This window comes from Arthrobacter sp. MA-N2, assembly GCF_000517125.1.
Classification (GTDB): domain Bacteria; phylum Actinomycetota; class Actinomycetes; order Actinomycetales; family Micrococcaceae; genus Arthrobacter; species Arthrobacter methylotrophus.
In genome coordinates this window covers 2,935,937-3,165,167 of the sequence record NZ_KI912155.1, presented here as the reverse complement: position 1 = coordinate 3,165,167, position 229,231 = coordinate 2,935,937, and the positions used below count along the sequence as shown (strand labels likewise).

Sequence of the window (229,231 nt, the reverse complement as noted above, 5' to 3'; positions counted from 1 at the left end):
TTGAAGGCGTTGGTTGCTATCCCGGGGATCGCCTGGCCAAGTTTCGACCCCGCGGAGCTGGAACGAAGCGCCGAGGCCGTTGCGGCCCTGGCACGTGAGTCGGGATTCTCCGACGTCCAGATCCTGCGCTGCGACAAGACCGATGGCACGCCCGGCGGCCCTGCGATCGTTGCACGCCGCGTGGCCGCGCCAGGAAAACCCACGGTCCTGCTCTACGCGCACCACGATGTGCAGCCGCCGGGCGATGTAAGCCTGTGGGAGACCGAACCCTTCGTGGCACAGGAACGCGACGGCCGCCTTTATGGCCGCGGCGCAGCCGACGACAAAGCCGGAATCATGGCCCACCTGGCTTCCTATGCAGCCGTAACCCAGGTGCTGGGAGATGATTTCGGCTTGGGGGTGACACTGTTCTTCGAGGGTGAGGAAGAAGCCGGCTCCCCGACTTTCCGTACTTTCCTCGAAACGCACAGGGACCTCCTCGAAGCGAACGTTATTGTCGTTGCCGACTCCAGTAATTGGAAAGTCGGTGTTCCGGCCCTCACCACCAGCCTTCGCGGACTGGTGGATGGCACGTTCGAAGTGCGGGTCCTGGACCACGCCGTCCACTCCGGCATGTTCGGCGGACCCGTCTTGGACGCGCCGACCCTCTTGTCGCGGCTTATCGCCACACTGCACGACGACGACGGTAACGTCGCGATCGAGGGCTTGGTCGCCAAGGATGACGTCGTCGAGGACGTGGATGAGGAGCAGTACCGCGCGGATGCCTCGGTACTCGAAGGAGTGCGACTCGCCGGTAGTGGCAGTATCGCTTCGAGGCTTTGGACCAAGCCGGCCTTGTCCATCATAGGTATTGATGCTCCCGCCGTCGCCGTTGCGTCCAATACCTTGCTCCCGTCCGCGCGGGCAAAGTTCAGCCTGCGCTTGGCTCCCGGCCAGGATCCGGATGCTGCCATGGACGCAATGGGGAGGCATTTGGCGGCCCATGCTCCTTTCGGGGCCAGGGTGACGTTCGAGCCGGGGGAGCGGGGCAACGCATTCTCCACCGATACCGGATCTGCCGCCGCCCGGATCGCCATGTGGGCGCTGGGCGAAGCCTGGGGCGTGCCGGCTGTTGAAATGGGGATCGGTGGATCCATACCGTTCATTGCGGATCTGACCGAAACCTATCCCGACGTCCAGATCCTCGTGACTGGTGTGGAGGACCCTGATTCCCGGGCCCACAGTGCTAACGAATCGCTTCACATCGGTGATTTCCGAAATGCTGTCCTGGCTGAAGCGTTAATGCTGGCCCGCTTGAACACGGAAGGCCTCTGAGCCCACGAGGGCGATAACGGGGAACAAGGTAATGGTCCCGGCGGTTACGTTAGAAGTTATAGCTATGAACCGGCTCGACGTAGCATGTAGCTATAGCCCGCACGTATTTGGGTAAGGGCAGGCAGCGCGAAAGCGCGGCCGCCAAGAGCGTCATAAGAAGGTAGGCCAATGAGCACTGCAACCAACGAAAACAGCACCGGAGCGCAGCTTGCAAGCGCTGAGCTTCCTGAGCACGAGGTCAAGTTGACCGACGTCGCCGCAGGCAAGGTCCGGAGCCTTCTCGAACAAGAAGGGCGGACTGACCTGCGGCTCCGCGTCGCTGTCCAACCAGGCGGCTGCTCGGGTCTGATCTACCAGCTCTACTTCGATGAGCGTCTGCTCGACGGCGATGCCGTCCGTGACTACGACGGCGTCGAAGTGGTTGTCGACAAGATGAGCGTGCCTTACCTGAGCGGTGCCAGCATCGACTTTGAGGACACGATCTCGAAACAGGGCTTTACCATCGACAACCCCAACGCCGGCGGGTCCTGCGCCTGCGGCGATTCGTTCCACTAACCCGGACATTCGCCGACTGTTGGCCCAGCTCAGGAACGGGTTCCGACCCGATCCGACGCACTAGGCCAACATGTCGGCGAAAACCGCTTCGTAGCGGTAAGCTCTACACCGGGTAGTAAAACTTTAGTGTGCCCGGTAGGTCCTTGGCCTGCCGGGTTGCAGCAACAAGAGGAAGGGCCGTCTGTGAGTTCGCAGAACCGAACCGGCAGCCGACGCATAAAGATCACCTCGATCACTGGCTTGGCAGTCGCCGGCGCGTTGGTTTTGACCGGATGTTCACCAGAGGTAGCAAAGGGTTGGTTGCCCACCGAGCGTGGTACCACCAGCAACACCGATCGGATCATGGACCTCTGGGTCAACTCATGGATCGCCGCCCTCGCCGTGGGCATTATTACTTGGGGCCTGCTGGTCTGGTGCATCATTGCCTACCGCCGCCGCAAGGGCACCACGGGTTTCCCGAAGCAGCTTAGCTACAACCTCCCTCTGGAGGTCTTTTATTTGACCATTCCGCTGTTCATGGTGCTGGTGTTCTTCTACTTCACCGACCAGGACCAGCGTGCAATCGATGACCGCTCGCAGCCTGCCGACGTCACTATTGACGTCCGCGGCAAGCAGTGGGCTTGGGACTTCAACTACGTGAAGGGTTCGGTCATTACCGAAGACCTTCACGAGGCAGGCGTCCAGGCGCACCTCACGGGCAACAACGTGGACAAGGACAAGCTCCCCACCTTGTACCTTCCGGTCAATAAGTCGGTTGACTTGGAGCTGAACTCCCGTGACGTCATCCACTCTTTCTGGGTACCCGCCTTCCTGCAGAAGCGCGACATGATTCCCGGCAAGACCAACTACATCAGGTTGACCCCCACCAAGGAGGGCACCTATGACGGCAAGTGCGCCGAACTTTGCGGTGAATACCACTCAGAGATGCTGTTCCGCGTGAAGGTTGTTTCCGAGGCTGAGTTCCAGGCTCACATGGACCAGCTTCGTCAGAGCGGCAACACGGGTCTTCTCGATTCGAAGTACGACCGCAACCCGAACCTGAACGCAAAGAATTAAGGGAAGCGACGTGGCTACTTACACTCAATCCGCCGGAGTCCTCGAGGCTCCGGTAGTACCGAAATCCAAGGGACGCATTGTCGTCAGCTGGATCACTTCCACGGACCACAAGACCATCGGGTACATGTACCTGATCGCGTCTTTCGTGTTCTTCTGCCTGGGCGGCGTGATGGCGCTGCTGATCCGTGCAGAACTGTTCGAACCAGGAATGCAGATCCTGCAGACCAAGGAACAGTACAACCAGCTCTTCACGATGCACGGCACTGTCATGCTCTTGATGTTCGCGACGCCGCTCTTCGCGGGTTTCGCCAATGTCATCATGCCGCTGCAGATCGGCGCCCCCGACGTCGCCTTCCCGCGACTGAACGCGTTGGCTTTCTGGTTCTTCCTCTTTGGGTCCACCATTGCCGTGTCCGGGTTCATCACCCCCCAGGGTGCTGCCTCCTTTGGCTGGTTCGCCTATGCGCCGCTGTCGGATACGACCTTTACCCCGGGCGTTGGTGGGGACCTCTGGGTCTTCGGCTTGGCGTTGTCGGGTTTCGGAACCATTCTGGGCGCGGTCAACTTCATCACCACGATTATCTGCATGCGCGCTCCGGGCATGACGATGTGGCGCATGCCGATCTTCACCTGGAACACCTTGGTGACGGGCATCCTGGTACTCATGGCCTTCCCGCCGCTCGCCGCCGCGCTCTTCGCGCTCGGCGCGGACCGGCGCTTCGGCGCACACATCTTCGATCCGGAGAACGGCGGAGCTGTCTTGTGGCAGCACCTGTTCTGGTTCTTCGGACACCCCGAGGTATACATCATCGCCTTGCCCTTCTTCGGTATCGTCTCGGAGATCTTCCCGGTCTTCAGCCGTAAACCGATCTTCGGCTACAAAGGCTTGGTCTATGCGACCATCGCTATCGCCGCACTGTCGGTGACCGTGTGGGCGCACCACATGTATGTCACCGGTTCCGTGCTGCTGCCGTTCTTCTCCTTCATGACGATGCTCATCGCGGTACCCACGGGTGTGAAGTTCTTCAACTGGATCGGTACTCTGTGGCAGGGCTCGATTACTTTCGAAACCCCCATGCTCTGGAGCATCGGCTTCCTTGTCACCTTCCTCTTCGGTGGCCTGACGGGCATCATCCTGGCCTCCCCGCCGCTGGACTTCCAGGTCTCGGACTCCTACTTCGTCGTAGCGCACTTCCACTACGTCGTCTTCGGCACCGTGGTGTTCGCCATGTTCGCAGGCTTCTACTTCTGGTGGCCCAAGTGGACCGGCAAGATGCTCAACGAACGCCTCGGCAAGATCCACTTCTGGCTCCTGTTCCTGGGCTTCCATGGCACCTTCCTGATCCAGCACTGGCTCGGCGTCGAGGGCATGCCCCGCCGCTATGCCGACTACATGCCGCAGGATGGCTTCACGTGGATGAACCAGTTCTCCACGATTTCCTCCTTTGTGCTCGGCGCTTCGCTCCTGCCGTTCTTCTGGAACGTCTACATCACCTGGCGCAGCAACAAGAAGGTGGAAGTCGACGATCCCTGGGGCTTCGGTGCCTCGCTTGAGTGGGCCACATCTTGCCCGCCGCCGCGGCACAACTTCACGTCCCTGCCCCGCATCCGTTCCGAGCGTCCTGCCCTGGACCTCCACCACCCGGAGCTCGCGCAGCACCACACAGCGCAGGCCCCTGTGCCGGCAGCAACCTTGTTCGGCAACGCTGACCAGAAGGACGCCAAGTGAAGATCGAATCATGGATTTTTGGAGCCGGGACATTCTTCTTCGTCCCCGTTGCCTTGGCCTACGGATTCCTGACCCACTGGTCTGAGTGGGTCGGCACACTTGGAATCCTCCTGGTCGGTGGCCTAGCCGGCATGATTGGGGCTTACCTGGGTTTCACCGGCAGGCGCGTCGGCCTGCGGCCTGAAGACCGTCCGGACGCAGAGATTCACGAAGGCGCCGGCGAGCAGGGGCACTTCAGCCCTTGGAGCTGGTGGCCGCTGGTCCTCGGCCTGGCTTGTGCCGGTGGCTTCCTTGGCCTCGCCATCGGCTTCTGGATCACCTTCGTTGCCGCCGGCCTGGCTCTCGTAGCCTTGGTCGGTTGGGTCTTCGAATACAGCCGTGGAGACCACGCACACTAGAACTACATGACAACGACGGCGGGCCCCACCGATGAGGTGGGGCCCGCCGTCGTTCTCATATCCAAAGACAAGCGACCCGCTGCGTCCTCACGGCGCGTGGCCGGCTCAGCGACCTTCTACGGCCTCCAGGACGGCCGAAAGGCCCGTCAGGGCATCGTTGACCTCGTCAAGCGTGCGATCGGCCTGTAGCGCTTCTGTGGAGACGGAAAGAACCACCTCACACCCGTGGCCGAAATCCTCGGTCATGACCTCAAGCAAAGACCGGGCATCGACCGCTTGATGGCCGGGTTTCCTAATAGTGACCGGAAGCCCGGTGGCTGTCACCGCGCGGACGAAAACGGCGGCCGCCCGTGCATGGAGGCCGATCTCTGCGGCAACGATGGCTTTGTGCTCGGGCAAACCGGCTCCTTTGACTCGGACGGCCGATGCCGACTGTGATTTTGATCCTTCCAAGCGTAGCGCCGTCACGCCACCGTTCGCAGCATCGAACTGGTCTAGACCTGCCGGTAGATTGGCCTACGCTTGGATCATGGAAGATATCTTGGCCGAAGACCGTCATGCCTGCTGAAGCAGCACGCATCTCGGGGGAGATCGACCGAAACAGCGGGACTCCCATCTACATACAACTTCGTGAAATCCTGCGTAACTACATTGCGGAGTCTTGCCGTCCCGGTGCTGCGTTGCCCTCGGAACGGGATCTGTCCGAACGTTTCGGCCTCGCCAGGATGACTGTCCGGCAGGCTATTGATGCGCTCGTAGGCGAGGAAATCATCGAACGGGTGGTTGGTCTTGGGACTTTCGTCCGCAAGCCGAAACTTGACCTCCAAGTGAAGCTCACGTCCTACAGCGAGGAAATGCAGCGTCGCGGCATGGTTCCAGCAGCGAAAGTCCTCAGCTTTGAGCAAATCGCCGCGAGTGCGTTTCTGGCGCGGGAGCTCCAGCTTGAGGAAGGGACGCCGCTGGTCCGCTTCAGACGGCTCCTTCTGGCTGACAACGAACCCATGAGCGTGGATGAGAACTTCATCCCGGCCCATCGCGTGCCGGGCCTCCTGGACGATGCGCCGCCTAGTTCCCTCTATAACGTGTTGAGCGAAAAGTACGGGCTTGTCATGGAGTGGGGAGAAGACATGATTGAAGCAACGGCCGCTTCACCATCAACCGCCCGGCTGTTGAACGTGGATGTCGGAATGCCGTTGCTCAAGATTCAGCGCCACGCATTCGTAGCCCGCGCCATGGTGGACTACTCCGTCTCGTACTATCGGGCTGACAGGTACAAGTTGTGGGTACCACTGCAGCGCCCGGGCGTTCGGTCTACCCGTAGCCAATCCACCGGCTACCGCAATCACTAGCCAACGGTGTGAGCGTACGGACGGCAGTCTGCTACCCGTGCCTCCGACGGCGACAATAACCTAAGACAAAAGCAAGGAGGGCCCCGTCCGCGTGGACGGGGCCCTCCCTTGTGCTATCGGTGAAAGCTAGTGGCTCAAGCTCTTCCGCTCTTCACCGGACTCGATGGCTTCGTGAGGGCCATGTCCGTGGGCTGCTTCGAGCTCGGCCGGCGTTGCCGGGGCAACGCGATCCTCGAAGAACCACTTGGAGAGGGCCGCACGACGCTTTTCCTTCCGGGTGACCACGCCGTGTTCGTTCGGCTCGGCGGGCAGCGGGGAGAGCGACTCGAAACCGACAAGCTTGTACTGCTTGTAGTCGTCCAATGGCGCGTGTACTTCAATGAACTCGCCGTGCGGCAAGCGCACGATGCGACCCGTTTCACGTCCATGCAGGGCGATCTCACGGTCTTTTCGCTGAAGCGCAAGGGCCACGCGTTTCGTCACCATGAAGGCAATGATCGGGCCAATGAAGAACAGCGTGCGCAGCCAGTAAGTGACGTCGTTCAGCGCAACATGGAAGTGCGTTGCGATGAGGTCCGAACCTGCAGCAGCCCACATGACGCAGTACCAGGTAAAGCCTGCGACACCAATGGCGGTGCGGGTGGGAGCGTTGCGTGGACGGTCCAAGACATGGTGCTCACGATTGTCCTTGGTAATCCAACGTTCGATCCACGGGTACGTGAACAGCACAGTGAAAATGATGCCTGCTGGGACCAGGGCCGGTAGCAGGACATTCAGCGACAGCACATGACCGAAGATGATGTATTCGAAGTGGAAATCATTAACAACGCCAGGCATGAGTCGCAAGGCGCCGTCGACAAAACCGATGTACCAGTCAGGCTGGGTACCGGCCGACACGGGGGAGGGGTCGTACGGTCCGTAGTTCCAAATCGGGTTGATGGTGAACATCGCAGCCATCAGCGCGACAACACCGAACACAATGAAGAAGAAGCCACCGGCCTTGGCAGCGTAAACCGGTCCCAGTGGGTAACCGACGACGTTGCCGTCGTTGCGGCCCGGGCCAGGATACTGCGTGTGCTTATGGACAACCACCATGAAGAGGTGGATGACGATCATCAGCAGGATCAACGCAGGCACCAGCAGAATGTGCAAGACGTACAGGCGGCCGATAATGGCCGTTCCTGGGAACTCACCGCCGAAGAGGAAGAACGAGATATACGTTCCGATGACGGGGATTGACTTGATGACCCCGTCGATGATTCGCAGGCCGTTGCCGGACAGCAAATCATCGGGGAGCGAGTAACCGGTGAAGCCGGCGGCCATCGCCAAGATCAGCAGGACACCACCTACAACCCAGTTCATCTCGCGCGGCTTGCGGAAAGCGCCCGTGAAGAACACCCGCAGCATGTGCACACCAAGCGAAGCAACGAACAGCAACGCTGCCCAGTGGTGTACCTGACGGAAGAAAAGACCACCGCGGATATCGAAGGAAATGTTCAGCGACGAGTTGTACGCCACGGACATTTCGACGTTGTACAACGGCGTGTAGGAGCCCTGGTAGTGGGTCTCCGCCATGGACGGGTCGAAGAAGAACGTCAGGAACGTACCCGACAACAGGAGGATGACGAAGGAATACAGCGCCACCTCGCCGAACATGAACGACCAGTGGTCGGGGAAGACCTTCCGGCCGAATTCACGCAGGATGCCGGATCCGCCGACTCGTTCGTCGACAAAGTTGGTGATGCGGCCAACCTTGGTTGTGGGTACAAAGGGGACTTCAGCTGTTGATGAGGCGCTCATGCTCGTCACGCTCCCAGTAACTCGGTCCTACAGGTTCTTTGAAGTCGCTCGTGGCTACCAGGTAGCCATCAGCGTCGACCGCGATGGGAAGCTGGGGGAGCGGACGGCTGGCGGGGCCGAAGATAACCTTGCATTCTTTGGTGAGGTCGAAGGTTGACTGGTGGCACGGGCACAGCAGGTGGTGCGTTTGCTGCTCATAGAGAGCAACAGGGCAACCGACGTGGGTGCAGATCTTGGAGTAGGCAACGATTCCGTTGTAGCTCCAGGTTTCACGGCCTTTGGAAATCGTCAAATCGTCCGGGTTGAGGCGCATGAGCAAAACGACGGCCTTTGCCTTCGCGTTGAGCTTGCCCTCCTGGAGTTCGTTGAGGCCTTCCGGGATCACGTGGAATGCAGACCCAATGGTCACGTCCGATGCCTTGATCGGGGTTCCGTCGGGATCGCGGGTGAGGCGCTTGAGCTTGCCGTCCTGGGGTGCCCACATGGTGTGCGCGAGCGTGTTGTCCGGGCGGGGGCCAAGGTCACCGAAAACGGCCAGGGCCGGGAGGGGAGCCAGCGCCACAGCACCGAGGAGGGTGTTACGGATTAGCGGGCGACGCTTGATGCCGGTTTCCTCGACGATGTCCTCGACGATTCGTACTGCCGCCTGCCGGTCTTCCTCAGTACGGATGGCATGGCGCTCTTCCGACACTTCGTGGTCCGGCATAAGGGCCTTGGCCCAGTGCACGATACCGGTACCGATACCCAGCATCGCGAACGCGGTACCAAGGCCGAGCAACAGGTTTTGCGTGCGGATCGTTGCGATAGTGGAGTCTTGCCCAAGGTCGATGGCAAAGTACGACACCAGGAAGATCACCGTACCGACGATCGAGATGCCAAACAGAATGGCCACCTGACGTTCGGCTCGCTTAGCGGCTCTCGGGTCCGTGTCAGCCAGGCGCAAACGGTGCGGAGGAAGTCCAGGATCCTGGAACTTCTCCACAACATTCTGACCAGCCGTAGCTACGGTGCCCGAGTGGTTCGGACTGCCGTCACTATGGTTGCCCATAATTCGCCTCATCCTTCTCTCGTTGTCCCGGCCGGAACCGGGTTGATGTTCAATTCAAAACTGCTGCGGGGACAGCAGAAGTATTTGGTGCGTCTGGCTACGACGAGCGCGACGTGAGCCAGATGGTGAAGGCAATGATGACGCCGAGGCCTGCAACCCAGACGAAGAGGCCTTCGGAAACCGGCCCCAGTGATCCGAGGTCGGCGCCACCCGGTGAACCGTTGGCTTCGATCGTCTTCAGGAAGGTGATGATGTCGCGCTTGCCCTCAGGAGAAATGTTGGCGTCATTGAAGACAGGCATATTCTGCGGACCAGTGGCCATGGCCTCATAGATGTGCTGGCCCGAAACACCAGCCAGTGCCGGAGCGAACTTTCCACGGGTCAAGGCACCGCCGGCCGCAGCAGCGTTGTGGCACATCGCGCAGTTCGTACGGAAGAGCTCGCCGCCCTTGGCGGCATCTCCCTTTGCGTCAAGCAGCGAGGCATCGGGAATTGCCGGACCAGCACCGAGGGAAGCGACGTAAGCAGCAAGCTGCTGGGTTTGCTGATCGTTGAACTGCCTCGGCTTTGCCTGGGCCTGGGGTCCGTTCATCTGCATGGGCATACGACCGGTGCCAACCTGGAAGTCAACCGCAGCAGCACCCACGCCGACCAGCGAGGGGCCGTCCTTGGATCCGCTCGCACCCATGCCATGGCAGGTAGCGCAGTTGGCGGCGAAGAGCTTGCCGCCTTCCTGGGCGTCGCTTGCGCTAAAGGTGGTGGTATCTGCCTTCGCCTGGTTGACCGTTGTAGCAACGGCGTAAAGCCCACCGGTGACGAGGAGTCCCATCAGCAGCAGCGCAATGGCTGCCAGTGGATGACGTCGCTTCTGCGAGAGTGCCTTCACGTGGTGGTTCCTTTTTTCGATCCTGCGTCGGCTCCGAGAGCCGCTTCTTGAAAATTAATTCTCTTGGAGCCAAGAGTCAGTGTTGGGCTACTTCAGGACGTAGATGACCAAGAAGAGGCCGATCCACACAACGTCCACAAAGTGCCAGTAGTACGAGGTAACGATTGCCGAAGTGGCTTCAAAATGTCCGAACTTCTTGGCGGCGTAAGCACGTCCGATAATGAACAGGAAGGCAATGAGCCCGCCTATGACGTGGAGGCCGTGGAAACCTGTGGTCATGTAGAACGCGGAACCGTATGCATTGGCCGAGAGCGTAACGTGCTCTGACACGAGCATGGCGTACTCAGTGGTCTGGCCGGCAACGAAGAACGAGCCCATGATGAAGGTCAGGATGAACCACTCGGTCATGCCCCAGCGGGTGAACTGCAGCAGGCCACCTCGACGGCGCGGCTCAAGTCGCTCAGCAGCGAAGACGCCCATCTGGCAAGTGAAGGAACTTGACACAAGAACGATTGTGTTTACAAGCGCAAAGGGGAAGTTGAGCTTGCCGGTTTCTTCCGCCCACAACGCGCCTGAGGTGGAGCGCAGCGTGAAGTACATGGCGAAGAGACCGGCGAAGAACATCAACTCGCTCGAAAGCCACACAACGGTTCCAACGGAAACCAGGTTGGGGCGATTCAGCGTCGGGTGCGCCGGGGTACTGGGGGCATGGGTCGCAGATGTCACAAGGACATTATGTCTGTAAAAGTCCGGACTTCCCAATGCGAACCGCCATTTAGGGAGACTTTTTCTACAAACACGCGAATTCGCGCGGAAAAGTTCCCAACGGCGTAAGCATTGGTCATGAAGCCGGGTGGATCGCTAGCATCAAGTGGTGACTTCTCAGGGATCTGCACAGCAGGCAAGCAACTCGTGGCCCGGACTAATCTCGGCTTTGATCAAGGGGCACGACCTCTCGGTCGAGAACACGTCATGGGCCATGAATACGATCATGTCCGGAGAAGCGGCTCCCTCCCAGATCGCTGGCTTCCTGGTTGCGTTACGCGCCAAGGGAGAGACGGTGGATGAAGTCACTGGACTGGTCGAAGCAATGCTCTCCAACGCAAACCCTGTGAGCATCCCGGGCGAAAAGCTCGACATCGTAGGCACCGGTGGCGATCAGCTTAATACCGTCAACATTTCCACCATGGCTGCCCTCGTATCGGCGGGCGCCGGCGCGCGCGTCGTTAAACACGGCAACCGGGCGGCATCGTCGTCGTCGGGCTCCGCGGACGTCCTGGAAGCGCTCGGGGTGCGGCTTGACCTGCCGATTGCGCGCGTAGCCCGCAACGCCGAAGAAGCAGGAATTACCTTTTGCTTCGCTCAGGTGTTCCATCCATCTTTCCGGCACACGGGTGCCGTGCGGGCGGAACTCGGCATTCCTACGGCATTCAACTTCCTCGGGCCGATGACCAACCCCGCCCATGTGCAAGCCTCCGCCGTGGGTGTGGCCAACGCCACCATGGCCCCGTTGATCGCTGGGGTACTCGCGCGCCGGGGGAGTCGCGGGCTCGTCTTCCGCGGGGAAGACGGCCTCGATGAATTGACCACCACAGGACCGTCGACAGTGTGGGAAATCAGGGACGGGAACGTCACCGAGCAGCGATTCTCACCGGCCGATCTTGGGATCGCTGCTGCGACCGTAGCCGATCTTCGGGGCGGCAACGCCGAGGCGAACGCCGCCGTCGTGCGCGAAGTACTTGCGGGGAAGCCGGGACCGGTTCGCGACGCCGTCTTGCTCAACGCGGCCGCCGGCCTGGTGGCCTTCGATACGTCTGCGGAGGGACAGTTCCTGGACCGCATGAAGTCGGCGTGGCTGAAAGCCGTGGAATCCATCGACTCCGGTGCAGCCGCCCGGGTGTTGGACAACTGGGTCGGACTCACTCAAAACTGAAGGTGCTGCGCGGTCGTATGGAAGCGCCGTGACGTTTACTACTGCTCGAAGCCCAGCGAAAATGCCGCATCCAGGTCGTGCTGCGAATAGGCGCGGAAGGCAATGTGCGTGGTGGTGTGAACAACCGCGGGAACCTTTGACAGCTTGTCCGCGATGACGTCCGCCAGTTCCTCGTGCTTGGCGACGCGTGCCACGGCAATCAGGTCCCATTCGCCTGTGACGGAGTAGACCTCGCTGATTCCCTGGATGGCAGAAATCTGTTCAGCCGTCTCCGGGATGCGTGAAGCGTCGGTCTTGATCAGGACAAAAGCGGTGATCACTGGGGGCAGCCTTTCCTAAGTGCGGCAGTGGACGTTGCAAGCCTAGTGCATCGGCCCGAGGCACGCGCTGAAGGCTCAGCGTAGACGGCTTCCTCCACGAACTCGGGCCACGAGTGCGATCACGGCGCGGTACCCGAGCAGGAATACGGCGAGGCTGATCAAGGCAACGATGATGAACGGCAGCACCACAGTCTGCCCCGTCACCGCACGCAAGAGCATTCCGCCGGCCACGGTTCCAATCCAGACAGCGACGCCGGCCGGCCAGATCCGGAAAGGCGCGCGCCATACCCGCGCGGCGAGCCAAGCTATCGTGGCACCGGCGAGAAATGGCCAGGCCGTGGCGAAAACTCCTGTCAGCACATCGGCGCGCTGGTGCGCATCCCGGCCAATGGCGGCAAAAACCAGAATGAAAACGATATCGGCGAGTCCAGCGACAAGGGCGATGCGTGAGGGGGCAGGTTTTGAGGCAGGCATGGAAACGACACTATCCCGGGCACATGCCGAACTCGAACCCGGTAGAACAAGTAGCTGTGGATGGTCGCGGCAAGCGCTGTTAGCATGACGACAAGGTAGCTGATCGGGCTGCCACAAACCCTGAGGAGCCATGTCATGACCACAAACCTCAACCCCTACATCAGCTTTCGGGACAATGCCAAGGAAGCCATGGCATTCTACAAGTCGGTATTCGGCGGCGAACTGACGCAAAGCACCTTCGCCGAATTCCACGCCAGCGAAGACCCCGCTGAAGGCGACAAAATCATGCACTCGGCACTCACGACCGACAAGGGAATGCTGCTCATGGCCGCAGACACCCCCAACAGCATGGATTACAACCCCGGCAACAATATTTCGGTGTCGCTGAGTGGAGACAACGAAGCAGAGCTGCGCGGCTACTGGGACGAACTCGCCGACGGCGGCTCCGTCACCGTGCCGATGGAGAAGGCGCCCTGGGGCGACATCTTCGGCATGCTGACGGATAAGTTCGGCATCGCCTGGCTGGTCAACGTTTCCGGGGAGCACCCCCAGTAACACGCACTGCGGGCCGCCGCTAAGATTCCGTCAAGATCGCCACGGTTTGGGACCTCCCACGGACGCCCAGTGCTAGCGTCTGCCTTAATCGGGCAGCGCGTCGTCGCATTTGGCGAAAGGGCACACATGACCACCATGAGCAGGCCGCCGGCGGATCCGTCCACGCCTCCGCCGGGAACCAAGGAAGCCCTGAGGAAGTGGCTGCTGCTGGGCTTGCAGGATTCCAAGGGTTCTCACCAGGGTCCTGGCGGTGTCTTGGCCTCCAAGGAGAAGCCACACTCATGGTGGCGCGTCATGTGCCTGACAGGCGTCGACTATTTCTCCACGCTGGGCTACCAACCCGCAATTGCGGCTCTTGCAGCTGGAGTGATTTCCCCTTTGGCTACCTTGGTTCTGGTCGCGGTCACCCTATTGGGCGCGCTTCCGGTCTACCGCCGTGTGGCAGAAGAAAGCCATCGGGGCGAAGGTTCCATCGCCATGCTTGAACGTTTGCTTCCCCGATGGGGAGGGAAGCTCTTCGTGCTGGTTCTCTTAGGCTTCGCGGCAACGGATTTCCTGATCACGATGACGCTCTCCGCGGCAGACGCCACCGCCCACCTCGTTCAGAATCCGTTCGCCCCGGGATGGCTGCAGGGTCAGAACCTCATGATCACCCTCATCCTTCTGGGGCTTTTGGCAGCAGTATTCCTCCGGGGATTCAAGGAGGCGATCGGAGTTGCCGTAGCGCTGGTGGCTATCTATCTGGGGCTGAACGTCGTCGTTGTTGTCTCGAGCATCCTTGAGGTACTCGCTCGACCCGCGGCGATTGGTGACTGGTGGACAGCCCTCTCAACGTCCCACGGCAACCCGCTCATGGCAGTCGGCATCGCGTTGATCGTCTTCCCGAAACTCGCATTGGGTTTATCAGGCTTCGAAACCGGCGTGGCCGTCATGCCACAAATCCGGGGTTATGGGTCCGACACCGAAGAACACCCCACCGGACGGATCCAGGGGGCCCGGAGGCTGTTGACGACGGCAGCCGTAATCATGAGCTGCTTCCTTATCACCACCAGTTTCACGACGGTGGTACTCATCCCGGAGCAGGAATTCCAAGCTGGCGGGCAAGCCAACGGCCGCGCTCTCGCTTTCCTGGCCCACGAGTATCTCGGTTCCGGGTTCGGTACCGTGTACGACATCAGCACCATCGCCATCCTCTGGTTCGCGGGCGCCTCAGCCATGGCCGGGCTCTTGAACCTTGTTCCGCGCTACCTGCCCCGCTACGGTATGGCCCCGGAATGGGCCAGAGCAGTACGCCCCCTGGTGCTGGTCTTCACCCTCATCGGGTTCCTTGTCACCTACCTCTTCAACGCCGACGTCGACGCCCAAGGCGGCGCGTATGCAACCGGCGTCCTGGTGTTGATGACTTCGGCAGCGATCGCGGTGACGTTGTCGGCCCGCCGCCACCAACAACACAAGCGAACCTTGGGATTCGGGATCATCGCGGTGGTTTTCATCTACACCACAGTTGCCAATATCTTCGAACGGCCTGAGGGGATCAGGATCGCCACGTTCTTCATTGCCGGCATTGTCCTGATCTCCTTGCTCTCAAGGATCTTGCGTTCGTTCGAACTCCACGCAACCCATGTCAGACTCGACGCGAAGGCACTCGAATTCATTACGGCCAACGACACCGGGTCGATCGGGATCATCGCACACGAGCCCCTCCGGATGTCCGCTGCCGACTACCGGGAAAAACTGGACTCTGCCATGGCGGTCAGCCATCTTCCCGAGGACTACCCGGCCATCTTCCTTGAGGTCACGGTGGATGATTCCTCCGACTTCGAAACGGCATTGGAAGTCCGTGGCCACTACAGGCACGGCTATTCAGTGCTGGAAGTCCACGGCCCGGTTGTCCCGAACACCATTGCCTCGGTTCTGCTGCACATCCGCGACGTCACCGGATTGATGCCGCATATCTACTTCCGTTGGACGGAGGGAAACCCGGTCATCAATCTCCTCAAGTTCCTCTTTTTGGGGGAAGGCGAGATAGCGCCCGTGACGCGGGAAGTCCTGCGCCAGGCCGAGCCGGAAGTCACCCGTCGTCCATGGGTCCACGTCGGTTAGCCGGGTCTTCAGTCAGTGCCGGAAACCAGCAAAGCGCCCTCCGTCGCGAAAAGCAAGGCGGAGGGCGCTCGGTCTTTCAGCTATCCGGCCGGGTTGGTTGTCTGGCAGGTCTGGTCTTGTGCGGTCTGGGAAACCACATCATTCGGCTTGGGAGCCGGAAGTGTCGGTTTGTTCCCTGTGGCAAAGTCCTGCCCGGCGTAGAGCTGGACGCCTTGCACGCTCGCAACTTGCTGGATACTTGTCGCTGGCAAACCAAACATTGCGGCAACGTCCGCTGCGACGTCGGCAAACCCGGCACCGTAGTAAACCATGGTTTCGGGCCTGACATCGGCCTGAATCCGGGCTAGCTTCGTGAAACCGCCGGAGGAGAGGAGCGTCCCGATCTCCTGGCTCCTGCCGGTCACGCCTGTTCCGTTGGCGACGGTGATCGGCTGGAGCGCCTTGTCGTAAGCGGCTTTCGGAGTCTCTGTAGAGGGGGCAGCCGACGGTGCGGCGCCAGTTGCAGGCTGGCTGAGATCGGCGCTCTGTTTCAGCGCCGCGAAGAAGGTGCTGGCAGCTGGTTGGTCGAGATCGAGCCTGTTCGGATCTGATGCGGCCGGGACATTCGGCACCGTGATGAAATTAACCTTGGCCGGATCGATGTTCTTGAGCCTGCCCGCGATGGTCAGGAGGGCCGGAACCGAGGCGAGCCCGTCATCAACGGTAAGGTTCTTTGTCACCGTATCGGCGATGCCGAGCAACTTCTGGGGATTTCCGAGCGTGCCGTCAGCCTTGAGCTTGCGCACGAGGGAACCGAGGAATGATTGCTGTGCCTTGATCCGTCCGAGGTCCCCGCCGTCCGAGAATGCATGGCGGGTCCGTAGGAAGGCCAGCGCTTGATCGCCTTCCACCTGCGAGGTGCCTTTGGGCAAGTGCAGTCCGGAGTCAGGATCGTTGACTGCCGAGCTCACGCAGACATCGACGCCGCCGACGGCCTTGGACAATTCGGTCACGGCGTTGAAGTCGGCCATCATGAAGTGGTCAACTTCCAAACCCGTGAGCTTGTTGACAGTGTCAACAGCACAGCCGATGCCCGCCTCGGCCATTGCACTATTGATCATGGCGCCGGGCCGTGCGGCATAGTGCTGGCCGGTTTTGTTGTCGGTGCAAGCCGGGATATCGACCAGCAAGTCGCGGGGGAGACTGATGACGTTGACGTGGTTATTGTCCGCCGAAATGTCCAACAGCATCATGACGTCCGATTGTCCGTAGCCGGATGACTGGTCGGCTGTGCCGAACTGCCCATTCTTCCCGCTCCGGGTGTCAGTACCCAGTACGAGAATTTGGAGCCGGTCCTTGCTGTCGTCGACCGGGCCTTCTGTTCTAAGGCCTCCGGCCCCGAGTGCCGATGATGAAATATTGGACTGAAGGCGCCATACCCAATAGCCTCCAAACGCGATGACTGCGACCAGTAATACCGTCACTGCGGCGCTGGTGATCTTGAACCAGCGAGGCGCACGGCGAAAACTGAACCTTCGGCTACGAACAGCCAGTTTTCCTTGGCCCGGGTAGGCGGCAGGCGGCGAGTTGCCCGGCTCAGGGCTGGGTGCATCGTGGCGAGTGACCAAAAGGGAACTACCTCTCCAGGGAAAATACGGACGGCCCTATTGTAGCGGGGGCCCCTGTGAAGGATCCGTGAGGCCCGCGGTACCAGGCAGAATTCACCCAAAAGGGGACAACTCGCGGAGCTCCTATGACGCGCCAGGACCACTTCCGGCCACCGCCGTCGGGCTCAATGCTCCGCAGCGACCGCCGGCACGCTGCGGTCCACCACGGTCAGCGCCACCATCATGGCCCCGATCGCAAGCTGAATCCACGCCAAGGTGTGGAAACCTGCGTCAGTGGCCGTCGGCCCGAAGGCGATCGCGATGAGGCTGGAGGACCCGATGGCACCAAGATACATGGAGGTCCGCAGCAGCCCCGAGGCCACGGCAATCTCCGCGACTGACGTTTGCAGGTACAACGCTGCTTGATTGGCGAAACTACTGAAGCCGTTGGTCAGGCCCAGCAACAAGGTCATTCCGATCAGCAGCACCACGCCGGAGCCCTGGTTGGCCAGCAGCATCACCGTCGCGGACAGCGTCAGTGCCAGGCCCGCAAGAATCAGCGGCCAGCGGATCCAGCCCCGGCCGGAGACGAGCCTCGCAACCACAATGCTCGTCAGGCTCAGCGGGATCAGGATCAGCCCTACAGTTGCGGCGTTGAGCCCCACGCTTTGTTCCATCCACTGGCTGGACCCGTACATCGCGGTGTATGTAGCCAGTGCAGCCAAGATCGAGCGAAGGTATGTCCGTTGCAGTGGTCGGTTCCTTCCGAGCATCCGGACGTCGATCAGCGGACTGCGCGCGTGGCGCTCTCGCCACATCAGCAGCCCGGCCAGCACCAGGGCCAGCACGGCAAGCCACCAGACCGGCGTCGTAAGCGAGGAAAGGAACACCAGCAACGAGGTGACCGCCCCGGTGAAAAGCGCGATTCCCGGCAGGTCAAGCATTCTGAGCAGGGTTCCGCGGCCCTGCCTTTGCGCGGGCGCGTCTTTGGCCACGCCGAGCAGCGTGAAAGAGAACGCCAGCACCGCCAACGGTATATTCACCGCGAAGAGGGCCCGCCAACCCAAGTAGCCCGCCAGCACGCCGCCCAAGGGCAGGCCGACGACGGCGGTCACTTGCGCTGCGATCGAAAAATTACCTAAGACCCGGCCCGGTACGCCTATGCCGGCCTCGTCCGCACGCCTGCGCACCAATGCCATCGCCGTCGGGTAGCACGCGGAAGTCCCGATGCCGATCAGCGCCCGCGAAACGAGCAGCACTTCCAGGCTGGGCGCCAGCACTCCGACCACTCCAGCCAACAGGAGGATAGCTACCCCGGAGAGAAAAACACGTCTGGGGCCGAAGATGACAGAGAGTTTTCCCATGGTCGGCTGGGCCACTGCGCTGCATACATACAGGACGGAAATGAGGCTGGCAGTGGCCTCCGGACCAGACTTGAAATCAATCCCGATACCCACCAGTGCGGTAGCGATCATCGAGCTGTTGATCGGATTCAGCGTGGAACCGAGCAGCAGCGGTGCCGTGAACCTCCAGCCCAGTGGGCTGGGGGATCCTACCGAAGGCGGTACACCGATCGAGTTCGGTGCGGTCACGATCGGGTGGCGTTGAGCACGTCCAGGATTTCCTGCGTCGTTCCGGTTTCGCCCAGTCGCGGGAAGATCGTCGTCACGGAGTTTTCATGGGCATTCATGTTCAAATCGGTCATGGCGTCGAGGGCGAGGGTGACGTTGAGTCCGGCTTCGTGAGCGCTCCGGGCCGTAGATTCCACGCCGATGCTTGTGGCGACGCCGGTCAGCACAACCTGGGTGACACCCAAGTCTTCCAACAGGGCGCCCAATCCAGTGCCAGTGAAGGCGCCCCAAGTCTTCTTCGTCACGAGGTGGTCGCCTGGCTGCTGGTTCAGTTCGGGTAGCAGCTCGGCAAAGTCGGCGGGAAACGTCCTGGCCCCGTTACTGCTTTGATCTGTCCGGCCAGGTGCGCCGCCGGTGACGTTGACCAGGACCACAGGCAGTCCGTGGCTACGGAAAGCGTCCGCCAGCATCGCGGAATTCTTAACGATCGGTTCCAGCGGATGAGCCTTCGGGGACGCAGCTATTCCCCGCTGGAGGTCAACAATGATCAGGGCGGTCTGCGGATCCAACGTGGTGATGGTCATGTGTCACGGCTCCAAAAGGCGTTTGAGTAGGTGGATGGCACCGGGCAGTCGTTCCTGCTCGTCCGGCGTGAGTTTCGACTGGATAGTGCGGTGAAGCCAATCGGCCTTGGCCGCCCGGCTGGCGCTGATGCTCTCTCTGGCTTTAGCGGTGAGGGAAAGGATCCTGCGGCGGCCATCGGCCGGGTCCGGACCGCTCTCGACCAATCCGGCCCCGGCAAGGGCTGAAATGATGGGACCCATGGATTGCGGTCTCATGCCCTCGACGCGGGCCAGGGCGGACATGGTGGCACTGCCGTCGCGTTCCAAATGGATCAGCACGGCCTTTTGCGCATTGCTCAGGTTGTCCACCTGCGAATGTTCGCGCAGGCGCCGGGTGAACTGGCCAATGAGCACACGAAGTTCAGCGGCGACTTCGAACGACCGTGCCGCGTCCGGTCCGGGGCCAGAAATCATAGTTCTGACGCTATCAGATAGTAAGGCAAACTGAAAAGATTGCCTTACTATCCTTTGGCTATGTAGACGCCTGCGTTGAACATCCAATAAATCCACAGGGCGGTCACCTGCTTCCATGAAAAACAGGAGGTCTCCGTCCAATAATGGACGGAGACCTCCCTTTGCAGGAGCACCGGCGATACATCCGGAGCTACAAGCGGCCGAGGCTAGAGCGGCCACTCACTTGTGGCCCCGATTTTCGGGGTGCGGTTCACTAGCGCAGGCCGGCCCTTTCACTCCTACCGCGCAAACTTCGGACACGCGGCGTGGAACCGTCAGCAGCTGGCGCCGTAATTGGCCAAGCCCAGGATGCTGTACTTGCCATTGGACGTCCCGGCCGGGTTTGTGTGGAAGAACCACGGAACAAAGACCTCGTCCTCAACCGTCCACGTCTTGGCGGAGGCATCTGTCAACGTGAAGTTCTGGTTGTTCACGGGATCACCGACCTCAAGGTCCGTCTGGCAGCCGTAGCCTGCCGTGGAGGCGTTCCCGCCTGTCGCGTTGTTCACCGTCGGGTCAAACGCCCATTCGGAAAGTTCATGGGAGAGCGCTTGCAGGTTATCGTTCGAGGCGCCTTCGATGTTGGAGAAGCCAAGTGCCTTGGTTCCGTCGTAGGAATGGTAGCCGCCGAAGCCTTTGCCGGTTCCGTCGTCACCAAAGACCCCCGGCGTGACGTACATGACTATGCCGTCCGAGGGATAGGCGGCGGACTGCGATACCTGGCCGGAAATCAAGGTGTCTTTAACGCCAATGATGCTGCCGTAATCCCAGTACTGATCTGTCCCAACAGCCAAGGTCACGGCGGGCTTGACCACAGGGTTCAGCTTGACGTGGTATCCAGCTGGCTGGTTGAAGTTGGCGCGCATGTATGCATCTATGTATTGCGTGTTTTCGCCGCTGGGCTTTTGGGCCATATTTTCGAAGATAGGACTTTTCGCCGCGTCATTGACGGCCGTGGTGGCGTCAATGCTGGTTGAGGTGCCGTCGCCATTATCCAGATCCATGTTCAACGGAACCAAATAGACATTGATTGTGCTTGTGGTGCCAAGCGCCGGATCCGCCCCAATATAAGTGGAAGAGTAATTGATGCCTGTCGTGGAATCAGTATTCGTAGTGGTCCACCGCTGCAGACCCGTGGCACTGAACGCGCTGGAACCGGATTGCGTTTGCGGCGCAGAAGATGCACCGTGTCCGGCCTGGCGCTGAGCCTTGATCTGGGCAGTTCCATCGTGGATATCCAAGGCTCGGTGCGAAACGGGATGATGGGATCCGTGCAACGGCGCCGCATTGGCCGAGGCTCCCATTCCCGCGAGCAGTAAACATGCGGCCCCCACCGCGGAAAGGTTAGTTAGTAGTTTCAACACTAGTCTCCTTTAGAAAAAGCACCGATGCCTTTTTGGGGCGGCGACGCCTGTGGGTAAAAGGTTGGTGTGACGACCAGACCAAATCACTTGACCTTGGGTGTCACACGCGTAAATAGTCGTGAAACTGCTTACTGTGACGAAGATTACAAAAAAGTATTTCGGGCGAGATTTCATAGCGTCGCGTCCATCAGGCCGGCTTGGAGCGACTGCCGTGGCCGTCTGTACGTTGCTTGACAAAGATCAAGCTGGCCCCGAACAGAGCGCAGGCCGTGGAAGGATGCCGCGGTGGAACAACCGTCAACTGCAATCGCTCCCGGTCAGGTGACTGTAATGTCTCCAACCGGTTTGAGATCCGGCCGGCTCTGAGACCGGGCTGCGTGGCGGCCTGCCAGCCGTCCGGATACCATCGCCCAGCCGATGTGCAGTCCGTGGTTAAGTAGCTGCAGGCCTCCCTGGCCCGTTGATCCTGCGGCCCACAGTCCGGGGATCGCCTCGCCGTCGGCTGTTGTCACGCGCAGCTGGGTGTCGACGGCCAGGCCGCCATCGGCCAAAGTGACATAGGCGTTCATCGGGCCCAACGCGTAGAACGGTCCCTCACTGACTCCGCCCCCGAGATGCTGCCGGTCGAACCGGGAGTCCTTTCCGGCGGCGACGTCTGCGTTCCACTCCTCGACGCTGGACTGCAGGACGGAGGGTTCCACACCGATACTCAGGGCTAGCTCAGCGATGGTGTTAGCCCGGTGGTAAACGTCGGGGCGGTACCTCTTGTAGTCGTCAACATAGGCGTAAGCCACACCCGGAAAGGTTGAGACAGGGTTCGGCCAGGCAGAGAACTTCCTGGCGACCCGGCCGTCGAAGATCATGAAGGCGGTGTTCTTCTCATCCGCGGCCGCGGCGCGTGCCATCAACTTGTCGGAGTCCTCGTTGGCTATCCGTTTCCCGGAATGCCCCACGAGCAAGGCTCCTGCCTGGTACATCGTGTTGTTCGGGCCTACCCAGCTCGTCAGGGCACCCCGGATGACGTATGCGAGCAGGTTCTTTGGGAGACGCTCGACAACGAGGCGCATGGCTTTGGACAGCAAGGGGTGCGAGGGCAGGATCTTAATGGGGTCCGGCCGCTTTGAGGGCGCGAACCGCAGCCCCTCGTAGAGTCGGTCCATCTGCAGCATGATTCCGCCCACTCCGGTTCCCAGTTTGAATCCGTCTCCGGTGTTGTTGGGGTTGACCGGCGGTATCTTGGAAGCGGCTTCCCCGACGAACTCGGCTTTCATCTCGGTGGAGGCGGAGTAGTCTCCGGTGGCCAGGATGACGCCGCGCCGGCCGAAGAAGTCAGTGCCATTAGCCCGGGCCCCGATGACATCCCCCGCGGCGTTGCACAGGAGTTTGTCCACGCGCATGGACGTGCGCACCTCGACGCCGCGCTTCCGGCATTCACGCAGCAGCGCCGATGCATACGCGGAGGAATTAGGGAGGACATTGTGCATGCGCGGCTTCTCGTACGGCGGTTCGGGGGTGGGGCCGAGGAACTGCACGCCGATGCTGGAGAGCCACTCCACGGTCGCTCCCGCGTTCTCGGCCAGAACGCGGCGCAGCTCCTTGTTCTCCCTTTCCTCGAATTCGCCGTTGGCCACTTTCATGTCGTCGATGAACAGCTCGATGCTGTCGTTGACTCCGGCCCGGTACTGGTAGGAGGTGTTGGCCGCAGTGAACGACCCGACAGACATTGCGGTGCTGCCGCCCACCTTGGCAGCTTTTTCGAGCACAATCGTGCTGGCTCCGCTGGTCGCCGCGGAGATGGCCGCGCTCATTCCGGAGCCGCCGCCTCCGATAACAAGGACGTCTGCGGTAGTCATGCTCATGAAGTCTCCGTGCCTGTCGTCGATTGGTCTGCATTTACCAGTACCCGGGTGTTGTCGCGGACCACCATACGGGCCGCAATGGCGCGTTCCGTAGCGGAGCGGCCTGCCCAGCGTCCGGTGATGTATGCCGGCGCCAGACCTCCGGCGTAGCCGTAGTTGGACAGTCCGCCAATGTCGGCACCGGCGGCGTAGAGGCCGGGGATGGGCCGGCCGTCATGGTCCAGTACCTCGCCGTGGCAGTTGGTGCGCACACCGCCGAACGTGAAGGTGATGGAGGGCTGGACCATGAGGGCATAGAAGGGACCCGTGCCCGGGGCCCGGGCGCCCGCGGAGACCGGGACCCCCCGGGTCGCGCCACCGCCTTGGGCGGCCGCAAGTGCGTACTGCTCGAGCGTTGCGTTGAGGTTTTCCCTGTCGACGCCCCACGCCGAGATCTTTTCGACGAGCCCGGCCAAGGTCTGCGCCTGCGCATGGGTACCGCCGGCGTCGATGGCGGCGGCGAAGCGGTCGATGGAGCCGAGCCCAGGGAACGGCTCTTCGATTACCTCGGTGGTGCGGACGTGCTCGTCGAAGATCAGGATGCCGCGGGCGTCGGGCTGGAAGGCCACGTCCTGGTTGAGCAGTTCGTCGCCCTTGGTCTCGTCGGCGAACCGTTCGCCGCGCAGGTTCACCATCACGGTCGAACCGGAGTAGTACTGGGAGTAGGGCAGGTAGTCCTCTGTTTCGAAGCGGCGGACCGGGTAGGGCAACAGATGGCCGTAGAACGTGCTCATGGCGGTGGTCCCGCCGGTGCCAGCGGCGCGGGCGAGCCGCAGTCCGTCCCCGACGCTGCCGGGGTTCGAGCGCAGCAGCAGCCGGTCCGCATTCGGGCCGATGTGGCGGGTGAGTTCGTCGCGGGCGCCCTGGAATCCGCCGGTGGTCAGGACGACGGCGGGTGCGTCGTAGCGGATGAGGCGGCCGTCGGCGTCGCGCGCCACCGCCCCGGTGACGGAGCGGCCGTCGCGCAGCAGTTCGATGACGGCAAGCCCGACGTGCGTTTCACCGCCTGCGGCGAGGATTTCCTTCCGACACCAGGACAGAATGGCGTGAATGTCGGTGGAGTACCCGATGCCGAACGTCATGATGTCCCGCTTGGGCTCGGCAGCTACTCTGGCTCCCGAGGCCCGCAATTCCGCCAGCGCTTCCTCATAGTCACCCACCAGGCGAGCACCCAGCTCAAGATTACCCAGCGGGATCCGTGCGCGGTATGCGTCAATCGTCGGCGCGGTCCAGAACATGCCGGCTGAGAGGGCGGCCGAACCGCCAAAGGTCTGTTGCTTCTCCAACAACGCGACCTTGGCACCTTGCCGGGCAGCAGTCATGGCAGCGGCCGAGCCGCTGATGCCGGAGCCGACGACGAGAACGTCCACCTGACGGGTCTGGTCAACGCTTCCTGAATAAGACATTGCAGTGCTCCTCTGAGCTAGTGGGGCGTTCAGGCCCGGACGAGTGGCAGGGTGGTTGCGGCGTGCCGGGCGACGATGCGGCCGAAGACCGCTCCCTTTCCCAGCGAGGTTCCCGTCATGTAGGCCGCCCCGTGGAACCCGCCGGTAACCTCACCTATGGCATAGAGGCCGTCAATGACATCCCCGTCGATGTCTACTACCTGGCCGTCGGTGTTGATAGTGACCCCGCAGTAGGTCGTGGTCATCAGCGCCTTGGCCGGGTAGGCGTAAAACGGGGCCTGGTCCAGGGGCAGCAGCTCCCCGACGCCGTTGCACAGGTTGGTGCGGCCGGCGTCGTCAGCCTGTCCGGAGGCGATGGAAGAGTTATACCGGGCCACCGTTTCCATCAGTGCGGATGGGTCGATGCCCGCCATCACGGCGAGTTCTTCCAGGGTGTCCGCCTTGTGTACGTGTCCGATGCTCTCGAGCATGTCGATGTCGTTGAGCGGGATCCCGGGGTGTGATTTCGCCCGGATCTTCGCGTCGAAGATCTGGAAACCAAGACCGTCGGCTTCTTTGAGCACTTCCCGGCCGAGGACCTTGTAGGACTGGGATTCGTCCATGAAACGTTTGCCGGCTTTGTTCACGACGATCGCGCCCATGTAGTAAGCCGTGAGCAGCTCATGGAACTCCTCACCGGTGTCAGGATGCGAACCGTAAGTGGCGGTGACATAGGCCATGTCAGCCATGCCGGCTCCAAGCTTCCACGCCATTTTCAGGCCGTCACCGGTGTTGCCCTTTCCTCCGTACGGGATAGCTGCAAGGGCTTCCGGCGCGAAGGTACGCAGCAGGTCCGCGCCCCGGCTGAACCCGCCGGTGGCCAACACAACACCGCCGCGCGACCGGAAGACGGCCTCGCCGTCGGGGGATTGGACGACGACGGCGGTCACCCTTCCCGAGTCCTCGCGGACCAGCCCGGTGGCGCGGTGGTTCAGCCGGGTTTCCCCGCCGTGGGAGGTGAAGTTCCGGTGCAGGATGGCCAAGACGTCGGTGATGGACGAATTGTGGCTGCGGGGAGCGGACTGTCCGGAGCTGATCTCCAGGGCCCGAAATTCCACCCCTTGGTGCTTGAGCCAGTTGTAGGTCTCGCTCTGTTGCGCCAGGTAGGTCACAAGCAAAGCCGGGTCGCTGGCACCGCCTCCCGACTCCTGCATGTCCTTCAAGAACAGTTCGGCCGAGTCGTCGACATTCGCTGCTGCTTGCTCATCCGTCCCGGAGAAGGCGAAGAAGCCTCCGCTCATCGCAGTGGAACCGCCGAGACTCCCGGTCTTTTCCAGAAGGACGACGCTGAGGCCGGCCTCCGCTGCGGAGGCGGCGGTGGTCTGTCCGGCGATGCCGGAGCCGATCACGACCAGGTCATAGGTATTTTCGGGCATGGAAATCAGGTTCTCGCTTTCAAGGTTTCGCAGGAGTCGAACTCTGTGGGATGGTGTCCCGGTGTGTCCGCAGGGCACACGGCCCTGGTAGTCAACAGGTGAGCCAGCCGCCGTTGACGTCGAGGCTGATGCCGGTGATGTAGCTCGCTCGGCTGCTAATGAGGAAGGCGACGGCGTCGGCGATCTCTTCCGGCCGCGCGGGGCGCTTCATCGGCACCTGGTCCAGGAGCTTCTCCTCGAGAGATACGCCGGCCATCATCGGAGTCTGGACGAAGCCCGGGGCTACGCCGTTGACACGGATCCGCTGGCCGGCCAGCTCTTGGGAGAGGCTCGCGGTGAGATTTTGCAGGGCTGCCTTCGAAGCCCCGTACGCTACGGAGCTGGGCAGGAACGGTCCGAAGTCTGCTTCTGGCGGACCGCCCGTACCCAGCTTGGACGTAATGGAGAGCAGGTTCACGATGCTCGCGCTGCCGTCCGTAGGCATGTGCCGGTACGCCTCGCGGACGAGGAAGAACGGGGCAGTGACGTTGACCGCCATCACCTGGTCCCAGTCTTCGTCGCTCAGTTCGAAGAATTGAATCTTCCGGCCGTTCCGTTTCGGCGAGATGCCGACAGCGTTGACCAGGACGCCGATGGGTGCGATCCCGGCCGCGAAGGCCGCCAGTTCGCGGTTCGCTTTGCTGCTGGTCAGATCCCCGGCGAATCCCCGGTGATCCGCCCCGTCAATTCGGGGCAGGCCCGCCGCAGTTCGGTCAGCCGCGGCCTTGTCAAGATCGGCGACGACGACGGCGTAGCCTTCGCTGGCCAGGCGGTGGCTGATCGCTTGGCCGATCCCGCCGGCCCCTCCCGTGACGATCGCCGTCGGGGTAAGGGGCGGCCGTGTCGGGCCCGTTTGGCGGGGAAACCCGGTCTGGATGATTCCCATTGTCAGCCTCTCGGTTTTCCGGCGAACGCCGTGTGGGTGTCTGTGCTGGAAACGGGCAGCGAGCGGATCGGCGAAAAGGAGGTGGGATACATGATCTTGTTTTCCATCGTCATGATCATGGGACGGATGATGGCAAGGCATTCCTGCCACTGCTCATTCCCGGCGAGCTCGGCACGACGCGCCCGGCGGTCCTCAAGGTCCGTGTAGGCCCAGAGGTGGTTCAGTTCATTCTGGCGGCCGAACTCGGTAACGAAGTAGCCAAGGAAGCCCCCGAGGATCGGCTTCTGTGCCGGCAGCCCTATCTGTTCATATGCCGACAGGTAGTCTGCGAGGCTGGCTCCGGTATGCAGGACATACGTGCGTTGTTCAACGATCACGGGTCATCTCACAGCCGGGTCAACCGCGGTCGCGGTCTCGGGATCGGCGGCTGTTCGCAGGGCCGGTGCGTAGCGTCCGAACTGCTGCCTCTGACCCTCGAGGGTCCTGCCGTCGCCCATGAGCAGCATGTTGACCAGGGCTGCGGCGATGATCACAACCCACGTAACTGTGATTGAAACGGTGCTACCGCCGCTGATGCTCATCAACCACGAGGCGAGGAAGGGCGCGGGGGCTGCAAAGACCAGGTTCGAACCCGTGAGCGCCAACGCCGATCCTGTGTAGCGCATGTGGGTGGGGAAGGCCTCGGCGAAGAGCGCGCCCTGTCCAGCGTTGCCGAATTGGGCTGAGACCAGCGCGAATGCGACGACCGCGAGCGTCAGCGGGAAGCTATGCAGGTCCACCACCTGGAAGAAGACGACGGCGGCGATAAGGGTGAAGAACGAACCGATCATGAGAATTTTGCGGCGCCCGTAGACGTCGGAGAGGCGGCCGCCCCACCAGATGGCGATCACGGACAGGAAGTTGGAGATCATGATGATGGTGAAGGTCTGGCTTTGGGTGTATCCGTGAGTGGTGAGGTAGCTAATGCCGAAGACACTGACAATGTAGAAGGTGACGACGATCGGGGCGTAGGCCAGCATCAGCCGGAGGATGGTCACACCGTGAGTCCTGATCACGATCGCGGGGTTTGTCGACTCCGCGCCTAGTTCCTGCATCCCCTGCTTGAACACCGGGGTCTCTTCGACTTTGAGGCGGATGTAGATGCCCACGGCGACCAGCACGATGCTCAGCAGGAACGGCAGGCGCCAGCCCCAGGCGAGGAAATCGTCCTTGCTCAGCACGCCGGAGAGCACCGCGAGCAGCAAGTTGGCCATGACCTGGCTGATGGGGGAGCCCATGGCCATGAGGGCCCCGTAGAACGATCGCCGGTCTGCCGGGGCATGTTCCATGGTCATGAGCTGGGCGCCGGTGGCCTCGCCACCCAGTGCGATTCCCTGAATGAATCGCATGAGGACCAATGCCAGCGGTGCGATGAACCCGATGGTGGAGTAGGCCGGCAGTAGCCCGATGATCATCGAGGCCAAGCCCATCATGATGAAGGTGGTCAGCAGGATCTTGCGCCGACCGAACCGGTCTCCCAGATGGCCGAAGAGGATCCCTCCCAGCGGCCGGGCGAAGAAGCCCACACCAAACGTGGCGAATGAGGCCAACAGGCCGATGGCCGGGGTGAGCTCGTTGAAGAACACGACAGGGAAAACGGTCGCTGCCATCGCCCCGTAAACGGCGAAGTCGAACCATTCCAGTGCGGAGCCGAAAGTTCCGCTGAGGACAGCGCGCCTGGCCTCGGGAGGTGCGGGCGTGGACGGCCGCAGTGGGCGTTTGACGGGTTGGATCGAGGGGGACTGGCTCATCGGGACTCCTTTGTCGGATGCAGTGGGACGGACGGTGCGGTGGGGAAGGGCTGAAGAGCGCGGCGATTGCCCGAAAGGACGCGCCCCATTCCTCTAGGGCTTCACACCCGGTAGTGAAGTGATCTTAGACACGAGCTTGTGCAATGCGCAATAATTGATAGAGTAATTGCGTGATACGCAATAATAATGCCCCGCGGGTTGAGTCCGTCCACCGCGCGCTGGTGCTCTTGAAGCTCATGGCCCAGGAGGGTTCGCTCAGCGTGACAGAGGCGGCCAAGGCGCTCGACGTCGACCCCTCGACCGCCCAACGCCTTCTGGCCACCCTGGCCGGTGACGGCTTTGCCGAGCAGGGGGAGCAGCGCCGCTATGGACCTGGTCCCGAGCTTCTGCGCCCCGGCGTGACGCGAGCGGTTCCACCGTTACGGGTTCGCGCCCGGCCCCATCTGGAGCGCCTTTTCGAGCGCGTCGGGGAAACCGCACACCTCGCGACGCTCGTCGGCACAAAAGTCCACCACATCGACGGCATCGAAGCAGCGACACATGCACTGCGGTTTGGATTGCGGGTCGGTGTCATACTGCCAGCCCACGTGACCTCGTCCGGCAAGGCGATGCTCGCCGACTTGCCTCTGCACGAAGTGGACGCCCGCTACCGGATAGCGTTGTCCGGTAGCAATGGACCTGCTGCGGAAATAGACTTCGACAAGCTCTACCGCGATCTGGATGAGACCCGTCGGCACAGGGTCGGCATGAACTTCCAGGAGAGTGAGGAGGGCGTGGCGGCCTTCGCCGTCTCCCTCGGTGTGATCGACGGCGAACATGCCGCCTTCAGTATCGCCATGCCGATTGCCCGGTTCGGTTCCGGAGACGCCAAACGTATTTCGGACCACCTCATCCTCACGGCGGCCGAACTCAAGGAGAGCCAACTCTAGGCCGACGTGAAATTGCAGGCTGCGGCGGGCAGTTCCCTTCCAAGGGCCCGCAGGTAGGAGCCGAACCCCTGTGGAGCGCGGGCATGTGTGCGACCGGACGTCAAGACCCGGATCCTGTCCGTTGCCACCACGGCAAAACCGTGCCGGCGCAACTGTTCCACAAGGCTCCGATCCTCGTGCACGGGAAGCCGCGGAAACCCCCCGACCGCGAGGTAGGCAGACCCACGAACGCCAAAATTGGCCCCGTAGATGTGGGGGTGGTCCTCCCGGAACGGGTGCCGCGCCAGCCAGCGGCTCAGGACCAAGGGGTCCATCCCGATCGGGTCCGGTTGTACGGAGCCCAGGATGACGTCTGCCCCGGCATCGGCCATTTCAAGCTGGCGAACCAGCCAGTGTTCTGGAACGGCCGAGTCGGCATCGGTATTGGCCAGCCAGATCCGCTCGGCGTTACGGTGGGGGACGGGGCCGGAAGCGGCAAGGGCGGTCGCCACGCCGACAGCGCGGCTGGCGCCGATGCTGCCCAGGCCGACGTCGACCGCCGAAAAGCGTAAGTCGGCGGATACGTACCCGGCCGTGATCTCCGCCGATTGGTCCGTGCAGCTGTCGAGGACGACCATGACGGTAGTGGCCACGTCAGGCCTTTCCTTGTGCAACGCATCGGCGGCCGCACCCAACGCAGCCAGCGCTCGGGGGAGGTGCTCGTCCTCATTGTGAGCCGGCATCACCACCACTATCCGGCTGACTCCCGGCCGAAGGGGAGCGGGAAGGGCCTCCCCTGGGGCATGCTGTACGGATTCGGTCATGCTGGCGGACTCCCTTGGCCGCGGGGCGGTTTCCGGACCCACGCGGGTTCCTGCTCTGTCGCCGGGCTCCTTCGAACAGCCGGGGTCTTTTCCGGTGCCAGCAGCACTTCCAGGATGAAATCCTTCTCACGAAGGAGGCCGGCCGTTGGCCAGCCAAGCTGCCGGCGGGCACGTTCGTGGACCGTGTCGCCGTCGAGTTCCCAGCCCTCCACCGGGTGCCGCCAATGGCAGAGGACCAGGGTTCCGCCCGGGCTGAGGGAGGCTTGGATGCGAGTGAACAACCCGCCTAATTCCGAGGGAGTCAAGTAGTACCCCAGCTCGGAAACGGCGATCAGCTCGAAGCGTCCTTCGGGCCACTCTCGCGGAACGGTGAGGTGCCGCGTCTGCGCGGAGGGGTGGCTGGACAAGCGATCTGCCGCCCGGACCACCGCGGCACCGCTGGCATCGACTGCCAGGAAATGCGTGCAGCGCCGGGCCAAGTCCACGCTGAGTGTCCCGATGGAACACCCCACTTCCAGCCCGGACTCGTAGTGCTCCGCTGGCAGGATAGCCAGTGTCAGCGCTCGTTTGCGCCGTTCGTACCAGCTCGTCGCATAGCTCCATGGGTCATCATCCCGACTGTGCACGGCGTCGAAGATTCGCTCGGCGTCGCGAGCGCTATTCGACCCTCCAGCGGGAGCGTGCCATGCGAACGTTTCCCACGGCCGCGAAAAGTGCTCGAGGAAGCTCCCGGCGAGCAGCACCTCGTCGCCGGGCTGCGCGGATAGCGGTTCCGTCTGCGAGGCATGGGACCGCATAGCCGCGGCCTTGGCGTCCTGTGCCTCGAGCGTCAGCGGTACCCGCACCCACGACCGCCAGGCAGTGTCCGCCGGGGCGGCCCACAGCCAGTACCAGACGGGATATTCGAGGAGCCCGTGACCTCCGGTTGCGGCAATCTCGGCCGCCACGGAACCCAGGGCGTCGTGGTCAGTGTGCCCGTCTGAGCGGTAGGGTGCCACGATAACCACCCGGTTCGCCGGACAGCCTGACGCCGCTATCGACTCCCGGACCGCCGCAGCGACGCGGTCACTTCCTGCTGCCAGCTGCCCGTCCGAAAGCTGTAGGAACCGCAACGTGGAACCGGGCGCAAGCTCGGACACAGCGGCGCCGAACTCGCGGAGGCGCACGGCGGCGAGCTGCTCCGACGTCGTGGTCCTCGACTCTGGATGGGATGCCTCACCTGCAGTGCACAGCAGCACCTCAATATAGGCACCCGCGGTGTGCAGCTGGGCGAGCAATCCTCCCGCGCCCAACGTTTCGTCATCGGGATGAGCCGCCAGCACAATGACCGTCAGGGCGGCGAGTTCGGCCGCACTGAGCGGAAGCTCCGGCAGGGTGGGCAGCTCGCTGGCTTCCCATTCGCTCTCGGCCGTGCCGGTGTCAGTGCGGGAAAAGCTCACCATGAGCTGTCGCCTTTCAGGGTCAGGGCGCCTAATTGGGCGTCGTCCCGCATGGCGTGGTGCTGGCGGATATAGAGCGACAGGTCCGCCATCCGTTTTCCGTACGTTTCGTTGAAGGCCAGTGGCCCCGGCCCCAAGTCCTGGACCACCATGGCCTGAATGCGTTCGACGCCGGCGGCAACGGCGCCGCGCACGCGCAGCGCTTCGCTCCATGCCTCGGGCCCCGACAGGTCCCCGGCGTCGATCCGGGTAGCTGCCCGGGCGAGACAGCCGATCAGGGACGTGATGGTCCGGTCTGTTTCGCCCAGATGGGCAAGGGAAATCTGATCCGGTTCGCGACCACCCTTTGCAGCTGTGGCCAGTGCGGAGCGGAAATCACGTGCCACGGCAATGGCCCCACCCAGCCAGCATGCGGCCACGCCCATGCCGCCCCAGGCGAAGCCCGGACGCTCGAGATACCAGCCCGTTCCTCCCACCGGAACTGCGCAAACTCCCTCAAAGCGCACGGTTCCGCTAGGAATTTCCCGCAGGCCGCGGCTAGACCACTGAGGCGTCTCGCAGGAAACCCCTGGGTCATGCAGCCGGACGGCGAATGCCGCCCGGGCGCCTCCTCCGGGGTCCCCGGAGCCTCCGCTCGCAAGATGGGCAGTCACGATGGCCCGGTCCAGTTGCGCAGCAAGCGAACACCACGGCTTGGATCCGTTCAGGACATAGCCTCCTGCTCCGTCTTGCGCGGCTTCGAGGCGCAGACCGGATGCTTCGGCTGCGAAAACGCCCCACGTTTGGTCCTCCGTGTCGCGGGCTTGCTCAAGAGCGTGGGGCCCGGCGCCGGCTCTCGGGTTGAATTCGGCCTGTGCGAGGATGGAAATCGCGTCAAGGTGCGGTTCGAGCACCCGTCCGGCAGCCACGTCTACGGCCGTAACGGACGCCAACAGTTCCCATAAGTGCGCGGTATCGCCTTCACCTGTGCGCGGAGCCGTCCGTCCAATCTTCAGGGCCAGCGCCAAAATTGCCGGAACGTCTCCCACGGCGTCACCCACTGATTCGAGCAGCGGGACAGTTGCTTCGAGCCGTTCGGGCGGAGAGCTGATCCGTACTGGCCGTGGTCCGGCGTTCACTATCCGGGGATCGCTGGCAACGGCGTTCAATACTTCCTCCAGTACGGGCAGTCAGATCATCATCCTACTGTAAGCATACTTAGCATAGTGGCGCGATCTGCGTCCGCGAGCTCTCGTCTGCAGTCAGCGCCCCGCGGCAGCCTGGGCCGGGCGACTCCCTCTTCCGCCCAGTTTCAATCCCGACCGAGGGCCATAAATAGCTAACACAGCGCGCGGGGGAGGTCCCCGGCTTGTGGCGGGGCCAGCGCTGCTGTTGCACGATGAGTTCCGTGAGGCAGCGCGATATGGCAGGCTCCCATAGCTTGCTGATCGCACGTGAATCTCACTGCTGACGGGAGTCGGTGATGGCAGGTCCGCTGCTTGAGACGAAGCCCAGCCCCGCCGACCCGCCGTTCCCGCTGGCGCGGTTGCGAGCACGTGGGGAGCTCATCGAGATCCGTGCCGCCGATCTGCGCTTTACTGCCGAGGAGACCGCGGTCAACTTCAACGAGGTGATGGAAGCGGCGCTCAAGGCGCAGGATGTCGCTGCCCTGGAGGCACGCACGGAAGGGTGGGTCGCCGCTCTTCAGCAGGCAGCCCTCTCGGTGCAGGGGCGCAACGACATCGCCGGTTTCATCGCAGGCTTTACCGGTGACGACCGCTACATCGTGGACTATCTGGTTGAAGAGGTTCTGAAGCGTCAGCCCGAACCGGTCCCGAGGTTCCTGCTGCAGACTTTTATCCCGAGCCGGCTGGGCGGCTCACTTTGCGATGCCGTCACCGGGCAGGCCGGAGGCAAGGCAATGCTCGAGGTCCTTGAATGCGGGAACATGTTCCTCGTAACACTTGATGACTACCGCACGTGGTACCGGCACCACCATCTCTTCGCTGATGTGCTGCAGGCGCGGTTGATGGACGAACCTCCTGGCTGGGTCGCTAAATTGCACCTCCGGGCGAGCTAATGGTTCGAGCGCGACGGGGACCCATCCGAGGCGATCGGCCACGCGATGGCGGCCGACGCCGTCGAACGTGCGGCTCTGTCGCCAGCGACGGGGGAGAGGGAAGCATCGTAATTCTCCGTTTCCCCTATAGGATGTGGCCCACAAGTTGGATGAGGAGTAACTTCAGCCCGGTCCCGTGCTCAAACCGCTTCCACCATGGATTCAGTGGCGTGCACACGTGCACGCCACTGCAGACTAGAAGCCGGGCATTTGCCCGCAGTGGCAAAGGAACTCAGAATCCAAGCACCCGAAAGGCGCGGGAGGGCGTTTCACTAGGTCTCAAGCTGCAGATTCTGCCATCGGATCCGTTCTAGTGGCATCCCTGCGGATTGAATCCGGGCGTATTCTCTTGTTCAGCCGTCGCCAGTTTTCCGTCAATTTCAAGGTGACGCGCTCTCGGCGGAAGCTCTTCCGCTGAGTGCCGGCAGGCGACACCCGCTGGCTCTCACTCGACGGGGGCTCCTGCCCAGTTGTGCGGGGTCCAATCGACGGGATAGCCGCATTCTTCCATCGAGAGCAGAATGGGTTCGGGGCGTTGCGGTGACCAGAAGGTCCACCAAACTGACGGATCCGTTGTGACGATCTCGATATTCCAGACTCTGGGCGGGAGCAGGTTCTTTCGTTGCTTGGCGAAAACCGCTTTGACCTGTTCGCGTGGCACCATCCACGGGCCGCGGCGGAAGAGGCGTAGTAGTCCACGGCCGCGGAACTCAACTTGCTGCGGCGTGACGACGAGGCGAATCAATGGCGGGCCTGCTTTGACTTTGTAGTTGCAGTAGGCGCCGCCCGTGAACTCACGCCTCAGTGCCGCGTCAAAGATCCCACCGTCAGTGTCCCGCATGGGGTCAGTGTAGGCCTTGCTGGAATGGGGGCGCGGAAGGGAAAGTGGCGACGAGGCGCGTGCCGCCGCGAACCGGGTCCAGGCAATGGGCCGGCGAACCTCGTTTTGTGGACGAAGGCTTCCTTCAGGGTGCGGTCCTCATGTTGACGTAGCGGGACCATGCGTCGCCTGCCGCGTCGGCGTGAAGGAATGCGACTTGGTGGCTGTAGCCGAGTGCGTCCGCGACCAGTGGTGGCGGGGAAAGGGTGAGGTGTTCGTCGAGGGCGGTGTTTCGTGCGCCGCGCAGGTCGATGCCGAGGTTGCGGAGTCTGTCCATGATGGTGTTTGGGTGAAGTGGCTGTCCGGCTCGGGTTCCGGGGAAGAGCCAGGGGCTTCGGGTGTCCGATCCGGTTCTGAGGTTCGGCCGGTTTCGCAGGTGTTCTTGAAGTAGTTCCGCGACGGGCTGGGGCACGGGGACCGGATGCGTGCCGAAGGCGATCTTCATGTTCGCGCTGCCTTCGTTGGCCTCGACGGCCTCGACGCGGAGTTTGGCTACCCGCACGAGCGGTTGGGCGTAGAGAAGCAGCAGGATCCCGGCGACTCTGTAGGGCAGCGATTCGCTGGTGCCGGTGAGCAGTTCCCGCAGCCAGGCCAGGCGTTGGTCCTGGGTGATTGCCGGGCGGTTTTTGGCGGTGTAATGGCCCATTTCCACGCGGGTGTTTGTTCCGGTGTTGTTGATGAAGACGATGAAGGTGCGGATGGCCTTCCTCGTCGTGGGTCCGGTGGCGAGCCAGGTTTCGATGTCTTGCTGGGTGCAGGTGGCTGCGGTTCTTTGGTGGGTTTGCCAGAGCCAGTCCAGGAATTTGACGGTTTCGGTGATCTCTTGTTTGGCCGAGTGCACCGGGCCGCGGGCGCTTGTTTCCGGTGTTGTCGTGGACCGGATGCGCCGTAGGTGGTGCCATGTGGCAAAGTGCTCGACAGGTCTTGCGACCTGTTCGGGCAACGGGCGGAGCTTGTCTTCGATCCAGGACTCGAACCGGGCCAGGTGCGGGTCTTGGTAGGGGAGGAGTCCGTGGTGGACGAACAGTGCCCGCAGGTGGTTGGTTTCTCGTTCCGCTGACTTGGCCTGGGCGTTGAGTCCTTCGTGGGTCAAAGGTGTTGTCCCGTTTGAAAGTGAGGACAGGAGGGCTTGGACTTTGGGGGAGCGCTTCCAGGTGATGATGCTCTCGGGCCGGTCTGCCTTGCAGAGGACCTCGACGATTCTGCCCGCCATTCCTGAATCGGCAGGGTCTGTGAGCAGTAAATCGTTGAGGTCGTCCCGGAGAGCGCAGCGGGCACAGATACCCAGTCGGTAGAACTCGCCCTCAACACCGCAGCGGCCGCAGTGGAAGTCGTGGGGGATGCCTGCGCAGGGTGCGCATCGCGGCCCACCGATGGTCTCGGGCGGGCCCGGGAGCAGCCGGTGCTGGCCGCAGTCAGGGCAGGTCCCGTGGGTGCGGGTGGCGGTGGTGAAGCAAGGTCCGCAGATTTTGCCTTCGGGCCAGGTGGCGCGTGTTCGGCCGGCGTTTCGGCCGCATCGGACGCAAGTGGCGGTCCCGGTGGTGCGCGGCCGGCCGCGGCTGGTGTTGCGGGGAGTCAGCCCCTCTGGAGCCTCAGTGCCCATCGTCGATGATGCGGGCCCGCCGCGGGCGGACGGTGCGGTTCAGGTCAACGACATTGGGAGCGCTGGTGCCGGTCTTCCGGGTCCGGGCATCGGCGGCTGTCACCGTGATGAGGTCTTCGGGGCCGCAGGAGAAGATGTCACAGATCGCGGCGATGAGTTGCAGCGCGACGCGTTCGGGCTTCTGGTTGACGAGCCGGTAGACCTGCGGCCGGGACAAGGAGATGCCGCGCTCGGCCAGCAGGGGGATGAGGTCGGTCGTGTTGTGTAGTCCCCGTGCTGCCATGAGCTCGGAAAGCCGCCATTTGTATTCGACTTCGCGTCTCACCATTGGCCCCTGATCTGCACGCCCAGAACTTCGTCCATGGTGCGGTCCAGGGCCGCACGGAGGGTGGAGTTGCGGAAGTCATCGCTGACGAATTGATAGATCCCGGTGGTAGAGGCGTGTTCGTGGCCCATTTGATATTGCATTATCTTTAGCCCGTCAGGTAGATGTGCCTCTGGCCTGCGGTTTTGTGTTGGTGGGTGTGTCCGGGACGTGCATGACGGTGGCATTGGCTGTCCTTTCATTCTCGTGGATCCGTTATAGATTCGGGATGGTCGCGGGGTCTGGTGATGGACTTTGGCGGCGTTGTCCGAGGGCGTGTGCGAGTTGCTGCCGCAGGCGTTGATTCTCGTCGTTGAGTCGTCTGATTCTGTCGTTGGCGGCTTCGAGTCGTTGCCGTAGAGAAGCCTCGCTTGCCCGCTGTGACCGGGATTCCGGTGTGGCTCCGCCGCGGCTTGTATTTGACGGAGGTGTTCGATTTCGGCTCGGAGGTCGGGCTGGGTGTAAAGCCAGGACCGGGAGACTCGGGCGTATTTGGCGACGGCATCGAAGGTGACCGGACGGCCGTCCGCGTGCAGGGTTCGGAGCGCTTGGACAGCTTTGGACCGGGTGAGGGCGGCGCGCTGCTGTGCAGCTTTGATCAGGTGCCGGCTGTTGTCGGGGCGGTTCATCCGGCCGCTCCGGCTGATGCGGTGTCACCGAGGGAGCCGATGATGCGGTCCAGGTTGTGCAGTACTGCTTGGTTCATCTCGATGAGCCGGGTCTGTCCGCGGGCTTCGGCGGCGGAGAGGATCTGGACGGTCTGGCGGTGCTGCTCGCGGTGCTGGGGGAGGAACTCGGCGGTGGTGACGAACATGGGACACGTCAGGCAGGCATTGGCGTGCGGGCAGGATTTCTGGACCGGGAGCCCGCAGAATCCGTTCGGCAGGCTCTGTGTTGCGCGGCCGAGTCGTTGTTTGGCCCAGCTGGCTTCGGCGAGTGGTCCTTGCGGGTCAATAGTGATGGTGTCGCCGTTGATGTTGACCTTGCGGGCTTTCTCCCAGTGGCGGCGCACGGTTGTGTCGTGCAGCCGGGCGTAGTGGGCGGTCATTTCGGCTGAGGTGTGGTCGAGGAGGACCCGGACTACTTCCTGTGGGACGTCGCGGTTGATCAGTGTTGTCCCGAAGGTATGGCGCCACTGATGTGGGGTCAGGCGCGCCTCTTGCCCGTGTTCGTCCTGGATGTCGCAGCGTTCCAGCCAGTCTTCAAGCTGTCCGCGGTAGGAGTGTGTGGTCAGCGGTTTTGCTCCGTCAGGGTTCATCTTCGGGGCCGGGAACAGCCAGTTGCTGCCGTCGGGGAACCGTTCACGGACGCGTTGTTGCTGGTCGAGGATGGCGGCGTGGACTTCCTCGTCGAGAGGAACGAGGGCTTCGCGTTTCATCTTTCGGTTCATATACCGCAGATAGGGGGCGCCGTCACCGTCACGGACCACGCAGTCGGTAGCGAGGTTGCAGGCGTCCCCGACGCGCAGTCCGCAGCGCATCAGGATCAGGGTGAGTAGCCGGCTGTCGGGTCTGGTCCATTTGCCGAGGTTTTCGGCTTGATCCAGTTGCGCCATGATGTGATCGGCCAGGGCCCTGGGCAGTCGTTTGGCCGGTCGTGGGAAGTCTTCAGGGTAGAAGTTCGCCGACGTTGGCAGGTCCTCGGTCCAGCCGTGGCGGCGGACCGCGGCGAAGAAGGCGTTCAGGGAGCTGACGTCGCGGCCCCGGGAAGTCACTGCCCGTTTGTCCCGGGCCAGCTCGGCGAGGAAGCGTTCCAGGATGCCGCGGTCGATGCAGTCCGGGCCGTCGGAGTCTGGGATCGTGTGTGCCAGGAACGCGGCGAATCGGTTCAGGGCGAGGATGTCGACGCGGGCCTGGATGATTTCCCTACCGCTGGTCAGCCGCCATCGGATGAAGCGTTTTGCCAAGGCACGTAGCCACGGTTGGGGGATCTTGTCGAAGCGGAGGGTGCCGCGGGTGTCGGTGTGGCCGAGCCGGTGCAGGGCCCAGGCGTCGCGGGCAAACTCGGACTCCCAGCCGGTGCCGGCAGCGAGGTCTTCGAGCCGGGTGTAGGCAAAGCGCAGGAACGCGAGTTGCCCGTTGTGGCGGTGGCTGCGGCCTGCGCGGCCGGCGCCGTAGAACGTTGCCCACCGGTCAAGATCCCAGTCCAGTAGCGAGGTGACGCCGCTGTCGGTGACGAGCCGGATCACGGGCGTCACGGCGGACGAATGGGTACTGGCCCGGCGTTCGTCATGGCGGCATTGCAGGGCGTGCTGGAGCTCCAGCCGTAGCTGGGGCCGATCGTCCAGGCATCGGAAATCGAAGCGGTCCAGGCCGACGCTTTCGCACCGGGTGACGAACTCGCCGATGTCCGGTGCGCCGATGGCGTGCCAGCGGGATTTGTGGTTCAGACACAACGGCGAGTTGCCTTGTGCCCAGAGGTCACAGAACGCGAGCCGGCATTCGGGCCGTTCGGTGGCCGGCTCGGGGGAGAGGGTAGTGAGCCATCTGGTCATGTCGGTCTCGCCGGAGCGTGCGAAGAACCCGTGATGGCGGACGCAGAGGCCGCGTCTGGCCGAACCGAAGCGGCACCAGGTGACGGTGCACGCCGCCAAGGGGCCAGCGCCTGAGGGCAACGGGCCGGGGTTGGCAAGGAATGACTCCAGTTCCGGGCGTCCTTGGTCGAGCCAGCGCTTGTAGTGGCCCTTGCAGAACCCCTTCACCGTGCGTTGTCTTTCACACCCGTCGATCCGGCAGGGCTCGGTGTTGAAGACGAGGGAGCCCGGGGCCGGGATTACGATTCTCGGTCTGAACTCGGGCCGGACCGTTGCCATCAGCTTGGCAAGCAGTCCAAGACCGGCGTGTTGGTTGTTCAGTGCGGGGGAGCTCACCAGCTAACCTCTTTTCCGGTCAGCAGCCCTGCCTTCTCAAGGGCCCGGCGGGCGTCCTCGACACTGAGGTGGCCGTAGACGTCGATGGTGGTCGCTACCGATGCGTGGCCAAGCAGGCTGCTGATCACCTCGATGGGCGTTCCGGCCCGTAGCAATCGGGTGGCATAGGTGTGGCGGAACCAGTGCGGGTCAAAATCCACCCCTGTATTTCGCCGCAAGCGTTGCACCAGGTCATAGACTCCCGCGTAGCTCATTGGCCGGCCGTGGGTGCCGGCCCACAGATTCACGAACACATAGTCGCTGTCGAGATCGCCGTATTCCTCATGGAGGTAATCGCCGTAGAGCCGCACAACATCCGCGCCAATCGGTATCGTGCGCGGCGAAATGGACTTCGCCCGTGCCCGGTTGGCGTTCACCCGTCGGCGGATCGTCAGCTCGCCCTCGGCGACTGCAATGTCCTCGTGCCGCAGCCCGAGCGCTTCGCCAATGCGGATTCCCGACTCCCACAGCAGGACGAACAGGAACCGGTCCCGCAGCCGCGTGCACGCATCCAGCACTGCCTGGGCCTTCGCCGCAGGCAGTACCGTGGGCAACCTCTTGGGCTCACGCAGTTTCACGATCCGGCGCCGCTGCGGCCTGTCCCCGGCAAGGTGGGCAAGGAACGGTCTCCACCCGGTTCTTCGATGCCGGACAGTTTCGAACTCGGTGACAAGGTCGCCCAGCGGGACCCCATGACGGGAGTGGAACACGTAGAGGCCGCTGACCGCCGCGAGCTTGCGGTTCACCGCGCCCGGCCCACAATAATGGGAAGCCGACGGCAATAACGTCACGTCAGCGGCGCGCCCGGCAGGCGGAAGCCGCAGCCAGGCCACGAACTCGCCCACGTTCTCCAGCCTCACCTGACGCCAATCAAGATCGCGGTACCTGAGAAAGACGAACCAGTCCTTGAGATCATGCGCATACGCCTTGAGCGTGTTCGGCGACCGCTCGACGTCGGTCAGGTAAGCCAGGAACCGCTCCACCGGCTCGACGACACCATGATCATCAAGCACAGTCCACGACTCAAGCGGCGAACCGGACACCAAAACTCGTTGAACCTGCATTAACCCTCCCGCGATCCCGTGTGATGGACAGCTTCAGATAAGCACCTCCATCACGCGGAAATGTGCGGTTACGGGCCTCGTGCTGCACGTCAAAGACACCCCGGTTCCGGCCCCAGATAAATTGCACGAATCTAGGATCCCATCCGCCCTCCAGGAGGTGTGTTGCGTAGGAGCGTCGCAGTGAGTGCAGGTCCAGGCCATCCAGCGGCAGTCCCAGCTCGTCCAGGTAACGCCGGAGCCGGCGCAGCAGGGTGGATTCGCAGATCAGACCGCCGCGTTCGCTGGGGAACAGGTCCAGTGTTTCAAGCGTTCCCCGCCCGTTGGCGAGCCAGTCCTCGATGACCCCGGCCGTCCAGTCGAAGACCGTCAGGACGCTGCGGGGTTTGTGAGGGGAGCCCTTGCGTGACTTGCCGAAGCGGACCTTGCAGACGCCTGTTTTTCCGAACCTTCGCGCCTGCGGGTTGGTCGCGAAATCGATGGTCTGCAGGTGCCGGAGTTCGTTGAACCTGAGCCCGTACGAGTAGGTGACTTTCAGCATGACCGCGTCGCGGTAGGCTGCTTTCCAGCCTTTCTTGCCTGAGGCCGCGATGAGTTCGACCTGGTCATCCGCATGGTCGAACAGCATCTGCAGTTCAGCCTTGGTGAACGGCCGCTTCGAAGGACGCCCTTCGTACTCTTGAGTGTGCGCAGCGGTGTTCCAGTCAAAGAAGACCTGGGACGGGTGCGTGCCAAAGCGCTCCTCACAGACCTGGTCCCAGCCATAGTCGGGATTGGATACGTAGGACGTGAACCGGCGTAGGGCGGACTGGTAACCGCGGATCGTGGAGTGCTTCAGTTGATGGATCGAGCGCAGGTCACCGAAATACTCCTCGACATGGACCGGTGACCAGTTCCACGGGAACTCGTTCACATGGTTCACGAACCTTCGGACACATCCGATGCCCTTATCAATGGTGTCGAACTGAAGGTTCCTGGAGAGCTGCTGGTTGCGCCAGCCCGTAAGCATGTCCTCGAGCGTCTGTTCCTCGGGATGCAGCAGCCGAACAGCACTCAGTTGCAGCACGCGCCCGGACCCATCGACCGCCATTTCGCCTCCAAATCACGCCAGAATCATGTTCATAATTTGAATCAATGATTCATCAAACGCATCATCACGACAAAACCGCAGGTCAGAGGCGCGTCTCACGCCGTCACAGACAACCACACGCGGCCGTCTGGATCGTCCGGGGAGCTGCCCGTCAGGGTTGCAGGGGTGCAAGAATCCGCGAAATCCCGGGGTGAGTGAGCCCGTCCCGGCGGATCCAGGGGATTCGGGCGAATTGATTCATCCGATGAGATACGCAGAGTACAAGCGGGAACTGCACTTATCGCTCGGAGTCCTATTCCGGCCATTCCGGTTCCGGCGGTTGGTTCGGGGGCCGCGTTCTGATCGGCTTCAGCGGGGCAGGGCGCCTTTCCCTGCGTAGCCGGCCATTGGGGTGCCGGCGTCGGCGGCGTGTTTGTGGATGACCTGGTAGCTGTAGCCGAGTGCGTTTGCGACCAGGGTTGGCGGCAGTTCCTCGACGAGGCTGCGCAGGGCGGTGTTCCTTGCGCCGCCGAGGTCGACGCCCAGTGCGCGGAGTTGGCCCATCATCGCGTCGGCGTGGATGTGCTGGCCCGGCAGGGTGCCGGGGAAGAGCCACTGGCTCCCGCCGTTGCCGGTCTGCTGGTTGGGCCGGTGGTGCAGGTGTTCCCAGAACATCGGGGCGATCTGGGCAGGAACCAAAACGGGGATGTTCCCCAGGCCCAGGTGCAGCCCCTCGGGCAGGGCCTGCAGGTCCGCGCATTTCAATGCGGCGATCTTGCCAATGGGCTGGCCGAAGAGCAGCAGGATTAGGGCAGCGACGCGGAATGTCAGGGGTGCTTCGTTGGACTCGATGCACTGGCGGATGAGTTCTATGCGCTGTTGCTGGGTGATCAGCGGTTTAGTGGCGGCGTAGCGGTGCGGTATTTCGAGCCTGGCGATCTCCTTGTTCTTGATGAGCCAGACGATGAAGGTGCGGATGGCGTACCGGGTCGAGGGTCCTTCGCTCAGGTATTGGTTCAGGTGTGCCTGCCTGAGGCCGTGGATGGTGAGTCCGTGCTCCGCGTGAAGCCAGGCGAGGAATTTTCCGGTTTCGGTGATTTCCTGTTTGGCGGAGCGGACGGCCGTGTTCAGCGACTTTCCGGGGCTGGCCATTTGGCGGAGGCGTTTGAGGTGGTGCCAGCGGGCGAACCGTTCGATGGGAGCCTGGATGTGAGGTGTTTTGGCGAGGTCATGGATGCGGACCGCCAGCCATTGTTCGAAGGCGGCGAGTTGGCGGTCCCGGTCCGGGAGCATGCCGTGATGGACGAGCAGCTCGCGAAGGTATTCCACTGATCGTGACGCAGGAAGAGCGTCAAAGGACTCATGGGTGAGCGCGATGGTGCGGGTGCCGAGCCCGGTGAGGAGGTCCTTGGTGTTGGCCCCGCGCATCCAGGTGTAGACGCTCTCGGGCCTGCCCGCGGCGGCGAGTACTCCGATGAGGCGTTTGAGGCTCAGGTCCGGGGGAGTGTGGGGGTGGAGCAGCCCCTCCAGGTCGGTACGGAGGACGCAGCGGATGCAGCGGCCGGCGCGGAATCGTTCGGTTTCGCTGCCGCAGTCCTCGCAGGTCATGTTGGTGGTGATGCCCGCGCAGTCCCGGCAGATGTCGGTGCCGTCGGTGGTCCTGCCGGGGAGCAACCTTTCTTCACCGCAGCAGGGGCAGGATCCGCGGGTGCGCAGTGCTGTGGTGAAGCAGATCCCGCAGATGGCCCCGTCGGGCCAGGTCACGCGGATTTTCGCGGCCATGCGCCCGCATCGGGTGCACCGGTATCCGCCCTCGGACCGGGGCCGGCCGCGGGTGCCGGGCTTAGTCGTCGTCAAGGATCCTGGCCCTGACCGGTTTGTAGGCGTCAGCGAACCGGACGACGTTCTCCCCGGAGGCGGCGGCATGCTTTTGGCGTTTGGACCTGGCATCGGCGGCGGTGAAGGTGAAGAGTTCGTTCGCTTCGACGCCGAAGATGTCGCAGAGGGCGGCCAGGAGCTGGAAGGAGATCCGTTCGGGGTTCTGGCTGACCATGCGGTAGATCTGTGACTCGGAGAGGGTGATGCCGCGTTCCCGCAGCGGTTCGACGAGTTCGCGGGTGTTGCGCATGCCGTTCCGTGCCATGAGTTCCCGGGCCCGCCACCGGTATTCGATGTCCCGTTTCATTCTCGTTCCTCCTTCGGCCTGACGGCCTTCTCGATCATGTCCTCGAGCACGCGGTTGAGCTCGCTGGTCTGGTAGTCGCTGGAGACCGATGTGTAGAGGGAGGTCGTCGAGGCGTGTTCGTGGCCGACCTGCCGCTGGACGAAGGTGTGGTCGAAGCCGAAGTGCTCGAAGAGGTGGGTGACGTAGGACCGGCGCAGCGAATGGATGTCCAGGCCCGGCGGATAGCCAAGTTCGTCGATGTAGTCGCGGAAGCGGCGGTGCAGGTTGGACTTGGGCACCGGCAGTCCGTTGGCAGTGGGGAAGATTTCTGACACGGCCGGGGCCAGCCAGGGCAGTCCGTTCCGGATCCAGCTGTCCAGGACGGCGGGGGACCAGTCAAAGACCGTCAGCACGGAGCGTCTCTTGGGCGGCGAGCCGCGCTGTGCCTTGCCGTATCTGACCTGCAGGACCCCGAACTCGCCGAACTGCGGGGCCCGGCGGTTCCGGGAAAAGTCCACGGTCTGCAGGTGCGTGACCTCGTTGGCCCGCAGCCCCCAGGCGTAGGCGGTCTTGAACACGGTGGCGTCCCGGTAGGCGGCGACGGCGCCCTTGCGCCCGGAGGCCAGGACCCGTTCGACTTCGAGGTCGGCCAGGTCGAAGAAGCCTTGCAGCTCGGCCCGGGTGAAGGGCCGTTTGGTGGGTGCCTGTTCGTTGTTCTGGGCGTGCCGGGCCCGGTTGAATTCGGTGATGATCTGGGCGGGGGAGCGGCCGAACCCCTGGAGGCAGACCCGGTCCCATTCATAGACCGGATCGGTCAAAAAGTCGCAGAACACCTTCAGATGCGTCTGATAGGCCCGGATGGTGGCGAACGCCAGATTCAGGATCGAGCGCTCATGGGCGAAGAACTCATCGGCATCACCGACGGTCCAGTCCCACGGAAAATGCCCGGTGTGATCCACGAACCGGCGGACCAGGCTCTCCCGTCCACGGATCGTGCCGGCCGTGAAGTTCCGTGCCAGCTGCTGCCGCTTCCAGCCCGTGAGCATGTCCTCGAACACCGCGTCCGCGGAGAGTGCTCCCTGACGCAGCGGAAGCCTGATCAGCCGGCCCTCCAGGGGGTCCATCACGCCTCCGCTGCGTCTGCAAATAATGCTCTTAGAATGCATAAAATGCGAATCACTGTCAAGGAAACCCCGGAAATCAGCGGAATTACCCGGCTGCACGGTACCTCGAACCCGGTGACCTCTACACGCCCGGGCTGTTGCCCGGCGCGCCGCCGGACGGCCCCGGATCCCTGTAACGGCGCGGACTTCGACGTCCAGGTGGCCGAAACCGGGGAGTACGTATCACCGGGTCCTAATCTGCAAAATCTGCAATTGGATCACTTCTACTTGACATAATGTAGATTATCGGCGCTTGAGTGGGACGAGTAGAACTAGATGAGATAACTCGTTGTCCGTTCTCATTCCAGATGTCAGTTTTCGCATTCAACGTGTCAGTTGACGGATTCCGGGTGATTCTCAGTTAAGTTGTCAGGGTGGCTGAATGTGAGGCTTTGAGCTCCCTGCCAGCGAATGCGACTGACTCGGTTCGGATTCTCGCTCGGTTGGATGAGCGCATGCTGGATGAGCCGGTGTTGGCGGCTTGGGCATCGCTGCGTCTGGAGTCTGCACTGCCTGTTCGTTCGTTCTTTTCCTGGCCTGGTAAGCGGAATTACGAGGGTTTATGGTGGTCCAGTACAACCGGATCGCATGTGGGTTTTGAGAGTCTGCTGGAGAGGGATTTCCTGATGCTTGCCGATTACGACGAGGACATTGTCGGCATTGCGTCCCAGCCGTTTGCCGTGCTGTGGCCTAGAGGGACTGAGGGTGCCCGTGGTCATGTGCCTGATTTCTTTGTGCGGCTGAGCGATGGCGGTGGACGCGTTGTGGATGTGCGGCATCCGGACCATCTGGAGGCCGGCCGCCGTCAGTTTTCCTTGACCCGGGCGTTGTGCGAGGAGGCCGGATGGGACTATGAGGTGTTCTCCGGGGTTGCCGAGCCGGCGGCTTCGAACCTTCGGTGGCTCTCGGGATACCGTCTTCACAGATATGCCCCGGGCAGCACGATCGTGCCCGCGATCATGGATGCAGTCGGTTCGGGTGTCTCCGTGTCCGCTGGTGTGCGGCGCGCTTCGCGAATGCTGCGGCTCGAACCTTCCACCGTTCAGGCCCATCTGCTGCATTTGGCCTTCATCGGGGTCCTCCAAGTCGGCCTGGACGAGCCATTGTCGATGGAGACTTGGATCGCCCCGGCCCAGGAAAAGTCGCCGATGCCGAGACTGGCGGCTGCGTCGTGAAGTCCGTCCGCCTTTTCGATTTCATCCAGTTCGACGGAGGATCCTGGCAGGTTGTAGCCCAGGACGGGCCCGAGCTGGCCTTGAAGAATCTTGCTACCAATCGCATCCGACGGGTTCGGGTGGCCGATCTGTTGATCGATGATTCGTACTTGCCGGATGATCCCCCGGCCCTCCCCTCGCTGGACAATGCGGCTGCGTTGGAGAGGCTCTCCCCCGGCGCCCGTGACTGGGTCATGTCCCTGCACCGGCACGTGCATGAAGTGCTCCATGGGATTCCTCCAGGGTCACCGCCCGGCACGAACCCGAGGCCCGAATACGACCTGGCCAACCCCTTGCAGGTCCGGATCGAGGCCAAGTTGACGGAGCTCGCTGCCCGTGGGATGGCCATGACTGAGCGGACAATGTTCCGTCATATCGCCGATTACCGTGCGCATGGCATCGGGGGCCTCGCGGACGGCAGGGCCACCCGCGAGGTGCGCTTGGCCGGGCGAACCGATCCCAGAGTTCTTGCCCTGGTCGAGGCCGAGGTGTCCGGGCAGAAGGATGCTTCAACGGGCACGCGATCCCGCGTCATTGCTCGGGTCCGGGCGGTGGCAGCCAAGGCAGATCTCGCCGTGCCGTCGGATGCAACGCTCTACCGCATTTTGAAGAAAATCGAGGGTTCAAGGCACCCGTTCGGGAACGCGACCACGCGCCGGACCCAAGGAAACCGACCGGACAGGCCCTGGGGACGCCAAGCCCCGTCACGCCCCGGCGAGCTTGTGGAGATCGACTCGACGCCGATGGACCTCATGGTTGTTTATCCGGACGGCAGCAGCGGCCGGGTGGACCTGACCGTCGCACTGGACATCGCCACGCGTACTCCATTGGCCGCCATCCTGCGGCCGGTGGCAACGAAGGCAGTGGACCCGGCCGTGCTGCTTGCCCGTGCCATGACTCCCCTGCCGATGCAGCCGGGATGGGATGCATCGCTGAGCTATACGCGCTCCGTGCTCCCGCCCGGGATGCTTCCGGGTGATGAGGAAGTGCGCGCCGCGATTGCTGCCAAGCCGGTCATCGTGCCCGAATCCATCACGGTTGACCGCGGCAAGGTCTTTGTCGGCTCGACTTTCACGGCAGCTTGTGAGCGTCTGCAGATCAGCATCACGAAAGCCGCCCCTCGGACGCCCACGGACAAACCACACGTCGAACGGTTCTTTGCCGGCGTCAACACAGGATTCACCCAGTACCTGGCCGGCTACACCGGCCCGAACGTGGTCCGGCGGGGCAAGGCCCCAGCCGCCGAGGCCAGTTTCACCCTCGCGGAAGTGCAGAACCTTCTGGACTGGTGGCTTGTAGCGGTCTGGCAGAACCGTCCCCACCGGGGCCTTCGCCACCCGGCCATGCCGAAGAAGGACCTCACGCCCAACGAGGCGTTCGCTGCCCTGTCCAGTGTTGCACTGCAGGTCCCCGTGGCCCTGAGCCGCGATGACTACCTCGCGCTCCTGCCAATGGAATGGCGGCGCATCCAGCCGTACGGGATCAATTTCCATGGTCTCCACTACGACAATCCGGGCTTTCACCCATACCGGGGAGTCCCTTCCGGACTCCCTTCCCCGGCGGACGGACGCTGGGAAGTTCGGTATGACCCGTATAGGCTTCAGTCGATCTACGTCCGTGACCATGAGAAAGGTCAGTGGATCGAGGCGAAGTGGACCCTGTCCACGCACCTTGTGGGACCCTTTTCCCGAGACGTCCTTGCGGCTGCGAAGAAGGCCATCGACCGGCGAGGAGGGACGGTGCCCGGCGGGGATCTTCTTGCCGAGATCAATCGGATCCTGACCGCTCCCACCGGACGCGCCGAGCGTCAGGCTGCACAACGCACACACGCAACACCGTCGGCCGTCCCGGAACCGGCAGCCGCGCCGGACCCGATCACCGAACCCGCTGCTACGGAACCTACGCCGATCCCGGCGGCGGACCCAGTCATCATCGAGTTTCCCCGGCGCCGCCATGGCCAGCGCATCGATCTTCTGGAGGACTGAGACATCGCCATTCCGGACAGCCTGACCACATGGCGCGATTTTGTCGCGCACTCCCCCGAAGAGCCTCCAAGCCTGACGCGGCGAGAGGTGCGCGGGCTCTCCGCTGAGGCGAAGTCAGCCTATGACCGTGCCCGGTTCGCATGGCTCGCGGCAGACACGGTCCTGGAAACCATGGACACGCAGGCACTCTCCCGGCAAGCCCGAATCGCGATAGCACGCAACGCGGCCAGCACGGCGACCGCCAGGCGGGGCCTTGCCATCTCAGGCGCCGCAGGCATGGGGAAATCGACGGCGGCTCTGCTTCTTGGCAAACGCCAGGAGAGATCTGAGCGCAAACCACTCGGACGCCAGGACGACCGGGGGTTCGCGCCCGTGGTCTACACAGTCGTACCGCCTGCCACGACGCCGAAAATGCTCATGCAGGCCTTCGCACAGTGGCTTGGACTACCGGTGCTACCGAGAGCCACCGCACCGGCGCTCACCGAACAGGTCGTAGCCGTTTTGCGCACCATGGCCACGTCTTTAGTGACCGTCGACGAAGTGCACAACCTCAGAACGAACCGGCAGGCCGGAGCCGAAGCCGCAAGCACGCTCAAGCAGTTCGCGGACCGTTTGGACGCGACCTTTCTCTACGCCGGAATTGATCTTCCGACAACCGATCTTTTCGCCGGTGAGATGGGCCGCCAGATCAAAGCCCGCATGATCCTGCACGAGATGACCCCGTACTCCAGCGGGACGAAAGCAGACCGTGAATCGTGGGCCGATCTGGTGCTCGGAGTCGAAAACCTCCTACCGCTCGCTGCGCACATCCCAGGATCCCTTGCAGAAGAGTCTCTCTACCTCTGGGACCGGACCGGCGGGAGCATTGGCGCCCTTCGCGGCCTTCTTTCGGACGCAGCCATCGGCGCGATCCTCGAAGGCATCGAAAAGATCGACCGGCGCAGGCTCGAAGCAACAGCCACCGACTATGCAGCCCAGGAGCGCCATCGATCACACAACAGCGCCGGTGCCTCAAAGTCCAAGAAACCTGGACTCAGGATGGCGCAGTGATCCTTGAGCCTCTCCCGGTCTCGACCCGCCTCACCCACGGCGAAGGCATCGAGAACTACGCCACCCGCCACGCCCGACGAAACGGCACCAGCGTCGAACAAATCGAGAATGCCCTCCGTGAGGCCGGCATCATGCCCAAATCCCGGGCCCGACGGCACCCAGAACGCCTTCAAGCATGGAGACAACTCGGCCGACTCCACGATCGGGTTTTCGACCAGCGGCTGTCGATCGGCGGCCACCCCGTCATCGAGCGGGTCCTGTGTCTGCGATGCGGCAACGGAAATCCGCGAATCGGCAGGATTCCGGCCATCGGCTGGGTTTGCGTCGCGCACCGGCGATGGATCGGCCGCAATCAGCTCGACATCAGGCAACTGCCTGAACTCGTTGCCGCAGAACGCCGATTCAGGTCCACACTGGTCTCCCGCCAAATCCACATCGGAACGCCCGCGATGCAAGCCGCGAGCGAATGCGCAAGTGCCGGCATCGCACTCTCCACCCTCGAAGAACGCGCCGCCCGCGCCGGAAGACACGAGCACGAAATGCTGATCTATCCGGAAACAGTGAACATCGCCCGACTCATAACCCGACCCGCCTTCAAAGACCGGATTCAGAACCCGGCCTACCCGGCAGAACAGAGACGCGACCGGATTGCCAACGAAATGGCGCGTGTTCTCATCCCCACCGGCGAAAGCCACCGACGCCGGGCCGCCCAGCGAATCGAAAACACACTCCGAAGACTCTCCCGCCGCGACATCGAATGGCTGATCTAAGGGTCCCCTGCGACGCCTGCGGAGGATCCGTACCGCATCAAGCTAGATGTCAATCAGTTTGTCTCGCCGTGTCTTCCAGACTTCAAAGGGATGAGCCATAGGCTCCAGTATCAGAGCTGACATAGTGAAACGAGGGACTGGCAGCCTTGATCAGACTGCCACCGCGACCGGCGTGGACATCACGGTTGCCGGCGGCATTAATCTCGCGGGTCTCCAGAGAATCGCATGGACCAAAACAGACGGAAAATCTCACACAGGCGGTACTGAAATATGGCGAAAAGTAGCGCTGAACCCGGCTGGTGGCGCAGGGGAAGGTTATGGGCGAGATTTGTCTGGCTCGGTGTTGGCTTCGGCTTCGTGGCAGCAATAGTTCACCTTCTCAGCACCACGCTTCCCACTTTCAATCCGGTATTTGTCCCTTGGTATCTGTTCTACCTATTCCCTGAAGTCCTCTTTATGACGATTCTTGGAGCGTTAGTCGCGGGAGCAGTGATCGCTGCACGGTCGGGAATGGCCAAGGAAGCAACCCGCCGGGCGCGAGCGATTCTCTCGGGCGTTGTGGCCTTCGCAGTTTCAGGCGTGTTGGCCCTTGGAATCGCCAGCGCTACAAACACAGGGAACCCATTGGTGGTCGCGGTGATCACTGGCGCCCTGGTGGGTGGCGCCTTTGCAGTACTTTCCCACCGGCACATAACAGAAGCCTGGGAGAAATAGGACACTCATGTGTATCTAGCGGGCATCGAGCTGCCGAATTACGGAACTGACAACATGAACGAGAAATATCCGCCTGAATTTTTCTCATCCAACCTGTCAGTTCCCACGTCGCTACTGACAACTACATTGAGAACGGACAGCTGGGTTCATGTGCGATCGGGACCGGCGGCCGCCCGACTTTCCCTTTATGCGTGGTGTGTACCTGCATATGTTGACCAGCAGAACCGAGAATAGGATCAACCTGTCGCAAGTGCCACGGCTGTGCGAACAACTTGAACATAGTCCTCTGGCCGCTCCCATGCAGCGAAGTGACCGCCAAGAGGAGAACTCCTGCCAGTGCCGCACATTGAAGAACCGCTCGGCGAACTCGCGGGCGCGTTGACGAGGTCGCGGGGGAAAACTGTTACGGCGGTGGGAACCGGGATCTTGGTCCATGATTTGGCTGCACTCTTCGCATACCGGGACACTGAACGAAACTGATGGGCGGCGCTATGTAAAGCTGTGTTCAACCCTAAACGTGGTAGACATTTTTTAGCGTTTCCTCGAGAGCTAGGGAACAGGGCCTTGATGACCTCGGCCGGTTCCCAGCGCTGGGCTCGTGCGGTGGCGATGAGTTCCGGGGCGAGGGCCCGGGCGTGGGGCATCTTCAGCTGGCGCATGAGCGCTTCGAGGCCTGCCGGCAGTGCCGGGGCGGTGGTGTTCGTGGTGGTGACCGGGCTCATCGGTTCTGCTCCTTCGGCGTAGCGAACGGTCCGGCGCCCATAGCTGCCCAGGCGCCGGTGCCCTGGGTCAGGGACCGGGTCTCGTCCGCGGAGTGGGCGGTGGTGCGTTGGATATTGGCGTTCAGTATCGAGGCGAGGTCCGGGTGGGCGAATCGGCCGTGGACTGCTGCGTTGCCCAGGGCTTTATCAACTTCAGCGGTCCCAGCGATTTTGGCCAGGGTCACGGCCTCGGCCATCTTCACGTTCATCCTGGCAGTGCCGGCTGCCGCGGCCTCCAGAAGCCAGGTCTTGGCGCCCTCGCCGATGGCCAGGAACTCGGCCTCGCCGGCGTTGCGGGCCTTCACGGCATAGTCGCCCGGGATCCTGGTCCTGGTCCCGGGGAAGTGCTCATCGATGATCGCGGGGCTGCCGGGCCTGGCCCGGCCGTGGCGTGCGGCCTCGATCGGACCGGACGGGCCGTGGTGGACGATGACGATCTGTTCGTCGGGCCCGGTGCCGTGGCAGCGGACGAACACCCGGGCTCCGAGCAGGTGCGCGGGCACGGAGTATTGGGCGTTTTCGAAGGTGACCATCGGGGTGTTCTCCGGAACGGTGCGGGCCAGTCCGAACGCGACCGTGTGCGCGGTCTCCGGGATCCGGTGCAGGCGGGATGCCTCCTCTGCCAGCACCGCGGCCGGTTTACGCCGAGTGGTGCGGTGCTCACGGTTGTTTACTTCGTCCATGAACGCCTGGCAGGCGGCCTCGAGCTCGGCGAAAGAACCGTACTCAGGCCGGAGGTTAGTGTCCTTCGGCACGAGGTCGGCCTTGGCCAGTTTCACGGACGCTTCGACTCCACCCTTCGTGGCAGGGTCCGCGGGCTGGCAGGTCAGCACGGTGATCCCGTAGTGCCGGGCGAAGTCCAGGGTCTGCTGGTTCCGCACCGGGACCCCGGCGACATGCGCGGTGGTGACGGTTTTCTCGTTGTCCGTCAGAACATAGGTCGGTGCCCCGCCCAGGATCCGGAAGCAGCGGTCCAAGGCGGCGAACACGCTCGGCGCGGTCCGGTCCCGCAACGGGATCACGATCCGGAACCGGGAGAACGCCAGCCAGGCCACGAACAGGATGGTCTTCACCCCGCCGACGCGTGGCCCGTCGCCGAAGTCATACTGCAGCCACATCCCCGGCTCGGTGATCCAGGGCCGGTGGACGCGGGTGTGTCCCAGCCGCCACGCGGCCTTGACCTGCGCGATCGCACGGCGGGTGGACCGCTCCGACCCCGCATAGCCCAGGGCGAGGAGCTTCTCGTGGGCCTTGTCGGCGCGGATCCGCCCCTTCGATCCTTCGACCCACTCCTCGATCTTGGGCAGGTACGCGTCCGTGACCCGGCCGCGGGCCGCGGGTTCGCCGATGGGCCGGCCGGCGTCCCGGGCCTGGACGTGTTTGGCAACGGTGTGGTGCGAGCATCCCGTGAGCTCGGCCGTGGCGCGCAACGATCCGGTCAGATCGTAGGTAGCAAGAATTTCCATGATTTCTCCGTCATGCTTCATACAGGGCCTCTTCCTGGGCGACATTTGATGCGACTAGACACCGTCATCAAATCCCGGGGAGAGGCCCCCGCCGCTTAAGACGCGGCAGGTTCAGTAAGGAAGTGGGCAGATCTCATGGCCACCGTCGGGCAGTTTTACTGGCCGTCAGTGGGCACTTTCGTGGCCGCCTCCGGGCAGTTTTTCATGGCCGCTAACAATCTAATGCATGTCTCCATGGTTTAGTGCTAGCAGTGAGCGGTCCGACGAAAGATTCTAGGAATTCACGCGTGAGTTTCCCGACAATGGCATCCGATGGATATCGCTGATTTCCCGGCTCGGCCTCAAGCCGGATCATGAGCCACCCATGACGACGCGCCATTTCTGAGAGTTCGTTCAGGAGTGCGGTCTTGCCCACTCCTCTGAGCCCTTTCAGGAAAATGCCGGTGTCCCCCGCCGCGCGACTCTCTAGCTTTTGATAACGATTCTCAAGAAGTCGCCCATGCTGACGGTGGTGGGGTCAAAGGGTAACGTCCGCTTAGCGCTCACGATCGGTGAACCCGCGCAGCTGACCAGGAACCATAGTGCTCGGCCAGCCGTGCCAGTCCCTCATCCAGGGAAACCGCGGGTGTCCAGTCGAGGAGTTTTCGGGTCTCGCGCTGGTCGAACCAGTGGGCGGTGGAGAGCTGCTCGGCGAGGAATCTGGTCATCGGCGGTTCCTCTTTCCGCCCTGCCCAGGTCCAGAGCTTTTCCACCACCGCTCCCCCGGCCCGCGCCACCCCACCAGGCATAGTCCACGACGGCACGGGGACGCCCGCTGCAGCGCATATTCCCGCCAGCAGCTCACCGACCGGACGCGGCTCGCCGTTGGTCACAACCAGGGCCCTGCCACGGACGTGTTCCATGCGGTGCAGCGCAGCGACAATGGCCGAGGCGGCGTTGTCCACATAGGTGGTGTCAATGAGTGCCGCACCCGCGTCGAGCAGCGGCAGGCGACCGCGGCTGGCGCGGGCCAGGACCCGTTCCACGAGTTGGGTGTCGCCGGGGCCCCACACGATGTGGGGGCGCACCGCCGCGACCCGGAATTCCGGAGTGTCCGCTGCCAGCGCCAGCAACTCCGCCTCGGCCTTGGTCCGGGAGTAATTGCCGTGCGCATGCTGCGGATCAGCCGGCTCCGCGCCCAGCCCGACGATGGCAGTGCCGGCGTTTGCCACGGACGGGGAGGAGACGAACACCATGTCCCGTACCCCCGCCGCACGGGCGGAATGGAGCAGACGGCGGGTTCCTTCAACATTCACCTCGTCGAACTCCACGGCACGGCCAGTAAAAGAAACCTTCGCGGCCAGGTGGATGATTCCATCTGACCCCTCGACTGCTCCCCGGAGCGCTGCATCGTCCGTTACGGAACTGCCGAAGTCTACCGCGCCGTCGACTCCTGAGGGACGGCGCTGGAACGTGGTCACGGCATGGCCCTGGCGGACCAGCAGACGGGCCACTTCCCGTCCGAGCAGCCCGCTTGCGCCGGTGACGAGGACCCTCATGGCTCCCCCGGACGGCCACCGGCGAGCACTCGTGAAGCCCAGCGGGACAGGCGGGTCCTGTCGATCTTGGCGTTGTGTCGGATGTCGGTGGGCTGCGCAGGGACTGCGAGCACGGCGGAGACATTGACGCCAGCGTCAAGGGCCGCCCCGCGGACGCGCCCGGCGAGCCGCGGCGTAGCAAGGCCGGCTTTGCGGGAGGGAGGAACGGTCTCGACGACGGCGACGACGGCCTGCGTCCCTGCCGGCCCGACCCCGGTGATGGCAGCCAGCCGGACGCAGTCCAGGCGTTCGATGGCCTGTTCGGCGCCCACGGGCGTCACGACGGCCCCGGGCGCCGTGACGACGTGGGTAAGACGTCCCTCCACCCAGAGCCGGCCGACGGCGTCGAAATGCCCCACGTCGCCGGTGCGGTGCCATCCGGGCACGCTGATGCTTTCCCGCTGGGTCAGCCAGAGCCTGTCATAGGATTCCTTGACGTGTGCGGCCTTCACCAGAATCTCGCCGGTCACGCCAGCCTCCGTCACCACGTGGGCTCCTGGTGCGGTGCCATCCGCAGCCAGCGGGACGACGGCCACGCGCGCGCCATGCACGGGCTTCCCCACGCACACGCCATTGCCTGCTCCCGCAACGGCGCCGGCAGCAGAATCGGCATCGGCTGCCTGGATTTGTTCGAGGCTGATGTCGGTGACCGGGAGCGCCTCGGTCATCCCGTATGGGGTATGTAGTGAGGCGTTGGGCAGCAACCGTTGCACCCGCGCCAGGAGCGGTTCCGGGACGGGCGCGCCGGCAGACAGAAGCAACTCGATCCCTTCCAGGGCTTTATGACCTGCCCTGCTCACCGCATCCTGGGTGGCAAGGACGTTGCGCAACGCCGCCGGGGAGGCGAAGACCACGGTAGCTTCTATAGCCAGGGCCGCGTCCGCCAGCGCGCGGGCCGTCAAAGTGCGGGGCGCGGTAACGTCCATGGCCGGCGTCACCGAGACCGCTCCGAGCGCCGGCCCCAGCAAGGCGAACGGGGCGAAACCCGCCACGAGCCGGGCACCGGAACTGATCCCGAAAGTTTCGGCCAGCGTATCCCGCATCGCGGCCAGCTGCCGGTGCGTATAGAGCACGCCTTTGGCTGGACCGGTGGAGCCGGATGTGAAGAGCACGGCGGCCAGCGCAGCCGGGTCCACAGTGTGCGCGGGCCGCTCTGAAGGGCGTCCGGCGCCGCGCCCGGCCAGCGCGGCAAGGGAGGTTTCGACGCCCAGGATTCGGCGGCGGGCAGCCGGGAGTTCCCGGACGCTGATCCGCCGTCCCGGCCAGCCGAGCACGGAGGCCGCCGCAAGCGCCCTGTCGATTCCTATGAGGAAATCGGGGGTGGCGCCCTTCAGCGCGCGGCTCATGCCCTTGGTTCCCAACCCGGCGTCGGCGACGACCACCACCGCGCCCAGCCGCAGGCAGGCGTAGAGGGCTACGGTCAGGTCCACTCCGGGCGGAACCATCAGGCTCACCCGGCTGCCGCTCCCCACTCCGGCTTCCCGCAGCCCCGCGGCAAGGTCAAGGATATTCCGGTCCAGCTGCTGCCAGCTGAGCGAGCGGCTGACTGTGCCATCCTGCGCCATTTCCGCAACGGCTATATCCGCCTTCGCCGGCCCTGCCGCCAGCTCGCCGAGCAAGTCCCAAAGGGGCCGGAATCCCGCCGACGGCGGCTCGGCCGCATCGTTCAACCCCTGGCCACCGCTCGCTGTCGCCTCGGCTGCCGGAGACTCGCTTCCGCTCACGCCCCCGTGCACGGCGAGCCACTGGAAGACAGGTGTGGCAATGTCTCGGTCTTCCGCCACGAGGTGTCCGGCGCCTTCGAAGCGATGCACGTCCGCGTGCGGAAGCCGGCTGATCAGGTCCTTGAGGTATCGATCGGAAAAGATGGGGTCCCGGGGACCCCAGAGCATCAGGGCCGGGACCTTCAGCCCGCGCAACCCTTCCGCTACCCGGTTAAGCGCCGGGAAGCTGGGATGGGAAGCGTCTGCGGGAATATCCGCAACAAAGTTTCCCACCCCGTCCCGGCGGCGGGCACCGCGATACGGGGCCATGTAGGCCTTTCGAATGTCGGCGGGCAGCGGCGGGTTCGCCAGCGAGTGCGTCACTCGCAGAAAGGCGTCCGACGTCGTCGTGCCCCACCGGTGCACGACGGGGTGCAAGGCAAGCCGTAGGGCTGGCGGGACCGCCGAATCGGAGGGCTGGTGCACGGCTGTGTTGGTCAGCACCACCCCGGTGACGTGCCGTGGGTGCGCCAAGGCCCAGCCTAGGCTGATAACTCCGCCCCAGTCGTGGCCCACCGTAACCACCGGCCCCTCCAGGCCCAGTGCGTCGGTGAGGTCGCCCAGGTCGTTGATTCGGTCCGCCAAGCGCCGGAACGTGCCGCCGCGTTCCGAGTAGCCCATGTCAAGTTGGTCCACCGCCACGACGCGCCACGGATGTGCCGCGTCGGATCCGGCGGCCAGCAGTGTCCGCCACAGATATGACCAAGTGGGGTTGCCGTGCACGCACAGCAGGGTACCGACGGGAGCCACACCACGACGGGAGAGCTGGGAGCCGTTGTCCAACAGGTGCCAGCGGCGCACTGTGCCTGGCTCCTCGACGGCCGATGTGGACCTCACGTCTATCATCCGGGACCATTCCGGGTTGACCCCGGGCCAGTTGGTGACTACCAAACGATTTCCACCATCCCCGCGTTCAGCCCGGAACCGACACCCATGCACAGGACACGGTCCCCGGAAGTCAGTGACTGGGCCTCGGCTGCCAGTGTCATGGGGAGCGAGGCAGGACCCACGTTGCCCCAGTGAGGGAACGTGATCGGAACCTTGTCCGGGTCCAGGTCAATGGCATTAATGATCGCCTGAGTATAGGCATTGCTGACTTGATGCGTGACATAGCGGTCCATGGCAGCCCAGTCCCACTCTGGCTGGGCTTCCTGCCAAGCATCGACGACGAGCTGAAGCCCGCCGTCGAGCAGGCCTTTCGTGTCGGTGGTCATCCCGTCAATGCCTCCCACGCACAATTCGTGGTGTTCTGTGCCGGCACGCATCACGCCGCCGATAAGCCGATGCGCCCAGGGGTGCTCGTCTGCGGGGCCAAGGACGGCTGCGGCGGCCCCGGATCCAAGTGTGAGGGTGGCGAACTCCCTGCTGAAGTCTTCTCGCGTGGTCTCAGGCCGCTGCAGTCGTGCCAGTGTGGCTTCCTGGGTAACCTGGGCGTCCTCGCCGTTGACGATTACCGCGTACCGGATCTGGCCGGAGTCGATCATGTTCGCCGCCAGGATCAAGCCGTTCACGAATCCGAGGCACGCGTTGGCCAGATCGAAGTTCATCGCCGACGACGGTAGGCCGAGTTCGTGGTGGATCTTCACCGCCACGGACGGTTCGAGATTACGCCTCGTGACCGAAGTATTGATCAGCAGACCGATTTCGGACGCTTCGACGCCGGCCTCGGCCAGGGCCTTGGCTCCCGCTTCGACCGCAGCATCATCGAACGATGTCCCGGCGGCCCACCAGCGGCGGTGCGTGACGCCGGCTACGCGTTCAAGCAGCCGCGGGGGAAACTTCAGCCGCCGCAGGGTCGAAGCCAAGCTACGGTCGAAATCCGTGGAACTCACGATCCTCGGAGCCTCGATACAGCTCACCGAGAGCAGTGCGGTGTTGCTGTGCCGGAAGGTTGCATTCCCTGCCAAGTCAAGCCCCTGTTCGTTTCCATGCTGCTTTCATGCGGTGACTTTACCCATATGTGCAAGCCCAAGAACTTAACTATGCCGGTGCAACCCCGGATCCTACGTATTTTGCGTGGAATCACGCGGCTTCTTGTGGAGGGTCTCTCATCGAGACCCAAAAAATTGATGGAGGAACGCTTGCGCAAACTCACAGAATAGGCTACCGGCATATCACTGTTGCGATTCGACTATCGGTGGGCGTGCAACCTTCAAGCCAATAGCAGCTTTCCGCGAAAAATCCACCGTTTCCGCGGTCTCTTGTCGGAAAGTTCAAGAAACCACATTGTGTGGCTCTGACCACTCACTTACGCTGGTCAGGTCAAGCTCACGGTTGGTACGGCGTCACGGCCAGGCACCGAGGCCGACGCCCTGAGAGAAGGAAGAACCATGCAAGATGAGCAGGTTGACCGCAATCTCAAAGGAATGGACGATCTGGACTTTGACGGGTGGAATAAGGCCGACTGGAACGGAATCTTCGCCCATCACCATACAGACGACGTCCTCGTCGATTGGAAGGGCCAGGAACCCACCCGCGGCGTCACCGAACACATTGACGCGATGAAAGCCTTCGTCGCTTCCGCTGGGGGCACGCCGCCGCAGATCACCTCCCACCCGATCGCGTTCGGATCCGGCGAGTGGACCTGCGTTATCGGCGAGTTCGCGGATGGGAGCCGCATGGTGACGGTCGCAAAATGGCGCGACGGAGCGATCGCCGAAGAGTACATCTGGGCGTAGCTCCTCCCCTCATACGAAGCCCTATCCGCGGGGCTGCCGCCCGCGTTCCGATCCGATGAATAGCGGTGATGTTCGTGCCTTGGAAACAGGTAACAGATGTGGCGCAGTTGAGTGAGGCGCTGGCAGAGGGGGCCACGGAAATCGAGGTTTCCGGAACATTGAGGGGGATGCCCTCGCTGACGCTACCTCCCGGGGTGGCATTGCGCGGGGGCGAGCTCGTCTTCGGAGCCAAGGGCCTGCGGCTGACGCGCGATAACTCGATCGAAAACATCACCGTGCGCACCTCGGCGCATGAGCTCGCCATCTACAACGACGCCACGGTGGAGGACCTGGGCACGCTTCGGCTGAAGAATGTGACCAGTTACGGGCAGGTCTACCTCGCCGCTGAGGGCAGTATCCGCGCCGGCCGTATCGAGGCCGACGGCGTGCACGTGGCCGAGGCGGACACGCGCGGCCGTGCGGACCGCCCCACCGGGTTCGGGGTGGAGGCGATGCAGGGGGCGTTCACCCTCTGGAACAGGCAGCCCGATGCTGATGTGGTCCTCACCGCACGGCTGGAAAACATCTCGGCGGGCAGCGCGGGAACCCCAGTGCGCGGCGGAGGTGTGTTCGTCGGCGGGCACGGCGACAAGGCGGGCATGGCCGACGGCGGGACCGTCGCCGTCGAGCTGCTCTCCACCGGGGACGTCTTTTCCGACGGCGGCATCGCCGCGGGCACGCCGGACCTTATCAGCGGCGGTGTCTTCATCATCAGCGGCGCGGATGCCGCCAACGTGGTGAACCTGGGCACCACTACCACCTTCGGCCAGAACGACATGGTGCTGGACAACTGGGGCGCCGTGGAGAACTGGACCGCCAAGGCCAAGGTCACCTCGCACGGTCCCAGCGGCATCGGTTTCGTCAACTTCGGCGACATCGGCGTGCTCACCGTGGAGGCGCCAATTGAGACCACGGGGCTGGGTGCCCGCGGATTCAACGTCTACGACGGCTCCCTGCGCGAGGCCGTGTTCGATTCGATCACCACGCATGGAGACGGTTCCGTGGGTGTGCAAGTGAGCCGCGAGCTGCCAAAACTGACCATCAAGGGCAGTCTGTCGACCTCCGGAGGCGCCGGAGAAAGCTTGGTCAAAGGCGTCCTGATGCCGTTGGCGGCCATCGCACTCAGTGTCAAAGCAACCGGGCACATCGGCGTGGTGGACGTCGGGGCGGACATCTCCACCGACGGTGACGGGCTGGCCACCGTGGACCTGGAGGGACCAATCGGAACGCTGACGGTCGGTGGGAAGATCATCGCCAACGGCGCCGGCGCATGGGCTGTGCGGATCGCCGGCGTGGAGGGTCCCGGTCTGGACGGCCTGACCCTCGAAGCGCCCAACGGCCAAGCCCTGGCCACCCAGTAAAGTCCGGAGCTATGCCTTGGCCCTATTTTCAGTCCGGCCGTTTCTCGGTTCGCGGGTTTCCAGTTGGTACTCCCCCGGTTCGCTTCAGGGGGCTATGCTGGCTTTGCCAGTTGCGCCCGCTCGCCCAGGCGTCCCGGACTGCACCAGAGAGAGGTACCCATGAGCGGTCATGAAACAGTTCTGGCAGGCCTTGCAGCCGAGCTCGACTGGATACGGGATACCTACGTGGATCTCCATCGGCACCCGGAGCTCAGCCTTGAGGAGCACCGAACCTCGAAGCTCGTCGAGGAGAAACTCGGCACGTTCGGCTATGCCGTGACCCGCGTCGGAGGCACCGGCGTCGTTGGCGTCCTCGAGAACGGTGACGGCCCGGCAGTCCTTGCCCGTGCGGACATGGACGCCCTACCCGTCAAAGAGTCCACCGGCCTGCCGTACTCCTCCGAGGTGGACGGCGTGATGCATGCTTGCGGGCACGACGTCCACGTCGCCGCGCTGCTCGGCGCCGCCAAGCTCATGGCCGACGGGCGCGGAGCCTGGTCCGGGACGTACATCGCTCTGTTCCAGCCCGCCGAGGAGGTGGGCGCCGGTTCCAAAGCAATGCTCGACGACGGGCTCATGACCCGCGTCCCGCGGCCCGACGTGGCGTTCGCCCAACATGTGATGCCGATCCCGGCGGGGACGGTCGCCACCACGGCCGGCCCGGTTCTCTCGGCCGGAGACTCGCTCAAGATCACCATTCACGGGAAGGGCGCACACGGCTCGATGCCGCACATGTCCGTGGACCCTGTGGTGCTGGCGGCCTCCATCGTGCTCAGGCTGCAGACCGTGGTGTCGCGCGAAACCAAGCCCGGCAACTTCGCCGTCGTCACGGTAGGAGCGATCAACGCCGGCGCCACGTCGAACATCATCCCGGACCGCGCCACCCTCCTGCTGAACATCCGCACGTACGACACCCAGGTCCGGGCCAACGTCCTGGCCGCCATTGAGCGGATCGTGAAGGGCGAGTGTGTCACTGCCGGATCACCCCGGGAGCCGGAATTCGAGTATTACGACCAGTTCCCGCTGACCAGCAACGACGCCGCCGTCACGGAGAAAGTCACTGCCGCCTTCACGTCCCGCTTCGGGGCGGACGCCGTGCTCCACGCCTCACCGCAAACAGCGTCCGAGGACTTCAGTCGCATCCCTGACGCCTTCGACGTCCCCTACACGTTTTGGCTCTTGGGCGGCGTGGACCCGGAAACGTACCGGGCCGCCGTCGAACGCGGGACCGTTGCCCAGGACATCCCCGCCAACCACTCCCCTCTCTTCGCCCCCGTGATCGATCCGACCCTGGGCCTGGGTGTTCAAGCCCATGTCACTGCGGCACTGTCATACCTTTCCGAGGACGCGTCAGGCTAGTTCCTGGAAAGCCTTCGCGGGGCCGGGCCGGAAGGGATCGGAACTAAGGTGCCCGGGTTCCGGACACGGGCGCGTACATCACCAAGTGCAGTTCCGGCGCGTCCGAGGGAACGAGCCGGTGCTGCTCAAAAACCAGCCTCCCGGCCACTGGATGCAGAAACACCCGTTGCCGGGAGGCGAAGCGCTCCACGCCGTGGTCCGCCCAGAGCTGGGCGAACTCCGGGCTGGCCTGCGCCAGTCTTGAGATGAGCGCCGTGTGGGCCGCCGAACCGAGCCGCGCCCCTGCTTCGGCCCTGAATTCAGCCACGAAATGGCTTGAGGTCTCTTCCCAGTCCGGGAGCATCTCGCGCAGGTAGGGGTCGGTGAAGATGAGCCAAAGGAGGTTCCTGTCGGCGGCGTCAACAGCCGCGATACGTGAGTAAAGCTCGGCGTAAGCGCTGTTCCAGGCCGCGATCCCCCAATCGGGGGCAACGGCAAAGGCCGGGAAGTCCAAGGAGTCGAGCAGACGTTGCACGTGCGCCGGGGCTTCCTCGATGACCGCCACCTCGGCGAGCGGAACGGAAGCGTAACCGCCCAGTGCCAGCAGATATGACTGCTCGGCGCCCGTCAGGCGAAGCACCCGTGCGATCGCCTCGAGAACCTGGCGCGAGGCATTGATCTCCCGCCCCTGTTCCAGCCACGTGTACCACGTGACGCTCACCGCGGCGAAGGATGCCACTTCCTCCCGACGCAATCCCTGCGTGCGGTTGCGCCCGATGGGCGGCAGCCCCAGCTCCGCTCGCGCCAGTCCCCCGCGCCGGTCGCGCAGGAATTGGCCCAGCTCCCGCCGTCGCTCATCACTCATCCCAAAAATCTAGCACTCCCACTACTAGTAGCAGCACCGTCTTCCCCTCTTGGCTCTTCCACTGGTTGACTGCCTGCATGCCTCCTCTACGCTCAAGAACTGTCACACACGGCCGCAACATGGTTGGCGCACGCGCCTTGCTCCGCGCCGCTGGCGTCAACGGTTCCGACTTCGGAAAGCCGATCATCGCCGTCGCGAACAGCTTCACCGAATTCGTTCCCGGACACACGCACCTCCAACCGGTGGGCCGTATTGTCTCCGACGCCATCATTGAGGCTGGCGGCATCCCGCGCGAGTTCAACACCATCGCCGTCGACGACGGCATCGCCATGGGCCACGGAGGAATGCTGTACTCGCTGCCTTCCCGCGAGCTGATCGCGGATTCGGTCGAGTATATGGTGAACGCCCATTGCGCCGACGCTCTGATCTGCATCTCGAACTGCGACAAGATCACTCCCGGCATGCTGATGGCCGCACTGCGCCTCAACATCCCCACCGTCTTTGTCAGCGGAGGCCCCATGGAGGGCGGCACCGCCGTCCTGGTCGACGGCACAGTCCGCAAGCGGCTGAACCTGATCTCCGCGATCGCGGACGCCGTGGACGAGAGCGTTTCGGATGCCGATCTGCTGCGCCTTGAAGAGAACGCATGCCCGACGTGCGGTTCCTGTTCGGGCATGTTCACTGCCAACTCGATGAACTGCCTCACCGAGGCACTCGGCCTCTCGCTGCCGGGCAACGGCACCACGCTCGCCACCCACACCGCCCGCCGCGAGCTGTACCAGGACGCAGGCAAGGCCATTGTCGATATCACCAATGCCCACTACTTCGACGACGACGTATCCGTTCTGCCACGGGCGATTGCCAGCCGCGCCGCCTTCGAGAATGCCATGACGATGGATATCGCCATGGGCGGCTCATCCAACACCATCCTGCACTTGCTCGCCGCCGCCCAGGAAGCCGAACTCGACTTCACGCTCGAGGACATCGACGCCATCTCGCGCCGCACTCCGTGCCTTTCGAAGGTCGCCCCGAACGGCACTTACCTGATCGAAGACGTCCACCGCGCGGGCGGCATCCCGGCCATCCTGGGCGAACTGGACCGAGGCGGGATGCTCAACCACGATGTACGTTCCGTACACGGACCCGACCTCCGCTCCTGGCTGGACACTTGGGACATCCGAGGTGGCAAGGCCAGCGACGAGGCCATTGAACTTTTCCATGCGGCCCCCGGCTGTGTCCGCTCCGCCACTGCCTTCTCCCAGTCGGAGCGCTGGGACAGCCTGGACACCGACAACGAGAACGGGTGTGTCCGCTCGATCGACAATGCCCACACCTTGGAAGGCGGGCTGGCCGTACTTCGCGGCAACATCTCGCTCGATGGCTGCGTAGTGAAAACCGCAGGCGTCGACGAATCGATCTTCCGATTCTCCGGCCCCGCTGTGGTCTTCGAATCACAGGACGACGCAGTCGAGGCCATCCTCAGCAAGCAGATCGTCGCAGGTGACGTGGTGGTCATTCGCTACGAAGGGCCCCGCGGCGGCCCGGGCATGCAGGAAATGCTCTACCCGACGTCATTCCTCAAGGGACTCGGACTTGGCGCGAAATGCGCGCTCATCACTGATGGCCGTTTCTCCGGCGGGACGTCAGGACTGTCGATCGGCCACGTCTCCCCCGAGGCTGCCGCGGGAGGAGCGATTGCGCTCGTGGAAAACGGCGACACGATTTCCATCGACATTCCTGCCCGTTCCATCACCGTGGAGGTGTCCGACGACGAGCTCGGCCGCCGTCGCGCCCTGCTGGAAGCGACCACCGGGTACCAGCCAGCCAACCGCGAACGGGCCGTATCCCAGGCACTGCGCGCTTACGCGGCCTTCGCGCTCTCGGCTGACAAAGGGGCCGTGCGTCACGTCCCGCTCGCACCTTTGCCGGTCGCCACCACCGCATAGTCCCCCAGACGCTGTCCACCCTGCGGTGGAAGTTTCCGATCAGTCGGCTAAAGATGGGAATCATGCGGGGGCCCCGTCCGTTCTCTTCCATGAAGTCCTGCGTCGTAGGCGGGGACCGGAAACGATAGGAAGTTTGGGGACTGACCATGACGTTGAACGAAACAATTGCCCGCCTTCGCGCAGGACACCTGATGGTCCGTGACGCACAGGAGTGGGACGAGCTATCCACGAATCTGGGACTCGCTTACGACAGCAAAGACGATGAACTCATCGAACAGCTGCGGCCCCCGTTCCTGCAATCATGGCGGACGGTCACGAGATACGTCCTCCGGGACACACTCGACGCTGCGGGCATCAACGTCGCCGACCCCAACCATCCGTGGGGAATCGCAACACTCACCGCCAACGGCATCAGCTGTGAACCGCTCCTCTGCCACGCCGACGAAACAGACGCCGAAACGGGGGCCGCCGTCTACGACGGCCCCCAACTGCTCACTTTCGCCGACACACTCACCAACTACACCGACTGCCTGACGCGCCTGTTCGACGGGCAAGAATGAGCGCGTCCTTTCCCAACGACTTGCGGACCACCCGGGCTGGGTCTCGGTACGCGTGGGCCCCAAATCGTGAAACGCTTGCAGCATGGATCTCGAAGTGTCGCCCGCGCTCACGATTCCCACCTCGGAACTCAGCTGGCGGTTCTCCCGCTCGTCAGGGCCAGGCGGTCAACACGTCAACACATCGGACAGCCGCGTCGAACTCTCCTGGGATGTCGCCGGCTCCGCGGCGCTTTCCGATAACCAGCGGCAGCTGCTGGTCATCCGTCTTGGGCCACGCCTCATAGCCGGGGTGATCACTGTGACTGCCTCCGAGCAGCGGTCACAGTTGCGCAATCGCGAGATCGCCCTGGCCAAGCTCTCACACCTCGTGGCTGTGGGTCTTGCTCCGGAAGCTGCTGCCCGTCGGGCGACGAAACCCACCAGGAACTCGAAACGTCGTCACCGACCCGCAAAGGAGCAGCGGGCGGCGACGAAACGACAACGAAAACGACCGTCCCCCGATTAGCGCCTCCCGTCCGACCTTCTTATGGGCAATTGAAGCCAGAACACACTGATGCAAAATTCGCCAACTACCCGTCGACGACGCATTTACCCCTATTGCCAGTATCCTGGCCACCGGTTTTCAGGCTTCAGTACTCGCCCTTGATCACGAAATAGGAGCCGCGGATAACTCCTGCGAGCTTCGATTTTTGGCGTGCGAACTTGAAACGTGATGCCAGTTCCTCCGGAATCTCCATGCCGTCGGCGAGTTTGAATCCGACCGCCCGTTTCCCGCCGTCCTCGATGCTGTACATGACGTTGATCGACAGCCCCGATTCGTAGAACACATAAGCCATCCGCAAGCCGTCCACTTCGAAGGCGGTCGCCTCGAGGGGACGTGAGCCGATGACGATGTCTCGCTCGTCCTTCAGGATCCGGCTCACCCGCTCGACTACTTCCGGAACCTCGCTCGCAGGGCTCACAGTGAACACGTGACCGTACTTGTTCCGGTAGTAACGGCCCTCGTTGGCGCGCAACCCGGCAAGCGCATCGGCAACCGGAGAAGACTCCAGACCGGCAGTGGACACGTTCTGGAAGTCAACAACGTACGGCATGCACCCTCCTGATTAGATGTGTTGGACCAACGATAACGTGACTACGTGCTTCACAGACGCCCGACTGCCCTTGTGGCTCACAGCTGCGTCGGCCGCCCGGCAGTTAGCTTCAAATGGGAATCATGCCGGGGTCCCGTCCAGGAATCCTTACGTTCGGTCTTGCTCCCGTGAGCTCCACTACGAGGCTCTTCGCAAGCCGGTGGGCGGAGAGCAAGGACAGCTTTTCGGAGATTGCCCCGGCCCTGAGCCGGTTCACCAACGGCAACCCGTTGCGCACCGGTCCTTTGTATTCCACGGGTCGGCGGGACTTCAACCTGCTTGGTTTGTTCTCTACTGGGTGAGCTGGACGATAAAGGTGTAGGTGACCAGGATGGCCAGCATTACGACGAAAATCCGTAGCGCCCACAGTGCTCTGCGGGTGCCGGGGCTCAGCTCGGCCGGGGCGACCGGGAGGGACTTTGCGGTGGACAGCTGGCCCGGTTCAAGAACCGCGGCCGGGTCCTCGCTGTGGTCCTTAAAGTGCTTCATCGAGGTTCCTTATCAGGTTAGGCCGGGATGAGGTGGATGGTCTGGAGGAAGGAGATGATTCCGTAGGCGGCCGCACAGAGGGCAATGAAAACGATCACCAGGGTCCCGAGAATATTTGTCACGCGCCTGTTCGCCCATTTGCCCATCAGCTCACTGTCATTGGCCAGCATCATCAGGAAGAGCAGCGTGACCGGCAGAAGGACGGTGGCCAGCACATTCGCGTTCAGTGCAATGGCCAGCAGCGGTGCACCAGGGATCAGGATCACTGCCGCCGAGATCAGGGCCGTAGTGACGTTGACCCCGTAGAAGAGCGCCGCGCCGCGGTGGGAGCTGTTAAAGCTGGCCGGGACCCCGATGCATTCCCCGGCGGCGTACGCGGTGCTGGCCGAGATGGTCAGGATCGCTACCGCCCCGGCTTCGATCAGGCCCAGGGCGAAGAGGATGCCTACCGGTGTTCCCGCCACGGCGCTGAGGGCGGCAGGGAACCCTGCCCCGGCAAGGCCCTGGATAGCTTCGCCACCATGGGTGAACAGTACCGCGCCGGCGATGAGGGCCGCGCAGCCAAAGACCGCGGCCAGTCCCGCCCCGACCGCCGTATCCAGACGGCCGTGTTTGAGGTCATGGTGGGTTATTCCTTTATCTGCGGAGGCGCTCTGCTGGAAGAAAATCATCCAGGGTGTGACGGTCGCCCCGATGGTTGCGGTCAGTAGAAGGAGAAGCGTTGTGAGCCCGCCGGCGGGTAAGGGTGACCAGGTGGCGAACGCTTCGCCGATGGCGCCCGGATCCGGGTGGACCATTATCGCAGCGACCAGGAACAGGCCGTTGAACATGGCCAGTCCCAAAACTATCCGCTCCCAGCGCCGGTACCGTCCCCCGGTCAGGGTGAGGACCACCAGAAGAACCCCCAGACCGGCAGCGACCGGCGCTCCCAGACCGAAGAATGCCAGACCGACACGGATGGCGACGAACTCGGAAACCAGGGTAACCAGATTGGTGAGCACGAGGTCCACTGCTCCGAACCATCCCCAGAGACGGCCGTAGCGTTGCAGGACGAGTTCTCCGTACCCGCGGTGCGTCACGGCGCCGACCCGCATCGCCATTTCCTGGCAGATGTAGGCCATCGCGAAAAGGACAACGATGAAGGGCAGGAAGAACCCGGTGCCGTAGCTGGCCCCGTCCGCGGCGTAGGAGACCATGCTCGGTCCGTCGTTTTCCCCCAGCATGGCCAGTAGCCCCGGACCGGTCAGCAACCACACCAGATGGTGCCGCTTGCCGGACCGCCGTGCCCGGCTGACCCGTGCCCGGTCAGAGGACCGGGCAACATCCTCCCGTGCCAGGGACGGACCGTTGGTATCCAAGACGGTTACCATCCGGCCCGGCGGACCGAAACGGGCGCGCAACGGACACACCCTGCCGCTGACCAGACACCGACCGCGGGATGCGACACAGCAAATAAGGGATTCCTCATGAGAGAATTATGGCACTCCTAAATATTTGGAACGCGGGAGAGGCCCGCCGCGGTACCCACCCGGGCGATCGATGGCATGACGTCCGAGGCCCGACAGAGGGTGCGCTTTTCTTGTCCAACGGGTGAATTCAGTCACATCGTCTAGACCGTGTGCGCGGCGAAAGGCATGTTTTTAAGCCACGGAACAAACGGGGAAAGCGGTTTGTCAAGAGTTGGCCTGTGCTCTACCATCGGAGTGCAAGGTGCCGTTCGTTAGCTGAGGCTCCTTCGCGGAAACATGCCAGCGACCCCCAACGTCGAGAGACGCCCCGGGTCAGGACAGGCCGCCCCGGCATTAAGGGGTGGCCCCGATTGGCTCCCGGAACGCCGGGTTCACGCCGCGAAGTGCCAAAGGTCTTACGAGGAGGGGCAACCGCCGGGTGGGATGCCCGGCCTCCTCCCTGGCTGTGCAGAGCGCCGATTGGAGGTGGTCACCGTATGAGTGATGATCATAAACGATCCAACGGTGCCGCCTCGGCGCGGCACTGAATCCAGCTTCTGACGCGGCTTGAGCCCGCGCCTGGTTCCCCCCACTAGTCGCCCGCGACTCCACCCGGCTGCCACGAGGGCAGTGCACTCCGCATGCCACGGGTGGATGTCTTCATGTCCCGGGAAGGACACCCCATGCCCACGAGCACCCCCACGAGCATCCCCACGGGTCCGCAGCCCACAGTGCCTGCGGCACACAAAGCACCGGCATCCCTTGATAGCGCGCACATCGGCGACATCAAGGGCGCCTTCGGCACCATCAAGATGGATCAGGAAGGTTCCGGCAGCGGTTGGAAGGCCAAACTGAAGACTCTCCTGGCCGTCGTCGGTCCCGGCCTCATCGTGATGGTCGGAGACAACGACGCCGGAGCGTTCGGCACCTACACTCAGGCCGGCCAGAACTACGGCACGTCCCTCCTGTGGACGCTCCTGCTGCTGGTTCCTGTTCTCTATGTCAACCAGGAAATGGTGCTCAGGCTCGGCGTCGTCACAGGCGTTGGGCACGCACGCCTCATTCTGGAACGGTTCGGCAAGTTCTGGGGCGCGTTCAGCGTGATCGACTTGTTCATCTTGAACGCTCTGACTATCGTGACGGAATTTATCGGTATCAGCCTCGGCCTTGACTATCTGGGCATCCCGAAAGTCGTCGGCGTTCTCGTAGCGGCCGCCGTCATCATCGGGGCAGCTTCCACGGGGTCCTTCAAGCGTTTCGAACGTGTCTGCATGATCCTCGTGGCAGGGTCCCTGTTGCTGGTTCCGATCATCGTGATGGTGCACCCGGGCCTGGGCCAGATGGCTCATGACTTCGTGGTGCCCGGTGTTCCTGCTGGTTCGGATCTGTCAACAGTCACGCTGCTCATCATCGGAATCGTCGGCACCACCATTGCGCCCTGGCAGCTGTTCTTCCAGCAGTCCTACTTGATTGACAAGCGCATCACTCCGCGTTTCATCAACTACGAAAAGGCTGATCTTTGGATCGGTATCGCCATCGTCATTGTCGGCGCGGGGGCGATCATGGGATTCACAACCGCGACGTTCGCCGGCCAGCCTGAGTTTGGAAACTTCACCGACGCCGGAGGCGTGGCTGAGGGCCTGGGCAAGTATGTTGGAAAGACCGCCGGCGTGCTCTTCGCCGTCGCGCTGATTGATGCTTCGATCATCGGCGCCGCCGCCGTTGGTCTGTCCACTTCGTATGCGCTCGGTGATGTCCTTGGTCTGAAACACTCTCTGCACCGCAAGTTCTCCGATGCCAAGGGTTTCTACGCTGTCTTCGCCGGCATCCTGCTGATCTCGGCCATCGTCGTTCTGATTCCGGGAGCGCCACTTGGCCTGCTCACCGTCGGGGTCCAGGTGCTTGCCGGTGTGCTGCTGCCGTCCGCCACCGTGTTCCTGCTGTTGCTGTGTAACGACAAGCAAGTGCTCGGGCCATGGGTCAATGGCAAATTCCTGAACATTTTCACCGCGTTCATCATTGGGATCCTCGTGATCCTTTCCCTGGTCCTGACTTCCAGCGTGCTGTTCCCGGACATGACAGGAGGAACCATTGTCGCGATTATCTTCATCGGCGCAGGTGCATGCCTGCTCGGCTGCATCGCCTACGTGATCTATCGTGCCTTCCGTCCCGGTCCCGCCCGCGAGGCCGTCAGCCACTCCGAGCGCCGCGAATGGAGGATGCCCCCGTTGACGCTACTCGAGGCACCGAAAGTGTCCACAGCGCGCAGGGCCGGGCTCACGGTCCTGCGCGCCTACCTCCTCATCGCGATGATCCTGGTCATTGTCCGTGTGGTTCAGCTGGCTATTGGCGGCTGAACGCCCAAGGCGTAGATTCCACAACAGGCCCGTCAATCCCCTTCTCCCGAAAGGCTCCCACCGATGAGCACCAGCGGCACTTCCAGCGCACCGCGCTTCATGCTTTCAACCCTCCTGCGCCAGCCCGTCCTCGACTCCAACGGCAACCAGATCGGCGTCCTTGCCGACGTGATCGTCCGTCTTCGCGACGGGGTCTACCCCACACTCAGCGGTCTGGTCGTCAGTGTGGGCAACACCCAGATCTTCACGACAGTCGAGGACGTGGCAGGCATCGAGGCTGACGGCGTCCGGCTGCGCACCACCAAGCTGGACCTGCGCCCCTTCAGCCGGCGCGAAGGCGAAGTCCTGCTCCAGGAAGACGTCCTCGGACACCGGCTCATCGACATCGAACGCACCATCATGGTCAAGGCCTACGACATCGAACTCACCCAGAACGCAGACACTTGGGAGGCCACCGGACTCGACGTCCACAAGCCCCGGTGGTTCCGGACCGAGCGCAGCCACAAACCCCACGCCTCCCGCGACTGGAACCAGTTCCTGCCCCTCATCGGCCACAAGGACTCCAGCAAGGTGCGCTCGGATTCTGCACGCTTCCGCAAGATGAAGCCGGCCCAGATCGCTGACCTCATTGAAGACTCCTCTGACAAAGAACAGCACGAACTCCTGGCACAGGTACATAAGGATCCCGAGCTTGAGGCGGATGTCTTTGAAGAGCTCGATGACGACCGCCAGTCGCGGATCTTGAAGGACCGCAGTGACCAGGAAGTCGCGGACGTATTGGCCCACATGCGCGCCGACGATGCCGCAGATGCTGTCATGGACCTGCCCCAGGAACGTCGCAAAGCGATCCTTGCCCTCCTGCCGCCAACCCAGCACGCCAAAGTCATGGCGCTCCTTGGCTACCATGACGCAACGGCCGGCGGACTGATGGGAACCGACTACACGGCCCTTCCCTCAACCACCACCGTCGCGGAGGCGATCAACAGTGTCCGAACTGCCACCGCCCAACAGCCGGAAGCACTGACAACTATCTATTCCCTCCACCCGGACGGAACACTCGCAGGCGTCATCGGCCTGGTCCAGGCTCTGCAATCCAGCCCGAGCAAGACCCTTGGCGAGGTGGCCGACCCCGAACCTGTCAGCGCACAACCCGGCGATGACATCATCGAAGTTACCACCACGATGGCCGACTTCAACCTGCTCACCCTCCCCGTACTGGATGCCGAACGCCGGATTCTCGGCGTTATCACCGTTGACGACGCCCTCGAAGCGGCGATCCCGGACGACTGGGCCCGCCGCGAACACAACCGCGCAGCTACCGGCAGCAACCACGTCGAGTCCGAAACACGCACCGGCCACTAGGAAACAAAGCACCCGATCGCTGAACCCCACAACGAGCCACCGTCGTCGCTGTATGAGCAACTCCTGGAACGTGACCTGGAGCTCAGGGTCCGCCGTCGCAGGATTGTCCTCGTCGCCGCTCTGGCCGTGGCGGCACTCGTCCTTGGTGCCGTCGTGTATGTGGGTGGTACCGCGCTGAGTTTCAACGCAAACCTCGACCGTTCGGGCGCTTTGAACGGCCAGGATGTCCCGAAGTTGAGCAAGGAAACCTACGGCTACGGGTTCGACGCCGCGAGAACTTCCCTGATCAACGCCGGTAAAGCCGATGATGACGCCACATACCAAGCAGCTCGCGACGCCAGACGCAGCAAGCAACCTCGCTGGCCGGAGGAAACATTTCCTTCCCGACTCTGCCGATCACGGGCTTCGGCATCTCCCCGGCAACGCAACCCGCGACCGGTGCAAGCACCACCGCCCCGTCGGCGGCGGCCTGGCCGCCCCGGCCCCGCAGGACACGCGCTATGGCCGCTGCGAGGACGGAGCCAGCGACCGGGCCGGTGGCGTAGATCCAGGATCGGCTGAAATCTCCAGTGGTCAGGTCAGGACCGAACGACCTGATCGGGTCCATTGACGCTCCGCTGACGGGGCCTCCCCACAGGCCGGCCATGACGATGTACGCGGCGATCCCGAATGCAGACAGCGCGCCCACGTTCTGCGCCCCGGAGGCAACGGCGAGGACGGTGCCGACGAGCCCCGCGGTCAGCAGGACTTGCACGGTGAATGCCTGAAAGTCGGTGAATTCCGGGCCTGGAACCTTCATTCCGTCCTTGCCGTTGTGGCCAAACTCGGCCAGGAGCGTGGCGGAGGCGAGCATGGCTCCGGCAGCCTGGGCGAGTACATAGCCAGGACTCTTGGGCACGGAAAGTCCCGACGCAGTGCGAACGCCAAGGTCACGACGGGGTTCAGATGAGCCCCGGAAACGGGGCCGACGAAGAGAACGACGGCGATGATCGTCAACGCCGGCGTCATCGTGATGGCCGTGTGCCCGAGGCCTCCGTGCGTGGCGGTGTTTACCACGTCTGCGCCGGCCGCGGCCAACACCAGAAGGTAAGTTCCCGAGGAACTCACCGAAAAGCCGGCGCGATTGGTTGCCGGGCTTGTTGAAGGCCCGGATCATGCGATGGTCCTTGTGGTTCGTCCAGCCATTTCACTACCGGTTTGCGGTGTTCCGTGCCTTTGGAAGGTGAGCTTTGTTTGGTCATGATGCTCCTTCTGGTCCGCTGGTGAGGACTTCCGGTGTTGCCGGTGGTCCGGATTATCCTCGCCACCGCCGGAAACGGCCAGCAGAACCTGCCATCGTGCTACGACGGCCGCCGCGGTCCCGAAGGGCGGCGGCGGCACAGAGCAGGCACACCTTCATATCGAGGTCGGAGTGTCATGATCAGGCCATGAGCATTTCTACTTTCAAACCTCCTGTCCACCGCTCGGGCATCCACCTGACCGCCATGGCTGGCGTGGGGCTGGCCGTAGCGCTTGCGGTCGGGAATTTCATGTCCTGGGCCTATGCCCCCGCGCTGGGATGGGCGACCGCGTCACTGACCTACCTAATCTGGGTCTGGTCTGTCATCGGGACCCTGGATGCTGCCGGCACCGAAGCCCACGCCCGCGCCAGGGGTGAGGATCCCGGCCGTGTTGTTTCAGACCTGCTGGTGCTCGCGGCCACCATCGGCAGCTTCGGCGGGGTCGCCCTGATCCTGCTGGAGGCCGGATCAGCCCAAGGCGGGTTGAAGGCGGCCATCATTGCCCTGGCACTGGGCAGCGTCACGTTGTCCTGGCTCCTAGTGCAAACGCTCTTCACGCTACGGTACGCAACCATTTACTACAGGGAAGCCGATGGTGTGGACTTCAACGAGAAGAAGCCGCCCCGGTACATGGATTTTGCCTACCTTTCCTTCACCATCGGCATGACCTTCCAGGTCTCGGACACAAACCTTACAACGGACCAGATCCGCTATACGGCCCTCCGCCAGGCATTGCTCTCCTACGTTCTGGGCGCCATCGTGCTTGCAACGGTCATAAACCTCGTCTCAGGGCTCGTTCACTGACCCAACCCCGGCACATGTTCATGGCCCGGGATTCCCCGTGTATACCCAACGGGGTAACCACGACACGGCCGAGGCAGGTCCGGGTTGGTCGCCGTGGTTGACTTCGGACACGTCAAACGAGGAGAGGCCGTCCGACCCGCCGCGGCAGCATGCGGATGAACCCCATGCCCCGAAGGTGGCCTGGCCGGAACGCTGAACTGGCTTCGGGCCGGGGTGCTGGGCTCGAACGACGGGATCGTTTCCGTGGCCGCGATCGTCGTGGGTGTCGCCAGGGCCACTCCGGTGACTGCCCCGGTTCTCACTGCCGGCGTCGCGGTCCTCGTGGGCGGTGCCATTTCGATGGCGCTGGGAGAATACGTATCGGTCAGTAGCCAGCGTGCCATGATCGACAAGGAAAAAACCGAGCTCACGGACAATCCGGAGGCTGAGCTGGCTGAGCTTTGACGAAGTGGTCAGTCCCTGGAATGCTGCCATGGCATCGGCGGTCGCCTTCACCGCGGGAGGAGTGCTGCCGCTGGCGGCCATCCTGTTGTCCCCCCAGCAGCTGCGGGTGCCGCTGACGTTCGCCGTGGTCCTGCTCGCCCTGGCCTTTACCGGAGTCCTGGGCGCGAAGCACGGCGGCAGCCGTCCGGCCCGGGCCACTGTCCGCGTCGTCGTAGGGGGTGCCCTTGCACTTAAGCAACTGGATTCGCAGTCGTGGCTGAGGGTACTGGGATCAGAACTGGTAATCCTGGAGGCGGGGCAGGAAATTCGCGGTGCGGTTCCGGATGCACACGGCCAGCTGGACACCCCCGACGTCGGGATCCTCGAAAGCGGGCAGCACCTCGGTCAGGGCGTCTTCCGGACGCCGACCGTCTGCGTCCGTGACGCAGACGGTGGCCTTGTTCGGGTCCACCCTCTGGTCCGCTACGTGACATACCGGGCCGCCGTTGGCTTGCCGGGCACCGGCTCGAACGGGCTTTCCATACGTGAAATGGCGCTGATAGCCCAGCGTTGTCTTGTCCCGCCGAAGCTGCTTGATGCCCATCCCGACGTTCAGAATGCGGGAGAACAAAGCGGTGGCCTGCCCGGCTCGTGGAGAGCGGTGCCCGCGGCGGGGGTACGCGCGTGCCCTCCGGCAGCGGGGCCAGAGGGCACGCAGTCCGAGAGAACTTACCCGCGGTCGACGATTATTCCACCGTGCCGACCGACGGCCTGAGGCTTCCTGGACGTTGTTCAGTCCCGTGAGGGCCTGCGCTTGCTAAGCTGCACCGTGTTAGATTCCGGCGACGACACGCCGACGACGGTTCAGGGCCACTGCGGCTCCCGCACCGGCGATAACGACTCCGGCACCGAGGCCGACCGTCGGGTCAACCATCGGGACCGCCGCCACTGGCGGTGTCGAGTACTGCAAATTTGTCGTACCGCCACTGATAATGGAGGCACCCGAAGAGTCCTGTTCTGCGCTGTTGGTCATAACGAACGCACCGTCAGTGAAAGTCGTGTTTCCTGGTGCGGTGGGGTCGACGGTTACAGAAGTAGTGAATTTAACGCCGCTTAGCTTGTTGTTTCCAGCCGCTGGAATGGTGATCTTCCCACTGCACTTCATGGTTTTATTGCCGTTCGACAAGGTGCAATTTGTGAATACCGGGGCGGAGGCGTTGGACTGCACCCCCTGGACAAAATTGCTACCCCACACTTGGGTGGTGCTGAAGGTCGAATTTGATGGCGCGGTAAGAGTGAGCGCTACGGTACCTGTCTCATCGGTGCCCCATTCGTTCAAAATCGTAGCTCCGACGTCACCCGTTGCTCCTGGCGCAATCGTGTTTGCAGCATTGACCGTGGGGGCTGTAGTCGAGGCATTGGCACCTACAGTTCCCATCACCATGAGGGCTGAAACCGCAAGGGTGGTTGCGGCAATCTTGCTTGTCATTCTCGGTTTGGTTCTCATTGTTTCCTCCTTAGGTTTTGGTGCGTTGAACATCGACACTTTTGGCCTATTCGGTCCCTGTTTCGTTCGAGATCATGCTTCCGAGTAGTTCGATGCCGAAGCTGACTTGCCCAGGGCGCTTTCAGCCAGCCGTGTCCACTTCAGTGATTCCCCATAGTGATTCCCCGTCTCGGGATTCACTGATGCATAGCGGCGAGGGGCCCGAGTGTGACGGTATTCCGAAAACTTTCTTTCGTTTCCCCGGCGACGGTTTCCTGCGGCAGCTTTGGGGAGGAAGTGTGCCCTCCGGGAGGGGCCGAAGGGCACACGGGACAGGAGGTCGTCCGCCGTCCACGATTACTCAACCGCGCGGATCGGCGCGCTGGATGCTTCCTGGACATTTGCTGAGTCCCTTAGTTTCCGGCGCCAGCACGCCGACGCCGGTTCGGGACAATTACCGGCGCCCTGTCCCGCAACGAGGCCGACCAGCGGATCAACCATCGGGCGCCGGTATGGTCACGGCAATGGCGGGGCAGGTCATCACCTTCACGGCCTGGGTTCTGAACGACACAGACTCCCGCTCCGCAGCATCCACCTGGTCACTCGTTCATTGACGAACGCCGGGATGGAGCCATTGATCTACGCCACCTGCCCCAGACCGGAAGAACGTCGTTTGGCGGGCATGCTCCCGGGGCGGCAGCAGCATGGAGGGGAGCTCGTCAGCGCAATCGGGTCGAGGCCACGGCATCATCAGGAGAAGTTCTCTGGGACGAATGCGACGCACTCGTTCCCGTCGTCGCCCGGGAAGTCCGGCGATGGTGAGAAGGCCTTGAGCGAGGCATCTCGCGAGATGGTGACTTTGATTGGCGTGGTGCGGCTGTCCGTGCTGTTCACGCTTTGGGCCAAGGACGTAGAATTTGAGGCCACCACGGCGAAGCCACGCGGCTTCGCCGTGAATGCCGACCCCTTAGCGACGGCTCAAGCCGAACTCCACGAAGAAATGGGCGTCGCCGGGGAACTTTCCCTTATCGGAACCTTCACGTCCGACTCAGGAGTCCAGGAGACCCGGGTGACGGTCGTCCTTGCAGACGTACCTGATACTGCCGGAACCATCCATCGATGATGCATTTACCCCTGTTGCCAGTATCCTGCCACCGGTTTTCAGGCTTCAGTACTCGCCTTTGATCACGAAATAGGAGCCGCGGATAACTCCTGCGAGCTTCGATTTTTGGCGTGCGAACTTGAAACGTGATGCCAGTTCCTCCGGAATCTCCATGCCGTCGGCGAGTTTGAATCCGACCGCCCGTTTCCCGCCGTCCTCGATGCTGTACATGACGTTGATCGACAGCCCCGATTCGTAGAACACATAAGCCATCCGCAAGCCGTCCACTTCGAAGGCGGTCGCCTCGAGGGGACGTGAGCCGATGACGATGTCTCGCTCGTCCTTCAGGATCCGGCTCACCCGCTCGACTACTTCCGGAACCTCGCTCGCAGGGCTCACAGTGAACACGTGACCGTACTTGTTCCGGTAGTAACGGCCCTCGTTGGCGCGCAACCCGGCAAGCGCATCGGCAACCGGAGAAGACTCCAGACCGGCAGTGGACACGTTCTGGAAGTCAACAACGTACGGCATGCACCCTCCTGATTAGATGTGTTGGACCAACGATAACGTGACTACGTGCTTCACAGGCGCCCGACTGCACGACGGCCCGGACCCTTCATGGGGCGAATGGTCCATCCGGGTCGATGAACGCGATAGCGACCCGCCGGTGTTGCACCAGTCGATCAGTGTCGGGGCCGTGAATTCCGGTCCGTCGTCGTAGCTGGGGTTCCGGTTTCGGCGATGATGGTTGTTCATTCCATGTCCGCCGGCAGCGACTGGATTCGGTAGCCGAGAGTGCGACGACAATCGTCGCCAAAGCGCTGGTTATCGACCAGAACGCGGCCATAGCGTGACCGTCGAGATTGGTAACTGGGATTGGTGATTGAGTCCTCCCTCCTCGGGAGAACCAAGCGGTGGCCTGCCCGGCTCGTGGACGGCCGTGCCTTCGGCTGGGGACACGCGTGCCCTCCGGCATCGGGGCCGGAGGGCACGCAGTCCAAGAGAACTTACCCCCGGTCCACGATTACTCCACCGTGCCGACCGGCGGCCTGAGGCTTCCTGGGCGTTTGTTCAGTCCCGTGGAGCCCTGCGCTTGCTATGCTGCAACGTCAGATTCCGGCGACGACACGCCGACGACGGTTCAGGGCCACTGCGGCTCCCGCACCGGCGATAACGACTCCGGCACCGAGACCGACCATCGGGTCAACCATCGGGACCGCCTCCACCGGGACCGCCGCGATCGCGTCCGCCGCCACTGGCGGCGTCTTGTACTGCAGACTTGTCCGGCCGCCACTGATCTCGCTGCCGGAACTGTTGTTGAGGCTGTTGGTCATATTGAAATCACCGTCAGTGAAAGTAGTGCCTGCTGGTGCATTGGGGTCGACCGCAATAGGAGTGGTAAATTTCATGCCACTGTACTTGCCGTTTCCAGCAGCCGGAATGGTGAGGGCCGCCTTGCACGTCATGGTCTTCCAGTCGTTCGACCGGGTGCAATTTGTGAATTCAGTCCTGGATCCGGTGTCCTGTGCACCCTGAATAAAATCGCTGCCCCACACTTGGTTGAGGGGGAAGGTCGAATGTGATGGCGCGGTAAGAAAAAGGGTTAAGTTACCGGTCGCATCAGTTCCCCACTTGTTCAAAATCGTAGCTCCGACGTCACCCGTTGTACCTGGCGCAATCGTGTTTGCGGCATTAGGCATGGGGGCCTCAGTCGAGGCGTTTGCGCCCACAGTTCCCATCAACATGAGGGCTGCAATTCCAAGAGTGGTTGTGGCGATCTTGCTTGTCATTTTCAGTTTGGTTCTCATTTTTCCCCATCAGTTATTCGTGCGTTGAACATCGAAATCTTTGGTCTATTCGGTCCCTGTTCATTCGGGATCATGCTTCCGAGTAGTTCGATGCCGAAGCCGTCTTGCCCAGGGGGCGCTTTCAGCCAGCCCTGTCCCGCTTCTGTGATTCCCAATTCCGGGATTCACTAATGCATAGCGGGGGGCCCCCCGAGTGTGATGGGATTCCGGGAACATTCTTCCGTTTCCCCAGCGGTTCCTGGACCTTGACGAGTCCTCTCTCTTCCGGCGACGGCACACCGACGACGGTTCAGGACCACTGCGGCTCGCCTACCCGCGACGCCGGGGACTACGTTCCCAGACTCGGTTCCCAGGTTCGCGGCCGAGTTCACTGCAACTTGCGGAGAGAACCGGATGCAATCGCCGGCATTCCAGTTTCCATGGGAGGTCCGAAGGTTGCAGCTGAGTGTGGGTCCGCCGCCACCCACCGTGCATCCGTTCAGAACAATGGATAGCCCTCGTGTAAATGTCGTCCCGCCCCCGGCGTACGACACCGGAACCGTGGACTGGGCAGGGAACGTGATACCGGCCGGCAACACGGCCACGAGGGATTCGCTGCCACTCCTGCCGTGGATGAGTCCCCCGGCAGACTCATCCAGCTGGGTGTCGACGGGACAAAACTCGCCCAGCCCCTGGTCGACACTGACGACTTTCGCGTCGAAGGGCCGATGACCCCGTCGGAACTAGCCGCCGAGCTCATTACCTCCCGGGCGGGGACGACAAGAATGACAATGCTCCTGCGCGGCTTGCTGCTCCACGTGGAGCGCAGCTCGCGGTAGCCGCGACCAGCTCCCTGCCGTCGAATCTCCATGGGTCCTGTCACTTCGTCACACTGGATACCGTCGGCGGTTCCTCTACTGCCGCTTGGCCCGGATCTGTAGGCTCAGCCTTATGGAGAATTTAGAGTCGAGGCCGGACACCGAAGTGCTCAGTGTCCATGATTGCTGGAAGTACCTCCGTTCTTCCTCCGTTGCTAGGGTGGCGGTCGTCAGTAGCGGCGACCCGGAGATCTTCCCGATCAACTACATACCCGACGAGGGAACAGTGATCTTCCGGACAGGCCCAGGTACCAAACTGAATGCAGTTCTGGCCGGTCAAAGAATCGTGCTTGAAGCCGACGGTCTGAACACCTACGGCACCATTGCATGGAGCGTCATCGTCAAGGGTCACGCCGAGATTGTCACGGAAGATGAAGAACTGCAGGAGACTCCAGCTATGGAACTCTCGCCGTGGGCGCCAGGCACCAAAGAACACCTGGTCCGGATAACGCCGGCGGAACTGAGTGGTCGCAGGTTCGTCATCAGCGCACCATCCCAGTGGTGGTTCCCACGGGACGCCTGACCTGACACTCCGGCCCCGGAAGTGACGGGACCAAAGCCTCTGGAGCCCCCTCCCGGGGATTCGCATTCTGGAAGGGTCAGACCGGTTCAGGCCTGACGGGATCCAAGCTTAGGAGGCAGTCATGACGGACTTAATCAGGTGGTTCGACACACGTCGCTCACCCATCGAAATGATCGAACGGCTCTTCGAAGGTGATGTGGCGGCAGCCGGAATCAGAGTCGAACAATTGGTTGAAGGCACTACCCTGGTGGTCCGCGCTGAACTGCCAGGGATCGATCCGGAGAAAGATGTCGAAATCACCCTTGGCGAAGGGTTCCTTGAAATACGTGCTGAACGGCAGGAGAAGAAGGAGGAAAAGGACAAAGGCAGCTATCGATCGGAATTCCGTTACGGCTCCTTTGTGCGCAGGATCCCTCTGCCCGACAGCGTCCAGCAGGACGATATCTCCGCATCATACAAGGACGGCGTCCTTGAGGTGCGCGCCCCGATTCCGGAGAAGGTCCAATCCTCGTCTGCTCGTAAGATCCCAATAACACGAGACTAGAAGACAGGGTCCAGCCGATCGGCCGCTCCGTGCCTCGTGTGGGTGCGGGTCCGCGAAGCGGGTCGCGGGTGTGTCTTTCGGCCCTATCGTCGCGGACAGCCACCGGTCACGCTAACGGAGTACGGAAAGACCCCCACCGCAGGAGGAGATTATGAGCAAGGAAGCATCCACAGCCAGAATCATTGTCGGTGTTGATGGCTCCGAAGCCTCACTCGAAGCACTGAGGCAGGCGCAGAACCTTGCAGTTCCGCTGGGCGCGCAAGTGGTAGCTACTGCTTACTGGGAGTTCCCGCAGGTCTATGGCGGCTATGTGGCCATGGGCATCGAAGACTTCGAAGAAAGCGCCGGGCAAGTCCTCAAGGAATCCCTGGAAAAAGTGTTCGGTCCGGACTTGCCGGACAACGTCGTCTCTCGCGTTGTCCGTGGTCACGCCCGGGAATCCCTTATTGAGGCTAGTCGGGAAGCGGACATGGTAGTCCTCGGCAGGCGTGGCCACGGAGGATTCGGCGGACTGCTGGTCGGATCGGTAAGTTCAGCCTGCGTTGCACACGCCCACTGCCCGGTCCTTGTTGTCCATGCTCCCGAGAAGAGTTGAAATACACGGGCCGCCTTTGTTCCCTTCGCCCCGTGCCTTGACCCGCTGAACCTGCCCCAAGGAGAACGAATGTCCCTTCCCAACATCGAACCAAGCCGCATTGACGGTACCCGGCACGTCACGGAGGAGCTCAGCGAGGAACGGTGCTGGGAGCTGCTGTGCTCTCAAGACACAGGCCGCTTCGGATTCAACTACAAGAACAGAGTGATGATCCTCCCCGTCAGCTATCTCGTCCACAACCGGGCGATCTACTTCCGCACCTCTGCTGCCGGAACCATCAGCGACGCAGTACCTCGGCTTAGTTCGTCGTTCGAGATTGATGAGGCACGGCCCGACCGAAGCGAGGGCTGGTCCGTTCTGGTGAGTGGGCCCTCCTCTCATGTGGAGGAACCGGAGCTGTTGACCTTTCTTTGGGGACAGATCATGGAAGAGCCTTGGGCCGGCGGGGCAAGGACTGATTTCATCCGGATGCATGCAGCCATCGTGACAGGTCGCCACGTATATCTCGCCTGACTCGGGGGCCTGACTCCGACGCCCAGCGTCCTCCTCGGACGGCGCGCAGGCTGCTGCGGCGCCGTTCTGAGACCCCCTGCCTCACCGATGGCCACCGTCCCAGCTACCCCATCTCCGCAGGCCCCATCGACGGGGAGTCACTCGGACGCCGTGGGAGCCTGAGGGAAGCGACGCGCATCGTTGCCAAGTAGGTGCCGACACCCATGATGGTGAACCCGACGATTCCCAAGGCCGGGGTGCGGGCTCCGACTCCGGTCAGCAGCACAATGAATCCGACGAGGGCGGTGAAGATACCGGAAGCCGTGTGCCGGGCTTTGGTCCGCAGGAGCGTCGCTCGCATCTTGGACGCAAATTTCGGGTCGTCGTGCTCCAGTTCCTGGGCGATCTGATCCAGTGCCTTCTTTTCATGCTCGGAGAGAGCCATCATCGGCCTCCTATGCCTGCCGGGATCTATTGGTGCTAGTGCGGATTGTCGAGCGAAATTGCTTCGAGGTATTCGGGGATCCGAGCGTTCCAGCCCAGTTCACGTTTGATGCGGCGACGCAAGGCCTCGGAGGCATCAGGTTCACCGTGGGTGATGTAAGTCATTTGCGGGGCTCGGGCCGCTGTGCGCATCCAACGGATGATCTCCTCGCCGTCGGCATGCGCGGAGAATCCTTCAATTTGTATTACTTCGGCCCGTATCGGGACGTCCTGCCCGTAGATTCTGAGTTCCTTCGCTCCGGCCGCCAGATCCGCGCCGCGGGTTCCCCCGGCTTGGTAGCCACTGAGGATGAGAGCGTTTTTCGGATCCGGACCATAGGCCTCAAGGTGGTGAAGGATTCGTCCGCCGGTGATCATGCCACTGGCGGAGATGATGATCATAGGGCCTCGCCTCAGGTTGAGAAGCTTGGAATCTTCGGCGGTACGTGTCATGGTGGCCAGCTTGTACATATCTTCGAACTCGTCAACGAGGAGGCGGTGTTCATCAGGGTGCTGCCGGTACATGTAGGAGGCGTCGATGGCCATCGGACTGTTGAGGTAGATCGGGATGTCCGGGATTAGCCCTTGGCGACGGAGCCGGGAGAGGTGGAGCATCAGGGTTTCTGCGCGGCCGACGGCGAACGCGGCAATCATGATGACTCCCCCGCGCTTGGCGACGCGGGAGACCACTGCGCCGAGCTCGGTCTCGGGGTTCTGCTCCGGATGGACCCGGTTTCCATACGTGGATTCGGTCACGAGGGTATCGGTGGCCTCGAGCTCGCGGGGTGGGAACATCAGGGGATCGGCGGCACGCCCCAGGTCTCCCGTGAAGTGCACGGAATGCCCATCAACGTTGATGTGGATCTGGGCAGCGCCAAGGATATGTCCGGCCGGGAGGAACGTGGCCTCGATGCCGTCTCCAAGATCAAGCGGGGCATCAAAATCCCGGGGCTCGAAGGCGTTCAAGGACCTGACCGCATCGGCTGCGGTGTAGACCGGAAGAGCCGGAATATGGACCGAGGAGCCTCGATGCTCGGCGTAACGGGCTTCCTCTTCCTGAAGATGACCGCTGTCCGGAAGCAGGAGCTTGCACAATTCGCTGGTCCCGTGAGTTGCGTAGATCGGACCGGTGAAACCGTCCCGGACAAGAGCCGGAACGTATCCGGTGTGGTCCAGGTGCGCGTGCGTAAGCAGCACGGCATCGATGGAACCGGGGGCAACGGGAAAGGGGCTCCTATTGCGGTCGCGGAGGCGTTTGTAGCCTTGGAAGAGGCCGCAGTCGACCAGGATCCGTGTGTCCCGGGATTCGAGGAGGTAGCGGGAACCGGTGACGGTGTCCGTCGCACCCAAGAACCGCAGGCGGGCGGGGTGGGTGCTGTTCATGCTGGCCTCCTCCCTGTCGGCAGTTCCGGGCATCCGGCGGTGGCCGGACGCCCGATCCGGAGTTGCAGGCTACGGGGCCGGCAACACGTGATGGTGACGGTATTCCTCCGTGCTGGGCTTGATTGCCAACGCCGTGACAACCAAGGCGACCGCGCCGGGAATCCAGGCGCTCCAGGCGGCGCCTGTCATGGACACGAAGCCTCCAAGCCATGGCGTCAGGAGGAGGACGACGGCGAACGCGGCTTGGGCCCATTCCGCTGCCGGCATCCCGGGCACAGCAAGGTTGGTGACTCCAGCGGCGACCAGAAGGACGCCAAGGATGATCATGAAGGCTGTGGACGATCCACCTTGCCCTGTCCACAGCACCGAGAGTGCGGCATAGGCTCCGGCGGCGATAACCGTCCAGTCCTGCCAACGTATCCACTTTTTCATCTGGATCATGCTCCTTTGATCGGTTAGGGGTTTCTGGTGACCGCCTCGGACGTGCCGGGACGGGGCTCGGAAGGTTCTTTTGACTCTGGCGCGTGCACGACGAGAACGGGGCAAAGAGCATGGGCCACGCAGGCTGCGCTGACGGAACCGAGCAACAGTCCATTGAACCCGCCGTGTCCGCGCCGTCCGACCACGAGCAAGGAGGCGAATCGGCTGGCGTCGATGAGCGACTGCCGGGCGCGGCCAAGGACAAGCCTGGTATGGACGTTCCGGGGCAGTTCCGGGCCGAAGGCCTTGGTCATGGCGTCATGAAGGATTTCGGATGCCTGGTGGCTGAATCCATCCCTCCCCATCATTTCGTAAGCCTCATGGCCCGCCGGGAAATCCCAACAGATCCAGCCTTCGACGTTCGCCCCTAGCGCCGATGCGAGACGGTAGGCTTGGCGCAGGGCCTCGATGGAGGCATCGGATCCGTCCACACCGACGATGATTTTTTCCGGCCGGGCGCGCGTGGCCATGATGCTCCTTCCCGGTTCCTTCTGTTTCTCTAAGAATGGGCAGAAAAATCGCCGCCAAACAGGGCCGAAAGTCATTGCATCCGTCTGGGTACTTCGGCCCTTGTTTGCCGTTGGCTAGCGGTGAACAATGACATAGCCGGGCAACCATGGCGGGCCCGTGCAACTGCGGCCACGGCTGCCGGACAGGAGGATCATGGAACGCCCCGTCTCACCCCAAAGCGACGCTGGGGTCCTTGGTGCGCCACCAATCCGCGTCTATGTCCTTGACGATCACGAGCTTGTCCGCCGGGGGCTGCAGGAACTGCTGGAAGGCGAAGGCTTTGTGGTGGTGGGAATGTCTGGTTCCGCGGAGGAGGCTGCCCGGCGCATTCCGGCGTTGCACCCGGATGTGACGGTGCTGGATGCCCGGTTGCCCGACGGCACCGGCATCGAAGTTTGCCGGGAGGTGCGCTCTGTGGATCCCACGCTGAACTGCTTGATATTGACCAGTTACGACGACGAACAAGCCCTTCGTGGAGCGGTTCTAGCGGGCGCGGCGGGGTATGTTTTGAAGGAGATCGGCGGCACTGACCTCCTCGGTGCGCTTCGCAGGGCTGCGCGGGGTGAGTCCTTGTTTGATGCGGCAGTGAAAGCGAAAATTATTCAGGGCCTCATAGAGCCTCAGCGGGTGGATCCCAGGGTATCCTCACTGACTCCCCAGGAACGACGGGTCCTGGATCTGGTGGGCCAGGGCCTGACGAACCGGCAGATCGGGGAACAGATGCTACTGGCCGAGAAGACCGTGAAGAACTATGTGTCCTCGATGTTGGCCAAGTTGGGATTCGAACGTCGCACCCAGGCAGCTGTCTACATTGCGCAGGGAGCGGAACCGGACACCGCAGCCGGGCACTGACGTTCAGCGGAGGGGAATCGACCACACCAGGATGGTCCCCTCCCCGGGCGTTCCGGTGACGTCGAATGAACCGCCAAGCTCCTGGGCCCGTTGTTTCATGTTTACCAGGCCGCTCCCGGGCACGGGATTACTGAAGCCTTTCCCATTGTCTTCAATGATGAGGGTCATCGTGTGGTTCCCAGCCGACACTGAAACGCTGATCGCTTCGGCGTGCGAGTGGCGGACCGCGTTGCTGAGGCCCTCGGAGATGACCGCGAGCGTATTGGTGACGGTTCGGTCGTCGAGCACTGAATCGACAGCCCCGTTGAGCGTCAGGTGCGGGGCGAAGGGCAAAGACTTGGTGGCATTGCGGACGGTCTGCAGTATGCGGCTGCTCAGCAGTTCCTGCTCCCCTGAACTGGCCCGCAGGGAGTAGATGGTGTTTCGAAGATCCCGGATGGTTTCGTCCAATTCCACTGTGACCGCATCGATCCGGGTCAACGCAGGTTCGCTGGTGGTGAACCGCCGTAGGCTTTGGATGCTGAGTCCAGCTGCGAAGATGCGCTGGATGACGACGTCGTGCAGGTCCCGGGCGATGCGATCCCGGTCCGAGAAGACCATCAGCTGTTCACGGAGCCGGTGGATTCGGTCGAGCTCCAGAGCCAAGGCAACATGTGAGCCGAAGACGGCGCCCATCTCCACATCCGTCTGCGCGAACGGTCCCGTTCCAGGCGAACGGACCAAGAGCAGGAGACCATGATGGGAGCCTTGGGCGCTGAGATCGATCGCCAGGAGTCTTCCTTTGGTCACGCCGTCGACCGGGCCGAGGATGTCGCCCGCGTCGTCTATGCAGGCTGGGACGCCCGTGGCGGCGACTGCCCTGATGGCGGCAGAATCCATGGGCAGGATGTTCCCCGCGAATTCTGTTCTGTCCGCTCCTGCAACTCCCACGACGCTGTACAAACCGACACCGCCATCCGGGACCAGGATCAGGGCCAGCCGCGATCCCGATTCCTGTAAAGCACGGTCGGCAATCAGGTCAAGCTCGACATTGTCCGGCTCGACCACCCGCTGGTCGCCGAGCATCCGGCCCGTCACGTCCATGCACGCTTCGAGCCAGGACGCCCGCCGGCGGGCGTCCTCATAGAGGCGAGCATTCTCGATGGCCACCCCGGCAGCAGCGGCCAACGCGACAGCGAGATCCTCGTCCTCCGGGGTGAAGTCACCTCCGCCTTCTTTTTCCGTCAGGTACAGATTGCCGAAAACGACGTCACGGACCCGTACCGGGACGCCGAGAAAGGACTTCATCGGTGGATGGTTTTCGGGGAACCCATAGGACTTGGGATGTTGGCGCAAATCATGGAGTCGAAGCGGCGCGGGTTCGCTGATCAGCAGGCCGAGGACACCGTGCCCGGTCGGTAGCGGCCCGATGCGGCTTGCGAGGTCTTCGTCGATCCCGACCGTGATGAAATGACTGAGCGACTTGTCGTCACCGATGACCCCCAGCGCACCGTAGCGAGCCCGCAGCAGACGGCATGCAGAATTGACTACCCTGTCCAGAACGGCCTCAAGGCTCAAATCCTCGGCGACCGCGACAACAGCTTCCAAGAGCCCCCGCATGTGCTCCTGAGCATCGACAAGCTCGCCGGCACGGGCTAGGAAGTCCCTGAGCAGGTCTTCGATTCGGATCCCGGTGACGGGCGGATGCTCAGCCCGCACAGGGTCTGGAATGGAGCCGTTCATCTACTGCCTTTCGAGCGGTACAGCCCACGCAGGGCAGGTAACCCGTGTCGTGGCAGGTGGCGTATCCGATGCCAGACTACTCCCGAGACCGGTGTTCCTCCAGATGGAGCGTAGCGTGGCGAGGGTCTTTGTGCCCTGTTTCCCGTCCATACCCCGGCGTAGCCTCTGCCACATGACGAACAAGCCCGCAACACCAGAGCCAGAGGTCCTGCAATCTCAACAGTGCTGGGAACTCTTGCGCGGCGTCTCGGTGGGACGCCTCGCCGTCTGGGTGGGAGACCACCCCGACATCTTTCCGATCAACTACAAGGTGGACCACGGAACCCTCGTCTTCAGGACCGGGGAAGGAACCAAACTCCACTCGGCCCTGGGCGAAACACCCGTGGCGATGGAGGCCGACGGCGTCAACCCCGACACCGGGGTTGCATGGAGTGTGGTGGTGAAAGGGCAGGCTGTCGCCATCAAGCTCACCCAAGAAGTTCTGGATACCATCGGGCTGCTTCTCTTCCCGTGGCAAGCGGGCCGCAAAGACCACTTTATCCGCATCGTCCCGACGTCGATCACGGGGCGCCGCTTCACCGTCACCCCTCCCCTGACGTGGTGGAGTCCCCTCGACGACGCGACCCGCGCCGGCCTTGAATGACCGGGGGCGGTTGCTCGGGTCTAAAGCCCCTAACGACTGCGGACAGCCGCCGGTAGCGTCAGCGTCATGAACCCTCAATCAGCGGATCCGATTGAAAGACTAAGCCCTGACGAATGCTTTGAGCTGCTACGCCAAGCCACGGTGGGCAGGCTGGCCGTGATTGTTGAGAACCACCCAGATATCTTTCCGGTGAACTACGTCGCGGACCAAGGTTCCATCGTCTTCCGGACCGGCATCGGCACGAAATTCTGGAGCTCGATGCGGGACCCCTGTGCGCTGGAACTCGATGGCTTCGATGCTGGCTCCGGTAAAGCGTGGAGCGTCGTGGTCCGCGGCCAGGTGCACCTCATTGTCGACCGGGAGGAAAAAGCCGCGGCCAATGCCCTCCACCTGGATCCTTGGCAACCGGGCAACAAGAGCCACTATCTGCGCTTGAGCCTGGATGCCGTCACGGGTCGACGTTTCAAGGTCAACCGGCCCGATATCTGGAACACTCCCGTATGGGATGCCCGATCCGAATTGTTCCACTAACTTTGCTGCCGGCATCGCCGACGGTACCGTTTGACTCCTTGAATGGACCATCATGAAAGCACTCGTCTATGGCGGACCTGGAAACAAGTCTTGGACTGACGTTCCGGATCCGCGCATCATCACCCCCACCGACGCAATCGTCCGCATCGATACCACCACGATCTGTGGAACCGACCTGCACATTCTCAAAGGCGATGTGCCTGCCGTCCAGGAGGGGCGGGTCCTCGGGCATGAGGGCGTCGGAACGGTGACCGAAGTGGGCTCCTCAGTCACCGGGATCAGGACCGGCGACCGCGTCCTGATCTCCTGCATCAAATCCTGTGGCCATTGCAGCAATTGCAAGAAAGGCCTCTACTCACATTGCTCGGGAGAGGAAGGCCAAGCCGGAATCGGTTGGATATTCGGCCATCTCATCGATGGCACCCAGGCCGAGTACGTGCGCGTCCCTTACGCCGACAATTCCCTCTACAAATTGCCCCACGGCGTCACCGACGACCAAGCCGTCATGCTCTCCGACATTTTGCCCACGGCATTCGAAATCGGAGTCCAGGCCGGTCATATCAAGCCAGGGGACGTCGTCGCGATCGTCGGCGCCGGTCCTATCGGCCTGGCTGCGATGGCTACATCAGGCCTCTACGGCGCCGCCACCGTCATTGCCATCGACCCCGACGAAGGTCGGCTGGCCCGGGCTCGGGAATTCGGGGCAACCGAAGTCGTGAACCCCGAAAACCCCGGGTGGATCAGTGACGTAATGTCCTACACCGACGGCGCAGGCGTGGATGTAGCCATCGAAGCCGTCGGGATACCGGACACCTTCGACATGGCGCTACGGCTCGTGCGCCCCGGCGGAAATGTGGCCAACATCGGCGTTCACGGAAAATCCGTTGAACTGCGCCTTCAGGACCTCTGGATCCGCAACATCAACATCAGCATGGGCCTCGTCAACACCAACACGACCCCGATGTTGCTCCGGCTGGTCGCCCAGCACAAGATCCCCGCCGAAAAATTCGCGACCCACCACTTTACCTTGGCACAGATCATCGATGCCTACGACACCTTCTCAAGGGCAGCGGAAACACATGCCCTGAAGGTCGTCCTCAGCCGAGAATCCCATCACTAAAAGGCCGCAACAGAAGGAGCCGTTGAAATGTCAGATATCACCATCGTCGGAAGCGGGCACATGGCCCGTGCAATCGGCGTCCGCATGATCCAGGCCCGGAAGTCCGTGCAAATCGTCGGCCGCAACCCCACACAGACCCAGGCCCTGGTTGAATTCCTGGGAGCAGGGGCAACCGCCGCAAGCGACGGGGACGTACCCGAGGGTGGCATCGTGATCCTGGCCCTGCCTCACAGCTCCGCCCTGGAAATCGTCCGGTCCTACTCCGGCCAGCTTTCCGGAAAGGTTGTAGTTCACATCAGCAATACTGTCGACCCCTCAAACTTCGATCAATTGACAGTTCCCAACGGCACCTCCGGCGCCGAAGAAGCGGCTGCCCTCCTCCCGGAGGACGCCGATCTGGTCAAGGCTTTCAACACCTGCTTCGCCGGCCCCTTGGAGAAAGGTGCCGTGGGATCCGAACCTCTGGATGTGTTCATCGCAGGCGATTCCGAGGATGCAAAGGTGCAGGTCAGCGCCGTCGTCGCCGCCTCAGGGCTGCGGCCCATCGACGTCGGCCCGCTGCGCCGCGCCCGCGAGCTGGAGGCCTTCATGCTCGTCATCATGGGGCTCCAGGTCAACCCACAACACCTTCACTTCAACTGGGACACCTCCCTGAAGCTCCTTCCCTGAGGAGCACCCAGGATGAGGCGGGTCCCGTGACCATGATCCTGCGTTTTCCGCTCGTAGCGGCCACACTCCTCGCGGGAGCGTGCGTAGGGGTCCTGCTGGGCGTTGGCCAAGTGCCGGCTGCACAGTCGACAGCAACCATCTATGCCTTGGCCGTGGCCGCGTACCGAGCCGTGTCCATGCTCCGCGACCTTTTCCGGGGACGGTGGGGCATCGATTTGCTGGCGGTGATGGCCATCGTCAGTACCCTCCTGGTCGGGGAATACATCGCCTCGCTCATCATCGTGCTCATGCTCACGGGCGGGGATGCACTCGAGGAATTTGCCCACGGACGGGCCACGCGCGAGCTGAAGGCCCTCCTCGAACGGGCGCCCCGGACAGCCCACCGTGAGACCCCGGGCAAGCCCGTGGAAGAGGTGCCCGTGGGGATGGTTCGTTCCGGAGACACCCTCTTGGTCAAACCCTCCGAAATCATCCCTGTAGACGGACGCCTGCTCTCGGCAGCAGGGGCTTTCGACGAATCATCGCTGACCGGCGAGAGCCTTCCGGTCGAACACGTCAGGGGCGACACGCTGTTGAGCGGCTCTGTCAACGGCGAGGAAGTTATTCGCCTGGTTGCGAGCAACACTGCCGCAGACTCCCAGTACAGCCGGATCGTGGCCCTGGTCCAAGAAGCTGCGGCCAGCCGCGCACCCACCGTCAGGCTTGCGGACCGATATGCCGTGCCCTTCACGGTCTTTGCCATCCTGTTGGCCGGGCTCGCTTGGTACATCAGCCACGATCCAGAACGGTTTGCCCAAGTACTGGTGGTTGCGACACCATGTCCTCTGTTGATCGCCGCGCCTGTGGCCTTCCTCGCCGGCACCAGCAGGGCAGCCCATTCGGGGATCATCGTCAAGAATGCGGGTACCCTCGAACAACTGGCGCGGATCAGGACGGCGGTCTTCGACAAGACCGGCACGCTCACGCAAGGGCGCCCCACGCTAGAGGACATATACGTCTCCCCGGCCGCCCACGGCATTTCAGCCGCCCGGCTAATCCAACTCGCAGCGTCCGCTGAACAGTCTTCCTCCCACGTCCTGGCATCCTCTGTGGTTGATGCCGCACGATCCCGCGGCCTGCCTCTGCTTCCTGTCAGCAGCGCCAACGAACACGCGACCCAGGGGGTCACCGCAACATGCGGGAACCAGACCGTGGTGGTGGGCAAAGCTTCCTTCGTTGGCCCGGCAACAAGCGGCTTCAAAAGGGCAGACCTGGCCAGCGGACAACTTGCGATCTACGTCGGCGTGGACGGAGCTTTCGCCGGAACGCTTATCATGAGCGACCCCTTGCGGAAAAACGCGGTGGCCACCTTGGAGCAGCTGCGGTGGCTGGGCGTGCAGGAGACCATGCTCCTGACCGGCGATACCCCATCCACCGCGGAACATATCGCGGAAGAGGCAGGGATAACCCGGGTCCTGGCCGATTGCCTGCCTGCCGACAAGGTCGCTGCCGTCGCTGCGCTGAACAAGCGCCTAGTGATGATGGTCGGCGACGGAGTCAACGACGCACCTGTCCTCGCCGCAGCCGATGTCGGGATAGCGATGGGTGCCAAGGGAGCAACCGCGGCCAGCGAGTCGGCCGACGTCGTCATCATGCTCGATGACTTATCCAAGGTGGCCGCCGCCGTCGACATCGGCAGGCACACCATCCATATCGCACGCACGAGCATCTGGACCGGCATCCTCCTCAGCGTCGGGCTCATGGCCATGGCAGCTTTCGGTTTTGTCCCGGCCGTGGCTGGCGCCCTCCTCCAGGAACTGGTAGATCTCGCCACCATCCTGAATGCGCTCCGGGCATTGGGACAAGGCCGACAATCTACAAGCCGGCACGCCGAGCGAAACACTGTGTCGCTTGGTCCTGAACGGTCTCTCCCGCCGGCTTCCCTGCACGGGCCGAAAACGAAGCCGTGACCTTCGACCCTAGCCCACAGACCCGTCTCTAGACAGGGTGGAACAATGAACACAGAACCATCGTCGAATCGGATCATTGTGGGCGTGGACGGCTCCGAATACTCATCAGCAGCATTGCGGTGGGCAGGACGGATGAGCGAGCGGTTGGACACTCCGCTGGAAGTAATCACTTGTGTCGGCATGCCGGATCTCTTTTTCTCTTCGCGCATGGAGACCGGGATGACCAAATTCTCGGGCGAATTGGAAGAATCTGCCAGGCAATTGGTGGAACAAGCGCTGGACCGGGCTTTTGACACAGACAGACCGGAGAATGTGGGCATTACAGTCAGGTTCGGCGCGCCCGCCAAAGTCCTGGTTGAGGAAAGCCGGAATGCCCGGCTCCTCATCGTTGGCCGCCACGGAGAGGGCGGGTTCCTGGGACAAGCCATAGGTTCGGTAAGCCGGGCATGCGCGGCACACTCACAGTGCCCTGTCTTGCTGGTAGGCCAGAACGACTAGGAGAAATAAGTCCGATCGCTTACGATGCGGCGCTCACGCCTTAAGCGGGGCGGGTTATCAGGGTCGGGCACTGGATGTTGAGCAGCACGTGCTGAGCCACGGAGCCGACGAGAACGCGTGCCCCGCCCCTTCCCTTGCAGCCCATCACCAGCAGCCGCGCACGGGTTCCGGCCTCAAGGAGCGCCTCGGCCGGGGCGCGCTCCAAGTCCAGCATCTCGTGTACGAGCAGACCCGGGTGCTGCTCGGCCAGGCGCTGGACCGCTGCCGACAATAGCACCCGCCCTTCGGGCTCTCCTGCATGGAGGATCACGAGTTCCTGTCCCATTCGCTGTGCCTCGCTGGCGGCCCGCTCGACGGCGAGATCGGAATCATCTGAGCCGTCGACGCCAACCACCACTCCGGACGACTCATGGGGTGAAGGAGCAGGGACGACCGCGACGGCGCAATGGCTGATGACCGCTATTTGAAAGCTGACCGAACCGAATCCTTCGCCATGGTTGTCAGGGCGCCTGTCGGTTCCCACAACGACCATTTCGGCCCCTGCGGAAAGTTTGCGCATAGTCTCGGCCGGTTCTCCGGAATTCAGCGTCGTGACCACATCCAGGGAGGGAATCCGTGCGGCGACCCGTGCCGCTTCTCCTTTCAGCAGATCCTTGGCTTGCGCCATCGCGTTCTCGTGGCGGCCCTCCTCCGGAAACGCCCATGGCTCAGGAACTACGTGGACCAGCTGAAGCTGCAGACCGAGATCGTGGGCCCGTTCAGCTGCCCAGTCCGTGGCAGCACTGCCGATCGCGGACCCATCGACACCAACAATGATCTGTTTGTTCACTAGCGCACGTGCCTTCCTGGAACCCGCAGCAATCTCTCCCCAGTGTCGTCGGCTACGCCGGCACCGGGCAAGGGCCGGAAGACCCTCCCGGCGAACGCAATTGCCGGGTTATGGTCCTCGAGGAGTGTTGCGTCCCAAAACCCCTATGCTGTGTGATCTTCGCGAAAGGACATCGGTGTGCTGATCCTTGTCTTGAATCCAGGTTCCTCGTCCCTGAAGTTCCAGCTACGGCGGAGCGGAACATCCGAAACGGTGCCGGGCGTCCTGCTGGATCGCGTTGTCGAAGGGAAGCAAGGGGACGCGCTCGATCCCGGCTTTCTGGGCGACGTCTACGACACTATCGACGCCGCCATCCGGGACTTTACCGGCGGAACACACCCTGACGCCATCGGTCACCGAGTTGTTCACGGCGGAGATCGCTTCAGTTCCCCGGTCCGCGTCACTCCAGACGTTATGGGAACTATCGAGGAGCTGGAAGAGTTGGCTCCGCTCCATAACGCAGCAAGCGTGGCTTGCATGCGTGCCGCGACTGAGCGCTGGCCGGACACGCCGCAGGTGGCAGTTTTCGACACGGCTTTCCACCGCACGATTCCCGAGCATGCCTCCCGATATGCCCTTCCGGAGGACCTGGTTACTCGACACGCGATCCGACGCTACGGCTTCCACGGGATCTCCGTAGAGATGGCTTCCCGCGACACAGCGGCGTTTCTGGGAGTACCAGTGGACTCGCTGAACGCTGTGGTGGCGCACCTTGGCAACGGCGCCTCTGTGACCGCCGTCAAAAACGGCCGCAGCGCCGACACGTCCATGGGCATGACCCCTCTGGAGGGGTTGGTGATGGGTACCCGGTCCGGCGATCTCGATCCGTCAATTGTCACGCTGCTGCAGCGCCACGGCCTCAGCCTGGACGAGGTGGACGAGCTCCTCAACCATCGCGCGGGCCTGCTGGGACTGGCCGGATCAGCCGACATGCGCGCGATTCAGGACGCTGTGCAAAGCGGGGATCCCCGTGCGATCCTTGCCTCGGACATGGCCGCCTACCGGCTGGCAAAATACATCGCCGCCTACAGCATGGTGGTCGGCGGGGCCGAGGCCTTGGTCTTCACAGGCGGGATCGGCGAACATTCCAGTCCGTTCAGGTCCCGGGTCATGTCACTGCTCCGGCCCCTCGGCCTCTTCATCGACGAGGACAGGAACCATTCCGCCGCAGCCGGTGCCCGCCTTATCAGCACCGACGGATCGGCGTTTCCGGTCCTGGCCTTACCGAGCGACGAGGAACGCGCCATCGCGGAGGCGACAGCCGCCGTCGTGCTTTCGCAGGATCCGGCGAACCGGAGCCCCGATGAAATAGAAGCATGGCCTAGGGCCAAAAGGCCCTAACCACTCCGACGGCGCTCTGGCAGTGTGAAGACCAGACGAGGCAACGCGCCAGATACGCGTGCCTTCGGCACGCCCTCGACCCGGAAGAGACAAGCCTATGGAACGCGGACCCGCCGAGACAGAACCTGCGAACGAAGACTTCGAGCTGCTGCACCGGTATTGGTCCGCCGCCAACTACCTCACCGTGGCCCAGATCTACCTTCAGGAAAACCCTCTACTGAGGGAGCCGCTGCTCCCGCGCCACATCAAGCCCCGGCTCCTGGGCCACTGGGGAACCAGCCCTGGCTTGTCGTTGATCTACGCCCACCTGAACCGCCTGATCAGGCGAACTTCAGCGGAAGTCCTGTTCGTCGCTGGTCCGGGCCACGGCGGCCCCGCCGTCGTCGCCAACGTCTATCTTGAGGGCACCTACTCCGAGATCTATCCCAAAGTGGGGACGGACCTCCAGGGACTCCGCCGCCTTGTCCGGCAATTTTCGACGCCGGGCGGGATCGCGAGCCATGTCGGACCTGCCACTCCCGGGTCCATCCACGAAGGGGGCGAGCTCGGCTACTCCCTGATGCACGCCACGGGCGCGGCCATGGACAACCCCGGGCTGATCGTCGCCTGCGTCATCGGTGACGGCGAAGCCGAGACCGGTCCACTGGAAGCATCATGGAAGGCGCCAGCCTTCCTCAATCCGGCCCGCGACGGCGCCGTGCTGCCCATCCTCCATCTGAACGGGCACAAGATCTCCGGTCCGAGCGTCCTGGGCCGGAAATCCAACGAAGACGTCGAAGCGCTCCTCAGGGCCCATGGCTGGGATCCGGTGACCGTCACAGGCGAGGACCCCTACCTCGTCCACCGTGCCCTGGCCACCGCGATGGACGAGTCCTATGGGCGCATCCGCGAACTGCAAGCCCAGGCGCTCGCCCAGGGCGTGCACGGTCCGGTACCCTGGCCCGCCATCATCCTGCGGACACCCAAAGGGTGGACCGGTCCGGGCATCGTCGACGGCCTTCCCATCGAAGGAACCTATCGCTCCCACCAAGTGCCCCTGGCAAACGTTCGCGAAAATCCCGAACACCTGGCCCAACTGGAGGCCTGGATGCGCTCCTACCGGCCCGAAACCCTCTTTGACAGCACGGGCCGGCTCGTCCCCGAACTAGCCGCACTCGCACCGGAGGGCAGCCTTCGCATGAGCGCATCCGGTGTGAGCCGGGGCGGCACCGTCACTGCCCTTGAGATTCCCGACCTGGAACAGTACGCACTGGCAACGGACCCGCGGGGGTCGGTGGTCCATGAAACCACCAGGCCCCTGGGAGAACTGCTCCGGGACATCTATTTCGCCACCGCCGACAACCCGCGGTTCCGGCTTTTCTGCCCGGACGAAACCAACAGCAACCGGCTCGGTGCCGTCTTCGAGGCCACCGACCGCTGCCTTCTGGAACCTGCCGGGGAGGGGGAACATCCCCTCGCCGAAGACCATGTCTCACCCGAAGGCAGGGTCATGGAAGTCCTCTCCGAGCACCTCTGCCAGGGCTGGCTCGAGGGCTACCTCCTCACTGGCCGCCATGGCCTCTTCGCCAGCTATGAGGCCTTCGCGATGGTCAGCGCTTCGATGACCATCCAACACGCCAAGTGGCTCCAGCACGCAAGGGAACTTGAATGGCGCGGGCCCGTGCCGAGCCTGAATATCCTGCTGACCTCCACCTGCTGGCGCAACGACCACAACGGATTCAGCCACCAAGGACCCGGACTGATCGACGCAGTGTTGTCCCTCTCGGGGACCGTCACCCGCATCTACCTGCCGCCGGACGCGAACACCCTTCTTGTCACGGCCGAGCACGTCCTGCGCAGCAGGGACTACGTGAATCTGGTGGTCGTGGACAAACAGCCGCACCCGCAATATCTGACCCTGGAAGAGGCACGGCGACACGCCGCGGCAGGAGCGTCCATCTGGTCCTGGGCTGGTAACGAAGAACCGGCCGGACACGAGGAACCGCACGCCGGCCGAGCCGATCCCGACGTCGTCTTGGCCTGCGCCGGGGACATCCCCACCGAAGAGACCCTGGCTGCAGCCTGGCTACTGCAGGAGCACCTGCCCGAACTGGTGGTCCGTGTTGTCAACGTTATGGATGCCATGGTTCTTCCACCCCGCAACACCCATCCCCACGGCCTGTCCGACGAGAAGTTCAAAGAACTGTTCACGGCCGACGGAGAGGTCATCATGGCATGGCATGGCTACGCCCGCGCACTCCACCAACTCCTGCATGGCAGACCCCGCCCCGAACGGTTCCACGTCCGCGGATACAACGAACAAGGAACCACCACCACCCCCTTTGACATGGTGGTCTTGAACCAGATGAGCCGCTACCACCTGGTCCTTGAAGCGCTGCGGCGTGTTCACCGGCAAGTGGTGGGCGCGGATGAACTCGTCGACTTCTGCCGTACGCGGTTGGAGGCACACACGCGATACATCCGGGAGCATTTCGAGGACCTCCCGGAAATCCGGGACTGGGCCTGGACACCGCATCTCCCCTAGCGCTCGAGCGGAAGCCAGCCTCAAGGAGTGCGACAACCCGTGACCGAGCAACCAGACCTGAGCCATTCTCGCACCGACGTGCGTTGCAGAGCCATGGGCTCCGGGCTGTCCAGCGCCCAGGTCACGGTCCGAACCGAAGCAGGACTGGACAACCGGACTTCCTTCAGTTCAAGCAGAACCCTGTGGCAGATCATCCGGACGAACCTCCTGACGCTGTTCAACGCGATCGTGGGCTGCAGCTTCGTGCTCCTGCTTCTCTTGGGTCAATGGAAGGATGCACTCTTCGGACTAACTGCTGCCGGCAACTTCCTCATTGGCATCGTTCAGGAATACCGGGCCAAGAGGGCGCTGGACCGGATTGCCATTCTCAATGCCTCCCCCGCCCGGGTGATCCGCGATGGCATCGCGCAGGACATTGACGTGCAGGAGATCGTCCGCGACGACGTCCTCCTGCTGCGCATCGGCGACCAGGTGCCAGCGGATGCGACCATCGTCGACGGCGATGGCCTGGAAATCGACGAATCGCTCCTGACAGGCGAATCGGCCCCCGTAAACAAGGGCCCGGGATCCGAAGTGCTCTCCGGATCCATCGTCGTGGCCGGGCACGGCAAGGCGCGCGTAGTCAGCGTCGGCAGCGACTCCTTCGCCAGCAAGATGACCGCCGAGGCCAAGCGGTTTTCCATGGTCAACTCCGAGATTCGCAACAGTCTCAAGAGGATCCTCCGTTGGGTCACGTGGCTCTTGCTCCCGGTGGTCCTCCTCGTGGCCAACGGTCAGATGCAGGCCAACGGCGGTTGGGAGCAGGCCATCACAACGGGCACTTGGAGGAGTGGTGCAGTGGGAGCGGTCGCGAGCGTCATCGCCATGATCCCCTTGGGCCTGGTGCTCCTGAGCAGCGTCGCTTTCGCGGTTGGCGGGATTCGGCTGGCTCGTGAGAACGTTCTGATCCAGGAGTTGGCAGCCGTGGAAGGCCTGGCACGCGTGGACATGCTCTGCCTGGACAAGACGGGCACCCTCACCGAAGGCAGGCTCGTGTTCGACGCAGCACATGAAGTCGCCCCGTCGCTGGACTACGACTGGAAACAGGTTCTGGGCTGGTTTGGTGCAGATCCCCAGGCCAATGCGACCGCCCGCAGCCTCGCCGACGCTTTCCCGTCCGACGGCGGCCTCCGCCCGACCTCGACGGCGCCATTCTCTTCCGCGCGAAAATGGAGCGCGGTCACCTTCAGCGGGGGCCGCTTCGTCTCCGGCACATGGATACTGGGGGCTCCGGAGATCGTCCTTCGCGAAGGCACCCTAGGCACAGCTCGCGCCCTTGAGGACGCAACATCCCTGGCTTCGTCCGGGCTGCGCACCATGGTCCTGGCCTATTTGCCGGGACCATGGCCCGTACAGGATGCCGGGGAGGAGCAACCACCTGCCGGCTGTGCGCCAATATGCTTGCTGACCTTCCGGGAGAAAGTGCGCCCGGACGCGGCGAAGACCCTCGCCTACTTCCAAGACCAAGGCGTGGATGTGAGAATCATCTCCGGCGACGATCCCCGCACTGTCGCTGCCGTCGCCCGTGAGCTCGGACTCGACGCGGAAGACGGGTACGACGCACGGCAACTGCCAAAGGATCCGGACCTGATGCTGGCAGCACTGGAGAGCAATGTGGTCTTCGGGCGCGTCACGCCGGAACAGAAAAGGGACATGGTCCTTGCGTTGCAACGTGGAGGCCACACTGTCGCGATGACCGGGGACGGTGTCAACGATGCACTGGCACTCAAGGAGGCCGACATCGGCATTGCCATGGACTCGGCTGCGGCCGCCACTAAGGCGGTCTCCCGCCTGATCCTCCTGGACGGGCGTTTCGACAGACTTCCCGGCGTGGTCGCAGAGGGCAGACGCGTCATCGCCAATATCGAACGGGTTTCGGTCCTGTTCCTCAGCAAGACGGCTTATGCCATCGCCCTCTCCATCACCTTCGGATCACTCCTGTGGGAATTTCCGTTCCTGCCACGCCAACTCTCCGCAACGGACGGCCTCACCATTGGAATCCCGGCATTCTTCCTCGCCCTCATGCCCAATAACCGCCGCTACACCCCTGGGTTTCTTAAGCGCTCCCTCTCATTCGCCGTGCCCGCCGGGCTCGTCGTCGCAGCGGCCGTTTTTGCGGTCAACGTTTACGCCACCGACGTCGGAAGCTACACAACTGATGCCACCCGGACTGCTTCCGTTCTCACGCTCTCACTCACGGGCCTATGGATACTGACAGTCATCTCACTCCCGCTCAACCTGCGACGATCAATCATCATCGGAGCGATGTACCTCGGCTTGGTCTTTACGCTGACCGCGCCCCTCCTCCAAGACTTCTTCGGCTTGGAGTGGCCTCCGAACGATCTTCTCCTGGCGTCCCTTGGCAGCGCCCTCACAGGAATGCTCGCCATCGGCGCCCTCCACCGGCTCCACAACCGGCGAGACGCGCTGACCTCTCCGGGTCTTTCGGCCCTACACCGGGAGAAGGCCCCTCAATAGTCTTCAGGGAGCCGCTTAGTCTTCAAACTCCGCGTTTCGAATCCTGATCCACGGACTAGATCTAGACAACAGGAGCAGACATGTCCCTCCCCAGCATGGATCCAGGCCGCGCGGACGGCGGACTGCACGTTGCCGAAGAACTCAGCCAAGAACAATGCTGGGAACTCCTCCGTTCAAAGGCCACCGGCCGTTTCGGCTTCATCGAACAGGGCCGGGTGGTAATCCTGCCGGTCAATTATGTGGTTGATGGCCACTCCATCTACTTCCGGACTACCGGGGATGGATCCATTGCCGGGGCGGTCCCGTCACCTGAGTCGACCTTTCAAATCGACGATTCACGTGCCGATCGGAGCGAGGGTTGGTCGGTCTTGTTGAGCGGGGCCTCTTCCCGCGTTGAGGACCAGGATCTTTTGACCCGGCTCTGGGGAAAGGTCATGGCGGAGCCATGGGCCGGCGGAGCACGGAATCTCTTTATCCGGATCCAAGCGGACCGGGTCAGCGGACGCCACGTGCATCTGAAGTGAGCCAGCGGTAGCTTCGGATCTTTTCAGGCAGAAGATGTTGTTCAGTACAAGTCGCTAGCGGTCAGCTCGTCGTTTTCCGGTCCGCGTTGAATCCGTCTCCCCGAGACGGATGTCGGGACAATCTCGACAAAGACCCGTTTCCTCACGGAGGTCATTTGTTGGCGCGGGATCTTCTCTGCCGCTTCAATTTCTGCACCGGAGTCCAGTTGCCGCGCCTTTCCTTTCACCACGACGCTCCAGACGGACTGGCTGCCTACCCCATCGGTCTCCAGCGCAACGTTCTCGTTTATCGTGAGTGCGAATAACTTCTCCCCGGGATTTGTGCGGAGGAGGATCTTCCTGCCGTGGGCGACGAAATTGATGGGGTAGATCTCAGGTTCGTTGGCGATGCTCAGTGCCAATCGTCCCAACGATGCGTCCGAAAGGATTTTCCAGCATTCTTCCTCATCCAGGATTTCTACGGTGTCCTCGGTATCCGGTGTCATGGTGCATCCTTTCAATGGTCGCCTACCCGGCTTTTCCAGCATGCACGCGGCGGGCACCATTCAATAGGGCCGTTCGACCCGTGCCTGTTTGTCAGCAAGCTTGTAGCGTCGTTTTTACGGGAAGCTTCCCGCCCAAGGTTCGCCTTCACCGAAAGAGGCCCGTGATGCTCGGAATGAAGCCGGCGGATGCTGGAATGCCAGATCCCGGAATCTATTTCCAGTGGGGTGACTTCCTGATCCAATTCGGCAATCTGGTAGTCATTGCCACGATGCTCGTGTTATTCATTCTTGCCTTGGTCCTTCCGTTCCCTGGCCGAAAAAGCCGGAAATGACCGCCGATCACAGCCCGCTTTCGAGTGCTGGCGACGGTGAACCGCGTTTTTCCACATGGACAGGAAAAGCCCGCGGCTGGGCCCTGCGCCGGCTCCCGCCTGACAAGCTCCTTCCGGAGGGCCAGCCTAGCTACGTGTCGTCGTGGATTTACGTCTTCGGCATGGGCGCGGTTGCCGCATTCGTCTACATCCTCGGTACCGGTGCCCTACTGGCGTTGAATGGTCCTACATGGTTCCATGTCTCAGCCTTGGGGCGTTTCATCAACAGCACCCATCTGTGGAGCGTTGAACTGTTCTTCATGTTCATGGTGATCCACCTCTGGGGTAAATTTTGGATGGCCGCTTGGCGGGGCGGGCGCGTGCTGACGTGGATTACCGGGATGCTCGCGTTCGTCGTCTCGATCGTCACGGCGTTTACCGGGTACCTGCTTCAAACAAATTTTGACTCGCAATGGATTGCTTTCCAGGCAAAAGACGCGCTAAACGCCGTCGGGGTGGGGGCGTGGTTCAACGTGGCCGATCTGGGCCAGATACTTATGTGGCACATCACGCTCCTTCCAGCGGCCGTCGCCGTCGTCGTCGCCCTCCACGTTGTTCTTGTACGGATGCACGGAGTGGTGCCGCCATTGGAAGCTGCGGCATCCGACGCCCAGCTAAGCTCAACGGCACCAAACCCGGCCACCGAGAGCGAGAACCTGAAATGACCAAGTCCCCGGTGTCAACCTCGTGGCGCACGCGTAACGACATCGCCAGCAAGCCATGGTCCGGCACGTTGCGTGAATACGATCTGTTCAAGGAACTCGTTGTTGGAGTGGTCGTTGTCGGTCTGCTTGTCCTCGGGCTCTCCGCAGTCTTCAGCTCGCCGGACGACCCCAGTGTGACCCTCAAATCCTGGGCCGTGGCCCAGCCCGCGGACTTCGTCTCAACAGCCACGGCCGAACTTGGCGGTACCAGCGACACTGCCGGGTACGGACCACCCTACAATTCGACGCCGGATGCCTCGCAAAAACTTGGCCCGATCGACTTGCAGAGCCTTTCGGGCGTTCGGCTCCCGATTGACACAGCCAACGACTTCGTCATCGGGCCGCTCCAGACCCTGCCAACACCCCCGGCGGCCATCGACGCGTGGACCAAGGCAAGCGATGCTCAGCGGACCGCCTGGACTGCCGCCTACACGGACGCACTCAGCAAAGCCACGGACAACGACCCGGCGAAAGTGTCCCCCGGCGACTACGGCCCGGTGCCGGCCCTGACCTCGGCCCTCCTGGCCATGGCACAGCAAGGCGCGCTGGATCCTGTGTTGAGCGCCAAGGGATCGTTCTACAACACCGACTACAAAGCCAGCATTTTGTTCCTTGGTGACGGCAGCTACTTCCCCGGTCTCGCCGACGCCCAGCATCTGACAGGCGACCAGTGGGGAATGATGAATGAAACCGGAAACTACCCGGGCCAGTCATGGCTGTGGCTGTTCTCAGCCCTCTACCAAGTGGAACCGTTCAAATCATCTCCGAACGCAGATGTCCTCGTCGTGTTTTCCATGGTGATCCTGACACTCCTCCTGACCCTGGTGCCCTTCATCCCCGGACTCAGGTCGTTGCCGCGCCGCATACCCGTGCACCGACTGATCTGGCGGGACTACTACAAGCACCGGTAGCGGCAAGCACAACCAGCCAGTCCCCGTCCGCTACCCCTTGAAGTTCGCCGCGTCGAGTGCCGCTTGCAGCGAATTGAGGTAACCCTGGCTGGTGTAAGTCGCCCCGCCCACTGTGTCCACGTTGGCTGACTGGCTCGACAGCACCTCGGATTTGAGCATCGGCACGGCCTGCTGGTCGATTTCGCCGGACAGCGACCCTACGTCGGTCAGCTGCAGGGGCACGACGTCGGTAATCTTGCCGCCGGCTATCACAGCCTGGACCTGAATCGTGCCATACCGCGTCTGGATCTGGCTGCCGTCGAAGGTTCCGTCTTTGGCACCAACACCGGCACCGGCACCGGCCGGTGCTGGAGGGCCGACGCTGTTGCCGGCCGCTGATTCAGTGCCCGACGGCGGACTGGCCGCCTTCGAGGTGGTGCCGCGGGGTGCGGAATCTCCCTGGTTTCCAGCATGCCAGCCAATCAGGAGGACGGCGGCGGAAGCGAGGCCGGCAAGTACGGCGCTGCGAGCTCTCACCAGCTGAACCTTTCGTAGTGGATCCGGAACCGGGGTACGCCGGCCCGTTTTGCGTCCTCGACCACCAGGTCGGTCCAGTCGCGTGGACCGCACACGAACACGTCGGCGTCCCGGAGGTGGGGAACGATCGTGGACAGGCTCATGCGGTGGCTGGCCTCACGGGCCGGCAGCCAGCTGTCATGGCCCCTCTTCGGACGGCGTCCCAGCAGGACATAGAGCGTTGCGGATTTCTTGGTGCAGAGTTTCTGGAGCTCGTGGTAAAGGTAGAGACCCTTCTCGTCCGGCGCCCGGACGATCACCGTCATCTCGCCAGGTCCAAAATCTCCCTGCTCAAGCAAAGAGATGATGGGCGTAATTCCGATGCCGGCTGCGACGGCGACCGCGCGGCGGGTGGTGCGGGCCCGGTCCGTAAAGAGCCCGTAAGGTCCCTCAATGCTAACTCTGGTGCCAATCCTCAGAGAGCTCAGCTCGGCGGTTCCGCCGCCCAGTTCACGAACAGTCACTTTCAGGCGAAGTACCCCCGGAGCCGCCGAAAGCGAGAAGGGGTGGGCGTGCCACCATAGCCCGCGCGACCAGAAGCGCCAGATGAAGAATTGGCCGCCACGGACCGGCAGGTCCGCCAGGGACCGTCCGCTCATCTCGATGGAGTACACCCCGGGCGCCTCGTTGACGATATTGCTGACTCGGAGATCGTGGCGCAGGGTCCGCAATACAGGAATGATGAACCGATAGACGAGCAGTGCGGCGGCGACCCCGAAGTAGAGGGTCAACCAGTAGTAACGCGCCCAGGTTCCGTCGGCGAATAATTGCCCGGTGCTGAACTGGTGCGGCAGGGCGGCGAGCACGGCAGCGTATGCCAGGAAGTGGACAACATGCCACGCTTCGTAGGGAAGTTTCCGCCGAACAACTACCAGTGACGTGATCACGACGACCGCCAGCAGCGCATACCCCAGGTATGCGATTTTCATGTCGGGCAACGAGATGAACATGTCCCATATCTGTGCAAACACATTCGATCGCGCCGTCAGCGCGTAGCCGATCCACAGCAGCAGCACATGTGAGGAAATGAGGTAGAAGACGGGTTTGCCCATCCGCTGGTGGACCAGCAATGCCCGGTCGTGGCCAAATGCCCGGTCAATCACCGGGAGCCGCGCTGCCAGGAGGAGCTGGATCAGCATCAGGTCGGTGCCCACAAGTCCGGCGATGATGCCGACGGCCGTAAAGGCGCCCGGAACGGTTTTGAATTCGACCAGTCCGCTGTCTGCCAGAAACAGTGCCAGCACAAGGGCCACCGACAGCCAGACAATCGTTTCCAACAGATCCGCCAGACGAGCCCGCCGCAGGTAGCGCGCCCGTTGTGGCATCCGCTGCTGACGGGCCGTCCGTCCCGTTGCTCCAGCCCGGGCCGTCAACTTGTCTCTCCCGCAGTGGCCCATGGTCTGTTCATGGTCGCAATGCTAGGTACGGGTTCTTAGAACATTCTTCGAAGCCTGGAAACGAAGGCTCGAAACCAGATACCGGCCGCAGGAGAGTTCCTGGAATTTCCCCGGATCATTGGCAGACGCACCATGATGACCGCTCCGGATGGTTGCGTACCGATTTCGGCCCGCCCGCCGTGCTGCGCCGCTACTTCGGCGACGAGGGCGAGTCCGAGGCCATAGTGGCGCGGCGAGGCGCCGTCTTCCGGGGCGGCGTCGGCAGGCGCCGCGGTGGCAAACCGTTCGAAGGCCCGCGGCTTGACGTCATCGGCAAATCCGGGGCCGTCGTCGCGGACCGTAATGACGAGAGTCCTTGAGTCTGTGGATACGCCCACGTCCACGTGTGTCCGGGCGAAACGAACGGCGTTGTCAAGCAACGCCACGAAAAGCCGGCGCAGCGCCGTTGGCGCGGCAGCGATCTCCACCGGGCCGGTTACGCCGCTTCGTTCAACCGTGACGCCGCGGTGTGCGGCGGAGGCCGAAAAAGACTCGACGACGTCGGTCGCCAGCCCTACGACGTCGACGTCCGTGAGTTCGACCCTCCGTGAATCCGCCGAGATGAGCAGATCCTCGAGCAATCGAGTCAGCGATCGCGAATCCTCGATCATGGCGTCCACGTCCGCCTCGATGTTCACGGGCCCATGAACTGGAGAAGATGCCAGGCGCCGCCGCAGCATTTGCGCACGCATACTCAGCAGGGTCAGCGGGGTGCGCAGTTCATGGCTTGCGTCCGCGACGAATCGGCGCTGTCGGTCAAGAGCCTCAGCCATGGGCCGCATTGTGCGCCGGGCCAACCAGACCGCCAGGAGGCTCGCCAACACCACCGCTCCCCCGCAGGTCAACAGCAGCGCGACTCCCAGACGGCTCAGCTCTTCCAGATTCTCGTGTCGATCGAACACCGCTTGGACGATTCGACCGCCGGAATCTGCGGTGCGGATGCTATACGAGCGACCCGCTATCGAAATGTCCTCCTCGGCGGCGACTCCGCTGGCAGCGACCGCCGCTATCGCCTTCAGGTCCGGTAATCCTGACGGCATCCCGGACGACACCGTCAAAGTGCCCTGGTTGGATATTGCCAGCCAGGTCCCGGCAGGCGCGTCCTGGATTGAATCCACGTGTTCGGTGGCTGTGGTCAGGAGGCGTTGAGCTGCTGTGGTCTGGCTCGTGCTCACAATCAACAGCACTGATGCGGCGATCGCCACGAGGAGCAACACCAGCAAAGCGCCGGTCTGCAGGGCCAGCCGCCAGGAGGAACGCTGCAGCTCGCCCTCGGCTTGGCCCGTCATGCGAGAGTGCCGATCCTATAGCCGACGCCGTGGACCGTCCGCACGCTCCCCCGGCCGAGCTTTCGCCGGAGGTAATGAACATAGGTGTCAACCACCCCTGCCTCTTCGGCGTTCGGAAAGACATACTCAAGAATCTCGCCGCGCCCGAAGACCCTGTTCGGCCAGCGCGCGAGCTCCTCCAGCAGAGCGCTCTCGCGTTCGGACAACACCACGACGGAACCATCGGAACGGGTCACGCTGCGCGATTCGAGGTCAAAATGACCACCGGTGATCCGCAAGGTGGTCGCGGTGGAGACATGCCGGCGTCGTAAGGCACGTAAACGGGCCAGAAATTCATGGACGTCGAAGGGCTTCGACAGGTAGTCCTCCGCGCCGGCGTCGAGTCCCTCGACCCTGTCGGCGGGATTACCCAATGCGGAGAGAATGAGCGCAGCAGTTTCGATACCCGCTCTGCGCAGTTTCATCAACAGGTTCAACCCGTCCAAAACCGGAAGGCCCCGGTCCAGAACCAGGACGTCGAATTCTCCGGTCAGGGCAAGGTGGAGGCCGTTCTGGCCATCCGAAGCGCTGGATACTTCGTAGCCCTCGCCACATAACAACTCTTCCAGCATTGCCCGAAGCTGCACGTCATCCTCGACCAAAAGAACGCGCGGCTTCATCTCATTCATAGTCGGAGTATAAGCGTCGGAACTGGGACAAACCGCGTCATTTACGCAGCATGAGCGCTTGTGTAGGGCATAGCGCCACTGCTTCCTGGGCCGCATATTCAAGGTTTTGAGGGATCGGGATTTCGGACCCGCCACGCCCCACCGGGTATCCCCAGTCATCGCGTGTGAGAAGTTCCGGAAGTAATTCAATACAAAGACCCCGGCCGTCGCATCGGGTCCAGTCGATATGCATTGTGGTGCGGGTCACCTTTCGCTCTGTCATTGCAGCGCCTCGCATCGCCCGCGCAAGTGGGCTTCGACGTCGGAGGCAAAGGCCATCAGGGCGCTGAGGGCAAGCCGGGCCGTCCCGTCCGGATGGGCGCAGCTACCCCGGCCGGTTACCAAGGCAGCAAGCCGGCTGATCTCCAGCGGAAGTCTCCCGCTGGCGTCTCCGTAAGCCAGACGCGCAAACTGGCTCGCCATGGCGGGTAGGCCATTGGTGCAAGGACCACACTGGCGCGCTGACTGGCCCGCCAAGTAGCCCAGAATGTCCGCAGTAGCTGCCAGGCCACAGGAACCGGCCCCCAGCGTCATAATGATTCCGGCACCGGTCCGGGCACCTACCGGAGCCAGGCCTTCCCTTGAGAACGGCGCGTCGAGTTGCTCGGCCGCGAGCCACGTGCCGTGGTATCCACCCACAAGGGCTGCACGGACGGCCTTCTGGTCGCCGCCGGTACTCACGAGGATCTCCGTCAAGCGCAGACCGGTCGGGATCTCGTAGACCCTTGGCCCGGCCGCGTTCCCGGACAGCGTGATGAGCCGGCTCCCTGGTGCGGAACCGGTACCGACGCTACGGAACCAGGCAGAACCGAAGCGGGAGATCAATGCGAGGTGGGCCAATGTCTCCACGTTGTGGACCAGTGTCGGCCTGCCGTTCAGGCCGCTGTCGGTCAAGCGCTTGGTTCGGTCGCGCGGGAGGGGCATGCCGCCGGAAATGGCGCTGACCACTGCCGTTGCTTCTCCGGAGATAAAGGTATCGGGGGCTTCGTGCAGGCGTATCCGCGCTTCCCCGCGTTCCGTGAAGGCCCGGGTGACAGGAGCCAGCTGATCCGCGCCGGCGTACAGATGCAGTTCCTTGGCGCCCAGGCTCCGGCCGGCGATCAGGAGGCCGTCGATCACCAAATGGGGGGCATTGTGCAGCAGCGCTGCGTCCTTTTTGCTCAACGGTTCGCCTTCTGCACCGTTGGCGACGACGACGGGCCGCCGGCCATCGCCGGGGACGGACGCGGCTTTTTGCCAAGCCGCGAACCCGGCCCCTCCGCGACCATCCAGCCCGGACCGGGCAAGTTCGTCGATCAACGCCGCCCGGTCCATGGCCGGAAGCGGACCAAAGGCTGCCTGGTGGCTGCCGTAATCGGCCGAACCGGCGGCGAACAACCGCGTTGTGCCGGCCGGGCCCGCAACATGGCCCGGCACGCTGATGGTGCTCTGATCCGATGTCATGGGCTTTCCCGGCTGCGTACGTTCCGATATTCGACGAAGTCTTCGTGCAACCTCCACGCGGTGGCCCCACCAACTGCTGTCAGGCAACACGCCGCGAGGACGAGGAACCAGAGCTCACGGCCGTTCGTACCGTTTCCTATGGCGTGCAGTACCGATACCGGCCACAACGCGTAGACCAGCCAGTGCACAGCTTTGAACGCCTTGGGACCGATCCTGTTGCGCAGCAAGGCGGTGATCGTTACGACAAGGAGCAGATCGAAGGCTATCGTCCCGAGTCCGAGCCAGAACGGCTGGTACGCGCCGAGGAAGGGAACGAAGAAGTCGAGCAGCCTGAGTTGGGCAAACGGATCAAAGAGCAAGGACACAACATGGACCACAACGAACAGGAGCGAAAAGAGTGAGACATTGCGGTGCACCAGTGTGACGGCAAAACGCGGGATTCCGACGACGGCTCGACCGGACCGGGTGCCAATGCCGAGCAGGACGGAAAGCGTCAGGAGCACGAGGGCCACCACGCCGGAGCCACGGCCCACGGCCCAAAGAGCCTGATCGAATACGGTGTTCATGATTGACTCGTCATCTCGTCCGGGGGCCAGGTGCCGACAGTGGTTACCCTGCCTGCACTGTCAACCAAGCGGGCAGGCACGCCGAGTTCCCTCAACCACGACGGCGCCCGGCGCCCCCGGACCACGCATGCCGTGGAGATTGTGTTGGCGTCCGCGCAACTTTTCGCCGCCACAGTGACCGTCCGCCAGACAGCTTCCGCCGGCAATCCGGTGCGCGGGTCGAGGATGTGGTGGACTTGCCGACCGGAATGGTTCCATCGACGCTTTTGCGTGCTGGAGGTAGCCAACGCGTAGCCGGAGCTCAGGCGTACGCACCCGGAGGGATCACTCGGCAAGTCCTGGACCTGTACCACCCACCCCTCCGGGGGCGCCTCCCCCGCAGTCGCCAGATCGCCGCCAAGAACCACCATGGCGCCACAGCCAAGGGTCGACGAAATCCGTTCCGCGGCCCAGTCGGCAGCCAGGGCTTTGCCGAGGGCACCAAAGTCAAGGAGTATCCCTGCGGGTACTGCCAGTCTGTTTTCGGTAAGTTCCATTCGGGTCCACGGCGGGGCAATCGTTGTCACAATCATTGATCCCGGTGACCCCGGCTCCCGGCCGCGGGGCACGTCGAGCAGAGCGAAATCGCGGTCGTACCCGAGTCCAAGCAATGCGCTTCCCAGTGTGGGGTCCACATCCCCGTCCGTCATTTCGGCAGCAGCCAATGCGCTGCGAACGATCGCCGCGAGTACATCGCTGATTTCCCGGCCGCCTAGCTGCCCCCGGAGGAGCATGAGCTCCGAATCGTCGCGGAAACGGCTGCACGCCATCTCGACTTCATGGCATACGCCTTTGCTTAGATCGACCGCTTGGTCGAGCATCGATGGTTCGGTGACGATGACAAATGCCTCGGTGCTCCATAGTCCCCAGCGTCGCGTCGCCGTTACCATCAGGATCCTGACGTTCGGCCCTGCGGGGCCGTTGATCCGGGCCCGACGGGCTGCACCGGCGATGTGGATGAATAGTGGTGGCGCGAGCCGTAGTTCGGAGTCGTCGACTCCCCCGTGTCACCCGAAGACGTGTTGCCCGAAGACGTGTTGCCCGTCGCGGCTGGAGCGGAGACTGCCGCGCCCACAACCAGCGCGCCCGCTGCGCTCGCGACCCCCACCCACGATGTCACTTGACGGGCAATCCTGTGGCCGCTTTCCCTGGAGTTCATGGCAGCCTCCTCGGCTGGTGCTTGACCGGTGTCACTGCGTTAATTCTAGGATTGCCAGCGTTAGCCTCGACTAAGCGTTTCCTGTATAGAAGCTGTGTAAATGTGCCCCGGTCTCCACCAAGGACACCGCCCCGGTCATCGGCGTCCAACGGCTGGTTCGCAAGGGTGTGGCGAACTCAGGCCGCGGCGCCAAGCGGCGGATCACCGATGCCCTCTCCCCCTCGAGCGCGTCCAAACGGGCGGGTGCCCTCCAGGTCATCGCCCAGGCAGATCCGTGGATTAGGGCTTAGTGCGGGAAGAAACCGACATGTCCGTAAAAGACGGTGATGCTGAGGAACAGCCACATCATTCCTGCGATGAACAGCGACACGGCGAAGACCCTGGCCACCAGGCGATTCTCGGGAGCGAACGCGGCAGTGATCGCGGCGACGCCAGTGATGGCGTAGGCGAACGCCATGTAGAGCGCTTCCAGGATGGAGCCCGCCAGCATCCCGGCAATCGGTTCCTCCTTAGGTGGATGCCACATCCCGAACTCGAGTCCGGCGACGGCGATCATGATGAGCCCGATGCCGCCAAAGGCACCCGCGTACAGGAACGGCCGGACGGTTGCCACGAGCTCGAGCTCCACCCCGCGGGCGACGGCGGTTCTCTCGGCGCGCATCAACGCCATGGCCCCGAAGAACACCAGAAAGCCAAAAAACATGGCGGGTTCACCGAAGGTGAGGTTGTCGACCGCGCAGCAAGGAACTCCGGCAACGGGAATCTGTTTCAGTGGCCACGTGAGGGTCATGTGAGTTCCGGTGACGGCCAAAAACAACCCGAGGGCTGCAAACATCCAGGCCCATCCGTCGATCGTTTTGCGCCCAGGCTGCTGGACCACTCGCAGGAAGACGAGCAATAGCAGCATGATGGCACCGGCGACCATCGCCATGGTCGTGTTGTAGGTGATGCCCTGCTCGAGCATGCGCTACCTCCGTTCTGCCAGAAGTGCCTGCCGAATGACCAGCAGGCCGGCGCAGGCTGCGAACGTGGCGGACAGGATCAATGCGCCCATGTCGCTACTGATGGCTGCCCAGAGGATCGCCGACAGGACAACACCGACCACCAGGATCGCAAAGACAGCCCTGACCAATATCGCCGCCCACCGCCGAGTTCGCGCGTCGCTGACTTTAATCGGGAGCCCGGTGAACGCATCATATTCGGACATATAGATGTGGTACCACGCGTAGGGTATGGAGCGAAAGGGGCAATGCCTTCCGCCCTCTTTCGCATGCGTATGGAGCGGGGTAGCGTCTAGCCTGACGAACTTGTCTCATTCACTGCTGGTTGACCAATACTCTGGAGAGTTGCGCATGAATGATCGGACGGGCGGTGACCACAGCCGCATTGTGAACCACGTTCTCGCCCCTCCCGTGGGCACATTTGAACTCGACCCTGTGCACACCTTCGTCGCTTTCAGTGCCCAGCACCTCGTGGTCGGACGCGTCCGGGGCCGATTCGAGGCGGTGCAGGGCAGGATCGTCGTAGCCGATAACCTGGCTGAGTCCAGCGTCGAGGTCAGTATCGAGACCGCATCGGTCACTACACTGAACCCGGTGCGCGACGACGATGTGCGTTCGGAGAACTATCTGGACGTCGGGCGCTATCCGACCATGACCTACCGCAGCACGGCGGCCTCGGAGTCGACCGCCGGGGTATGGCGGATAAAGGGAGACTTGACGCTGCACGGCGTGACGCGCCCGGTCGAACTCACCGTCCGTTTCGGAGGCGCCGTGACCGACGCATCCGGCAACATCCGCATCGCATTCCACGCCCACGCTTCCATCACCCGACGCGATTTCGGGCTCACCTTCGAACTCCTCAAAGAAGCCGGAGGTCTGCTCGTGGGTAAAGACATCGCGATCGACATCGACGCAGAGGCGATCCGACCTCTCTAAGACTTGCCCGGCCGCCGGCCAGGTGGGGAAATGCTGGTCCAACGAGGAAAGAAGCTACTCATGCAAGATGACCAGGTCAACAACAACCTCAAGGGTATGGACGACCTTGACTTCGACGGCTGGAACAACGCCGACTGGAATGGCGTGTTCGCCCACCACCACACCGACGATGTACTGGTGGACTGGAAAGGGCAGCCACCAACGCACGGGATTCAGGAACACATCGACGCAATGAAGGCCTACGTCGAATCCGCAGGCGGAACGCCGCCCCAGATCACCTCCCACCCGATCGCGTTCGGCTCCGGCGAGTGGACCTGTGTCATCGGAGAGTTCGACGGCGGAGGCCGGATGGTGACCGTCGCGAAGTGGCTCGACGGCGCGATCGTCGAAGAATACATCTGGTCCTAGCCCGGCCAGTGCACTTTGGCGGGCGCGGGCTCTGACATGCAGAACGCATGAAGATCGGGGTTATCGACGCGACTGGCAACGCCGGACGTGTATTGGTCCCTTCCGGGTGGCCAAGGTCCGGAAGGGACCCCGGCCCGAGCCGACAGCAATGAAGGAGTATCTGGCGGCCAGGGGCGCGGCTCCGCGCTGGCCGCCTACTCGTTGGAAAGTCCGGTGGTGAACGTGTGGATCCATTCGGTGCCGGCTCCGTGGGTAAAGACGTACCCCTTCGTGGGTGAGGCCGTGACAGTCACAGTGCCGGCGGCCTTCCTGTACGTCCCGGCAGCGATCTCCTTGCCGTGAATGAGATAGCGCACGCCCGGAACAGCAGGGATGGTGTATGAGTCCTGTCCCCGACCCGAGCGGTCGGTAAAGGTGACAGCTGCGGGCGTCGCGGCATCGTACTGGAGGCCAAAGCCCAAGGGTAGGAGAACGCCGTCGCCATCGGATTTGGGGATCTTGACGGGCAGCTTGCCGCCGGGGTTGACCACACCCGCGATCGCCCGCACAACACCGTGGAAGTTGACCTTTTTGTTGCCATAGCTGTTGAGTACGGCGTCGGCGCCCGGGAAGGCGCTGATGTCGTAAGGATTGCGTGTGGCAATGACCACCACCGGTGTTCCAGTTGCTGCGAGTTCTGCCACCATCTGTTGCTGCGCGGTGTTGCTGGTGGCGTTGTACGAGGTGAAGACCACCGCGTCTGCCTTGCCCGCGGCGGCTACCGCTCGTGTCCGGTAGGCAGCGGAGGGTGAGCTTCCGTTTTCGTAGTCTTCAGTGACCGTGAATCCTTGCTCCTTAAGCAGTGGCCCCGCATTTTCCGGGTTTCCCGAACCGGCGCCCACCATGAGGACCGAGCTGCCGGGAGCGAGCGGCAATACCCGCTCCTCGTTGCGCAGCAGGGTGACGGCGCGGTCGGAGATCAGATTCGCTGTGGCGAGGTTCTCAGCGGCTCCAACTACGTTGTCCACATTGCTGAGAGCTGCCACGGGCTGCTCGAAGACGCCGCGCTTGACCTTCCACTCGAGGATCCGTCGAACGGACTCGTCGAGCCGGGCTTCGGTGATCCCGCCCGACTCGACGGCGGCACGCACCCCAGCGAACGAGGCCTCGACGTCGGGGGAGTTGAGGAGGATGTCGGAGCCGGCCTGAATGGCCTTGACGGCGATCTCTTCCTGCGACCATTGAGCAGCCATCGCGGCCATGTCCAGGGCGTCCGTGGTGACCAGTCCCTTGAATCCCAGCTCATCACGGAGCAACCCCGTGAGGACCTTGTGCGACAGCGTGCCGGGCATTTCGGGATCGATGGCCTCGACGATGATGTGTGCCGTCATGACCATGTCCACGCCCGCATCAATCGCGGCCCTGAATGGTTCAAGGTGCTTGTTGAGGGTGGCGCGGTCGTAGGTGACGATGGGCAGTCCGTAGTGGGAGTCAACGGAGGTGTCGCCGTGGCCGGGGAAGTGTTTGGCTGCTGCTCCGACGCTGCGGGTCTGTATGCCTTCGATCTGGGCAGCACCGAGTTCGCTGACGAGCGCAGGGTTCTCGCCCATGGAACGGATTCCGATGACTGGGTTGTCAGGGTTGGAGTTGAGGTCCAGGACGGGCGCGAAGTCGACGTTGATTCCCATGGCCCGCATCTCGGAACCCAGGATTTCGCCCTGTGCCCGGGCCAGGTCCTTGTCTCCTGTAGCGGCCAGGGCCATGTTGCCCGGGAGCACTGTAGCCGGTGATCCGATTCGGGCGACCAGGCCACCTTCCTGGTCAATGGTTACTGCGAGCGGAATGCCGTTTCCGTCAGCACCCACTGCCTTTTGCTGCAGGCCGTTGGAGAGGCCCGCAACCTGCTGGGGATTGTTGGTGTTCCCTGACCATGCGAAGTAAAGGACGCCGCCCAGCTTGTACTTTTCCACGACCTCGGCGGGAGTATTTACTCCGTAGCGTTCTTGGTTGCTGGCCGCCATGGACATGTCATCTGCCGATGAACCGTACACGTGCGTCCAGGTCATCTGGCCGATCTTTTCGTCCAGCGACATGCGGGCAATCAGTGCTTCGATGTCCGGGGAGGCGGAGGCCGTCGTCGTAATAACCGTACTGGTGGGTCCGGCGGCGACAGCCGTGGTTGCCCCGGTCATGAGCAAGGCGGTGGCGGCGGCCGTCATGAGGGTAGTTCCTTTTCTATCCATGTGAATCCCAATTCCAATCGTCGCTGATGATGCCGAGTGTTTTGCCTTGGCCAGCGGTGCCCTTGGTAGAGGAGGCATTCGCGGGTATCCCGAACGAACCGAGCGACTTCGGGCCGCCATCATTAGTCAGCAGGGAGTCGCGCAGCCTTTGTATGTCCATAGCAAGTTGCTCTTGGTTCATGACGCTCTGTTTCTGAACTTGCATGTGCAGATAGCCCACCAGCCAGATAGCCCACCAGCAGGGATGTCCGGCTGCATGTCCTCGACTATGCCGTCGACGTCGCACGCCATCTCCACCGAAAGGCCGGGCTTCGTCGGTGGTCAGATTCGTTCAGGCTGGTGCAGAACGGTGGTCAGGACCGGGCGGGTTGCCATCAACGCGAGCCGGACGATCCCGATGCCTGTAGTGAGGCTCGCCGCGATCACCAGTGTTGATAACGGGGCGGTGATCAGGGCGATTCCGAAGAGCGGGAAGACCAGGATTCCAGCGATGATCGCCGAACCGAGGCTGACGAGGAGAAGCGGGCTCATGACGGCACGGGTTCTGGCGTTCTCGATCACTTCACGCGGCATTCCGAGCCGGTCGAGGCTGACGTAGAGTTCCCGGCGATCGTAGATGGCGGAGGCCTGATTTACTCCGACGGAGCAGGCAGTGATGATGAAGGAAGTGAAGAGAACGATCAGGACGCCTGTGCGGATATCGGCGTTGATGATCGCTGTCTCCGGGTCGTCGGTCGCCGCCACGGCCATGAGCGACCCGGCGGCGACGGCGATGAAGCTGGTCATCGCGACACCGCTGACTTGTCTCCATGCGCCTTTGGGTGATTCCAGGATGTTGCGTGCGGCGAGCAGACGCTGGGCTGATCGTGCGCGTTTGACGCTTCTCCGGGCGGCTCTGGCGATCGCCCATGGTCCGATGAGGTTCAGGATGCCGACGCCGGTAGCGAACGCGCCGCAGATGACTAGCACGAAAATGGTGAAATTCGGGTCCTCCTTCGCGATTTGGAGCGCCCTGAATGCCGCTCCGATGCCGAGGAGACCGATGATGATCCTCAGCCCGCGCACGGTCGGCGCGCTCTGCTTGGTCCGCACGCCCAGGGGCGAGATGTTGACTTGGCGGAGGCCGATCGCGGCGCTGGCTCCGGCGATGACGGCAACGCTTACGATCACAGCGATGATGAGGAGCGGGTTTATCCAGAGCGTGGCGGCTCCGATGCCCGCACCGCCGAAGTGGATCAGACCGACCAGGGGCGATATCGCGTAATACAGTACGACGCCGGCGACCGCACCGATGATCGCGACCCCGGTCGATTCAAGGATTGTCATCTTCATGACATCCGCCGGCGTCGCGCCAAGCAGCCTCAACGTCGCGAGGCGATCGTCTCGGCGGCGGGCGGACAGTCGCGCCGCAGAACCGCCAAGCGATACGAACGGTACGAGCAGGAGGGCGAGGGCGACGATGCTGAGGTACTGGAACGTCTCCGCGGATTCGTTCGTCCACCGCCAGAACATCATCGCGCCTCCGAGCACGGTGAGCGCGATGGCCGTGGTGACGGCGAAAGCGACGGCGGGCAGGAGAAGGGCTGCTGGGCTCTGAGCCCCCGGGCGTGAAAGCATCCAGGTCAGCCGCAGGATCGACGCGCGATAGCGGGACCGGGCCACGGGCTTCGAACGGGGTGCGGCGGAGGCCGCGAACGTCGACGGGTCTTGTGCAGGCGCGCCCCGTTGGTGGTTCGCCGGTTGGTTGGGGTACGGAAGACCTGAGGGCCTCGGCTGCTGAGGCTCCACCGGGCCGGTCATGCTCTTGGCCCGTTCGGGAGGTTCCCCGGGAACGGCGGCTGCTGCGCGGGAGGAACCGGCTGACCGTCCGGGGCGCCATATCCGTCTGCACGCGCGATCGAGCGCACCGACGCGGCCGTGTCCTCGACGACACGGCCGTCACGCAACCGGATCACGCGGGAGCACCGTGCCGCGACGCCGTCATCATGCGTTACCACGACAAGAGTGCGCCCCTGACCAACGGTCGATGCGAGCAGAGCACTCATCACCTCTTCACCGGTCCCCGAGTCGAGCGCACCGGTCGGCTCATCAGCGAAAACCACGGCCGCCCCGGTGACCTGCGCGCGAGCGATGGCGACACGCTGCGCCTGACCACCCGAGAGCTGACCGATCCGCCGCAACTCGAACCCATCGAGCCCCAGAGAAGCAAGCCAGACCATCGCCCAGCCCTCGGCCTCCGCACGAGGGTACCCCGCCAGCATGAGAGGAAGCGCCACATTCTCCAAAGCCGTGAGCTCAGGAATCAGAAGCCCCTGCTGGAACACGAAACCGAACGATTCCCGGCGCAGACGTGAACGATCACGCTCAGTGAGCTCATTGACCCTGACCATTCGCGACACGGACTTAAACTCAACCACCCCCGCATCCGGCACGATGATCCCGGCAAGACAATGGAGCAGGGTCGTCTTTCCCGAACCGGAAGGACCCATGATCGCCACGGATTCGCCAGCGGCGATAGCGACATCCACTCCGGCCAGCGCATAACTGCTCCCATACGTTTTCACAAGATTGGCACCGGACAGAATCTGTGCATAAGCAAGATGACCATTCATGCCTCGAATCCTATGTTCAACACCAGCACAGGAAGCGCGAAAAAGACCTCACTCAGGGACAAATCAGGGGCCGGTCAGGGTAGACCCTGCATGGACCGCTGAGTGGACTAAAGCAGTCAGCCCCCAAGGACCAGGCACCACTAACGTACGATTTCTTCCGTTTCTGCAGCGAACCCCGATTCTGTCAGGAAGTCATACCGTGGTCTGAGCCCTCGGGTCCGAATGTAGTTCTAAAGATCGAACGGTGCGTGTTCCCGGCTTCGTAGGCTTGGGGAATGATCAAAATTGAAGGTTTGTCGAAGTCCTACGGCAATCAGCCAGTCGTCAATGATGTTACCTTTACGGTTCATCCGGGCATGGTGACAGGGTTGTTGGGCCCCAACGGGGCTGGAAAATCAACCATTATGAAAATGATCCTCGGGCTTGTCACCCCGACGTCCGGGAAAGCGTGTGTGAACGGGACCTCTTTTGCTTCTACGTCCGCACCGCTGAGGGAAGTCGGCGCGCTTCTTGATGCAGGTTGGGTTCATCCGGCACGGTCTGCAAGGAACCATATCCGGGCTATCGCCTTGACCCAAGGGATTAAGGCTGCCCGGGTCGATGAAGTACTGGAACTGACCGGTCTTGCCAAGGCAGCCAACATGCCCGTAAGGAAATACTCCTTGGGCATGAAGCAACGCCTCGGACTGGCCGGGGCGTTGCTCGGCGATCCACGCGTGCTGATACTCGATGAACCCATCAATGGACTTGATCTGGACGGTATCAACTGGATCCGTTCCTTCCTGCGCCAACTGGCCGACGAAGGCCGCACAGTCCTTGTGTCCTCGCACCTGATGAGCGAGATGGAACGCACAGCCGACCGGATCATCGTCATGGGCAAAGGCCAAGTCCTGGCAGATGGCGCCATCGCGGACATCGTAGGCGGCCAGCACGAAGCCACGGTGCTTGTCAGCAGCCCGCAACCGGACGCTCTCACGCTTCAGCTCGAAGACGCCGGCGCGAGAATCCAGCAAACAGACACCGGCCAACTCCAGATTCTGGGGCTGGAAAGAGCCACTGTTGGGGACATCGCAGCAGGCGCCGGGATCGCGCTGCACGAACTACGATCCATCGACCGCTCCCTGGAAGACGCATACGAACAACTCGTCGCCGAAGAAGCCAAGTTCAGCGCCATCAACCCGACGAAAGGCCACCGATGACCCAGCACACCACCACGGTTGCCCCCGTGAACAAAGCCCTCCAAAACCACGGGATCACTTTCGTTGGCTGCGTCCGGTCCGAACTTCTCAAACTGCTCTCTGTGCGCTCAAACCTCGTCACTCTGCTGGCCTGCATTCCGGTCAGTCTCCTCTTGACCCTCATCGGGGCACCCTCCAAAGCAAAAGCAATGGGCTCCGACGCCACAACCAACTTGGAACTGCTGGCAAGTGTTTACACATCCACGGTCATTTTCGGCATTCTCCTAACCGTGATCGTCGCCGTGTTGTGCATCAGCAATGAATACGCGACCGGGCAAATCGGATCAACCCTCACCGTCGTCCCCCGGCACCTGCAGGTCATAGGCGCCAAAATCACTGCACTGGCCGTGGTCGTCTGGGCTATAGGGTTCGCCTGCGTAGCCCTGTCCGCGCCCCTGGCAACAGCCATGCTTTCCGGAAACGGACCACTCCCGGAACCAGCGGCATTGGTAACGAAAATACTGGTAACCGCGGCCTCCGCCGCCACCGCAATGACACTGATCTCACTGATCTCACTGTGCATCGGAGGGATCCTGCGAAGCACCGCGTTCTCCATCGCGGCAGCCTTCGTACTGATCCTCGTCCTGCCCGGCCTCGTTGCACTCTCGCCCTGGGAATGGGCGCGCGGCCTCGCCCCCTTCCTCCCCATCAACGCAGCCACAGCCCTCTACGCCCCGACATCCATCCTTAATCCCTTGGACCCACTACAAGCCCTGCCCCTCCTCATCGGATTCGTCCTCGTTGGCACCACGCTCTGGGCACTGTCCTGGACCCGACGGGACCCCTAACCAACCCGCCCAACGAGCAGCCTTCTTCGCTGCAGGGAACAACTCCAAAGCTTCCAATCAGCGCTCGGGGAGCGAACTCAACTGCTAACTGAGGCCGCGAAAGAACTAGGGGCGGCTTCGGGAACCAAGAATGGTCCCGGCCTGAAACTCGATTCAACTATCCGCAAATCGCACCAGACACTCCACCGCTGATGCGCGGATGTCTGCTGATACCAGCTGGCAGGGTTGATGCTTGCCGTTTTGCTTAGCGTCCTGCGTTCGTTACCAGGAAACTCACGGTGCCGCACGGGACGGTCGCATGGTCCGCGGTCATGCGCATGCCTCCCGCCCTTCCGGGGCGGCCATCATGGGACCGCCCATGTCGGTCGCAGTGACGTTCACGGCGGTTCCGGCCAGGCCGGGAGCCGCGCAGCCGGCATTGTCGGCGAAGCCGCCGCCGGCACGTGGCAGGACCAGGACGGCGACGGCGGCGAGGGACAGCGCCGTGAGGGTCAGCGTGGTGAGGATTCCAATCACCAGCTGGCTCCGCCGGGAACGCGATGTCATAGCTTCTGCCTGATGGCGGCGCGGCGGGCGGTGAATTCAGTTTCGTCGATTTCGCCGCGGGCAAATCGTTCGTTGAGGATCCGTTCGGCCGCGTCGTGGGGAGCGCCGGAGGGTCCGTGTTGTTCCGAGCCCCGGCCGCGGCGGAGTAGCAGGATCACCACGGTCACCACCCCGCCCCAGAAGATCAGCATCATCAGTGCCATCAACACCCATCCCCAGACACCCCAACCGCCATGCCAGCCGTACATCATCCCCGGATCCGCCTTTCCATCCTTGTCACCGTTGCTTACACCTTTGCCTAATGGGGCTCGACCGAACAGGGTCCTTGGTCAGGGAGAGGTCTGCCACCCACTTGCTAGGCGGCGGCTTCCACGGGCAGCCTGCCCAGGCGCCATTCGAGCATTCCCTCATGCAGCCGTACAGCCCTTCGGCCGGTGGACCGCAGCAGGTCCACGGCTTCGTAGGCCAGGACGCAATAGGCGCCGCGGCAGTAGGCGACGATCTCCCGGTTCCCGGGCAGCTCGGCGAGCCTGTCGCGGAGCTGATCGAGCGGGATCGAGAGGGCTCCGGGGATGTGGGCGGCGCGATACTCCTCGTCGGGGCGCACGTCCAGGACTGTCACGGTTCCGGCGACCGCCCGCACGAGCAGCTCCTCGCGGGTGACTTCCTCGTCCTCGACCCGCGCGTCCTCCAGTCCCAGGTAGGCGACGCGTTTGGCTTCCACGTCCGCCACGCGCTCCTGCGCGACGGAACGGAGCACGCTGTAGAGCCGGAGGACGTCGGGACCGGCGAGGTCATAGTAGATCCGGTTGCCGTCCCGCCGGGTGACCACCAGTCCTGCCTGGCGCAGGGCCTGCAGGTGCGCCGAAGCCGTGCTGAGCCCCAGCCCGGCGGCGGCGGCGAGGGTTTCCACACTGCGTTCCCCCTGGGCCAGTAGGTCCAGCAGCTCCAGGCGCTTGCCGTTGGCCAGGGCCTTGCCCACCCGGGCGAACTCCTCGAAGAGTTCCGATTTCCTGACTTTGTCTCCCACTTGCTCCTCCAAAGATCCATGTAATACTGGAACAAATACTATTCCACGTTTGTCTGGAATAGTACTCTACCGCCGGATTCGACCCGGTGTGGAAGGACATGAAGACATGGGCTCCTTGAATCTGATCTCCGTCGTCGACGAGGGACTCGGCAACTCCACGTATCTGCTGGACCTTGGCGAGGGCCGCGCCCTCGTCATGGACCCCGAACGGGACCTGCGGCAGGTGCGCGCCGAGGCCTCCTCGCGCGGTTTGAGCATCGCCTTCGCGGTGGAGACCCACCTGCACGCCGATTTCATCTCCGGTGTCGCCGAACTCGCCGAGATTGAGGGCGCCACCGTGCTGGCCCCCGAGGTCGGACCCCGCGGCTTTGCCCACACCGGGCTCAGCGACGGGCAGAGCGTCGAGATGGGCCGTTTCACCCTGCGGGCTCTGCACACCCCCGGGCACTCTCCCGAGCACCTGTCCTATGTCCTGTTTGAGGACGGGGATCTGTCCGGGATCTTCACCGGAGGTTCGCTGATGGTCGGCACCGCCGGGCGCACCGACCTGGTCACCCCGGACATGACAGTGCCCCTGGCCCGGGCACAGTACCGGTCCCTGCAGCGCCTAATGGAATTCCCCGACTCCACCCCGGTCTGGCCCACCCACGGAGCCGGCTCCTTCTGCTCCGCCGGCGGCAGCGGTGAGCGGGTCACCACCATCGGCGCCGAACGGGCCACCAACCCGCTGCTGCAAGTCGACGGCGAGGATGCCTTCGTCGACGCGCTCCTGGGCACCCTCGGAACCTTCCCCGAGTATTTCCTCCGCCTGGGCGAGATCAACAAGCGCGGTCCGGCCGTCCTGCGCGAACAGCCCCGTCTCACCTCGCTGTCCGCAGACTCCGTCGAGGAGCTCATCGCAGACGGTGCGCAGGTCATCGATGCCCGCCAGCCCGCAGACTACGCCGCCGGGCACATCCCCGGTGCACTCTCGATCCCGTTCCGCCCGGTCTTCGCCACCTGGCTCGGCTGGCTCGCCACCCCGGACCGGCCGGTCGTTATCGTCCGCGGCACGGAACAGGACCCCGCCGACATCGCCACAGCCGCGGCCAAGGTCGGCTTCGACACCCTCGCCGGGGAACTGGACGGGGGCTACTGCGCCTGGACGCAGGAACACGCCGGAGCCGACGCCGTATCCCTGATCGGGTCCGGGCAAATGATGGACCGGCTGCAGGCCGGAGCCGCCGTGCTCGACATCCGCCAGGCCGGCGAGTACGAGGCAGGTCATGTCCCCGGTGCCGTGAACATCGAACTCGGCTACCTCGCGGACCATCTCGCCGGTGCACCAGAGGGCCCGGTCGTCGTGATGTGCGGGCATGGGGAACGCGCGATGGGCGGGGCGAGCATCCTCGCCGCATCCGGCCGCACCGGCATCACGGTCTTCAACGGCGGACCGGCCGACTGGGCGTCAGCCTCTACCCGCGCCCTTGAAACCGGCACGGGCCTGGAGGCTGCCAAATGAGCGGTCACGACACCCCGGGAAAGACCGGCACGGACGCGCGGCCCGCGCTCACCCTGGGCCTGCGCCAGAACCTGGCCCAGTTCATGCTTCTGGTCGCCGTCAACGCCCTAGTCGGCGGCACCCTCGGCCAGGAACGCACCGTCCTGCCCCTGTTGGCGGACCAGGTCTTCCACCTGGACCTTTACACGTCCGCCCTGACCTACATCCTGGCCTTCGGACTCGCCAAAGCCGGCACCAACTACTTCGCCGGTACCTTCTCGGACCGCTACGGCCGCAAACCCGTCCTCGTGACCGGTTGGCTCATCGCTATCCCCGTGCCGCTGCTGCTGATCTTCGGCCCTTCCTGGGGCTGGATCGTCGCCGCCAACGTCATCCTCGGTATCAGTCAGGGCCTCACCTGGTCCACCACCGTGGTCATGAAAATGGACCTCGTCGGCCCGTCCCGGCGCGGCCTGGCCATGGGGCTGAACGAGGCCGCCGGCTACCTCGGCGTCGCCGGCACCGCGCTGGCCACCGGCTACATCGCCGCCAGCTACGGGCTGCGGCCCGTACCGTTCCTGCTCGGTGCGGCCTACATCGCGCTCGGCCTTGGGCTCTCGGTCTTCGCGGTGAAAGAAACCCGGGGCCATGCCAGGCTCGAGGCCGCCAGCCACACGTCCGCCCACGTCGGCGCCCACGCGGAGCTGAGCAACCGGGAAATCTTCACCCTCACCACCTTCCGGGACAAATCGCTGTCCTCGGTCAGCCAGGCCGGCATGGTCAACAACCTCAACGACGGCCTCGCCTGGGGCCTGTTCCCGCTCCTTTTCGCCGCAGCGGGACTGAGCATCGAAAAGATCGGGATCCTCGCCGCCGTCTATCCTGCCGTCTGGGGAGCCGCGCAACTCGTCACCGGCGCCATGTCGGATAAATACGGGCGGAAATGGCTGATCGTCGGCGGCATGCTCCTCCAGGCCGTAGCCCTGAGCATGGTCGCAGCCGGAACTAATTTCGGAATCTGGCTTGCCGCCGCCATCTTCCTGGGCCTCGGAACCGCGCTGGTCTACCCCACCCTGCTGGCCGCCATCGGGGACGTCGCACACCCCGAATGGCGGGCACGCTCGGTGGGCATCTACCGGCTCTGGCGCGACGGCGGATTCGCCGTCGGCGCCCTGCTCGCCGGCGTCCTCGCGGACGTCTTCGGCATCCCTGCAGCCGTCGCCGTCGTCGCAGCGCTCACCGGACTGTCAGGAATCCTCGTTGCAGTGCGGATGCGCGCAACCGATCATCACCGGCAGGCCTAGAGAAACACTTTCATCCGGCATCGATGCATGCGACACCCTCACCGATCCCCAGATCACAGAGCTCGCCCACCGGCGTACCCGCGACGAAGCCAGCCCTGCCGCTCCACTGTTAGACGAAAAAGGGATTGGGCCTGTGATCGCCGCCGTGGTCTACACGGCATGGTCGCACCGGATCAGTGCCTGGCCAAGTTTCCGTCCGGCATCCACACGGTCCCGGAATTCGTGCACCACGATCACCATCCTGTCCGGATCCCCGCTGCTTCATGGGCTCAACGGACGACGAGAACCGGACACGGTGCGTGGTCAATGACCTGGGTCGAGACCGAGCCCAGGTGCAGGCCCGGAAATCCACCGTGCCCGCGGGACCCGACGATGACCAGATCCGCGTCCTTAGCGGCGTCCAGTATGGCCGACGCCGCTGAATCAGCATGGACGGCCTGCCCGGTTGCCGCTACGCCGTGGCTGGCGGCAGCTTTCAGGGCTTCGGCCTGAGACGTCTCTGCGATTCGTTCAGGGGAATCCTCGGCCACGATTTCACCAGCGGCCGTTTCCAGTACTGCCGGATACCAAGACATCGGCGGCTTGCTCCATGCCGTGATCAGGCGGAGCTGGCCGTTGCGCCGGCCGGCCTCGTCCAAGGCCCACTTCAGTGCCTTCTGGGAATGTGTAGAACCGTCATAGCCGAGCACAATCACGAATGAACTGGTGCTTGTCATCTCGTTAGTCCTTTCGCATCCCTCACTGGGCACCCCGGATCTATTTCCTGAAGGAAGTCATTTCATTGGATCGCCAGTGAGCAGGGCTGGGTAGGGGCGTAAGTCCCGGTCGCAGCGCTGCTTGACCAGAACGAATGGAATCAGAAGGTGACTTTCGGCACTACACGTTTTCATATCGGCACAGCAGTCTTGGAATGGAGCCGAAATACCCGGCCACGAGCAATGTGTACGAGATGTGTGGCCGGGTGAAAATGCAAAGGACGCCGGAATGAAGGGCACCATTGAGGTCTACACGGACAACGCGGGGTTCTATAGGTTCCGGATCAAGGACGGCAACGGGGCGGTCATTGTCACAAGCGAGGCTTACGGCAGCAAGGACGAAGCTCTGATAAATCTTGAATCGGTGCAGAACGGCGCCGCTTCTACTCCCGTCGTGGATCTCATCGGCTTGGAAAAAGACTAGGTGCCGCCGCATCCCGCCGGGGACGGATCCATGTTCCGTCGCGGTGCGAATGCCCCAAACACACGGAAAACGCCTACGCACGAACCGCGCAGGAACACAAGGGTCTTTCGGTATTTCAAAACTTTGTGAAAACTGCGTATGTTTGCGGCATGGACACCGTCATCCGCACTGTCGACTTGCACAAGAACTTCGGGCGCGTCAGAGCGCTCGACGGCCTGGACCTCGAGGTCCACAAAGGTGAGATCCACGGCTTCCTCGGGCCGAACGGCGCCGGGAAGACCACCACGCTGCGCATCCTTCTCGGGCTGGCCCGCGCGTCGTCGGGCAGCGCGACGGTTCTGGGCATGCATCCGTGGGCGGACGCCGTCGAGCTCCACCGGCGCGTGGCGAGCATTCCGGGTGACGTGAGCCTCTGGCCCAACCTTTCCGGCGGGGAGGCCATCGACCTCCTTTCCCGACTCCGCGACGGCGCCGTGGACCACGCCACTTACAAGGAGCGCAAGGATCACCTCTGCGAACTCTTCGACTTCGACCCAAGCAAGAAGGGCCGTGCCTATTCGAAGGGAAACCGCCAGAAGGTCGCGCTCATCGCCGCCCTCGTCATGGATGCCGAGCTGTATCTCCTCGACGAGCCCACGAGCGGCCTTGACCCGCTCATGGAGGCTGTTTTCACTCGCGAGATCCGGCGGATCGTGGACGAGAACGGCGCTACCGTGCTGCTATCCAGCCATATCCTCTCCGAAGTCGAGCAGCTCGCCGGCCGCGTGAGCATCATCCGCGCCGGCCGGATCGTTGACGGCGGCACGCTCGACGCACTGCGCCACCTCACCCGTACGGAAATCTCGTTCGCGCAGGACAGTGTGGACACCCACGCGCTCGACACACTGTCCCAGGTCCACGACCTCACCGTGGCAGACGGGCGCGTCAAGTTCGGCGCCGATTCCGATCGCGTCCACGAGGTCCTGCCGCTTCTCGGTACCCTCGGGGTCAAAGGCCTGCTCATCGCACCGCCGTCGCTCGAAGAGCTGTTCCTACGCCACTACGGCGACACGGTCGCCCCGCTTGCCGCGCAGGAAGAGGACGACGGCGGCACGCACCATCGGCGCCACCGTGCTGTTCGGACGGGGGCCTGATATGGGCGCGTTGTGGATACTGTACCGACAGCGGTTGCGCCGGGACCGCTGGCAGATCGTTGTGTGGGTCCTCTCGATCGGAGTGCTCGCGCTGTTCGCCGTCGCAGCAATAGCGAAGACGTTCGGCGACGACGCGACACGCGCGCAGGTGCTTCAGTTGGCCGCCGCGGCTCCTGCGATTCTGGTCCTGCGCGGTCTTCCACGCGGTCCGGCGCTCGATTCGTTCACGTTCTTCGAGATCTTTGCGTTCCTGGCCGTCCTTGCCGGACTCATGAACACGTTCATGGCCGTCCGACACACCCGGGCGGAAGAGGAGTCGGGCCGGGCCGAGCTCATTTCCTCGACGGCCGCCGGGCGATGGGCCCCGCTCGGTGCAACCATCCTTCACGGCGCCGTGGCCAACGTGCTCGTGGCCATCGCGACAGCGCTAGGTTTCATGGCCGGAGGGCTTGACCCGGCCGGCTCGCTCGTAGCTGGATTCGCGACAGGTGCCGTGGGCTTCGCCTTCCTCGGGGTGGGCCTGTTGGCCTCCGAGTTCTTCAGCACGTCCCGGGGGGCCAACGGCATCGCCTCGGCCCTTGTGATGCTCGCGTACTTGTTGCGCGGGTTCGGGGACGCGACCGGACAGGTCAGTCCCGATGGGATGACCATGACAGCCGCATGGCCGAGCTGGTTCTCCCCCATCGGCTGGGGCCAGCAGACTTTCGCCTACACGGGCAACCGATGGTGGCCGTTGCTCTTGCCACTCGTGCTCTGGGCGGCGTGCACCGCCGTCGTGGTAGCGATCATGGCGCACCGGGACATCGGCGCGAGCGTGCTCGCGGGTCGATCCGGACGCGCCGACGCACGGCCCTGGCTGCGCGGGAGCTTCTCGCTCGCGCTGCGCCTACAACAGGGAGCGATCATTGGCTGGTGCATCGGCGGCCTCACGACGGGCCTGCTCACAGGCTCACTCGGCTCCGCGATCCAGTCCTCGATCACCTCCAACCCCCAAATCACTGCCGTGCTCCGCGGCATGATCGAGGCGCAGGGCACATCCATGACCCAGCTCCTGGTCGCGGCCCTGTTCGAGATAGCCGGGATACTTGCCGCAGCGTGCGGTCTACAGGCCGTCCTGCGCCTCCGCCAGGAGGAGGTGGCCGGAACGGCCGAGCCCGTCTTGGCCGAATCGGTGGGCCGGATGCGCTGGCTAGGGAGTTTCCTCGGACTCGGCGCGGTCTCGGTGGTGCTCGTCATGGCGTTCACGGCCCTCGGGGCATGGGTCTCCCTCGTCGCCGTCGGAGACACCTCGGGCGCAGTGGGCGACGTTTGGCAAACCGCTGCAGACCAGCTCCCCGCAGCACTCATCTACCTCGCACTGCCCGCCATGGTATTTGTCGTTTGGCCCCGCGCCACGATGACCGCCGGGTGGGGGCTCCTAGGCGTCGGAGTCATCCTTGGGGTCTACGGCGGCATGCTCGGCCTTGACCAGAAGCTCCGGGACCTCTCGCCGTTTACCCACACCCCCGTCACCACCAGCAGCGGGACAGACTGGAGCGGGGGCTTCTGGATGCTTGGCGTCGCCGCAGTCCTCACGGCGCTCTCGCTCGCGGCCGTGCGCCGCCGGGAGGTGGGCACAGCGTGACAAGTTCCGGGATCGAGCGTATGCCCGACGCCGCCGAGACCTCCGCGGCTGTCCTCATGGCCGCGGGCTTCCCCAAAATGCCAGCCCGCGCGCTCATGGCTCTTGTCGTCTCCGAGGACGGATGGCTGACCGCGGCCGAACTCTCCGAGATACTGGGCTCGAGCGCGGCCGCCGTCTCCGGCGCCGTGCGGTACTTGCAGACCGTCGGCTTCGTGCACAGGGTTTCGCAACCCGGCAGCCGGCGCGACCGCTACGCTCTCCCCGACAACGCATGGTACGTCGCCTCCCTACGGCAGAACCCCGTGTACCAGCGCCTCGCCGACCTCGCCGACTCCACCGCTTCGAGCCTCCGGGAGGGATCAGCGGCGAGGGCCAGGGTCAAAGAAATGGGCGCCTTCTACAGGTTCCTCATGACCCGGATGCCGGAGCTTCTCGATGAGTGGGAACACACCCGGCTCAAGGCCTAGACATATCAAGCGGAGGGCCGTGGCTTAGAGGCCGAGGGTCTTCAACGCGCCTGCCCAGTTGGCGGCGATCGCGTTCTGCGCATCGGCGAGCTTCACTGTGTGGTTGCAGATCGCCTTGTGGAGGGTGTTCTCCACCGCATCCTTGGGGTTGGTGGTGCCGGTAGCGCCGGCGCGGTTGGGCTCCGGCCAGAGATTGGATGCCGAGTTTGTGCCCCCGAGCTCGAGTGGGATCAAATGGTATCCGAAGCTCAGGCGAGCAGCCGCTGACGACGCTAATGAATGACAAACTGCTCAACATTTCTTAGCCTTCGTCAGTTATCCGGGGTTATTCGAGGACGTCGCTGACGCCGTCGACGACACGCCGAGTCACATGAAGCGCCGCCTGATGTTGATCTCCTAGATTGATCATCGAGGTGATCAAATGGCCGTGCGGCAGCGGGCAATTTTTGGAAGCGAAATCACTTATGTCGTGCTGGATCGGCACTGGCGGGTAGTAAAGCCGATCGAGGAGTACTTGGAGTACTTGCGGCAGGAAAAGTACTCGCCGAACACCGTGCGGGCGTACGCGAAGGGACTAGCGCTGTGGTGGTCGATGCTGGAAGACCGCTCCCTGGATTGGAAGCGGGTCGACGTCCAGGAGCTGGCCAGGTTCAAGCAGCGTATGCTCAATCGCGGCACCGATCCGACTGTCGTCAAAATGCGGCCGGCCAAGCCGGCGGCATACAGCACCGTTGACCTAGCGCTGACCTCAGTGCTGAGCTTCTATCGCTACCAAGCCATCGTCGCGGACATCCCGGCAGCTCGTCAGTTCTATATGCACATCAACGGCGGAACGGCGCAGGCTCGCAGCCAGTATGCCTCTTTTTTGGGACACATCAAGGGCGGCCAAAACCGTCGCGTGATCGGGCGGCGGCGTGACCCCAAGTCACCACCGCCGTTTCTGACACCACGTCAGATCAGCGTCATTAAGGACGATGCTGCCCAGTTCGATCCCGTCGCTGTGCAGTGGGTCGGCGACCTAAGGTTGCGGTTGTTCTGGACGCTCCTGGAAGAAACCGGTTTGCGTCTGGCGGAGGCATTGCTCCTCCAACACGGCGATTGGCAGCCGGGAACCGGCGCCACGGCGTTAATCGACATACAGCCGAGGGAAGATCAACGTCGACGACTTCGGGTGAAAAACCAGCAATATCGACGGATATATGTCAGCGATGCCTTGGACAATCTATATGGCGAATACCTGTTTTCGTTGGTGGACCTGGGCTTGGACATTGCTGATAGTGATTCGGTGTTCGTTAACCTGTTCCGGGGAGAGTTCGGGAATCCCGTCTGGCCAGAGACGATATACGACTGGATCAAAGGCTTTAGGCGTCGTCACCCACTGCTGCCAGCCAAGTGGACCCCACACTGGTTCCGGCATTCCCACGCCACTGCCTTGCTGCTGGCCGGTGTTCCTGAGCATGTCGTGCAGCGACGGCTGGGGCACAGCGATATTCAGACCCTGATGACCACCTACGCGCACGTCACGGAGGATGCGGCGATGCGGGCCGCCGCCGACTGGAAAACACTCGCCGACCGATGGAGGGCCGTTGAATGAGCCAGCCTGCACCCTACAAGGCCCGACGCACCGCGAAGGCAGATCCGAGGCTGGGGCAACAAGGCCTCTTTAACCCGCAGATCAATCGCAACTTGCTCGACGCGCTGCCGGAGGATGCTCGCGAGTCTCATTTCACACGTGCCACAATGCCGCCGCATTGGTTGGACGCGATCCTGGAGAACCAGCCGTCCTACCGGCAGCGGGAAAAAAGCGTGGCGCTGGACTTTCGTGACCTGCCCGGCAGTATGGTCACTGAGTTCGCCTGGTCCATAGAGCGACAGGTCCAGTTGGGACTGCGCATCCAAGCTGAATGCACGTCCAAGATGACCCGGCAGATCGCCCGCGTTATCGGTGAATCACAGTACTCTCATGTGGTCAGCCTGCTGCAGTTGTCGCGTGACCAATGGATACGAGCTATCCAGAAGGTCCGATCACAACAGGGCGACCCACTCGCGGCACAGCAACTGATCTATATCGGCCGGGCTCTCGGTCGCACGCTGGACTTGCTGGTGCACGCCTATCATGAGGGCGAGTGGTGGGAGCTGAACGTCTGGAACCCGGAGCTGGATACAAGGATTCCTTTGCGAGAACACGAACCGAAGCGTCGTAACCTGGTCTATTTCAGCCACTTGACCACGCCCTGGTTGCAACAAGCCGCGAAATGGTGGCTGTCGCGCCAGCTGGAGCGCGAGGTCTACACCTGGAGCACCGTCCAGGCCCGTCAGCACGGGTTGGTATGGTTCCAACGTTACCTAGACCTCGAGGGCTTCGACGGGCCACATATCCTCAACGATCAAAGGAAGCTCGGCACTTGGGTTCAAGGTTTCCGACAATGGCTGAACCAGCAGAAAGCCAGCACAGGCCCGAACAAGGGGAATACGCTGGGTGCGGTACACCGACGTGCTGCGATGACCGCGCCAGAACAGCTTGTATCCCTTAAGTACCCCCTGTTGAGGTGGGGTGGTCGTCGTTTACGGTGGCCTTGGGAGGGGCCGGGGTGGTGCCGGTTTTCGGCTGGGCGTCATGGCTCGCGAAAGAGATCGTTGCCCCCGGCCTGTCTTCCAAGCAGACCCGATTGAGGGAATTGGTGAAGGAGGGGAGCGGTGCGCAGCACCGGCGTTCCTCCGTCAGCACCGGATAACTCACAAGCGCGGGAGGCCCGTATCCGAGGGCATCCTCAACAGTTGCGGGCGTGTGCGGGAGATCGCCCCAGGCGCTGGAATGGGGCGCATGACGGTTCTCCCGAGGTGGGATGCCCGCTTAGTGGCTTTGGCTGGTGGACCGGCAACGACGGGTTTGTCCCATCGCACGTATTCGATGCGAGAAGGAGAACCATCATGCAGGATCAGGATAAACCCGCCGTCCTTGTGCGGGCAGTGGCCGGTATCGACGCCGCGATCACGGCACGGCACCACATCGCATTGCGCGAATTTTTCGATGACGGAACCGAGCATCTGAGCCGTTTCACGGTCGACCCGACCCTGGCAGGTCTGGAGCGTCTTTCGCAGCGGCTGGCCGCTGTTCCGGCACCGGTGACCGCGGTCGTGGAACCGACGTCCATGACCTGGCTGGCGCTGACCCTCGCGGTCGAACGCGCCGGCGGTCAGATGGAAATGATCGGGGCCCGCCATTCCTCGCGGCTGCGCGGAGCCATCATGGGCAAGAACAAATCCGACGTCATTGACTCCGAGGTGCTGACCCACGCCGGGGAAATTTTCGACCTGCCCCGCCTGGTTCTGGCAGCCCCGGGACAGCTGGCACTGCGCCGGGCCGTGGTCCGCCGGGCGGGAGCTGTCATTGACGGCAACCGGTACTGGCGGCGGCTGCTGTCCTTGGCCCGGTGGGCCTTTCCGGACGTCTGGGCCGCGTTTGCCGGATCCGAGTCAACAGCCTTGGCCGTGCTGGGGCGCTGGCCCGACCTGCGCTCCCTGGCGTCGGCGCGCGCGGCCACCCTGACGGCCGTGGTCGCCGAACACACCCGTGACGTCGCCGACACCCCCGCCCGCGCCACCGCCATCAAAACCGCAGCCCCGCAATGGGCGGATTTCTGGGAAGGCCACCTGGACCTGGACGCACTGGCGGTGGATGTCGCCGAGCACCTGACGGACCTGCACGAGTCCCGGGTCCGGGTGGAGCGGTTCACCTCCCACGCCCGCCAGTGGTGGGAACGGCTTTACGGTGATGACCCGCTCATCCTGTCCCTTCCAGGTATCGGCCCGGCCACGGGTGCCTGCATCCGCGCCTACTTCGGCGACGGCTCGGCCTTCGACAGCGCCAAGAAAGCGGCCAACTACGTCGGCATCACTCCTTCGAACTGGTCATCGGGGACCATGCACCAGGCCCGCCGGGCCATCGACAAGGAAGGCCCCGCACCGCTGCGTCTTGCGTTCTATCAGGCCGCCAGCGTCGCCCGGACCATGGATCCCCAGCTGGCGGCGTTCTATTACCGCCTCATGATCGAACACGGACACTGCCACACCCAGGCCACCATCGCGGTGGCCAGAAAACTGGCCGAAAGGACCTGGAAGACCCTCACCACGGGGCAGATGTATGAGCTCCGGGACCTCGAGGGGCGGCCCCTGACCAAACGGGCGGCGAAGGAACTCATCGCTTCCCGGTACACCGTGACGCCTAAGCAACGCACCCAGTCCAGGTCCCACACCCTCACGGCCAAACGAGCCCGCCTGACCCGATAACAACGTCCCGGCACCGTCGCTGACCAGGCGCGCCCCGCACGCTTGCCCCGTTCACCAGCCGCGTCATGGCCGCATTGACAGGCGACGGCCAGACAAACCGCACCGCGAAACAACGGTGACGGGGCACTCACCATGCCCGTCGTCCACGGCTAAAAAACGCTTGACAAGCGTTAGGGAAGCTCTACCGATTCATGTTCGAAGAGCGCGAGGCTGCTGCCCAAGGGCTTGGTGAGCGCCGTTGGTTGCGTTTGGGGCCGCAACATGCGGCGTTATTCCGATTCGGTGAGAAACCAACTGGCCCCAAGGCCCCGCCCCCGGAACTGGTGCTGAGCGACGCAACCATTAGCAAGATCGCCCAGAACAGCGCACTGCTAGCGGCACCGACAACAGAAGGCGGCTTTGCCGACGACCAGCTAGTCCGCATTCTTGGTCTGCTGATCAAGACTGGGCGGCGGATCAGCGAGATTATCATGCTGGACTACGATCCACTCGTAGCAATCCCCTTCCCGGACCCGAACGGACATGTCGCCCGGCTGCGTTACCAGCAAACAAAGATCATGACCGACGACAACACCATTCTGGTCGATCAAGAAGTAGTGGATTTGATCCGGGAGCAGCAGCGCTATGCCTTGGAATTCATGTCCGAGTATGGCCAATCCGGTGGGAGCCCAAAGTACTTGTTCCTCGGCCGCAATAATAATCGCCACGGGCAACGGCATTACGTCATGTCGGTGGTTCACCGGCGGCTCGGCGAGTTCGCAGCCAACCTTGACCTGCGAGACGAGCAGGGCAATCCGGTGCGGATTTCCAGAACCCACACTTTCCGGCATACCCGCGCGACCAACCTGCTCAATGCCGGAGTGCCGATCCACGTGGCGATGCGATACATGGGCCACAAGACGCCAACGATGTTCATGCACTATGCCAAGACACTCGCCACGGTCGCCGAAAGCGAGTTTCTGCGGTATAAGAAAGTCACCGCCGATGGCCGGGACTACGGACGTGACCCCGGCGAGCTGTTCGAAGCCTTGGCCTTGGATAAACGTACCGACCGCATCCTGCCCAACGGCTACTGCACACTTCCTCCCCGCCAATCCTGCGACAAAGGAAACGCGTGTTTGTCCTGCACAAAGTTCGTCACTGACGCCAGTTTCACCGATGACCTTGAACGGCAACGCGACGAAACCCACAGCCTTGTCCAGCAACGACAGGCCGCGCACATCCAACGGTTCGGCGAAGCCATGACAAGCAACAACATCTGGCTGCGAGGAAGACAAGAAGAACTGGCCGCTCTCGACGGCATCCTTTTGGCCATTGACGGCGTTCGCCAGGAGGATGGCACCTTCACACCTTTGCGCGGGGCCGGAGCACCCCAACAGCGGCTTACGCGAGAAGAAAAGGAAGAAACAGCATGAAACGCAACATCCAGGCGCTAGCCGAGGCAACCCGGCGTCGCCGGGAAACAGCCGAGAAGGCCGTCCACTCCGCACTACGCGGCGCCCGAAAGAACAGCAAGCCCGTAACATTCACCGGGATTGCCAACGCAGCTGGTGTGTCAACTGACTTCATCTACCGTCATCCCGAGCTTCGTTCTCAAGTCGAAGCACTCCGCCGCACCCGCACTCCTGTCCGCGCTGACAGTGCCGAACTCGACCCGGATACAGCTGCCGCCAGCAGCACCCTGGTACGGCGGCTCAGCCAACAAATTGCCGAACTCCGTCGTAAGCATCGAGAAGAAGTCGCCGAACTCCAGAAGGCATTGGGAGCCGCTCACGGCGAACTCCTTTCCCTGCGACGCCAACTCGGCACCAAAAGCTGACACTGCCGCATCACGATCGCAGCTGAGATTTGGCGCTTCGCGGCTAGCAGCGATTGCATCCGCTTTGGGGAGAGCCCACTGGAGTGGCCTCCAGTTCTCGCCTGGATCTAGGTCGGATTGGTCAGAATAATTCTTGCAGCGAGCCTGCGATCATCGTCTTCGAGGTGCTCAACCCACATCAATAGGAGTTGTTTGGCGGCACCTGGCCCGTGATCTTTCAGGAGTTTCGAGTGCATCGCGACGAGAATGGGGGCTAGGGGATCTTCTGCTTCTGGTTCTTCGACGTTGGCTTGACGGATTCCAGCTAGCAAGTACGGGATCATATCAGGTCGTGTCCAAGCCTGACTCATGAGTTGCCCGAGGAGCAATCGGAGATTTACTGAGGCACCTTGTGTGTCGCCCGCCGTGATCCTGATTAGCCCGATCGCTGTGCATTTGACCCATTCTTGTGCGGCCAGTGGGGAGCCGCCGGCGTTCTTGGAGAGCGCCTCTTGCAAGAACTCCATTACAATCGGCGGATCCTCCCAAGTGAACGGCCTCGTCAGCGATGCCGCCGCGCCCCGCGGCTCCCAGCCCTCAAGTTCCGCCGCTAGGCGCATCACCGCGGGTTCAAATCCCAGGTCAACGTGGTAATTCGCGACGAGCACTGACTCCGCGACCCGGGCTAGTTCAGACGGAAGCCGGTCGAGGCGCACGAGCTCTCTCAACAAATCGACGGTGCCGAACGTTGGTAGTCCCTCTTGCGCAGCCATGGATCGAAGGAGGTAGTCATCGCTCCAAAACGCCGTCTTGGTCTCGATCGCGAAGTCGAGGGTGCTTAGCCAGGCATCGTTCGGTGTAAAGTCTCCAAAACGCTTAAGGACTGCCCAACCACGACGGTTGGTGCCGGTAAGAATCCCGACGGTCCTGCCGGCATGGTGGGCGAGCCGTTCAGCCTCCTCCTCGGTAATTCCGATAGGGACGGTTTTCTGTTCAGAGACACTCCAGACGACCGACAGCGTCGATCGAAGCTCAAGGCTCTGCTGCCCGGCAAGTGCGTCCCGGAATGAGTGGTCCGTGCACTGGGTAGACGAGAACACGCCGACCAGCTGGTTGGCGATAGCGGGGTCGAGCAGGGCAAGGGTCACGGCTGCCGTGGTCTCGAGCGCGACAGATCTGCCGAGGGTTTCGCCAACGGCTTCAGTTGCGGCTGGAGACCATCCGGGAACATGGCTGTAGACGCGCCCGGCATCGCGTCTAACTGCCATTTCGGCGTAGCTTCTTCCACTAACGTAGGCAGCCATGCCGAGGGGCAGTTCGCCGCGTGAAACTTTGACACGTAGGTCGACAACAGTGCTTTCCTGACTGCGGCGCTTCAGTATGTCGTCCAATTCGGCCAAAGGGTTGCCGTCTGTGCCGATCTGGATCGCCCGGAAGTTGGTGCTGTCCGGGTATTCATTGGTGTAGTCCGCCGTTGCTGCGTGGAGCGCATTGATGTCGGCCTGTCGTGCCTGAATCTGGTTGCGGGTCAAGCCGAGGTAGATCTCCGAGAGGAAGGCACCAACCAGGTCGGGGTCTTCCTTCCAGCGGCGCATGACTGCCAATGCTCGACTGACGAAGAGGGGGCTTGTGTCGTGAGTCGAAGCGAGCGAGATCCATATCCGTGCGTCCTGAACATTCCGGGGTCTGACAGGCTCGCCTTTGTAGTTGAGTGCTGCCCATGCGCGGTCAGTAGCCCCACTTCGCAAAAGACTGTGAATGAGAATCCACCGAACGTTGAGGTTCTCCGGCGCGATGGCGATCACGCGTCGGACCACGTGAAGCGACGCTGCGGTTGAACCTTGTGCCTCGAGTGCATCGAAACGCACCATAAGCGCTTCCAGCTCGCCGGCCCAGCCGGGGCCGCCCAACGTCACTGCAGACTCGCTGGCCTGAACGGCTTTGCTGTATTGTCCGGCGTGCAGATAGCGGTCGGCCGCCATGCTCATCAGTAGGGGACGGTTCCATCGATGGGCTCCGGTCTCGAGCGCCGCCGCCGCCTCGTCGTGCTGGCCTGCGTCGACAAGATGCTTGGCCAGCTGGACTGTTAACTGCTCGGACTCGTGTGCACGGGCCCTCAAAATAGTGAGTTTTGTGTCGGTATCGGTGTCGGACATCACCTCGTGGATGGATAGCAACTCCTGTACGGCTTGCGGATGGCGCTCCGCCAGGTCGGCCATACTCGGCATTGGTCCTCCGAGTGGGGCAAGAGCGGTTGCAGCTTCCAGTCGTGCGAGGTCATTATCCGCGGCGTCCCAAGCTTTCAACCACTCCGTGACGGCTGTCTGTTCGTCTCCACCGTGCAGAGCCTCCCAAGCGTTGATGGTCGCCGAGGTGTAGGCGTCATCCATCTCGGCCGCTAGTCGCTTGGCTAAATCGAAATTGGCCATGGTGGCAGCGAGCATGGCAGTCTCGCGTCGAAGTCGTGGGTCCTTTAGTTCATCGTCTGTTGCCTCACCGTGAGGAGCCGCCTGTGTCAAACGCCATGCTCGGTCGGTGTCGGTGCTCAAGACGGAGGCCTTGAGGGCCACGAGTATTGGTGCCACACTGTCGCCGAGCCAGGACCGTCGAGAGTCTCGGGCTTTGATTGCAAGCGTGCGGGCGCGCGCGAAGTCGGCCAAGGGATTGTCGCTCTCCCCGTATTGCCCTCGGGAGAGAAGCGCTTCAGCCGCACGCAGCATTGTTCCGCTCGACTCTGGATCAGCCTCAGATGCCTCGAGAGTGATAGCAATGGCCCTGTTAAGATCGCCCTGTGCTGCTGCGGAAGCGCTCAAGATTATGGCTTTGATGGCTTTGTCGTTGGAGTCTTCGGCCTGCCACCCAGCGAGTACCGCTGCACCTTCGGCATGTCTGTTCTCGATAAACGCAAGCCATGCAGCGGCGATGGGGTGCTGCGGCTCTGAGCGCGCGACAAGCTCGCGCACGCGGTCTCGGGAATCTTCTCCAAGGTCGCCGGCGTTCAGGGCAGCGCGGGCCCACCAGTAGCCGGCGTCGGTCATGCCGAGGGCGATGCCTTTCATGATGAAGTCGTTGGCCGCCGTGCGCTCCCCATAATCAGCGGCCACAACTCCAAACCAGCACCATACTGCAGCGGGGGCGGCCTCGAAAGGCGCCGGAGGGTTTCGCGCCCAATCACGCAAAACTGTACCGCGCGAGTCGTGGGTGACCAGCGCGTGGACGAAGTCGGGAAAGGGTCCCCAAACCTCGGCCAAATCCGTGGCGGCAGCTCGTCGCCATGGATGCAGCTTCGTCAGATCTTCGGCAAACACCTCCGGTCCCTTGACTACCTCAAGGATCGTCTTCGTGCGATCCAGCAACATCTCGCGTGTTTGCTGGCCCTCAGCAGTGATTCGGCCGTCTGTCCACGAGGTACCGAGGACCGTCGCTGTTTGCGGAGACTGTACTCGTTGATACTCCATCAAAAGCAGGTCAAGCAATTCGAGGGCGCGTTTTTCCCGGTTCTCCGCAAACTCACCAGAGATGAGCCAAGCCAGGTTGTTAATGGCCGAGTCGACTGATGTGGTGTTCCCGACGGCGAGCTGCTCCCGGACATCATGACGGCCGAGCCACTGTCGCAATGCCTGCTTCGTGACAAGGATTCCGTGTCCCTTCGCGGCCTTGGCTGCAGCACCTGCGACACGACGCCGAAGAAGGCGCTTTTTAAGCAGGTTTCTGAGCTGGCCCGACGCGGGTCCAGCGCCAAGTTTTGCCAGCGCCAGCATTACCGTTCCAGTGCTAATGGGCTCCATCTCGGTCGGCTGCTCCCCACAATAGTCTCGACTGACTCCTCAATTGTGCCGGACGCGATTGCTGCACCACCACCAGCTCTTCTCATTGGGACCGGCAACACTGCAGTCATCGCGTCCCTAGCGCATGCGGAAGCTGGGCATAGAACTCTCCTCCTACCGCTATGCCGACGGAAGTTGGGACAAACCGTTGCTTGAAGTCGGGATTGGCGGGCCGTACGCGGCCTTCGGATGGATGTATGACCAGATGAAGGACGCATCCCAGGGAATCATTGCCGGGGCCGTTGCAATGCTCACTCTCGGCCAGTGCAACTACGACCTGTTACAGGCCTCGAATGCCGACGGAGCCGTCGCAGTCTGGGGAACTGTCCTGGGCCCATTGGGTCCAGCATGGATGCGTTGCCCAGTCGGGACATGAGCACCGCGACTGCGGAGGAGACACCGGTGGCCAAAGTGCCTTCCAGATCGGGGCAAAGAATGGCGAGTGGTTGAGCGGGATGGGGCCGGGACCGCTGAAGACCTCGGCTGGCATCCCGCCGAACCACCAGATCACGGATGGCACTCCAATCGACGCTCCCAGATGTCCAACGTCCTCGCTGCCCATCCCCGGTGGGGTGATTTCTACTGAATCCGGTCCCAGCGCTTCCCGCAGTGTCTTGACAACGGACGAAACGGTGGCGGGGTCGTTGAAGCACTCCGGAAAGCGATACCAAGCGGATCGTCTGACGCTCCTCGCCAGAATCGAGCGACAAAGATAGCAACTTGCTGACAAAGACACCCATGTGCAGAGGTTGGAGAGGCAGCGGCAACTCTGGCTGGGACCCAGCTTGCTAACATCTCCACGATCGATCCCGAGGTCCACGCAGAGCTGCGCATCACCAACGATCCCTGCTAGCCGAAAATATCGGCTTATCGAGGAAGGTGACAGAATTGCGAAACCTGGTTGGCAGGCTTGAAACTGAGCTGGCATCTTCCCGGCAGGCGCGTGCGGAAGACGTTCGGGAGCTACCAGACGGCGGACCGTCGCTGGTCCTGCTAACCGAGGGGTGCCAAGAAACGAATAGTCCTGCCAATGCGGTTCTCCAACGGCGAGCTGGGCTATATAGGCTATGGGGATGGTAGGTAGTCTCCCTGGAACTCCCGGGAATATGAAGTCGGCGGCAGAGGCATTGGCCCTCCTCGAAGGGGCGCTGCGCGCTATGGAGGTTTACCACTTTCCGTGGCCGCAGGAGTTGGACTCAGGAATTGATCTCGTCGGTTTCGCGAGACTGACGAGGGAAGACGGGGATAAGCGGGGTGCCGCGACCGCTTTTGTGGCTGGATTTCAGTCCAAGGGGACTGACAAACACTTTACCGATAATCAGGCGCGCTCAGTTCAAATCGCGCAACACGAGGAATACTGGAAGAACGCCACCCTCCCCGTTTTTGTCGTAAGAATTAGCAACGATGGCGCCGCGCAGCTTGTTGAAGACGCACTATCGTCACTGCATGGGCTTGCATTGATAGCACCCTACGAGGACCGGATAAAGAGCATCCCAACGACTGTGACTATTCAGTCAGCTGCCACCGACATCCGACTACGCATGTTTGCGCATGCCTTGGCACCCTGGATTTCTCAGCGATTGCGGTCTCGAACACTTGCTCACGAAGACGAATTCCGGGGGTTGAATCGGCAATCCGCGTGGTCACTGCTGGACTATACGGCCGGACGGCACTCTGCATTCCCCGTTCCGGGCTCCTGGGCAGACATCCAGCAGTATTTCACGCTCGTGGATTACCTGTATGAAGATTGGACATTCAGGAACCAGCTATTCCAAGACCTCAAAGACCGGGTCAGCGTCGGGCTTGGTGACCAAGGGTATGGGTGGGACGACGAACCTGATCTGGTTAGTGCGAAATCGTCGGCGGCCTCATTACGGACGGGTGCCTTCAGGTTGCTCGGAGGGATGATCGAGCTCCTACTCAGGTTCGAGTCTCTTCTCCCGACGTTGACTGCAGAGCCCATACCTGGCCAACAGTCGCTCAAGGCGCTCCGTGCCCGACTCTCCGCCTACCACCTCGCCGACACGACGGAGAACATACACGCCTACAAAAAAGCAGAAGAGGCGCACGAGCGGCCCAAGGAAGCTCTCGCGCGGAAGGACGTAGAAGACGCCGTCAGGGTGATCACGTGCGTGTGGGACGGGGCGGCAACAGCCCTCGGATACACCCAAAACCAATTGGCAACCGCAGTCAGCCTGTACGGCGGTCAATTCAGCGCTAGCGCCAGCAATACGTTCTACGAACTTCTGCACCGTACAAGCGACGTTCAGGCGGCTTTGTACGGCGCTTTGCGCCCGTGGGCCGCCAAGGCGTTTTACGTGCGCCACTGGGTCTGAACTGCCGGCGCGACGGACGGGATCCCACCATCAATGCGGTAGCCGGCCAGCGCCTAGTCATGCCACCTGCTAGGAGCAGAGCCTAGCCTAGGTTCCGCGGATTTCGAGCGGTTCGGTGCGAAGCGGCGGTTCACCGGGCCAGACAACCACGCCATTCCCCAACCGAGAGTTCTCCATGTTTGAGCACATCCACCCGGGTTGTGCCCGTTAGGCCGCACCAGTTCGTAAATTCGTCGCTGATGCCAGTGGCCGCAAAAAACGTACGGAACTCAGAGGGAGACCTAGGCAACGGCAAGCGATTGATTTGTCCGGCCAGGAGTTGTTCCGGACAAAGATGCGGCTGTGACACGACACTGGATATTTTGCTCTCAGCCACGACCGCTACGAAGTAGTGTCATTCGCCCGGCTGCATACGAAACAACAGGCACGATGGCCCCGTGCCCGCCCAGTCGCGAGGCCCGGCTATGGTGGTGTTTGGAAATGATTGCCAGCCTCCGTCGAGTCGAATCGTGGTTGGTTTTTGGGCGGGATTGGATGCGAACGAAGGACGAGATGAAGTATTTGCTGGATGGCGAAACTCTTGACGGTCCGCATGCCGCTCGGATCACAGTTCGGCCCGAGCGCACAGCAGTGCCAGTGCCCACAGCGGACGCATTGGAGCGAGCGATAAAGTTCGAATGCCAGCTCTGGGGCGGTGCGAACACGCCCTTCGTGCCCGTATCGGAATCCGGCACAATTTCACGCCCATACTTGAGCATCCTCCCAGGGAGTGCTATCGAGCAGGTCAAAGGAATGGATGTCCATGGGCTCTACAACATTGTTGAAACCGGCGTTCAGGTTTCAACAAGAGACCACGGCGCAGAAATGGACGGATTTGGTCGACAGCTTGCCGTTGCTCTTCTGCCCTACGGCAGACAGCAGGACTATCGAGGGCTCGAAGTAGTTCAACTAGCCGACGATGACCCTTGGAAAGGTATCTATGCCGCCTGCCTTGGCCTTCTCCCCGATAAACCTGACCGCCACGTGCTTCGCCATGGGCAGATGAAAGAGGACCTGAGGTTCGAAGACTTCGTAAATCTCAACAGGACGGAGGCGACAGGCTCGCTTGAGGACCTACTGGAACGAATGGTCGATGACACCTCAATGTCCCCGCGCCAGTTATCGATGATCCACCTGGAATACGCACAAAACGGCAGCTACGGCATGCAAGCGGAATCTGGTGTCTTGCCAGAGCCGCATTTCGCCCAAAAGAGCGCCGGGCCCAACATTGTCGTCATATGCTCACCAGGCAACGTCGACGACCTCGCCCTCCTGTGGAATCTCCGGTCTGCTCATGGCGACTATCGACCGTTACCAATCGGAATCCCACTGGCCGAGATGAGACCTGACCTCATCCAGGGGCTGACCGGCCACAAAAGATTTTCACAATATGGAATCGCAGCCGAACACGTCTATGTGACCAGCGCAAGCATTAGCTCAACAGAATTGCCAGAACTATTGGGCGAGCAAGAAGATCAACTATTTCATGTTGTCGACTACAGCGACTTGCTAAAGCTAGGCGGTCCTGCCGGGTGGAGCCGGCAGGACGTCATCGTGTGGGCCGATGGAAAGGCCACCTTCGTTCCGTTGCCGGCCGATAGCAAACGTGAGGTACTTGAAGACGTCCACTTCGCCCGTCATACAAGCATGCAAGTAGATTTGAAGGTGGTATCGAGTCCATTTCCGAATGGGAAAGACATCAGGATTGACGGACCAAACTGCCACTTCTACTCGGGCTCAGTCTCGATGTCCGTCGGCTCCCGAAGGTCAGAACCCATCGAAGTCGTATGGCCAACCCGCATGCTTATCGCGCGCGCCGTCGCGAGCAGTCGAAACCTCGAGATCTCGGAATCCGAACCCGGACGGGCGGCAAGAGTAGCCTTGGCCACCCTTGCCGATATGTGGGAAATTTCAAACCTTGCACATGCTCCCCTCCTTCACCTGCTAGAGGAAATGGCCGCAAGAAGCGGCTTCGGATGGCTAAAGAAGCAAGCGAGGGAATGGAACCGCGAAGTAGCGCCCGCCGAGGTTGTCGGCCCGACCACCGATCAACTCCCGGAAAAGGCATTCTCCGACTTCCAGCATGCACTTGGCAACAGTGTCAAAGCAGCCAAGTACTGGCTGCTCTGGGCCGAGCGCGCAGGGCTGATTGTCAAAGGGTTCCAGCTACAGTGCTCTCTATGCAGCGCCAAACAGTGGATCCCAGTGGCAGCCTTCTCGCCACCCATCGTCTGCCGTGGCTGCACAGAAGTCATGGATGCACCATTTGGCGAAAGCCCACACATTAACTTTACCTACCGGATCTCGGAACGTCTGCGCCGGGTCTATGAGCAGGATGCCATGGGTCATCTACTGACGTTGAGGTTCTTCAACGCAATCTTTTCCCGCTTTACCGGAAGCGATCTAGTTGGAATGCATCCCGGGATGAATATTCATCACAAGGGCGACACCCGCACCCAAGGGGAAGCCGATGTTTTGCTCTTGTTCAGGGACGCGGCCTTCATTCCCATCGAGGTGAAACGCTCATTCTCCGGTATTGTCCCTAAAGAAATTTCCAAACTCGAGCATCTTGCCAGGGTCCTAGATTCGCCGTGGTCCGCGGTCGTAGCGTGTGAGTACGGAATCCAAGCGGCGCCCCAAGAATTCGTCGAACTAGAAAACAGGGGCAAAGGTGCCACACCATTCCGCGTCATACTGAGCTACGACAGACTGCTAGATCCCACTCCAGTTTGGTCGCTGGGTGGCGACCCTTTCGCATGGGATCCACTAACGGCCGAGCAGATCCACGCGAGAGAGACCGCATTCGTCAATCGACTCGCTCAACGTTTTGAAGCAGGACCTTTCGACTGGCTCGAAGACCGAATGCTTGACAGGCCTGGAACGGCGTCCTAGCCAAGGTGTTGGAGAAGCGTGGTGCGTTTTCGACCCCGAGGCCGCGGGTCGGCACCAGCCGAACCTTCCCGGCGGCGTGAAGATCCTGATCGATGTCGGACGCGACAATACACTGAGGTCCAGTCGATCCGTAATTTGCCGCTGCCTATCGAGTACTTCGGATAAACGTCTGGGACCGTCAATCAGATCTAGGGCTACCTCGGCGCCGGAATGGTTGCTTGAACGGGGACCACGGTGCTCCGCGGAGGCAACCGTCCACACGTTCAGGGCGGAAGTTGGTTAGAGCCGGTGGCTGACGTGCTATTCATGTCCACATCCCGATGTGGGACGGAGGGCCTTGACCAGAGAGATGCCAGCAACCGCCAATTGGTCAGCAAGCTGCTGACCCTTTTGGGACGGGGCAGCGTCCTGACCTCCGCCGCCGTTCTTGCCCGCCCCTACACGGCTCCATTGCGATGCATGACGGTCAGCTGCGTGCAGCTGCAATGATCCACTCCACCGATTGGGATCACATGGCCGCTCGGACTGTCGGCATAGATTTCGTCTACCCCTGCTAGTTCTCTTCGAGGCGGCTGATGCTCAGGACTTCGCTGGTGTCGCGCGCTGTGACGGTGAGCCTGTCTCCGACGATGTCGAGCCAGAGTATCGCCCTCTCGCCGACTTTTAGTGTCCCGATTCCCACCAGCGGGATCACCTCGGTGTCCATCCGAAGGGCCGACACTCCAATCGCTTTGTAACTTTCGGTTGGGTCCTGATCCGCTGGCAGACGCGTCAAGGTACGGGAATCGCCGAGCGCAAGCCGGTAGAGGGATCCTGTCGATGTACGGAACGCGAAAGTCCCGGTGTCAGTACCCGTCAGTTCCATGATTTCTGCCATGGCCTGATTCTAGGTCAGCAGTGCGCAGCAGCCTTGGGTCGTGACCGGCCGCGAGAAGGCAGCCAAACAGGTTGCCGGCGGGTGGATTCAGGGATCGTCCGTCAATTTACGGTCGGAAGGTTGCCCGGCCGTCCGGGCCTCAGGACCGGCAGGTGCGCCCTCCTGAGGGCTCCGAAATCGGAATCAGTTAGGCGATGCCTACGGCCAGTATGATCTGCCCCTGCTCGTTCTCACGGAAGAGTTCCTCGCCTTGAAGTCCGGGCTGGTGGACAAAGACGAAGGCCGGTGCCGAGTTCAGCTTGGCGCTCAAGGACGGTTAAGGGTGCGGGTTGAAGGCCCGCAACAGCCCACGAATGCCGTCGTAGGACACGACCTAGTCAGGACCTCGCAGAACCTGAAGTGCGCCAAATCCAATCCTCCGGGCTTCGACCACCAGGCCGAAATGCCAAGCTGGGCGCCAACCAGAACTAAGCCTAGTCGTAGCATCAGTTCAGTGCCTGAGGGTCCCCGCTCGAACGGCGGAACGAGCTTCTCAACATACGAGGTTTGAGGAGGCGCCGGGCTCCGGTGCCTTGAACGACTCCTACCTATCTCAAGCATGGAGGGGTCCCCGGGACTACTAATGTGTTCCTATGGATGATGCTGCTGCGCCGATCGTGATCGCGGGAGACCTGCATGGGAATCTCCAATGGGCGCGAATGCTGATCCGGTGCGCACGCACGGCGGGGGCCCGGACGATTCTGCAGGTTGGCGACCTGGGTGTTTTGTGGCCGGGCCGGGACAAGGGTCGATTCGATGCGAAGCTGGACAAGTACCTGGGTGGATTCGGCATGGACCTGGTCTTCATTGACGGCAACCATGACAACCACCGCGAGTTAAGGCAACTCGACGTTGACGCCGACGGGCTCGCCCGGGTGCGGGACAGAATAAAGTACCTTCCCAGGGCCGGTCGGACCACCGTTCAGGGACTCCGAATCGGAGGACTCGGAGGGGCGTTCTCCATCGACTACAAGTGGCGGAAAGCCGGTGTCAGCTGGTGGCCCGGCATTGAAGAGGTCGAAGCCGAAGATGTAGAACGGCTCGTCGCCGCCGGGCCCCTGGACATCCTCCTGACCCACGACGCACCGGCAGCCGTGCACCTCAAGAGCGAACTCGAGCTGCCCGAGGGCACCATCGCCAGAGCTCAGCTGAGCCGGGATCTCCTGCAACGAGCGGTTGACCATATACGGCCGGCAAACGTGTTCAGCGGCCACTGGCATGTGAGGCGAATCGAGGCACTGCATCACGAGGATGGGTCCGAGTCCCGCGTCGACGTCCTGAACATGGACGGATCCGCAGCGGGCAACGCCGTCCTGGTCTGGCCCGGAGAGTGCCTGAAGATCGAGCCCCTGAGCGTCCGCTGATGACCTCCGGGCAGCCGTAGGCCATGTCTCCTGCTCCTAGATCTGGTAGTTCGTGGCCATGTACCTAAACGTCCGGAGGTTCCTCAGTGAACACAGAAGGGGCAGCGGCATAGCCCATTCCATTCAAACGAGGCCAAACCCCACGGCAGCGCGTCTACGGTGCCCTTCGTAAATATCAAATCATCCATGGAACAGACTGATAATGGTGCGGTGACCAACCATATCCAAGGAAATGTGCCAGATGGCGATGTTTCGCCTGACAATCCGCTGATGCGCGCCTTATCCCCCGAGGAGCAGGCCCTCTTGCAGATCCTATGGGAGTACTTCGTCCGATCATCAGCGGATGTGAATGACCTTGGATGGCCGTTCTGGTTCTATGTAGAGAAAACGTTCAGTCGCCAGTATCCGAACGGGCCAGAGGCTAAAGATGTCCTCGAGTCACTTCCTTCAATCCCTCGGCCGCCCGACGCACAGCCAACAGCGGCATACTCACTGCTGTGGTATCAGAACCAGGCCATCCAGGAACCCACGGCGACCGACCCTGTAGGACTGAGCATTGCTGGTCTGGCCCAGCTCGGTAAAACCAATCGGGTGAGCGCCGATACCGCAAACGTGCTCGTGGGCGTCATGCGGAGCCTCGCCGAGTACGAGGACCAGCAGGAACCCCAACCCCACGTCGTCACCAATTCCCAGGTAAACCTTGCGGAATATCTGTCCTGGTTCTCGAAGGCAACTCGTGAGAAGTCGTTCGTGGTATCCGGCCGGCTGATCAGCGAGCTCTTGTCCAGAGAGTTCGTTCGCGTGAACGCGTATTGGAGCGGCGGTCAAGCGACGGCGTCTCTTTATGGCGCAAGCCTCAAGGACCTTCTGACGGTCGCTGACGCATCGGACTACCTTGACCTCGTCGTCGCTCGATCATTGGCGGCCGAACTTCCGAGGTGGCACGACTCCCCACTCCCTCTGGTTCAAACGCTGGACTACCTGGCCTACGTTTTTGCTGCGGATCCCGCGTTTGGACGGCGATTGATAGCGGCACCTGATCTTCAGTCGGCAGCGTCTCTGGCCGCTACGGCCAACAGCGCAGCCGAATTCGAGTCCCATTTGAACGGGATCTGGAACCTCATCGATGGGTTCCAACTGCCCGAATGCTCGGAAGAAGTCCTGAAGGCAAGGTTTGGTGGCGACGCGGCGAAAGGAAGCCTGAATTATCTGGATTGCTGGTTGACGGCCAACCTCGACGCCGACGGTTTCGACAGGGTGGAACGTGCTCTTCAAGTGATCAGATCCGTGAGAAAGATTCGAGTGAGCCATGCACACTCAAGGCACGAGACCAGAGCGGCAGCAATTAGGGCCCAACGCCAGTTAGGCCTGCCGGACATGATTCACGATTGGGGGACGGCCTTCGAGCTGGTTAAGGCACGACTGGCTGGAGCTTTCGACGTCATTCGCCATGAAACCCAGTCTCGCCCCCGGTCCGAGTCCACATGACTCTTATGGTCGGCATACAACGGTGTTGTCGCTCCGGAGCGGCCACAGGGATCAGCCTATCCTCGAATTTTGGGGCTGGCCAAGACCTGATTCCCGCATTACTGTCATCGTCATCGGCGAGAACAGTCCCACCCCTATTCGCCGATGAACTGCGCGAGACAGCGCAATTGGTCAACAAGCCGTTGACCAATTGGCTTGCGCGAGGCACTCTCCTAATACAGTTCATTTGCCGCGGCAGAACCATAGAGCACCTTCAAGCGGGTTTTACCCGTTACGCCGCGTGCCGCAGGATTGTTAAACGTCCCCGGACAGATGACCCGTTTCAGACTACGTCCGGCGCCAGTACTTCCCGAAAGGCACGGACCTGAGCATCTACAGCGCCGAAGACCTCGACTGGGTCGCACAGGAACTCAACGACCGGCCACGCAAAAGACTAGAGTTCAGGAAACCGATCGAATTGATCGAAGGACTCCTGTTGCAATAGCCGCCTGAATCCGCCGTTCACTGAGCGAGACAACGGGTGCGCGCAGGGTCGTCTTGGCACGGAACAGCTGCCTGACGGCTCGGTGTTCAAACCTTGACGGGCCGATCAGGAACTACCAGGCCACCCGTATTCAGGTAGTCGGGGGCCGGTGCTCTGCGTCGGCAAAGACGGCCGTCGGGAAAATCCTATCTACAGCCTCCTGCCACGAGCGCACCAGATCGTCGGGAACGAGGGACCAGTCGTCATGTTCGGCGAGCTCCGAAACGCACTTGCCGTCGCACAGGGCGAGAACCTGACCCTACGCCGGAAGCTTGCCCGGACGAAATAGCCTGGACGCGACCAGCCCTGACGGTCACTATTTGTGGCTATCCAGGAGACCCAGCACCTCCGCCGCAGTCGACCAATCCGAAGCCATGACCCGCTGGGACCGCGCCAAATCGGTACGTCCGCTGCACAGGGCGTCGAAAAGGGACGCTTCTACCTGGTCTTTGTCGTTTTGGATGAACGCGGACTTTGACGCGATTCCGGAGACGAAGGTGTTCGGCTCCGGCCAGAGATTACGGACATCAGAAGCGCCGCCATCAGCCAGCGGCACAAGGTGGTCCAGTTCGTAGTGGCCCGCTTCTGACCACGGCAACCCGTAGGCTGCCATGATTTTCCGCTTTGCCGCCGTGGTCATCGCCGCCGGAGGGCGGACGCTGGTCGTGTAACCGCCCTTACGGCAAACATTTGTCCCCAGATTCTTCTGGGTGACCCGCGAATCGACTGCGCCGGGAGTGCATTTTGGATCAGGTAACGGCTCACCTCCGCCGGTCCAACGCATCTGGCACGCCCCGGGCGCCGGGACAGCGCCTTCGAGCCCAGAGTCCGACCACCCTGGACCCGGCACAACTATCGGTGCCGAAGACAGCGCAAGCGTCGTGCTGCCTACCGCCGTGGGTGCGCCTGTCGGTGAAGGACTAGCCGCCCCCAACAGCATCTCCGATGCATGGCCACCAACGCCGGAGCAAGCCGCCAAGGCGAGCATCAAGCCCGCGGATGCAAACCCAACCAACGTACGCCGAATCACAACACCGCTCCCGACATCGGCATGCCGCTCACACTGTGAACAGGCAAAGCAACCGATCTTCTCGTCACGGCTGCAGATAGGCGGTGGTCCAGCTCCGTGGTGCGCTCGTAGCTCTGCCCGTAGGCGGACAGGCTCGTGGTTTTGAATTTGTCGGTGGCCGACGCCGGGGGCCGGATAGTAGCGGTGTAGCCGGCCTTGCAGATGGTCGAGTCGATATTGTCCTCGCTGACGGCCGGGTCGATTGCTCCGGGCGTACAGCCCGGGTCGGGGAGGACATCTCCTGCGGCGGCGTCAACCACCCGGGCGGCGCATTGTCCCGGCGCCAGGTTCTCATCCACGGCAACGGCACCGGGCGAATGGATCTGCCTGACACCGCTCTCCTGAGCAGAGGGCGGTGGCGCCGGCAGGGCGAATGCCGTTGATCCGTGGCCGCCGATGCCCAACGTGGCAACCGGACCGGAGCAGGCGGTACCCAGCGTCAGCAGCGCAGCGGCGGGGAGGAGGATTATGGCGAGAGTGCGGAATCGGAGGGTCTTCATGGTCCTTCCTTTGTACGGTGAAACCTCTCGCCAGCCATACAGACATGCCGGGAGCCGCCTCCCAACTTGGCGGCGGCCTTGCTTCCGTGCCGACTGCTGTCTATTCCTCCGGGACCGCTTCTTGAGGAGGGCCGGGCCAGACTCGTTCAGCAAGCGCAAGAACGGGGGGTAACGCCGGGTTGTCCGAGGTCCCGCGCCACGCCATCCGGAGATAGATCGGCAGAGTTTCGTCGACCACCCGGAGGAAGTGCACATGCGGATCGGTCACGTTCCCGGCCACGGAGGAAACCGTCAGAGAACATCCCACCTCGGCCCCAACCAGCGCCATGGCGGTCCACGAATCGGGAGCCCTCTGGACGATGTCCGGATCGAACCCGGCGCCCAGGCTGAGCCTGCGCAAACGATCGCCCAGTACGGAGCCCTCGTGCGGGGGCAATGCCACGAACGGCTCTCCGGCAAGATCAGCAACACGTACCTCCTCTTTCGAGGCGAGTCGATGGGACGCCGGGACAGCCATCACAAGGTGTTCCTCCACGATGATGCGGGACTGGACGCCCGCGGGCACAAAATCCCACCGGCCGAGGCTGACGTCCACATCGCCCCGGAGTACCCTCGCAAGGGCCGGGAGCGCGAAATCCTGGCTGTTAAGCAGGAATTCAATTCCCGGATACACCCTCCGCACTTCTCGGGCGAGCATACCCACCAGGACGTGGGTCGATGCGCCGGCATAAGCGAGTTTGACCGTGCCTAGCTCTCCCCGACCAGCTGCCAAGACGCCGGCTTTGGCGCGCTGCGTTGCGGCCAGGATCTCCCTGGCGGGCGCAAGCAACGCCGCGCCCGCCGCCGTCAATCGGACGCTGCGTGTACTCCGGAGAAAGAGGTCTGTGCCGAGGTCCCTCTCGAGTTGCCGCACCATCCGGCTAACCGGGGGCTGTGCGAGGTGGAGCCGCTCAGCCGCCCGACCGAAATGCAGTTCCTCCGCCACAGCGAGGAACACCCGAAGTTGTTGAATTTCCATGGAGTAATTCTTTCAGATTACGCAATAATCCAACAGTCAATAAGTATTGGACGCACTGTAATCCTCGGTGGGATAGTGAAAATGATTTCTCCCACGGAAGAGGACCCATGACATCGCAGAGCAACGCAGCTCCCCTTGCCTCGGGGGTAGCCGAAAACCGCCACACCGAAGGCTCCCGCCGCGACCCTTTCGGCCGCAACTCCAGCGGGCCTTTGGCCGGAATCGTCGTCGCCGATTTCAGCAGGGTGCTGGCCGGACCCTACTGCACGATGCTCCTGGCAGACATGGGCGCCACAGTAATCAAGGTCGAGAGCCCGTCCGGAGACGAAACACGTGCGTGGAAACCACCCGTATTCGAAGGCCAATCGACGTACTACCTCTCGATCAACCGCAACAAGCGCTCCATCGCGCTGGACTTCGGTGACCCCGGCGACGCCGAGACCGCACGCACCATTGCCGAAAGCGCCGACGTCGTCGTCGAGAACTTCAAGCCCGGCGGGCTTGACCGCTTCGGCCTGGACTACGCGTCCATTAAGGAGCGCAACCCCGCCGTCATCTATGCGTCCATCACGGGTTTCGGCTCCGCCGGCGGGGCGGCTCTGCCCGGCTACGATCTGCTCGTCCAAGCAATGTCCGGACTCATGAGCCTCACCGGCGACCCGGATTTCCCCGCCTACCGATCCGGAGTCGCAGTCTTCGACGTCATCACCGGACTCCATGCCGCCATCGGCGTACTCTCCGCGTTGCATGAGCGCAGTCAGAGCGGCCGTGGCCAGCGCGTTGAAATGAATCTCATGTCCTCGGCCCTCTCAGGCATGGTCAACCAGACGGCAGGCTTCCTGCTTAGCGGGAACGTGCCTACCCGCATGGGGAACGAGCATCCCAGCATCTATCCCTACGAGCCCCTCCCCACCGCAGAGGGTGAGATTGTGCTTGCCATCGGCAACGACCGGCAATTCCGGACCCTTTGCGAAGTACTTGGCGCGCACGGGCTGGCCGAGGACCCCCGGTTCTCCACAGCGCCGGACCGAAGCCTCAACCGTGCGGCACTGCGCCCCATCCTGCAGGAGCTGCTGGCAGCCCGGACCGCTGCCGCCTGGTTCGATACCTTCACCGAGGCACGGTTGCCGTGTGCGCCGATCAACGACGTCCGCGGCGGAATCGACTTCGCGCGGCGCCTCGGGCTGGAACCGGTGGTGGAAGTTGGACTCGGCAAAGACGCCCTCCCGGGGGTCCGCAACCCGATCACCTTCTCGGCAACGCCCGCCAGCTACGATCTTGCGCCACCCGGCATCGACGCCGACCGTGGAGACGTCTTGGAGTGGCTGCGTTCGCAGGAACCGCGACCCTAGCCCCCCGTCGCAAACATCCAACACCCTGTCCACATATCGACCCAAAGGACCCGTCATGACCACCACTACACCCGCTCGCGGCGCTGCCATGTCCGACTACTTCAATCTCGACGACGAGCTGACCCCTGAGGAGGTGTCCATTCGCGATAAGGTGCGTGAGTTCGCCGAACAGCGGGTCTTGCCGATCATCAACGGGTACTGGGAAAGAGCGGAGTTCCCCGAGGAACTGCTGCCCCCGCTGGCCGAGCTTGGCATCATCGGGACAACCATCCAAGGCTACGGTTGCCCGGGAATGAGCCGGAAGGCTGCAGGGATGGTGGCCCGCGAAATGGCCCGTGGCGATGGCAGCATCAACACCTTCCTTGGCGTCCACTCCAACCTGTGCATGGGTGCGTTGAACCTGCTCGGTAGCGCCGAACAGCGGCAGCGCTGGCTGCCTGACCTGGCCCGGCTCGACAAAACAGGCGCTTTCGCCCTGACGGAACCGGATCACGGATCCGACTCGGTAGCGCTGGAAACCAGCGCCCGCCGCGACGGTGACACTTGGGTGATCAACGGCCACAAGCGCTGGATCGGCAACGGCCATGCGGCGCACGTTGTGGTGCTTTTCGCCCGCAACACGGAGGACGGCAAAGTCAACGCCTTCGTAGTTGAGAAGGACGCGAACGGCAAGCACCCGGAAGGCTACAATCCCACCGTCATCACCGGCAAGATCGGTAAGCGCGCCATCTTGCAGGCGGACATCGTCATGGACAACATGCGGATCCCCGAGGCCAACCGCTTGGAGAACTGCAGGTCCTTCGCGGACGTTTCCCGCGTCCTTCAGGCGACCCGGGGCGGCGCCGCATGGGAGGCCGTGGGCCACGCAATGGCCTGTTTCGAGATCGCCGCCGACTATGCGGCCACGCGAGTGCAATTCGGCGAGCCGATCGCCGGATACCAACTTGTCCAACACCGTCTCGCAAACATGCTCAGCGAGCTGACCGCGATGCATCTGATGTGCCATCGCATGGCGGAGCTGGCCGAGCAAGGCACGCTGACCAACGCGATGGCATCCATGGTCAAGATGGCCACTGCACAGAAGGGCAAGTGGATTTGCAACGAGGCCCGTGAACTCCTCGCCGGCAACGGTCTGCTGCTCGAGAACCACGTCGCCCGCCACATGACCGACATGGAGGTCGTCTCCACCTACGAGGGAACGGACTCCATCCAAGCACTCCTCGTAGGCCGTGACATTACAGGCATCTCGGCCTTCCGCTGATCCTTGCCGCCTGCCCACGCAACGTGACCACCAAGGAGTTTTCCATGCCCGAAGCATTCCTCATAGGCGGGGCACGCACCCCCGTCGGCCGCTACGGCGGCGCCTTGAGCTCCATCCGACCGGACGATTTGGCCGCGCTCACGGTGCGGGTCGCCGTCGAACGCGCCGGAATCGACCCTGCCCTCGTGGACGAGGTGATCCTCGGAAACGCCAACGGTGCCGGCGAGGAGAACCGCAACGTCGCCCGCATGGCCTGGCTGCTCGCCGGTTTCCCGGACACCGTCCCCGGCATCACCGTCAACCGACTGTGTGCCTCAGGTTTGAGTGCCATCATCATGGCCTCACACATGGTCAAGGCCGGTGCCGCGGACATCGTCGTCGCAGGCGGCGTGGAGTCCATGTCCCGTGCCCCCTGGGTGATGGAAAAGCCGGACAAGGCCTTCGCCAAGCCCGGAGCCGTGTTTGACACCTCCATCGGCTGGCGCTTCCCCAACCCGGCTTTCCTGTCCGGCGAACTTTCCCGCGACGGCAAGGCCAGCTACTCGATGCCTGAAACCGCCGAGGAAGTGGCCCGCGTTTACAACATCTCGCGTGAGGACTGCGATGAGTTCGCGGTCCGCTCGCACGAGCGTGCCCTCGCCGCGATCGCGGCCGGACGCTTTTCCGAGGAGATCATCCCTGTCACCGTCCCGGGCCGCAAGGGCGCCACAACGCTTGTGGACACCGACGAAGGACCCCGCCCCGGAACATCCCTCGACGTGCTCGCCGGACTGCGCCCGGTGGTCAAGGGCGGCAGCATCGTCACCGCCGGCAACTCCTCCACCCTCAACGACGGCGCCTCCGCAATCATCGTCGCCTCCGAGGCAGCGGTCGAGAAATACGGTCTGGCTCCCCGCGCCCGCATCCTCGATGGCGCCTCCGCCGGCGTCGCACAGGAAATCATGGGCATCGGCCCCGTTCCGGCCACCCGCAAAGTCCTGGATCGCGCCGGCATCGCGGTAGGCGACCTCGCCGCCGTCGAACTCAACGAGGCATTCGCCTCACAGGCCCTGGCCTGCATGCGCGAACTGAAACTCGAGCCGGACACGGTGAACAACGACGGCGGCGCCATCGCCCTCGGCCACCCCCTCGGCTCCTCCGGCTCCCGTCTCGTCATCACGCTGCTCGGCCGCCTTGAGCGAGAGGCCACGCAAGGCCGCAAGCTCGGACTCGCCACCATGTGCGTCGGCGTCGGACAAGGCACCGCGCTGCTGCTGGAGGGCGTCTGATGACAGAGACAATGAACGACGCCGGGACGCGCCTCGATACCGCGGGCTTCGTGACGCTGCTCGTCGAGGAACGTGCTGACCGTCTGGCGGTCCGGCTACACCGGCCCGAGGTGAAGAACGCTATCGACCAGGCAATGGTCGATGAGCTGCACACTATCTGCGCTTACCTCGAGCGCACACCGAAGATCCTGATCCTCTCCGGCACCCCCGGCGGTCCGGAGACCGGAACCAAAGCCGCCTTCGCGTCCGGCGCGGACATCGCGCAGCTGCGCGAACGCCGCCGTGACGATGCACTGGCCGGGATCAATTCCGGGGTCTTCGAGCGGATCGCGAAACTGCCCATGCCGGTGATCGCGGCATTGGACGGCCACGCCCTTGGCGGCGGGGCCGAACTCGCCTATGCGGCGGACTTCCGCATCGGCACGCCCGCGCTGCGGATGGGGAACCCGGAAACCGGGCTGGGCATCCTGGCCGCGGCTGGCGCCACCTGGCGGCTGAAGGAGCTCGTCGGGGAAGCGGTGGCCAAGCAGATGCTGCTTGCCGGCCAAGTCTTGACGGGCGAGGACTGCCTAGCGGTAGGGCTGATCACCGAACTCGTGGATCCGGAAACGCTGTTGCACGCGGCCCACGCCTTGGCAGACACCATTGCAGCGCAGGACCCCTTGGCCGTGCGCATCACCAAGGCAGTGTTCCACGCTCCGCGGGACGCCCACCCCGTCATCGATACCCTCGCCCAGGGCATGCTTTTCGAGTCCCAGGCTAAGTTCGACCGCATGCAGGCATTCCTCGACAGGAAGAAGAAGTAGATGAGCAACACAGTAATGCCAGCCGGAGTCCCGGCGCGTGTCGGCGTCCTCGGCGGCGGCCGGATGGGTGCCGGCATCGCCCACGCTTTCCTCGTCAAGGGAGCAGACGTGGTGGTGGTCGAACGCGACGACGCCTCCGCACAAGCAGGCCGGGAGCGGGTAGAAGCCTCCGCGGCGAAGTCCATCGAGCGAGACCCCCAAGGCGGCACCCTCGACGAGATGGTCTCCCGCCTCTCCGTTTCCGTGGACTACGGAGCCTTCGGGGACCGCGGGCTGGTGGTGGAGGCCGTACCGGAAGACTGGGCTTTGAAGGTGACAGCCCTCCGCAAGGTCGAGGAGCAACTCACGCCGGGCACGGTCCTGGCCTCGAACACGTCTTCCCTGTCCGTGTCCGGGCTGGCCGAGGAGCTGGAGCGGCCCCGGGACTTCATCGGTCTGCACTTCTTCAACCCGGTTCCTGCCTCTGCCCTGATCGAGGTGGTGATCGGCAAGCAGACCCGTCCTGAACTCATCGAGCAGGCGCGGAGCTGGGTCCAAGGACTGGGCAAAACCGCCGTCGTAGTCAATGATGCCCCGGGATTCGCATCGTCGCGGTTGGGCGTGGCGATCGCACTGGAAGCAATGCGCATGGTCGAGGAAGGGGTCGCAAGCCCTGAGGATATCGACAACGCCATGGTCCTCGGATACAAACACCCCACCGGCCCGCTGCGCACCACCGACATCGTGGGCCTGGACGTGCGCCTTGGCATCGCCGAGTACCTGCACAAGACACTGGGCGAACGGTTCGCACCGCCCCAGATCCTTCGCGACAAGGTGACCAGCGGGAACCTCGGCCGAAAGACCGGCAAGGGCTTCTTCGATTGGAGCTGAACCGCCCGTCGCCTGCCCTCAAAGCCAGGTTTTCGCCAGCGCCACGTATCCCTTGTCGATGACACTTTCGCCGTGTTCCTCCAGGAATGCCAGGCCCGGTTCCTCGGCGGAGGCGCGGTCGGCGACGCCGTAGTGATGCGTGAGTTCGTAGCTGAGCTCGACCCGTGCGTTGCGTCCGGCCGCGGTGTTTGCCGTGCCATCCGCAATAGAGCGTTCGACGGCGGCGATGGCGGCTTCCACGCGGGTGTACTGGGCGCGCAGGAGTCGTGCGGGGAACCGGGTGCTCGTGGCCCACGTGATGGCCAGGGCAATAACCCCTCCGATCAGCGTGCCCAGCAGCCTGTCGACGAGGAGTACCAAGGGGGAACCGCCTTGGCCGGTAGCTTCGATGGCGAGCAACGTCATGGGAGTCACGAGGATCAGCGCAAGGAAGTAGTTGAACGGGACCAGGACGTCCTGGCCGATCAGGCACACGATGATGATTCCCACGACCCACCATGGGCCCGGGTCCAGGACAATAACGAGCGCCACCACGAAAAGTCCGACGAAGGTGCCGATGGCCCGGTGGACCGCCCGCCGGGTGGTGGCAACGCGGCCGGTCCATTGATGCAGCACTAGAGCGGCCGTCAGAATTGCCCAGTAAGAGTGCCCGATGCCTGCCAGCTCGCTGGCGAGCCCGGCAAGACCGGCGGCAAGTGCGATCCGCCACGCCGTGAACCAGGCGACCGAATCCCGGCGGAGCGCATGGGTGAGCAGGAAGGGAAAGCCGGGCCGTCCGAGTAGAAGCGGGGTGTCCGGGGTTAGCTGCCGGATCCGGCCGGGAATGCCTGAGTGTTTCAGGACGCTGTCGGCCAGATCTCGATTGATGGCGAGGAGCTGGTTCTGGCGGTCGCGGTGGCCCCGGCCCTTAGTGCCCGGATGGGCGGAGTTCAAGGCCAGCCACGCACGGTTGACTGCACCGTAGGCGCTGGCCAAGATCCTGCGGGACCGCTCAGCACCGGAGAATGTGTCCGTTCCCGATTCTCCCGCTACGCCGGCGCGGTAATCTTCGACTGCCCGTCGGGCGTCGGCAATGGCTCGTTGCTCCGGGCGGTGCGGGTCGGCAACAAGGACCACCAACGTCAGGACGCAGGTGAACAGCGCTGCAAAGGCAGTGATCCCTACAATTTTCCAAGCAAGTCCCGGGTCCGCGCCGAAGTAGGTGCCGAGGACGGCGCCATAGAACAGGAGCAGAGGGCCCGGACCGCGGGTCAGCAGGAAGCCGTAGTAGGCCACCGCGGCGGCGAGGATCAGCACGACAATCACCGGAATCGTGGCCCACCGGTACGGGGCGACAAGGACGCCAAGGGTCATCGAGAGGCTCATGGTCGCGGCGATCAGCAGCCCATTGCGGACCCGGGCCCATAGCGGACGCTTGGATTCCCACAGCGCGAGCATCGAGCCGAGCAGGGAGATTGCGCCGAGTTCCGGCCCGAAAAGGAGGCAGGAGACCACCACCGTTACGGACGAAATGATGCCCGCCTGCAGGGACGGAGCGATAGTTGCCCGCGCGTCCCGCAGGGCGAATAGCTCCTCGAGGAAGGGGCGGAGGCGGTGAAGGCTTGTGCGGAGGGGCACCGGGAGGGGAATCCTTTCGTGGCGGGCGGACATAACGAGATTCGCCGACGCCCCGAATGGTCCCCCGGCGTCGTTGCAGGCCCGGTCGTTTACTTGGCCTGCGGTTTCTTTCCCATGGAGTCGAAAAGCAGGGTCGAGGAGAGGGCGTTGAAGGGCATGGCCACGTTGTGCTCGAGGCCCTTGAGGTGCGCGGCCTTCAAGTCCTTGAGCAGGACGGCCAAGGCGGTGTCCGCGGTCCACTCCGAGACGGAGTCCCAGTTCCGGGCAACCCAGCTGTCACCGGTACTGACCTTGAACAGTCTCAGCAGCTCGTCCTGCGGCAGGTTGTATTGGGCGCCGAACTTTAGTCCCTCGGCGAGGGCATTGATGTTGACACCCAGAATGAGGTTGTTGACCAGCTTCGCGGCCTGGCTGTTGCCGGGCTGGCTGCCGTAGTAGAAGACGTTTGATCCGACGGCGTCGAAGTACGGGCGGGCAGCCGTCACGCTGTCTTCCGGGCCCGAGGTCATGATTGACAGAGTGCCGGCCTGGGCCCCGGTCGCGCCTCCGCTGACGGCGGCGGCGATGAGTTTCACGCCAGCGTGTTCCTCGACCTGCTTGCCCAAGTCATTCATCGTGTCGGGGTCGAGGGTGCTCATGACGATGATGGTCACGTCCTTGGGATTGGCCGACAGCAGTCCGCCCTCGCCGAGGATGACGTCGAGGTTCTGGGCGTAGTCGCGGACCATTGACACGATCGCGTCGTCGGCCTGTTCAGCGACATCCTTCAAGGATTCGGCTACCGTGATTCCTGCGGTCTTCGCCTTCTCGCGGGATCCCGCGAAGGCGTCGTAGCCGATCACTTCAAAGCCGGCCTTGTTCAGGTTGATTGCCATGGGAAGTCCCATTGTTCCCAGTCCTACGAAACCGATTTTCTTGCTCATGATTTGATCTTTCATTGTGGTGGTTGGCGTCAGGGCTATGAAGCAGACCGTGTCCTCAGTCGGCAGCGATTTCAGTGGTCATGCCGCGCTCCGCCATGACTTCCTTGAGGAGGGTCAGGGCATTGAGGACGCGCGGGAAGCCGATGCAGGGGATGCACTGGATCAGGGCGCCGACGATCTTCTCCTTTGTCAGTCCCAGGTTGAAACCGACATTCATGTGCCGCTTCAGCTTCAGCGGCGGCCAGGTCCAGATCCTTGCAGGACTCCACCAGCTTGACGTGGTCAGTGCTCGGCGGAGACGAGTTCCATCATGCGGTCGAGGCCGCGCCGGTAGCGATCACTGGTCATGGTAGATACCTTCTAGGGTTGTAGAGGCGGGTGGTGGCGACGTTTGTTTGTGTACAAAAAAACGATACGTTGCGTAGCAATTGTAACACGAAGCGGCAGATTATTGAAGGGGCAGTGCCACAGTGAATATCTCGAGCGCGGGCAACGAAGGGCCGGCCACCATCCCGGCGACCGGCATCAGAAGCGGCGCCCGGACCGAAAGAATGATCCTGGACGCCACCCGCGAGTTGCTGGCGGAGTCCGGGTTTAGCGCCGCGACCGTCGAAGGAGTCACGACCGGAAGCGAATCTGGATCAAGGCTAGGCCAGGGAACTCCAGGCGCAGGTGCGGGTACGTCCCACGAACAAAACAGTGCTCCGCGTCCGGGACAAACAACAAAGACGCGGAGCACTGGTCGGTAACTGGTGCCTACTGGGCGATGTATCCCCCGTCAACCACCACTTCGGAGCCGGTCATGAAGGACGACTCCTCGGAGGCCAGGAACAGGACAACAGCTGAAACCTCCTCGGGCTGGCCGGGCCGCCCAAGGATGGTGGTTCCCAGCAGAGCCTTTGCGCCCTCTTCAGAGGCCAGGATGTCGTTGGTCATGGCCGTGGCTATGACGCCCGGGTGGACTGAGTTAACGCGGATCCCGAACTCCTTCAGGTCCACCGCAGCGGCCTTCGTCAGATTCCGTACGGCGCCCTTGGAGGCCTCGTAGGCCGCGGCATTGGGCGCGGCAATGATCCCGTACATCGACGAAATATTGATGATGCTCGGTGCCGCAGACTTCTGCATTGCCGGGATCACCGCCTTGCAGCCGAGGAAGGTGCCCTTGACATTGACCTCAAAGATCCGGTCCCACAAATCGTCGTCGGTGTCCTGCAGGGACTTGAACGCAAGGATGCCGGCATTGTTCACCAGCACGTCGATGCGTCCGTGGCGCTCCACGGCATGGTCCACAACGGCAGCCCAGTCCGCGGCTTTGGACACATCGTGCTGCATAAACGAAGCTGTCCCGCCCTCGGCCGCAATCAACTGGACTGTTTCCTTACCCCCGGCACCGTCAACATCCGTGACGACAACTGAAGCTCCCTGCCGTGCCAGCAGCAGGGAATGCGCCCGGCCCATGCCGGCGGCGCCGCCGGTTACTACCGCAATTTTGCCCTCTACGCGACTGGTCATCATTGTCCTTTCGGGTTACGTACCAGCTTCTTGTTGGAAAACTCATTGAAACCGTAGTTGGCCAGCTCGCGGCCAATACCGGAGGCCTTGGTGCCGCCGAAGGGCAAGTCCGGCGAACTCTTGCTGGTGCTGTTGACCCAGACCATGCCCATCTCAAGTGCCGCAGCCGCCCGATCAGCCTTCTGCTGGTCGGTGGTGAAGACACTCGATGAGAGGCCGAAGGGGGAATCGTTGGCCAGATCAATGGCCGCTTCCAAAGAATCGACGCGATAGACAACCGCGACCGGGCCGAACAGTTCCTCGCTGAAGGCACGCATTTTCGGAGTCACCCCTGCCAGCACCGTCGGAGGGTAGTAGGCGCCCGGGCCGTCCGGCCGCTTGCCGCCCAACAGCACCTCGGCCCCGTGGGAGATTGCGTCCTGGACCAGTTCGTCGAGTTCTTCGACGCCTGCGGTAGATGCCAGAGGTCCGAGCTTCGTCTCTGGGCTGGTCGGATCGCCGGGCTGCCAGCCGGCCATACCGGCGACAAATTTCTCAACGAACTGGTCGTAGACACCGTCCTCCACAAGGAAACGCTTCGACGCCGTGCAAGCCTGCCCGCCATTGGAGAGCCGGCCGACGACGCCGGCAGCGGCTGCCGCGTCGATGTCAGCGTCCTCGAGCACAATAAAGGGGTCCGAACCTCCCAGCTCCAGGACGCTCTTCTTCATGTTCCGGCCAGCGACCGCACCGACTGCGGCGCCGGCGGTTTCAGAGCCGGTCAGCGAGACACCCTGCACACGCGGATCCGCAACGGCGGCCGCAACCTGGGCCGAGGAAATGAACGCATTGGCGTAGACGCCTGCCGGCAACCCGGCCTCATTCAGGATCCGCTCGATTGCGAGTGCGGACTGCGGGCAGTTCCGGGCATGCTTGAGGATGATGGTGTTGCCCAGGGCGATATTCGGGGCAGCGAAACGCGCCACTTGGTAATACGGGTAGTTCCACGGCATGACCCCTACGAGCGGGCCGATGGGCTCGGTGCGGACGACGGCGGTGCCGGAACCCTTGATCTTGAGGAGTTCATCCGCCATGAACTCTTCCACGTTGTCCGCGTAGTACTGGTAGATGGAGGCGACCAGCGCCACTTCCCCCTTGGCCTGGGCGATCGGCTTGCCCATTTCCAGGGTGAGGAGCTTGGCGAGCTCATCGGCCTGTTCCCGGTGCAGTTCAGCCGCCCGCGTGAGGACGGCGCGGCGCTGGGCCAGCTCCGTGGTGCGCCAGGAGCGGTAGGCCGCTGCGCTGCGTCCGATCAACGCGTCCAACTCAGCGTCGGAAATCTCCTGGTACCGGGCGAACTCTTCCCCGGTTGCCGGGTCGATGGTCGTATACACACCCATGGGTGGTTCTCCTCTGTGATGAAGGCTGTGCCGAAGGCACTCTTGTGACGAAGGATGGCCGGGTGCCCCCCGTTTACGTGGGCACCCGGCCATGTCCGGATTGGTTGGCGCGTCAGGCAGCGACTTCGGCCGGTGAATTCAGTTCGAAGCCGCGGTATCCGTTGGCGGTGACGTCGTACAAGACGTTGCGGTAGTTACCCAGGCCGCCGAGGTAGAACAGCACGCTGGGTTTCTTGCCCGGGATGTTGGCGCCGAAGATCCACGAATCCACCTTGGTGAACACCGTCATGTTGGCAATCGTGGTGCAGAGTTCGGTCCATTCGAGTTCTGCTTCGGGGGTGGGCTCGATCGCGCGGATCCCGTTGTCCTTGGCGTGCCTGATCGTGTCGCTGATCCACTCAACCTGCGACTCGATGCTGGGCGGAAGGTTCGTGAAGGGACCGTTGGGGCCGAGCACCATGAACCAGTTGGGGAAGTTCGCCGTGGAGATGCCCAGGTAGCTGGTGGGCTGCCCGGCCCAATGGTCGTTGATGTTCAGGCCATTGCGGCCGCGGATCTCCATGCGTCGGTAGTTGCCGTCCACGGCGTCGAACCCGGTGGCAAAGACGAGCACGTCCAGTTCGTGCAGGACGCCATCCTCGGTCACAACGCCCTTGGGGGTGATTTCGCGGATGGGGTTCTCCTTGAGCGCGACGGCTTCCACGTTCGGCCGGTTGAAGACCTGGAAGTAGCCGTCATCGCACAACGGGCGCCGGGCGAAGAGGCCAGTCGGCGTCAGCTTGCGGGCCGTCTCCGGATCCTCGATGATCTCGCCGATCTTGTTGCGAATGAAGGATGCTGCAGTCTCGTTGGCTTCCTCGTCGGTGGCGATGTCCGCGAACGTTTCGAACATGAAACGGAAGCCACCGCCGTATTCCCACGCTTTCTCGTATACGCGCTGGCGCTCTTCTTCCGAAACGCTCATCGCGGAAACGGTGCTTTCCTCGAAGCCGAAGGCCACGCCGGAAGCCTTGACCTGGGTCCAGATCTTGTCGTAGTCGGCCTTGATCTCGTCAATCTGTTGCGAGGTCACGGGGCGCTTGCCTACCGGGACGGAGTACTGCGGGGTGCGGACGAAGACGGTCAGCTTGTCGACCACTGGTGCAAGGGCGGTGATGACCTGCTGGCCGGTGGATCCGGTGCCAATGACGCCGACCCTGCGGCCGGCGAGATCCTTGCCCTGCGGCCAGGCAGCGGTGTGGATGATCTCGCCCTCGAAAGTGTCCATACCGGGAAGTTTCGGGAGATTGATTGCGGAAAGCAGCCCGACGGCGTTGATGACGTAAGTGGCACGGTACACCGCGCCGTCGTCGGTAGTTACTTCCCAGAGGGCCTCGTCCTCCAGATAGATGGCGGACTTGACCTCGGTGCCGAAACGGAAGTGGCGGCGCAGGTCGAAGCGGTCCACAACGCCCTCAAGGTATTCGAGGATCTCCGGCTGGGTCACGTACGTGTGCTTCCAGGTGCCGTCCTGCAGCAGGTCCTTGTCAAAGGAAAAGCGGTAGACGTGGCTCTCCGTGTCGGAGAGGGCACCCGGGTAGCGGTTCCAGTACCACGTCCCGCCGGGGCCGCCCGCCTTGTCGAAGCCGATCGTGGTGAGTCCGAGCTCGTTGTGCAGCTTGTGGACGGCATAGATACCGCCGAATCCGGCGCCTATGACAACGGCGTCAATGGTGAGGGGGGTGTTCTGGTCAGACATGACGACTCCTTCGTCGTTCTCGTGCGGGGATAAGGATGGGGTTCAGCTGCGGTACCAGGCCGCGAGCTTTCCCAACTCGTCAGCGACGAGTTCGGAGCGCCCGGCCAGGAACGGGTAGACGTGCTGTTGGCCCTGCCCAATGGAGAGGGTGACATCCACGCCTGCCGCCTGCGCGCGCTCCGCCAAGCGGGTGGCGTTGTCGAGGAGTGATTCGACGCTGCCGGCCGTGACGTACAAGGCCGGGAAACCAGTGAAGTCCGCGTGCAGCGGGTTCGCCAAGGGGGTGGTGGGATCGATGGTGTCCCCGAGGACGCCGGCGATCATGCCCTCGAGTAGTCCGGGGGTGATGAGGGCGTCGGTGTCGTTGTTGGAGACGAGGGTTTCGCCCTTGTTCTCCATGTCGAGCCACGGCGAGAATGCGATGACACGGCCGGGGCCCGGTTTGCCCTGTTCCTTGAGGGCCAAGGCGATGGCGATGGCGAGGTTACCGCCGGCGGAATCACCGATCGTGGTGATGTCCTGCGGGGCAATGCCGGATGCAACGAGCGCCTCGAAGGCGGCCACGCCGTCGTCGACCTGGGCGGGGTGTTGGAACTCGGGGGCGCGGCGGTAGTCAAGCACGAAGCTGACGGAGCCGAGCGCCTTGGCAACGTGGGCGGCGAGCTTGCGGTGGCTTGACGCCGAGCCGACGGCGAATCCGCCGCCGTGCGTGTACAGGAGCACCTTGCTCTTGTCCGCGCCTGCCGGCAGGCACCAGATGCCCGGAACTCCGCCGACGGTGTCCTCGCGGTACGTGACGTCCTCGGGTTCGACGGTCGGCTGGTGCCACTCGTCAAAAATGGAACGGAACAGGCGCATGGTCAGATCGGGGGTCGTGGCCATGATCTGCGACCAATCCGCATAGAGTTCGCGCAGCTTGTCCTGCGTATCGACATCGGTGGAAGTGACCGCGGACTGCTCGGCGATATTGGTGGTCATCGTGGGTGCCTCCTTTGGCTCCAGCTTGGCTTAGGTCAAACGTAGGCCTGTGTTCCAGACCACAAGTGTTCCAATGTGAAACACCCGGGGCGCCTCAGCTGATTGATACCCGATTGCCCGGCAATCGACGTCGGATTTGGTATTGGAAGCGTCGTCAATAGTCGGACATGATGAGGGGATAGCCTGATTGCCACAATGAACGAGGTGCTTCACCATGCATGCATTCGCCGTCCTCCCCGATGACGCCACGATCCATGACCTGGACATTCCGACGCCGAGCCCCCATGGCCGCCAAGTACTCCTGAAAGTCACGCGGGCCGGGGTCTGCCACACAGACACCCACCTTCGGGCTGGCGGATACGACTTGGGCAGCCGCGGGCTGATGAGCATGAAAGACCGCGGCATCGAGTACCCGATGGTCCTTGGCCACGAAGTGGTCGGAGTCGTCGCGGAGGTAGGTGACGGCGTCGAATCTGTCCGGGCGGGCGACGTGCGCCTGATCTACCCGTGGATCGGTTGCGGCGAATGCCGCCAATGCCGGGAAGGACATGACAACCGCTGCGCCGCCGGACGGAACCTCGGCGTGGCCCGGCACGGCGGCTATGCCGAGTACATTCTCGTGCCGGACGAGAAGTACCTCGTTGACATCGACGGCATCGACCCCAGTTGGGCTGCCACCCTGGCCTGTTCCGGCCTCACCGCTCACAGCGCCGTGGATAAGGTTCTCCCCCTTGAACCAGAGGAGCCGGTGGTCATTTTCGGTGCCGGGGGCCTCGGCCTCACCGCCATCGCCATCCTTAGGGCCCGCGGCCACCGCAACATCTGCGTCGTGGATGTCTCCGATCGGAACCTCTCCCTGGCCCGGGACATGGGTGCCTCAAGCACTGTCCTCTCCGGTCCAGGCATCGGATCCAAAGAGATACGTGAAGCGGCCGGCGGATCCCCCAGCGCTGTGGTCGATTTCGTCAACAACGGCGTTACAGCGTCGGCCGCCTTCGATATCCTGGCGAAGGCGGGAACCATGATCCAGGTGGGACTGTTCGGTGGCGAAGTCACCATTCCCACTGCCATGCTGGCCCTGCGCATGATCCGCATTGAGGGCAGCTTCGTAGGTACGCTCGCCCAGCTGCAGGATCTGGTCGGTATTGCCCGGCGCGGCGAGTTGCCCCATATCCCTGTCGACGAGCGTGCGCTCTCCGCTGCGGAGGTAGCCCGGGCCTTGGACGATCTGACGGCTGGCGGCATTGCTGGACGCATCGTTCTGACTGCTTGACAATTAGATGGTGTCAGACCTGTCGCGCCGCGAGGACGAACTACGGAATGCCCGCGAGCGGCTCATCACCCAGGGCCTTGTCCGGGCTTCCTTTCCCGCTTCCCTCGTGGCCGAGGAGATCGAACAAAGCTGGCGTCGCTCCGTCTCACATCGGGTGGATCCCGGTGCCGGACCCCATATCCTGGGTGAGATCGATCCGGACAGTGCCATTCTTCGTGCGGCCGGCCGGATCCTGGACCAGTGGCAGACGAACCTGACCGACTCGCGATTGGCCCTGTTCCTGGCCGATGAGGATGGCCGCATTGTGTCGCGCCGTATTGTGGACGCCCAGGATGCACGGACACTCGACCGCGCAAACGCCGCGGAAGGTTTCGATTTTTCCGAACAGGCCCTCGGCACGAATGGCCTCGGAACGCCCATCGAGGCGCGCGGAGTTGTCTTCATCCGCGGAAACGAACATTTCAATGACGCCCTTGCGCAGCTCGCGTGCGCCGGTGCACCCATCAAGCATCCCATCACCGGCAGGATCGTGGGTTCGCTCTCCATCGCTTCCCACGTGGACTCCGCCAGCCCTTTGATGGTGGCCATGGCGCGGCAGGCGGGGCATGAAATCGCCGAAGCGCTCGAGCTCATGGCCGATTCCCGGAACCTTGAACTAGCGCGTACCTACCGGCAGTTCCGTTCCTCCAAGCACCCGGTCCTGGTCATGAACTCGGAAACTGTCATGACGGACTTGCCCGCCCTCGCCCACTTTGATGCCGAGTCCCACGCTTATTTATGGGAGACGCTTCGCCTCCACCGCTGGGACCAAGACAAGCTGCACATCGAGTTGCCCATTCTCGGCACCGAGGCCATCGTGAAGCGCCTTGGCCGGCCCGGCCAGGATGCGATCTTCGCTCTGGAATTCATGGAACCGGGCGGAAATGCGGCAGCCGAGCAGCTCGCCGTCGTCCATCATCCGAAAAGGGCTTCCACGCCCAGTCTCCGCGAGACGCTCAACAGCCTGGTCGCCCAGCGGGCGCACACAACCCCCTACGGGACTGTCCAGAGGCAGCTTTCCGCTGCCGCCGCCGTCGACGGCCTCCTCCACGTCGTGGGAGAACCCGGTGCCGGGAAGCGCTACCAGACGTCACGGTGGTTACGGCAACACACGGGACAGGAGCCTGCGGTCTTCACCGCCAGCGATCTCGCTCTGGACGATGATGTTTGGGTCAATGCGGACGCCGCACTGCAGGAGGGCCGCGGGATTGTGGTCATTGGCGGAAACAACCTCGACGCCGGACTGCGCAGCCGCCTTGAAGACTTCGCGAAACTCCCGCGCCCCGCAACCCATCCCGGGGCAAGGGTCATCCTCACCGAACGCACGGGCGAGGACCACACGGCCGCCGCCGTTCCGGTAGCCGTACGCGTCCCCTCGCTCGCAGAACTGCGCAACGAACTGCCCGACGTCGTTCGTGAAGTCGCCGCCGACCTCTTCCCCGGCGTGCCGGCACCCCGGTTCTCCCCCGCTGCGCTACAAGCCCTCCTGGCCTGGCGGTGGCCAGGCAATGCGGGCGAACTGGCGCGGTTGCTCGGCACCTTGCAGAAGACGACAGGCGGCGGCCTGATTCAAACCAAAGACCTACCGGTGGCCATGCTCCAGGCCTCCTGGTCCACGCTGGGCCGTTACGAGCAGTCAGGGCGCGAAGCGATCGTCGCTGCCCTGCGGGATGCCGAGGGGAACAAGTCCCGCGCGGCGGAAATCCTCGGCATCGGCCGCACCACCCTGTACCGCAAGATGCGTGCGCTGAAGATTGACGACGAGGAACGGATGATGGCTCCCGGGGCTTGATCAGGCCGCAGTGCCGTCCGCGGGGAAGGTCCCGGCGGACGCCGCTTCTCCTCGCCCGGTCCACGTCTTGATGGCCGTCCAGCCAACGGCGGCGGTCGGTACCGCCAGCAACGCACCGATAACGCCTGCGAGCATGGTGCCGATGGCCAGGGCCAGCAAAATGGCCAGCCCATGGATATTCAGGACTTTGCCCATCAAGACCGGTTGCAGGAAGTGGTGCTCCAGCTGGTTGGCCGCAATGAGGACAGCGAGGACGATGAGGGACGTCACCGGACCGTTGGAGATCAGGGCGACCCCGACGGCCAGGGTCCCGGCCGCGGTGGAACCAACAATGGGAATGAAGCCGCCGATAAACACGAATACGCCCAGAGGCAGGGCCAGCGGAACACCGAGGATAGCCAGGACTGTTCCGATGATCAGGCCGTTCACCACCGCAATGAGAGCCGTGCCGCGGACGTAGCCTCCCAGGACGGCGGCACTTCGCTCTGCAGCCAAATGGGCCTTGGCCCGATGGCTGGCCGGGAGGAATCCGAAGAGGAATGTCCGGATCTTCTCGCCGTCTTTGAGGAAGAAGAACAGAATCACCGCCATGAGAACCAGGCCAGCCAGAATCTCCCCGACAGTACGCGCCCCGGTAAGGGCTTCGGCACCGAAACTACTGCTCGTGAAGAAGCGCTGGATGGAATCACCCAAGGACCGGAGCTGCTCGTCGCTGACTTTGAAGGGGCCGTAATTCAGGAATTGGTGCAGTTGATCAATGCCGGCGGTGAATTTCGCGGCAAGTTCCTTGGATTGCTCCCTGATAAGAAAGACGATTCCGGTGATGACCCCGCCGAAGACTGCGAGGATCCCCACGAAAGACGCCGCAACTGCCAGGGCCTTCGGCCAGCGGCGGCCGGTCAGCCAACGCACAAGAGGTGAAATTGCCGAAGCAAGAATGAGCGCGATCATGACGGGGATCATGACGAGCGGCACCCTGGTCATACCCCAGAGAATCACCCATGCCAGCGTGATGACCAGGAGCGCCTGCCCTGAACGGATCCCGGCGCGGCCGAGGCCGTCGGACCAGATCGCCGACGTGGTGCGTTTGTCCGGGAAATTGTTGCCTTCAGTCAATGGATCCCTTCCTGGCCTTGATTCCGGCAGTGATTGCCTCACCGTAGCGCATGAGGAACGATCTGCGCTTGATCACGTAACCAGACGACGGTTACCCCACTAAGAGGGCGACAGTTCCCGCCTCTGAGGTGAGGTATGCCTTCCCGGCGGGCTGGTGATCAGCAGGGACGAGATGCGTAACGCCTGTCGCATACGCGACCACCCCGGCGAGGGTGCCGGTGCGTTCGTGGGCTTGCCGCTGCCGGGCGGCTCCCGTGCCTTGGCCGAGGATCCTTTGCAATCCCTCCTTGGCGTAGGGCGCGTCCCCGGTATCTTCCAGGGAATCGCGCACGTGGGCGTAGAGCGCGCCGAGGACATGGCTCGCAGCGAGGGGCTTGCGGGTTTTCGGATCGAGCAGCTCCCCGTCCAGGCCGAACCGGCTCGCGCGCCAGGTAGCTTGCCGAAGGACAGCTGCAGAAACCATGTCCGGCCGCCGCCCCTCTTTCCAGTCCCTGGCGGCCGTATCCACCAAGGCACGCACCAATGCCGCAATCAGAACGGCATCCCGGGAATCAAGGCAAACATCGGAGACGCGGATCTCGACAGTTGGGTGTCGGGCGGACAGCCGAGCATCGAAATCCGGACTCATGACCACCCCGGTCCCCGACAGTTCCGCCACCAGCGATTGATAGGCCCGGGCAGACCCGAAGACCTCCGTAGGACCGGCGCTTGACCATCGATTCCAGGCTTGGGTTCGGAAACTGGCGTAACCGCTGTCGGCCCCGTTCCAGAACGGGGAATTCGAGCTCAGCGCGGTCAGGGTCGGAAGCCAGGACCTGATCCGGTCCAAGACTGCGACGCCTTCCTCATCCGAATCGACGGAAACATGGACGTGATATCCGCATGTCAGCTGCTCCCGAGCCGTCAGGGCAAACTTTTCCAGGAGCGCGTCGTAGCGCTCCGTGGCGGTTGCGTGGGGAGTGACCGGCAGCGGTGAGGTACCGAGGGCGGCAATTCGTGCGCCCACCTTCCAAGCGAGCGAATCGGCGTAAAGGCGTCCCGCGCGTATTTCAGCGGCGAGTGCCCCCAGACTGCTGTGCGGAGAGGTGATGACTTCAAGTTGCTCCTGCTGAAGCTCCACCGCCATCGTCGGGCGAAAAGACGGAGCCTCCCCCTTGGGCCCGGCATCATGAAGGCGCAACACATCTCCCGCCAGAGGCACGGGGCTGCCGTTGTCAGGATCCACGATCAGAAATTCTTCTTCAACACCAAAAGTACGCACTTGCCAAGTGTGGGCCACAAAAGCTGCCCCCAAGAACCACAAGGCGCAGCGCCGCCCGACATCTCACGCTGATTGGTCAGTTCCGAAGAGGCGCCACCGCTATTGACTTGCCGGCGTCACGACGTCTTCCAGCATTGACCTGTCGAAGAACCGGATCTCGCCCGTTGACTGGAAGAACACCGGAACCACCGAAGTGTTAGCGTCCTTGGAGGTTTCGTAGATCTCCGGCGCGCTGCCGTGTTTTCGCGCAATGGTTCCCACTAGCTCGGTGCCGCGAACCCGGACGGTTCGATATTTGTAGCTCATCTGGACCCCTATCGTCAGCCAAGGCAAACGCTACTCCGTACCCAGGCCATGAGGTACGCAGTAGCGTAGTGAAAGCGCTCGAGTCGGCCCAGTTCGGCCAGGGGATTCCTTCGATACAGACCCCGGGGACGACGGCGAGGGGCGTGGTCGTCGCCGTCCGGGACCGATAACCGACCACAAAACGACAGGCTGCAGAGCCATTTCCACGTGGTCGGCGAAAGCCATCGCTGCAATCCACGGGATCCTTGCTCCAGAGCAAACCAGCTGCCGTAATGGTCCTACAGTTGTTGCGGGTGCAGCCATCGTAAGAATCGAATCGGCGTGTTTTCTTGATTCGTGGGGAGAAGAAGCGACCGACCGCCGTCGAACTGCTTCTGATGAACTCGACTGTCTGGGTCTTCACCTGATCCCGTCGATATCGATGGGGAGGTGCGATGGGCCGCGCAGGAACGGGCTCGGCCGGTAGGGCGGCGGATCTGAGACGAGCCGGGGATTTTCCAGCCTGCGGGCAAACTCGGTCAGGGCGATCTGTGCTTCGAGCCGGGCGAGCGGGGCGCCAAAGCAGAGGTGGATGCCGCCGCCGAAGCCGAGGTGCTGGTTGTCGGGGCGGTCCGGGATGAAGCAGTCGGGGTCGGTGACGTGGGCGGGATCACGGTTGCCCGCGGCCAGGACAAGGGTGAGGGAGGCTCCGGCCGGGATGGTCGTGCCGGCGATGTCAATATCGTCGAGGGTTGTGCGAAACGGAACGAAATGCACCGGGGGCTCGTAGCGCAGCAGCTCCTCGACCATCGGGATGACCAGATCGGGATCCTCACGCAGCCTCTGGAGCTCATGCGGGTGGCGGAGCAAGGTCAGCGCCCCGTTGGAGATGAGGTTCACGGTGGTTTCATGTCCTGCGATGAGCAGGAGAAGCCCGGTGCTTACGAGTTGTTCGGGGGGCATGCGGCCTTCCGGGCCGTCGTCGGAGGCCAGCGCCGAGAGCAGGTCATTCCCCGGTGCCTTGCGGTGGGCTTCCACTAGCTCTTCCATGAAGGCCCGCAGTTCCTTCCCTGCCTCGGTTCTTTTCTTTTGCTGGGTTTCGGGATCGAGCCCGGGATCAGTGGATTGCAGGGCGAGGTCCACCCACGTCCGGAATCGGTGTTCGTCTCCGGGTGCTACGCCGAGAAGTTCGCAGATGATAGTTACCGGTAGCGGGTACGCCAAGTCGTCCACCACGTCGACCCTGGTGCTGCCGTCCATCTTGTCGATCAGTTCGGTGACGATTTCCGTCATCCTTGATTCCATCCCGGCGACGCGACCCGGCGTCGTCGGCGGGCCGAAGTGCCGCATGGTGATTCGTCGAAACTTGTCGTGATCGGGTGGGTCCATGCTCAAGAAGGTCGGAGTCATGCCGGGGCCGTCCCCGTTCTCGCCGGCTCCCGCATCGGCGGCGACCGGGTTGCGGCTGATATCGGAACTCACCCTGGGGTCATGCAACAGCGAGGCGATCTCTGCGTAGCCGCTGACAAGGTACGCTCCGTCCTGAAGCCGTGCGACGGGGGTACTGCGAAGCTCCGCGTAAAACGGGTAGGGGTTCGCTCGATTGGAGTAGTCGAGGATTTGCTCCCAAATGCTGTCTTGGGTCATGGCGACCGTTCCTTCGTCCTTGCGCCGGTTTCTGCCGGTCTCCGTGAAGGCGTTTCTCCGGCAGCGGGGTTGGTCAGCCGCGCACGGCGTTCATTCGGATCGTGTCCAGTGACGACGACGGTCGCGTCCTGGGTGGGGCTGGCCGCTGGCTTGAACCCAGCAGGCACGGGCCGGGCATCGCTTGACTCGTCAATGTGATGGAATTGCGGAGGGAAGTGTGCCGCCTGCTCGATCAGAGGCTCATAAAAGTCGAGCCACTTGTTCTGGTTGAAGGCGACCGCCGCCACGACGCGACCTTTGTAACCGTAAACGGCCAGGAATCGCTTCTCCGCCACTGACCCTTGGACGATGGCGACCTCATCGGCAGCTGAGGGCACCCCTACGCTTTTGATCTCGATGCCGAATTGAACGGACCAGAACTTTGGCACCGTCAAGTGTGGCCACCGTTCGGTCTCCTGGCTGACCATGTTGTGCGCCGCTACCTCGGCCTGCGATATGGCGTTGCCCCAATGCTCGACGGCGAGGTATTGATAGCCGTACATCGGCTGCGGTGCGCGCGCTATGTCGCCGGCGACGAAGACGTCATCGGTGACCAGCCCGTTCGCATCAAACGCGCGGCAGCCGGCGTCGCACGCGACGCCCCAAACGCCACATGCCAACCCGGAATCTGCGAGCCATTCGACATTGCGAATGGAGCCCAGTGCGGCGACCGCGACGTCCACCTCGAGGGCTGTTCCGTCCGACAGAACGGCCCGGCGGAGCTGTCCCGTAGCATCACCTTGAAGGGCGGTGACCCGGACACCGCAGCGCAGATCCACACCATTCTCGATTTGCAGCTCCCCGGCTATTACTCCGATCGCACTGCCCAGGGCGGCCACGAGGGGAGCCGGACCAGCCTCTGCGACAGTGACTGGCAGCCCGAGTTCGCGGCAGACGGAAGCGACCTCACAACCTATAAAGCCGGCACCGATGACGAGGACCCGACGGGGATGATCTGCGAGGAGCTGCCGCAGGGTTGCGGAGTCCTCTCTAGTGCGCAATGTCAGCACACCTGAAAGGGCTGCCTCCTCTGTATTGGGCCAGGGACGTGCCCGCAAACCTGTGGCAATCAGCAACTTATCGAATCCGATCCGGCTGCCGTCGGCTAAGTGGAGCTCCTTCGTCGCCAAATCCAAGCTGGTCGCAGCTACGCCCAACCGCCAGGTGGCCCCAATGTCCCGGAGCCGCGGCAACGAGGTGTCTTCCAAGGGCGCAGACCCGGCAAGTACCTGTTTGGAAAGCGGAGGCCGGTCGTAGGGCTCGTGCGGCTCCTCGCCGACCAAAGTCAGCGATCCGGTGAATCCTTCCTCCCGCAAGCGTTCCGCGGCGCGGAGCCCGGCTATTGATGCGCCCACGATGACGATCCGACCGGTCTTCTTGAAGGTGCCCCCGTTGTCCTCGTTCGTCCCGTGTCGTGGGTCCGGATGCAGCGCTCCGTCCAACGCATCCGGTGGTTCGAGCCGGATGGCCTGAACCGGACACGCGGCGGCGGCCCGCCGGATCTTCTTGAGCTGGGTCCTTTCCGGGTGCGGGTCGTAGCTCAACGCCTCATCCCCTTGAATCGTGAAGACGTCCGGGGCGAGAAAGGCACACTGCGCGTAACCCTGGCATTTCGTGAGATCAACGACGATCCTCATGCCTGTTTCTCCATCCTGCCAGCCTGCCCTGCCGTCTGGCCGGCCGCCTCGTCCAATCACAACCGGTGCGGTCCGGCGCCCTCAGGTTTGCGGGAGAGGGATGAAGACGAACTCGACACTATTCACGATCAGGTGAATTTGAGTCTAGGCCCGGCATGTGGAGAGCGGAAGGGGAGGATGGAGCCAACTAAGGGCGGCGATGCCGAGCTGCGAAGCAAGGGACCACGATAGCGCCGCCGCCGGGCTGGCGCAGGTGCGGGAGCGCAGCTGGAGCTCAGCCGCTCCCGTGTCGTGCCTTGTTCTGGTCGGTTTAGCCGTCCAGGACGCGTCCGGTGTTGACCGCCACGAGTTTGCGAATGTCTTCGCGGCTGACCCCGGCGTCGAGCAGTTGGCCGAGCACACGTTCGTAGGAATCGATGGGGAACGGATTGTTCTTCTGTCCGAGGTCGGATCCGATGATGGTGTGGTCGATTCCCACGGCGTCGATGAAGCTGAGCATTGTATCGACATTCCACTGGAAGAATGTTGTCCGGTCGTCATACTGGACGAGTCCGTGCTCGACGACGGCCCCGAGCTCCACCCATTCCCGGGCCTGGGCCGGGTTGGCTTCGATAACGAAATTGGGGTGGTTGACCACCATTCGGCGCAGACCCATGGATTTCGCGGCGCGGAGTACAGCGGTGATTTCGGGTGGGGACATGTGACCGGTGGAGAGGATGGCGTCTGCGTCCTTGACCAACTGAAGGACTTCCCGGGTTTCCGGCAGCAGGTTTCCGGCGTCATCGAGAACTGCGATGGGCGTTGTCTTGCGCAGGGTAATGCTGGTGGAGGGAAATTTGAGGTGCTCTTCGCGGTCGTGGACGCAGATGTGCTGTTCGGAGGACACCGTGGGCATCCAGACCATGCGTCCGCCCATTTGGAGGCTGAGTTCGACGGCGTAGGGGTTGATCCCGCCTACATAGTTGTTGAGTGCCACACCGCTGTAGACGGGGATCGGCAGTCCGCCGATCGCGTCGTCGACGGCGGCGACGTCGGTGACCATACTGTGGTGATGCGACTTGACCAGGATGGCGCGGAACCCGGCCGCGTGGGCCATGTCTGCGACGCCGCGGATGCCGATGTTGCGCGGGAATGGTGAAGGTGCCGGATGAACGTGGAGGTCTACCGCTCCGGTGAGGAGTTCGGGGATTCTTTCGTCGGTGAAGACGTGTTCGTACGTGGCAAGTGCCGTCATGGTTGTTCTCCTTGTCAGACTGGATGTTTGTTTAGGCCCGGAAATTCGTCAGTTCAGCAGCTTGTGGGCCCATGTCGACGTCGCGGGTTTCAGGGCCGAGATACGCGCCCACCGCCAGGAGCAGGGCTCCGATGACGATGAGGACTACTGGTGTATAGGCGATCGGCATGAAGACGGCGAGCCCGCTGAGGTAGAAGGTGTAGAAGGCCGGGATGATCAGGGCAAAGCTGTAGCCGATGCCGTAGCCGCTGGCCCGGATCGCCGCCGGGAACCTTTCCGTGAGGTACGCCGCTACGGGTCCGAACGCGGAGATGGTGAATACATCGATGACGACGGCGAGGATCGTCACGGCGACCAGGTTCTCGGCCGGGGTGTTCAGAAGTGCGATGAATGCGGCGGAGGCGATGAGAAGGGAAGTGATGCCGAAAGCGATGTAGAAACGGCGCCGGCCGAGCTTCTGGGAAAGTGACGCGGCGCCCAGAAATCCGCCGATGGTGACAACGGACGCGATCAGCATGATGACGCTGACGGTCTTGTCCGGCACTCCGACGGCGTTCTTGAGAGTTGCGGGGAGGATGGCGGCCGCAACGTTGGTGAGGAACCACAGGCCCGTCATCAGAATGAAGACCTGCAGGAGGCTGCGGCGGTGCTTGCCCAGAAAGAGGGCTCGAACAGGTGATTCTTTCGCTGCAGACGCTTCAAAGCCCGGAGCTTCCTCAACGTGGCGGAGGTAATAGAAGAAGACAGCGGCCGCCAGGATCCCGCCGATGGCGAACGGGATCCGCCACCCCCATTGGACGTAGGGCGAGGCAATGCTCCCTGCGGGAAGCATCATGAGAAGTGTGAAGGTGAGTATGGCAATGGTGGCGTTGGCCAGGGGGTTGGTGGCCGTTATCAGGCCGCTGGCCAGCCCACGGCGCTTCTTGGGAGTCCATTCCATGGCCAGCGGGACAGCGGTGCTGTATTCACCGCCGAGGAAGACTCCGCCTATGAAGCGCAGGAGGACGAGGAGCACTACGGACCATATGCCGATGCTTTGGTAGCCAGGGAGGGCGGCGATAGCCAAAGTGGCCAGGCCGAAGCCTGCCAGGGCTACGAGGGTGAGCTTGTGCCGGCCGAATTTATCCGCGAAGTGGCCGAAGATCGCCGAGCCGAGCGGACGGGCGATAAGGGTCGAAGCGAACACGAGCGCAGCGATGGTGGCCGCGGTTCCCTTGTCCATCTCGGGTGACTGAAAGAAGATCATGGCCGGAGCGAGGGTAATGATGGGCAGGTAGATATCGAACTGGTCGGCGTAGTAGCCAAAGATGCCCCCTTTGAGGGCGGACCGCCCGGGATGCGCCTTGCCGGCGCCTGTGTTCGATGCGTCTGGCAGTGCTGGCGGGGCAGGAGTTTTCACGGTTTCGTGCGTGGACATCGTCGTCCTCCGTTGAGGTTGTCGGGGATACATGAGGGATGGGTGCTAGTTCTTGCGGTTTGCTTCGGCCACGGCCGTGCGTGTCGTGGTGGTGTTCGCTCGGGTTCCGCCGCCCAGAGCCGCGGACAGTTCAGCTGCCGCGGTCGCCACGTCCCATGCCGCTTGCGACTCGCGGTCCAGGCCCAGGACGTGGTTGGTGGCCACGAGTGCTAGGGATGCGCAGATGCCATGTTCGTCGAAGATCGGTGCCGAGACCGCATTGACCCCGCCCAGATCGGGACTGGTCGCCACTCCGGTTAACCTCGTGAGTTCTATTTCCATCCGAAGGGCATCCTGCTGTTCCGGCGGCAGCGCCGAGAGCATCCGTTCGGCCCGGAGCTGGTCCGAGGTAAATGCGAGGAATACCTTGGCCTGCGCAGAAGTCAGTGGAAGCTGGGAACCGACCCGGACGGAGACCACCACGTTGCGGCTGGTGTCTTCTTCCACGCGTGAGACCACCGGTCCCGCCGAGCCCCACAGGCTCAAAACGGCCGTCATGTGTGCGCTTGAACTCAGTTCGCGCATCACGGCGGGAGCGAGGTCAAGAACCTTGCGCTGGCCCAGGGCAAACGTGCCGAGCTGGAGGAGCAGCCCTCCCGGGGCGAACGAACCGATGGCGTGCCCGCGCTCCAACAGCCCTGCTGCGACAAGCGAGTTGCAGTAGCGATAGACCGTGGACCGGTTCATCCCCAGGAGCTCGGCGGCCTCGGCAGCCGTCAACTGGGGGCGGTTGGGGCCGAACAGCTGCAGTATCTGCGCAGCCCGCGTGACGGCCTGGATATCCGACGCGGAGCCGGAGGAGGTTTCTTCAGACATGTGATGCTCTGTTCTCGCTGTTCGGATTAGTAATTTTAGGTTCGCAATGCGCACCAATAGTTGATACTCTAAGTGAACTGCACCACAAGCACAAGCGCCCCATAGCCTGCTGTCGGGCCGAACATCCCGATAATGCCGAATATTGCGTTCGTACTGCGAAGCCGAGATGCCGCCAATCGAACTATTGGCCAGATACCAGACTCAAAGGAGAGATCCCATGTTTGATAAGTCAGACCCACGTGCAGGATTGGGACGCGCAACCACGCCCACGAAAGCGCCCGACTCCGACACCCCCATTGCGGCCGCGTACTACACGGAATTTGACGGCGAGCCAAGCCTGGTCAGCCCGCTGGGCAGCCCCACATGGATCGTGCGCGGCCAGAACTTCCTCGTGGCCTACTCCCGCCTGTCGGCCGGCGACGAGTTACGCCGCCCGAAAGGCCAGGACGAATACATCGTCATCCTGCACCAGGATGACGCGATGGTCACCATCGAGTCATCAGGCGCACCGGCTACGATCAAGGGCCAAACTCTCGCAGTGGTTCCCCCCGGCAAGTCCGTCATCAGGGCAGAGCAGCCCACCGACGTCGTCCGGGTCTTTGACATCCGCACCAGCGATCTCGCGGCGCAAGCGGCCAACGCCGCCGATTACCTTGAAGACCATCCGAGAGTGGCGCCCCTGGAAATCTGGCCTGAGCCGGCCGATGGCGGCAAACTACGCGTCTATCCGCTCGATGAGATCGCACCCGAGCCCGGCAGGTTCGGTCGGATCTTCCGGACTCGCACCCTCATGGTCAACTACATGTACCCGAGCGAGGGACCACGCGACATCTCGAAGCTCTCCCCCCACCACCACGACGATTTCGAACAGGGCTCCCTCGCCGTCCGCGGCGAATTCGTCCACCACATACGCACACCGTGGACCCCGGACATGAACCAGTGGCGGGACGATGAACACACCTCCGTGGGCAGCCCCTCCCTGGCCATCATTCCGCCGCCCACGGTCCACACAACCAGGGCGACTGGAACCGGAACGAACATCCTCATCGACATCTTCAGCCCACCCCGTGAAGACTTCTCTGACCAGCCAGGCTGGGTCCTCAATGCCCACGAATACCCGCGCCCGTAGCGCCCGCCTACAACGTTCGAAGAAGGCTCCCATGTCCGTACTCCACACACCCGGGTCACTTGGCACCTGGGTCAAAATGCCGACCATCGAATCGGTGCAGATCCTGGCGCACGCCGGATTCGATTTCGTCGTCATCGACCAGGAACACGCCCCTATCGATGTCCGCACTGCCTATCAACTCATCAACACCGCCACGGCGGAAGGGCTGCTTGCCCTGGTTCGCGTCGAAGAACTGCAGCCCTCGACCATCCAGCGAATTCTGGACGCGGGCGCGGGCGGCGTCCTCATCCCCCACATCGACACGCCCGAACAAGCCGAACTAGCGGTCCGGTCCGTCCGATTCCCACCCAAGGGCATCAGGGGAGCAGGGGGCACCAGCCGGGCCGGACGCTGGGGTACCCTCCCGACTGCCGAATACTTGGCCTCGGGAAACGAGGCTGCCCTATGCATCCCGCAACTTGAGAGTGGACTCGCGATCGAAAATGTCGAGAAAATCGCAGCGATCGACGGCGTGGACGCCCTCTTCGTCGGCGTCGCCGACCTCAGCATGGACATGGGAACAACACCCGGAGACCCCGAAGTCGTCCGCCTATACCTCCACGCTTTGGACGTCGCACACCAAGCCGGAAAACCCTGCGGCTTCGCATCTGGCACGGCTGCCGGTGCCCGCGCCGCACTGGACCAGGGATTCGACTTCGTCATGGCCAGCAGCGACACCGCCATGCTTGTGACGCAAGCACTGGACACTGCAAGAACGGTCAAGCAACTGCAGGCATGAACCTGATCGCCGTTGAAGGTAGACGGCAAGAACGAACCGCAAGCCCGGACGGCGCATCCAGACCGGACTCAGCCATCGCCTTGGAGAACCGACTCTGCGCTGGTCCTCGCCTCGGCAGGCGATTGTTCCTCCGGGGAACTATGCACTGGGCGGCCTGTTCTCTTCGTGCGCCGTCGTCGGATTGCCACCGCAGCGAGCGGAGCGATCAGCAAAACAATGACTACTCCGGTCACCGCGACGACACCGGCCACCATGATCAGCAATGCCATGACCAGGATTTGGATGTCAGTTCCAGAGGTCCACAGGCTCAATGCTCCGGCCGTGATCGTGTTCTGGTTCATTGATCTTCCCTCGAGCCGCTTTCTGGTTTCAGACGCCAGGCATTCATGGGTGCGGCCAGCCGCGGAGTGGTCTGGGCCTGGAACGGCGACCGTCCGTTAATAGCTTCTAACCATTACGAGTGACGGGAATCCGGGTAGCATCTTTCGTCTAGCGCTAGAGCGCTGTGCGGCACCTGAGCCGCGGGGCCTACCTCATGCCCGCAGCTCACGGTCACCAGACCGTACCCGAATGAAGTCAGGAAGCCTGCGCTCCACCCGGATTTGTTGTGGAAACCGAGCTGCAGGGAACAAGCACGCGAGATCCCTCGCGCGTCGGGGATAGCAGTCGTTCCAAGCATTGGGCGTAGGAGGCCATCACTGAGTCGAAGTCGAGCAATCGCGGGCGATCAGCCACGTGGACTTCTGACCCGGCTTCGCTGTCTTCAACGCTGCAGAGGAGCGGCTCGCACTTGAGACCCGGGACCGAGAAGACGGCGATGCCCCACGGATGGCTTGCCCGGGTCACTGTGATCCGGGCGCGATTGAAAGTATTGGCCAGGACCTCAGCCGGCACACCGCGCCATGATTGGAGCAGCGGACCGCTTAGCCGTTCGATCAAGTGATCGTCTTCGTCTTCGTAAGCACGCGTGAGCGCCGCGGAGAGTTCGTCCCATTCACCGACGGTGCGAAGCAGAAGGTGTCCAAAGCGGACGCGGATCAGAGTCTCGTCCAAGGACAATACGAGTGTGTCGCGGGTTCTGACCGTCAAATCGTCGGGCACGGGAATTCTCCGTTCGTATCACTTGGGCAGGGGGTGGTCTTTTGCCCACTAACGAACTAATAGCGGTTTGCCCCTCAAAAGTGACGCTGAAGATCCGTCCGCGCACTTAAAAGGATTCTCACCTTAGCCAGTCTCCCCCGGCCACGATGGGAACGACGGCGTCGCATTCATCCCAAAGAACTTCTCCTGATGGTGCGGTGGCCTCGACCCCTACCGCGCTTATGAGCTCCCCTCCATGGGACAGATCACCTTCGGTGACTTGGTAGGTAAAGTTCCATGCTGCTGCCGCCCCCGGGAGCAGGCCCGCCAAAAGGCGTTCCTCCGGTCCGGGGCAGGTGGCGTAGATCAATGACTCCATCCCTGCGTTGGTCAATGAACGAGTGACCAGGTGGATGTTGCGAAGTGGCGAGTCCGTGTCGTTCAGAACCCAGGCCGTGAACGTGATGACCTGCCCTGGCATTGCGATGACCGTATCGGGGCTGTGGACCAGAGTGATACCAGTCAGCGCCGGCCGCGAGGCCAACTCCCCAGGCTTTTTCCCCTTCACGAGGCGAAGATCCCTGGCAAGCCGGGCAAACCCTTCAACCCAAAGCATGGCCTTCCAACCGGGGAGTCCAAGTCTTCCTGCAGCGACAGCCGGGTTCAGCCCATCCGAAACCGATTGCATAAACCGATCCCGAAGTACCCTCTCCGCTACGACGCCAAACTTCGGCGGCCAACCAGCCGCAAGGGCCGGAAATGGTTCATGGTCTTTCTCGGAGAAGCGTATTGATCCCGACGGCGCCGGGACAACCCCTGCCGAAACCGGCATCGCGTTGACCAGCCCCTTAATTACGCTAAACCGAACCTTTGAATCATCGAGCACCTCGACCCTCCTTTCTCTTCCCCGTCGTCACGGTATGGCATGCGGCCATCTGTCTTTCATGGAATCAATAGTCGATGCCCCGCCCAAAATGACGAAGAAGGCGAAACCTGGCTCGTAGGCGCCGCCTCCTCTAGGGAAGGTTGTGCTCGGCCCAACTAGGTCTGCGGGCTTTGGGCTCGCGGGTAGTCGCGCCATGACGGTCATGTGCGCCCGGTAACCATTCGTCGTCCGCTGCGGGTGAGCCGCTGCCCCGACTCCGCCACGCCACCCTTGACGAAGAAACCCCGGCATGGTTACATTCCTTTGCGTGTTATGAAATATTTTGATTGAAACTACTATATTAAAATCATGATAGATCAGGCTTGCCCCATGCGATTGATATTGATGCGGTACCTCTCGGCCGGGCTGTTGGCGTGCTAATTCCCGGACTCTTGCTGCCTGGAGCCCCAGCGTCGGCGGACCCGACAACAAGCAATCCCCGCGAGATCCTGACACGCCGGTTCACTGGCACACCTGAGGGCCAAACCAGGTGAACCAATTGTTCGCTGCCCTGTTCGACTCCCACCGGCCGCCCAACGTCGCGGCCCCCTAAACGTCCGCGCCCGGGGCCCCCCGTCACCCGGGCGCGGGCCCTCTTGCTCCCCCGACCGTGCTCCCGGCCGTCGCCCAAACCTGGGTAGGCCAGAACCTTCCAACGGTTGTCCAAGCACCACAAGGCTCAACGGCCACACTCAAGTGGACTTACCCCAACGACGGAACGACGTCCGAAACCCCGCAACGGCGGAAGTATCACCTTCAATGCTCCGGCGTGCACCACTTTCCCTGCCGAGAACACTTTTCCCTGCTCAGACACGGTCCCGGCGTCGTATGCCGTGGGCGGGACAACATTTGCGCCAGCGTCGCCTACGCCGGTTTTAATTCGTAACCGCGATCCGGCGGGAAGCACTCCTGGACAGTGTGCCCTCCGGCCTCCCTGCCGGAGGGCACACTTCTCCCGATACCGGCCGAAGGGAAACCACGGCCTAGCCGAGGAATTAGGAGTTTCCTTCCGGAAAACCGTCATGCCAGCGGATTTGTGCACTACAAGAACTTGCCGCCCTCGACTCGAGGACGGCATGCGAACCGCCCTATTCGAGGGCGTCCGCAACGACGGGAGAAGAGAAACCTATGAGTTCAATCGTTAGAAGACGAGTAAAATGGCTCGTTACACCCTTGCTGGCCGTGGCGTCCATCGCAGTGGCATCCCCAGCTTTTGCCGACCCGTTCAAGGGCCGGAACGTTTCGACTGTTGTCAACGTATCCCCGGGCTCGACGGCCGCACTCAACTGGACCTACAAGAACACCGGGCCGGATGACTACGTCCCCTCAGGGCATGCAAGCATCACCTTCAATGCTCCTACCGGCACCACCTTCACTGCGCAGTCCACCGTCCCAGTAACTTCGTCTACGGACGGGAGCAACTTTGTAGCCAGCACCCTTACTCTGACCGGATGCGTTTTGGGCGGCGGAGGAACTACGCTCGCCTGCACTTTGGGCACCTCCGACGGCAAGGTCATGACCTGGAAGACCGACCAGCTGCTCCGGTTCTCTCCGCAGGTCGCTGTGAGCCCGACTGCGACTCCCGGAACACAGTCTGCGGCAGCCGCCATGACATACGCAGACTCTATCGACGACGGCACGCTGGACGTGAACATCGTGCAGACCGCCGCAGTCCCCATGATTGACCCGTTGGTCGGGCTCGGTGCGGGTGCCCTCCTCCTTGGAACGGCCGCCGCAGGGGTCCTCAACCGGCGACGGCGTGCCAGCCTAGTCCACTAAGTCCACTAGGCCCAGGTTCCGTCTGCTGAGACGCCGGAAGCCCCGTGTTGGCGCGGATTCCGGCGTCTTAGTGTGTGGGCAGGGCCCGAAAGCTGTGGGCAGGGTCCCCGTTCTGGAGGGTGCGGGTCGAGGCAGTGACCGCGACAGGTTCGCAAGAACCTCCCGGAAGCCAGGAAAGGCAAGGGGCTCCTCAGAACGCAGGTTTTGCCCGCGTCGTAGCTGCACGGTTGTGGGCCACCCGCCACTGACTGCGCGTTGCAGGGAGGGACGTCTTACCAACCGCCGCGCGTCGGCGTATGTCCCTTTCGGGCATCGTCGGGCATTGCCATTTCGGCCCGCAGGCCCAGGAGCCGGATCGGACGGCCCGCTTCGATTCCTGTTGCGAGGTCCAGGGCCCGTGCGAGGATTTCGTTCCGGTCGAATGTCTCGGGAATCTTCCTCGCGTGGGTCGTGGTGAAGAACGGCGCGTACCGAACCTTCAGGGTCAGCCCAACCACGGGCCGCCCTTCGGCCACAACGTCCTCAAGGACACGTGCGGTCAGCTCCCTCACGGCGTCGTCCACCTGGGCGGGTTCGGTCAGGTCCCTCTGGAACGTGCTTTCCCTGCTGTGCCCGCGGGCAACCCACGGGGTGTCGTCCACAACACTGGCGCCGTCCCCACGTCCGAGCTGCGCGTACCAAGGTCCCATCCTGGGGCCAAACTCCGGGACAAGGTCCTGGGGGTCGGACGCCGCGAGCTCGGCGACCGTGTTGATGCCGAGTTTGGCCAACCGTCCCGAGACTTTGGTTCCCACGCCCCACAGCTCTTTGGTGGACCGGTTCCCCATGACCCCAAGCCAGTTCCCGGCGGTCAGACGGAAGACGCCGGCCGGCTTGCCGAAACCGGTGGCGACCTTGGCCCGGACCAAGGTGTCGCCGATGCCCACACTGCAGTGCAGCTCCGTCCGCGCCAAAACAGCGGCCTGCAGCTGCCGGGCGTAGGCTTCAGGATTCTCTGTCTCAATGCCAACAAAAGCTTCATCCCAACCCAGCACCTGCACTGTGGCGCCGGGCTGCGCGCGCAGGGTCGCCATCACCGCTTCAGACGCCGCAAGGTAAGCCTCCTGATCGACGGGCAGGATCACGGCATCTGGCACTTTCCGGGCCGCGAGGCGCAAGGGCATTCCGGAACCCACGCCGAAGGCCCTGGCTTCGTAGGATGCGGTGGACACCACAGCCCGTTCCGTCGGGTCGCCCCGACCCCCGACAATAATCGGCTTGCCTGCAAGCTCTGGCCGCCGCAGCACTTCGACCGCTGCGATGAACTGATCGAGATCGACATGCAGCACCCACCTGGTTCCGCTCACGAAACCAGTCTGCCCTAAACATCCCTGCCAAGCACGGGCCCTCGTGACCCTGTTGACACCCACTTTGACGCGGGCGAGACTGATCATAGGTCCGCGCCCTACGCCCCGCAGGACGTCTGGCCCTAAGGGGTGGACAATGCAGATTCCGGCTCCATTTGATTATGAGCGCGCCAGCGACGTGGCAAACGCGCTGGCACTCCTCGAACGCTACGGACCCGAGTCGCGCATCATCGCCGGCGGACACAGTTTGCTGCCGATGATGAAGCTGCGTCTGGCGCGGCCCGAGTGCCTGATCGACATCAACGACTTGGCGGACTTGGAATTCATCCGCCGGGAAGGTGACCAGTTGGTTGTGGGCGCACTAACCCGCCACACAGCGCTCCTGGAGTCCGCCGACATCGCCGGACTCTTTCCGATAATCCGCGACGCAGAGCAAGTGATTGCGGACCCGGTGGTCCGCAACCGTGGCACTATCGGCGGTTCCCTCTGCCAAGCCGATCCGGCCGAAGACCTGTCCACTGTCTGCGATGTGCTGCGCGCCCACGCAGTGATCCGCGGGCCCGACGGCGAACGGATCGTCGCGATGTCGGACTTCCATCGCGGCCCGTACGAAACCGCCGTGGCGCCGAACGAGCTGCTGTACGAAATCCGCTTTACGGTCCGCGCGCGCTCGGGCAGCGCCTATGAAAAGGTGGAACGCCGGGTGGGTGACTGGGCGGTCGTCGCGGCCGGGGCCGCCGTCGGACTTTCCGCGGACGGCACAGTCGAAGAGGCAGCAATCGGGCTCACAGCGGTTGGCTTGGACGGGACTGTGCCCGAGGCCGAAGCCGTCCTCCGCGGCCAGCAGCCGCATGAAGACCTGTTCGTCGAAGCCGCCCGCATTGCAGCAGCTGCGTGCAACCCGGTGGCCGATCAGCGTGGACCGGTCGACTACAAACGGCATCTGGCCGATGAACTCACCCGGAGGGTCCTGCGGCGCGCGTGTGCCCGGGCCGCAGTTGCACAGGAAGGCTGAAAGCAATGCAGATCAGCATGACGGTCAACGGGAACGCGGTGACCCGGGAGATCGAACCCCGAGTGTTGCTCGTCCACTTCATCCGCGAAAACCTTGGACTGACCGGCACACACTGGGGATGCGACACCAGCAATTGCGGAACCTGCGTGGTCCTGATGGACGGACAGCCGGTGAAATCGTGCACCGTGCTCGCGGCCATGGCCGCCGGACATGACATCCGAACCGTCGAAGGATTAGCCGTCGATGGCGCCCTCGATCCGGTGCAGCAGGGGTTCATGGAAGAACACGGCCTGCAATGCGGATTCTGCACTCCGGGAATGATGCTCACCGCCAGGGCCCTCCTTGACCGTAACCCGCACCCCGACGACACCGAGATCCGCCAAGCCATTTCCGGCCAGATTTGCCGATGCACCGGTTACGCGACGATTGTCCGTTCGGTGCAATGGGCCGCCGCCCACCCGCTCGGTGCGGACACTGAGACGGACGACGGCGGTACCGGCGGGACCACCACGGAAGAGGTGACGGCATGACCACCGTCCAGGAGCATGCACCCAACCCGGCAGCCGGAGACCCAAACCGTCCCATCGGCTTCGGTCGCCTCCAGCGCAAGGAGGATCCGCGGTTCGTCCGCGGCAAGGGCACATACATCGACGACATCGTGCTGCCCGGCATGCTGCATGGCGCCATCCTGCGTGCCCCCGTTGCGCATGCCCGGCTGGTTTCGATAGACACCACCGAGGCGTTGGCGCACCCCAAGGTCCTCGCTGTCATCACGGGCAAAGACCTGCAGGCGCTCAACCTCGCGTGGGCGCCTACCCTGTCGGCGGACGTCCAGGCGGTACTCGTCACGGACAAGGTCCGTTTCCAAGGTCAGGAGGTCGCTTTCGTCGTCGCTGAGGACCGCTATGCCGCGCGCGACGCCCTGGAACTGATCGACGTCGAATACGACACGTTGCCGCCGGTGATTGATGCCCGCCGCGCCCTCGACCCCGGCGCGCCGGTCATCCGTGACGACATTGAGGGACGAACCGACAACCGGATCTTCGACTGGGAGATCGGTGATGCGGCTGAAACGGAAGCGGTGTTCGCCACTGCCGACGTCGTCGTCGCCCAAGAGATCGTGTATCCGCGCGTGCACCCGGCACCCATGGAAACCTGCGGTGCCGTGGCGGACTTCGATCCGATCGATGGCAACCTGACGCTTTACGAAACTACCCAGGCCCCGCACGCCCACCGGACGTTGTATGCGATAGTCGCCGGTATCCCTGAACACAAAATCCGGATCGTCTCCCCCGATATCGGCGGCGGGTTCGGCAACAAAGTCGGCATCTATCCCGGCTATATCCTCGCCGTTGTCGGTTCGATCGTCACCGGAAAACCGGTGAAGTGGGTAGAGGACCGCTCCGAGAACCTGATGTCGACGTCGTTTGCCCGCGACTACATCATGCAGGGCGAGATCGCGGCCACGAAGGAAGGCAAGATCCTTGCGGTCCGGACCAACGTCTTGGCAGACCATGGTGCGTTTAATGCCACCGCCCAGCCCACCAAGACCCCGGCCGGCTTCTTCTCCATCTTTACCGGGAGCTATGACCTGGAAGCTGCCTATTGCAAGGTCACGGGTGTGTACACGAACAAGGCGCCGGGGGGCGTGGCATATGCCTGCTCCTTCCGCGTGACGGAAGCGGTGTACCTGGTGGAGCGCATGGTGGACATCCTGGCCCGGAAACTGGAGATGGACCCGGCAGAGCTTCGGCTGAAGAACTTCATCAAGCCGGAGCAGTTCCCCTACGCGAATAAGACCGGTTGGGTCTACGACTCAGGCAACTACGCCCCTGCCATGCGGCTGTCCATGCAGATCGCCGGGTATGAAGATCTCCGGCGCGAGCAGCTCGAAAAGCGGGAGCGCGGCGAACTGATGGGCATCGGTGTCTCCTTCTTCACCGAGACTGTCGGCGCCGGACCGCGCAAGCACTTCGACATCGTCGGGCTCGGCATGGCAGATGGCGCGGAACTCCGAATTCACCCCACCGGCAAAGCCGTCGTCAGGATCTCTGTGCAGAGCCAGGGGCAGGGCCACGAAACCACGTTCGCCCAGATCGTGGCCGAGGAGCTCGGTATCCCGCCCGAGAACATCGACGTCGTCCACGGCGACACTGACCAAACGCCCTTCGGCCTAGGCACGTACGGCAGCCGGTCGACCCCGGTCAGCGGCGGCGCGGTAGCCCTCGTGGCGCGCAAGGTCCGCGAAAAGGCGAAGTTCATCGCTGCTGCAATGCTTGAAACCCGACCCGAGGACCTCGAGTGGGAAAAGGGCCGCTGGTTCGTCAAGGGGGATCCAAGCGCCAGCAAGACGATCGAGGAAATCGCCATGGCCGCTCACGGCACAATGACGCTGCCCGAGGGAATCGACGGCAACCTGGACGCGGAGGTGACCTATGACCCTCCCAACCTGACGTTTCCGTTCGGCGCGTATATCTGCGTTGTGGACGTCGACGCCGGGACCGGCCACGTCAAGGTCCGGCGGTTCATCGCGGTGGACGACTGCGGGACCCGGATCAACCCGATGATCATCGAGGGCCAGGTCCACGGTGGGCTGACCGACGGCGTCGGGATGGCGCTCATGGAAATCATCGCGTTCGACGAGGACGGCAACTGCCTCAGCGGCTCGTTCATGGACTACCTCATCCCCACCGCGATGGAAGTCCCGGATTGGGAGACCGGGTATACCGTCACGCCTTCGCCGCACCACCCGATCGGCGCAAAAGGCATCGGCGAGTCGGCAACGGTCGGATCCCCGCCGGCCATCGTCAACGCCGTCGTGGATGCTTTGACGCCGTACGGCGTGACACACATGGATATGCCCTGCACCCCGGCCCGGGTGTGGGAGGCCATGCAGGGCCGAGCCAGGCCACCGGTGTGACATGCCCCTGCACGGAGATGCCCTGGCGGCGAGGGCGCAGGAACTGGTAGAACGCCGGGAGCCGTTTGTGCGTGCCACGGTCGTGCGCGCGCAGCACCCTACCAGCGCCCACGCCGGCGACACGGCCCTCGTCCTGGCCAATGGGGAAATCGACGGGTTCCTTGGCGGCACCTGCGTCGAAGCTTCCGTGCGTGAATACGGTCTGCAGACACTGTCCAAGCACGAACCCTTGCTGCTGCGGGTAGTCCCAGGCGAGCCGTCCCGCATTCGCGAGGAAGGCGCCGTCGAAGTCGCAAATCCCTGCCTCAGCGGCGGTGCGGTGGAGATCTTCCTCGAGCCGCAGATGCCCGCTCCGCGGGTGGTTGTGGTCGGGGCCACCCCCGTGGCACAGGCCCTGGGCGCCTTGGGTGCCCTCCTCGACTTGGACATGCAGCTCACCGATGGAACCGCCGCGGAACCGCGGGCCGACGACGCTGCCCTGATCGTCGCGTCGCAAGGCAGGGACGAGGAGCCCTCATTGGAGGCCGCACTCCGAATCGGGGTGCCGTACGTCGCCCTTGTCGCCAGCCGGACGCGCGGGGCCGCCGTCCTGGCCTCACTCGACGTCGATGACGAGCAGCGTGCGCGCGTACACAGCCCGGCCGGGCTGCTGTTGGGCGGCCGAACACCCGCCGAGATCGCGCTGTCGATACTGGCAGAGCTTGTATCCGTCAGATCCCTTCGCCCAACTGTGGGGACCGCGACGGCGGAGACCGCGTCGGCGAGCGCCGTGCCCGCGAGCGCCGTGGACCCCGTATGCGGCATGAGCGTCGCGGCCGTGGAGTCTACGTTGCACTCCGAGTACGCGGGAGCGAGCTATTATTTCTGTTCTGCTGAATGCAGGAGAGCCTTCCTCGCCGATCCGGAGCGCTATGCCGCTGCGTCTTGAGCCCTGGACCGCCGGACTCCTTCCGGCGATCGGAGGGTCCGGCCCTGCGCGGGCGGCCGCCCAGCTGGAACGTGCCCGATGAACGGGCCGGTGCGGGCGGGTGCGGAAGACGAAGTGCGGCGCCTGGTCCCGGACGTTTCCGCGCTCATGTCCGCGCTGGACGACGGCGACTACCTTGCCGACGTCGGACTGGCGACCGCCTTGTTCCTGTCCGTCCGGCTACCGCAGCCCATCCTGCTGGAGGGCGAGGCCGGCGTCGGGAAAACCGAGGCGGCGAAGGCGCTGGCCAAGGTGCTCGACACTCCCCTGTACCGCCTGCAGTGCTACGAAGGCATCGACGTGGGCGAGGCCCTCTACGAATGGAACCATCAACGCCAGCTTCTGGGAATCCGCTTGGCGGAGGTCCGGGATGTCCGCGTGGAGGAGTCCGATCTTTTCGGGGAACAGTACCTGCTGCGCCGCCCGCTGCTGAAGGCGATCGAGCATCCAGGACCGCGTCCGGCCGTGCTGCTTCTGGACGAGATCGACCGGGCCGACGCAGAGTTCGAGGCCTTCACTTTCGAGTTGCTGGCCGAGGCGGCCGTGACGATCCCCGAACTAGGCACTATCCGTGCCACGCACCCGCCAGTTGTCGTCCTGACATCCAATCGCACCAGGGACCTGCACGACGCACTGACCCGGCGCTGCCTGTACCACTGGATTGACTATCCCCGGCCCGAGCGCATCGCCGCGATCGTTCGCCGCCGGGTACCCGGGAGCGCCGAGCCGCTCGCCCTGGATGCCGCATCGGCCATCACCAGGCTACGGTCACTGGACTTGGCCAAACCCCCGGGAATCGCGGAAGCAATCGACTGGGTGTCAGCGCTGACGGTGCTCGGCGTGGACCGACTGGACCCGGCTGCCGTGAAGCAGACCTGGGGTTCGATCGTGAAGAATCGCGACGACCTGGATATTGCGTGGGCCCGCGGCCCCGCATGGGTGGCCGGCGGCCATGACTGAGTACGCGCTCAGGGACGGCTTGCCCGGCGTCGATGCTGCGGCCCTGGCGGTAGGGTTCAGCACGGCCCTGCGCCGAGCCGGCTTACCGAGTTCCCCGGACCGCGCAGCTTGGCTGGCCCGGGCGATCAGGATCGTTCCTCCTACTGCTCGTGAGCCTCTGTACTGGACGTGCCGGGTGGTACTCGTCTCCTCGCGGGAACAGCTCCCCATATTCGATGCGGTCTTTTCGGCCGCCTTTGACGGGACGCTCGATCCGGCTGACACCCGTGGGGATTCCAACCGCCCGCCGGCGGCCGGCCCGGAGGAGCATGCCCGGCCGGCGCCCAGCGAACGGCGCGTGGCTCATGCCGACGGTCATGCACCGGCTTCGAGGGCGCACGTCGCCTCCCCTGGCGCAGGAAGCGCCGATGAGTCCAACGCACCGGAGCGGGGGGCAATCCTGGCGATGGCCTCCGCTGACGAGCACCTGCATGAGAAGTCCTTTGCCGAGCTGACCCCCGAGGAAGCTGCCCAAGTGCGGCGTCTGGTGCGGCGCATCGTGCTGGCTACGCCGGAGCGCCAAAGCCGCAGGACACGACAGTGGGCACAAGGGGGCGCCAAGCTCGACCTCCGGCGTACCGTCCGCGCGGCCCGGCGCAGCGGTGGCGACGCGAGCTCCTTGGTCTATGCCCGCCGTCGTCCGCGTCCGCGCCGCTTGGTGTTCCTGTGCGATGTATCCGGTTCCATGGAACCGTACACGCAGGTCTTCCTTTCGCTGCTGCAGGGCGCAGTGTCCGGGGCCCAAGCCGAGGCTTTTGTGTTTTCCACCCGGCTGACCAGACTGACCCGCCAGCTTTCGAACCGGGACCCGGGCAAAGCGCTGGCGCTCGGAGCTGCCGCCGCCCCGGACTGGGCGGGCGGCACAAGGCTGGCGGAGAGCCTGCGACACTTCATCGATGGCCACGGCCGCCGCGGCTTGGCCAGGGGTGCGGTCATTGTGGTGCTCTCCGACGGCTGGGCCCAGGACGCGCCGGAACTTGTGGAGGCCCAGATGGCGCGGCTGAGGCGCCTGGCTTACCGGATCGTCTGGATCAATCCGAGGAAGGCCGGTATTGATTACCAACCGCTGGTGGGCGGCATGGCCGTCGCGTTGCCCTACTGTGACGCGTTCGTCAGCGGGCACAATTATGCCGCCCTGTCCGAGGCAGCGGCCGCGATTCGCGCCGATCGGCCACGTCCAGCAGGAAAGCCACAGTGAGCGCGAGCCTGGGCGGCTTGCGGTGGCCAAAGGCATGATCGCTAGCTTTTGGCGTTGGCATCTATCAACACTGTGTCCGGAAGCATCTCGGCCAACTCCAATGCGCATCGGATCTGATAGTTCTGCTGGCCGGCCGGGAGGATTCCGCTGATCTGCTGCAGCCGGTAGGAAACCGTATTGCGGTGGGTGTGCATCCCTTGCGCGGTCCTGGCCAGGCTGCCGTTGGTGTCAATGTGGAGCGACAGGGTGTGGCGGAGTTCCTGCATCCGGGTGTTGTTGGACGCCATCGGCCCGAGCACCCGGAGCACGAAGCTCCTGGCCCGTTCGACGTCCTCAAGCAGAAGCGATACAAGTTCGATCGACTCATAGCTAGTGACCGGGGCATGCTTTCGGGAGAGGCGGGCCACCCGTTCGGATGCCTTGGCCTCAAGATGGGTCCGCCGGAAGCCGTCGGGACCCTGGTGGGGGTATCCGGTAGCGATACGGAGTGCCGGAGGCCACGCCCCGTAGTCACGCAAGGCCTGGTCCAGCGCTGTCCGGCATCCGAGCCACACATGCGCACTGGACAACCCGTTCCGGATCATCAGTCCGGACCCGGCGACCCGGGCGACCCGCCGAATTTCCTTCGCTGCACTCTCGAAGTCAAAGTGCTTCGCCGTCTCTGCGTCGACGTCTTCGAGCCACAGCACGATCCCGGTGTGCCACTGCTCGACCTCGTAGCCCAGAGCCTTCGATGCAGCTTCGGGATCAACGCGCTTGCCCTCTATGATGCTGCGGGCTATCGAAGCCTGCAGCCCGGCCCGGCTGCTGGTCCACTTCTCATATTCGATGCTGTATTGGACGGAGGTACTGTGGACCAGCTGCGACCAGCTGTCGGCGACGTCGCGGTTGACCTCCTGTGCGGCTCGCATGCGCTCTGCCTCGGGCACCACATGGTCGATGCAGGACAACAGCTCCTGCGTCAGGAATTCTTGCCCCGTGTAGACATTGCGGATCACCTGGTCGAGTGGAATAGCCCGGCGGACATAGAAGGCAATATTTTCATTCGGTTCAAGTGACTGAACGAGCAGGGTGTGATCGCCCGTGAACAATGCGAGCAGCGTGTCCACCGTGCTCGCCTCGGTGGCCCGGCGCAGCGCCTCGATTTCTTCCTCGTCACGACCGCCAGGCCAGTCCGTCAAGGTCGCGAGAATGTAATCGGCCATACGATGTCCGGCCTGGATCCCCCAACGTACTGAAGGCCCGCCAATAACAAGTTCCGCCCGACGCCGGGTTCCCGGGGAACTGAATGCGCGCTGCGGAGTATCTGCCGCAAGCTTCGCGACCCAAGTGTGCTGCATTAGACCTCCGCAATAAACTCCCGCAGCGCCTCTGCCGCGTGATCCGAGTCTCACGGACGACCTCGTATAGGCGCAAGCGGCCTGTGCCGCCACCACAGAAAAGGCCTGCCCCATGTGCAGCGCGCACAAATCAGGGTGGGCACGTTCGGACTTCGTTCAGGCAGTACAGGAAGCGCGCAAACTCTGACTACCGGGCACATGGTTGCCGATTGTGAGCCGGGACACGATTGACATACGAGATCCACAAGGGGCTGCGGCCCTGCCATAGCGGAAGGTTCACCATGACAACGACGACAGTGACCACCGGTGCGCTTGAGAGCACCACTGTCCCGAGTTCCACCGAGCCGGTCCTTGAATTAGTCGAACGGGCGGCTGCGCTCCGGGACCTTCTTCGTGGGCATGCATCCGAAGGCGACAACGGGCAAGTAGCCGACGCCGTCGTCGACCGCCTCGAATCGGAAGGCATGCTTCGCCTGACTGTTCCCCGGCGCTACGGCGGCTACGAAGTCAACACCCGGACCCTTGTTGATGTCCTGATCGAGCTGGCCCGCGGTGACGGCTCCACGGGCTGGGCCGCGATGCTGATCAATATCGGTAACTGGTTCGCCACGACATGGCTGGTGCAGGCACAGGATGAAATCTGGGGCCGCACTCCGGAAGCAAAGGTCTGCGTGGTCCTGAATCCCATGACGCGGGCCGAAAAGGTTGAGGGCGGCTACCGCGTCAGCGGTCGGTGGAGTTTCGCTTCCGGCTCCTTCATGGCCACCCACGCAATGATGGGCTTCCTGGCCCCACAGACCGACGGAACCGTCCGCCATGCCTTGGGCATCTTCCACCCCGGTGAATGGACGGTCGAGCGCAGCTGGTACCCGCTCGGGCTCAAAGGCACAGGCAGCGACACAGTCGTGATCGAGAGCGTGTTCATTCCCGACCATCGCATCCAGTATTTCGATGACATGGTGGTCGGCGACTACGCCACGGAACTGCTCGAGGTCGAAGCGCGGGCCCGGGCGCCGTTCCTGCCCGCGGGGACCGTCATCTTCGGGGCGATCCAGATCGGCCTGGGCAAAGCGGCGGCCGACTACGCAATGGAGCGCATGCGCACCAAGGGCGTTACCGGGACTGTCTACACCGAGGCGCGTAATTCCCCCGTACATCAACTGGCCGCGGCAGAAGCGCTGACGAAAATCGATGCGGCGGAGTTGCTGGCGCATAGATCGTGCAAGGACATCGACGAATCTGCTGAGTCCGGCGAATACCTCGACGAGCTCCGCCGGGCCCGGGTCCGCAACGACACCGGCGCCATCGTGGCCCTTGTCGGCGACGCCCTCGATCAGCTTCTCAAGGCTGCCGGCTCCGGCAGCTACCTGTTCAGCAGCCCGCTCAGCCGGATCTACCAGGACCAAGGGACAGGCGGCAGCCACGCCCACGCTACGCCCCAGGTGGGCAAGGAAGTCTACGGCCGGCTGCTTCTGGGAGCCGACGGACCCGTCACCGTCCACGTCTGAACCCCTGTAAGGAGAAAACAATGACTACCACAATGGAATCGCGGCGTGCGGCCGCCTCCCGCAATGAGCCAACGGATCCCGCCGCAATGATGCGGTCCGTGCTCGGGCACTTTTGTACCGGAGTTGCGGTCATTACCGGCGCCGTTGACAGTGCTCCGGTGGGCATGACCGTCCAGTCGCTGGTGAGTATTTCGCTGGAACCACCGTTGGTGATGTTCAGCCCGCAGAAGACCTCGACGACGTGGCCCCGGATCCGGCGCGGAGGAGTGTTCAGCGCCAATATTCTGGGCGAGGACCAGAAGGATTTGTGCCGGAGCTTCTCGAAATCCGCAGAGGACAAGTTCGACGGCGTCGCTTGGCGCGCCGGCCGAACCGGTGCACCCATTCTTGACGACGCCCTTGCTTTCATCGAGTGCGAAATTGAGTCCGTCTATGAAGCCGGAGACCACTATATGGTGCTGGGCAAGGTCCTGGACCTCGGCGTGGCATCCCCGGGAACGCCACTGCTCTTCTACCGGGGCGGCTTCGGCTCGTTCACCGCCCATCCGCGTCCCGGCGCTGAATAAGGGGACGGCCATGCTGGAACACTATGTGCTGTTCGCCCCGCAGGAGGGCAAAGCCGAAGAGCTCGAATCCGCGCTCATACGGTTCTCGGAAGGCATTTCCACCGGTTGCGGTTCCTTGGTGGACATCTCGTGGGGACCGAATTTCAACCCCTCCGGGCTGGGCCGCGGCTTCTCCTACGGCTGCTTGGCGAGGTTAAGCGGCGACACCCTGGATGAGTACTGGAACCACCCCGCGCACCAACAGTTGCTCTCGGAGCTGGATGCACTGTGCAGGGAACGGTTCGCCATGGACTATCTCCGCGCCGACTCTGCCGGGACACACGCAACGCCCATCGAAACAACAAGGAGTTCTTCGTGAATCTGGACGCTGAAACGCGACCTTCCCCAATGGCCGACCCGGCCAGGCTTGCCACCGGAATCCGGCTCAAGGCCGCCGAGATGATCGCACCCCAAGGGTTCGGCTATCTTGGACAGGCGCTGTCGGCCGCCGAACAGCTCGCCGCGGTATTCTCCGTGCTGGATTGGGACCGGGACAAATTCGTCTGCTCACCGGGGCACTACATTATCGCCCCCTATGCTGCAGCGGGAGCGCTTGGCTTGCTGGCACAGGAGGACCTGGGTAGCTACGGGCAAAACGGTTCGCGGCTGGAGGCCATCGGTACCGAAAGTTCCCCGATCGTCGATTACACCTGCGGCTCGCTGGGCCAAGGATTGTCCGCGGCAGCCGGATTCGCCCTGGCGAACAAGCTTCGGGGAAGCACCGGCCGGGTCTACGCCTTGGTCAGCGACGGCGAGATGGAAGAGGGCCAGACCTGGGAAGCGGCGATCTTCGCCGCCCACCACCAACTGGGCCAATTGACCGTGCTGTTGGACGCCAACAACTCGCAGGTCGACGGGCCGGTCGACAGCATCACTACCCTCGAGCCGATAGCCGACAAATGGCGGGCCTTCGGCTGGCACGTGCTGGACATCGACGGCCATGACATCACAGCCGTCTCCGCTGCCCTCGCCGAAGCCGCACTTGAAGCCCGGCCATCGGTGATCGTGTGCCGTACGTCCACCGTGCACGGGCTCGACTGCCTGCCCGAGGATGCCGACGGCCATTTCATCAAGCTCCCTCCCCAGCTGGCCACGGAGGCCATTGCAGAACTTACCCGGAAACTGGAAACACGATGACGACTAACATTCAGGAACGCGCCTTGTTCCGGCCGTTGCCCTACCCGACCGTCTTGAAGCCTTACGGACAGGCCTTGGTCAGCCTGGCAGAGAAACGCGATGACATACTCTGCCTGAGCGGCGACCTCACCCGGCAGTGCGAAATCGACCTCTTCCAAGACCGCTTTCCCGAACGGTTCATCCACGCCGGCATGGCCGAAGCCAACATGATGGGCATGGCCGGGACCCTGGCACGCTCGGGCTTCACCCCGTACGTCCACACCTTCGGTGTCTTCGCCACCCGCCGCCCGTACGACCAGATCGCCAACGCCATCGCCTATCCAAACCTTCCGGTCCGGATTATCGGCTTCATGCCTGGCCTGTCCACACCGGGCGGCCCAAGCCACCAGGCCATCGACGACGTCGCCCTGATGCGCGCGCTCCCGAACATGACGGTCATCGACGTCGCCGACGCCGTCGAGGTCAGCCAAGTTGTTGAGGCCATCGCGGATATCCCGGGCCCGGTGTACGTCAGGCTCAAGCGCGGCGAGATTCCCGTGATCTTCCCCGAGGACCATGAATTGTCCCTGAGCCGGGCAGAAGTTCTGAGCGAGGGCGAAGACGTTGCCCTGTTTGCCAGCGGCATGATGCTCGCTGCTGCACTTGCGGCACGGGAAACCCTGGCCGCGCACGGCGTCTCCGTCTCGGTCGTCAACGTACCCGTCATCAAACCCCTGGATACCGCAACCGTGGTCCGCGCCGCGGCCGGGGCGCGGACCGTAGTCACCGCCGAGAACCACTCCATCGTCGGAGGGCTTGGATCGGCCGTGGCGGAAACGATTGCCGAGGCAGGCCTCGGACGGCCCATGCGCCGCATCGGCGTACAGGACACCTTCGCAGAAGGCTCGCTCAACGCCCCCTACCTGTTCGAAAAATACGGGCTCTCCACCCAGGCGCTGATCGACACCGCATGGTCGTTGCTCGGCCGCGAAGATCCTTCGCCCGCCGCTCCGGCAACGTCCACCGCGACCGGCGAATATTCCCCGGTCTAGCAACTCCCCGCACAGCCTTCACCCGAAATACAAAGGAGTATCCTCATGTGCAACCCCAAGAGCCAAAGCCGGCAGATGCCGTCTTTCTACCAAGCCACCAAGGGCGCCTACCCGATTGCTTCACCCGGCGACGCCACTGCCGTGGACTGGGAAAACCGCGTCGACATGGATCGCCTGCGCACCGAGCGCCTCGCGAAGGCGAAGGAGCAGCTCGAGCGTTCACACCTGGGCGCCCTGATTCTGTTCGACATGAACAACATCCGCTATACCACCGCAACCCACATCGGCAACTGGGCCAGGGACAAGTACTTTCGCTGTGCGCTGATCATGCGCGGCCATGACCCGATCCTGTGGGACATCGGATCGGCAGCCAAGACCCACCAGAGCTTCGCCCCCTGGCTGCCGGAGGAAAACTGGCGCGCCGGCGTTTCCACCTGGCGCGGAGCCATCCCCACCGAGGTCGGGATCGAGGCCGCCAACGCCAAGCGTATTGCCGATCTCCTGCGGGAACATGGCCTGGCAAACGAACCGGTGGGCATCGACGTCGTCGAGCTGCCGGTGCTGCGCGCGCTGGAGGCCGAAGGACTCCGGGTCGAGGACGGCAACCATCTCATGCTTGAGGCCCGCACCATCAAGACCCCGGACGAGATCGCACTGCTGAACCACTCGGCCGCCTTGGTGGACGGTGCATACGACGAGCTCTACCGCTTCCTGCGCGCCGGCGTGAAGGAAAACGACTGTGTGGCTCTCGTCAACAAATTCTTGTACGAGAACGGATCGGAAGAAGTCGAAGCCGTCAACGCGATCTCCGGTGAACGCTGCAGTCCCCATCCGCACGTCTTTTCCAACCGGTTCATCCGTCCCGGTGACACCGCGTACTTCGACATCATCCACTCGTACATGGGCTACCGCACCTGCTACTACCGGACCATGAACGTCGGCAGCGCCACAATGGCCCAGCGGGACGCCTACAAGCAAGCCCGGGAGTTCATGGACCTGGCCATCACCGAAGTCCGCCCGGGGGCCTCGAGCGCGGACATTGTGAAGCATTTCCCGGCCGCCAAGGACTTCGGCTTCGAGACCGAGGAGCAAGCCTTCGGTCTCCAGTATTGCCACGGCATCGGCCTGGGACTCTGGGAACGTCCCCTCATGAGCCGCTTCCACTCGTTCGAGCACCCCATCGAGCTCGAAGAAGGCATGGTCTTCGCGATGGAAACGTATTGGCCCACTCCGGACGGTTCTTCCGCTGCCCGCATCGAGGAGGAGCTTGTGGTCACGGCCGATGGCTGTCAGCTGCTCACCCGTTTCCCGGCGGACCAGCTCTACGTCGCGGGTACACGCTACTTCGCGGGCGTCGACATGCCGTCGTCCAGCATCGGAGCTTCGGCTCCGGCGCTGGTGGGAGCAGCCGTATGACCTCGGGGCCAATGCCTGTGGGGTGGTTGGGTACCGGGAAAATGGGGACCGCTCTCGCTTCCCGGCTGCTCAACGCAGGACACGCCCTCCGCGTCTGGAACCGGACCCCGGCCAAGACGATTGCCCTGCGCGATCGCGGCGCCGAAGCGGTGGAGAAGGTTTCCGATCTCGGTGCCTGCCAGGTGGTGTTTGTCACGGTGGCCGGAGACGCCGACCTCGAACAAGTGGTCTGCGGTCCAGGCGGCCTGCTGGCCGGGGACCGTCTGCCCGGGATCATTGTGGACTGCTCGACAGTTTCCGCCCAGGCGTCTGCCGCGGTACGCGCAGCAGCTGCCTCGGCCGGGGTGGCCTTCATCGCCGCCCCGGTGAGCGGCAATCCCGAAGTTGTCGCGGCAGGCAACGCCTGCATCGTGGCCTCCGGTCCGAAGGACGCCTACGACCGGATCCGAGCGCTGCTGGACGCGATGGCCGCCACCGTGGTCCCTGCCGGGGAAGGAGAAGGCAGCCGCCTCGTCAAGCTATGCCACAACCTGTACCTGGGCATCATGGGCCAGGCGCTGGTCGAGGTCACGAGCCTGGCAGAAAACGGGGGCGTGCGGCCCCAGGACTTCCTCACGTTCCTGGGTGGGACCGTCCTTGGCTCTCCTTGGCTGGAGTTACGTGGGCCGGCCCTGGCCGAGCAGGACTGGACAGCAACCTTCACCCTCGAACTGCTGCGTAAAGATCTGTCTCTGGGCCTGGCAGCGGCCCGCGAACTCAACGTTCCAATGCCGCTGGCGGCCAATGTCGAACAGTTGGCCACAGCCGCGATCGCCCTCGGGTACGGCGCCAGCGACATGCTCGCGCTCGCGTCGCTCCAGCCGGGCAACAAAGCAACCGAGGAAGCGCAATGAGAACCATGGCCGAAGAGAACGCAGTGCAGCTCAGCATTCACGGCCGGACCGGGCGGATCGTGCTGCAACGCGGAGAGAAGAACCTTCTCAACGCGCAGATGTGCGCTCAACTTTACGATGGGCTGCGCAGCTTGGACGAAAATCCCGGGGTGGGGGCCATCGTGATCACCGGCGCCGGCGACCATTTCTGCGGCGGCGCCGACGGCGCCCACATACGCGAAACCGGGACGGCCGGGGAATTTGCCGCGGCCGTTGTCGATCTGTTCGGGTACTTCCCGGAGTCAACGACGCCGATCATCGCGGCGGTCAACGGCGACGCGCTGGCGGGCGGCTTCGGCCTCGCCTGCAGCGCGGACATCGTCATCGCCGTAGACACAGCCCAGCTGGGCACAATCGAGGCCCGGCTCGGCACGTGGCCGGCCATCGCTCAGGTGGCGGCGGCCCGCCGGGTACCCCTCAAGGCCGCGATCACCAACGCCCTCACCGGGGACCCCTTCGACGCCGCACGCAGCCTGGCCCTCGGCATCGTGGACGAGGTAGTGCCTCGGGAAGACCTGGATGCTCGCATCGAGCACTACGCAGAGGCCGTGATGCGCTCCGGAGAAGCCGTGCGCATTGGCCGACCACTTTTCTACCGAAGCCTGAACCAGGAATACCGGACTGCCTTGCACGAAGGGGCAGCCGGATTCACTGCGCTGTTCGGCGGCTAGGCGACCGCGAAAAAGAACAGTTTTCGCTGGACCCGGTCAGGAGGCGAGTAGGCTCGGCACTATGAGCCTTAACTCTTCTTCTGACCGGGTCCGGCGACTGGGTGGCTGGCTGCCCGAGCAACAGGACGACCTCGAGGAATGGATTGCCGGTCATCGGGAACGGGCGGAGGCGCGGGGTGAAGATGTTCCTCTGCATCCCGTGATCGTCGAGTTCAAGGAACTGATCGCGAGCGATCCGGTTGTCCGCCTCTACATGACGGAGATGATCGAGCAGGTTCCGAGGTCGAAGCCCTACCGCAAACGGCACCTCACGAGCGTTGACCAGATGCTCCGGCTGATCAACGAGGTCCTGACGACTGCCCCGGAGTTCAGCGAAGGGGGCATGGTCACCACGCCCTTGACGGCGATCCTCGATTGGACCATGGGAACCGAGGCTGGCTTCGCTGCCCACCGCGATCCGCGGATCGTCGCCATGTTCCGCAAGATACTGAACGCTTGGTGCGTGTTCCTGAGCAGCGAGGAGTCGCTGTACGTGCTCAACGACTCGCCGTCGGGGTGGATGTCGGAGAAGGCGCGGCAGGTTGTCGGGATGGACGACTACCAACACGATCCCCTCGCCGAGCACTGGGGATTCACGTCGTGGAACGATTTCTTCACCCGCCGGCTCACATCGACCTCCCGACCCGTCGCTGCACCCGAAGACGACAAGGTCATCGTCAGCGCCTGCGAGTCGACCCCCTACAGGATAAGCTCCGACGTTCAACGCCAGAGCCGGTTCTGGGTCAAGGGCCAGCCCTACTCACTCGAGGACCTGCTCGCCCGCGACGAGTCGGTGGATCACTTTGTCGGCGGAACGGTGTACCAGGCGTTCTTGAGCGCGTTGAACTATCACCGGTGGCACGCTCCCGTCGCCGGAACTATCGTGAGGGCGTACCTCAAGGACGGCACGTACTTCTCCGAAGCGGAATCCGAGGGGGCCGACGCCGTCGAGGCAACCCTCTCGCAATCATATTTGGCCCACGTCGCAGCCCGGGCGATCATCCTGATCCAAGCCGACGACCCCGTTATCGGGCTCATGGCAGTGGTCCCCGTGGGCATGGTCGAGGTCTCGTCCTGCGTCATCGATCCGGAGATCGTCCCGGGACACCACGTTAATAAGGGCGATGAGCTGGGGTACTTCCAGTTCGGTGGTTCGACCGAGTGCCTCGTCTTCCGGCCCGGTGTTATCGAGCAATTCGCCCTCACTGCGATCCCTCAACCGCAAGATCCGAACGCACCACTGGTGCGGGTTAGGTCGAAGCTTGCAACTGCCAAGCCGTGAGGGCGGCGGCCCACGGCTAAGCAATTAGCTAGCTACATCGGAAGGCCTACCTAACGGCGGCTCAAAAGGAACGAGTGTCGACCACTCGTTTTTGCGGCAACCCGGCAGTCGTAGCCTCTAAGGTACGCGTGTGCGAACTAATCACAACGGGTGCCATCCACCGGAACCCCTGATCGGGCTCCTCTTTCGAGCGGCACCCTCCTGGAATATCAACGAAGGATCACTCGGCCTCTGGCGCAGTGCCTAAGCCGGGGAGGAGTTGGCCATGAGTACCACAAGTCAGCAGCGAGGGACGAGCGAATCGTCACTCGGGGGCCCCACACGGCCCACCGCGAACGGAGCGGGGCCCGGCAGGCTGCTCCGCAAACGCTGGACGGCATTCGGCAGCAGTACGCTGCTGGTTGCCGGCCTGCTGGCCGCGGTGGGGTTCGCCGCACCGGCGCACGCTGCCGCGAACACCGTGGTATCACTGACATTCGATGACGGCAACGCGGACCAGTTGACGGCCGAAGCCACGATGAAGAGCCTGGGCCTGAGCGGCACGTTCTTCATCACCACCGGGTGGATTGGCCAGCCCACCTACCTGACCACGGCCAATCTTCAGCAGATCGCCGCCGACGGCAATGAGATCGGCGGCCACACCGTGACCCACCCGGATCTGGTGTCCCTGACCGCCGCTGAGTCGACGCGGCAAATCTGTGACGGGCGCGTGGCACTGATGAACATGGGCTTCAAAGTCACCAGCTTCGCCTATCCCTTCGCTTCCGAAGACCCGGCCACCGAAGCCCTCGTGAAGCAGTGCGGTTTCAACAGTGCCCGCGGACTGGGCGACACCTCCAGCCCGGATCCCTCTACGGCGACGCTTCCCGCGGCAGATACCATCCCACCCGCCAACCCCTACATCACGGCAGCACCGGATGAGGTAGACAGCACCTGGACCCTGCAGAATCTGGAGGATCAGGTGACCCACGCCCAATCAGCCGGAGGCGGCTGGGTCCAGCTTACTTTCCATCACATCGCCGTCGGCACGGACCCGACGCTGACGATCACTCCCACCCTCTTCAGTCAGTTCGCCACCTGGTTGGCCCAGCAAAAGACGGCCGGTACCGTCGCGGTGCAGACCGTCGACCAGGTCATCGGAGGCACCCAGCAGCCAGCAGTCCAGGGGCCCGCGGTACCTCCACCACCACCGCTCGGAACGAACCTGATCCAAAACCCCAGCCTGGAAACCCTGGTCAACACCATCCCGCAGTGCTGGGCAGCCGGCGGGTACGGCACCAACACCCCCGCTTTCTCCGTCGTCACCCCCGGCCACACCGGTACGAATGCGGAACAGCTCACCGTGACGGGCGCGGTGTCCGGGGACGCGAAACTCCTCCCCGCATTGGACCTCGGCGGCTGTTCACCAACGGGGATACCCGGACATACCTACCAGTTGAAAGCCTGGTATAAATCCACCGCAGCAACCCAATTCGAACTCTATTACCGTATCGGCAACGGCTATTGGACCTATTGGACTGCCAGCCCCCTCGTCGCCGCCGCGGCGAACTGGACCCAAACCACCTGGACCACCCCACCCCTGCCGGCCGGTGCCTCGGGGATCAGCTGGGGCTTGAACATCCAAACGAACGGCACCATCACCACGGACGACTACGAGATGTACGATAACGGCGCATAGTTCGCATCCCACAACGCGGCGCTCCCTGCATGAGGCCGCCGTCGATCAACACGGACGTCGACGTCAGTCACCCCGGCGTTCGTCGTCGTGGCGGTAGTCTCTTTGATCCGAGATCGACGCATCTGGCATCCCGGGGCGCGCCGCTGAGGGATGCTCCTGCTCCGAGGTTCTCTGCCCGGACGTCGTCCGTTTGGTGTGCCGTGGCCATGGTCCGTGAGATTTCCCGCGGCCCGTTCGCCGAGTTCGCCGAGTTCGGCGATCTGCGGGCAAGTTCATCTGGTGTCCAAAGACCATGACTGCAGCTAGGATGATTGCTCCCAGGATCACTGCCGCGACCCAGATCCATTGTTTTCCGTCCACGTTCCCGCCTCCGGAGCCCCTTGACCCGGTCCGGAACTGCTTCCCCAAGAAGCGTCCAATATCTCACCGAGCATAAGTCACCAAATTACAGCGCGGAAGAGTGGATTATCGTCCAAGCCACAAGAGGGGATGCTTCGCCGATGCTTCCGGTGTCGCGGACGATCAGGTCCGTGGAGGGACCGTGGCTCATTTTTTCTCCTTGACCGGTACCTCTGCGGCGTCGAGCTGTGTCGCTGCCCAGCTGGCGAGGACTTTCAGGGCATCTTCTGAGGGTGTCCCGGGGTCCGCTGTGTAGACGTTGATGCGCAGGCCCGGGTCGGCGGGGAGCTCGAGTGCTTCAAAGCTCAGGTCCAGGTCCCCGACGATCGGGTGGTGGAGGCGCTTGCGGCCGGCGCGGTGGTACTTCACGTCGTGACGGGCCCACCGGGTACGGAACTCTTCGCTTCGCGTGGACAGCTCGCCGATCAGGTCCGTCAGGTCCTTGTCATAAGGGTTCTTCCCCGCGGTGGAACGCAGGACCGCGACGATGTCATCTGCAGCGCGTTCCCAATCGGCGAAGAACTCCCGCGCTTTCGGGTTCAGGAAGGTGAAGCGTGCACTGTTCGGCGGAAGAGGCCCCTCTGCCATCATGTCCAGGTAAAGGGCACGGCCGAGTTCGTTGGAAGCCAGGACATCCCCGCGATCGTTGCGAACCCAGGCCGGTGCGGCAGTGATCGCGTCGATAACCCGTTGCACGCTCGGCCGCACTGTCTGCGGGCTGTGCCTGCGCCGCGCCCGAGGGGAGGCGCTAGCGGCGCGGGCAAGGTCAAAAAGGTGGGCCGTTTCGGCGTCGTCGAGCTTCAACGCACGCCCAAGGGCTTCGAGGACGCTGTCCGAGGCGCCGGAGAGATTTCCCCGTTCCAGGCGTATGTAGTAGTCAATGCTCATCCCGGCGAGCATCGCGACTTCCTCGCGGCGCAGCCCGCTAACGCGCCGGTTGCCGCCGTAGACCGGCAGACCGGCCTCGTCCGGCGTGAGCCTGGCACGGCGGGAGGTCAGGAACTTCCGCACATCATCGCTATGTGTCATGGATCCACGGTACGCCGTGGCTTATAGGACGAGGGAGGGTCTGGCATTACTTGGAACAACCGTGACTCCCGGCCCGAAAGGAATCAAGATTGCATTTAGAACATGAAAACTCCACCCGCAACCGCACCCCACCCGGGGGCGATCCTGGCGATCATCCTCGCCAGTTACTTCATGATCCTGCTGGACAACTCGGTCATCTTCACCGCCCTACCGAGCCTGCAAGCAGAGCTGCGGCTGAGCACCGGCGAGCTCTCCTGGGTCCAGGACGCGTACACGCTGGTCTTCGGCGGCCTGCTCCTCCTCGGAGCCCGGGCCGGTGACCTGCTCGGCCGACGGCGCGTCTTCGTCGTCGGGCTGGCGGTGTTCTCGCTCGCGTCTCTGTTGATCGGGCTGGCGCCGGCGGGCTGGTGGGCCATCGCCGGCCGCGCCGTGCAGGGTATCGGGGCGGCAATCGTCGCGCCCGCCTCACTCTCCCTGCTCACCGCTAGCTTCCCGGAAGGACGCGAGCGCACCCGGGCCGTCGCTTTGTATGGCGCGACCGCAGGGATCGGCGCCAGCCTGGGCCTGGTCATCGGCGGAGCCCTGGCGCACTGGATCTCCTGGCGCGCCGGGTTCTTCGTCAACGTGCCGATCGGCGCCGCGATGATCGCACTCGCTCCCCGTTTCCTCCCTGAGACCGGCCGGGCCCGCGGACGCTTCGATTTGTTCGGCGCGCTCAGCGCCACCCTCGGTGTCGGCGCTCTCGTGTTCGGGATCATCAACACCTCCGACGCCGGCTGGACGTCCCCGGTCACACTCACGGCCGTCAGCACCGGCGTCCTCCTCCTGGCCGCCTTTGTGCTGATCGAACGCACGGCGGCCCAGCCGATCATGCCGCTGCGGCTGTTCCGGAGCCGCCGACGCACCGGCGCCTACGTGGCACGGTTCCTCTACCTGGGAGCGATGATCGCGTTCTTCTTCTTCACCACCCAATTCCTCCAGGAAGTGCTCGGCTTCGACCCCCTGCAGGCCGGCATCGGATTCCTCCCCATGACCGCGGTCAACTTCGCGGTCGCGATGAGCATCCCCCGGCTCGTTGGCAAGATCCCGGGCTCGCTGCCGCTCCTGGCCGGGATACTACTCACCCTCGCCGGGATGTTCTGGCTCAGCCGGGCCGGCACCGACTCCAGCTACCTGACCGGGGTGGCACTACCGATGATCCTCATCGGCGCCGGACAGGGCCTCGCGTTTGCGCCCCTGACCACCTTCGGCATCACCGGAGCCCCCGCGTCCGACGCCGGCGCGGCATCCGGGCTCGTGAACACCTTCCACCAGCTCGGCACCTGCCTCGGACTCGGCATCGCGGTCGCCGCCGCAGCCACCGTCCCGGCAGCGGGCTCCGCCGTCGCGCACCTCGCCACCCAGGTCAGCACCGCACTCACGACAGGCAGCATCCTCCTGCTCCTGGCACTGGGCGTCACCGCGGCCCTCATCCTGCCCGCAGACCTGGCCGCCCGCCGCACCGGGACCACCCAGGAAGCCGCGCCGGAGCCGCATCTCGAAGCCGTCCGTTGAACCTCCCGGCCGCCCACCCCAAGGGGGTACTGACATGCACTCCCACAACCCCGCACATCTGAATAGCGTGAAGGCATGGACATGAAACTAACACTCAACAACGGCATCACAATGCCAGCCCTGGGCCTGGGCGTCTTCCAAAGCGCCCCGGAGCAGACGACGGCGGCCGTCGCGGCCGCGCTAGCCACCGGCTACCGGCACATCGACACCGCCGCCGCGTACGGCAACGAGCGGGAGGTCGGTGAGGGCATCCGCCGTTCAGGCCTGGACCGCTCCGAGGTGTTCATCGAGACCAAGGTGTGGGTCAGTGACTACGGCTACGACCAGACCCTGCACGCCTGGGACAAAGCGACAGGCAAGCTCGGCGTCGACTACCTGGACATGCTCATCCTGCACCAGCCCGCCCCCGACCGGTTCGAGCAGACCACCGCCGCGTACAAGGCATTGGAGACCCTGCTCGACGACGGGCGCGTCCGGGCGATCGGCGTCAGCAACTTCATGCCGCACCACCTGGAGCAGTTGCTCGACTCGACCGACGTCGTCCCGGCCGTGAACCAGATTGAACTACACCCCTACTTCACCCAACCGGACGTACAGGCAGCCGACGCCGGGCACGGCATCCTCACCCAGGCGTGGTCACCGATCGGAGGAATCACCTTCTACCCGGGATGGGGCGAGGAACGCCGGAACGTCATGGAAGACCCGATCATTGCCGCCATCGGGCGGGCCCACAGCAAGAGCCCGGCGCAGGTCATGCTCCGCTGGCACCTGCAGCAGGGCCGCTCGGCCATCCCGAAATCGACGAACCCGGCACGCATCGCCGAAAACTTCGACGTCTTCGATTTCGAACTCGGCGCCGACGAACTCGCCGCCATCGACGCGCTCAACACCGGCAACCGCAACGGACCGGACCCGGACCAAGCCCGGCCGGAACGCTTCGCCATGGTCATCCCCGAAGCCTAAGACCTAAGACCTAAGACAGAGAAGGAAACAGCATGGAATACCGTTCCCTCGGCCGCACCGGTCTGCAGCTCAGCCCCTTATGCCTCGGCGCGATGATGTTCGGCCCCTGGGGCAACAACGACACCGCCGACTCCTCCCGCATCATCCACCGCGCCCTCGACGCGGGGATCAACTTCATAGACACCGCCGACGTCTACTCCGGCGGGGCATCCGAGGAAATCGTCGGCCAGGCACTGGAAGGCCGGCGGGACGAGGTGTTCCTTGCCACCAAGTTCTTCATGCCCATGAGCGAAGACCCCAATCACCGCGGAGGATCCCGCCGCTGGATCATGCGCGCGGTGGAAGACTCCCTCCGACGCCTGAACACCGACTACATCGACCTCTACCAGGTCCACCGGCCCAGCCCGGACACCGACGTCGAGGAGACCCTCGGCGCGCTCACCGACCTCGTCCGCCAGGGCAAAGTCCGCTACATCGGCTCCTCGTCCTACTCCGGATCCCAGATCGTCGAAGCCCAATGGGCATCCCGGGAACGCAATCTCGAGCGGTTCGTTACCGAACAGCCGCCCTACTCGATTCTGGTCCGGGGCATCGAAGAGGACATCCTCCCCACGGTCCAACGCCACGGCATGGGAACCCTCACCTACAGCCCGCTCAGCGGCGGCTGGCTCTCCGGGCGCTGGCGCAAAGACTCCGCCTCCACGCCCACTTCTCCCGCGCGTCCGAATGCCAGGTTCGACATGAGCAGCCCGGCCAACCAGCGAAAACTCGACATCGTCGAAGATCTCGCCCAGCTCGCCGAACAAAACGGACTGACGCTCATCGAGCTGGCCATCGCTTTCGTGATCAACCACCCCGGCGTGACCGCCGCGATCGTCGGACCGCGCACTATGGAGCAGCTCGAGTCCTACCTGCCCGCCGCGGACATTACGCTCAGCACCGACGTGCTGGACCGCATCGACCAGCTCGTCGCACCAGGCATGACCATCAACCCTGACGACAACAGCTACGGAACCCACGAACTGACAGCGCAAGCACGACGACGGCCACAGACGTGACCGCAACGGCTGTGAGAGCGATCGTGCGTCGGCGTCGCCCGGAGCCCGCACCGCGTGGCGCCCCCACCAACACGGTCAATATCTTCGCGTCACCCAGGGTGTAGGCCGTTTCGGAACCCGGGACGGAAAGAACATCGAAGTCCACCCCGGCGGGACGGTCTCTACCCCACCCGGGGAGGAACACTGGCCCGCCGCCACCCCCGGCTGCTTCATGGAACACCCTCTCACCGACGGAGTTCGAAGGCGTCGAGCAAACGTTTCACCGAGCCGCCGAGGTTCCAGTCGGTCGCGAGCCGCTCGAGTTCGGTGCGCGAGTCTCCGACGACGGGCTGCAAGAGCGCTCCGGCCTCTTCGAGAGTGGGCAGCGCGAGGTCACGCACGACTTTCACAACGACGGGCGCAACCGCCAGGTAGTCCGCGGAGGCCGCGAGTTTCGACCGGACGGGCGCGGACAGTCCGCTGCCTGGATCCATCGCGGCCTCGAGCAACTCGTCAAGGGTGCCATATGCCGCGAGGAGCGACGCCGCTGTCTTCTCGCCGATCCCTGCGACGCCCGGCAGCCCGTCAGAGGCGTCGCCGCGCAGCGTGGCATAGTCGGCGTACTGTTCGGGCAGCACACGGTACTTCCCGACGACGACGGCATCGGTCACGATCTCGAGGTTCTTCATGCCTCTCGCCGTGTAGATGACCCGCACCTGGCGGCCGTCGTCGACGACCTGGAACAGATCCCGGTCGCCCGTCACCACGTCGACAGGAAGGTCCGCGTGGCTGGCGTATGTGCCGATGACGTCGTCGGCTTCATGCGCGGCAGCCCCGACGACGGCGATTCCCGCGAGGCCGAGCACCTGCCGGATCATCGGAACCTGCATCCGCAAGGCGTCCGGCACTACTTCCAGATCCGGAGCGCCCGCTACTGCCTCCGCGACCCGATGCGACTTATACGTCGGGATCAGGTCAACCCGCCACTGCGGACGCCAGTCCTCGTCCCAGCACGCCACCAGATGCGTCGCCCCATACTCGGCGGTGAGGCGCGCGATCATATCCAGCAGGCCGCGAACGGCATTCACCGGAGTGCCGTCGGCGCGGCGGATTGAATCGGGTACCCCGAAGAAGGCCCGGAAGTAGAGCGAGGCCGTATCGAGGAGCATCAGGCGGTGAGGCATAACCGATCCTTGCATCCGCGCCCCTGATTCGCCGATTCGCACCGCCGGACGGCTCCCACTGGCTCCTACTTCAGCAGGTGCACGACCCACGTTTCAGTGTCGGCCGGATCGGGTGTCGGCGCAACCTCGCACCGGACGGCCGTGATCAAACTTCGTGGATCTACCGGCCCATTCCGGATGCCGCAGAGATGACAATGAGAAGGACGACGAGCAGCCAGATGATGCCGGCGATCGTGTCAATCCAACCAAGGACCTTGCCGAAGGTTGCCGAGTGGTGCAGGGCCTCCGCCTTCTTTGCATTTGAGATCGCAAGCGGACCGAAGACGATGCCCAGGAAGAAGAACCCGATTACACCGAAGATCGTGGACTTTTCCTTGAATTTCGTGCCGCGAAAGAAGTCCAGGGAGTTGTTCTGCTGCACGTTCGGGTAGTTCGGGTATTGATATGGCTGGTTGTATTTGGGTTGCGACACCAGAGACCTTTCGATGGTGATGAGACTTCGACCTGGCGGGGAATATCGCGTTCACCGCGCTTTGTCGGTCGTCGTCTACCCCGGGCACGAGAATACCCCCGCCGGCAGGCCATGGCGGCAACTTAGGGAAATCCTAGGAGAATCTTGGGAATCGATGAGCGGCTTCTCCAAAGACCGCTTTCGTGCCGAAATGGTGGGAGCACGGCCTCAACCAAGAAGGGTATCGCTTTTGACTACCCTGACCATCGGTGAAAGTAGTTCCAAAAGGACTAGCGCCTGGTCATGCGCTGCGTCGCTTTGGCCGGCGCAGGCGTCCTCGACCACTGTGACATACCGGCCTGCATCCGCGGCGCCGAGGGCTGTGGCCAGGATGCAGCAGTCAGTCGCAACACCGGTGAGGACCATCTCTTCCCCGACGGGAATCCGTTCCGCGAGCTCTTCCCCCCATTTCGAGAATGTCGGAAGATCAATGGAGCCGCTCACCTCGACCCCCTGAAGTTCGATATCCCATAGCTGATCGGCCGGATCCAGGCGCATGCTTTGCCAGCGGTCGTAGTAGGAGGACCATGAGCCTTTCTCCTCGGGGTCGGGGACGAAGCGGGTGAGGATGGGGTCCATTCCAGAGGCTGACAAGGCCGCGATGGCCCGGGCCGCTTCGTCGTAGCGCGGGACATGCCACTCCCCCGCTTCGCGGAACGCGCGTTGCATGTCAATCACCACCAGATGGCGCTTTGCCCCGCCCGTTGCGGTCCTGCTCTTGCTGTTAGTCACGATGTGTGGCCTTCCTTTCCGGCATTCGGAGGTCCGGTTCGATCGGTGGGCGGCGGCCGCCGTGTGTGGGCGGCGAGCGAATCGCCGTCGTGCGGTCCGGTGGGTGGCTCCCCACCTGGCGGTGGGGAGCCACTTGGCCTTAGAGGGTCCGCCCGGCCGCGCTGCGGTCCAGCATGTCGTGCCCGGAGAGGCGCTGACGGCGGTGGGTGAGGAGGTACACGCCGGTCGCGACGGCGGCTCCGACGTAGTAGGAGAGGTCACCGATCTGGGGGAAAGCGGTGGCGATGGGTCCGGTGTAGATGGAGGACATCCAGAACGGGGATGAGAGGACAACGCCGGCGGCCCAGGCAACAAAGCCCCATTCGAACTTCCGGCTCTTATCGAAAAGCTCACGCAGTCCGCGCTCGGTCCGCTGGCCTCCGAACAAGTAGTCGCACACAAGGACCGCGACGTACGGGGCGATGCAGTAGGCGGTCAGGTTGAGAAATGCCGTGAATCCTTCGTTGAACCCGTCTTGGCCCCAGAGAGCCACAAGGTAGGAAACGACGCAGATGAAGATGACCCCGGTGTGCCGCTTGACCGGTACACCCATGGTCTGGATGGAGATGGCACCGCCGTAGACGTTCAGGAAGTTCTGCGTGAAGGAGGACAGCGCGACGACGCCGAGGCCGATCGGCGCCCACCCGCCCATGAGCTCCTTGAGGGCGCCGATGCTGTCGGTCGCGGTGGCTGTTGATCCGAGGAGCGTGCCGAGAATGCCCATCCAGACCAGCGTGACGCCATTTCCCAGCATGGTGGCCCAGCCGGCGCCGCGGCGGTTGCCGGGCGTGTTGGGAAGGTAGCGGGAGTAGTCGGAGGCGAAGGGCATCCAGGCCACGATGAAGGAGAAGAACCAGCCGAAGAAGATGATCCATCCGCCGATCCCGTCGAAGCCCTGCGCCGCCGGATTGAAGTCGTTGACGATGTGTCCGTTGACGGCGGCCACGGCGGTGATGAAGACGAAGCCGATTACCAGGACGAAGGAGAGGATGCGCTGGAGGAAGTGGATCAGGTTGTACCCGATGACCGCTACGCCGAGCTGGATGCCCATGAGGACGAGTGAGGAGAGCCAGAAGGGAATGTCGGTGAGCAATGCAATGGCCTTGCCGCCAAGGATGACGGTCACTGCCGCCCAGCCGATGCCGGCGAAGACGTTCACATACGCCACGGGGAACAGGTTGCCGATGAATCCTAGCGGACCGCGCCCCTGCATCTGCTGGGGTACGCCTAGCCGGACGCCCATCGCGGAGAGGTAGCCCATTCCGGCCGAGGCGGTCACGCCGGCAAGGACGATCGCCAGAGCGGCGGCCCAGAACGGGAGCCCGAAGTAGGTGGCGCTGAAGCCGAGGACCACGATGGGGAAGTTCATGCCGGCCGCGAACCAGAGGAAGAACTGCGAACGCGGCTTGCCGTGGCGTTCGACGTCGGGGATGTGCTCGATGCCGTACGGCTCGATCTTGGTGAGGCTGTCGCGATATCCGCGATCTACAGCAACGCTGTCTTCGGAGACGGAACTCATAGTGTCTGGGCTCATTTTTTGTCCTATGGTGGAATGCGCACCTAGGTGCGCTGCTTGAGAGAGCAGGTTGTGTCGGTGCGGCCGGTTTCCCGTGCAAAGGCTCATCAGCCGTGCCGACACTTAGAGTTCGGCGAGATTTCCGCCGTCGTAGAAGTGTCCGGCCTTGTAGACCATCGGCGCAGAATCGTCGATTTCCGCGTGCCGGACCCGGCAGATGAAGACTGTATGGGTCTTCGCTTGGAACCGCTCTTGAATTTCGGCCTCCAAAGAAGCCGCCGAGCCGTTCAAAAGCGGGCTTCCCTTCGGCCCCTCGTGCCAGTCCAGGTCCGCGAACTTGTCTGCCGCCTTCGAAGCGAACACCCGCACCGTCTCGTGTTGTGCCGTTCCCAGGATGTTGATGCCGAGGTGGCTCGACGAGAACAGCGCCGGGTAGGTGCTGGAGGTTTTCTGAACACAGATCAGGACCAGGGGCGGCTCAATGGAAACTGAACAGTATGAGTTCGCTGCCAGCCCTTTGGGGGTTTCGCCTTCTTTGGTGGTGACCACGGTGACACCGGTGATGAACTGGCGGTTGAACGCCTTCATCAAGTCTGCGTCAAGCTCCGGGAAGTCGCCGCTGTCTCCAACTTCAGGAGTGGCTATCCCGCGCAGCGGGCGAATCCCGAGGGCAGCCAGCAGCTCGCTCCCGTCCCACGTCACGGTTTCTTTTGTAATCTTGCCATCCTTGAGGACCAGGATGTTCGAGCCCCTCGTGTGGACGGTAAGTCCTGTTGCCGGGACGCCGAGGTATTCGCGGGCGTGGGTGCCGGTAGACGTCCAGAATACGGCGACCGTGCCATTTCCCTCGACGACGTTGTCGATCGTGGTGCGCAGGTCCGGGAAAGCTTCCCGCACCGCGGCAATCTCGGCTTTGAGACCCGTGATGTCGACAGTGGCGCCCGTCGCCTTGCTGGTTCGCGTGTAGCCAACCGCTACGAGGCTGTCGAGGGCATCAAGGTCACCCTTGTCCCAGGCCTCGAGCCAAGCTGATGTAATGAGCGGTTCAAGAGTCTGTTGCATACCAATGACGGTAAGGCAGATCACTTGTTTGGGTCAATAGTCTCGCTCAAAGTCCTTGAAAATAGCGAAAATCCAGGGAAGTTCATAAATGGCAACCGAACTCTTGACGCACTTCATGCATGCATCATAAGCTGGCTTGCATGCAAGAGGATCTGATGGTCACCACGGAAACTGTCGAGCAGGAAGGCCTCCTCGAGAGGATCCGGCGACTCGTCCTGGGAGGCGAGTTCCCTCCGGGCGCACTTCTGCCCGAGGCTTATCTCGCCCAGGAATTCGAGGTCAGCCGCACCCCTGTTCGCGAGGCCCTCAAACAGCTCCAGCAAGAAGGGCTGGTGGAAATTCGTCCGAAGGTCGGCACCTTCGTGCGGGAGCCCACCCGCCGGGAGATCGTCGAGCTCTTCCAACTCAAGGAATCCTTGGAGGGCCTGGCTGCATCGCTGCTCGCCCGGCGCGGGGATGTCTCCGAACTTTCGGTGCTCCGCCGGAACCTCCGGGACTCCGACGAGGCAGTCCTCACAGGGGACAAGGAGGCCTATGCCCGGCTCGTCCACGAATTCCATTGGACGATTGTCCGCGGCTCGGACAACTTCAAGCTTTACGAACACTATGAACGGCTCATGAACCAGCTGGCGTACCAGCGGCTTGTGGTGCGCACCGTCGAGCACCCCGGCCGGATCGCCGCGTCCACCCGCGAGCACCATGCAGTCCTCGAAATGATCGAGAACAAGGACCCCTTCGGCGCGGAATCCGCGATGCGGAACCACGTCTACGCGACGTCCCGTGAAGCCTTGATTACCGAACCGGCGTTGGAACTCCGGAACTAACAAACGACAACACGAGAGGAAGCCATGCGCTTTTCGATTTTTCAGCCCTGCCTGGCGAGGACCCAATGATGAACGACCAAGGCTTCGGTATCCGCAAGATCGTCTATTACAGCGAGGAAATCCTGCTCGAAAACGGATCTGCCCCGGCGGTGCCTGCCATCCGCGCGACAGCCGCCGCCGTCGTCGCCAATCCTTGGCTTGGCGGGAAGGCGAGCGATGACCTGTCGTCGGAAGTCGTCCAGCTTGCACCGGTCCTCGCGCGGAAGCTGACGGACGTCCTGAGCGCGGAGCTAGGCGGCGTGGACGCCATCCAGGCCTTCGGCAAGGCAGCGATAGTAGGCACGGGCGGCGAAATCGAACACGGCGCAGCCCTCATCCACACCCCGTTCTTCGGCAACTTGGTCCGTGAGTATTTCGACGGCGAATCAATCATCTGCTTCGCGGATGACAGGGCCGACGCCGGCAGCACCCTCGTGGTGCCGTTGTGGCACAAAAACGCTGCGGCAACCCGCACGCACTACCAGACCATCACCACGCGCATCGGTGACGCGCCCCGGCCAGGCGAGATCGTCGTCGTCCTTGGCGCATCCACCGGGCCGCGGCCCCATTCGCGTATCGGAGACCGCCTCACGGACCCGGTCGTTAAAGCAGACACACTAGGAGAATTGATTTCATGAGCATCCGCAAGATCGTCACCTTCACCGAAGACGTACTCATCGAAGGCGGGCGGGAGGTCGCACCCTCCGCGCGTGTCGCCGTCGTCGCAGCCATTGTCAAAAACCCATGGGCCGGCCAAGGCTTCGTCGAGGACCTCTCTGCAGGAATCGATGCCAACGCCTCGGACATCGGCGCCCTGCTCGCCCCCCGCGTGCTCGAAGCGCTCGGCGCCCCCGCCGAAGCGTACGGCAAGGCCGCCATCGTCGGCCTGAACGGTGAAATCGAACACGGCTCCGGCCTCATCCACACCCTTGCCTTCGGAAACCACTTCCGTGACGCGGCCAATGCCACCACGCTATTGCCGGCCGTGGAAAAGCGCGGACCGGCGGGAGTCGTGTTCGACATTCCGCTCAAACACATCACGGACGCGACCATCCGCTCCCACCACCAGAGCATCGAGGTCCGCATCAATGACGCACCGCACGCCGATGAGATCGTGATCGCCCTTGCCGCCGCCGCCCAGGGACGCCCTCAGCAACGACTCGCGGCGTTCGCCACCGAATCGAAGTAGGTGACCGCCGTCGTGACCCGCGCCCGCATAGCCCTGATCCACGGCGTCGGCCTCGATGGCTCGATGTGGGGACCCCTGCGTGAGTTCCTCGAACCGGAATACGACGTCCAGATCCTCGAACTCCTGGGCCACGGTCGCCGGGAGAAAGCCCCCGAAGGCGTCACCCTTGCCGAGCTCGCAACAGACGTCGCGGACCGCCTGGACCGGGGCACACATCTTGTCGGGTTCTCGCTGGGCGCCCTGGTAGCGCAGCATCTGGCCCGGTTCCGGCCAGACCTCGTTGCCTCCCTCGTTTCCGTCGGCTCGGTGTGCGACCGGACGCCGGAAGAACACGCTGCGGTGATGATGCGTCTGGCCGCAGCGGAAGCGGACTTCCCGGCAACGGTGGAGGCGTCGATCCGCCGCTGGTATCCGGAAGGCTCTGCGGTGCCAGCGGAGTTGGTCGAGGCGACGCGGGAAGTCCTGCTTCGCAACGACCCGCAATCCTTCCTGGCCTGCTACCGCGTGTTCGCCACGGCAGACGCGGAGATCGCGCCCGAACTCCCCCGGATCACCGTTCCCTCCCATGCCGTGACCGGTGGGCTGGACCCCGGGTCGACGCCGGAGATGAGCGCCCGACTGGCCGCGGCCATCCCCGGCTGTACTTACTCCGTCATCAGCGGGGCCCGCCACATGATGCCGGTGGAACGTCCCCAAGAACTCGCCGACACCCTCACCGCCTTCATCAAGGAGCATTCGCATGTCCACTGAACGCCGCTACGAGCACTTCATCAACGGAGAGTGGGTTCCGCCGTCGTCCGGGGAGTACTTTGACAGCACCAACCCGGCGACGCTGGACGTGCTCTACCGTGCCGCACGGGGCAACGAAGCCGACGTCGAGCGGGCGGTATCTGCCGCGGCGGCCGCCTTCGAAAACCCCGCATGGCGGGACCTCAGCCAGACAAAGCGCGGGCACTTGCTCCGCCGCTTGGGCGACCTCGTAGGCGAATACGGAGACGAACTAGCCCGGATGGAAACCGAAGACAACGGCAAGCTCCTGCGGGAAATGCGCGCCCAGCTCGCCGCGATGCCCGAGTATTACTACTACTATGCCGGGCTGGCTGACAAGATACAGGGCGACACCATCCCGGGCTCCAGCAAGGCGATGCTGAACTACACCCTCCGGGAACCCCTCGGCGTCGTGGGTGCCATCACCCCGTGGAACTCTCCCCTCACGCTGACCACCAGCAAACTCGCCCCCGCCCTTGCGAGCGGCAACACCATCGTCATCAAACCCTCCGAGTACACCTCCGCCACCGTGTTGCGCTTGGCCGCTCTGGCCGACGAAGCCGGGTTCCCGCCGGGTGTCATCAACGTGGTCACCGGCTTCGGAGCAGAAGCCGGTGCGGCCCTGGTCGATGACCGCCGCCTGGCCAAAATCTCGTTCACCGGCAGCACCGCCACGGGCGCCCGCATTGCCTCCGCTACCGCGTCCCGCTTCATCGGCTCGACCCTCGAACTGGGCGGCAAGTCCCCGAACATTGTCTTCGCCGATGCCGACGTCGCCAATGCTTCCGTGGGGGTGGTGGCCGGCATCTTCGCCGCGGCCGGTCAGACGTGCATCGCCGGCAGCCGCGTGTTCGCCCACAAGGCCGTCTATGACGAACTGCTGGAGCGGGTCGCCAACCGGGCCCGCAGCATCGTCATCGGAGATCCGCTCCTCGACGCTACCGAGCTCGGGCCGCTCGCCTTCAAGGATCAGCGCGACAAGGTCGCCAGCTACGTCGATCTCGGCGTATCCGAAGGCGCCACCGTCCTCACCGGCGGCGGCCGGCCCACCATCGGCCTCGGCGGCTACTTCTTCGAACCCACCGTCCTCACCGACGTCGACAATTCCATGCGCGTGGTCAGGGAGGAGATCTTCGGCCCCGTCGCAGCCATCATGCCATTCGAAACCGAGGAAGAAGTGCTCCGGCTGGCAAACGACACCAGCTACGGACTGGCAGCGGGTGTCTGGACCACCAACCTGGCCAGGGCCCACCGGATGGCCAGCCGCCTGGAAGCAGGCACCATCTGGGTCAACACTTACCGGACCATGTCTCCCCAATCACCCCGGGAAGGCTTCAAGACCAGCGGAGTCGGCGTAGAACACGGCATGGAGAGCATCCGGGAATACACCAGGCTCAAGAGCGTCTGGATCAACACCGACGAATCCCCCATTGCCGACCCTTTCATCATGAGGAGCTAACCATGCCTCTTATCGAAGTCTCCATCGCCCGGGGCCGGACCCCCGAGCAGCTCCGCGCGCTCATCGCTGAGCTTCACCGCGCCGCCGAACGCTCAGTGGGCGCGTTACCCGAAAACACCACTGTCATCATCCGCGAAATCGAACACGAACACTGGTCCCGCGGCAACCAGACCATCGCCGAACGCAACGCAGTCGCCCAGGAAGCGGCACCCATCCAGCACGTGTCGGCGAACACCGCGCCAGAACAAAGGAGTCACTAATGCGCTTTTCCCTCTTCGCCCATATGGAGCGCTGGGACGAGACCGTCTCACACCAAGAATGCTTCGAGAACCTGACAGAACTCGCCCTCATCGCGGAGGCCGGAGGTTTCAGCACCATCTGGATTGGTGAGCATCATTCGATGGAGTACACCATCTCGCCCAGTCCCATGCCCCAGCTTGCATACTTGGCCGCGCGCACCTCGCGCATCCGCCTGGGCGCCGGAACGATCATCGCGCCCTTCTGGAACCCGCTGCGCGTAGCCGGCGAGACGGCGCTCCTGGACGTCATCAGCAATGGCCGGATGGAAGTGGGACTGGCACGCGGCGCTTACCAGTTCGAGTTCGACCGCCTCATGGGCGGCATGTCAGCAGTCGACGGCGGCAAGCACCTGCGCGAACTGGTCCCGGCCGTGCGCGCGCTCTGGGAAGGCGACTACGCCCACGACGGCGAGATCTGGCAGTTCCCGACCTCGACGAGTGTCCCCAAGCCCGTTCAAAAGCCGACACCGCCCATGTGGATCGCCGCCCGCGACATCTCCTCTCACGAGTTCGCAGTCGCAAACGGCTGCAACGTGATGGTCACTCCCCTTATGAAGGGCGACGAAGAGGTCGAAGACCTTGCTGACAAGTTCAACACCGCGGTGGAACACAACCCCGGAATCCCCCGCCCGGACCTCATGGTGCTCCGCCACACCCATGTCCACCCAGCAGACAAACCCGAGGGATGGCGGCGCCCTGCCGAAGGCATCCAGAAGTTCTACAGGACGTTTGATGCCTGGTTCGGAAACAAAACCACTCCAAAGAACGGCTTCCTTGAGCCGAGCCCAGCCGAGAAGTTCGCCGACCGCCCGGAGTTCACCCCGGAATCCCTCCACAAGACCGCGATGATCGGGACGCCTGACGAGATCATCGAGCGCATCCGCCACTACGAGGCACTCGGCGTCGACGAGTTCAGCATCTGGTCCGACAACAGCCTGAGCCACGAGGAGAAGAAACGCTCCCTGGAACTCTTCATCGAACACGTCATTCCGGCCTTCCAGGAGCAGCCCGCGTCCGCGGCACATTGATGTTATGGAGGGCCTTGCGGATGCCGTGCCGGGTTCCGTGTCCCTTCCTCCAGCCGTAGGAAGGCTGACTTCTCCGGCCCGGTTTGGGGGTGTCTGATGGACACTGCCACCGGCCGCCGGGGCTGCGTAGCGTGGTGGGTGTGGACAGAAGAGACGAAATCCGTGAGTTCCTGATCTCGCGTCGGGCGAAGATCAGCCCGGAGCAAGCAGGCGTTCCCCTCTATGGGAAGCTGCGGCGTGTTCCCGGGCTCCGCCGTGAGGAAGTGGCGCAGCTCGCGGGGGTGAGCACGGATTACTACACCCGCCTGGAGCGCGGCAGTATCCGCGGGGTCTCTGACGCTGTGCTCGAGGCCGTTGCGTCTGCCCTTCAGTTGGACGAGGCCGAGCGGGCGCACCTTATGGATCTGGCTAGGACGGCCAATGCGCCGTCGCCTCGGCAACGGCGGCCACCACAGCAGAGGGTCCGTCCCGGGGTGCTGCGTCTGCTGGACGGGATGACCGCAGCGGTCGCCATCGTCCAGGACGGACGTTCGGACGTGCTGGCCGCGAACCCGCTGGGCCGGGCGCTGTACGGGCCGGTGTTCAACTTCGCCGGACCGTCGGGACCAGGGACCCCGGACAGGCTGCCGAATCAGGCGCGCTATCTTTTCCTTGATCCGGGCGCGGGTGACTTCTACCCCGACTGGCCCGCGGTCGCGGCCACCGCCGTCGCCATGCTGCGCCTGGAATCGGGGCGGAACCCCGACGACCGGGCGCTGAACGAGCTGATCGGGGAGCTCACCACGCGCAGCGCGCTGTTCGCCGCATTGTGGACCGGGCACGACGTACGGATCCACACCATGGGGACCAAACGATTCCACCACCCGGTCGCCGGCGACTTGTCCCTGCAGTTCGAGACCCTGGACCTTCCCGGCGATGAGGGGCAGACCCTGTTCACCTTCACAGCGGAGCCCGGATCCGCGTCCGAGAACGCGCTGGCCTTCCTTGCCAGCTGGGCGGCCTCGCCTTCCGAAACGACCGTCGCAACCCAGAAAAGACAGAACCATGACTGAACAGGAATCCCGTACAGAGCAGAACAAAGACATGAGCGGGAAAAAAGTCTGGTTCATCACCGGCGCCGGCCGTGGCATGGGGACCGACGTCGCAAAGGCGGCCCTGGCCGCCGGCCACGCGGTGGTTGCCACCGGCCGCAACCCGGAAAAAGTCGCCCAGGCCGTCGGGGAGAACGATGAGCTGCTGGCCGTGAAGCTGGACGTCACCGACCCCGCCGCGGCGGAAGCGGCCGTGCAGGCCGCCGTCGCGCGCTTCGGCCGGATCGACGTGCTCGTGAACAACGCCGGCAATTTCTACGCCGGATTCTTCGAAGAAATCACCCCGGAAGACTTCCGGGCACAGATCGAAACCACGATGTTCGGGCCCATGAACGTCACCCGCGCGGCCCTGCCGCTCCTGCGGGCCCAGCGCTCGGGCCTGATCGTCACCATCTCCTCGACCGCCGGCATCGCTGGCGGAGAGTTCCTGACTGCCTACGCCGCGTCCAAGTTCGGCATCGAGGGCTGGGCGGAATCCCTGGCCCCGGAAATCGCACCGTTCGGAATCCGCACGATGCTCGTGGAACCGGGATTCTTCCGGACCGAGCTGCTCACCCCGGAATCCACGAGCTACGCGGAATCCACCATTTCCGACTACGCCGAGCGCACCGAACAGACCGTCACGGCGTGGAAGGCCATGAACGGCCTGCAGGGCGGGGACCCTGCCAAGCTCGCCGACGCCCTCATTCAACTGGCCAAACTGGAGCAGCCGCCGCTGCGCTTCGCCGCCGGGGCGGATGCCGTGGAAACCTTCGAACAGCGCGCCAAAGCGCTCCAGGACCAAGCCGAAGCCCACCGCGAACTCTCCAGCAACCTCGCACACGACGACGCCTGACACCGCCCACCCGCCGGCCTCGCGCCCCTGAACCTCGCATCGATCACCGAATCGGCTCCCGACTTACCCAGCCATCGATTGGATCCACCATGGTGACCACCACAGACACCCCGCCCACGGGTACCCGATCTTCCTTGTTGCCTTTGGTGGTTTTGAGCCTGTGCGGCTTCACCAGCGTCACCACCGAGCTGTTGCCTTCCGGGCTGCTGACCCGTATCGCCTCGGACCTTGGCACGGGGATCGCCGGGGCCGGTTCCCTGACCTCGGTATATGCAGCCGCGATCGTCTTTACCGTCCTGCCCCTGACCCGGCTCACGATCCGCGTCCGGCGCCGGGTGCTGTTCGCCGCGATCCTGTCCGTCTTCGCGGCCGCCAACATCCTCGTCGCCCTCAGCCTTGCCCTGCCGATCGCCATCACCGGGCGGGCCCTGGCAGGGGTTGCGCACGGACTGCTGTGGGCCACCATGGCCCCCATGGTCGGGAGGATCACCAGCCCGGCACGGGCACCGCGGGCCATGGCGATCGTCTTTGCCGGCACCAGCCTGGGCCTGGCAGCCGGCACTCCGCTGGGCACCCTGCTCGGCCAGGCACTGGGCTGGCGCACCGCGTTCCTGATCCTGGCCGGAGTGAGCGTGGCCCTGGCAGTGCTGGCCTTCCTCACGATCCCCCAGCTCAGCCCTGACACCAGACGGCCGCTCTCCCTCGCCCGGGCCGCGCGCCTGCCCGGAGTCGGACTGATTATCGGCGGTTGGGCCGTCATGCTGCTGGCCCACTTCGCCGTCCTGACCTACATCGCCCCCTTCCTGGAACACGCAGGCCTGGGGGGCATGGTCGGCGCCGGGCTCGCCATCCTGGGAATCGCCGGGCTGGCAGGAGTAGCCCTGGCCGGACGCGTGCCCCGGCGGGCCCTGTTCGCAGGGCTCCTGGCCGCGCCGACGCTGATCGTCGCAGGCCTTCTGGGCCTGGGGGTGCTGCCCGTGAACCTGACAGCCGCCGTCGTGCTCCTCAGTGTCTGGGGAGCCGGATACTCCGCCGCGGCGGTATTCGATCAGCAGGTCGTCCTTATCGTCGGCCACGAGGCCCCCGACACCGTCACAAGCCTCTCGGTCGTCGCCATCCAGCTCGGCATCGCCCTGGGCGCAGCCCTGGGCGGGCTCACCGTCGAGACCCTCGGCGTAGCCTCGATCCCGGTCGCCGGAGCGATCTTCGCCGCCGTGTCCGTGGCCCTGCGCATGCGCCTGCGCCGCTACACCCGTACAACACATCAGATCTGACCAGCAGGGTTCGACTCACCGAATCAATCACAGTGGAGAAAGCACCATGGAATACACACGTCTGGGCTCATCAGGCCTGAAGCTCAGCCGCATCTGCACGACTACATCGACCTCTACCAGATCCACCGCTACGACCCCGAAACCCCGGTCGAAGAAACCATGGAAGCACTCCACGACCTGATGAAAGCCGGGTCCCTCCGGTGAGAAGAACACCGACCGGGCAAAGACCAACGCCGACGTGGACTTCAGCGGGAACCCGCGCCGACCACGTCCGCGGACGAATTTATAAGCCTGCGTACCATTGCCTAAGCGCAAGCATTCCGACTAGATTGAAGACTTAGCAGGGACCCGCGTCGGCGCCCCGGCAGACGGCCGGAGCGTTGACGGAGCTGCCGACACGCTAAGGAGTCACCTTCATGGTCAGGGCCGGACGCATCGTTGTCATCACAGGATCCAGCGGCGGAATCGGGCGCGCTTCAGCGATTGCCTTTGCCCGGCAAGGCGCGGTGGTCGCCTTGCCGGCCCGCGGCGAAGCGGGCCTGGCAGGAGCCGCACGGGAAGTGGAAGCGGCAGGCGGCCGGGCATGGACTTTGAGCGTCGATGTCGCCGATGCCGAGGCGCTCGACGCCGCCGCCGGACAGATCGAGCGCGAGCTGGGGCCAATCGACGTCTGGGTGAACGTTGCCTTCACCTCGGTCTTCTCAACGTTTTCCGACATAACGGCAGATGAGTTCAAGCGCGTCACCGAAGTCAGCTACCTCGGCTACGTCTACGGAACCATGTCGGCTTTGAAGCGCATGCGGCCACGGAACCGCGGAGTCATTGTGCAGGTAGGCTCGGCCCTGGCTTACCGGGGCATCCCGTTGCAGACCGCCTACTGCGGCGCCAAACACGCCATCCAGGGATTCAATGAATCACTGCGGTGCGAACTGCTGCATGAGTCCAGCGGGATCCGCACCACGATGGTGCAGATGCCCGCCGTCAATACGCCCCAATTTTCCTGGGTACTCTCCCGCCTTCCGCATCAGGCGCAGCCGGTACCCCCTATCTACCAACCCGAGCTCGCCGCGCGGGCGGTTGTCTACGCGGCTGACCACCCGAAGCGTCGCGAGTACTGGGTGGGCGGCAGCACAGCGGGGACCCTCATCGTGAACTCGTTCGCTCCCGGGCTGCTCGACCGTTATCTGGCAAAGACGGGCTTTAACTCCCAGCAGACTTCGGAACCCCGAAGTACCGACCAGCCGGCTAACCTCTGGGAGCCTGCGGACACTGCCAAGGATTTCGGGACGCACGGCATTTTTGATCTCAGGTCCACCAAACGCAGCCCGCAGCTGTGGGCTTCCCAGCACCATCCGGCAGTGGGCGCTGCCGCCGTCGGGCTCCTCGCCGCCGCGGCAATGGTGGGCGGCGCGTTCTTGCGGAGGGCAAGGCGATGAAGCCTTTGGAACTTGTCCGGGTGGGCTACGGCATGTGCGAGCTTCTGGCCCCGGATTTCCTGACCGGCCGGTTGCTGGGCAGCACACGTGACCGTAGGGCGACCACCGTGATCCGCATCCTCGGCGCGCGACACCTCATTCAGGCGGTGCTGACCGCCCGCTCCGGGGCCGCTGCCCACCGCATCGGAGGCAGCGTGGATGTGGCCCATGCCGTGAGCATGGGCCTGCTCGCTGCCATGGACGGCAGGTACCGGACGCCCGCGACCGCTAACGCGGTCCTTGCACTGGTCTTCGCGGCGGGAGAATTCGAATGACGATCTGCAACGGCGCACTTCACGATATCGAAAGCCTCGGCCGTCACCGGTTCAGATTGATGCTGAAGCGCCCGTCTTCGGTACCTTCGCCGCCATCCGCCGCGGCAAACGCATCCATGCCCACCGCGCAGAGCCTCCGTAATTCCGGCGGCATCCGCCCCATCACGGCGGCAACGGCCTTGCGGCGGTGCTCGAGGACAGTATTGACCAAGGAGGCTCCCTCGGGCGTCAGCGACAACGCCCGGTACCGACGGTCGCCCGGGTCGTCGTGCCGAGCGATCAGCCCCGCATTGACCAGCCGCTCGCAGATGCGGGTGGCATTGGAAGGATGGACTCCCAGCTCGACGGCGACTGCGCCGAGATTCTGCGGGCCGCGCGAGGCAATCATGACCAATACGCGCAATTGGGGGCTCGTGACAATGTCCTCGACTTCCACGACCGACTGCGCCACAACGCGCAGCAGGACGTTGGCGGCCCCGAGCACCACATCGATCTGGGCCTCATCTATCCGGGCTCCGGCGCCGTCGTGTTCGGTTCTCTCCACGCACCCTAGTATCCCCCCGGTACTTGCGCGACAGCAACGTTTGCGCCGCGGCACCGAACTTATCTGATGGAGGAGGAGCGCCATGAAACATGACATCGACGGCGAAGCGGCCCACCTCATTGATCGCATGGTCCGCAACGTGAAAACTGGTCGATTCGAAAGATCGCTTTCCGGGCTCACGGCGGCAGGCGCTTTGGTGACGGCGGCGGAGATCTACTTCGAACATGACAAGGCCAGCTTCGGGAACAAATGGATGTGGCTGCCCGTAGCTCTCGGCCCCGTCGGGGCCGCAGCCGGCATAGCGGGGGTCTTCAGCCGCCGGATGGCTAAAACAGCGTTGCCGATCGCAAGCGCTGCGATAGTCGCCAATGGCTTGCAGGGAACGTACCTGCATGCCCTCGGCATCGCCCAAAAGCCGGGTGGATTCTCCAATCTGCGCTACAACCTGGAGATGGGACCCCCGCTGCTCGCCCCGCTGCTGGTGACGTTGGTCGGCGGGATGGGGCTGCTCGCTTCCATACTGAGGCGGGAGCAATGAGCTCGCTTCCCTTGGACAAGGATGCCGGCGGTGGCCGGTACCCCGGTTTCAGCACCCTCGCCCAATCCGGCCATTGGGACATGGCCACCGCGGGCGTGGTTCTCGCCCGGCTCGACCGGCCCGCCGAGGTCCGGTTTTTCACCCCCTCGGAAGAGGCAACGGCCCGGGCGCTCTTTGACCAGCTGCTTGACCAGCATGCCGAACCCCGCATCCCGGTCGTGAATTTCGTCGACGCCCGGTTGGCCGAAAACCAGACCGATGGCTGGCGCTACGACGACATGCCCGAAGACGCAGAAGCGTGGCGGAGGACGCTTGCGGCACTGGACCGTTCGGCGGAGCAGTCATTCGACCGCTCCTTCGCCAACTGCAGCGACGAACAACAGGCCGCCGTGCTCCAGGCGGTCCGGGACCTTGGCATCGGGACATGGCACGGCATGCCGGCCGACCACGTGTGGGGCTTGTGGACGCGCTACGCCTGCACGGCCTTTTACTCACATCCCTGGGCATGGGACGAAATCGGGTTCGGCGGTCCCGCCTATCCGCGCGGCTACAAAAACCTGGGTGTCAACCGGCTAGAACCGTTTGAAGTGGCCGATGCGAGACCGCAGGAAGACCCCGTGGGGCAGCACGCAGGAGCCGGTCCATGAGCCACGTCAGGAACCGAAACGAATCGGCGTGGCTGCTTCCTTCTGGTCCCGGCAGCAACCATCGCCTGCGCGATGACATGCGTACGTTCGATGACCGCGAGGAAGTGGACATCGTCATCGTGGGATGCGGCGCGGGCGGAGCGACCCTTCTGCAGCGGCTAGCCCGCGCAGGATGGCGGGCGGTCGCCCTCGACGCCGGCCCGTTCTGGGAGCCTGAACGGGACTGGGTGAGCGACGAAGCCGGGTCGCACCACTTGTATTGGACCGATCCCCGGGTGATCGCCGGAGATGATCCGGTGCCGCTCGGATCGAATAACTCAGGCCGCGGCGTAGGCGGCTCCATGGTCCACTACGCCGGCTACACGCCACGCTTCCACCCCAGCGATTTCCGCACCTTCACCACGGACGGGGTCGGCGCCGATTGGCCCCTCGACTACGCCGAGCTGCGACCCTTCTATGCGGACATCGAAGCGGAACTGCCGGTGGCCGGAGAACCCTGGCCATGGGGCGATCCGCACCGGTACCCGCACCGCCCCCACCCCGTAGGAGGCAATGGCGAGCTCTTCCTTCGCGGCGCCCGCGCTTGCGGCATCACGGCAAAGGTGGGCCCGGTCGCGATCGCCAACGGCCGTTTCGGCAACCGGCCGCATTGCATTTACCGGGGTTTCTGCCTTCAGGGGTGCAAAGTGAACGCCAAGGCCTCTCCCCTGATCACCCACGTTCCGGACGCACTGGCCCGCGGCGCGGAAGTCCGGGCTGATTCGATGGTGACCCGCGTCGGCTTCGACGAGCGGACCGGCAGGGCCACCGGCGTCCACTACGTCCGCGGCGGCAAGGAGCGGTTCCAGCGTGCGCGCACGGTCGCCGTCGCCGGCTATTCGATCGAAACACCGCGGCTCATGCTGAACTCAACCTCAACGAGGTTCCCCGAAGGCATGTGTAATGACTTCGACCAGGTGGGCCGTTACCTCATGGTCCAGGGCGCCCCGCAAACGGCGGGCCGGTTCGACGCCGAAGTACGCATGTGGAAGGCACCCCCTCCTGAAGTCAGCACCGAGGACTTCTACGAAACGGATCCCACCAAGCCTTACAAGCGGGGATTCTCCATCCAGACTGTGTCCCCGCTACCGATCGCCTGGGCGGAGCATGTAGCCGCCCAAGGGCACTGGGGAGCGGCGCTGCGACGGTATATGAGCGACTTTCCCCACTGGGCGTGCCTCGGCGCGCTGTGCGAATTCCTTCCGATGGAAGGAAACCGTGTCACTCTGGCGGACGAAAAGGACCGGTTCGGACTCCCCGTTGCCCGGTTCAGCTACAGCCAATGCGAGAACGACCGGCAGTTGATGGGTGCCGCCCAGTCCGTCATGGAAAAGATCCTGAAGGCTGCCGGCGCGGATGAAGTCATCACGATCAAGCGATACGCACATTTGGTGGGCGGAGCCCGGATGGCCGCCGATGAACGCCATGGCGTCGTGGACCGGATGTGCCGTAGTTTCGCCGTCCCGAACCTGTTCATCACCGACGGCAGCGTCCTGCCGACCCAGGGCAGCGCGAATCCAGCGCTGACGATCATGGCAGTGGCGGCACGGGCCGCCGAAAGACTGAGCACAGGAAAGGAAGATTGATCATGGGATCACAGACGGTTGCCGACTATTTGCTGGCCCGGCTCCGTGAATGGGGAGTGGACAAAGTCTTCGCTTTTCCCGGTGACGGCATCAACGGGGTGCTCGCCGCCTTCGGAAAAGCCGGCAACGAGCCGAAATTCATCCAGGCCAGACACGAAGAAATGAGCGCCTTCGAAGCGGTCGGCTACGCCAAGTTCTCCGGCAAGGTCGGAGTCTGCATGGCCACCTCCGGCCCCGGCGCCATCCATCTGCTCAACGGCTTGTACGACGCAAAGCTGGACCACGTCCCGGTGGTGGCGATCGTCGGCCAGACAGCCCGCAGCGCCATGGGCGGTTCCTACCAGCAAGAGGTGGACCTGCTGAGCCTTTTCAAGGACGTTGCCTCGGACTATGTCCACATGGTCACGGTTCCCGAGCAACTCCCCAACGTCCTTGACCGGGCCGTACGGATAGCGCTGGCCAGACGCGCGCCGACGGCGGTCATCATGCCGTCCGACGTCCAGGAGCTGGAGTACACGCCGCCAGCTCACGCTTTCAAGATGGTTCCTTCCAGCCTCGGCATCCGTTGGCCCGATATCCAGCCCGACGACGACGCGATCCTGGGCGCGGCGCAGCTGCTCAACGAGGGAAGCAAAGTTGCCGTGCTGATTGGCCAAGGCGCACGTGGTGCCGCGGTGGAGGTCCGCGAGGTCGCCGAACTGCTGGGCGCAGGCGTCGCCAAGGCGTTGCTCGGCAAGGACTCCCTGCCCGACGACCTGCCTTATGTAACCGGATCCATCGGCCTGCTCGGCACCCGACCAAGCTACGAAATGATGCGCGACTGCGACACGCTGCTGACCATCGGATCAAGCTTCCCCTACACCCAGTTCATGCCGGAAGAAGGGCAGGCACGAGGCGTCCAGATCGATATCGATCCCGGCATGATCGGCCTGCGTTACCCTTACGAATTCAACATCGTTGCCGACTCCCGGGCTGCCTTGCGGGCGCTGATTCCGCATCTGCAACGAAAGGAGGACCGGTCCTGGCGCAGCGACCTCGAATCCAAGGTCACCCGGTGGTGGGAAACCATGCGCGCCGAAGCGGCGGTGGAAGCCAACCCGATCAATCCCATGCGGCTGTTCTCAGAACTCTCCGAGCGGCTGCCCGAGGATGCGATCGTCGCGGCGGACTCCGGTTCCGCAGCCAACTGGTACGCCCGGCAACTCAAGTTCCACGGCCACGTCCGGGGCTCCCTGTCCGGCAACCTCGCCACCATGGGCCCCGGAGTCCCCTATGCCATCGGAGCAAAATTCGCTTATCCGGAACGTCCCGCCATTGCCTTCGCCGGGGACGGTGCCATGCAAATGAACGGCATGGCCGAACTCATCACCATCCAGCGCTACTGGCGCGAGTGGAGTGACCCGCGCTTGATCGTCGCGGTCCTGCACAACGATGACCTGAACCAGGTCACGTGGGAAATGCGGGCCATGGGCGGCGTCCCGGCGTTCTGTGAATCGCAGAGCCTGCCCGACGTCGACTACGCAGCCTTCGCGACCAGCCTCGGACTGCAGGGCATCAACGTCGACTCCCCCGACGATCTCGGGGGCGCATGGGAGAAGGCCCTCGCTGCAGACCGGCCCTCCGTCCTGGATGTGCGCACCGACCCCGATATCCCGCCGATTCCGCCCCACGCAACCTTCGAGCAGGCCCTCAACAGCGCGAAGGCCGTCATGAAAGGAGACGACAGCGCCTGGGGCCTCATCAAGGAAGGAATCAAAACCAAGGCCCAGGAGTTCCTGCCGCACGGGGACGATTGATGACCGTGACCGATTCAACGCTCGCCCTGAAGTCCCTCGACGTCTCGGCATACACCGTCCCGACCAGCACCCCCGAGGCCGACGGCACCTACACTTGGGATGCGACCACGATGGTCTTGGTGCAGGCCACAGCCGGCGCGTGGACCGGCATCGGATGGACCTACGGGCCGGCAGCCTGCGCAACGCTGGTCAGGGACACCCTTGAGCCGGCCGTCGTCGGGCTCAATTGCTTCGATGTTCCCGCCGCGGCCGAAGCCATGGCCCGGACTGTCCGCAACGCGTCACGCCCCGGACTGGCAGCTTACGCCATCTCCGCCGTCGACTGTGCCCTGTGGGACCTCAAGGCACGGATCCTCGATCTTCCCCTGCATCGGCTTTTCGGCGCAGCCCGCGCACAGGTGGAGGTTTACGGCAGCGGGGGGTTCACCACGTATTCAGAAGAGCAGCTCCGCACCCAGCTGGAGGGTTGGGCCGGTGATCAGCAGATCCCGCGGGTAAAAATCAAGATCGGAGAGGACCGCGGCACGAACACAGCCCGCGACCTGGCCCGGATCCGGCAGGCCCGGGAAACCATCGGCCCGGGAGTCCAACTCTTCGTCGACGCGAACGGTGGCTACACCGCGAAACAAGCCGTTCGGGTTTCCGAAGCCTCAGCCGAGCAGGACGTGGCCTGGTTCGAAGAACCGGTGTCCAGCGATCACCTCGCAGGACTTCGCCAGGTCCGGCGATCCATCACAGCCGACGTCGCGGCAGGGGAATACGGCACCACCCTTTTCTATTTCCAGCAGATGTGCGACGCCGACGCCGTCGACTGTCTCCAAGTGGATGTGAGCCGCTGCGGCGGGTACACGGAGTGGTTCCGGGCTGCTGCGGTAGCCGCAGCCCACGGACTGGAAGTCTCAGGACACTGCGCGCCCAACCTGACCGTCCCTGCAGCTGCAGGCACGCCGAACTTCCGTCATCTCGAGTGGTTCCACGACCACGTCCGGATAGAGGACATGTTCTTTGACGGGGCCGGCGACCCGCATGGCGGCAGCGTCCGGCCCGACGACGACCGTCCGGGCATCGGACTCACATTCAAGGTGCGGGACGCCGAAAAGTACCGGATCCAGGCATAGCCAAATGGAATCCGGAATTGACTCCGACGACAGCGGCCCGTTCTTTCCTGTCCACGTGCTCCGCGACTACGCGTTGATAGGCGACGGGGAACGCGGCGCCGTGATCGGGCCGCGCGGAGACGTGGTCTGGATGTGCGCC

General features: G+C 63.2%; 216 protein-coding genes, 8 pseudogenes and 1 riboswitch (2 of these 225 cut by a window edge). Of the genes and pseudogenes, 119 read left to right on the top strand and 105 right to left on the bottom strand.

Annotated features, from left to right (window positions below; translation table 11 throughout):
- The 5 genes from A3M3_RS0115530 to A3M3_RS0115510 form a co-directional block, all read left to right on the top strand.
- Positions 1-1,314: the 3' portion of a dipeptidase gene (locus A3M3_RS0115530; protein ID WP_028267087.1), read on the top strand. 114 nt of this gene lie to the left of the window's left edge; 1,314 of the gene's 1,428 nt are visible here — the last part of the coding sequence; its start codon lies off the left edge, out of view; it ends in the stop codon at positions 1,312-1,314.
- Positions 1,315-1,482: 168 nt separating this feature from the next.
- A complete protein-coding gene (locus tag A3M3_RS0115525) occupies positions 1,483-1,869 on the top strand; it encodes a HesB/IscA family protein (RefSeq protein ID WP_028267086.1) in 387 nt (128 codons plus the stop codon).
- 183 nt (positions 1,870-2,052) lie between these two features.
- Entirely contained in the window at positions 2,053-2,925 is an 873-nt protein-coding gene (gene ctaC, locus A3M3_RS0115520; protein WP_028267085.1) for an aa3-type cytochrome oxidase subunit II, read from the top strand.
- A 10-nt stretch (positions 2,926-2,935) separates the two neighbouring features.
- Positions 2,936-4,654: an aa3-type cytochrome oxidase subunit I gene (gene ctaD, locus A3M3_RS0115515; protein WP_028267084.1), complete on the top strand. Its 1,719-nt coding sequence runs from the start codon at positions 2,936-2,938 to the stop codon at positions 4,652-4,654.
- On the top strand, positions 4,651-5,052 hold the full coding sequence (locus A3M3_RS0115510) for a cytochrome c oxidase subunit 4 (RefSeq protein ID WP_028267083.1): 402 nt from the start codon (positions 4,651-4,653) through the stop codon (positions 5,050-5,052). The genes ctaD and A3M3_RS0115510 overlap by 4 nt, the downstream gene beginning before the upstream one ends.
- A gap of 105 nt (positions 5,053-5,157) precedes the next feature.
- On the opposite strand, the gene A3M3_RS0115505 is transcribed toward A3M3_RS0115510, so the two are convergent.
- Positions 5,158-5,451 carry an HPr family phosphocarrier protein gene (locus tag A3M3_RS0115505; RefSeq protein ID WP_028267082.1) on the bottom strand — a complete coding sequence of 98 codons (294 nt, stop codon included), beginning with the start codon at positions 5,449-5,451 and terminating at the stop codon, positions 5,158-5,160.
- 158 nt (positions 5,452-5,609) lie between these two features.
- Here A3M3_RS0115505 and A3M3_RS0115500 point away from each other — a divergent pair, with 158 nt between their 5' ends.
- A complete protein-coding gene (locus A3M3_RS0115500) occupies positions 5,610-6,401 on the top strand; it encodes a GntR family transcriptional regulator (RefSeq protein ID WP_028267081.1) in 792 nt (263 codons plus the stop codon).
- A 126-nt stretch (positions 6,402-6,527) separates the two neighbouring features.
- Here the strand turns inward: A3M3_RS0115500 and qcrB are convergent, their stop codons facing one another.
- From qcrB to ctaE, 4 genes are all read right to left on the bottom strand, one after another.
- Positions 6,528-8,201, bottom strand: coding sequence for a cytochrome bc1 complex cytochrome b subunit (gene qcrB, locus A3M3_RS0115495; protein ID WP_028267080.1), 1,674 nt, complete (start codon positions 8,199-8,201; stop codon positions 6,528-6,530).
- Positions 8,179-9,249 (bottom strand): cytochrome bc1 complex Rieske iron-sulfur subunit, encoded by a 1,071-nt coding sequence (gene qcrA, locus A3M3_RS0115490; protein WP_028267079.1) that lies wholly within the window; start codon positions 9,247-9,249, stop codon positions 8,179-8,181. The genes qcrB and qcrA overlap by 23 nt, the downstream gene beginning before the upstream one ends.
- Positions 9,250-9,346: 97 nt before the next feature.
- On the bottom strand, positions 9,347-10,135 hold the full coding sequence (qcrC, locus tag A3M3_RS0115485; protein ID WP_028267078.1) for a cytochrome bc1 complex diheme cytochrome c subunit: 789 nt from the start codon (positions 10,133-10,135) through the stop codon (positions 9,347-9,349).
- A gap of 87 nt (positions 10,136-10,222) precedes the next feature.
- Positions 10,223-10,861 (bottom strand): aa3-type cytochrome oxidase subunit III, encoded by a 639-nt coding sequence (gene ctaE / locus A3M3_RS0115480; protein ID WP_081736831.1) that lies wholly within the window; start codon positions 10,859-10,861, stop codon positions 10,223-10,225.
- Positions 10,862-11,009: 148 nt separating this feature from the next.
- On the opposite strand from ctaE, the gene trpD reads away from it, so the two are divergent.
- Complete coding sequence (gene trpD, locus A3M3_RS0115475; RefSeq protein ID WP_028267076.1) at positions 11,010-12,068, top strand: anthranilate phosphoribosyltransferase; 1,059 nt, start codon at positions 11,010-11,012, stop codon at positions 12,066-12,068.
- A 38-nt stretch (positions 12,069-12,106) separates the two neighbouring features.
- Here trpD and A3M3_RS0115470 read toward each other — a convergent pair whose 3' ends face one another.
- On the bottom strand, positions 12,107-12,388 hold the full coding sequence (locus A3M3_RS0115470; RefSeq protein WP_028267075.1) for an Lrp/AsnC family transcriptional regulator: 282 nt from the start codon (positions 12,386-12,388) through the stop codon (positions 12,107-12,109).
- A 75-nt stretch (positions 12,389-12,463) separates the two neighbouring features.
- Positions 12,464-12,862: a DUF3054 domain-containing protein gene (locus A3M3_RS0115465; RefSeq protein ID WP_028267074.1), complete on the bottom strand. Its 399-nt coding sequence runs from the start codon at positions 12,860-12,862 to the stop codon at positions 12,464-12,466.
- A 135-nt stretch (positions 12,863-12,997) separates the two neighbouring features.
- Here A3M3_RS0115465 and A3M3_RS0115460 point away from each other — a divergent pair, with 135 nt between their 5' ends.
- Complete coding sequence (locus A3M3_RS0115460; protein ID WP_028267073.1) at positions 12,998-13,417, top strand: VOC family protein; 420 nt, start codon at positions 12,998-13,000, stop codon at positions 13,415-13,417.
- A 126-nt stretch (positions 13,418-13,543) separates the two neighbouring features.
- Positions 13,544-15,520 carry an amino acid transporter gene (locus tag A3M3_RS0115455; RefSeq protein WP_028267072.1) on the top strand — a complete coding sequence of 659 codons (1,977 nt, stop codon included), beginning with the start codon at positions 13,544-13,546 and terminating at the stop codon, positions 15,518-15,520.
- Between the two features lie 80 nt (positions 15,521-15,600).
- On the opposite strand, the gene A3M3_RS0115450 is transcribed toward A3M3_RS0115455, so the two are convergent.
- The 11 genes from A3M3_RS0115450 to A3M3_RS25455 all read right to left on the bottom strand — a co-directional run bounded on the left by A3M3_RS0115450 (position 15,601) and on the right by A3M3_RS25455 (position 28,551).
- Positions 15,601-17,127, bottom strand: a complete 1,527-nt coding sequence (locus A3M3_RS0115450) for an LCP family protein (RefSeq protein ID WP_028267071.1) — start codon at positions 17,125-17,127, stop codon at positions 15,601-15,603.
- Between the two features lie 164 nt (positions 17,128-17,291).
- On the bottom strand, positions 17,292-18,698 hold the full coding sequence (locus A3M3_RS0115445) for an MFS transporter (protein ID WP_197023266.1): 1,407 nt from the start codon (positions 18,696-18,698) through the stop codon (positions 17,292-17,294).
- Positions 18,695-19,261 carry a cysteine hydrolase family protein gene (locus tag A3M3_RS0115440; protein WP_028267069.1) on the bottom strand — a complete coding sequence of 189 codons (567 nt, stop codon included), beginning with the start codon at positions 19,259-19,261 and terminating at the stop codon, positions 18,695-18,697. Before A3M3_RS0115440 ends, A3M3_RS0115445 begins: the two co-directional genes overlap by 4 nt.
- 3 nt (positions 19,262-19,264) lie before the next feature.
- The gene (locus tag A3M3_RS0115435) at positions 19,265-19,714 is read right to left on the bottom strand and encodes a MarR family winged helix-turn-helix transcriptional regulator (RefSeq protein WP_028267068.1); all 450 of its coding nucleotides are present in this window, start codon (positions 19,712-19,714) and stop codon (positions 19,265-19,267) included.
- A gap of 314 nt (positions 19,715-20,028) precedes the next feature.
- The gene (locus tag A3M3_RS0115430; RefSeq protein WP_155854399.1) at positions 20,029-21,114 is read right to left on the bottom strand and encodes a hypothetical protein; all 1,086 of its coding nucleotides are present in this window, start codon (positions 21,112-21,114) and stop codon (positions 20,029-20,031) included.
- A 320-nt stretch (positions 21,115-21,434) separates the two neighbouring features.
- Complete coding sequence (locus A3M3_RS25465; RefSeq protein ID WP_035741874.1) at positions 21,435-22,976, bottom strand: FAD-dependent oxidoreductase; 1,542 nt, start codon at positions 22,974-22,976, stop codon at positions 21,435-21,437.
- Positions 22,973-24,421 carry an FAD-dependent oxidoreductase gene (locus A3M3_RS0115420; RefSeq protein ID WP_028267066.1) on the bottom strand — a complete coding sequence of 483 codons (1,449 nt, stop codon included), beginning with the start codon at positions 24,419-24,421 and terminating at the stop codon, positions 22,973-22,975. Before A3M3_RS0115420 ends, A3M3_RS25465 begins: the two co-directional genes overlap by 4 nt.
- Positions 24,422-24,450: 29 nt before the next feature.
- Positions 24,451-25,836, bottom strand: coding sequence for an FAD-dependent oxidoreductase (locus A3M3_RS0115415; protein WP_028267065.1), 1,386 nt, complete (start codon positions 25,834-25,836; stop codon positions 24,451-24,453).
- Between the two features lie 91 nt (positions 25,837-25,927).
- Entirely contained in the window at positions 25,928-26,761 is an 834-nt protein-coding gene (locus A3M3_RS25460; protein WP_051423225.1) for an SDR family NAD(P)-dependent oxidoreductase, read from the bottom strand.
- A 2-nt stretch (positions 26,762-26,763) separates the two neighbouring features.
- Positions 26,764-27,138 carry an NIPSNAP family protein gene (locus A3M3_RS0115405; RefSeq protein WP_028267064.1) on the bottom strand — a complete coding sequence of 125 codons (375 nt, stop codon included), beginning with the start codon at positions 27,136-27,138 and terminating at the stop codon, positions 26,764-26,766.
- Positions 27,139-27,141: 3 nt separating this feature from the next.
- Positions 27,142-28,551, bottom strand: coding sequence for an MFS transporter (locus A3M3_RS25455; RefSeq protein ID WP_051423224.1), 1,410 nt, complete (start codon positions 28,549-28,551; stop codon positions 27,142-27,144).
- 170 nt (positions 28,552-28,721) lie between these two features.
- Between A3M3_RS25455 and A3M3_RS0115395 the strand changes: the two genes are divergently transcribed.
- Positions 28,722-29,480: an IclR family transcriptional regulator gene (locus tag A3M3_RS0115395; protein ID WP_155854397.1), complete on the top strand. Its 759-nt coding sequence runs from the start codon at positions 28,722-28,724 to the stop codon at positions 29,478-29,480.
- Here the strand turns inward: A3M3_RS0115395 and A3M3_RS0115390 are convergent.
- Genes A3M3_RS0115390 through A3M3_RS0115380 form a run of 3 tightly spaced genes read right to left on the bottom strand, consistent with a single transcriptional unit; the run spans position 29,477 to position 32,870 of the window.
- Positions 29,477-30,283 (bottom strand): glycosyltransferase, encoded by an 807-nt coding sequence (locus A3M3_RS0115390; protein WP_081736918.1) that lies wholly within the window; start codon positions 30,281-30,283, stop codon positions 29,477-29,479. The genes A3M3_RS0115395 and A3M3_RS0115390 overlap by 4 nt on opposite strands.
- On the bottom strand, positions 30,280-31,725 hold the full coding sequence (locus A3M3_RS25450; RefSeq protein ID WP_081736829.1) for a bifunctional PIG-L family deacetylase/class I SAM-dependent methyltransferase: 1,446 nt from the start codon (positions 31,723-31,725) through the stop codon (positions 30,280-30,282). The genes A3M3_RS0115390 and A3M3_RS25450 overlap by 4 nt, the downstream gene beginning before the upstream one ends.
- The gene (locus A3M3_RS0115380; RefSeq protein ID WP_231497282.1) at positions 31,719-32,870 is read right to left on the bottom strand and encodes an acyl-CoA dehydrogenase family protein; all 1,152 of its coding nucleotides are present in this window, start codon (positions 32,868-32,870) and stop codon (positions 31,719-31,721) included. The genes A3M3_RS25450 and A3M3_RS0115380 overlap by 7 nt, the downstream gene beginning before the upstream one ends.
- A 314-nt stretch (positions 32,871-33,184) precedes the next feature.
- Between A3M3_RS0115380 and A3M3_RS0115375 the strand changes: the two genes are divergently transcribed.
- The gene (locus A3M3_RS0115375; RefSeq protein WP_028267060.1) at positions 33,185-33,781 is read left to right on the top strand and encodes a hypothetical protein; all 597 of its coding nucleotides are present in this window, start codon (positions 33,185-33,187) and stop codon (positions 33,779-33,781) included.
- A gap of 484 nt (positions 33,782-34,265) precedes the next feature.
- Here A3M3_RS0115375 and A3M3_RS0115370 read toward each other — a convergent pair whose 3' ends face one another.
- The 11 genes and pseudogenes from A3M3_RS0115370 to A3M3_RS0115325 all read right to left on the bottom strand — a co-directional run bounded on the left by A3M3_RS0115370 (position 34,266) and on the right by A3M3_RS0115325 (position 44,993).
- Entirely contained in the window at positions 34,266-34,661 is a 396-nt protein-coding gene (locus A3M3_RS0115370; protein ID WP_028267059.1) for a hypothetical protein, read from the bottom strand.
- Between the two features lie 124 nt (positions 34,662-34,785).
- Positions 34,786-36,303 carry a recombinase XerD gene (locus A3M3_RS0115365; protein ID WP_028267058.1) on the bottom strand — a complete coding sequence of 506 codons (1,518 nt, stop codon included), beginning with the start codon at positions 36,301-36,303 and terminating at the stop codon, positions 34,786-34,788.
- Positions 36,293-36,628 (bottom strand): helix-turn-helix domain-containing protein, encoded by a 336-nt coding sequence (locus A3M3_RS0115360; protein ID WP_028267057.1) that lies wholly within the window; start codon positions 36,626-36,628, stop codon positions 36,293-36,295. Before A3M3_RS0115360 ends, A3M3_RS0115365 begins: the two co-directional genes overlap by 11 nt.
- Complete coding sequence (locus A3M3_RS29300) at positions 36,625-36,759, bottom strand: hypothetical protein (protein WP_269317328.1); 135 nt, start codon at positions 36,757-36,759, stop codon at positions 36,625-36,627. The genes A3M3_RS0115360 and A3M3_RS29300 overlap by 4 nt, the downstream gene beginning before the upstream one ends.
- A gap of 372 nt (positions 36,760-37,131) precedes the next feature.
- Positions 37,132-37,296 (bottom strand): annotated as a pseudogene (locus tag A3M3_RS29000) (DUF6262 family protein); the annotation flags it as partial.
- Positions 37,293-39,536 (bottom strand): tyrosine-type recombinase/integrase, encoded by a 2,244-nt coding sequence (locus A3M3_RS0115350; RefSeq protein WP_035741871.1) that lies wholly within the window; start codon positions 39,534-39,536, stop codon positions 37,293-37,295. The pseudogene A3M3_RS29000 and the gene A3M3_RS0115350, both read right to left, overlap by 4 nt.
- Positions 39,533-40,639, bottom strand: coding sequence for a tyrosine-type recombinase/integrase (locus A3M3_RS0115345; RefSeq protein WP_035741869.1), 1,107 nt, complete (start codon positions 40,637-40,639; stop codon positions 39,533-39,535). Before A3M3_RS0115345 ends, A3M3_RS0115350 begins: the two co-directional genes overlap by 4 nt.
- Positions 40,599-41,726 carry a tyrosine-type recombinase/integrase gene (locus tag A3M3_RS25445; RefSeq protein ID WP_081736828.1) on the bottom strand — a complete coding sequence of 376 codons (1,128 nt, stop codon included), beginning with the start codon at positions 41,724-41,726 and terminating at the stop codon, positions 40,599-40,601. The genes A3M3_RS0115345 and A3M3_RS25445 overlap by 41 nt, the downstream gene beginning before the upstream one ends.
- Positions 41,727-42,074: 348 nt before the next feature.
- Positions 42,075-43,487 carry a hypothetical protein gene (locus tag A3M3_RS25440; protein ID WP_035741866.1) on the bottom strand — a complete coding sequence of 471 codons (1,413 nt, stop codon included), beginning with the start codon at positions 43,485-43,487 and terminating at the stop codon, positions 42,075-42,077.
- 61 nt (positions 43,488-43,548) lie between these two features.
- A complete protein-coding gene (locus tag A3M3_RS0115330) occupies positions 43,549-43,890 on the bottom strand; it encodes a helix-turn-helix domain-containing protein (protein WP_028267054.1) in 342 nt (113 codons plus the stop codon).
- On the bottom strand, positions 43,887-44,993 hold the full coding sequence (locus tag A3M3_RS0115325) for a tyrosine-type recombinase/integrase (protein ID WP_028267053.1): 1,107 nt from the start codon (positions 44,991-44,993) through the stop codon (positions 43,887-43,889). Before A3M3_RS0115325 ends, A3M3_RS0115330 begins: the two co-directional genes overlap by 4 nt.
- Before the next feature lie 45 nt (positions 44,994-45,038).
- Here A3M3_RS0115325 and A3M3_RS28155 point away from each other — a divergent pair, with 45 nt between their 5' ends.
- The 7 genes from A3M3_RS28155 to A3M3_RS28575 all read left to right on the top strand — a co-directional run bounded on the left by A3M3_RS28155 (position 45,039) and on the right by A3M3_RS28575 (position 51,509).
- Complete coding sequence (locus tag A3M3_RS28155) at positions 45,039-45,269, top strand: hypothetical protein (protein WP_155854396.1); 231 nt, start codon at positions 45,039-45,041, stop codon at positions 45,267-45,269.
- Between the two features lie 218 nt (positions 45,270-45,487).
- Positions 45,488-46,207 carry a TnsA-like heteromeric transposase endonuclease subunit gene (locus tag A3M3_RS25435; protein ID WP_051423222.1) on the top strand — a complete coding sequence of 240 codons (720 nt, stop codon included), beginning with the start codon at positions 45,488-45,490 and terminating at the stop codon, positions 46,205-46,207.
- Positions 46,150-48,231: a Mu transposase C-terminal domain-containing protein gene (locus tag A3M3_RS0115315; RefSeq protein WP_231497280.1), complete on the top strand. Its 2,082-nt coding sequence runs from the start codon at positions 46,150-46,152 to the stop codon at positions 48,229-48,231. The genes A3M3_RS25435 and A3M3_RS0115315 overlap by 58 nt, the downstream gene beginning before the upstream one ends.
- 87 nt (positions 48,232-48,318) lie before the next feature.
- Positions 48,319-49,281: an ATP-binding protein gene (locus A3M3_RS0115310; RefSeq protein ID WP_231497279.1), complete on the top strand. Its 963-nt coding sequence runs from the start codon at positions 48,319-48,321 to the stop codon at positions 49,279-49,281.
- Positions 49,278-50,051, top strand: coding sequence for a hypothetical protein (locus A3M3_RS25430; protein WP_051423221.1), 774 nt, complete (start codon positions 49,278-49,280; stop codon positions 50,049-50,051). The genes A3M3_RS0115310 and A3M3_RS25430 overlap by 4 nt, the downstream gene beginning before the upstream one ends.
- A gap of 270 nt (positions 50,052-50,321) precedes the next feature.
- Entirely contained in the window at positions 50,322-50,765 is a 444-nt protein-coding gene (locus A3M3_RS28150; RefSeq protein WP_155854395.1) for a hypothetical protein, read from the top strand.
- A gap of 567 nt (positions 50,766-51,332) precedes the next feature.
- On the top strand, positions 51,333-51,509 hold the full coding sequence (locus A3M3_RS28575; protein WP_197023262.1) for a hypothetical protein: 177 nt from the start codon (positions 51,333-51,335) through the stop codon (positions 51,507-51,509).
- Here the strand turns inward: A3M3_RS28575 and istA are convergent.
- The 5 genes and pseudogenes from istA to A3M3_RS0115270 form a co-directional block, all read right to left on the bottom strand.
- Positions 51,484-53,013 carry an IS21 family transposase gene (gene istA, locus A3M3_RS25425; protein WP_051423220.1) on the bottom strand — a complete coding sequence of 510 codons (1,530 nt, stop codon included), beginning with the start codon at positions 53,011-53,013 and terminating at the stop codon, positions 51,484-51,486. The genes A3M3_RS28575 and istA overlap by 26 nt on opposite strands.
- Positions 53,014-53,203: 190 nt before the next feature.
- Positions 53,204-53,449: pseudogene (locus A3M3_RS28145) on the bottom strand (hypothetical protein); the annotation flags it as partial.
- A gap of 85 nt (positions 53,450-53,534) precedes the next feature.
- Positions 53,535-54,530 (bottom strand): NAD-dependent epimerase/dehydratase family protein, encoded by a 996-nt coding sequence (locus tag A3M3_RS0115280; protein WP_028267049.1) that lies wholly within the window; start codon positions 54,528-54,530, stop codon positions 53,535-53,537.
- The gene (locus A3M3_RS0115275) at positions 54,527-57,178 is read right to left on the bottom strand and encodes an alpha/beta fold hydrolase (RefSeq protein ID WP_442853106.1); all 2,652 of its coding nucleotides are present in this window, start codon (positions 57,176-57,178) and stop codon (positions 54,527-54,529) included. The genes A3M3_RS0115280 and A3M3_RS0115275 overlap by 4 nt, the downstream gene beginning before the upstream one ends.
- Positions 57,179-57,216: 38 nt before the next feature.
- Positions 57,217-58,239 (bottom strand): 3-oxoacyl-ACP synthase III, encoded by a 1,023-nt coding sequence (locus A3M3_RS0115270; RefSeq protein ID WP_028267047.1) that lies wholly within the window; start codon positions 58,237-58,239, stop codon positions 57,217-57,219.
- 423 nt (positions 58,240-58,662) lie between these two features.
- Here A3M3_RS0115270 and A3M3_RS0115265 point away from each other — a divergent pair, with 423 nt between their 5' ends.
- From A3M3_RS0115265 to A3M3_RS0115255, 3 genes are all read left to right on the top strand, one after another.
- Positions 58,663-59,010 (top strand): hypothetical protein, encoded by a 348-nt coding sequence (locus A3M3_RS0115265; RefSeq protein WP_028267046.1) that lies wholly within the window; start codon positions 58,663-58,665, stop codon positions 59,008-59,010.
- Between the two features lie 98 nt (positions 59,011-59,108).
- Positions 59,109-60,410: a hypothetical protein gene (locus A3M3_RS0115260; RefSeq protein WP_197023260.1), complete on the top strand. Its 1,302-nt coding sequence runs from the start codon at positions 59,109-59,111 to the stop codon at positions 60,408-60,410.
- A 159-nt stretch (positions 60,411-60,569) separates the two neighbouring features.
- Positions 60,570-61,808 carry an amidohydrolase gene (locus tag A3M3_RS0115255; RefSeq protein ID WP_028267044.1) on the top strand — a complete coding sequence of 413 codons (1,239 nt, stop codon included), beginning with the start codon at positions 60,570-60,572 and terminating at the stop codon, positions 61,806-61,808.
- A gap of 43 nt (positions 61,809-61,851) precedes the next feature.
- Here the strand turns inward: A3M3_RS0115255 and A3M3_RS0115250 are convergent, their stop codons facing one another.
- A complete protein-coding gene (locus A3M3_RS0115250; RefSeq protein ID WP_028267043.1) occupies positions 61,852-62,652 on the bottom strand; it encodes a helix-turn-helix transcriptional regulator in 801 nt (266 codons plus the stop codon).
- Between the two features lie 77 nt (positions 62,653-62,729).
- On the opposite strand from A3M3_RS0115250, the gene ilvD reads away from it, so the two are divergent.
- From ilvD to arfB, 3 genes are all read left to right on the top strand, one after another.
- Positions 62,730-64,598: a dihydroxy-acid dehydratase gene (ilvD, locus tag A3M3_RS0115245; protein WP_035741857.1), complete on the top strand. Its 1,869-nt coding sequence runs from the start codon at positions 62,730-62,732 to the stop codon at positions 64,596-64,598.
- Positions 64,599-64,744: 146 nt separating this feature from the next.
- On the top strand, positions 64,745-65,158 hold the full coding sequence (locus tag A3M3_RS0115240) for a hypothetical protein (RefSeq protein ID WP_028267041.1): 414 nt from the start codon (positions 64,745-64,747) through the stop codon (positions 65,156-65,158).
- Positions 65,159-65,240: 82 nt separating this feature from the next.
- Complete coding sequence (gene arfB, locus A3M3_RS0115235; RefSeq protein WP_028267040.1) at positions 65,241-65,663, top strand: alternative ribosome rescue aminoacyl-tRNA hydrolase ArfB; 423 nt, start codon at positions 65,241-65,243, stop codon at positions 65,661-65,663.
- A 124-nt stretch (positions 65,664-65,787) separates the two neighbouring features.
- On the opposite strand, the gene A3M3_RS0115230 is transcribed toward arfB, so the two are convergent.
- The 3 genes from A3M3_RS0115230 to A3M3_RS25420 form a co-directional block, all read right to left on the bottom strand.
- Positions 65,788-66,252, bottom strand: coding sequence for a hypothetical protein (locus A3M3_RS0115230; protein ID WP_028267031.1), 465 nt, complete (start codon positions 66,250-66,252; stop codon positions 65,788-65,790).
- Positions 66,253-66,582: 330 nt separating this feature from the next.
- Entirely contained in the window at positions 66,583-66,780 is a 198-nt protein-coding gene (locus A3M3_RS0115220; protein ID WP_028267038.1) for a hypothetical protein, read from the bottom strand.
- 17 nt (positions 66,781-66,797) lie between these two features.
- Entirely contained in the window at positions 66,798-68,138 is a 1,341-nt protein-coding gene (locus A3M3_RS25420; protein WP_197023258.1) for an NRAMP family divalent metal transporter, read from the bottom strand.
- Between the two features lie 351 nt (positions 68,139-68,489).
- Positions 68,490-68,661: riboswitch (M-box (ykoK) riboswitch) on the top strand.
- 250 nt (positions 68,662-68,911) lie between these two features.
- On the opposite strand from A3M3_RS25420, the gene A3M3_RS0115210 reads away from it, so the two are divergent.
- Positions 68,912-70,585: an Nramp family divalent metal transporter gene (locus A3M3_RS0115210; protein WP_081736827.1), complete on the top strand. Its 1,674-nt coding sequence runs from the start codon at positions 68,912-68,914 to the stop codon at positions 70,583-70,585.
- Positions 70,586-70,648: 63 nt separating this feature from the next.
- Positions 70,649-71,947: a magnesium transporter MgtE N-terminal domain-containing protein gene (locus A3M3_RS25415; protein ID WP_051423218.1), complete on the top strand. Its 1,299-nt coding sequence runs from the start codon at positions 70,649-70,651 to the stop codon at positions 71,945-71,947.
- Positions 71,948-72,233: 286 nt separating this feature from the next.
- Here the strand turns inward: A3M3_RS25415 and A3M3_RS27040 are convergent.
- Positions 72,234-73,003 (bottom strand): annotated as a pseudogene (locus A3M3_RS27040) (MIP/aquaporin family protein).
- 371 nt (positions 73,004-73,374) lie between these two features.
- Here A3M3_RS27040 and A3M3_RS0115195 point away from each other — a divergent pair.
- Entirely contained in the window at positions 73,375-74,031 is a 657-nt protein-coding gene (locus A3M3_RS0115195) for a DUF1345 domain-containing protein (protein ID WP_028267036.1), read from the top strand.
- Positions 74,032-74,211: 180 nt separating this feature from the next.
- Positions 74,212-74,707, top strand: a pseudogene (locus A3M3_RS28995) (VIT1/CCC1 transporter family protein); the annotation flags it as partial.
- 579 nt (positions 74,708-75,286) lie between these two features.
- Here A3M3_RS28995 and A3M3_RS28140 read toward each other — a convergent pair.
- Positions 75,287-75,487, bottom strand: a complete 201-nt coding sequence (locus tag A3M3_RS28140) for a hypothetical protein (protein WP_155854392.1) — start codon at positions 75,485-75,487, stop codon at positions 75,287-75,289.
- A 16-nt stretch (positions 75,488-75,503) separates the two neighbouring features.
- Here A3M3_RS28140 and A3M3_RS28135 point away from each other — a divergent pair, with 16 nt between their 5' ends.
- Positions 75,504-76,049 carry a hypothetical protein gene (locus A3M3_RS28135; RefSeq protein WP_155854391.1) on the top strand — a complete coding sequence of 182 codons (546 nt, stop codon included), beginning with the start codon at positions 75,504-75,506 and terminating at the stop codon, positions 76,047-76,049.
- A 720-nt stretch (positions 76,050-76,769) separates the two neighbouring features.
- Entirely contained in the window at positions 76,770-77,063 is a 294-nt protein-coding gene (locus tag A3M3_RS0115170) for a hypothetical protein (protein WP_155854390.1), read from the top strand.
- Between the two features lie 45 nt (positions 77,064-77,108).
- On the opposite strand, the gene A3M3_RS0115165 is transcribed toward A3M3_RS0115170, so the two are convergent.
- Together A3M3_RS0115165 and A3M3_RS0115160 are read right to left on the bottom strand one after the other, a co-directional pair.
- Positions 77,109-77,573, bottom strand: a complete 465-nt coding sequence (locus A3M3_RS0115165) for a hypothetical protein (protein WP_028267031.1) — start codon at positions 77,571-77,573, stop codon at positions 77,109-77,111.
- 578 nt (positions 77,574-78,151) lie between these two features.
- Positions 78,152-78,832, bottom strand: a complete 681-nt coding sequence (locus A3M3_RS0115160; protein WP_028267030.1) for a hypothetical protein — start codon at positions 78,830-78,832, stop codon at positions 78,152-78,154.
- A gap of 626 nt (positions 78,833-79,458) precedes the next feature.
- On the opposite strand from A3M3_RS0115160, the gene A3M3_RS0115155 reads away from it, so the two are divergent.
- The 5 genes from A3M3_RS0115155 (at position 79,459) to A3M3_RS0115135 (ending at position 81,882) form a co-directional block, all read left to right on the top strand.
- Positions 79,459-79,668, top strand: coding sequence for a hypothetical protein (locus tag A3M3_RS0115155; protein WP_028267029.1), 210 nt, complete (start codon positions 79,459-79,461; stop codon positions 79,666-79,668).
- A gap of 112 nt (positions 79,669-79,780) precedes the next feature.
- A complete protein-coding gene (locus A3M3_RS0115150) occupies positions 79,781-80,230 on the top strand; it encodes a pyridoxamine 5'-phosphate oxidase family protein (RefSeq protein WP_028267028.1) in 450 nt (149 codons plus the stop codon).
- A gap of 121 nt (positions 80,231-80,351) precedes the next feature.
- Positions 80,352-80,774 (top strand): Hsp20/alpha crystallin family protein, encoded by a 423-nt coding sequence (locus tag A3M3_RS0115145; RefSeq protein ID WP_028267027.1) that lies wholly within the window; start codon positions 80,352-80,354, stop codon positions 80,772-80,774.
- A gap of 151 nt (positions 80,775-80,925) precedes the next feature.
- Positions 80,926-81,369, top strand: a complete 444-nt coding sequence (locus A3M3_RS0115140; RefSeq protein ID WP_028267026.1) for a universal stress protein — start codon at positions 80,926-80,928, stop codon at positions 81,367-81,369.
- A 69-nt stretch (positions 81,370-81,438) separates the two neighbouring features.
- Positions 81,439-81,882 carry a pyridoxamine 5'-phosphate oxidase family protein gene (locus A3M3_RS0115135; RefSeq protein ID WP_028267025.1) on the top strand — a complete coding sequence of 148 codons (444 nt, stop codon included), beginning with the start codon at positions 81,439-81,441 and terminating at the stop codon, positions 81,880-81,882.
- 103 nt (positions 81,883-81,985) lie between these two features.
- Here A3M3_RS0115135 and A3M3_RS25400 read toward each other — a convergent pair whose 3' ends face one another.
- The 4 genes from A3M3_RS25400 to A3M3_RS25395 form a co-directional block, all read right to left on the bottom strand.
- On the bottom strand, positions 81,986-82,309 hold the full coding sequence (locus A3M3_RS25400; RefSeq protein ID WP_051423216.1) for a DUF3040 domain-containing protein: 324 nt from the start codon (positions 82,307-82,309) through the stop codon (positions 81,986-81,988).
- 32 nt (positions 82,310-82,341) lie between these two features.
- On the bottom strand, positions 82,342-83,727 hold the full coding sequence (locus A3M3_RS0115125) for an MBL fold metallo-hydrolase RNA specificity domain-containing protein (RefSeq protein WP_028267024.1): 1,386 nt from the start codon (positions 83,725-83,727) through the stop codon (positions 82,342-82,344).
- A gap of 69 nt (positions 83,728-83,796) precedes the next feature.
- Positions 83,797-84,168, bottom strand: a complete 372-nt coding sequence (locus tag A3M3_RS0115120) for an SPW repeat domain-containing protein (protein WP_331280366.1) — start codon at positions 84,166-84,168, stop codon at positions 83,797-83,799.
- Between the two features lie 14 nt (positions 84,169-84,182).
- Positions 84,183-84,677, bottom strand: coding sequence for a universal stress protein (locus A3M3_RS25395; RefSeq protein WP_051423215.1), 495 nt, complete (start codon positions 84,675-84,677; stop codon positions 84,183-84,185).
- A 193-nt stretch (positions 84,678-84,870) separates the two neighbouring features.
- Here A3M3_RS25395 and A3M3_RS25390 point away from each other — a divergent pair, with 193 nt between their 5' ends.
- Complete coding sequence (locus A3M3_RS25390) at positions 84,871-85,569, top strand: response regulator (RefSeq protein ID WP_035741854.1); 699 nt, start codon at positions 84,871-84,873, stop codon at positions 85,567-85,569.
- A 3-nt stretch (positions 85,570-85,572) separates the two neighbouring features.
- Here the strand turns inward: A3M3_RS25390 and A3M3_RS0115105 are convergent, their stop codons facing one another.
- The gene (locus tag A3M3_RS0115105) at positions 85,573-87,291 is read right to left on the bottom strand and encodes a sensor histidine kinase (protein ID WP_028267022.1); all 1,719 of its coding nucleotides are present in this window, start codon (positions 87,289-87,291) and stop codon (positions 85,573-85,575) included.
- 172 nt (positions 87,292-87,463) lie between these two features.
- Between A3M3_RS0115105 and A3M3_RS0115100 the strand changes: the two genes are divergently transcribed.
- From A3M3_RS0115100 to A3M3_RS0115075, 6 genes are all read left to right on the top strand, one after another.
- Complete coding sequence (locus A3M3_RS0115100; protein ID WP_028267021.1) at positions 87,464-87,934, top strand: pyridoxamine 5'-phosphate oxidase family protein; 471 nt, start codon at positions 87,464-87,466, stop codon at positions 87,932-87,934.
- 66 nt (positions 87,935-88,000) lie between these two features.
- A complete protein-coding gene (locus A3M3_RS0115095) occupies positions 88,001-88,465 on the top strand; it encodes a pyridoxamine 5'-phosphate oxidase family protein (protein ID WP_028267020.1) in 465 nt (154 codons plus the stop codon).
- A 52-nt stretch (positions 88,466-88,517) separates the two neighbouring features.
- Entirely contained in the window at positions 88,518-89,585 is a 1,068-nt protein-coding gene (locus tag A3M3_RS0115090) for a zinc-dependent alcohol dehydrogenase family protein (RefSeq protein ID WP_028267019.1), read from the top strand.
- A 27-nt stretch (positions 89,586-89,612) separates the two neighbouring features.
- The gene (locus A3M3_RS0115085; RefSeq protein ID WP_028267018.1) at positions 89,613-90,254 is read left to right on the top strand and encodes an NADPH-dependent F420 reductase; all 642 of its coding nucleotides are present in this window, start codon (positions 89,613-89,615) and stop codon (positions 90,252-90,254) included.
- Between the two features lie 32 nt (positions 90,255-90,286).
- Positions 90,287-92,203: a heavy metal translocating P-type ATPase gene (locus A3M3_RS25385; protein ID WP_081736917.1), complete on the top strand. Its 1,917-nt coding sequence runs from the start codon at positions 90,287-90,289 to the stop codon at positions 92,201-92,203.
- 45 nt (positions 92,204-92,248) lie between these two features.
- Positions 92,249-92,701, top strand: a complete 453-nt coding sequence (locus tag A3M3_RS0115075) for a universal stress protein (RefSeq protein WP_028267017.1) — start codon at positions 92,249-92,251, stop codon at positions 92,699-92,701.
- Between the two features lie 40 nt (positions 92,702-92,741).
- Here A3M3_RS0115075 and A3M3_RS0115070 read toward each other — a convergent pair whose 3' ends face one another.
- Positions 92,742-93,530, bottom strand: coding sequence for a universal stress protein (locus tag A3M3_RS0115070; RefSeq protein ID WP_028267016.1), 789 nt, complete (start codon positions 93,528-93,530; stop codon positions 92,742-92,744).
- Positions 93,531-93,707: 177 nt separating this feature from the next.
- Here A3M3_RS0115070 and A3M3_RS25380 point away from each other — a divergent pair, with 177 nt between their 5' ends.
- The 4 genes from A3M3_RS25380 to A3M3_RS0115050 all read left to right on the top strand — a co-directional run bounded on the left by A3M3_RS25380 (position 93,708) and on the right by A3M3_RS0115050 (position 100,475).
- On the top strand, positions 93,708-94,910 hold the full coding sequence (locus A3M3_RS25380; RefSeq protein WP_051423214.1) for an acetate/propionate family kinase: 1,203 nt from the start codon (positions 93,708-93,710) through the stop codon (positions 94,908-94,910).
- A gap of 97 nt (positions 94,911-95,007) precedes the next feature.
- Positions 95,008-97,434 carry a phosphoketolase family protein gene (locus A3M3_RS0115060; RefSeq protein ID WP_028267015.1) on the top strand — a complete coding sequence of 809 codons (2,427 nt, stop codon included), beginning with the start codon at positions 95,008-95,010 and terminating at the stop codon, positions 97,432-97,434.
- A gap of 39 nt (positions 97,435-97,473) precedes the next feature.
- Positions 97,474-99,951, top strand: coding sequence for an HAD-IC family P-type ATPase (locus tag A3M3_RS25375; RefSeq protein WP_231497276.1), 2,478 nt, complete (start codon positions 97,474-97,476; stop codon positions 99,949-99,951).
- A gap of 80 nt (positions 99,952-100,031) precedes the next feature.
- On the top strand, positions 100,032-100,475 hold the full coding sequence (locus A3M3_RS0115050) for a pyridoxamine 5'-phosphate oxidase family protein (protein WP_028267014.1): 444 nt from the start codon (positions 100,032-100,034) through the stop codon (positions 100,473-100,475).
- A gap of 41 nt (positions 100,476-100,516) precedes the next feature.
- Here the strand turns inward: A3M3_RS0115050 and A3M3_RS0115045 are convergent, their stop codons facing one another.
- On the bottom strand, positions 100,517-100,960 hold the full coding sequence (locus tag A3M3_RS0115045) for a pyridoxamine 5'-phosphate oxidase family protein (protein ID WP_028267013.1): 444 nt from the start codon (positions 100,958-100,960) through the stop codon (positions 100,517-100,519).
- A 328-nt stretch (positions 100,961-101,288) separates the two neighbouring features.
- Here A3M3_RS0115045 and A3M3_RS25370 point away from each other — a divergent pair, with 328 nt between their 5' ends.
- Together A3M3_RS25370 and A3M3_RS0115030 are read left to right on the top strand one after the other, a co-directional pair.
- Entirely contained in the window at positions 101,289-101,996 is a 708-nt protein-coding gene (locus A3M3_RS25370; RefSeq protein ID WP_051423213.1) for a cytochrome b N-terminal domain-containing protein, read from the top strand.
- Positions 101,993-102,946: a hypothetical protein gene (locus tag A3M3_RS0115030; protein ID WP_231497275.1), complete on the top strand. Its 954-nt coding sequence runs from the start codon at positions 101,993-101,995 to the stop codon at positions 102,944-102,946. The genes A3M3_RS25370 and A3M3_RS0115030 overlap by 4 nt, the downstream gene beginning before the upstream one ends.
- 30 nt (positions 102,947-102,976) lie before the next feature.
- Here A3M3_RS0115030 and A3M3_RS0115025 read toward each other — a convergent pair whose 3' ends face one another.
- From A3M3_RS0115025 to A3M3_RS0114985, 11 genes are all read right to left on the bottom strand, one after another.
- On the bottom strand, positions 102,977-103,462 hold the full coding sequence (locus A3M3_RS0115025; RefSeq protein WP_028267011.1) for an FMN-binding protein: 486 nt from the start codon (positions 103,460-103,462) through the stop codon (positions 102,977-102,979).
- On the bottom strand, positions 103,459-104,778 hold the full coding sequence (locus tag A3M3_RS0115020) for a ferredoxin reductase family protein (protein WP_231497274.1): 1,320 nt from the start codon (positions 104,776-104,778) through the stop codon (positions 103,459-103,461). Before A3M3_RS0115020 ends, A3M3_RS0115025 begins: the two co-directional genes overlap by 4 nt.
- A 155-nt stretch (positions 104,779-104,933) precedes the next feature.
- A complete protein-coding gene (locus A3M3_RS25365) occupies positions 104,934-106,226 on the bottom strand; it encodes a sensor histidine kinase (RefSeq protein WP_051423211.1) in 1,293 nt (430 codons plus the stop codon).
- A complete protein-coding gene (locus A3M3_RS0115010) occupies positions 106,223-106,894 on the bottom strand; it encodes a response regulator transcription factor (protein ID WP_028267009.1) in 672 nt (223 codons plus the stop codon). Before A3M3_RS0115010 ends, A3M3_RS25365 begins: the two co-directional genes overlap by 4 nt.
- 37 nt (positions 106,895-106,931) lie before the next feature.
- On the bottom strand, positions 106,932-107,126 hold the full coding sequence (locus tag A3M3_RS27550) for a ferredoxin (RefSeq protein ID WP_231497342.1): 195 nt from the start codon (positions 107,124-107,126) through the stop codon (positions 106,932-106,934).
- A gap of 26 nt (positions 107,127-107,152) precedes the next feature.
- Entirely contained in the window at positions 107,153-108,376 is a 1,224-nt protein-coding gene (locus A3M3_RS0115005; protein ID WP_051423210.1) for an NADH-ubiquinone oxidoreductase-F iron-sulfur binding region domain-containing protein, read from the bottom strand.
- Complete coding sequence (locus A3M3_RS0115000; RefSeq protein ID WP_035741848.1) at positions 108,373-108,942, bottom strand: ferric reductase-like transmembrane domain-containing protein; 570 nt, start codon at positions 108,940-108,942, stop codon at positions 108,373-108,375. The genes A3M3_RS0115005 and A3M3_RS0115000 overlap by 4 nt, the downstream gene beginning before the upstream one ends.
- On the bottom strand, positions 108,939-109,871 hold the full coding sequence (locus tag A3M3_RS0114995; RefSeq protein WP_035741846.1) for an FAD:protein FMN transferase: 933 nt from the start codon (positions 109,869-109,871) through the stop codon (positions 108,939-108,941). Before A3M3_RS0114995 ends, A3M3_RS0115000 begins: the two co-directional genes overlap by 4 nt.
- A complete protein-coding gene (locus tag A3M3_RS28130) occupies positions 109,871-110,140 on the bottom strand; it encodes a hypothetical protein (protein WP_155854389.1) in 270 nt (89 codons plus the stop codon). The genes A3M3_RS0114995 and A3M3_RS28130 overlap by 1 nt, the downstream gene beginning before the upstream one ends.
- Before the next feature lie 286 nt (positions 110,141-110,426).
- Entirely contained in the window at positions 110,427-111,104 is a 678-nt protein-coding gene (locus A3M3_RS0114990; protein WP_028267005.1) for a DUF981 family protein, read from the bottom strand.
- 3 nt (positions 111,105-111,107) lie between these two features.
- Positions 111,108-111,347, bottom strand: a complete 240-nt coding sequence (locus tag A3M3_RS0114985; protein ID WP_028267004.1) for a hypothetical protein — start codon at positions 111,345-111,347, stop codon at positions 111,108-111,110.
- Positions 111,348-111,492: 145 nt separating this feature from the next.
- On the opposite strand from A3M3_RS0114985, the gene A3M3_RS0114980 reads away from it, so the two are divergent.
- Positions 111,493-112,077, top strand: a complete 585-nt coding sequence (locus A3M3_RS0114980) for a YceI family protein (RefSeq protein ID WP_051423209.1) — start codon at positions 111,493-111,495, stop codon at positions 112,075-112,077.
- A 60-nt stretch (positions 112,078-112,137) separates the two neighbouring features.
- Positions 112,138-112,485, top strand: a complete 348-nt coding sequence (locus tag A3M3_RS0114975) for a hypothetical protein (protein WP_028267002.1) — start codon at positions 112,138-112,140, stop codon at positions 112,483-112,485.
- 194 nt (positions 112,486-112,679) lie between these two features.
- On the opposite strand, the gene A3M3_RS0114970 is transcribed toward A3M3_RS0114975, so the two are convergent.
- The 3 genes from A3M3_RS0114970 to A3M3_RS25360 all read right to left on the bottom strand — a co-directional run bounded on the left by A3M3_RS0114970 (position 112,680) and on the right by A3M3_RS25360 (position 117,319).
- Positions 112,680-114,683 carry a glycoside hydrolase family 3 protein gene (locus tag A3M3_RS0114970; RefSeq protein ID WP_231497273.1) on the bottom strand — a complete coding sequence of 668 codons (2,004 nt, stop codon included), beginning with the start codon at positions 114,681-114,683 and terminating at the stop codon, positions 112,680-112,682.
- A gap of 345 nt (positions 114,684-115,028) precedes the next feature.
- Positions 115,029-116,324: an FtsX-like permease family protein gene (locus tag A3M3_RS0114960; protein ID WP_035742993.1), complete on the bottom strand. Its 1,296-nt coding sequence runs from the start codon at positions 116,322-116,324 to the stop codon at positions 115,029-115,031.
- A 179-nt stretch (positions 116,325-116,503) separates the two neighbouring features.
- A complete protein-coding gene (locus A3M3_RS25360; RefSeq protein ID WP_081736822.1) occupies positions 116,504-117,319 on the bottom strand; it encodes an ABC transporter ATP-binding protein in 816 nt (271 codons plus the stop codon).
- Positions 117,320-117,594: 275 nt separating this feature from the next.
- Here A3M3_RS25360 and A3M3_RS0114950 point away from each other — a divergent pair, with 275 nt between their 5' ends.
- Positions 117,595-118,518, top strand: coding sequence for an ABC transporter ATP-binding protein (locus A3M3_RS0114950; protein WP_028266998.1), 924 nt, complete (start codon positions 117,595-117,597; stop codon positions 118,516-118,518).
- Positions 118,515-119,345 (top strand): ABC transporter permease, encoded by an 831-nt coding sequence (locus A3M3_RS0114945; protein WP_028266997.1) that lies wholly within the window; start codon positions 118,515-118,517, stop codon positions 119,343-119,345. Before A3M3_RS0114950 ends, A3M3_RS0114945 begins: the two co-directional genes overlap by 4 nt.
- Positions 119,346-119,654: 309 nt before the next feature.
- On the opposite strand, the gene A3M3_RS0114940 is transcribed toward A3M3_RS0114945, so the two are convergent.
- The 3 genes from A3M3_RS0114940 to A3M3_RS0114930 form a co-directional block, all read right to left on the bottom strand.
- Positions 119,655-119,891, bottom strand: coding sequence for a hypothetical protein (locus tag A3M3_RS0114940; RefSeq protein ID WP_028266996.1), 237 nt, complete (start codon positions 119,889-119,891; stop codon positions 119,655-119,657).
- Entirely contained in the window at positions 119,888-120,142 is a 255-nt protein-coding gene (locus A3M3_RS0114935; protein ID WP_028266995.1) for an SHOCT domain-containing protein, read from the bottom strand. Before A3M3_RS0114935 ends, A3M3_RS0114940 begins: the two co-directional genes overlap by 4 nt.
- A 104-nt stretch (positions 120,143-120,246) precedes the next feature.
- Entirely contained in the window at positions 120,247-120,921 is a 675-nt protein-coding gene (locus tag A3M3_RS0114930) for an ArsR/SmtB family transcription factor (RefSeq protein WP_028266994.1), read from the bottom strand.
- A 106-nt stretch (positions 120,922-121,027) separates the two neighbouring features.
- Between A3M3_RS0114930 and A3M3_RS0114925 the strand changes: the two genes are divergently transcribed.
- The 3 genes and pseudogenes from A3M3_RS0114925 to A3M3_RS29565 form a co-directional block, all read left to right on the top strand.
- Positions 121,028-122,422 carry an MBL fold metallo-hydrolase gene (locus A3M3_RS0114925; RefSeq protein ID WP_028266993.1) on the top strand — a complete coding sequence of 465 codons (1,395 nt, stop codon included), beginning with the start codon at positions 121,028-121,030 and terminating at the stop codon, positions 122,420-122,422.
- Entirely contained in the window at positions 122,419-123,705 is a 1,287-nt protein-coding gene (locus A3M3_RS0114920) for an MFS transporter (protein WP_035741843.1), read from the top strand. Before A3M3_RS0114925 ends, A3M3_RS0114920 begins: the two co-directional genes overlap by 4 nt.
- Before the next feature lie 49 nt (positions 123,706-123,754).
- Positions 123,755-123,874 (top strand): annotated as a pseudogene (locus A3M3_RS29565) (IS110 family transposase); the annotation flags it as partial.
- Between the two features lie 100 nt (positions 123,875-123,974).
- On the opposite strand, the gene A3M3_RS0114910 reads toward A3M3_RS29565, so the two are convergent.
- Positions 123,975-124,421, bottom strand: coding sequence for a universal stress protein (locus A3M3_RS0114910; RefSeq protein WP_028266991.1), 447 nt, complete (start codon positions 124,419-124,421; stop codon positions 123,975-123,977).
- A gap of 268 nt (positions 124,422-124,689) precedes the next feature.
- Here A3M3_RS0114910 and A3M3_RS0114905 point away from each other — a divergent pair, with 268 nt between their 5' ends.
- From A3M3_RS0114905 to A3M3_RS0114890, 4 genes are all read left to right on the top strand, one after another.
- A complete protein-coding gene (locus tag A3M3_RS0114905; RefSeq protein WP_028266990.1) occupies positions 124,690-124,884 on the top strand; it encodes a YegP family protein in 195 nt (64 codons plus the stop codon).
- A gap of 149 nt (positions 124,885-125,033) precedes the next feature.
- A complete protein-coding gene (locus A3M3_RS0114900) occupies positions 125,034-126,017 on the top strand; it encodes an ABC transporter ATP-binding protein (protein WP_028266989.1) in 984 nt (327 codons plus the stop codon).
- Positions 125,947-127,641, top strand: a complete 1,695-nt coding sequence (locus A3M3_RS0114895) for an ABC transporter permease (RefSeq protein WP_231497272.1) — start codon at positions 125,947-125,949, stop codon at positions 127,639-127,641. Before A3M3_RS0114900 ends, A3M3_RS0114895 begins: the two co-directional genes overlap by 71 nt.
- Positions 127,638-128,108 carry a GbsR/MarR family transcriptional regulator gene (locus A3M3_RS0114890; RefSeq protein ID WP_028266987.1) on the top strand — a complete coding sequence of 157 codons (471 nt, stop codon included), beginning with the start codon at positions 127,638-127,640 and terminating at the stop codon, positions 128,106-128,108. Before A3M3_RS0114895 ends, A3M3_RS0114890 begins: the two co-directional genes overlap by 4 nt.
- A 24-nt stretch (positions 128,109-128,132) precedes the next feature.
- Here the strand turns inward: A3M3_RS0114890 and A3M3_RS0114885 are convergent, their stop codons facing one another.
- Positions 128,133-128,342 (bottom strand): hypothetical protein, encoded by a 210-nt coding sequence (locus A3M3_RS0114885; protein ID WP_028266986.1) that lies wholly within the window; start codon positions 128,340-128,342, stop codon positions 128,133-128,135.
- 187 nt (positions 128,343-128,529) lie between these two features.
- On the opposite strand from A3M3_RS0114885, the gene A3M3_RS0114880 reads away from it, so the two are divergent.
- The 5 genes from A3M3_RS0114880 to A3M3_RS25345 all read left to right on the top strand — a co-directional run bounded on the left by A3M3_RS0114880 (position 128,530) and on the right by A3M3_RS25345 (position 134,217).
- Positions 128,530-129,702, top strand: coding sequence for a tyrosine-type recombinase/integrase (locus tag A3M3_RS0114880; RefSeq protein ID WP_028266985.1), 1,173 nt, complete (start codon positions 128,530-128,532; stop codon positions 129,700-129,702).
- Positions 129,699-130,781 (top strand): hypothetical protein, encoded by a 1,083-nt coding sequence (locus tag A3M3_RS0114875; RefSeq protein ID WP_028266984.1) that lies wholly within the window; start codon positions 129,699-129,701, stop codon positions 130,779-130,781. Before A3M3_RS0114880 ends, A3M3_RS0114875 begins: the two co-directional genes overlap by 4 nt.
- A gap of 258 nt (positions 130,782-131,039) precedes the next feature.
- Positions 131,040-132,398 carry an IS110 family transposase gene (locus tag A3M3_RS27545; protein ID WP_081736821.1) on the top strand — a complete coding sequence of 453 codons (1,359 nt, stop codon included), beginning with the start codon at positions 131,040-131,042 and terminating at the stop codon, positions 132,396-132,398.
- Between the two features lie 191 nt (positions 132,399-132,589).
- Complete coding sequence (locus A3M3_RS25350; RefSeq protein WP_051423208.1) at positions 132,590-133,813, top strand: tyrosine-type recombinase/integrase; 1,224 nt, start codon at positions 132,590-132,592, stop codon at positions 133,811-133,813.
- Complete coding sequence (locus A3M3_RS25345) at positions 133,810-134,217, top strand: DUF6262 family protein (RefSeq protein ID WP_035742977.1); 408 nt, start codon at positions 133,810-133,812, stop codon at positions 134,215-134,217. Before A3M3_RS25350 ends, A3M3_RS25345 begins: the two co-directional genes overlap by 4 nt.
- A gap of 107 nt (positions 134,218-134,324) precedes the next feature.
- On the opposite strand, the gene A3M3_RS0114855 is transcribed toward A3M3_RS25345, so the two are convergent.
- Positions 134,325-137,984: a tetratricopeptide repeat protein gene (locus A3M3_RS0114855; protein WP_155854387.1), complete on the bottom strand. Its 3,660-nt coding sequence runs from the start codon at positions 137,982-137,984 to the stop codon at positions 134,325-134,327.
- A 124-nt stretch (positions 137,985-138,108) separates the two neighbouring features.
- Here A3M3_RS0114855 and A3M3_RS28990 point away from each other — a divergent pair, with 124 nt between their 5' ends.
- The 3 genes from A3M3_RS28990 (at position 138,109) to A3M3_RS28570 (ending at position 143,290) form a co-directional block, all read left to right on the top strand.
- Positions 138,109-138,399, top strand: a complete 291-nt coding sequence (locus A3M3_RS28990) for a hypothetical protein (RefSeq protein ID WP_028266982.1) — start codon at positions 138,109-138,111, stop codon at positions 138,397-138,399.
- Between the two features lie 730 nt (positions 138,400-139,129).
- Positions 139,130-140,359 (top strand): DUF4365 domain-containing protein, encoded by a 1,230-nt coding sequence (locus A3M3_RS0114845; protein WP_028266981.1) that lies wholly within the window; start codon positions 139,130-139,132, stop codon positions 140,357-140,359.
- Between the two features lie 480 nt (positions 140,360-140,839).
- A complete protein-coding gene (locus A3M3_RS28570) occupies positions 140,840-143,290 on the top strand; it encodes a hypothetical protein (RefSeq protein ID WP_028266980.1) in 2,451 nt (816 codons plus the stop codon).
- A 553-nt stretch (positions 143,291-143,843) separates the two neighbouring features.
- On the opposite strand, the gene A3M3_RS25340 is transcribed toward A3M3_RS28570, so the two are convergent.
- Together A3M3_RS25340 and A3M3_RS29295 are read right to left on the bottom strand one after the other, a co-directional pair.
- Positions 143,844-144,167, bottom strand: coding sequence for a hypothetical protein (locus A3M3_RS25340; protein ID WP_035741837.1), 324 nt, complete (start codon positions 144,165-144,167; stop codon positions 143,844-143,846).
- Positions 144,168-144,354: 187 nt separating this feature from the next.
- Positions 144,355-144,477 carry a hypothetical protein gene (locus A3M3_RS29295; RefSeq protein WP_269317307.1) on the bottom strand — a complete coding sequence of 41 codons (123 nt, stop codon included), beginning with the start codon at positions 144,475-144,477 and terminating at the stop codon, positions 144,355-144,357.
- A 322-nt stretch (positions 144,478-144,799) separates the two neighbouring features.
- Here A3M3_RS29295 and A3M3_RS27035 point away from each other — a divergent pair, with 322 nt between their 5' ends.
- From A3M3_RS27035 to A3M3_RS28985, 3 genes and pseudogenes are all read left to right on the top strand, one after another.
- Complete coding sequence (locus tag A3M3_RS27035) at positions 144,800-145,570, top strand: metallophosphoesterase family protein (protein ID WP_028266979.1); 771 nt, start codon at positions 144,800-144,802, stop codon at positions 145,568-145,570.
- 186 nt (positions 145,571-145,756) lie between these two features.
- The gene (locus A3M3_RS0114820) at positions 145,757-147,058 is read left to right on the top strand and encodes a hypothetical protein (protein ID WP_155854385.1); all 1,302 of its coding nucleotides are present in this window, start codon (positions 145,757-145,759) and stop codon (positions 147,056-147,058) included.
- Positions 147,059-147,395: 337 nt separating this feature from the next.
- A pseudogene (locus tag A3M3_RS28985) lies at positions 147,396-147,542 on the top strand (IS30 family transposase); the annotation flags it as partial.
- A gap of 355 nt (positions 147,543-147,897) precedes the next feature.
- Here the strand turns inward: A3M3_RS28985 and A3M3_RS25330 are convergent.
- The 3 genes from A3M3_RS25330 to A3M3_RS0114805 all read right to left on the bottom strand — a co-directional run bounded on the left by A3M3_RS25330 (position 147,898) and on the right by A3M3_RS0114805 (position 150,168).
- Positions 147,898-148,194, bottom strand: coding sequence for an HNH endonuclease signature motif containing protein (locus A3M3_RS25330; protein WP_155854384.1), 297 nt, complete (start codon positions 148,192-148,194; stop codon positions 147,898-147,900).
- Between the two features lie 413 nt (positions 148,195-148,607).
- A complete protein-coding gene (locus A3M3_RS27030) occupies positions 148,608-149,150 on the bottom strand; it encodes a hypothetical protein (protein WP_051423206.1) in 543 nt (180 codons plus the stop codon).
- Between the two features lie 100 nt (positions 149,151-149,250).
- Positions 149,251-150,168: a LysR substrate-binding domain-containing protein gene (locus A3M3_RS0114805; RefSeq protein WP_028266977.1), complete on the bottom strand. Its 918-nt coding sequence runs from the start codon at positions 150,166-150,168 to the stop codon at positions 149,251-149,253.
- 107 nt (positions 150,169-150,275) lie between these two features.
- Between A3M3_RS0114805 and A3M3_RS25320 the strand changes: the two genes are divergently transcribed.
- The 5 genes from A3M3_RS25320 to A3M3_RS0114780 are packed head-to-tail and all read left to right on the top strand — an operon-like array spanning position 150,276 to position 155,725.
- Positions 150,276-151,520, top strand: a complete 1,245-nt coding sequence (locus A3M3_RS25320; RefSeq protein ID WP_081736820.1) for a CaiB/BaiF CoA transferase family protein — start codon at positions 150,276-150,278, stop codon at positions 151,518-151,520.
- Positions 151,521-151,575: 55 nt separating this feature from the next.
- Positions 151,576-152,781: an acyl-CoA dehydrogenase family protein gene (locus A3M3_RS0114795; RefSeq protein ID WP_028266976.1), complete on the top strand. Its 1,206-nt coding sequence runs from the start codon at positions 151,576-151,578 to the stop codon at positions 152,779-152,781.
- A gap of 44 nt (positions 152,782-152,825) precedes the next feature.
- Positions 152,826-154,049 carry a thiolase family protein gene (locus A3M3_RS0114790; protein ID WP_028266975.1) on the top strand — a complete coding sequence of 408 codons (1,224 nt, stop codon included), beginning with the start codon at positions 152,826-152,828 and terminating at the stop codon, positions 154,047-154,049.
- Positions 154,049-154,855, top strand: a complete 807-nt coding sequence (locus A3M3_RS0114785; protein WP_231497271.1) for an enoyl-CoA hydratase/isomerase family protein — start codon at positions 154,049-154,051, stop codon at positions 154,853-154,855. The genes A3M3_RS0114790 and A3M3_RS0114785 overlap by 1 nt, the downstream gene beginning before the upstream one ends.
- Entirely contained in the window at positions 154,856-155,725 is an 870-nt protein-coding gene (locus tag A3M3_RS0114780) for a 3-hydroxyacyl-CoA dehydrogenase family protein (protein ID WP_028266973.1), read from the top strand.
- Positions 155,726-155,743: 18 nt separating this feature from the next.
- On the opposite strand, the gene A3M3_RS0114775 is transcribed toward A3M3_RS0114780, so the two are convergent.
- The 8 genes from A3M3_RS0114775 to A3M3_RS0114745 form a co-directional block, all read right to left on the bottom strand.
- Positions 155,744-157,342 (bottom strand): FUSC family protein, encoded by a 1,599-nt coding sequence (locus A3M3_RS0114775; protein WP_028266972.1) that lies wholly within the window; start codon positions 157,340-157,342, stop codon positions 155,744-155,746.
- An 89-nt stretch (positions 157,343-157,431) separates the two neighbouring features.
- Positions 157,432-158,280: an NAD(P)-dependent oxidoreductase gene (locus A3M3_RS25315; protein WP_081736818.1), complete on the bottom strand. Its 849-nt coding sequence runs from the start codon at positions 158,278-158,280 to the stop codon at positions 157,432-157,434.
- A gap of 40 nt (positions 158,281-158,320) precedes the next feature.
- Positions 158,321-158,482, bottom strand: a complete 162-nt coding sequence (locus tag A3M3_RS28565; protein WP_197023254.1) for a carboxymuconolactone decarboxylase family protein — start codon at positions 158,480-158,482, stop codon at positions 158,321-158,323.
- Positions 158,483-158,713: 231 nt separating this feature from the next.
- Entirely contained in the window at positions 158,714-158,887 is a 174-nt protein-coding gene (locus tag A3M3_RS28980; protein WP_155854383.1) for a hypothetical protein, read from the bottom strand.
- Positions 158,888-159,021: 134 nt separating this feature from the next.
- The gene (locus A3M3_RS0114760; RefSeq protein ID WP_035741829.1) at positions 159,022-159,777 is read right to left on the bottom strand and encodes an SDR family NAD(P)-dependent oxidoreductase; all 756 of its coding nucleotides are present in this window, start codon (positions 159,775-159,777) and stop codon (positions 159,022-159,024) included.
- The gene (locus tag A3M3_RS0114755; RefSeq protein WP_028266970.1) at positions 159,777-161,156 is read right to left on the bottom strand and encodes an NAD-dependent succinate-semialdehyde dehydrogenase; all 1,380 of its coding nucleotides are present in this window, start codon (positions 161,154-161,156) and stop codon (positions 159,777-159,779) included. The genes A3M3_RS0114760 and A3M3_RS0114755 overlap by 1 nt, the downstream gene beginning before the upstream one ends.
- 112 nt (positions 161,157-161,268) lie before the next feature.
- Positions 161,269-162,894 (bottom strand): flavin-containing monooxygenase, encoded by a 1,626-nt coding sequence (locus A3M3_RS0114750; protein ID WP_028266969.1) that lies wholly within the window; start codon positions 162,892-162,894, stop codon positions 161,269-161,271.
- Positions 162,895-162,936: 42 nt separating this feature from the next.
- On the bottom strand, positions 162,937-163,872 hold the full coding sequence (locus A3M3_RS0114745; RefSeq protein WP_028266968.1) for an alpha/beta hydrolase: 936 nt from the start codon (positions 163,870-163,872) through the stop codon (positions 162,937-162,939).
- A gap of 214 nt (positions 163,873-164,086) precedes the next feature.
- Between A3M3_RS0114745 and A3M3_RS0114740 the strand changes: the two genes are divergently transcribed.
- Both A3M3_RS0114740 and A3M3_RS0114735 read left to right on the top strand, forming a co-directional pair.
- A complete protein-coding gene (locus A3M3_RS0114740) occupies positions 164,087-165,145 on the top strand; it encodes an alcohol dehydrogenase (protein ID WP_028266967.1) in 1,059 nt (352 codons plus the stop codon).
- 7 nt (positions 165,146-165,152) lie between these two features.
- Positions 165,153-166,976 (top strand): helix-turn-helix domain-containing protein, encoded by a 1,824-nt coding sequence (locus tag A3M3_RS0114735; RefSeq protein WP_028266966.1) that lies wholly within the window; start codon positions 165,153-165,155, stop codon positions 166,974-166,976.
- On the opposite strand, the gene A3M3_RS25305 is transcribed toward A3M3_RS0114735, so the two are convergent.
- From A3M3_RS25305 to A3M3_RS25280, 8 genes are all read right to left on the bottom strand, one after another.
- Positions 166,977-168,092, bottom strand: coding sequence for an AI-2E family transporter (locus A3M3_RS25305; protein WP_051423205.1), 1,116 nt, complete (start codon positions 168,090-168,092; stop codon positions 166,977-166,979).
- A gap of 91 nt (positions 168,093-168,183) precedes the next feature.
- Positions 168,184-169,353, bottom strand: coding sequence for a carboxylate-amine ligase (locus A3M3_RS25300; protein ID WP_081736817.1), 1,170 nt, complete (start codon positions 169,351-169,353; stop codon positions 168,184-168,186).
- A 99-nt stretch (positions 169,354-169,452) separates the two neighbouring features.
- Positions 169,453-169,659 carry a hypothetical protein gene (locus tag A3M3_RS0114720; protein ID WP_035741826.1) on the bottom strand — a complete coding sequence of 69 codons (207 nt, stop codon included), beginning with the start codon at positions 169,657-169,659 and terminating at the stop codon, positions 169,453-169,455.
- Positions 169,660-170,058: 399 nt separating this feature from the next.
- Positions 170,059-171,285, bottom strand: coding sequence for a cytochrome P450 (locus tag A3M3_RS0114710; RefSeq protein WP_028266964.1), 1,227 nt, complete (start codon positions 171,283-171,285; stop codon positions 170,059-170,061).
- Positions 171,282-172,961, bottom strand: coding sequence for an FAD-dependent oxidoreductase (locus A3M3_RS25295; protein ID WP_081736816.1), 1,680 nt, complete (start codon positions 172,959-172,961; stop codon positions 171,282-171,284). Before A3M3_RS25295 ends, A3M3_RS0114710 begins: the two co-directional genes overlap by 4 nt.
- 310 nt (positions 172,962-173,271) lie before the next feature.
- On the bottom strand, positions 173,272-174,195 hold the full coding sequence (locus tag A3M3_RS25290) for a DUF6282 family protein (RefSeq protein ID WP_051423204.1): 924 nt from the start codon (positions 174,193-174,195) through the stop codon (positions 173,272-173,274).
- A 31-nt stretch (positions 174,196-174,226) separates the two neighbouring features.
- Positions 174,227-175,612 carry an MFS transporter gene (locus A3M3_RS25285; protein ID WP_035741822.1) on the bottom strand — a complete coding sequence of 462 codons (1,386 nt, stop codon included), beginning with the start codon at positions 175,610-175,612 and terminating at the stop codon, positions 174,227-174,229.
- Between the two features lie 45 nt (positions 175,613-175,657).
- On the bottom strand, positions 175,658-176,467 hold the full coding sequence (locus A3M3_RS25280; RefSeq protein ID WP_035741819.1) for an IclR family transcriptional regulator: 810 nt from the start codon (positions 176,465-176,467) through the stop codon (positions 175,658-175,660).
- A 217-nt stretch (positions 176,468-176,684) separates the two neighbouring features.
- Between A3M3_RS25280 and A3M3_RS0114685 the strand changes: the two genes are divergently transcribed.
- Positions 176,685-177,596 (top strand): hypothetical protein, encoded by a 912-nt coding sequence (locus A3M3_RS0114685; RefSeq protein ID WP_028266963.1) that lies wholly within the window; start codon positions 176,685-176,687, stop codon positions 177,594-177,596.
- Between the two features lie 31 nt (positions 177,597-177,627).
- Positions 177,628-178,374, top strand: a complete 747-nt coding sequence (locus A3M3_RS0114680; RefSeq protein ID WP_028266962.1) for an HpcH/HpaI aldolase family protein — start codon at positions 177,628-177,630, stop codon at positions 178,372-178,374.
- A 68-nt stretch (positions 178,375-178,442) separates the two neighbouring features.
- Here the strand turns inward: A3M3_RS0114680 and A3M3_RS0114675 are convergent, their stop codons facing one another.
- From A3M3_RS0114675 to A3M3_RS28115, 3 genes are all read right to left on the bottom strand, one after another.
- The gene (locus tag A3M3_RS0114675) at positions 178,443-178,715 is read right to left on the bottom strand and encodes a hypothetical protein (protein ID WP_028266961.1); all 273 of its coding nucleotides are present in this window, start codon (positions 178,713-178,715) and stop codon (positions 178,443-178,445) included.
- Positions 178,716-178,950: 235 nt separating this feature from the next.
- Entirely contained in the window at positions 178,951-179,475 is a 525-nt protein-coding gene (locus A3M3_RS25275; RefSeq protein ID WP_051423203.1) for a hypothetical protein, read from the bottom strand.
- A 118-nt stretch (positions 179,476-179,593) separates the two neighbouring features.
- Positions 179,594-180,070: a DUF7507 domain-containing protein gene (locus tag A3M3_RS28115; RefSeq protein WP_155854382.1), complete on the bottom strand. Its 477-nt coding sequence runs from the start codon at positions 180,068-180,070 to the stop codon at positions 179,594-179,596.
- A gap of 1,437 nt (positions 180,071-181,507) precedes the next feature.
- Here A3M3_RS28115 and A3M3_RS0114660 point away from each other — a divergent pair.
- Positions 181,508-182,158 (top strand): hypothetical protein, encoded by a 651-nt coding sequence (locus A3M3_RS0114660; RefSeq protein WP_155854381.1) that lies wholly within the window; start codon positions 181,508-181,510, stop codon positions 182,156-182,158.
- 272 nt (positions 182,159-182,430) lie between these two features.
- Here A3M3_RS0114660 and A3M3_RS0114655 read toward each other — a convergent pair whose 3' ends face one another.
- Positions 182,431-183,504: a DNA polymerase IV gene (locus A3M3_RS0114655; RefSeq protein WP_442853105.1), complete on the bottom strand. Its 1,074-nt coding sequence runs from the start codon at positions 183,502-183,504 to the stop codon at positions 182,431-182,433.
- Between the two features lie 136 nt (positions 183,505-183,640).
- Between A3M3_RS0114655 and A3M3_RS0114650 the strand changes: the two genes are divergently transcribed.
- The 6 genes from A3M3_RS0114650 (at position 183,641) to A3M3_RS0114625 (ending at position 190,603) form a co-directional block, all read left to right on the top strand.
- Entirely contained in the window at positions 183,641-184,519 is an 879-nt protein-coding gene (locus A3M3_RS0114650; RefSeq protein WP_028266957.1) for an FAD binding domain-containing protein, read from the top strand.
- A gap of 5 nt (positions 184,520-184,524) precedes the next feature.
- Positions 184,525-185,049 carry a (2Fe-2S)-binding protein gene (locus A3M3_RS25265; RefSeq protein WP_051423202.1) on the top strand — a complete coding sequence of 175 codons (525 nt, stop codon included), beginning with the start codon at positions 184,525-184,527 and terminating at the stop codon, positions 185,047-185,049.
- Positions 185,046-187,439: an aerobic carbon-monoxide dehydrogenase large subunit gene (locus tag A3M3_RS0114640; RefSeq protein ID WP_028266956.1), complete on the top strand. Its 2,394-nt coding sequence runs from the start codon at positions 185,046-185,048 to the stop codon at positions 187,437-187,439. The genes A3M3_RS25265 and A3M3_RS0114640 overlap by 4 nt, the downstream gene beginning before the upstream one ends.
- Position 187,440: 1 nt before the next feature.
- Entirely contained in the window at positions 187,441-188,367 is a 927-nt protein-coding gene (locus A3M3_RS0114635; RefSeq protein ID WP_028266955.1) for an XdhC family protein, read from the top strand.
- 78 nt (positions 188,368-188,445) lie between these two features.
- Positions 188,446-189,366, top strand: coding sequence for an AAA family ATPase (locus tag A3M3_RS0114630; protein WP_028266954.1), 921 nt, complete (start codon positions 188,446-188,448; stop codon positions 189,364-189,366).
- A complete protein-coding gene (locus tag A3M3_RS0114625; RefSeq protein ID WP_051423201.1) occupies positions 189,359-190,603 on the top strand; it encodes a vWA domain-containing protein in 1,245 nt (414 codons plus the stop codon). The genes A3M3_RS0114630 and A3M3_RS0114625 overlap by 8 nt, the downstream gene beginning before the upstream one ends.
- A 41-nt stretch (positions 190,604-190,644) precedes the next feature.
- Here A3M3_RS0114625 and A3M3_RS27020 read toward each other — a convergent pair whose 3' ends face one another.
- Positions 190,645-191,808, bottom strand: a complete 1,164-nt coding sequence (locus A3M3_RS27020) for a PucR family transcriptional regulator (protein WP_028266952.1) — start codon at positions 191,806-191,808, stop codon at positions 190,645-190,647.
- Positions 191,809-192,224: 416 nt separating this feature from the next.
- Between A3M3_RS27020 and A3M3_RS0114615 the strand changes: the two genes are divergently transcribed.
- The 10 genes from A3M3_RS0114615 to A3M3_RS25245 all read left to right on the top strand — a co-directional run bounded on the left by A3M3_RS0114615 (position 192,225) and on the right by A3M3_RS25245 (position 202,242).
- Positions 192,225-193,451, top strand: coding sequence for an acyl-CoA dehydrogenase family protein (locus A3M3_RS0114615; RefSeq protein ID WP_028266951.1), 1,227 nt, complete (start codon positions 192,225-192,227; stop codon positions 193,449-193,451).
- Positions 193,452-193,471: 20 nt separating this feature from the next.
- Complete coding sequence (locus A3M3_RS0114610) at positions 193,472-194,017, top strand: flavin reductase family protein (protein ID WP_081736814.1); 546 nt, start codon at positions 193,472-193,474, stop codon at positions 194,015-194,017.
- A 10-nt stretch (positions 194,018-194,027) separates the two neighbouring features.
- Positions 194,028-194,375, top strand: coding sequence for a Dabb family protein (locus A3M3_RS0114605; RefSeq protein WP_028266949.1), 348 nt, complete (start codon positions 194,028-194,030; stop codon positions 194,373-194,375).
- Complete coding sequence (locus A3M3_RS0114600) at positions 194,372-195,193, top strand: 1-deoxy-D-xylulose-5-phosphate synthase N-terminal domain-containing protein (protein WP_081736813.1); 822 nt, start codon at positions 194,372-194,374, stop codon at positions 195,191-195,193. The genes A3M3_RS0114605 and A3M3_RS0114600 overlap by 4 nt, the downstream gene beginning before the upstream one ends.
- Positions 195,190-196,224, top strand: a complete 1,035-nt coding sequence (locus A3M3_RS0114595) for a transketolase family protein (RefSeq protein WP_051423200.1) — start codon at positions 195,190-195,192, stop codon at positions 196,222-196,224. Before A3M3_RS0114600 ends, A3M3_RS0114595 begins: the two co-directional genes overlap by 4 nt.
- Positions 196,225-196,269: 45 nt before the next feature.
- Complete coding sequence (locus A3M3_RS25255) at positions 196,270-197,640, top strand: M24 family metallopeptidase (protein ID WP_231497270.1); 1,371 nt, start codon at positions 196,270-196,272, stop codon at positions 197,638-197,640.
- Positions 197,637-198,533, top strand: a complete 897-nt coding sequence (locus A3M3_RS0114585; RefSeq protein WP_028266946.1) for an NAD(P)-dependent oxidoreductase — start codon at positions 197,637-197,639, stop codon at positions 198,531-198,533. Before A3M3_RS25255 ends, A3M3_RS0114585 begins: the two co-directional genes overlap by 4 nt.
- Positions 198,530-199,243, top strand: coding sequence for an enoyl-CoA hydratase/isomerase family protein (locus A3M3_RS25250; RefSeq protein ID WP_051423199.1), 714 nt, complete (start codon positions 198,530-198,532; stop codon positions 199,241-199,243). Before A3M3_RS0114585 ends, A3M3_RS25250 begins: the two co-directional genes overlap by 4 nt.
- Positions 199,244-199,304: 61 nt before the next feature.
- The gene (locus A3M3_RS0114575) at positions 199,305-200,564 is read left to right on the top strand and encodes a phosphatidylserine decarboxylase family protein (protein WP_028266945.1); all 1,260 of its coding nucleotides are present in this window, start codon (positions 199,305-199,307) and stop codon (positions 200,562-200,564) included.
- A 265-nt stretch (positions 200,565-200,829) separates the two neighbouring features.
- A complete protein-coding gene (locus tag A3M3_RS25245) occupies positions 200,830-202,242 on the top strand; it encodes a polysaccharide deacetylase family protein (RefSeq protein WP_051423198.1) in 1,413 nt (470 codons plus the stop codon).
- A gap of 546 nt (positions 202,243-202,788) precedes the next feature.
- On the opposite strand, the gene A3M3_RS0114560 is transcribed toward A3M3_RS25245, so the two are convergent.
- Positions 202,789-203,670 carry a helix-turn-helix transcriptional regulator gene (locus tag A3M3_RS0114560; protein WP_028266944.1) on the bottom strand — a complete coding sequence of 294 codons (882 nt, stop codon included), beginning with the start codon at positions 203,668-203,670 and terminating at the stop codon, positions 202,789-202,791.
- A gap of 102 nt (positions 203,671-203,772) precedes the next feature.
- Here A3M3_RS0114560 and A3M3_RS0114555 point away from each other — a divergent pair, with 102 nt between their 5' ends.
- The 4 genes and pseudogenes from A3M3_RS0114555 to A3M3_RS27530 all read left to right on the top strand — a co-directional run.
- Positions 203,773-205,224: an MFS transporter gene (locus tag A3M3_RS0114555; RefSeq protein WP_028266943.1), complete on the top strand. Its 1,452-nt coding sequence runs from the start codon at positions 203,773-203,775 to the stop codon at positions 205,222-205,224.
- 81 nt (positions 205,225-205,305) lie between these two features.
- Complete coding sequence (locus tag A3M3_RS0114550; RefSeq protein ID WP_028266942.1) at positions 205,306-206,187, top strand: aldo/keto reductase; 882 nt, start codon at positions 205,306-205,308, stop codon at positions 206,185-206,187.
- A 32-nt stretch (positions 206,188-206,219) separates the two neighbouring features.
- A complete protein-coding gene (locus tag A3M3_RS0114545; protein WP_028266941.1) occupies positions 206,220-207,245 on the top strand; it encodes an aldo/keto reductase in 1,026 nt (341 codons plus the stop codon).
- A gap of 46 nt (positions 207,246-207,291) precedes the next feature.
- Positions 207,292-207,429 (top strand): annotated as a pseudogene (locus A3M3_RS27530) (cupin domain-containing protein); the annotation flags it as partial.
- Positions 207,430-207,469: 40 nt separating this feature from the next.
- Here the strand turns inward: A3M3_RS27530 and A3M3_RS0114540 are convergent.
- The 5 genes from A3M3_RS0114540 to A3M3_RS0114520 all read right to left on the bottom strand — a co-directional run bounded on the left by A3M3_RS0114540 (position 207,470) and on the right by A3M3_RS0114520 (position 212,268).
- Positions 207,470-208,408, bottom strand: coding sequence for a 5'-3' exonuclease (locus A3M3_RS0114540; RefSeq protein WP_197023246.1), 939 nt, complete (start codon positions 208,406-208,408; stop codon positions 207,470-207,472).
- A 160-nt stretch (positions 208,409-208,568) separates the two neighbouring features.
- Complete coding sequence (locus A3M3_RS28560; protein ID WP_028266939.1) at positions 208,569-208,880, bottom strand: hypothetical protein; 312 nt, start codon at positions 208,878-208,880, stop codon at positions 208,569-208,571.
- Between the two features lie 207 nt (positions 208,881-209,087).
- On the bottom strand, positions 209,088-209,651 hold the full coding sequence (locus A3M3_RS0114530; RefSeq protein WP_197023245.1) for a cysteine hydrolase family protein: 564 nt from the start codon (positions 209,649-209,651) through the stop codon (positions 209,088-209,090).
- Between the two features lie 139 nt (positions 209,652-209,790).
- Entirely contained in the window at positions 209,791-211,224 is a 1,434-nt protein-coding gene (locus A3M3_RS0114525; protein WP_028266937.1) for a purine-cytosine permease family protein, read from the bottom strand.
- A gap of 105 nt (positions 211,225-211,329) precedes the next feature.
- Entirely contained in the window at positions 211,330-212,268 is a 939-nt protein-coding gene (locus A3M3_RS0114520; RefSeq protein WP_028266936.1) for a flavin reductase, read from the bottom strand.
- 140 nt (positions 212,269-212,408) lie between these two features.
- On the opposite strand from A3M3_RS0114520, the gene A3M3_RS25240 reads away from it, so the two are divergent.
- The 13 genes and pseudogenes from A3M3_RS25240 to A3M3_RS25220 all read left to right on the top strand — a co-directional run bounded on the left by A3M3_RS25240 (position 212,409) and on the right by A3M3_RS25220 (position 222,824).
- Positions 212,409-213,092 carry a GntR family transcriptional regulator gene (locus A3M3_RS25240; RefSeq protein ID WP_035742932.1) on the top strand — a complete coding sequence of 228 codons (684 nt, stop codon included), beginning with the start codon at positions 212,409-212,411 and terminating at the stop codon, positions 213,090-213,092.
- Positions 213,093-213,157: 65 nt separating this feature from the next.
- Complete coding sequence (locus A3M3_RS0114510) at positions 213,158-213,769, top strand: amino acid synthesis family protein (protein ID WP_197023242.1); 612 nt, start codon at positions 213,158-213,160, stop codon at positions 213,767-213,769.
- The gene (locus A3M3_RS0114505) at positions 213,766-214,320 is read left to right on the top strand and encodes an amino acid synthesis family protein (protein WP_028266934.1); all 555 of its coding nucleotides are present in this window, start codon (positions 213,766-213,768) and stop codon (positions 214,318-214,320) included. The genes A3M3_RS0114510 and A3M3_RS0114505 overlap by 4 nt, the downstream gene beginning before the upstream one ends.
- The gene (locus tag A3M3_RS0114500) at positions 214,321-215,070 is read left to right on the top strand and encodes an alpha/beta fold hydrolase (RefSeq protein WP_231497269.1); all 750 of its coding nucleotides are present in this window, start codon (positions 214,321-214,323) and stop codon (positions 215,068-215,070) included. It abuts the gene before it with no gap.
- Positions 215,060-216,547 (top strand): aldehyde dehydrogenase, encoded by a 1,488-nt coding sequence (locus A3M3_RS0114495; protein ID WP_028266932.1) that lies wholly within the window; start codon positions 215,060-215,062, stop codon positions 216,545-216,547. The genes A3M3_RS0114500 and A3M3_RS0114495 overlap by 11 nt, the downstream gene beginning before the upstream one ends.
- Before the next feature lie 2 nt (positions 216,548-216,549).
- Positions 216,550-216,807, top strand: a complete 258-nt coding sequence (locus tag A3M3_RS25235; protein WP_051423197.1) for a tautomerase family protein — start codon at positions 216,550-216,552, stop codon at positions 216,805-216,807.
- The gene (locus tag A3M3_RS0114485; protein ID WP_028266931.1) at positions 216,807-217,874 is read left to right on the top strand and encodes an LLM class flavin-dependent oxidoreductase; all 1,068 of its coding nucleotides are present in this window, start codon (positions 216,807-216,809) and stop codon (positions 217,872-217,874) included. Before A3M3_RS25235 ends, A3M3_RS0114485 begins: the two co-directional genes overlap by 1 nt.
- Positions 217,875-218,014: 140 nt before the next feature.
- A complete protein-coding gene (locus A3M3_RS25230; RefSeq protein WP_197023240.1) occupies positions 218,015-218,926 on the top strand; it encodes a helix-turn-helix transcriptional regulator in 912 nt (303 codons plus the stop codon).
- On the top strand, positions 218,919-219,800 hold the full coding sequence (locus A3M3_RS0114475; RefSeq protein ID WP_231497268.1) for an SDR family oxidoreductase: 882 nt from the start codon (positions 218,919-218,921) through the stop codon (positions 219,798-219,800). Before A3M3_RS25230 ends, A3M3_RS0114475 begins: the two co-directional genes overlap by 8 nt.
- Positions 219,801-219,889: 89 nt before the next feature.
- Positions 219,890-221,074 carry an MFS transporter gene (locus A3M3_RS25225; RefSeq protein ID WP_035741813.1) on the top strand — a complete coding sequence of 395 codons (1,185 nt, stop codon included), beginning with the start codon at positions 219,890-219,892 and terminating at the stop codon, positions 221,072-221,074.
- Positions 221,075-221,173: 99 nt separating this feature from the next.
- Positions 221,174-221,275: pseudogene (locus A3M3_RS27525) on the top strand (aldo/keto reductase); the annotation flags it as partial.
- A 215-nt stretch (positions 221,276-221,490) separates the two neighbouring features.
- Entirely contained in the window at positions 221,491-222,510 is a 1,020-nt protein-coding gene (locus tag A3M3_RS0114460; RefSeq protein WP_028266928.1) for an SDR family oxidoreductase, read from the top strand.
- On the top strand, positions 222,507-222,824 hold the full coding sequence (locus A3M3_RS25220) for a hypothetical protein (protein ID WP_035741810.1): 318 nt from the start codon (positions 222,507-222,509) through the stop codon (positions 222,822-222,824). The genes A3M3_RS0114460 and A3M3_RS25220 overlap by 4 nt, the downstream gene beginning before the upstream one ends.
- Before the next feature lie 43 nt (positions 222,825-222,867).
- Here the strand turns inward: A3M3_RS25220 and A3M3_RS25215 are convergent, their stop codons facing one another.
- Complete coding sequence (locus A3M3_RS25215) at positions 222,868-223,368, bottom strand: MarR family winged helix-turn-helix transcriptional regulator (RefSeq protein WP_051423195.1); 501 nt, start codon at positions 223,366-223,368, stop codon at positions 222,868-222,870.
- An 82-nt stretch (positions 223,369-223,450) separates the two neighbouring features.
- Between A3M3_RS25215 and A3M3_RS0114445 the strand changes: the two genes are divergently transcribed.
- The 6 genes in view from A3M3_RS0114445 to A3M3_RS0114420 are tightly spaced (at most 5 nt apart) and all read left to right on the top strand, a layout consistent with a single transcriptional unit that may run on beyond the window.
- The gene (locus tag A3M3_RS0114445; protein WP_051423194.1) at positions 223,451-223,906 is read left to right on the top strand and encodes a hypothetical protein; all 456 of its coding nucleotides are present in this window, start codon (positions 223,451-223,453) and stop codon (positions 223,904-223,906) included.
- Entirely contained in the window at positions 223,903-224,553 is a 651-nt protein-coding gene (locus A3M3_RS25210) for a gluconate 2-dehydrogenase subunit 3 family protein (RefSeq protein ID WP_035741808.1), read from the top strand. Before A3M3_RS0114445 ends, A3M3_RS25210 begins: the two co-directional genes overlap by 4 nt.
- A complete protein-coding gene (locus A3M3_RS0114435; protein ID WP_028266926.1) occupies positions 224,550-226,178 on the top strand; it encodes a GMC family oxidoreductase in 1,629 nt (542 codons plus the stop codon). Before A3M3_RS25210 ends, A3M3_RS0114435 begins: the two co-directional genes overlap by 4 nt.
- A 2-nt stretch (positions 226,179-226,180) precedes the next feature.
- On the top strand, positions 226,181-227,974 hold the full coding sequence (locus tag A3M3_RS0114430; RefSeq protein ID WP_028266925.1) for a thiamine pyrophosphate-requiring protein: 1,794 nt from the start codon (positions 226,181-226,183) through the stop codon (positions 227,972-227,974).
- Between the two features lie 5 nt (positions 227,975-227,979).
- Positions 227,980-229,092: an enolase C-terminal domain-like protein gene (locus tag A3M3_RS0114425; RefSeq protein ID WP_231497267.1), complete on the top strand. Its 1,113-nt coding sequence runs from the start codon at positions 227,980-227,982 to the stop codon at positions 229,090-229,092.
- A 4-nt stretch (positions 229,093-229,096) separates the two neighbouring features.
- Positions 229,097-229,231 carry the 5' portion of a glycoside hydrolase family 15 protein gene (locus tag A3M3_RS0114420; protein WP_028266923.1) on the top strand. It continues 1,635 nt past the right edge of the window, so 135 of the gene's 1,770 nt are visible here — the first part of the coding sequence; the start codon lies at positions 229,097-229,099; its stop codon lies beyond the right edge, outside the window.

Coding starts and splice junctions, on each gene's coding strand:
- A3M3_RS0115525 (WP_028267086.1), top strand. CDS start 1,483: ATGAGCACTGCAACCAACGAAAACAGCACCGGAGCGCAGCTTGCAAGC.
- A3M3_RS0115500 (WP_028267081.1), top strand. CDS start 5,610: ATGCCTGCTGAAGCAGCACGCATCTCGGGGGAGATCGACCGAAACAGC.
- qcrB (WP_028267080.1), bottom strand. CDS start 8,201: ATGAGCGCCTCATCAACAGCTGAAGTCCCCTTTGTACCCACAACCAAG.
- qcrA (WP_028267079.1), bottom strand. CDS start 9,249: ATGGGCAACCATAGTGACGGCAGTCCGAACCACTCGGGCACCGTAGCT.
- A3M3_RS0115465 (WP_028267074.1), bottom strand. CDS start 12,862: ATGCCTGCCTCAAAACCTGCCCCCTCACGCATCGCCCTTGTCGCTGGA.
- A3M3_RS0115460 (WP_028267073.1), top strand. CDS start 12,998: ATGACCACAAACCTCAACCCCTACATCAGCTTTCGGGACAATGCCAAG.
- A3M3_RS0115455 (WP_028267072.1), top strand. CDS start 13,544: ATGACCACCATGAGCAGGCCGCCGGCGGATCCGTCCACGCCTCCGCCG.
- A3M3_RS0115440 (WP_028267069.1), bottom strand. CDS start 19,261: ATGACCATCACCACGTTGGATCCGCAGACCGCCCTGATCATTGTTGAC.
- A3M3_RS0115435 (WP_028267068.1), bottom strand. CDS start 19,714: ATGATTTCTGGCCCCGGACCGGACGCGGCACGGTCGTTCGAAGTCGCC.
- A3M3_RS25465 (WP_035741874.1), bottom strand. CDS start 22,976: ATGAGCATGACTACCGCAGACGTCCTTGTTATCGGAGGCGGCGGCTCC.
- A3M3_RS0115420 (WP_028267066.1), bottom strand. CDS start 24,421: ATGTCTTATTCAGGAAGCGTTGACCAGACCCGTCAGGTGGACGTTCTC.
- A3M3_RS0115415 (WP_028267065.1), bottom strand. CDS start 25,836: ATGCCCGAAAATACCTATGACCTGGTCGTGATCGGCTCCGGCATCGCC.
- A3M3_RS25460 (WP_051423225.1), bottom strand. CDS start 26,761: ATGGGAATCATCCAGACCGGGTTTCCCCGCCAAACGGGCCCGACACGG.
- A3M3_RS25455 (WP_051423224.1), bottom strand. CDS start 28,551: ATGAGCCAGTCCCCCTCGATCCAACCCGTCAAACGCCCACTGCGGCCG.
- A3M3_RS0115390 (WP_081736918.1), bottom strand. CDS start 30,283: ATGACCGAATCCGTACAGCATGCCCCAGGGGAGGCCCTTCCCGCTCCC.
- A3M3_RS25450 (WP_081736829.1), bottom strand. CDS start 31,725: ATGGTGAGCTTTTCCCGCACTGACACCGGCACGGCCGAGAGCGAATGG.
- A3M3_RS0115375 (WP_028267060.1), top strand. CDS start 33,185: ATGGCAGGTCCGCTGCTTGAGACGAAGCCCAGCCCCGCCGACCCGCCG.
- A3M3_RS0115370 (WP_028267059.1), bottom strand. CDS start 34,661: ATGCGGGACACTGACGGTGGGATCTTTGACGCGGCACTGAGGCGTGAG.
- A3M3_RS0115365 (WP_028267058.1), bottom strand. CDS start 36,303: ATGGGCACTGAGGCTCCAGAGGGGCTGACTCCCCGCAACACCAGCCGC.
- A3M3_RS29300 (WP_269317328.1), bottom strand. CDS start 36,759: ATGGGCCACGAACACGCCTCTACCACCGGGATCTATCAATTCGTCAGC.
- A3M3_RS0115345 (WP_035741869.1), bottom strand. CDS start 40,639: ATGCAGGTTCAACGAGTTTTGGTGTCCGGTTCGCCGCTTGAGTCGTGG.
- A3M3_RS25445 (WP_081736828.1), bottom strand. CDS start 41,726: ATGGCGGTCGATGGGTCCGGGCGCGTGCTGCAACTGAGTGCTGTTCGG.
- A3M3_RS25440 (WP_035741866.1), bottom strand. CDS start 43,487: ATGGCCGCGAAAATCCGCGTGACCTGGCCCGACGGGGCCATCTGCGGG.
- A3M3_RS0115330 (WP_028267054.1), bottom strand. CDS start 43,890: ATGAAACGGGACATCGAATACCGGTGGCGGGCCCGGGAACTCATGGCA.
- A3M3_RS0115325 (WP_028267053.1), bottom strand. CDS start 44,993: ATGGACCCCCTGGAGGGCCGGCTGATCAGGCTTCCGCTGCGTCAGGGA.
- A3M3_RS28155 (WP_155854396.1), top strand. CDS start 45,039: ATGCGAATCACTGTCAAGGAAACCCCGGAAATCAGCGGAATTACCCGG.
- A3M3_RS25435 (WP_051423222.1), top strand. CDS start 45,488: ATGCTGGATGAGCCGGTGTTGGCGGCTTGGGCATCGCTGCGTCTGGAG.
- A3M3_RS28150 (WP_155854395.1), top strand. CDS start 50,322: ATGGCGAAAAGTAGCGCTGAACCCGGCTGGTGGCGCAGGGGAAGGTTA.
- A3M3_RS28575 (WP_197023262.1), top strand. CDS start 51,333: ATGACCTCGGCCGGTTCCCAGCGCTGGGCTCGTGCGGTGGCGATGAGT.
- istA (WP_051423220.1), bottom strand. CDS start 53,013: ATGAAGCATGACGGAGAAATCATGGAAATTCTTGCTACCTACGATCTG.
- A3M3_RS0115280 (WP_028267049.1), bottom strand. CDS start 54,530: ATGAGGGTCCTCGTCACCGGCGCAAGCGGGCTGCTCGGACGGGAAGTG.
- A3M3_RS0115275 (WP_442853106.1), bottom strand. CDS start 57,178: ATGATAGACGTGAGGTCCACATCGGCCGTCGAGGAGCCAGGCACAGTG.
- A3M3_RS0115265 (WP_028267046.1), top strand. CDS start 58,663: ATGCAAGATGAGCAGGTTGACCGCAATCTCAAAGGAATGGACGATCTG.
- A3M3_RS0115255 (WP_028267044.1), top strand. CDS start 60,570: ATGAGCGGTCATGAAACAGTTCTGGCAGGCCTTGCAGCCGAGCTCGAC.
- A3M3_RS0115250 (WP_028267043.1), bottom strand. CDS start 62,652: ATGAGTGATGAGCGACGGCGGGAGCTGGGCCAATTCCTGCGCGACCGG.
- ilvD (WP_035741857.1), top strand. CDS start 62,730: ATGCCTCCTCTACGCTCAAGAACTGTCACACACGGCCGCAACATGGTT.
- A3M3_RS0115240 (WP_028267041.1), top strand. CDS start 64,745: ATGACGTTGAACGAAACAATTGCCCGCCTTCGCGCAGGACACCTGATG.
- arfB (WP_028267040.1), top strand. CDS start 65,241: ATGGATCTCGAAGTGTCGCCCGCGCTCACGATTCCCACCTCGGAACTC.
- A3M3_RS0115230 (WP_028267031.1), bottom strand. CDS start 66,252: ATGCCGTACGTTGTTGACTTCCAGAACGTGTCCACTGCCGGTCTGGAG.
- A3M3_RS0115220 (WP_028267038.1), bottom strand. CDS start 66,780: ATGAAGCACTTTAAGGACCACAGCGAGGACCCGGCCGCGGTTCTTGAA.
- A3M3_RS0115210 (WP_081736827.1), top strand. CDS start 68,912: ATGCCCACGAGCACCCCCACGAGCATCCCCACGGGTCCGCAGCCCACA.
- A3M3_RS25415 (WP_051423218.1), top strand. CDS start 70,649: ATGAGCACCAGCGGCACTTCCAGCGCACCGCGCTTCATGCTTTCAACC.
- A3M3_RS0115195 (WP_028267036.1), top strand. CDS start 73,375: ATGAGCATTTCTACTTTCAAACCTCCTGTCCACCGCTCGGGCATCCAC.
- A3M3_RS28140 (WP_155854392.1), bottom strand. CDS start 75,487: ATGACCAACAGCGCAGAACAGGACTCTTCGGGTGCCTCCATTATCAGT.
- A3M3_RS0115165 (WP_028267031.1), bottom strand. CDS start 77,573: ATGCCGTACGTTGTTGACTTCCAGAACGTGTCCACTGCCGGTCTGGAG.
- A3M3_RS0115160 (WP_028267030.1), bottom strand. CDS start 78,832: ATGACAAGCAAGATCGCCACAACCACTCTTGGAATTGCAGCCCTCATG.
- A3M3_RS0115150 (WP_028267028.1), top strand. CDS start 79,781: ATGGAGAATTTAGAGTCGAGGCCGGACACCGAAGTGCTCAGTGTCCAT.
- A3M3_RS0115145 (WP_028267027.1), top strand. CDS start 80,352: ATGACGGACTTAATCAGGTGGTTCGACACACGTCGCTCACCCATCGAA.
- A3M3_RS0115140 (WP_028267026.1), top strand. CDS start 80,926: ATGAGCAAGGAAGCATCCACAGCCAGAATCATTGTCGGTGTTGATGGC.
- A3M3_RS0115135 (WP_028267025.1), top strand. CDS start 81,439: ATGTCCCTTCCCAACATCGAACCAAGCCGCATTGACGGTACCCGGCAC.
- A3M3_RS25400 (WP_051423216.1), bottom strand. CDS start 82,309: ATGATGGCTCTCTCCGAGCATGAAAAGAAGGCACTGGATCAGATCGCC.
- A3M3_RS0115125 (WP_028267024.1), bottom strand. CDS start 83,727: ATGAACAGCACCCACCCCGCCCGCCTGCGGTTCTTGGGTGCGACGGAC.
- A3M3_RS0115120 (WP_331280366.1), bottom strand. CDS start 84,168: ATGATCCAGATGAAAAAGTGGATACGTTGGCAGGACTGGACGGTTATC.
- A3M3_RS25395 (WP_051423215.1), bottom strand. CDS start 84,677: ATGGCCACGCGCGCCCGGCCGGAAAAAATCATCGTCGGTGTGGACGGA.
- A3M3_RS25390 (WP_035741854.1), top strand. CDS start 84,871: ATGGAACGCCCCGTCTCACCCCAAAGCGACGCTGGGGTCCTTGGTGCG.
- A3M3_RS0115105 (WP_028267022.1), bottom strand. CDS start 87,291: ATGAACGGCTCCATTCCAGACCCTGTGCGGGCTGAGCATCCGCCCGTC.
- A3M3_RS0115100 (WP_028267021.1), top strand. CDS start 87,464: ATGACGAACAAGCCCGCAACACCAGAGCCAGAGGTCCTGCAATCTCAA.
- A3M3_RS0115095 (WP_028267020.1), top strand. CDS start 88,001: ATGAACCCTCAATCAGCGGATCCGATTGAAAGACTAAGCCCTGACGAA.
- A3M3_RS0115090 (WP_028267019.1), top strand. CDS start 88,518: ATGAAAGCACTCGTCTATGGCGGACCTGGAAACAAGTCTTGGACTGAC.
- A3M3_RS0115085 (WP_028267018.1), top strand. CDS start 89,613: ATGTCAGATATCACCATCGTCGGAAGCGGGCACATGGCCCGTGCAATC.
- A3M3_RS25385 (WP_081736917.1), top strand. CDS start 90,287: ATGATCCTGCGTTTTCCGCTCGTAGCGGCCACACTCCTCGCGGGAGCG.
- A3M3_RS0115075 (WP_028267017.1), top strand. CDS start 92,249: ATGAACACAGAACCATCGTCGAATCGGATCATTGTGGGCGTGGACGGC.
- A3M3_RS0115060 (WP_028267015.1), top strand. CDS start 95,008: ATGGAACGCGGACCCGCCGAGACAGAACCTGCGAACGAAGACTTCGAG.
- A3M3_RS0115050 (WP_028267014.1), top strand. CDS start 100,032: ATGTCCCTCCCCAGCATGGATCCAGGCCGCGCGGACGGCGGACTGCAC.
- A3M3_RS0115045 (WP_028267013.1), bottom strand. CDS start 100,960: ATGACACCGGATACCGAGGACACCGTAGAAATCCTGGATGAGGAAGAA.
- A3M3_RS25370 (WP_051423213.1), top strand. CDS start 101,289: ATGACCGCCGATCACAGCCCGCTTTCGAGTGCTGGCGACGGTGAACCG.
- A3M3_RS0115030 (WP_231497275.1), top strand. CDS start 101,993: ATGACCAAGTCCCCGGTGTCAACCTCGTGGCGCACGCGTAACGACATC.
- A3M3_RS25365 (WP_051423211.1), bottom strand. CDS start 106,226: ATGACGGGCCAAGCCGAGGGCGAGCTGCAGCGTTCCTCCTGGCGGCTG.
- A3M3_RS0115010 (WP_028267009.1), bottom strand. CDS start 106,894: ATGAATGAGATGAAGCCGCGCGTTCTTTTGGTCGAGGATGACGTGCAG.
- A3M3_RS27550 (WP_231497342.1), bottom strand. CDS start 107,126: ATGCATATCGACTGGACCCGATGCGACGGCCGGGGTCTTTGTATTGAA.
- A3M3_RS0115005 (WP_051423210.1), bottom strand. CDS start 108,376: ATGACATCGGATCAGAGCACCATCAGCGTGCCGGGCCATGTTGCGGGC.
- A3M3_RS0115000 (WP_035741848.1), bottom strand. CDS start 108,942: ATGAACACCGTATTCGATCAGGCTCTTTGGGCCGTGGGCCGTGGCTCC.
- A3M3_RS0114995 (WP_035741846.1), bottom strand. CDS start 109,871: ATGGTAACGGCGACGCGACGCTGGGGACTATGGAGCACCGAGGCATTT.
- A3M3_RS28130 (WP_155854389.1), bottom strand. CDS start 110,140: ATGAACTCCAGGGAAAGCGGCCACAGGATTGCCCGTCAAGTGACATCG.
- A3M3_RS0114990 (WP_028267005.1), bottom strand. CDS start 111,104: ATGCTCGAGCAGGGCATCACCTACAACACGACCATGGCGATGGTCGCC.
- A3M3_RS0114985 (WP_028267004.1), bottom strand. CDS start 111,347: ATGTCCGAATATGATGCGTTCACCGGGCTCCCGATTAAAGTCAGCGAC.
- A3M3_RS0114980 (WP_051423209.1), top strand. CDS start 111,493: ATGAATGATCGGACGGGCGGTGACCACAGCCGCATTGTGAACCACGTT.
- A3M3_RS0114975 (WP_028267002.1), top strand. CDS start 112,138: ATGCAAGATGACCAGGTCAACAACAACCTCAAGGGTATGGACGACCTT.
- A3M3_RS0114970 (WP_231497273.1), bottom strand. CDS start 114,683: ATGACGGCCGCCGCCACCGCCTTGCTCATGACCGGGGCAACCACGGCT.
- A3M3_RS0114960 (WP_035742993.1), bottom strand. CDS start 116,324: ATGCTTTCACGCCCGGGGGCTCAGAGCCCAGCAGCCCTTCTCCTGCCC.
- A3M3_RS25360 (WP_081736822.1), bottom strand. CDS start 117,319: ATGAATGGTCATCTTGCTTATGCACAGATTCTGTCCGGTGCCAATCTT.
- A3M3_RS0114950 (WP_028266998.1), top strand. CDS start 117,595: ATGATCAAAATTGAAGGTTTGTCGAAGTCCTACGGCAATCAGCCAGTC.
- A3M3_RS0114945 (WP_028266997.1), top strand. CDS start 118,515: ATGACCCAGCACACCACCACGGTTGCCCCCGTGAACAAAGCCCTCCAA.
- A3M3_RS0114940 (WP_028266996.1), bottom strand. CDS start 119,891: ATGACATCGCGTTCCCGGCGGAGCCAGCTGGTGATTGGAATCCTCACC.
- A3M3_RS0114935 (WP_028266995.1), bottom strand. CDS start 120,142: ATGATGTACGGCTGGCATGGCGGTTGGGGTGTCTGGGGATGGGTGTTG.
- A3M3_RS0114925 (WP_028266993.1), top strand. CDS start 121,028: ATGGGCTCCTTGAATCTGATCTCCGTCGTCGACGAGGGACTCGGCAAC.
- A3M3_RS0114920 (WP_035741843.1), top strand. CDS start 122,419: ATGAGCGGTCACGACACCCCGGGAAAGACCGGCACGGACGCGCGGCCC.
- A3M3_RS0114910 (WP_028266991.1), bottom strand. CDS start 124,421: ATGACAAGCACCAGTTCATTCGTGATTGTGCTCGGCTATGACGGTTCT.
- A3M3_RS0114905 (WP_028266990.1), top strand. CDS start 124,690: ATGAAGGGCACCATTGAGGTCTACACGGACAACGCGGGGTTCTATAGG.
- A3M3_RS0114900 (WP_028266989.1), top strand. CDS start 125,034: ATGGACACCGTCATCCGCACTGTCGACTTGCACAAGAACTTCGGGCGC.
- A3M3_RS0114880 (WP_028266985.1), top strand. CDS start 128,530: ATGGCCGTGCGGCAGCGGGCAATTTTTGGAAGCGAAATCACTTATGTC.
- A3M3_RS0114875 (WP_028266984.1), top strand. CDS start 129,699: ATGAGCCAGCCTGCACCCTACAAGGCCCGACGCACCGCGAAGGCAGAT.
- A3M3_RS27545 (WP_081736821.1), top strand. CDS start 131,040: ATGCAGGATCAGGATAAACCCGCCGTCCTTGTGCGGGCAGTGGCCGGT.
- A3M3_RS25350 (WP_051423208.1), top strand. CDS start 132,590: ATGTTCGAAGAGCGCGAGGCTGCTGCCCAAGGGCTTGGTGAGCGCCGT.
- A3M3_RS25345 (WP_035742977.1), top strand. CDS start 133,810: ATGAAACGCAACATCCAGGCGCTAGCCGAGGCAACCCGGCGTCGCCGG.
- A3M3_RS0114855 (WP_155854387.1), bottom strand. CDS start 137,984: ATGGAGCCCATTAGCACTGGAACGGTAATGCTGGCGCTGGCAAAACTT.
- A3M3_RS28990 (WP_028266982.1), top strand. CDS start 138,109: ATGCGGAAGCTGGGCATAGAACTCTCCTCCTACCGCTATGCCGACGGA.
- A3M3_RS0114845 (WP_028266981.1), top strand. CDS start 139,130: ATGAAGTCGGCGGCAGAGGCATTGGCCCTCCTCGAAGGGGCGCTGCGC.
- A3M3_RS28570 (WP_028266980.1), top strand. CDS start 140,840: ATGATTGCCAGCCTCCGTCGAGTCGAATCGTGGTTGGTTTTTGGGCGG.
- A3M3_RS25340 (WP_035741837.1), bottom strand. CDS start 144,167: ATGGCAGAAATCATGGAACTGACGGGTACTGACACCGGGACTTTCGCG.
- A3M3_RS27035 (WP_028266979.1), top strand. CDS start 144,800: ATGGATGATGCTGCTGCGCCGATCGTGATCGCGGGAGACCTGCATGGG.
- A3M3_RS0114820 (WP_155854385.1), top strand. CDS start 145,757: ATGGAACAGACTGATAATGGTGCGGTGACCAACCATATCCAAGGAAAT.
- A3M3_RS25330 (WP_155854384.1), bottom strand. CDS start 148,194: ATGGCAGCCTACGGGTTGCCGTGGTCAGAAGCGGGCCACTACGAACTG.
- A3M3_RS27030 (WP_051423206.1), bottom strand. CDS start 149,150: ATGAAGACCCTCCGATTCCGCACTCTCGCCATAATCCTCCTCCCCGCC.
- A3M3_RS0114805 (WP_028266977.1), bottom strand. CDS start 150,168: ATGGAAATTCAACAACTTCGGGTGTTCCTCGCTGTGGCGGAGGAACTG.
- A3M3_RS25320 (WP_081736820.1), top strand. CDS start 150,276: ATGACATCGCAGAGCAACGCAGCTCCCCTTGCCTCGGGGGTAGCCGAA.
- A3M3_RS0114795 (WP_028266976.1), top strand. CDS start 151,576: ATGACCACCACTACACCCGCTCGCGGCGCTGCCATGTCCGACTACTTC.
- A3M3_RS0114790 (WP_028266975.1), top strand. CDS start 152,826: ATGCCCGAAGCATTCCTCATAGGCGGGGCACGCACCCCCGTCGGCCGC.
- A3M3_RS0114785 (WP_231497271.1), top strand. CDS start 154,049: ATGACAGAGACAATGAACGACGCCGGGACGCGCCTCGATACCGCGGGC.
- A3M3_RS0114780 (WP_028266973.1), top strand. CDS start 154,856: ATGAGCAACACAGTAATGCCAGCCGGAGTCCCGGCGCGTGTCGGCGTC.
- A3M3_RS25315 (WP_081736818.1), bottom strand. CDS start 158,280: ATGAAAGATCAAATCATGAGCAAGAAAATCGGTTTCGTAGGACTGGGA.
- A3M3_RS28565 (WP_197023254.1), bottom strand. CDS start 158,482: ATGAATGTCGGTTTCAACCTGGGACTGACAAAGGAGAAGATCGTCGGC.
- A3M3_RS0114760 (WP_035741829.1), bottom strand. CDS start 159,777: ATGACCAGTCGCGTAGAGGGCAAAATTGCGGTAGTAACCGGCGGCGCC.
- A3M3_RS0114755 (WP_028266970.1), bottom strand. CDS start 161,156: ATGGGTGTGTATACGACCATCGACCCGGCAACCGGGGAAGAGTTCGCC.
- A3M3_RS0114750 (WP_028266969.1), bottom strand. CDS start 162,894: ATGTCTGACCAGAACACCCCCCTCACCATTGACGCCGTTGTCATAGGC.
- A3M3_RS0114745 (WP_028266968.1), bottom strand. CDS start 163,872: ATGACCACCAATATCGCCGAGCAGTCCGCGGTCACTTCCACCGATGTC.
- A3M3_RS0114740 (WP_028266967.1), top strand. CDS start 164,087: ATGCATGCATTCGCCGTCCTCCCCGATGACGCCACGATCCATGACCTG.
- A3M3_RS0114735 (WP_028266966.1), top strand. CDS start 165,153: ATGGTGTCAGACCTGTCGCGCCGCGAGGACGAACTACGGAATGCCCGC.
- A3M3_RS0114720 (WP_035741826.1), bottom strand. CDS start 169,659: ATGAGCTACAAATATCGAACCGTCCGGGTTCGCGGCACCGAGCTAGTG.
- A3M3_RS0114710 (WP_028266964.1), bottom strand. CDS start 171,285: ATGACCCAAGACAGCATTTGGGAGCAAATCCTCGACTACTCCAATCGA.
- A3M3_RS25295 (WP_081736816.1), bottom strand. CDS start 172,961: ATGAGGATCGTCGTTGATCTCACGAAATGCCAGGGTTACGCGCAGTGT.
- A3M3_RS25290 (WP_051423204.1), bottom strand. CDS start 174,195: ATGACGGCACTTGCCACGTACGAACACGTCTTCACCGACGAAAGAATC.
- A3M3_RS25285 (WP_035741822.1), bottom strand. CDS start 175,612: ATGTCCACGCACGAAACCGTGAAAACTCCTGCCCCGCCAGCACTGCCA.
- A3M3_RS25280 (WP_035741819.1), bottom strand. CDS start 176,467: ATGTCTGAAGAAACCTCCTCCGGCTCCGCGTCGGATATCCAGGCCGTC.
- A3M3_RS0114685 (WP_028266963.1), top strand. CDS start 176,685: ATGTTTGATAAGTCAGACCCACGTGCAGGATTGGGACGCGCAACCACG.
- A3M3_RS0114680 (WP_028266962.1), top strand. CDS start 177,628: ATGTCCGTACTCCACACACCCGGGTCACTTGGCACCTGGGTCAAAATG.
- A3M3_RS0114675 (WP_028266961.1), bottom strand. CDS start 178,715: ATGAACCAGAACACGATCACGGCCGGAGCATTGAGCCTGTGGACCTCT.
- A3M3_RS28115 (WP_155854382.1), bottom strand. CDS start 180,070: ATGCTTTGGGTTGAAGGGTTTGCCCGGCTTGCCAGGGATCTTCGCCTC.
- A3M3_RS0114660 (WP_155854381.1), top strand. CDS start 181,508: ATGAGTTCAATCGTTAGAAGACGAGTAAAATGGCTCGTTACACCCTTG.
- A3M3_RS0114650 (WP_028266957.1), top strand. CDS start 183,641: ATGCAGATTCCGGCTCCATTTGATTATGAGCGCGCCAGCGACGTGGCA.
- A3M3_RS25265 (WP_051423202.1), top strand. CDS start 184,525: ATGCAGATCAGCATGACGGTCAACGGGAACGCGGTGACCCGGGAGATC.
- A3M3_RS0114640 (WP_028266956.1), top strand. CDS start 185,046: ATGACCACCGTCCAGGAGCATGCACCCAACCCGGCAGCCGGAGACCCA.
- A3M3_RS0114635 (WP_028266955.1), top strand. CDS start 187,441: ATGCCCCTGCACGGAGATGCCCTGGCGGCGAGGGCGCAGGAACTGGTA.
- A3M3_RS0114630 (WP_028266954.1), top strand. CDS start 188,446: ATGAACGGGCCGGTGCGGGCGGGTGCGGAAGACGAAGTGCGGCGCCTG.
- A3M3_RS0114625 (WP_051423201.1), top strand. CDS start 189,359: ATGACTGAGTACGCGCTCAGGGACGGCTTGCCCGGCGTCGATGCTGCG.
- A3M3_RS27020 (WP_028266952.1), bottom strand. CDS start 191,808: ATGGCCGATTACATTCTCGCGACCTTGACGGACTGGCCTGGCGGTCGT.
- A3M3_RS0114615 (WP_028266951.1), top strand. CDS start 192,225: ATGACAACGACGACAGTGACCACCGGTGCGCTTGAGAGCACCACTGTC.
- A3M3_RS0114610 (WP_081736814.1), top strand. CDS start 193,472: ATGACTACCACAATGGAATCGCGGCGTGCGGCCGCCTCCCGCAATGAG.
- A3M3_RS0114605 (WP_028266949.1), top strand. CDS start 194,028: ATGCTGGAACACTATGTGCTGTTCGCCCCGCAGGAGGGCAAAGCCGAA.
- A3M3_RS0114595 (WP_051423200.1), top strand. CDS start 195,190: ATGACGACTAACATTCAGGAACGCGCCTTGTTCCGGCCGTTGCCCTAC.
- A3M3_RS25255 (WP_231497270.1), top strand. CDS start 196,270: ATGTGCAACCCCAAGAGCCAAAGCCGGCAGATGCCGTCTTTCTACCAA.
- A3M3_RS0114585 (WP_028266946.1), top strand. CDS start 197,637: ATGACCTCGGGGCCAATGCCTGTGGGGTGGTTGGGTACCGGGAAAATG.
- A3M3_RS25250 (WP_051423199.1), top strand. CDS start 198,530: ATGAGAACCATGGCCGAAGAGAACGCAGTGCAGCTCAGCATTCACGGC.
- A3M3_RS0114575 (WP_028266945.1), top strand. CDS start 199,305: ATGAGCCTTAACTCTTCTTCTGACCGGGTCCGGCGACTGGGTGGCTGG.
- A3M3_RS25245 (WP_051423198.1), top strand. CDS start 200,830: ATGAGTACCACAAGTCAGCAGCGAGGGACGAGCGAATCGTCACTCGGG.
- A3M3_RS0114560 (WP_028266944.1), bottom strand. CDS start 203,670: ATGACACATAGCGATGATGTGCGGAAGTTCCTGACCTCCCGCCGTGCC.
- A3M3_RS0114555 (WP_028266943.1), top strand. CDS start 203,773: ATGAAAACTCCACCCGCAACCGCACCCCACCCGGGGGCGATCCTGGCG.
- A3M3_RS0114550 (WP_028266942.1), top strand. CDS start 205,306: ATGAAACTAACACTCAACAACGGCATCACAATGCCAGCCCTGGGCCTG.
- A3M3_RS0114545 (WP_028266941.1), top strand. CDS start 206,220: ATGGAATACCGTTCCCTCGGCCGCACCGGTCTGCAGCTCAGCCCCTTA.
- A3M3_RS0114540 (WP_197023246.1), bottom strand. CDS start 208,408: ATGCCTCACCGCCTGATGCTCCTCGATACGGCCTCGCTCTACTTCCGG.
- A3M3_RS0114525 (WP_028266937.1), bottom strand. CDS start 211,224: ATGAGCCCAGACACTATGAGTTCCGTCTCCGAAGACAGCGTTGCTGTA.
- A3M3_RS0114520 (WP_028266936.1), bottom strand. CDS start 212,268: ATGCAACAGACTCTTGAACCGCTCATTACATCAGCTTGGCTCGAGGCC.
- A3M3_RS25240 (WP_035742932.1), top strand. CDS start 212,409: ATGCAAGAGGATCTGATGGTCACCACGGAAACTGTCGAGCAGGAAGGC.
- A3M3_RS0114510 (WP_197023242.1), top strand. CDS start 213,158: ATGATGAACGACCAAGGCTTCGGTATCCGCAAGATCGTCTATTACAGC.
- A3M3_RS0114505 (WP_028266934.1), top strand. CDS start 213,766: ATGAGCATCCGCAAGATCGTCACCTTCACCGAAGACGTACTCATCGAA.
- A3M3_RS0114495 (WP_028266932.1), top strand. CDS start 215,060: ATGTCCACTGAACGCCGCTACGAGCACTTCATCAACGGAGAGTGGGTT.
- A3M3_RS25235 (WP_051423197.1), top strand. CDS start 216,550: ATGCCTCTTATCGAAGTCTCCATCGCCCGGGGCCGGACCCCCGAGCAG.
- A3M3_RS0114485 (WP_028266931.1), top strand. CDS start 216,807: ATGCGCTTTTCCCTCTTCGCCCATATGGAGCGCTGGGACGAGACCGTC.
- A3M3_RS0114475 (WP_231497268.1), top strand. CDS start 218,919: ATGACTGAACAGGAATCCCGTACAGAGCAGAACAAAGACATGAGCGGG.
- A3M3_RS25225 (WP_035741813.1), top strand. CDS start 219,890: ATGGTGACCACCACAGACACCCCGCCCACGGGTACCCGATCTTCCTTG.
- A3M3_RS0114460 (WP_028266928.1), top strand. CDS start 221,491: ATGGTCAGGGCCGGACGCATCGTTGTCATCACAGGATCCAGCGGCGGA.
- A3M3_RS25220 (WP_035741810.1), top strand. CDS start 222,507: ATGAAGCCTTTGGAACTTGTCCGGGTGGGCTACGGCATGTGCGAGCTT.
- A3M3_RS0114445 (WP_051423194.1), top strand. CDS start 223,451: ATGAAACATGACATCGACGGCGAAGCGGCCCACCTCATTGATCGCATG.
- A3M3_RS25210 (WP_035741808.1), top strand. CDS start 223,903: ATGAGCTCGCTTCCCTTGGACAAGGATGCCGGCGGTGGCCGGTACCCC.
- A3M3_RS0114435 (WP_028266926.1), top strand. CDS start 224,550: ATGAGCCACGTCAGGAACCGAAACGAATCGGCGTGGCTGCTTCCTTCT.
- A3M3_RS0114430 (WP_028266925.1), top strand. CDS start 226,181: ATGGGATCACAGACGGTTGCCGACTATTTGCTGGCCCGGCTCCGTGAA.